This is a genomic window from Pseudomonas phytophila (genome assembly GCF_025643095.1).
Lineage (GTDB): Bacteria > Pseudomonadota > Gammaproteobacteria > Pseudomonadales > Pseudomonadaceae > Aquipseudomonas > Aquipseudomonas quasicaspiana.
Map to the genome: position 1 here is coordinate 5,497,551 of NZ_CP081201.1, position 230,686 is coordinate 5,728,236.

A 230,686-nucleotide genomic window follows, 5' to 3' on the forward strand; every position below is an offset into this window, starting at 1 on the left:
CCGTTCGTATTCTTCCTGATTGGAAACCAGCAGTTCCTGATAGACCTCAGGCGAGCGGCCGCGGCCCAGTGTTTGTTGGGTTTGCCCCATGAGATTGCTCAGCGGTGTGCGCATTTCATGGGCAAGGTCTTCGCTGAAGCGGGTGAGCTGGGCGAACCCGTCTTCCAGACGGGCGAGCATCTGGTTGAGGGCGTGACTCAGGGCGCTCAGTTCGTTGACGTCCTTGAACGCCTGCAACCGCAGGTGCAGGTGTTGCGCATCGATGCTGGCAGCGCGTGTCGCCAGCTGTCGAACCGGACGCAGCCCCCGCTGGCTGACCATCCAGCCCAGCAGGAACGCCAATACTGCGCCGACCAGCAAGGCCATCCAGATTTTCATGCGGTAGGCGCTGAGCATTTGCTCGCGCTCGTTGACCAGCTTTCCAGCGATCAACTTGAGGTGTCGATCGGTGCCTGGCACATCGAGCCACGCCAGCCGCAACGACTTGTCACCTGGGCTATCACCCAACTGTGGCGAAGGCGCTGCTGGCAACTCGGGCACTGGCAGGGCAAGCGGGTTGACGTCGATGAGCAGTTGCCCGGCGTCATCGACAATCCACAGCACATTATCGCGATTGCCCAGCATGTTTTCGTAAAGCTGCGGGCGTTTGCGCAAGGTGTCGATGCTGTCGCTGTCAGTGATCAGCGCCTGCATGCGCTGCACGCGACCGAGTAGCGCTTGATCATCGCGCCAGGTGATTTCGCGACTCAGGGATTGATAGAGGTAAAAGCCGACAGCGCCTAAAAGCAGCACGCTGACCAAAGCGAACATGAACGCCAGGCGCAGGCTCAGGGTTCGGGGCCACAGGGTCATTGCTGCAGCTCCAGCAGGTAACCAATGCCGCGCACGGTGTGGATAAGTTTCGCTTGGTAGGGGTCGTCGACTTTGGCACGCAGCCGCCGAATCGCGACGTCGACCACGTTGGTATCGCTGTCGAAATTCATTTGCCAGACGTGGGAGGCAATCAGCGCACGGGACAGGACTTCGCCTTCCCGACTGAGCAGAAGATGCAGCAGTGCGAATTCCTTGTTGGTCAGGTTCAGGCGTTCGCCATTACGGGTGACTTTGCGCTTGAGCAGGTCAAGGTGCAGATCGGCGATCTGAAACTGTTCCACTTCACGAGGCGGACCGCGACGCAACAAAGTGCGAACCCGGGCCAGCAGCTCCGCGTAGGAAAAGGGTTTCACCAGATAATCATCGGCACCCAGTTCGAGGCCTTTGACGCGATCTTCCACGGCGTCGCGTGCAGTGAGGAACAGCACCGGTGTCTGCCATTTACGGCGAATGATCTGCAGCAGTTGCCAGCCGTCGAGGCCGGGCAACATGACGTCGAGGATGATCAGGTCGAACTCGCTTTCCTGAACCAGATGCAGCCCGTCCAGACCGTTCAAGGCCACTTCCACCAGATAGCCGGATTCCCCCAGCCCTTTGCGCAGGTAATCCGCTGTTTTCGCTTCGTCTTCAACCACCAGGATACGCATTAAGTCCTCCGCCACTGATGCATAGCGTAAGCCGATACGCCGCCCCATCTCATTACAAATACGTAATCCGCAGGCAATCAGTTTGTGCGGAAGGCTTGGGCAGTATGGCTGGCAATTGCTCAGCCGAGCCTGAACCGGAGATTTGCATGCTGATCCGAAGCGTCACCCTTTCTTTATTGACACTGGCCATGGGGTCCGGCGTCGCGCTGGCCGATGTGCCGAACGTCGCCCAGCGTCCGGATGTCACCCTGAAGCTTGCCAATGACCTGCTGAGTGCAACCTTGGCGGCCTGTCACGCCGATGGCAAAACCGCTGTCGCTGCGGTGGTTGATCGCGGCGGCAATCTGGTTGCCGTGCAGCGCGACGACAATGTTGGCCCGCACAACACGCTCGCGGCGCAACGCAAAGCCTTTACTGCGCTGTCGACCAAAACCCCGACGCGACTGCTGTCCGAACGCGCTCGCAACAACCCCGAAGCCGAGAACCTCAACACCCTTGATGAGCTGCTGCTGTTAGGCGGCGGCGTGCCGTTAAAGGTGGGCGATCAGGTTATCGGCGCTATCGGCGTTGCGGGTGCAGGTGGTGCGGAAGTCGATGAAGGCTGCGCGCTGAAAGGCATCGCTCACGTTTTACCCAACCTCAAATAATCTGGAATATCACATATGAACATGTTCAAAACACTGATTGCAGGCGCTGTATTGAGCGGCCTTTCGTCCATCGCGCTGGCCGCGGGTAATCCGCTGAGCGTACACGTGCTGAACCTGCAGGACGGCCTGCCCTCCTCCGATGTCAGCGTGACGCTGGAAAAGCAGGAAGGTCAGGGCTGGAGCACGCTGAATAAAGGCGTCACCAATGAGCAAGGCCGAATTACCGGACTGTACCCGGAAGGCAAGACGCTGGAGAAAGGCACCTATCGCGTAACGTTCAAGACAGGTGAATGGTTCCAGAAGCACCAGACGGCGAGTTTCTTTCCGGAAGTACCGGTGATCTTCAATGTGGACGGCAGCTTGCCGCATTACCACATTCCGCTGCTAATCAGCCCTTATGGGTTCTCGACGTATCGCGGGAGCTAGTAGGCGCATTGTTGCGTGGATGGATCTGACATAAGCGCCATCGTTCATCGCGAGCAAGCTCGGCTCCCACAGGGGAATGCATTCCTGCAGAGATAACAGCGCAGCACCGACATGAGCAAGCGCCGAATATTTAAAGCGAACTCCGTATCTGTGGGAGCTGGGCTTGGTCTGGGCGGCATTCCGACGATTCAGACACTTCGGTGTATCAGGCATACCGCGTCATCGTTCACCGCGAGCAAGCTCGGCTCCAAATAATAAGCATCGCATTCCCTTGTAGGAGCTGCCGAAGGCTGCGAAGGCGTTTTGCCTGACGCACCACATCGCAGCCTTCGGCAGCTCCTACAAGGGTGTGTGGTAATTAATCACTAAGTAATGGCGTCAACAAAACGTCTAAAAATCACATTCGTTACACATCGTTTTTTCCAACCGCCGAACGGGCGACGGTTTCCCGACGCACGGTCACAACTTTTACGCGTCTTCGTGTCATATCAGAGTGCTAGCCGATTGGATTTTGGCAGCCGAGCAACCTAAGCCTGATAACGGAGATAACCCCATGATTTTTAACGTCCAAAATTTTGGCGCCAAAGGAGATGGCGTCACGGATGACACCGCTGCCATCCAAAAGGCTATTGATGCAGCAGCAGCGGCAGGCGGGGGTCAGGTTTATATTCCGCCAGGGACGTTCATTGTCAGTGGGGGTGAGGAACCGTCGGACGGCTGCCTCATGCTCAAAAGCAATGTGTACATGTACGGCGACGGGATGGGCGTTTCGAACATCAAGGTGGCTGACGGCTCGGATACGAAAATCACCGGCATCATTCGCTCGGCGTACGGCGAAGAAACCCACGACTTCGGCCTCAGCAACCTGACCCTCGATGGCAACCGGGATAACACCACCGGCAAGATCGACGGCTGGTTCAACGGTTACATTCCCGGCCAGGAAGGTTACGACTCCAACGTCACCCTGGACGGCGTCGAAATCAAGGACTGCTCCGGTTACGGCTTCGACCCGCACGAACAGACCGTCAACATGGTCATCAAGAACAGCGTGTCCCACGGCAATGGCCTGGACGGCTTCGTGGCTGACTTTCTCAGCAACAGCACGTTCGAGAACAACGTCGCCTACGACAACGACCGCCATGGCTTCAACGTGGTCACCAGCACTCACGACTTCACCCTGACCAATAACGTCGCCTACAACAATGGCGGCGGCGGGATCGTGGTACAGCGCGGCAGCGAGAACATTCCTTCGCCGAGCAACATCGTCATCACCGGTGGCGAGGTTTACGGCAACGGTGCCGAAGGCGTGCTCATCAAGTTGTCCAGCGATGTCACCCTCAGCGGCGTGGATATCCACGACAACGGCAGCGCCGGGGTGCGGATCTACGGCAGCAACAACGTTGACGTGACCGACAACACCCTTAGCAACAACGCCCTGAAAGGCGGTGTACCGGAAATCATCATCCAGTCCTACGACGATACCCTTGGCGTCTCCGGCAAGTATTTCAACGGCAGCGACAACACGATTCAGGGCAACACCATCACCGGCAGCAACCTGTCGACCTACGGCGTGGCCGAACGCAACGAAGATGGCACCGACCGCAACGCGATCATCGGCAACACCATTGGCCATACCACCAAGGGCGAGACCCTTGTTTATGGCGATGGCAGTTACGTCAGCGCCACCGTTCCAGTCGTCACTGTTCAGGGCACCGACGGCAACGACACGCTGATCGGCAGCAGCGCCAATGAAATCCTTTATGGCGCAGCCGGTAACGACGTGATCAATGCCGGGGCAGGAGCCGATATCCTGGTCGGCGGCGCGGGCGTCGACAAGCTCACCGGCGGTGCGGGCGCGGATACCTTTCGCTTCGCCAGCCAGTCCGACAGCTATCGCAACGCGACGAACAGCTTCGTCGACACCGTTACCGATTTCGATGTCACTCAAGACAAGATCGATATCGCCGACCTGGGCTTCACCGGGCTGGGTACCGGTCGCGGCGGCACCTTGCAGCTCACCTACAACGCCAGCAACGACCGCACCTACATCAAGGATTACGATGCGGATGCCAACGGCAATCGCTTCGAGCTGATTCTGAACGGCAATCTCACCAGCACGCTGACGGCCGACAACTTCATCTTCAACCGGACGGTAACCGGCACCAGCGGCAACGACTCGTTGCAGGGCACGGCGGCGGCAGACACCCTGCTTGGCCTGGCCGGTAACGACAGCCTGGCTGGCGGTGCGGGCGATGACACGCTCAATGGCGGCTCGGGCATGGACACGCTCAGCGGTGGTGCGGGCGCGGACACCTTTGTGTTCTCCGAACGCACGGACAGCTACCGCAACTACAACGCAGGCGGCGCTAACCTGGGTGACCTGATCACCGACTTTGATCGCACCGCCGACAAGATCGACGTCTCGGCATTGGGCTTCACCGGTCTGGGCGATGGCAAAAACAACACCCTGTATCTGGTGCTCAACGACGCCGGGACCAAGACTTACATCAAGTCACTGGAAGCCGATGCCAACGGCAACCGCTTCGAGATCGCGCTGGATGGCAATTACCTCGACAAGCTGACCAACGCCAACTTCGTCTTCGCCACCGCGCCCACCACCAATCAGGCGCCGATCGTTGCGACGCCGCTGCTGGATCAGAATGCGACGGAAAACACCGCGTTCAGCTATGTCGTACCTGCGACCAGTTTCACCGATCCTGACAATGACAGCCTCAGCTACACCGCATCCCTCGCCGACGGCAGCGCCCTGCCCGGCTGGCTGACGTTCGACGCTGCCAGCCGCACGCTCAGCGGTACGCCGGACAGCACCGCTTCGGGCAACTACTCAGTGAAAATTACTGCCACTGACGGCAGCAATGCCGCGGTCAGCGACAGTTTCACACTGGCGGTGCAGGACGTTCCGGGTGCGCCGATCATCATCAATGGCACGCCAAACAACGACACCCTGACGGGCACTGCGGCCAACGAGCAATTGCTGGGCGGTGCAGGCAACGACACGCTCAACGGCGGCGCGGGCAACGATATTCTTGTCGGCGGTGCCGGTGCGGACAAACTTACCGGTGGTGACGGCGCTGACGTTTTCCGCTTCACCTCGAAGATGGACAGTTATCGCACCAGCACGACCAGCGCCAGTGATCAGATCCTTGATTTCGACGTAGCCGCCGACAAGATCGACGTTTCGACGCTGGGTTATACCGGCCTGGGCAACGGCCTCAACGGCACGCTGCAAGTGACCTACAACGCGTCGAACAATCGCACTTATCTCAAGGACAACACGGTCGACGCCAACGGCAACCGCTTTGAGGTTTCAATGGCGGGCAATCTGGTCAACAGCCTGACGGCCAACCATTTCGTGTTCGCTGACCAGAACACGCCGAGCAATGTCGCGCCAGTCGTAGTGATTCCGCTGCTGGACCAGAACGCCACTGAAAACACCGCCTTCTCGTACACGGTGACCAGCGACAGCTTCGCCGATGGCAACAAAGATGTGTTGAGCTACAGCGCCACCCTCGCAGACGGTACAGCACTGCCTTCATGGTTGAGCTTTGACGCCGTCAACCTGACCTTCAGCGGCACACCCACCAGCGCAGCGGCAGGCAACTACGACGTACTGATCAAAGCCACCGACCCAGCGGGTGCGTCGGTCAGTGACAACTTCGCATTGGTGGTGGCGGATGCTCCGGCCAATACCATCGCAGGCACAGACAACGCTGAAACCCTGACAGGTACAGCAGGCGCGGACCTGATTCTGGGTCTGGGCGGCAACGATACAATCCGCGCGGGTGCCGGGGCGGATATTATTGACGGCGGCGCCGGACGTGACTCGCTTTACGGCGGTGAAGGTGCCGACACGTTCCGCTACAGCAACGTGCTCGACAGCTATCGCGACTATGACGCGGGCGGGGTTACCGCAACCGACACGATCTATGACTTCACCCAGGGTGTGGACAAGATCGATGTCTCGGCCTTGGGCTTCCTCGGCCTGGGCGACGGCAGCAACGGCACGCTGTACATGACCCTCAATGAGGCGGGCGACAAGACCTACGTCAAATCCAGTGTGCCCGATGCCGATGGCAATCGTTTCGAGATCGCCCTCAGCGGTAACTACCTCAACACGCTGACCGCCGACGACTTCGTTTTCGGCCAACGCGCCCAGCAGGACATTCTTTACCTGCCGACGCTCGGGCAGTCCAACGCGCGACTGCTGCGCATGACCGAGGACGATGATCAATCCGGCACCTCGATGCTGGTCAACGACCTGAGCAAGTACACCACTTACGACGTGCGCAGCCAGTTCAACGATGCTGACGGCAATGGCATCGACATCGCAGTGGGCGGCAGCACCGTCAACGGCATGTCCACACTGGGCGCCGAAGAGCTGAAATTGTGCTGGTGGCTGACCGACACCAACGAGCCGGGCCCGGCGCTGTTGCGTGCCGTTGCACTGCTGCAGAACCAGCTCACCGAGCTCAAGGCCATAGATAACGTCAAGATGGGCATCATCTGGGGTCAGGGCGAAGAAGCGGCGCAGGAAATTGGCCGGGCCACTGACAAACAGGCAGCGGCTGCGGACTACAAAGCGGCAACACTGGCGGTGTTCGACTACCTGCACGCGCAGGTCGGCAGCTTCGATGTGTACATGATGGAGACGGGTCACTACGACCAGGACGCCGCCCGTGCACGGGGTTATTCCGAAGAGAAGATCGCGCAGATTGTTGAGGGTGTGGACTACGTCCGCGCCACACAGGACGCGATTGCTGCCGAACGTACCGACGTGAAACTGGCCGTTGATTACACCGACTTGCCGTTGCGTCATGAAGTCGATCCGCTGGTATATCCCGATGACGTCTGGCACTTGCATGAAGAGTCCGCAGAAATCGTTGGCCAGCGTCTGGCTGACTACATTGCTGATGACTTGGGCTTCAAGGGCAACCCGAACGATAACAACAGCGTGCAGGACATCTTCGACAACGCTCATAACGAAGGAGGGATGATCTTCGGAACCGATCAGGCCGACACGCTGGTTGGTACCTCGGGCAACGACACGCTGGACGGCGACCTGGGCGCTGACACCATGACCGGCGGCGACGGCAACGACATTTATGTGGTCGACAACGCTTTCGACAGCGTGGTGGAAAGCAACACCTCCCCGGCGCAGATCGACACCGTGCAGGCCTCGGTTAGCTGGACACTGGGCGACAACCTGGAAAATCTGGTGTTGACCGGCGTCTCGGCAATCGACGGGACAGGCAACGCGGTCCGCAACTTCATCACCGGTAACTCGGCCAATAACGTCATTAACGGTGCGGCTGGTGCGGACAGCATGAGCGGTGGCAACGGCAGCGACACCTATTACGTGGACGACATCGGCGACAACGTGATCGAGACCAACAGTGACAAGGTGTCGGGCGGTACCGACAGCGTTCACAGCAGCCTGGCGACCTACACCCTCACGGCGAACGTTGAAAACCTGTACATCGACAGCAACGCGGCGGCCAATGGCATCGGTAACGCGCTGGACAACATCCTGTTCGCGGGTGCTGGCGATAACGTGCTGGAAGGCCGTGATGGCAACGATACGGTTTCGTTCGAGCGCGCTCTGGCGGGCATCACTGCGACGCTGTCCACCTCTGCGCAGCAAAACACCGTGGGCTCGGGACTGGATACCCTCAAGGGCATCGAAAACCTGACCGGCAGTGCTTATGCCGACACCCTCTCCGGCAACAGCAGCGCCAACGTGCTGAATGGCGGCGCCGGCAATGACACGCTGGTGGGTGGTGCAGGCAATGACCGACTGATCGGCGGCGAAGGCACGGACAGTCTGACCGGCGGAACAGGCGCTGACACTTACGTCTTCGGCTCGCTTTCGGACATGGGCACCGGTGCCTTGCGGGACGTCATCAGCGGCTTTAAAACCGCTGATGGTGATCAACTGGACTTCACCGGTCTGGATGCCAACCCGCTGACCAGCGGGATGGACGCCTTCAAGTTCATCGGCAGCAACGCCTTCGACACCGCAGACGCCACCGGCCAGATTCGTTTCGCCGACGGCATCCTCTACGGCAGCCTGAATGCGGACGCCACCGCGGAGTTCGAAATCCAGCTGGTCGGTGTCAAGGAGCTGCACGCCAGCGACTTTACGGCCTGATCAGTGTGAGGGGATCCGGTGTGGCTTCTGATATCAGGGGCTGCATCGGATCTCTACACATTGGTCTGTAGGAGCTGCCGAAGGCTGCGAAGGCGTTTTGCCTGAGACACCGCAGTTCGCAGCCTTCGGCAGCTCCTACAGATTCCCTTGTCACTGCTCAATGGCGAGTTACTTTCCCTGTGGGAGCCGGGCTTGCCCGCGATAAGGTTTCGGTGATCTGCCTGCCAGACCGCGGTGTCTGTATCGCGGGCAAGCCCGGCTCCCACATGGATCTGAGTCGGCTGGAAGATCGCAGCGGCATCAAAACAACCGCTGCACCTGTTCCAGCACACCGCGATTCATCAGGCCGGTGTGGGTATGCAGGCTCACATAGCTTTGCAGCATGTCGAGCTTGGCGTTGAGCAAATCACGGCGTGCCTGAAACACGCGTTGTTGTGCATCAAGGATATCCACCGTCGAACGAACACCACCCTGAAAACCTTTCTCGGTCGAGGTCAGCGCTTGCTGGCTGGACTCCACCGCACGCTGCATGGCCTTGCTTTTGGCAAACCCGGCAACTACCCCCACGTAATCCGTTTCGATGTCTTCCGCCAGTTGCTGACGCTGCACGTCGTAGTCTGATTGCGCGCCAGCCAGTTGCGCCTCGGCCTTGGCCACCGACGCTCGAACCGAGCCACCGCGATACAACGGGATATCCAGCTGGACACCCACGTAATACGTGTCCTGACGCGGATCGAGGTCCTGATACTGGCGGGTCTCTCGACGCGTCAATTGAGTGGTCAATGACAGCGTCGGATAATGCCCGGCACGTTGCGTATCAGCTTGCGCCTCGGCCACCCTCATGGCCGCCAGACGCGCTGCAAGCTCCGGGCTGGCGTCCTTGGCAATGGCCGTCCAGTAAGGCAAATCCTGTTCAGCAGGGATCGGGCTGGCGGCGGAAAGTTCTTCGCGCATCGGCTGAATATCATCAATCGGCACGCTCGCGCGGCCAGACAACGCTCGCAGCGCGGCCGTGCGCCGCGCCATGGCTTCTGTCTCCTGCGCTTCAACAAGATCCAGACGAGACTGCGACTCGTAAATGTCGGTAATAGCGCCCTGCCCAGACTTGAACAGTTTTTGGCTTTGCGTGACCAGGCCGCTGATCGCTGCTTTTTGCTGAGCGATCAGCTTGATCTCGTTTTCGGCACGGGCTACATCGAAATACCCCTTGGCAACCCGGTCATAAAGACTCTGATTGGCAAGATCGAACTGCTGCGTCCCCAACACCCCGCGCGCCTTGCCCTCTTGATAAGCCGCCCAGCGCCCTTTGTCATACAGCGGTTGCTGTGCGGCGAGCGTGACGTTGTTGGCCTGGTAATCGTTGCTGTTCACATAGCCGTTATCGCTGCCGCCATCGGTGCGGCCGCCATTGCCATAGCGCGAGGTCAAAGACACCTGAGGAAGGAGACCGCCACGACCGATCGCCTCCTCCTGCTGTGACGCGTCATAAGCATGACCGGCCGATTTCAGCGTCGGATCATTAAGACGTGAGGCATCGTAGGCCTGGGTAAGGCTCAACCCGGCCTCAGCAGCCCATGCCGGATTGAACACCACACAGCCAGTCCAGAGACCAGCACAGAGACCTGCCACTAAAAAGCAACGGGAACGGCGCGAACGCGGGATCATGCTCATTCCTCTTTGAACGCAGCGAGCATCCGTTCGCGCAGGGGCTTCATCAGGTAATTCATCAGCGTGCGCTCTCCGGTCACCACCGTGACATCGGCAAGCATGCCGGGACGCACCAGCAATCCAGCGTTCTGCAGTGCGACCACCGTCTCGGCAGGAATCTCGACCTTGGCAGAGAAGTACGGCCGGCGGGTCTGCTCATCAAGCAACTGATCCGCTGAAACGGTACTCACCACGCCTGTCACAGTGGGCGTATCAACCCGTTGCAGCGCTGTGAAATGCACGTTCACCGGTAAACCAGGTCGCAATTTGTTTGCCATCAACGGCTCGAAACGCGCCGTGATTGCCATGGGCGCATCCAGAGGGACCACCTGCATCAGGCTTTGGCCGGCCTGCGCGACACCGCCCACGGTGTGAATCGTTACGTCCATGATCTGCCCGGAAACCGGCGCGCGGATGGCACCGCTTTCGACTTCAAACTGCAACGCACTGATCTGATCGGCAAAGCCTGCTGCCTCGGCGGAAACCTCGCTGAGCTGGGTCTCGGCATCGCGACGAAACTCCTGTTGGGTCTGCAGCATCTTGAGTCGGCTTTCATTGATCGCCTGACGCGTTTTGCCAACATCCCCCTGCCCGGACGAAATTTGCCCCGCCAGCAACGCGCCGTTGCGCTCGGCTTCGTAGAGCTTGCTGCGCGGCACATACCCTTCACGCGCCAGTTCGCGCAGGCCTTCAAGTTCCTGCTGCTGGAACTGCATCTGCGCATCGAAATTGCGTTTCACGCCTTCGTAACCTCGTAGTTGCTGCTGCAACGACTCGATTTCGTGCTCGATGATTTTCAGGCGGCTGGCCAATTCGGCGCGACGGGTTTCGAACAATTGGGTCTGCAGCGCCATGGCCGCCTTGATTCGTGGCTCCTGAGCGCGCTCCAGCAATTCAGGCGGCCATTCGATGCTCGGGTTGCCCAGACGCTCCGCGATCAACCGCGCTTCCACCGCACGATCATTGAGTAACTTGCCTTGGGTGACGTCCAGCTGCGACTGCGCTCGCAAGGTATTGAGCTGCACCAGCAATTGGCCCTGACTGACGTGATCGCCGTCGCTGACCATCAGTTTCTCAACCACACCGCCAACCAGCGACTGCACCGCTTTGCGCTCACCGGCAACCACCACCGTGCCGCTGCCCACGACGCCTTGATCAAGCGGCGCAAGGCACGCCCACAGAAGAAAACTGCCCAGCGCGACACAGAGAAAAATGACCCCGTAACGCGCAGCGCCGCCCGCGTCGGTACTGGCCTTGGGCGCGGCACCGGGGTTACGCACGCTGACGGGATTGTCGATGCGCACGTTGGCGCCAGGATCAAGATCACGCATCTTTGTTGGCTACCCTGACAGGAGCGGTTTTATCGGCTGGCATCAATGCCTTGAGCACCTGATCCCTTGGACCAAAGGCCTGCTGGGCGCCGTCTCTGAGCAACAGAATGTGATCGACCACGGCCAGAATGCCGGGCCGATGGGTGATCAACACCACGGTACTGCCGGAAGCCTTGAGTGCCTTGACCGCCTGAATCAATGCCAGCTCGCCCGCTTCATCCAGGTTGGAATTGGGTTCATCGAGGACGATCAATGCCGGGTTGCCATACAGCGCACGGGCCAGGCCCAGACGCTGCTTCTGTCCGCCGGACAATCCGAGCCCGCCGGAGCCCAGTGGTGTGTCGTAGCCTTGGGGGAAACGCAGGATCATGTCGTGAATGCCCGCATGACGGCTGGCCGCGATGATCTTGTCGGCGTCCTGCTCACCAAACCGGGCAATGTTGTCGGCAACACTACCGGCAAACAGCTCGATGTCCTGAGGCAAGTAGCCCAAGTGAGGGCCTAGGGCGTCGTGAGTCCACTGACTGATTTCGGCGTTATCCAGACGCACCGAACCGCCCAGCACGGGCCAGACGCCGACCATTGCTCTGGCCAGCGTTGACTTGCCACTGGCACTGGCGCCGATCACCGCAAGCACGTCGCCTTTATTGAGGGCGAAATTGATCCCGCGCAGGATAGGTTGCGTCGCGCCCGGCGGTCCCGCATACAGTTGCTCCAAACGCACCGCGCCGGTGGGTGGCGGCAATGGCATGCGCAGTCGTTCACGGGGATGCTGAGTCAATAGCTGGCTCAAGCGCTGATAACTCTGGCGCCCTGAGCTGAACTGCTTCCAGGAACCGATAGCGATTTCAACCGGAGCCAGCGCGCGGCCGAGCAACAGCGACATGGCGATCATCATGCCCGCCGAAAGCTGGCCCTCAAGCACTAACAAGGCGCCCAGCCCCAACGCCAGCGACTGCCCGGAAATACGGACGAATTTGGTAGCAGAGGTGATCTGAGCGCTGCGGTCGCTGGCTTGCGACTGAGCGGCGATGATCCGCTGCTGCAACAGACTCCAGCGTTGGCGCAACGGGCCAAGCATGCCAAGCGCTCTGATCACTTCGGCGTTCTGCAACGTGCTGTTGACGTACCCCGCCGAACTCACGCTCACGCGGTTGGCTTCACCCAGACTGGCCCGCGTCGCCAGTTCGCCCCACAGCGCCAGACCAATCAATACGAGGGCGAGCACCAGCGTTAGCAGACCGAACCAAGGGTGAATAAGAAACGCCACCAAGAGAAAGATCGGCAGCCACGGAGCATCCAGCAAGGCAATCAAGCCCTGCCCGGTGATCAACTGACGAAGGCTGGTCAGATCGCTGAGGACCTGCGCCGGATTGGCGTTGTGCTCTTGCAGGCTGCGAGCAAATGCGGCGTCGAACACACGCTCGCCCAGCGCCTCATCCAGACCCGCGCTCATGCGAATCATCACGTGGCTGCGCACCCACTCGATCATCCCGCTGAACATGAACAACGCCAGCGCGATCAGGGTCAGCATGACCAGAGTGGTTTCGTTCCGGCTGGTAAGCACACGATCGTAAACCTGCATCATGTACAGCGAAGGCACCAGCACTAGCAGGTTGATCACCCCACTGAACAGCGCCAACGACCAGAACACCCGGCGGTAGCAGAGCAAAGCGGCATCAATGTCATGACGCGGATCAAGCAGGAAGCGCATAGGGTATCGACCGAAAAGAAGAGTCAGTGTATTGATCGCAATCCATGCGCTCGGGTTTTAGCTGAAAGTAAAACCGGCAGCTCCTATCAAAAAACATAACAATCTGATTGAAATGAGGTTTCTGTAGGAGCGCGCTTGCCCGCGATCGCGTCAGTACAGTCGATATATCCATCAACTGACAGACCGAATCGCGGGCAAGCGCGCTCCTACAGGTCCTGTGTTTGCTGCGCGTCAGCGCGGTGCCATTGACACCAGCGTCGCCCCTGCAGATTCAATGTTCGCGGCGCCGCGTCAATGTCCCGGCAATCCGCAAGTGATTGACAGCACTTGGCCAGCTTAGTGCCTGTTTGGTGGGCTTTTTTCTGCGGGGATTTGGGATAAGTCGTGCAACACACTGATCGCGAACAGCAGGCCGAGGCAGCTTCAGCCAGGGACCTGCCGTTCACTGTGCGACTTACAGAAAGGTAAACACCGATTCGGCAGCCAGACGCGACTTAGGCAGCTTGGCGTTGAAGTCGGTTTCGCTGCGATAACCCAGGCTGACGATCACCAGGCTGGTGAAACCCTGAGCGCGCAGACCGAGCTCTTCGTCGAGTTTCTTGAAGTCAAAACCTTCCATTGGCGTGGCATCCAGCCCCAGCGAAGCCGCGCCCAGCAGCAAGGTGCCCAGTGCCAGGTAGGTTTGCTTTTCCATCCAGTGCTGCACGTCTTTCTGGTCATAGCGGTGCATATCGACATAGCCGCGACGGGTTTTGTCCTGACCCGCCCTGGCCTCGGCACTCTGAAAGCGACCGTCCAGATCCTCCTAATCCAGCACCGCGTGCAGGTGATCCTCGGTCATCTCGGTGCGGGTGCACAGCACAATGACGTGAGACGCGTTGAGGATCTTCGCCTCGTTATAGGCAAAACCATCCTGCGCACCTTTGGCGATGCGTGCTTTGCCCTGTTCGTCGGCGGCGACCACAAAATGCCAAGGCTGCGAATTCACCGACGACGGGCTAAGGCGCAGTTGGTCCAGCAGCGTATCGATACTGGCCTGAGGGATTTTTCGGGTCGCGTCGTAGGCCTTGGTGGTGTATCGGGTTTTGGCGAGGCTGGCGAGTTCCATGGTGTTCTCCGGTCAAAAATGCTTAGCGAGTCGGCGCTGGCGCTGCGTTGATTTTTACCCGCAACAGGCTGTAAGGCTTCTGGCGCAGGTCTTTACCCCCTTGGAAACCGGCCTGGCGATGCAACTGGTTGGCGGTGAAATACAGATAGCCATCCGGACCTATAGACAAGGTATCCGGCCACAACACCCGAGGATCGTGAACGATGGTTTGCCAAGTGCCATCCGCGAGTCGCTTGCGGATGCCGTTGTGCTCGTAATCAGTGGCGTATACCGCTCCGCTCGCGTCCGCTTCCAAGCCATCGGAAGCACCTTTTTCACCGAGATCCTGAACAGCTGCGTCCAGTGCCTTCTCGCTGACGCTTGTATCTCGCAACAGGCTGGTCGGTACGGAATACAGATGACGGCTCGACAGCGGACTGAAATACAAAGTCTGGCCATCTGGCGACAGTGCGATGCCATCGGAAGCAACCGCTGGGGCTTTCTTCTTGCCATCAGCGCCCGTGGCCATGACGGCCTGCCCTTCGACGACCGGAATGAACGACGGATCAACCGATGTCGACTTCGCACCGCTCAAACGCCGCGTCGCCTTACCAGTAGCGATGTCCATAACAATGATTGCTCCTGGCCCGCTCACAGAGGAGTCGGTGACATAGACCGTGCCTTCCTTGCCATGGCGAAAATCAAAACGCATGTCGTTGACGTAAGTGCTCGGCAAAATGACGTTGGCCGGGAAGACCAGCGCTTTCACCACCTTGTTACTCGCCAGATCGACCGCCACCAGCTTCGCGCCACCTGGCTTGGGAGCAGCAAAACCGGGAGCAGCCGTGTCGAGCAACCAGACGCGACCCTGCCCGTCAGCCACTACGCTTTGCACACTGATCAGGCCCTTGGCCGGGTCCTGGGGATCTTCCTTGTTGATCTGTGTGTTCGGCCAAGCCTGTACTTTACCGTCCCGAATTTCCGCGACCGTAAAAGGCACGTCATCGCCCCAACGCGGGAAGTTGACGAAAATACGGCCGGTTTCGCTCACGGTCACGCCCGTGGGCATGGCGTCGTGGAACGCGAAGACTTGCTGCAATTGGCCTATGGACTTGTCGGCCGGTGCGCTTGCTGAAAAATCGGTTGCCGGTGCCGCCAATGCGGTGTGAGCAGTCATGGCCACACCAAGCGCCAAGGCAGAAACAGCAAAAAAGGACTTCTTGAACACGAACATTCTCCCGACTGCCTGCTGGACGCAGGCAGCCACTGACATATTGATAAAAATCAGAAGCCTTCGAGGACGATCTTGCCTTTGGCCTTGCCGCTTTCTACAACGGCGTGAGCACGGCGCAGGTTAGCGGCGTTGATCGTGCCGAAGTGCTCGCCGAGGGTGGTTTTGAGCACGCCTTGATCAATCAGGTCGGCAACGCGATTCAACAGCTCATGCTGCTTGATCATGTCCGGAGTTTCGTAAAGGGAACGGGTGAACATCAGTTCCCAGTGCAACGACAGCGCCTTGCGCTTCATCGGCACCACGTCGAGGGTTTTCGGGTCGTCGATCAGGGCCAGTTTGCCTTGCGGGCGCAGCGCTTCGATCAATTGCGTGAAGTGGCTGTCAGTGTGGGTCAGGCTGGCGACATGAGTCACTGCGCCAACACCAATCTGCTCCAGTTGAGCCACCAACGGCTGGCTGTGATCGATGACATGATGCGCGCCGAGCTGCTTGATCCACGCTTGAGTTTCAGGGCGCGAAGCGGTGCCGATTACGGTCATTTTGGTCAGTTGACGGGCCAACTGGACGAGGATCGAACCGACGCCACCCGCCGCACCGATGATCAACAGACTTTCGCCCTCGCCACCGCCCTCTTCCACACCCAGGCGATCAAAGAGCAATTCCCAGGCCGTGATGGACGTCAGCGGCAAAGCGGCCGCGTGGGCGTTATCAATGGATTTGGGTTTGTGGCCGACAATGCGCTCATCCACCAGATGGAATTCGCTATAGCTGCCCGGGCGCACGATTGAACCGGCATAGAACACTTCATCGCCGGGCTGAAACAGTGTCACGTCACTGCCCACTTCACGCACTGTACCGACAGCGTCCCAACCGACCACCTTTGGCTCGGTCGGGCCTGAACCGGCGCGGATCTTGGTGTCCACCGGGTTGACCGAAACAGCGTGGACTTCCACCAGCAGGTCACGAGGGCCGGGGGTGGGTTTGGGCAGGTCCATGTCGAGCAGTGCATCTGGATCTTCAATCGGCAGACCGTGTTGGGTAAAGGCGATAGCTTTCATGGGAAATCCTTTGAAAGTGGGTTCAAAAACGTGGAGCCATACTCACCTTCTCTGCGACAAAGAAAAACCCCTAAAATGCGCCAACACTTTCACAGCTGGAGTGAAGATGATCCGCATTGATGACCTTGCCTTGTTCGTCCGCACGGCAGCGCTGGGCAGCTTCTCCAATGCAGCGCGGGAGGTCGATCTGCTGCCGGGGCAAGTGGCGGCGGCAATCAAACGCCTGGAACGCGAGCTGGATGTGCGTCTGTTCGCGCGCTCTACCCGCAGCCTGCGCCTGACCGTTGAGGGCGAGCAATATTTGCCCAATGCGCAAACCGTGCTCGATACGCTGAAAGAGGGTCGCGAAAAACTCCGCCGAGAAAGCGCCGAATTGCGCGGTGTGCTGCAAGTGGCCGCGCCTTCGGACCTGGGGCGTAACATGCTGCTGCCTTGGCTGTCCGGGTTTCGGCGCGAGCATCCCGGGCTGTCGATGCGACTGTTTTTATCCGATCAGGTGGCAGACATGTTCCGCGACCCGGTGGACGTTGCGATTCGCTACGGCGTGCTTGAAGACGCCCATTACATTGCCCTGCCGCTGGCATCGTGGAATCGACGGGTGCTGGTGGCTTCGCCTGACTATCTGCAAAAGCATGGACGGCCACAGACGCCGGATGACCTGTTGCGTCATGACTGCCTGCTCTACACCCTGGGCGGACGGAGTTATGACAAATGGCGAGTGGGCGCTCGGGTGATATCGGTGTCGGGGCCGCTGTTCTGTGATGACGCCGACGTGGCGCGGCGCTGGGCGGTATCGGGGGAAGGGATTACTTATAAGTCGTGGCTGGACGTCAGTGAAGATATCAAGGCCGGACGGCTGGAAATTTTGCTGCCGGACTATCCTGGTGAGCCCGTACCTTTGAATCTGGTATGCCCGCACCGCAAACAGTTTTCCCCGGCGATTCAGCAATTGCATTCGTTATTGAAGGGGAAATTTGCGGAACTGGAGCAGGAATTGCCTGGATTGATTTGAGGTAATAGAAATCAAAGCCGGACGCAGGACCTGTAGGAGTGAGCTTGCTCGCGATTCAGTTTTTTGGCCGACGAATATATCGTCTGAACTGACGCCATCGCGAGCAAGCTCACTCCTACAGGAACCTCATTTCAAATCAGATTGTTATCTGTTGGCTCCTACCGGGAATGCGTTTCAAAGCCATAATCATTGATGAGCACAGCTGAAAACTGGACCCACCCATGCAAAGAACCACCGAACGACTAATACTTCGACCACCCCGCCCCTATGACCTCGCTGCAATGTTCGCCATCTACAGCGATCCAGCCACCAACGTGTTCAATCCCAACGGCCCGATGAAAGAGCTGGCGCAGGCGCAGATATTTTTGAATGCCTGGATGCGTCACTGGCAGGAACAGGGTTATGGCTGGTGGGCGGTGGCGACTCGGGAAGCGCCGGATGAAATCATCGGTTTCGGCGGTGTGGCGTTGATGAAGTATCTAGACGTCGAGCGGGTCAACCTGGGGTATCGCTTCGGTGTACCGGCATGGGGCAAGGGTTATGCGACGGAGCTGGCCAGCGCGACGCTAGACTATGCGTTCAACGACCAGAAACTACCCAAGGTATACGGGCTGGTCAGGCCGACGCATCAGGCCTCGATTCGCGTGTTGGAAAAGATCGGCATGAACCGTGTTGATGTGCTGGACGATGTGCCGGGGCAAGCGCCCAGTCTGGTGTTTCTGGCGAACCGGAGCTGATGTCGTCGGCAAGCCCTGGAAGCTTGCCGACGACAGTCAAAGCATCAGTGCATCTTGCTGTGATCATGCATCGCGCCATGATCCGGTGCATTCAACGCTCGGGCCGTGGCTTCAACAGCGATCGACTGTTTGACGCCTTTGCCATCTTCGACGATCAGGGTCAGCGGGACTTTATCGCCCTCTTTCACCTGAGCCGTAAGGTTGATCAGCATGATGTGATAACTGCTCGGGTCCAGTACCACTGGCTGGCCTGCAGGCAAGGCAACCGAAGTCACTTCATGCATGCTCATCACATCGTCTTTCATGCTCGATTGATGAATCTGCACGAGTTTCGCCACGGGTGACTGAGCCTCCAGCAACTTGCTGTCGGCACTGGCCTTCAACGTCAGAAATGCACCCGTGGACGCCTGCCCCGGCACCGTTGCACGGACCCATGCGTCTTCAACAACCGTTTGCGCTGAAGCCTGAGCGACGAGGCCAAGCAGCGAGAGCCCCAGCAATGCTTGCTTGAGAAATGTTTTCGGGCGTTCAAGGTTCATCAGCAGACCTCCATGACAGTCAGCAGATCTTCTGTGCACTGTTGGGCAGAAAGGGAATGAGACAGGCCGAGGCGCAGCACGCCGCGGGTGTCGAAGACGTAACTGGTGGCGGTGTGGGACATGGTGTACGTGTCACCGCTCGGGATTTTCTCGTAGAACACGCCAAACTCTTTGGCCGTGGCGGCGGTTTCTTCGAGGGTGCCGTACAACGCCACAAAGCTCGGATCGAACGCTTTGACGTAAGCATCAAGCATTTGCGGCTTGTCGCGCTCCGGGTCCACGGTGATGAAGATCACCTGGAGCGTATCGCCATCCGGGCCCATCAACTTCTTGATCTGCGCCGCACGCGCCAGCGCTGTCGGGCAAACCGCCGGGCATTGGGTGAAGCCGAAAAACACCATAGGCATAGTGCCGCGAAAGCTCGACAGGGTTTTCACGTTGCCCTGCGGGTCCTTCAGTTTGAAGGTCCGGCCGAGAATTTTGTCGCTCAAATCCTTGCCGTACTTGAACGACAACTTGTTTGAATCACCGCAACCGGCAAGCGCGCCCAGACTCAGCACGCTCAAGCCGCCGATAAGCTGGCGGCGGGTCAGTAATGTGTTCATGTGTGGCCTCTTGAAAAACAACGGAGCAAACCAACTGCCCCGTCGTCAAATTCTGTGTGCTGCTAAAGCCGCGTAGGTTACCTGTGACATTTCCTACAGTCGCTGTAGTAATGTCAGAAAATGCTTCATGGCCTTTCTGCATGGCCCTGACTGCGCACAAAGGCGACAGACGGCGCGCGGTACGTGACGATGAGGTCGCAGATCACCAGCGCCAGCAGGCTCCAGCCCAACACCGGCAAGCAAATGCCAAGTCCCACTGCCGCGAGCAGCCATGCGGCTTTGGCAACAAGGCCTGACTGACGCCACGCATCCACAACGGTCGGCTGCCGCCCGAGGGTCGGCCTGCGGCGCCACCACATGAGGTAACCGATGATCACCATCATCACCAGTCCGCTGGCAAAAAACACCAGAATCAACTGATTGGCTAGCCCGAACAGCACGCCCATGTGCGCGTCGATGCCCCAGCGGGTGAGCTTGGCAGGCAACGTGTATTGGGAAAACTCAACCTGATCGACCACCTTCAGGGTGTTCGGATTGATTGAGACTGCATCGACCTGGGTCGGCCAGCTGCGATCAATCTCGGCGACTACCCAGGCTTTATCCGGCTTGCTCGACGGGCGGATTTCTACCTTGGCCGCTTCGATATTAGCGCTCCGCGCAGTCGCCATAACGCTGTCGAACAGTGCAGGATTCAGCACGCTGTTCGAGGCAGCAGGTGCCATGTGCATGTGATGTTCGGCGTGCTCGTCCATCGGTACGTTCATGTTCATTGCGCTGTCGGCCGGTTTCGTCAGCGTCGTCGCAACGCTGGGCGTTGACCAGCCGTAGTAAGCGCGCAGCACACCAATGTTCCCGCCCGCGTACTGCGACCAGGTCAAACCGGTCGCCGAGAAAAACAACAAGCCCAGCATCAACCACAGCCCGGCGCTGGCATGCCAGCTACGCAAACTGCTGCGTAGCGTCCTAGCACGTTTGCGGCGCACTGCCCACAACACAATCCCCCCCGCTGCTGCGACCCACAGCCAGGAAGCGGCCAGTTCGCTGTAGATGCGACCGACGTCACCCAACAACAGGCTGCGGTGAAACTGATCGATCCAGGTCCGCAGCGGCAATATTCCGCTGGTGCCGTAGACCTTCATGTCGCCGCGAATCTCTCCGCTGACCGGATCGACAAACAGCGCACGGTGCTCCGATTCGCCTAACCCCGGAACGTTGAACATCACGCGGGTGGTATCGCCCTGATTGGGCGCTGGACGAACGGCGGCGACCGTCGGCCCGGAACCGGCGGCCTCCTGAGCCAGACGCACCTGGGCTTCGAGACTCAAGGCCGGGCCTTGGGTTTCGGTGTGCAGGGCATGGGCGTAGAGGTGTTTTTCGATCTGCGGCGTCAGGGCATAAATAACCCCGCTGAGTGCCGCGACCAGAATGAACGGCCCGATAAACAGGCCGATGTAAAAGTGCAGCCGTTTCGTCAGCGCGACAAACGCACTCGACGACGACTGTGCAGGTAAAGCAGACATAGGGCTCACCAACGGCTAAACGCGCCCGACCGGGACGAATCCCGGCGAGGCAAAAAATCGATATTGGTTTTTAACGGCGAGTGGGTGCCGTCAGGGAGCCTGCGGGTTAAGCCCGGGGAAACACTGGCGCGACGTAAGGCCCGGCCAGAGCGTAGGGAAGATGAAACGAGGACTGCGGGTACGGATCAACCAGCTCAGGGCGACGAAGAAAATCATCGCCAGGGTCAACGTCCCGGCAAAAGAACAGTCGCCGAACAGCGATTGCAGGCTGCCCGGCGTCGCCATGGTTTTGCTGGCGCTGTCTATCGGCATCGACATGCCCATCGACATCTCGTGATGCGCATCGCTCATGGAAGCGCTGCCGTGATGCTCATGCTGGGAAGGCGCCGCTGCGGGCTCCCCGGAAAACGCCCCCATCATCTGGCCATGACTCATGGCGCAGGCGAGCCCATTGAACAGGATGAAGGCGTACAGCATCCAGGCAATGGGCGAGCGATGGGTTCGGAAGAAATTCATGGCGGGTAATTTAGCATTTCAGCCGGGGGCAGGACAGGACGCAGGTCAATGGTTGATCGCAATCTCGTTGGAGCGAGGCTTGCCCGCGAATGGGACGACGCGGTGTTGCGGGAGGTCTGCGTTATCGTTCTTCGCGGGCAAGCCTCGCTCCAACCAGGGTTTGGTCGCCCCAATGACATCACCGAATAGAAAGTGATCTGCACGAGCACTCGCTGAACCAGCGTCAAATCGCCAAGGCGTGTGAGCAAATCTTTACTAGAAAGCTCATGACTGATAACGATTTGTATTTGCTGTCGTATTCACACCTTGTTAGGATCGCGTCATCTTGCGCTCCAAGTAAGTCCGGCACTGTCTTGAACTTTTGTTTCAAAACATCGTGTCAGGCGATAACGCGCGCTTATTAATCTCGACTTTCGTAAGGATTACAGAATGTCACGTCCCGCCTTATCTGCCTTGACCATCGCACTGGCGCTTGGTTTTTCCGCCAACGCTTTCGCGGCGCCGGTTCGTCTGGATATTCCGGCTCAACCCTTGGCAGCCTCCCTTGCCCAATTGGGTAAGGCCAGCGGCATGACCGTGACATTCGACCCACAGCAGGTCGCGGGCAAACAAGCGCCAACAGTGAGCGGCAACCTGGAACCCGCCCAGGCTCTGCAGCGTTTGCTGGTCGGCAGCGGCCTGACCGCTAGCGTCGAAGGCAATTCGGCACGCGTGATCCAGCCACAGCCAACACAAGGCGCGATTGCGCTGGACGGCGTGAACATCAATGCTGATTACGGCCTTGCGGGCGTGGCAACTACTGAAGGCACTAACTCGTACACCACGGGTTCAATGAGCACCGCGACCAAGTTGCCGTTGTCGATTCGTGAAACGCCGCAGTCGGTGAGTGTTATCACGCGTCAGCGGATTGAAGATCAGGGCATGAACGATGTGAACGACGTCGTTAAATATGCGCCTGGTGTGACGTTGCGCAAGTTCGGTCAGGACCGTCAGCAGTTTCTGGCTCGTGGTTTTACGATTGATAACCTGATGTATGACGGGTTGCCGACCATCCTCAGCACCTTCACTCAGGACACATTGGCTGAAGCGGATCTTGCCCTCTACGACCGCGTGGAAGTCGTGCGCGGTGCTACAGGCCTGATGACGGGTTCTGGCAGCCCGTCCGCAACCCTGAACCTTGTACGCAAACGCCCGACAGCAACACCACAAGTAAGCATCACTACTAGCGCTGGCAGCTGGGACCGCTACCGTACCGAAGTCGATGCATCCAACAAGCTCAACGATTCCGGCACAGTCCGAGGTCGCGTTGTAGCTGCATATCAAGACGAAAAGAGCTTTGTCGACGAACGCAACAAACAGCGCCAGACCTTCTACGGCATCCTTGAGGCCGACCTGAACGATGCGACCACCTGGACCATTGGTGCGTCGAAACAAAAAGATGACGCGACTTCAGATTGGGGCAGCCTGCCCTCAGGCCGTAATGGCGAGAATCTTGGGTTCTCGCGTTCGACGTTCCTGAGTGGCGACTGGGCCTACTGGAATCGGGACAACGTCAGTGTATTCACTGACCTTACACATCGCTTTGACAACGGTTGGAACGCCAAGCTGGCAGCGTCCAAAATCTGGGCAGAATCAGACACCTTTTCCAACTACCTGTCGTTCCCTTTCCCGGATCCTGGCGTAGGATATGAACAGGGCGCTGGTCAATATGACACCAAAGACACACAAACCAATTTGGACGGTTCTTTCTCAGGCCCATTCACCCTGTTCGGGCGTGAACATGATCTGAGCGTTGGCGTCAGCCATCGTCAGGAAAAATTCGATCAGCGTGGTGGCTTTTGGGCTGGTTACGCAGTCGACCCCTTTAACATCAACCCAGGCACTGTGCCTAAGCCAACGGCAGATACACGAACTGCCTATGCGAGCAAAAACGTCGCAACTGAAAATGCGGCTTATGCAGTAGCCCGCTTTAACCCGATCGACCCACTGCATGTGATCGTCGGTAGCCGGTTGAGCTGGTATGACTACGACAACCAAAGCGGCACAGGCGACTACAAGGTCACTCAGGAGGTTACACCGTACGCGGGCGTCATCTACGACCTGAACGATACTTACTCGGTCTATGCCAGCTACACCGAAATTTTCAAGCCGCAGAGCGAACAGAACATTGCTGGCTCAGCATTGAAACCGATGACAGGCGAAAGCTATGAAATCGGTCTGAAGGGCGAATATTTCGATGGAGCGCTGAACGCGTCGGTGGCGTTGTTCGACATGACGCAGGAAAACCGTGCATATGCGATCACCCCTCAACCAGCCAGTTGCACTCAACAAAGTCGTACTTGTAACCAAGCGGCAGGCGAAGTTCGCAGTCGCGGGATCGATACGGAAATTAGCGGCGCGATTACCCCGAACTGGCAAGTCTCTGCAGCCTACACTTACCTGCTGAGCCAGTACGTAAAGGATGCGGACAACGAAGGCAGACGGTTTGGTCCAGATCAGCCAAAGCAACTGTTCAAAGCCGCGACCAGCTACAACCTGGAAGGTGACCTCAACAAATGGCGTGTCGGTGCTGACGTTCTTGCCCAGAGCGACACCTTTAACAGGGTGGGTACCGCCAACGGCCACGCCACTCAGGACGCTTACTCGGTCGTGGGCCTGATGGCAGGCTACAAATTCGACGAGCACTGGGACGGTCGAGTCAACTTCAACAACGTGTTCGATACCAAATACTGGCAGGGCATTCCGACTGGCTCGGGCAGCGGCGTTTATGGCGACCCACGTAATCTGATGTTCTCGGTGAAGTGGACGCTCTAATTCAGACAGACAACACATTCCGGTAGGAGACAACTTGTTGGCGAGGCGGTGTGTCAGGCACAACGCTTCGCGAACAAGTTCGCTCCTACCGATAATGCCTCTGCCTGTTGGAGCGCTTGTATCAAAGCTGCACTTCAACTGCTGCCTTATCAATCACCGACCACACCTCAACGATCTTCCCCTCTTTAAACCGGTAAAACACGTTTTCGCTGAACTGCACTTTCCGGCCATTGACCGGCAAGCCCATGAAATCCCCAATCGGGGTGCAGTCGAAGTCAAGGCGGGCGGCGATGTGTTCGGGGTCGGCGATTAAAAATCGTATGTTGAAATGCAGGTCCGGAATCTGCCGGTAGTCTCGTTCGAGCATTTCGCGGTAGCCGGTCAGGCCAACTCGCTGGTCGTTGTAAGTCACGTTTTCATCAACAAACTGGCCCAGCGCAGGCCAGTCCTGCTGATTCAGGCAGGCGATGTAACCTTGGTAGACGTCACGCAGGTCGCTGCTCATCAAACACCTCCGGCAATAAAAAAGCCCCGACCTGATGACTCAGACCGGGGCTTTTGGGTTCAAGCGTTTACATCAGGCAAGGTCAAAGCGATCAAGGTTCATCACTTTGGTCCAGGCCGCGACGAAATCGCTGACGAACTTCTCTTGCGCATCACCCGCGGCATACACCTCGGCCAGCGCACGCAACTGGGCGTGGGAGCCGAACACCAGATCGACGCGAGTGCCGGTCCATTTCACAGCACCGGTCTTGCGGTCACGGCCTTCGAACTCGTCCTTGGCGTCAGACACAGCGCGCCACTCGGTGCTCATGTCCAGCAGGTTGACGAAGAAGTCGTTGGTCAGGGTTTCCGGACGCTGAGTAAACACGCCATGTCGGGTTTGGCCGACGTTGGTGTTCAGCACGCGCAGGCCGCCGACCAGCACGGTCATTTCCGGCGCAGTCAGGTTCAGCAGTTGGGCCTTGTCGACCAGCAGCGCTTCAGCCGACGAACCAAAACGGCCCTTCTGGAAGTTACGGAAGCCATCAGCGACAGGCTCCAGGAAACCGAACGACTCGACATCCGTCTGCTCTTGCGAAGCGTCGGCACGCCCCGGCGCGAACGGAACGGTGACGGCATGACCGGCGTTTTTCGCTGCCTGCTCAACACCCGCAGAACCGGCCAGTACGATCAGGTCAGCGAGGGAGATTTTCTTGCCGCCTGCCTGCGCACCGTTGAACTCGCTCTGGATGCTTTCCAGTTTTGCCAGCACATGCGCCAGTTGCTCCGGCTGGTTGGCTTGCCAGAATTTCTGCGGCGCGAGACGCAGACGCCCGCCGTTGGCACCGCCGCGCTTGTCGGAGCCGCGGAAGCTGGACGCCGCCGCCCACGCAGTGGAAACCAGCTGCGAAACAGACAAGCCCGAAGCCAGGACTTTGGCTTTCAGTGCAGCCACGTCGTTTTCGTCGACCAACGCGTGATCGACGTCTGGAATAGGGTCTTGCCACAGCAGTTCTTCGGCCGGCATTTCCGGGCCGAGATAACGAGACAGCGGCCCCATGTCACGGTGGGTCAGCTTGAACCAGGCGCGAGCAAAGGCGTCGGTCAATTGGTCCGGATTGGCGAGGAAGCGACGGGAAATCACTTCGTAAGCCGGGTCAAAACGCAGCGCCAGGTCAGAGGTCAACATGGTCGGTGTGTGGCGCTTGGACGGATCATGGGCATCGGGAATCAGACCGGCACCAGCGCCGTCTTTTGGACGCCATTGATGGGCACCCGCCGGGCTTTTGAACAGTTCCCACTCGAAACCGAAAAGGTTTTCGAGGTAGTTGTTGCTCCACTGGGTCGGCGTGGTGGTCCAGGTCACTTCCAGACCGCTGGTAATGGTGTCGCCACCCTTACCGCTACCGAACGTGCTCTTCCAGCCCAGACCTTGCTGCTCGATGTCTGCCGCTTCGGGCTCAGCGCCAACGTTGTCAGCCGGGCCAGCGCCGTGGGTTTTACCGAAGGCGTGACCGCCCGCGATCAGGGCCACGGTTTCTTCGTCGTTCATCGCCATGCGGCCGAAGGTTTCGCGGATATCTTTGGCCGAGGCCACCGGGTCCGGGTTGCCTTCAGGCCCCTCCGGGTTCACATAGATCAGACCCATTTGCACGGCGGCCAACGGGTTTTCCAGGTCACGGCCTGGCGCGTCGTTGCGGCTTTCTTCTGTACCGTGCTTGCCTGCATCGGCCACCAGCACGCCTTCGCCTTCAGGCTGTGCTTCCTTGCCGTAGCGCGTGTCGCCGCCCAGCCAGGTTTTCTCAGAGCCCCAGTAAACCGCTTCTTCCGGCTCCCAGACGTCAGCACGCCCACCGGAGAAACCGAACGGTTTGAAGCCCATGGTCTCCAGCGCGACGTTACCGGTGAGGATGATGAGGTCGGCCCAGGAAATCTTGCGGCCGTACTTTTGCTTGATCGGCCAGATCAGGCGGCGCGCTTTGTCGAGGCTGACGTTGTCCGGCCAGCTGTTGAGCGGCGCAAAGCGTTGTTGCCCCGCGCCCGCACCGCCACGACCGTCAGCGGTACGGTAGGTCCCGGCACTGTGCCAGGCCATACGGATGAACAGCGGGCCGTAGTGACCAAAGTCGGCTGGCCACCAGTCCTGCGAGTCAGTCATCAGCGCACGAAGGTCTTGCTTTACCGCTTCCAGATCAAGGCTTTTGAAGGCAGCGGCATAGTCGAAGTTTTCGCCCATCGGGTCGGACAGCGATGAGTGCTGATGCAGGATCTTCAGATTAAGCTGGTTCGGCCACCAGTCGCGGTTGGTCGTACCGCCACCTGCAGCAGCGTGATTAAAGGGGCATTTCGATTCAGTCGACATGTTTTATTTACCTTTGGTCGAGTTCATGCGCTGCCTGGCCCGTTCCGGACTTCAAGCGGCGATGTGGTTCATCACGGCACAACTTGCATGGCCAGCGCGGGATCAGCACCTCGCTGTCGCCACACGGAAACTTAAATAAAACGGCAACTGGCTCACCAGCGCCAGAACAAGCCTAGACGCCCTTTGAGAAGAGAGCTAATAAGCTAAGTCTTGGGTGTCGATAGACATACTCTGTCAATCGATAGATAAAACTTGAAGGTATGGGCTTTTTTGAGCGTTTCTCTGTGGGAGATTCTATTTTGGCCTGCTCGCTCTATGGCCGATGGCATTCTCTGCTGGAGCGTTGCTTGGCCCCGAATCAGTCGATGAGGTATTCAAGTGCACCGCGTCATCGTTCTTCGCGAGCAAGCTCGGCTCCTACAGTTGATCGCTAAGTCTGTGGGAGCATTTCAATTCGCTGGCTAACTTGCACCCTGCGGAAAGCGCAGCGGGTCAGAAAAACTGGCCAGCAGATGGTCGTAAATCAGGCGAACGCGCGGAGCGACGGGGCCGCGTTGAGGGCGATAGACGAACAGCTCCCATGGCGGGGGCGCGATCTGCGGCATGACTTCCACCAGCCTGCCCTCTCGCAAATGGGGCTCGGCCAGATAGCGGGGCATTTGCGCGTAAGTCAGCCCGGCCAGAACAATTTCCAGCTCAGCTTCGGGGTCGTCACAGGTGAAGGCGGCCGATTGCGGCAGAAACGTCTGGCCATCGGCGAACACCCACGGCCATGGTCGTCCGGTTTTACGGTCGATCAGCACGGATAACGGGCGCTGCTTGAGTTCATCCAACGAGGATGGCCGCCCGGTGGAAGCCACCAGTTGCGGCGTGGCCACTACATGAAACGGAACGGTACCGGCTGCTCTGGCGATATAGCGGCGGTCGCGGATGTAGCCAACCCGGATGCCGATATCAACCTGAGCTTCAACGGCATCGGTCACTTCATCGTCGAAGCGCACGTCGATGCGCAGCTCCGGATGTTTGCTCATCAGGGGTTTGAGGAATTCCAGCAGGAACAATCGGCCGATGGCGTATGGCGCGGTGATACCGACCCGACCGGCCAGACCATCGTTCTCAACGCCGGTGTAACGGGCAAAGAGTTGATCAAAGCCGCTCAGGGTTTCCCGTGCCTGCCGTGCCAGGTCTTCGCCGAACGCAGTGATATGGATCTGCCGGGTGCTGCGGTGAAAGAGCATTTCGCCGAGGGTGTTTTCCAGTTCCTTGATGGCTCGGGTCACGCTCTGCGGCGATGTGCCCAGACGGCTCGCGGCTTCGCGGAAGGTGCCCGATTCAGCTGCGGCACAGAAGATTCTCAGCATTTCGACGCGGTTGAGCATGGGAACTCCTGCATACGCATTGTCCTGTAGGACCGGCTTTAGCCGGGAGAGGGCCAATACAAACGATGAAATTGTGCGACCTGAAACACAGCCCTCCCGGCTAAAGCCGGTCCTACGGGTCGATCCTTGACAAGGACAGGGCATCAGAATAATTCCATTTTCTGGAATTCCTTAATCCTATCTCTTCCATTTATCGACAGGAAGAAGACGCCCACAATTGATTTCGAAAGCAGTTATCCCTCTCGAAACCAACTCAAGGGTATTCAGATCATGAGCAATAACATCGAAGGCAAAGTCGTCGTCATTACCGGTGCAAGCAGCGGTCTGGGTGAAGCCACCGCGCGTCATCTTGGCGGTTTAGGGGCGAAGGTTGTATTGGGCGCTCGTCGCAAGGCGAACCTGGACACGCTGGTCAGTGAAATCACCGCAGCAGGTGGCAACGCCGTTGCCTATCAGACAGACGTGACCCGCAAAGAAGAGGTGGATGCGTTGATCAAAGGCGCGATCGATACTTTTGGTCGTGTAGACGTGCTGATCAACAACGCAGGTGCCATGGCGATTGCACCGATGTCGGAAGGCAAGACCGATGAATGGGATCGCATGATCGACATCAACATCAAAGGCCTGCTCTACGGCATCGCCGCCACCCTGCCAGTATTTCAGCAACAGAACAGCGGCCACTTCATCAATATCGCTTCGGTGGCGGGCATCAAGGTCTTCAGCCCGGGCGGCACGGTGTACAGCGGCACCAAGTATGCCGTGCGAGCGATTTCCGAAGGGCTTCGTCATGAAGTCGGCGGCAGCATTCGCACCACCACCATCGAGCCAGGTGCAGTGGACTCGGAACTGAAACTGGGCAGCTCGCACCAGGCCAGCGCTGAAGCGGTGGGCGAGTTCTACAAACAGGCTATCCCCGCCAGCTCCGTGGCCCGCGCTATTGCCTTTGCGATTGAGCAACCAGCGGATGTGGACATCAACGAAATCGTGCTGCGCCCGACCTCGCAGGATTTTTGATTACTCGATTGTAGAGCCACGACAAAATCTGTAGGAGTGAGCTTGCTCGCGATAGCGTCCTGTCATTCGACCGGCAACTGACAGGCAGAACGCTATCGCGAGCAAGCTCACTCCTACAGGGAATTGCATTTCAATTCGGTTGAATGCGCCTCAAACAAGCTTATTCACCGTTTTACCCGCCACTTTCCTCAGCGAACTCTGCTCTTTCATCGCCGCGATTTCCCGCGCTGCCTGTGCCTGATCAAACGAACCATCCCATTTGGCAATCGCGATGGTGCCGATGCCATTACCGATCAGGTTGGTCACCGCCCGCGCTTCGTTGAGGAAGCGGTCGACACCCAGCAACAATACCAGGCCCACCAGCGGGATATCGCCAATGACCGACAGCGTTGCGGCCAGGGTGACAAAGCCTGCACCCGCAACGCCCGCCGAACCTTTCGATGTCAGCAACAACACGCCTAGCACCACCAGTTGATCCATTAAGGTCAGCGGCGTGTTGGTTGCCTGCGCCACAAAGATCGCCGCCATGGTCAGGTAGATACAGGTGCCATCGGAGTTGAAGGTGTAGCCCGTTGGCAAGACCATACCCACCACCGACTTTTTGCAGCCCAGTTTTTCCAGCTTGACCATCATGCGTGGCAACACGGCTTCGGTTGAGCAGGTCCCGAGGGTGACGAGGATTTCATCTTTGAAGTAGCGCAGGAACTGCAACAGCGGCAAGCCCGACCAGCGCGCCACACTGCCCAGTACTACAACGATGAAGAACAGCGTCGTGACATATAGGGCGATGATCAACTGCCCCAACGACATCAGTGTGCCGATGCCGTACTTGCCGATGGTGAATGCCATGCCTGCGCCCGCACCCAGAGGGGCGAGTTTCATGACCATCGCGACAATGCGAAACAGGGTTTGCAGCAAAAGGTCGATGACGTTGACCAGCGGCTTGCCGGTTTCCCCCAACTGCACCAGCGCTACGCCCATCAGGACCGAGACCAGAATCACCTGCAACATCGCGCCTTTGGCGAAGGCATCGAACAGCGTGGTAGGTATGATGCCCATGAAGAACTCGATCACCCCGCCCTGCGCCGCAGCTGCCTGGGTGTAGCCATTGACCGCGCTGGCATTGAGGCTGTTGACGTCGATGTTCATGCCGACGCCGGGCTTGAGCACATTGACCACGACAAGGCCGATAACCAGCGCCAACGTCGATAACACCTCAAAGTAGATCAGCGCCTTGCCGCCAATACGGCCGACCTCCTTGATGCTGCCCATCTTGGCGATGCCGACCACCACGGTGCCGAAAATGATCGGCGCCAGCAGCATCTTGATCAGTTTGATGAAGCCATCGGCGAGGGGTTGCAGCTTTGCGCCGATGTCAGGAAGGAAGAAACCAATCGCACCGCCAATAACGATACCGATCAGCACCTGGACATACAGCTGGCCGTACCAGCGTGTAGGTGTGTCGTTCATGAGAACCTCGATCTTGTTGTTGTATGAGGAATTTCATCAATCCGGGCCTCTGTCAGAGCTGCCGAAGGCTGCAAATCGCGGTGTGCCAGACACAACCTTTTCGCAGCCTTCGGCAGCTCCTACAGGGGTAAGGGTTAATTCACTATCAAGCCCCCTCACCCAGCTCGCGCATCACGGCGTACAGCGCAGACTTGGCTTCGAAACCGACACCCGGGATGTCCGGCAAGCCGACGTAGCTGTTCTCGACTTTGATGCCGTCGGCGAAACCACCAAATGGCTGAAATACGTCGGGATAGGACTCGTTGCCGCCCAGGTGCAGGCCTGCTGCAAGGTTCAGCGACATCTGGTGGCCGCCATGGGGGACGACGCGGCGCGATGACCAGCCCAGTTCGTTCATGACGTCGAGGGTGCGCAGGTATTCCACCAGCCCGTAAGACAGCGCGCAGTCGAACTGCACAAAGTCGCGATCAGGGCGCATGCCGCCATGGCGCAGCAGGTTGCGGGCGTCCTGATGGGAGAACAGGTTTTCCCCGGTCGCCATGGGCAGGTCATAGTGGTTGGCCAGTTCAGCCTGGAGCGCGTAATCCAGCGGATCGCCCGCCTCTTCGTACCAGAACAGGTTGTAGGGTTTGATGGCCTCGGCATAGGCAATCGAGGTTTTCAGGTCGAAGCGACCGTTGGCGTCCACGGCCAGACGACGGCCATCGCCCACCACTTCCAGCACGGCTTCGATTCGGCGAATGTCTTCGTCCAGCGGCACGGCACCGATTTTCATCTTCACCACGTCGTAGCCGCGGTCCAGATAACTCTGCATTTCGGCCTTGAGCTTGGTCTGGTCCTTGCCCGGATAGTAATAACCGCCCGCCGCATAGACCCAGACCTTGTCATCGGCAACTCCGTCGCGATACCGATCAGCCAACACGCGATACAGCGGCTTGCCTTCAATCTTCGCAACCGCGTCCCACACCGCCATGTCGATGGTGCCGACTGCCACCGAACGCTCGCCGTGGCCGCCTGGCTTTTCGTTGGTCATCAGGGTTTTCCAGATGGCGAACGGGTCGAGGTTGTTGCGCTCGTGGTCGATCAGGCTCTCGGGGTCCGCTTCGGCGACACGTGCCAGAAACCGGTCCCGCATCAGCGCGCCCTGGCCGTAACGCCCGTTGGAGTTGAAGCCATAACCGATGACCGGTTTGCCATCGCGAATTACGTCGGTGATGACGGCAACAACCGAGCAGGTCATTTTTGAAAAGTCGATGTAGGCGTTGGCAATAGGCGATGCGATAGAAACGGTTTTCTCGCGAATGTCCACGATGCGCATGGGATGAGTCCTCTCTGATTATTAGGTTGTTGCCGATGCCAGAGAACTCTAGGGCTAGCGGTCCAGGCGCAGCCAATGCTTATAATCGAGCACCTCATGCACAGGTGGCATCGCTCATGGAACTCGCTTGGCTGGAAGACTTTGTTGCACTGGCAGAACTGGAAAACTTCTCTCGTGCGGCTGACTCACGCCATGTCACCCAACCGGCGTTCAGCCGCCGGATCAAGTCGCTGGAAAACTGGATGGGCGTTGAGTTGTTCGAACGCACCACCCATGGTGCGACCCTGACCGACGTCGGCAGGCAGATGCTCGGTAACGCGCAGGACATGACCCGCCGCCTGCACCAAATGCGTCTGGATGCGCGCGAGTTGGCAGGCAAACAGCTGCGCACGCTGTATTTCGCGGCGACTCATTCACTGTCGTTCACGTTTTTTCCCGGCTGGATCCGGAGCATTGAGCGTGAAGCGCCCATCGAAGGCGTACGCCTGCATTCGGACAACATGCGCTCCTGCGAGCAAATGCTGCTGAATGGCGAGGTGCAGTTCCTGCTTTGCCACCATCACCCGGACGTTCCGCCACGATTTGCCAGTGAGCAGTTTCTGGGTAAAGCGGTAGGCCTTGATGTGCTCCTGCCCCTGCGCGCACCGGGTCAGCGCAGCGGGGAACCCAATCAACCGCTGGATTATCTGGGCTACACCGCAGATTCAGGGCTGGGCAGGATCATCAACTGGCGTCTCAATCGTTCGCAGCCCGAGCAGCCCCTGCAAACCCTGTTCAGTTCCCACCTGGCGGCGGTGCTGCTGTCGATGGTGCAGGAAGGCAAAGGCATGGCGTGGTTGCCGCGCACGTTGGCTGAGTCTGAAATGAGCCAGAACCGGTTGGTTCGGGCCCTGGAAGAAACCTGGGACATCCAAGTGGAAATCCGCCTGTTCCGCGCCCGCACTCCTCTGAGTGATTTCGCCGAGGCGTTCTGGAATGGGTTGGGGTAGCGCCGGATCCTACGATTTATCGGGGTAAATGGGGACCAACTGTGGGAGATTCTATGGTTGTGATCAAGCCATAACCCACCCTTTGGGTTGATATTCGCTCTGATTTTTCATCAGGGCGAACGCCACCCGAGCGAGTTTGCGAGCGAGCATCACAAGTACCTGTGTGGTTGCTTTTCCGCGGCTGCGATGATGGTCGTAAAACTCTTTCCAGGCACTCGATCGGCTGGCCGACATTGCTGCGTTGTGCAGCAATCGGCGAATCTCCGAGCAGCCTCGTTTGGTTAGGAACCTACGGCCATTTTTTTGGCCAGAATCGGTCACTCTCAGATCCATGCCCAAAAAAGCAATGTAGGAGTCGCCGCTCTTGAAGTCGCCTCGGTTGTAAGCCATGACCAGAGCTGTCGCGGTCAGGAAGCCGATACCTTCAACAGCTTGGCAACGGGCCACTTGCTCCAGCAGGCCGGCTTCGCGCAAGGCATCTTTGAGCTTTGCCTTGACCAGCAGGTCCAGCCGTTCGATTGACTTGAGGAAGGCTGCAAATGACGCCTTCAAGCTGGTGTCATTTGCCCAGCTCTGGGTCAGGCTGGTTTTGGCTTGAATCAGTGAAGCCCTGCGTCGCAGAAGGCTTTGCAGCTTTCCGTAGACTGCTGGGGGCGGCGTCCAGGGGCGAAGATTTTCGCCTTCGTTTTTCAGAAATCGGGCAAGAAGACGGGCATCAGATGCGTCTGTTTTACTACGGCCACCGACACCTTTACGGTAATTACTGAGTTGAAAACCATCGATGATGTAGACGTCGAAACCAGACTCGTAAGCCAGCTCGACCAGATCGACGTGATAAACATTTGTCGCTTCAACAGCAATGGCGGTGGTCCTCGGTAACGTTTAAGCCAGCGTTTTATGGCAGGCTTTTCGTTGGTTATCGAGGTGAGCAGATCCGGATCTGCCTGGTAGGTAACGAGCTCAACTTTGGCGACATCCACGCCTACGATTGACTTCGAAACACGCATTGCCATGAGCATTTCTCCACGCTAAGGTTTGACGACTTGTTGGGGGTTCACCCAGAGGCGCAGGCTTGTTTCTATCGTCGCTTGAACGAAGCATTCTTTATCGGCGCTTTTGGTGGAAGGGGTGGGGCGAGGTCTCCCACGGTCTGTACTGTTGCAGCAGTCAGATGCGAACTGTTCGTCCCACCACCCCTTCAAGTCTAACCATACAAGCGAATTCATTCGCGAAGAGGCCAGTACAGCCGATATATTTTTATTGCCTGGCCTATCGCATTCGCGAATGAATTCGCTCCCACCGGTTCGCTGTGGCCAAGAGCATGAATTCGCACCCAGAGATTTGGTTTGCCTGAATTCACGCTAAAAACCCTTCCGAAGATTGACGTTAAGATCAAGCTCATGATGGCCCCGTGGGAGCGAATTCATTCGCGAAGAGGCCAGTACAGCCGATATGTTTTTATTGCCTGGCCTATCGCATTCGCGAATGAATTCGCTCCCACCGGTTTGCTGTGGCCAAGAGCATGAATTCGCACCCAGAGATTTGGCTTACCTGACTTCACGCTAAAAACCCTTCCGAAGATTGACGTTAAGATCAAGCTCATGATGGCCCTGTGGGAGCGAATTCATTCGCGAAGAGGCCAGTACAGCCGATATATTTTTATTGCCTGCCTATCGCATTCGCGAATGAATTCGCTCCCACACGATTTGCGCACGACTCAAGTCAACCGCGATCCAGTGGGACTGGCTTTAGCCGGTCCCACCTCAGTTCCTGATCAACTGAGGTACTATCGACGGCTCTTTGTTGCCTGGGTGCATTTGCCGGATGTCTTCAACTGATTCCCTTCCCGCCGTTCTTGCCGGTCCGATTTTGCGTCGCCTTGAGCCTCGGCGTCTGGTGATGTGGCTGGTGGGTTCACGGCCGTTGACGTTGACGCTGCGCTTGCCAGACCGTGATTACCCGTTGAATGAACAGCAATGTCAGGTCGTTGCGGTAGGCCGCAGTGCGTTCATTCACTTGATCGACGTGCCACTGGATGACGCCCTGCCCTGCGATATCGCCATTACCTACGATGTATTGATCGACGGCCAGCAAGGCATCGCTGAATGGGCACCGCATTTGCTGTACCCCGACCGATCCCTGCCGGATTTCGTACTGCGCAGCACCATCGAACAACTGCTCCATGGCTCCTGCCGCAAACCCCATCACGCTTCAGACGAAGGCCTGCTGTGCGCCGACCGGCTGCTGGCGGCCAACCCGGATGCCGAACATCGACCTGCGCTGTTGATGATGAGCGGCGATCAGATCTACGCCGATGATGTGGCCGGGCCAATGCTGCGCGCCATCCATGCGTTGATCGAGCGTCTGGGCCTGTTCCACGAGCGTCTCGAAGGTGCGATCGTCGACGACAGCGCCGAGCTCTATAACCATCCGGCCAGCTACTACAACCGCGCCGACCTGTTACCGGCGCTGAAGAGTAACGACACCCTGCGCGAACGTTTTTTCGGTGGCGCGCGCAAACCGATTTTCACCAGCAGCACGGCCGACAACCATCTTGTGACGTTCTCCGAAGTGCTCGCCATGTACCTGCTGGTCTGGTCGCCAGTGCCGTGGACGTTGATCAACCCGACGCCTCCGGTTTTCGAAGCCGGTGAACAGCCTCGCTATGAGCAGGAACAACAACGTATCGACGCTTTTGTTGACGGTTTGGGGGGCGTTGCGCGGGTTTTCGCGCATTTATCCTGCCTGATGATCTTCGACGATCATGACGTAACGGACGACTGGAACCTCTCGGCAAAATGGGAAGAGACCGCCTACGGCCACCCGTTTTCCAAGCGCATCATCGGCAATGCGCTGCTGGCCTATTTGCTGTGCCAGGGCTGGGGCAATAATCCGGATGCCTTCCCTGATTTGCTGGAGCAGACACAGCACCTGGTCAAGCAAGCGCCTGATGCAAACGGTTATCTGCAGAGCGAAACCCTGGATACGTTGATCACCCGGCTGCTGAAGTTTCAGCAATGGCATTACGTGCTGCCTACCTCGCCCGCGCTGGTGGTGCTCGACACCCGGACCCGGCGCTGGCGCAGCGAATTCAACCTGCATCAGCCTTCTGGCCTGCTGGATTGGGAAGCGCTCAGTGAACTGCAACAGGATTTGCTCGATCACCCGTCGGCGATCATCGTTTCACCCGCGCCGGTGTTCGGCGTGAAGCTGATTGAAACCGTGCAAAAGGTGTTCAGTTGGTGCGGTCACCCTCTGTTGGTCGATGCCGAAAACTGGATGGCGCATCGAGGCGCAGCGCAGGTCATCCTGAATATCTTTCGTCACTCACGCACGCCAGGCAATTACGTGATCCTTTCGGGGGACGTGCATTACTCGTTCGTCTATAAAATCCTGATTCGCCACCGGACCGCCAACCCGCATATCTGGCAGGTCACCAGCAGCGGCCTGAAAAATGAATTCCCGCAAAGCCTGCTGGACTGGTTCGACCGCCTGAACCGCTGGCTGTATTCCCCCCGCTCGCCACTGAACTGGTTTACCAAGCGACGCCTGATGCGCGTAGTACCGCGCATCCCCGAACACAGCAAAGCCGGTGAGCGGCTGTGGAATTCGGCGGGTGTGGGCCAGGTGTTTTTCGATGCCGAAGGCCGGCCGACCGAGATTTATCAGCTCAACGCCAACGGGCGTGAACCGACACGATTCATCGAGCCTGACGCTAACGCTTAGTCGCTGAAGGTTTTGATCAACGCGTCACGACCTTTGCTCGTGACGTTCAAGGCCCGGGAGTCTAGCTGCCGGGTGACCCAGCCACGCTTGAGCATTAGCTCCAGGATAGCGGCACCCAGCGCGCCCCCGATGTGCGGCGAGCGTTCGCTCCAGTCCATGCACGGATAAGCCAGCCGTCTGCGCTGGCCGCGCATGGCATCAACATCGACGCCCAGTTTGAGCAGTCGCTCGACGCCCTTTTCGGTGAGGGTGTAATCCTTGCCCTGCGCCTCGATCCAGTTGGCTTTCAGTAAGACATCATGAAGCCTGACCGCGACCTCGCCTGCGCAGTGGTCGTAACAGGTTCGCGCGTGACGCAGTGCTGCAGGCGTGCTGGGCTGGAAAGGTGTCGCGGGTTGGCCTGTGATCGACAGCAAGGATTCCAGTGCTCGCGCCACTCTGCTGTTGGCCAATCGGTAATAGCGATGTCGCCCCTGTACCAGTTGCTCGACCAGCCCGTGCTCGCGCAGACGCGAAAAGTGATTGCTGGCCATGGAGGCTTTCACGTCGGCTACCGCAGCCAGTTCGGTGGCAGTACGCGCCCGACCGTCGAGCAGGCTGCACAACATGCGCGAGCGAGCCGGATCAGCAATGGCACCCGCGACTTCGGCGAGCGAAACCTCTGCGCATTCGACATCCATAGTTCAGCCATCCCTGAAGCATCGTTTTAGGCGCTCATCATACTGAGGTTCACAGCACATTTAGGGATTGAGTCATGAAGCAACCGGGTTTCTTTGGCAGCAAAGTCGTGGCTGCCACGTTTGTAATGGCTGTGTTTGGCTGGGGTATTGGATTCTACGGACCACCGATTTTTCTCTATGCCGTGTTGCAGCGCACGGACTGGTCGGTGTCACTGTGCTCGGCAGCAGTGACGTTGCACTTTCTGGCAGGCACGTTGGTGATCGTCAACCTGCCGCGTTTGTATAAACGTTTTGGTCTGGCTCGCGTCACGCTGGCGGGCTCCATCGTCCTGGCGTTTGGCGTGTACGGTTGGGCAGTGGCGGATCAGCCTTATCAGCTGTTTATTGCGGCGCTGCTCAGCGGTTTGGGGTGGGTGACCATGGGCGCGGCAGCGGTCAATGCGGCCATCGCACCCTGGTTTGTCAGCAAGCGCCCCGCCGCGTTGGCCATGGCTTACAACGGCGCGAGTATTGGCGGGGTGATTTTTTCATCGGCGTGGGTTTACCTGATCAGTCAGCTTGGCTTTGGTCAGGCAGCGCTGTGGGTGGGAGGCCTGTCGATCAGCGTTATTGCGCTGCTGGCGTTCAATGTCTTCGCCTTGCGCCCGGAACACCTGGGGCAATACGCCGACGGTGCTGACCAGCCGCCTGCCGAGGCAATCAACCCGGCTGTGTCACCCTCGGGTTCGCTGTGGCGCAATCGGCAATTTTTGACCCTGGCAGCGGGCATGTCGCTGGGCCTGTTTGCTCAGATCGGATTGATTACGCATTTGTTTCTAGTGCTTGTTCAACATCTGACTGAGCAGCAAGCGGGCTTGGCGATGGGTTTGGCAACGGCCAGTGCCATTGCTGGCCGGACGCTGGTCGGCTGGTTCATGCCCGCACAAGTAAACCGACGCAATGTGGCGTGCCTGAGTTATGGCGTTCAATTGCTGGGCTGCACCGTAATGCTCGGCGTTGACCAGGCTCCAGGGCTGGTCTGGCTGGGTGTGATCCTGTTTGGCGCAGGCATCGGCAACGCGACTTCGCTGCCGCCACTGATTGCTCAAGCGGAATTCCCACGCCAGCACACCCAACGCGTCGTGGCATTGATCGTCGCGACAGCGCAAGGCTGTTATGCCTTTGCTCCGGCGATTTTCGGGGTGGTGAAGTCGTTGAGTGGTGAGGCGAATAGCGGGGTATTGATATTTACCTTGGCGGCGGTGATTCAAGGGCTGGCAATAGTGGCTTTACTGGTGGGGAAGGTCGGGCCGATCAAGCAATCACACTAGCTTGAATTGGAATGCTATCCCTGTGGGAGTCGCCCCGGTGTCCCTGACACCACGCGGTCGCGCAGCAAACACGGACCCTGTAGGAGCGCGCTTGCCCGCGATTCGGTCTGTCAGTCGATGAATATATTGCCTGTGCTGACGCGATCGCGGGCAAGCGCGCTCCTACAGATGAAAAAGTACTCAAAATCAAATAGTTGTAGTTTGTTTGATAGGAGCGAGGCTTGGTCTGGGCGGCATTCCGACGATAAGGCTGGACGCGATCTAAAGTGAACCGCGTCCAGCCTTATCGCGGGCAAGCCTCGCTCCCACATAGGACGCATTTCCACCCAAGAATCTCATCATTCATTCAATCGATAGTCACCATCAAAATTCGCAAGTTCTGCTTTTTTCGGCAAAGGAGGAGGATAGCCACATGCCGAACCGCCTGTGAGGAATACGCGATGAGAGTTTCTACCCTGCTGACGCTTGTCGCCGTATTGACCGGCGGTGCTTTTGCTCCTGCCTTCGCCGCCGGGCAAGCGACTTGCCATTTACAACCGGTCGCAGACAGCAACACCGGCTTGCAGCATTCACAGTCGGTGGGTGTGCTATACAGCGAAAACACAATCAGCACCCTTCAATACCTTGAGCAATACCATTCAGTTGCTTTGAATGGCGCGAAGAACAACGACCTGGATTCAAGAATTCGCGAAGCCTTCGTCAATAGCTCCGATCCAAAACTGGCCATCGACTGGCTGAAAGGTTCGCTGCAGAAAGAATTCGCCTCGGTGACTGTCTACGACAACCTTGATGCGCTGATGCAGGCCAGACCTGACGTTGTAGTGATGCTCGACACTTACAACCGCCTGGTGACCCAGCGTAATACTCAGGTTGAAGCGCGGTTTGTCGCCAAATTCTATGACGCCAACCTGCAGTACATCGGCAAGGCCGAAGGTTATGGCGGCGAGGAAATGACTTCTGTGTGGGTGCATGACAAGGCTGCCGCTGAAATCGCCGCGCAGATTGATCAGCAACGTGTGCTGCAAGTGAATGCGTTGAAGCAGTTCGATGCTTCGCTGAAGGCGCTGGTGATTTCGGGGCAGGTTGCGGCTAATTGAGGAAATGGGCCCACACAGCTCGACAGACACACTCAAACCCTGTGGGAGCGAATTCATTCGCGAAGACGTCAGCAGCCTCAACATCTTCTTTGACTGACACTCTGCTTTCGCGAATGAATTCGCTCCCACAGGGTTTTGTGTACACCAGATTTATTGCAGGGACCCCGCCACCGCCCCGCGTATCGCATCCAGCAACATAGCAAACGCCGGATTGTCATTGTCCGAACGCCAGATCAGGTGCAGTTCGCTTTGCACGCCCTCCCCAAGATCGATGTCGCGAAACGTCACGCCCTTGAACACCACGCTTGCTGCACAGCGGGGCACCAGCGCCAGGCCCATGCCGGCGTTAACCAGTGCCAGAATCGTCAGCGACGACCCCAGCCATTGCACGTACTGCGGCGCCACCCGTGCCGAACGGAACATGCCGGTCAGCAATTCGTTGAACGGCGGATAAGCGGCGTGGGAATACATCAGAAACGGCTCGGCATCCAGATCCGACACTAACACCGTTTCAGCAGTAGCCAGCCGATGAGTACTGGGCACCGCCAACACAAACGGCTCACGCACCAGGCACTCGGTGGCAAACCCTGGCTGCAGCAAGGGTGAACGAACAATCCCCAGATCAATGCGCCGCGCCCGCATGGCTTCGTGCTGCTGATAGGTGTTCATTTCTTCAAGCGAGATTTTTACCTGCGGCTGTTTGAGCCGCGCTTCGGCAATCACCTTGGGCAGAAACTCATACACCGCGCTGCCGACGAAGCTGATGGTCACCGAACCGATATCCCCTTCAGCAAAGCGCTTGGCGGATGCGGCAGCTTGCTGGGCGCGTTCCAACAGGTTCTGCGCCTCCACGAAAAACGCCCGCCCTGCCGCCGTCAATGCCACGCTGCGAGTGCTGCGGGTAAACAGCGCCACTCCCAGATGATGCTCCAGCAACTGAATCTGCCGACTCAAGGGTGGCTGGGTCATATTCAGGCGTTCAGCGGCGCGGCGAAAGTTGAGTTCGGTGGCGACGGTGGTGAAACAACGCAGTTGGGCAAGCTCAAACATTGATTCATTCCAGGTATCAATCAAGTGCCAATCTAGATTAGACCGGAACAAAGACTGCGTCCATGATCGACTCGTCCCCAAAAAAATAATGATCGGGAGTCGCCTCAGTGAACACAGTCCAAAGTCCGACGGACGCCTCAGCGCTTGCCCGGGCAGCCGCCAAGGTCAAGCGCCACGTCCTGCCCCTCTTCGTCATCATGTTCATCGTCAATTACATTGACCGGGTGAACATCGGCTTCGTCCGTAGCCATCTGGAAACCGATCTGGGCATAGGCGCAGCCGCTTATGGTCTGGGTGCCGGGCTGTTCTTCGTTGGCTACGCGATTTTCGAAGTCCCTTCCAACATGCTGCTGCAACGTTACGGCGCTCGCGCATGGCTAACGCGGATCATGTTCACCTGGGGCGTGGCGGCAATGGCCATGGCTTTCGTGCAAGGTGAAACCAGTTTCTATGTGCTGCGTTTTATCCTAGGCGCGGCTGAAGCGGGCTTCTTCCCCGGCATCATTTATTACTTCACGCAGTGGTTGCCCGGCGCTGATCGCGGCAAGGCCATGGCGATCTTCCTCAGTGGCTCGGCCATCGCATCAGTCATTTCCGGGCCGGTATCGGGCGCGCTGCTCAATGTCAGCGGGCTGGGCATGCACGGCTGGCAGTGGATGTTCCTGATCGAAGGCTTCGCCTCGGTGGTGCTCTGCGCGTTTGTCTGGTTCTGGCTGCAGTCGCATCCCAGCGAAGCCAAATGGCTCAGCACTGAAGAAAAAGACGCGCTGATTGGCGCCATTGCTACGGAGCAGCGTGAACGCGAAGCCTCACAGACCATCAAGCCGTCGATGTTCAAACTGCTGGCCGACAAACAGATTGCGCTGTTCTGCTTCATCTACTTTTCCATCGCTCTGACCATCTACGGCGCCACGTTCTGGCTGCCGAGCATGATCAAGAAGATGGGCAACATGGGCGACTTCCAGGTCGGCCTGTTCAACTCGATCCCGTGGATCATTTCGATCATCGCCATGTACGGCTTCGCGGCCATGGCCAGCAAATGGAAATATCAGCAGGCGTGGGTCGCGGTGACATTGGTGATCGCCTCGTTCGGCATGTTCATGTCCACCACGGGCGGCCCGGTCTTCGCGTTCGTCGCCATCTGCTTCGCAGCAATTGGTTTCAAAGCGGCCTCGGCACTGTTCTGGCCAATCCCGCAAGGTTATCTGGATGCGCGAATCGCTGCGGCAGTCATCGCTCTGATCAACTCCATCGGCAACCTCGGCGGCTTCGTTGCGCCCACTGCGTTTGGCTTCCTTGAGCAAACCACCGGTTCCATCGAAGGCGGTTTGTATGGCCTGGCGATTACTTCACTGGTAGCTGCAGTGGTGATCTTCTTCGCCCGCACCAAGCCTCGCGGCGATGCGCCAAGTGTGTTGGGCGGCAAGCCGGAAGACGACGACACGAAAAAAAACATGAATAAGCCTCAAGCCCTGACATCGGGAGCAGCCTCTTGAAAATCAAACGCGTAACCGTCACCCCAATCGCCTTTCGCGACCCGCCCCTGCTCAACGCCAGCGGCATTCACGAGCCTTTTGCGCTGCGCTCGATCATTGAAGTTGAAAGCGATAACGGGCACATCGGTTTGGGCGAAAGCTACGGCGATGCTCCAGCGCTGGCGATCCAGCAGCAACTGCAGAGCCAGCTGATTGGCCTTGATCCGTTCAATCTCAACCAGCTACGCACTATTGTGCAGGCGACCGTGGCGGCCAATAAACCGGCGAGCATTGCCGGTGCCGAACTGGCCCCCGGCTCCCACGCCAGCAAAGCGGTAAGCAATGCCTATTCAGCTTTTGAAGTCGCGTTTCTGGATTTGCAGGCGCATTACCTGAACGTACCGCTGGTGGATCTGTTGGGTGGTGCCATTCGTGACGAGATCCCCTTCAGCGCCTACCTGTTCTTCAAGTATGCCCAGCATGTAGATTCACCCTACAAGCCGGACAACTGGGGCGAGGCGCTGAGCGAGGAGCAGATCGTTGCCCAGGCTCGGCGGATGATCGAGGAATACGGATTCAAGAGCATCAAGCTCAAAGCCGGCACCCTGCCACCTGAGCATGAAGTGTCCTGCATCAAGGCGCTGAAAAAGGCTTTCCCGGGCTATCCATTGCGCATCGACCCTAACGGCAACTGGTCGCTGGAAACGTCGATTCGCATGGCCGAATTGCTGGGCGACGATCTGCAGTATTACGAAGACCCAACGCCAGGTCTTGAGGGCATGTCCGAGCTGCACAAACGCACCGGTTTGCCGCTTGCTACCAACATGGTGGTGACGGATTTCGATGAGTTCCGCCGCAGCGTCGCGCTCAACAGTGTGCAGATTGTGCTTGCTGATCACCATTACTGGGGCGGCCTGCGTGACACGCAAGCGCTGGCAAAAATGTGCGACACCTTCGGGCTCGGGGTGTCGATGCACTCCAACTCGCATTTGGGCATCAGCTTGATGGCGATGGCGCATGTAGCGGCGTCAGTGCCGAATCTGGATTACGCCTGCGACACCCACTACCCGTGGCAGGAACCGGACGAGGAAGTGATCAAGGGCGGCAAGCTGCCGATTGTCGACGGCTGCGTGAAAATCACCCGCGCACCGGGACTGGGGCTGGAGCTGGACCGGGATCAACTGGGCAAGCTGCATGACCAATACCTGACTTGTGGCATCCGTCAGCGCGATGACGTGAAACAGATGCAACGTTACAAGCCGGACTGGAAGGCGGTTAAACCGCGGTTCTGATCAACCTGATTTACCAGACAAACCTTTAGCCCGGACACTCCCCCTGTGCCGGGCTTTTTTTGTTTTGATTCCGTAGGAGCGCGCTTGCCCGCGATTGCGGCTTGCCAGACAACGAACAGGTTGCTGAACTGACGCTATCGCGGGCAAGCGCGCTCCTACAGTTAAAGGTGAACATCACGCCAACGCAGGCGCAGCCGCTCTTACATCCCGACGCGCCAGCACCAGGTAGAACGCGCCGCCCAGGAAGCACCCGGTAAACCACGCGAAGTTGGCGATGGGTTTGAACCAGGGCACGAAGGTAAACAGCAGACCGATCAGGGTCGCGGCCAGCAAGGCTTTGATAGCGACCGGGTTGAAGCCATTGGTGTACCAGTAACGGCCAGTTGGGGTGTCGTCGAACAACGCATCCACATCAATCTGCTGCTTCTTGATGATGTAGAAGTCCACCAGCAGGATGCCGAACAACGGCCCGATGAAGGCTGCCAACACGTCCAGGGTGTAGTGGATCACTTCCGGGTTGTTGAACAGGTTCCACGGCGTGATAAAGATCGAGGCCACAGCCGCAATCATGCCGCCTGCACGCCAGCTGATTTTGCTTGGGGCGCAGTTGGCGAAGTCGAAGGCCGGGGACACGAAGTTGGCCACGATGTTGATGCCGATGGTTGCGGTCACGAAGGCAAAAGCGCCCAGCAATACGGCAACGGTGTTGTCGATACGCGCTACGGTGGCGATCGGGTCGTGGATCATTTCACCGAACACCGGCAAGGTGCCGGAGACGATCACCACCGTCACCAGCGAGAACGCCAGGAAATTCACCGGCAAGCCCCAGAAATTTCCGCGTTTGACGTCAGCCATGCTTCGGCAATAACGACTGAAATCACCGAAGTTCAGGGTAGGACCGGAGAAGTAAGACACCACCAGCGCGGTTGCCATGACCACCTGACCGAATGCTTCCCAACCGCTCAGGGATTTTTCCGACAGGGTAAAGCTGATGTTGCTCCAGCCTGCTTTCCAGACGATCCAGCCAGCAAGAATGAACATGACCGCGTAGACCACCGGCCCGGCCCAGTCGATGAAACGGCGAATCGAATCCATACCGCGCCAGAATACGATGGCCTGTAGCACCCACAGGGTCAAAAAGCCCATCCAGCCCAGATAAGACAAACCGGCGAATTGCACCTGAGCGAGACTTTCCATGGACGGGAAGAAGCGCAACACCACGATAACCAGCGCGCTGGACGCCAGGTAGGTTTGCACCCCATACCAGGCGACGGCGATCAAGCCGCGAATCACTGCTGGAATGTTGGCGCCGAAGACACCGAATGCTAATCGGCAAATGACTGGATAAGGCACGGCGGCTTGCTGACTCGGCTTGGCGAGCAGGTTGGCAATGACCTGAATGATGCAGATCCCGACCAGCAAAGCGATCAACACTTGCCAACTGGCCAGGCCCAGCGCAAACAGGCTGGCGGCGAAGACATAGCCACCCACGCTGTGCACGTCGCTCATCCAGAACGCGAAGATGTTGTACCAGGTCCACTTCTGTTTAACCGGGCCAAGATCTTCGTTGTACAAGCGAGGGCTGTAGCCCTTTGGAATTTCTGGATTCATCGCACGCACTCTCCTCTGATCGATGCCGCTCCGGAGACTGCATACGGAGGCTGGCTTTATTTGTATACGATCTGAAAGGCATGATGCATGCCAAACCATAGGAATTGGCTCGCAGGGCAGGCAGTAGAAGCCTTATGCGAAATTGATCGATATCAATGAAAGCCAGCAAATGCGCGATTAAAGTGCATAGATGCGCACTGGCAGTGCATACAATCAGTGTTGCGACACACCAAGTGAGTGATGGCAAACCGTACAGAGTTTGTATACGATCAGCCTCACATTCACCGGTTAAAGCGGCCCTATGAATCCTCTCTTCCTAGCCAGTCCTGCCATGAGCGATTCGACGTTGAGTCGCGACGAACAGATTTATCAGGACATTCTTGAAGCCATCGTCGAGCACCGACTGTTGCCGGGCACCCGCCTGCCGGAAGATGCCCTTGCTGAAGTGTTTGCCATCAGCCGCACCGGTATTCGCAAAGTCCTGCAAAGGCTTGCACTGGAGCGACTGGTGACCTTGCGCACCAATCGCGGCGCGGAGGTCGCTCAGCCGACCGCTAAAGAAGCTCAGGATGTATTCGCCGCCCGCCAGTTGATTGAGCCTGCGTTAATGTCTGCCGTTGCGGAGCAGATAGATGCCGCGCAATTGAAAACGCTGCGTACGTTGGTGGATCAAGAACACCAGGCCCAGCGCGAAGGTTTGCACAGCCGGGCCATTCAATTGTCTGCGCGCTTTCACGTGCAGTTGATCGCACTGGCCGACAATCAGGTGCTGACCGAACAGGTTGCCCAGTTGACCACTCGTTCGTCTCTGATCATCGCTGTTTACGGCTCACGGCACAGTGTTGGCTGCGACTGTGGCGATCACGAGGAATTGCTCGGGCTGCTCGAAGAAGGCAAAGGCGCTTCGGCTGCGCAATGGATGGGCAAACATCTGGCAAGCATCCGCGCCAGCTTGCAGGTCGATCAGGTGACGCCGGTCGAGCCGGACTTCAAAACCATTTTCAAGCGTTGATCCGCGAGTCGAGCCATAAATGAAAATCCAGGTCATCAATCCCAACACCAGCCAGAGCATGACCGCCAGTATCGGCCGCGCCGCTCGTGCAGTTGCGCGCCCCGGCACAGAGATCATCGCCTGCTGCCCCGAGTCTGGCCCGGAATCCATCGAAGGCCATTTTGACGAAGCCATCGCGGCCGTTGGTGTGCTCGAGGAAGTTCGCAAAGGGGTTGCTGCAGGATACGATGCGCACATCATCGCCTGCTTCGGTGATCCGGGTTTGTTGGCCGCACGAGAGCTGGCGCGAGGCCCGGTGATCGGCATTGCCGAAGCCGCCTTTCATGTTGCCAGCCTTATTTGCACACGTTTTGCCGTGGTCACAACGCTGACCCGCACTCGAATCATTGCCGAGCACCTGTTGCGCAATTACGGCATGACCGAGCATTGCACCTCGGTGCGCTGTGTCGATGTGCCGGTTCTGGAACTGGAAAGCATGGGTGAGCAAGCCTTGGCAGAACGCATTGCCGAACAGGCGATACAGGCCCGGGATAACGAAGGTGCGGGGGCAATTATTCTCGGTTGCGGTGGCATGGCGGACTTGCCGGGGCTAGTCAGCGAGATGACCGGCTTACCAGTGGTTGATGGCGTCGCCGCAGCCGTGAAACTCGCCGAGGCTTTGGGTGAACTTGGGCTCGCTACCAGCAAACATGGGGATCTGGCCTTTCCGCTGGCCAAACGCTTTACCGGACGCTTTGCGCATTTCGGTCGTTAATCAATCCTGCTCTCGTCAGACAAAATGCAAACTACCTGATTGAAATACATTTCCTGTAGGAGCTGCCGAAGGCTGCGAAGCATTTCTCCTGATACACCGCGATCGCAGCCTTCGGCAGCTCCTACAGTTCGAATGTTTGCTACAAGACAGCGCAATGTCAGGAACACGGGCACGGCTCCTGTCAAACCAAATGCAATTACCTGACCTGAAATACATTTCTGTAGGAGCTGCCGAAGGCTGCGAAGCATTTCTCCTGATACACCGCGATCGCAGCCTTCGGCAGCTCCTACAGTTCGAATGTTTGCTACAAGACAGCGCAATGTCAGGAACACGGGCACGGCTCCTGTCAAACCAAATGCAATTACCTGACCTGAAATACATTTCTGTAGGAGCTGCCGAAGGCTGCGAAGCATTTCTCCTGATACACCGCGATCGCAGCCTTCGGCAGCTCCTACGGGTCCAATCTTTGCTACTAGACAGCGCAGTGTCATAGACAAGGGGACGGTGCCTATCAAACACCAATAAAGATATATCGATAGACCGTATCGATATAAGAAATCCCTAAAAACGTCGTTATGCTGCCCGCCAGTTTTTTCTGACAGTCGCCCTTTTTTGTTGTGGGAAGTTGTAATGGATTTTGGTGGTTTGGGGTTGGTGGTCGCAGGTCTTGTAGTGGGCTTCATCGTTGGCATGACAGGCGTGGGCGGCGGTTCGCTGATGACGCCTATTCTGTTGTGGTTCGGGGTCAACCCCGCTACCGCCGTGGGTACCGATCTTTTGTATGCAGCCATCACCAAGTCTGGCGGTGTGTGGGTTCATAAAAGAAACGACAACATCGACTGGAAGATCACCGGCTGGCTGACCATGGGCAGCGTCCCGGCTGTGCTGCTGACGTTGTGGTTCCTCAGCTCTCTGCACGCCGCGCCCGATGCCATGAACGCTGTGATCAAGCAGGCCTTGGGCGTTGTTCTGTTGCTCACCGCCGCCGCGGTGTTCTTCAAGAAACGTCTACTGGCGTTCGCCCACAACCGCGCTGGTGGCAGCTATAACCCCAGCGGCAAGAGCCTGAATGCGCTGACGGTCTTCACTGGTCTGATTCTTGGCACCATGGTTGCCCTGACTTCAATTGGTGCTGGAGCGCTGGGCACCGTGGCGCTGTTCATTCTTTACCCCTTCCTCGCCACCCGCCGTCTGGTCGGCACCGAAATCGCCCATGCCGTGCCGCTGACGCTGGTTGCAGGTCTGGGTCATGCCGGGATGGGCAATATGGACTGGGGGATTCTGGGCTTCCTGCTGCTGGGTTCGCTGCCGGGGATTTATCTGGGCAGCCACCTTGCGGGCCGGGTGTCGGATGACATTCTGCGTCCGTGTCTGGCGATCATGCTGGCATTTATTGGGTACAAGTTGGTTTTCTGATTCACGACCTCTGTAGGAGCTGCCGCAGGCTGCGAATGGCGGTGTCAGGATAAATCCTTCGCAGCCTTCGGCAGCTCCTACAGAAAATGCATTTCAATCCATTCGCTTGCATGTTGTTTGATGAGATCTGCCGCAGGCTGCGAAAGCGATACACCTGACACACCACCATTCGCAGCTTCGGCAGCGCCTGGAACATCCGGCGTTTACGCGGACTCTGGCTACCAGCGATAACTCACCGATCCAATCACACTTCGCTCATCGCCGTACCGGCAGGTTGTGTTGCAGTACAGGTATTTGCGGTCCGCGAGGTTCTGAGCCTTGGCGGCCACCTCCCAGTGCCTGCCGATTTCATAGCTGACCAGTGCGTCAACCAAGGTGTAAGCGCCTATCTTGCCTTCATAGTCTGTCGGTGTAGTACGGGTCGTGCCGATGTAGCGAGCACCTGCAGCCACGCGCATTTGCGGGATACCGAATGCGCCCAGACGATAGCTCGCCCAGACGCTGGCGCTGTGATACGGAACGCCTTCGATACGCTTTCCGACGTTAGTCGCCGTCTGATCTTCGATGACATGCGAATCGGTATAGGCATAGCCCGCTGTCAGCGTCAGGTTGTCAGTGGCCTCTGTCTTGGCTTCCAGCTCAAGCCCCTTGGAGCGGGTTTTACCGTACTGCACGTAGGTCGCACTGGCAGCATCGTAGCTGAGGGCGTTGTCCTGGGTGAGCTGATACACCGCCGCACTGATCATTGTCTCGGTGCCTGGCGGCTGATAGCGCAGCCCCAACTCGTATTGCTCACCTTCAAGCGGCGCAAAGGCGTTGCCAAAAGCAGGGTTGCTGACACTGGCAGGCTGGAAGGACTGACTGTAGCTCACGTAAGGAGCCAGACCGTTTTCGGCGAGGTAGACCAGACCGATACGCCCGGTCGCCTTCTTGTCATTGCGTGACTGGCGGCTGTCATCAGCATGACTGGTTGTGCGGCTCTCGGCCCAGTCCTGTCGTCCACCCAGCAACAACACCCACTTTTCATCGAAGGTGATCTGGTCCTGCAGGTAAATACCTGACTGGGCACTGTGCAGATCCGAACCACTGTCTGCAGCGGTATTGGCGCCCACACCGGTGTAAACCGGGTTGGCCAGATTCAATGGTGGCGCGAACTGCGCCAGCGTGCCGCTGATGTGGCGATGCGAATCATAGGTCTTATGGTAGTAGTCGACGCCCGCGAGCAAGGTGTGCTTCCACGATCCGCTCTCGATGGTGTACTGCACATTATTGTCGGTCGTCCAGCCGGTCGAACGTTCGTCTCGCTCGCTGTAACGTCGAAGCAGATTAGAACCGACGATGGAGAACGGAATCATGTAATTCCAGTCTGTGTTCGCCTGAAAGTAACGCAGGCTGTGATTGACCTTCAGGTTCTCATTGAAATCGTGGCTGAACAGGTAACCCAGGGTATCCATACGGTTGTTGAAATGGTCGTAGCCCGGTTCACCGGTGAATTGATCACGGCCAATCTTGTACCCAGGCGTTGAACTGTAAGTCGTCATGCGATAGCTGGTGGGCGGGGCGAAGCCGGTATAGGTTTCCTGATGGCTGGCCAGCACTGTCAATGAAGTATCGTCGTTGGGACGCCAGGTGATGGCTGGTGCGATGTAACGCCGATCATCATCAACGTGGTCGACCTGAGTATCACTGTCGCGCCATAAGCCGGTCAGCCGGTAACTGAACTGGCCCTGATCGTCCAGCGGGCCACCCAGGTCGAAGGTGTACTGGCGTCGATCATGGTTGCCGAACTCCACGCCAACTTCGTGCAAAGGCGTATCCGTGGGGCGCTTGCTGACGGTATTGATCATGCCACCCGGCGAGAGTTGACCGTAAAGCACCGACGACGCACCTTTGAGCACTTCTACGCGCTCAAGGCCGTAAGCCTCGACGCTACCGTCATACGGGTTGGACTGCAGCTTCATGCCATCACGAAGAATGCCGCCGGTACCCGCGCCAACGTTGAAGCCGCGCAGCGTGTAATCATCGGCAGTGCGGCTGAAGCCGCTCGGCTGACTGGTAAAACCGGGGGTGTATTTGAGCGCGTCAGAGAGGTTATCGCTTTTGCGCTGATCCATTTCGGCGCGGGTCACCACCGACACTGATTGCGGCGTTTCCAGCAACGATGCATCGGTCTTGGTCCCCACACTGCTACGCTGGGCAACGTACCCCGCTGGCTCACCGTTGCTGCCATCTCCCGCAATAGCGGCGTTGATGCTGGTCGCTTCGAGCGTCATTCCCTGACTCGGCACCGGCTGCACGCTTAGCGCCCCACTGGCCGTGACCTGCAGACGCAGACCGCTCCCCTGCAATGCACGCTCCATTGCCGACGCAGCGCTCATTCTGCCGTTCACTGGTGCAGAAACCCGTTGGGCAACATCAGTGGGTATGAACAGAATCTGCCGCGAGCTTTGCTGACCGATTTGAATCAGGGTGTCAGTCAATGGCCCGGCAGACAAAGAGAAGTCATACAGTGTTTCAGCAGCCTGAACGCTTACCGAAGTGGCAATCGCCAGGCTCATGAACAACGGAGTAAAAAAAGATGGACGCATGAACAATGCTAAACCTCGCTGGCAAAACGGAGCGCACAATCTGGCGCCTTTACCTGTTCTGTGAAGTGAGGTGGCGATTTGTTAAGGGCTATCGGGATTTTATTTCCAGCGGGGCCGTTCAGACCCGATCAATCCGGGTCCATAGCCCCCAATAGTGATCAATGCGCAGCGGCAGGATATCTTTCAAGGCTGCCAGGGCCTGATCGCTGTTATCCAGATTGAAGACACCTGAGATACGCAAAGAAGCCGCAGCATCAGAAACCTGCAACACCCCACGCCGATAAGGACGCAGCGAGTCGATCACTTGTCCGAGGGATTGATCACTGACCTCCAGCAAACCACGCACCCAGGCACCGGGATCGGTTGGGCTGACCGGCAATGGATGTAAGCCCAGCGCATCCAGACGCGCGCCATGCCCGTTAGTCAGCGCTAGCGCCTGACGCTGCGACCGGAGCTGCGCAGTGCCGGTTTTCAACCAGAACTGCGCGTGATCCTGATACTGGCTCAGCAAACACCGACCGGAGGCCAACTGCGCGCTGCCGTCCTTGCAAACCAACTGGAACGGACGGTCTTGGGATTCGATGCTTGCCATCAGACTTCCGCGCAGCAAACGCACCGTGCGCATGCTCGCGGTGAAATTCACATCGATAGCACTTTCTGCGTTCAAGGTCAGGCTGGAGCCATCCGCCAGAACAAACGTCTGGCGCTGGGCGTTGGCAGTCGTAATATCTGCGGCCAGCCTGTCCAGCGGCATGCCCGGCCAGGTCACCAGCCGAGCGGCCAGCGCACAACCGCCAACGGCCAACGCACCGCGCAGCAAATGACGACGACTGGTCCCGGTAATCAAGACCTGACGGGCGCGGCTGCCGGACAAGTGCGAGAACGTCTGATCAAGCCGTGAACGCAGACCATTCCATGCCGCTACGTGGGATTGATCAGCCGCAAGCCAACGCTCAAACGCTTGACGTTCCCCTTCAGTGAACTGTCCTGAAGCCTGGCGAGCATGCCATTCGATGGCCTGTTCAAGGGCTACGGGCAGCTCGCTCATCGCTCAACCGCACAAATGGCTTTGAGGCCTTGCACAACGTATTGATGCACCCGCGGTGCGGAAACACCGAGTTCAGCGCCGATCCGGGCGTAGGTCCAACCGTCCAGCTGACTGTAAAGAAAAGCAGCTCTGGCCCTGGAAGAAAGGCCGTGAAGCAGCTGGTCCACCTCCAGCAAGGCTTCCATCACCAGATAACGCGCTTCGGGAGAGGGCTCGAACAGTTCGGGCTCGGCGGCCAGCGATTCGAGATAGGCACGCTCCAGATCACGCCGACGCCAACTAGCAAATATCAGCCTTTTGGCAATCGTCGTCAGTAAAGCTCTAGGCTCACGGATCACCTGCGTATCGGGCAACGCCACCACGTGGGCAAACGTTTCTGCGGCCATGTCCGCTGCGTCATGGCGACACCCCATTCGTGCACGTAGACGATCCAGCAGCCAGCCGTGATGCTCGCCAAACAGGCGAACAAGTAAGTCATTACGACGTTGCAGAACGTGAGACATCTCGATTGCCAATGAAAATCATTAACAAATGATGCAGGCTTGGATATCCATTGGCAATACGTTTGAATGGACAGTGGCCTGTATGACCCGCAGAACCCACACGCGTCACACCGTGATTACGACGACAAGCTTTCACCGTGGATCATTTCCACACTAAGCTTTTCCCGTATGAAGCGTTTTCTGGATGAGCTGATGCAGGAAGTCGGTGCACCGCAAACCTTTTGACGGGCGGATCATCGGAAATTTGACGCCAAATTCTGCGATGTCACAAAGACATCACATAACTGCCCTATAACCCAGTCTCCGATGCGTCTATCGACTGGGTTTGCCTGCCGTGAAAAAGTTAATACCTGCCATTTTCCGCCGACGTTCCGGGGCTACTTCCGGGGCTACTGCTGTCCTGCGCCGCTTCAGGATCACTCAGCGTCTGGTGATTTGTTTCGGGATCACTTCGCTGCTTACCGTAGGACTGGGCGCGTTCTGTCTGCTCCAGATGCAGGAGATTCGTAATCAGGGTGAGACCGTGGAAAGCGGCTCGCTGCCCAGCATCGCCATGGCGGATGCGCTGGCGATCACACTGATCAAAATGCGCAGCGAAAGCATCCGTCTGATCGCCAATGCTGACGACCCCGGCGCAGTGGTCACCAGCAAGATCAACGTCGAAACCCTGAAGAATGATGCCGAAAAAGGCTTCGCTGACTATCTGGCCCACGTCAAGGACAGCACTGAGCGAGATTCCCTTGTCGCGTTGCAGGATGCTTACAAAGCGTTCATCCCCGGCCTTTACGACGAGATCGCGCTGATTGAACAGCGCAAGATTGAAGACGCACGCATGCTTGCCAATACCATGCTGTCCTTGCAGGGCGACCTGATGGACATGCAGGTGCAACTGCTGCGCGAACTGAACAAGCAAAGCGCGGCAACTGCTGTCGAAAATGCCAGTGCCAGTTACGCCCAGACCCGGATCATCGCGCTCAGCGTTATCGCCGCCGTACTGACCCTGACCTTGCTGCTGGCCTGGCGCTTGAGCGTCAGCATCATTCGCCCGGTCCGTCAGGCGTTGAAGATTGCCAGCACCATCGCCAATGGTGACCTGAGCCCGCAGACGATCCCCGAAGGCAAGGACGAAACAGCTCAGTTGTTGACGATGCTCGGCCGGATGCGCGGCAATCTGCACACCACCATCGAGCAGATCTACGCGGCGGCCAACCAGCTTTCGCAGTCGGTGCAGGAAATGGGCAGCATCGCCGAATCCGGCGCGGAAAATCTGAAGCTGCAGAACAGCGAAATCGAGCAAGCAGCAGTCGCGGTCAACCAGATGAGTCAGGCGGCCATGGAAGTCGCCAGCAATGCCAGCAACACGGCAACCGAATCTCTGGCGTCGAACGAAGCGGCGGCCAACGGTAAAGCGCGCCTCGCCGACACCATTGGCTCGATCAAGGAACTGACCGGCAGTGTGCTAGATACTTCGCATCAGGCTGAAGGGCTTGCTGAGCGCACTTTGAGCATCAGCAAAATCCTTGATGTAATACGCGCGATTGCCAATCAGACCAACCTGCTGGCACTCAATGCCGCCATCGAAGCCGCTCGTGCGGGTGAGGCCGGACGCGGATTTGCCGTAGTAGCCGATGAAGTTCGCTCCCTGGCTCAACGCACCAGTGCGTCGACCACGGAAATCGAAGGGCTGATCAACAGCGTGCAGCAGAGCACTCAGGAAACAGCCCAGGCGCTGCGGCTCACGGCAACTCAAGCCAACGTAACCCTTGAACAGGCCGCCGCGACCGGCGAAGCGTTGACCGTGATCATCAGCTCAACCTCCACCATCAACGACCGCAACCTGCTGATCGCCAGCGCGGCTGAGCAACAGGCACAAGTAGCCGGTGAAGTGGACCGCAACCTCAGCAGTATTCGCGACTTGTCGGCTCAAAGCGCGTCCGGTGCGCATCAAACGACAGTCGCCAGTAATGCGCTTTCAGTGCTGGCGACCGATCTGAACGTCATGGTTCAGCGTTTCGTGCTCTGAACAAATCGGTAATGCATGCTCACGGTGGCAGGTAATAAATATTTACCGCGACCCATTTATTCGTAATGGCACATTGCTTCAATATTGAGGCGCCCCCAAACCTCGGGGCAGATTGCCAAAAAGGATATGAGCATGCTGAAAGCAGCTGTATGGACTGCAACACTCGCCACTCTGACGTTTGGTGCCATGGCTCAGGCCGATGTCAACGTCAAGCTGGGTAGCCGGGAGCGTGTCACCCAACTCTTCGCCTTCCCCAACAATTGCAACGTGATCTGTTATCGCAACTGGACGCTGGAACAGACGGTCGAGCACTACTTGACCCAGAGCGTGCAGCGCGACGGCTACACCGGCAAAGTCACCGTCACCAACGACAATGACGTGATCTACGCGCAGATCAGCGGTGTGCCGGACGGCTATGACAAGCCTCTTTCCCAACTGCTGGACGCAGGCGACCTGGCCTACAACGGCGCGCAAAAACTCCTGGCCTCCGGACCCGACAAATGGCAGTACAACTGGTATTTGTTCCTGCCGCTGGGCATGGCGCTGGAGAATCGCAAAAGCGTTGAACTGCTGCACTTCCCGCCAGATTATTCGCTGACCCAGGCTCAGGACTATCTGAAGTCCAACACCACCGACCGCTGGGCACAGTTGCTGACCTACAACGGCATCCCGACCGCGCAGACGCCGGGTTATCAGACCATCATCGATATCGCGCCGATTGCCGCGCCAGCCTCAGCGGGCAGTTCGCTGGAAGGTGTGTACAGCTATTTCCAGGATTACCAGACCACGATGGTCAAGCAGTTGAGCCAGAACGCTGCGGGTACGTCGCTGCCGATGGTTGCGTTTGGTGCGCCGGTGCGTAACTGGATCAAACAACAATACTCAGCCAGCGTGCCGGTGCTGGGTCTGGCGACGATCAGTCCGAATCCTGGGCAGAACGTGCCGGTGCTGGGCTCGAACCATCCAAGCTATATCTGGTACGCCGCTGACAAAGCCAACTATGGTGGCGATGAAGCCAAGGCAGATGCCGCCGGACTGGCGGTCATGGGGCAGGATTTGAGTGCAGCCTGCTGGCAGGCAGGAATGGGCCAGAAACCAGGCGCGGACCCGAAGGCGACATTGAGCAGTTGCACACAGAACTGGCAGGTGACCAACAAGGCCAAGACCTGTGTTCTGTTCTACACCGACGTGCGCAAGTTGACTCAGGCGCAAGCTGACGCCAAATGCACGAGCAGCACGGTATCCCGCTCGCTTAAACAGCTGCAGAAGCCGCTGACAGCGCCAGCGGTTCATCCGTATATGTAAATAATGCGCGGTGTCCCGGGTAACATTCTCTCGCGGATGAATCCGCTCCTACTGGCTGGTGCGGTCTCTGTGGGAGCGAATTCATTCGCGAAGGGCTCGGTAAACTCAATAGATATTCATTGACCTACTGCCGTCTTCGCGGATGAATCCGCTCCCACACAGACTGTGTGAAAACGTCGCGAGCGACGGCAAGACAAGGCAAAAACAGGCGAAAAAGCGGAGTCTAGGTGTTCTAAATGAGCATTTTTCGCCTGTTTTTAACGCAGTATTGCCGAGCGCAGTAGTTTTCACACAGTCTGCACAGGGTTTTGCATCCAACCGGACTACTTACTCCCCCAACGGACGCAAGCGGTACTGCGGCGGCAGTTGCTCAAAGCCGCTGATGGTCGCGTTCAGGCTTTTCCAGCGGCCGTCCTTGATGCCATAGATGCAACCATGGATCGAGAGGCTCTGCCCGCGATGCCAGGCGTTTTGCACAATGCTGGTATGGCCGACGTTCGCCACTTGCTGGATGACGTTCAGCTCGCACATGCGGTCAACGCGCTCTTCCTCGGTGGGCAACTTGGCAAGAGTATCGCGGTGCTCGTAATACAGATCGCGAATGGTGCGCAGCCAGCCATCGATCAGGCCCAACTGGCGATCCTGCATCGATGCACGGACACCGCCGCAACCATAGTGGCCGGTGACCAGGATGTGTTTGACCTTCAGCACGTCAACGGCGTACTGGATCACTGACAGGCAGTTGAGGTCGGTGTGTAGCACGACGTTTGCCACGTTGCGATGCACAAACAGATCACCCGGCAGCATGCCGACGATCTCGTTGGCAGGTACGCGGGCGTCCGAGCAACCTATCCACAGGAATTCCGGGGTCTGCTGGCGTGCCAGCTTGGCAAAAAACTCAGGATCTTCCTTGGTGATCGCATCTGCCCAACGTTCGTTGTTGTCGATCAGGTCTTGTAGCTCGTTCATGTGTCATGCCTCGAAGATGTGCCAGCTTATGACTGGGGCTCGACGATCCGGGTCACTAACTTCTGTTGTGCAGATTCGCGATCCGCTCGTGCAAGCAAAGTGAATCTTCAGAATAGGTGCCGGTCCACCTTTCAAGCCCCTTAATAACGAGGATTCGCCATGAATGATTCCCGCCGCCCTTACGGTGCAACTCAACCCGAACCGATTGACGATAACGAAGACCGCATGGGCTCCATGCGTGAGCTGAACTTCGACGACAAAGGCGACGATGCACGCATCGGCGACTTGATCCCGGAAGACGAACTCTCCCGTGAAATCCCTGAGCAGCGCGTGCGCGAAGCAGGCCTTACCGGCGCGTCGACTCCGGATCATCATCCGACTGACGACGATCTGGATCCAGAGATTCTGATCCGCGAAGACGGTGCCCGCTCCGCTGAAGAAGAAGGCGAAGACAACCCCGCCGATTTCGATCTGACAGTAGTCGATGAAGATGACATTGGTGGTGGTGATGGTCTGGATGAGGCTGAGCTGGGCCGACTGGATCCGCTGGATGGGAAGCCTGAGAAGCTTTTGTAAGTAGAATGCGTTCTGGACTTATGGGAAATCCCATATTGGCTTGCCAGCCGACATCCAGTGGGAGCGAATTTATTCGCGAAGAAGCGCGTACATCCGGACCTATGTATCGCCTGGAACACCGCCTTCCCGAATAAATTCGGTCCTACCGGGGAATGACTCTGGTCAGTAGTCTGGATTACTCAAACAACGTACAAGCCATGACCAGCGCATCTTCGCGGCCGCCAGCAACCGGGTAGTAATCCCGGCGGCGGCCGATTTCGTTGAAGCCGAAGCGCTCATAAAGGCGATAAGCCGCGCGGTTGCTGTCCCGCAGTTCGAGGAAGCATTCCCGTGCATTCAACTGGTAAGCACGTGACATCAAGTGCTCAAGCAGGCGCAAACCCAGACCGCGGCCCTGGCTTTCCGGTTTGACAGTGATATTGAGCAGATGAGCTTCGTCGATGATGACCTGCACGACGCCATGCCCGACCTGTTGGTTTCCTTCGAACATCAGCCAGATTTCGTAAGACTTGAGGCCATCCAGAAAAATGCCGCGAGTCCAGGGATGGCTGAAAGCTGCGTACTCAATCTTCAGTACAGCGTCCAGATCCGCCTCGGTCATCGGGCGGAAGGTTATTGCGTCACTCATCGATCGGTTTCCAGCGCGCCATCAGCCGACGCATGGCTTTCCAGACATCGGCCTTGCGTTGCGGCTCGTCCATCAATAATTCCAGACCCGGCAACGCCCAGGCAGAACCCAGGCCTTCAACCTCGAGTTCACTGTTATAAGCCTCGGCATTGGCTTCCCCGGCAAAGCGCACCGACGGCAGACCGACCAGCCAAAGGCATGTGCAAGGCGCTTCTTCCAGACGAGCCGAGACAAAACCCTGAACGAAATCACGTGCTGCTTCAGGCCCTTGATCAATCTGGCCACGACTCAGCAGCGGCCAGCGTACTGGCTCGCCAATGATCTGCGGGCTGTCCGGCAAACCGGCGGCGCGCAGCATGTCCTTGAGCAGCAGATAAGCCGGATCACGACTCTGGAACGCCTGGCCTGTGGGTAACTCCACCAGCACCATGCAGCGACCGGTACGCAGTAGCTGCAACGAAAAACGCGGCGGCGGCACAACAGCAGCCTTGACTGGCGCAGGAGTAGCCTCGTCTTCGGCGACCGCAGGCTTGCGGGTAGTGGCGGCCGCAGGTCTCGGCACTTCGATCTTTGGCCGTGCGACAGGTGCCGGACTTGCCGCAACGGCGCTCGCCACCTGATTGACCGCAGCTTCAGGCACCGCGATATCCGCCACCGGTTCAACCTGGGGCGCAAGCGGAGCCAGCAGCTCCGGACGTGACGGAGCCGCAAAAGGCAGTTCGGTGCGCGGCAGCCAATTGACCACCTGCATGGCGGTCAAATAAGCGCGGCGGCGGGACTCGTTGAGCAAAGGTCAGCCACCTGTGGATAAGTTAGGACGGCGATTCTACAACTCTTCGCCAATTCCCGCCGCAGTTGATCGCCCGGAGATGAAATTTGAGGCGTGCGATGCAGTACAATCGCCGCTTTTATTTACCAACAATCGGCCTACCAATGATCGAACCCAAGCGCGTCTTGCGCGCCCTTGCCGAACACTGGGCGCTTCTTGAGCCGCTGTGCGAACATTTCGACCAGGGCACTCTGAGCCTGAGCGAATTGCGCTTGCAACTGGCGGCACAGCAACTGGACAGCACCCCGCAGGACATCACCAACCTGCTGGATGTGTGGATTCGCCTGGATATCCTCGTTCCAGTGGCGAAAAGCCCTAACCGTTTTGAACTCAACGCGCAGATTCATGACTTCTTGTCGTACCTGCGTCGCGAGCACCGCTTGGGCCTGTGCCTGGAAATCGAAGCCTATCTGCGCCATCTGGAGCGTTTGGCGGGTTATATCCAGGACGCCTTTGATATCCGCGACGCCAATGACCTGGCCCGGCAACTGCGCCTGCTGGACATGCGCGTGCGCGACGTCCTGAAAAAGCTCGCCAATGACGAGCAGGCGCTGGTGGGTGTCGCCGATCGCGCCAAGACCAGTGATCGCCAGATCCCGCTGCGTCAGCGTTATGCAGAAGTGCTGGCCACCTGGGACGAATACGTCGAGCCGATGATTCAGTTGGTAAACGCTGACGGCGCTTTCGAACAAGGCGTGCGCAAGGTCGAGAACGTACTGCTGCGCTTGCTGACCGAACAGCAACGCCTGGGCCAGTTGGTCGACGACGACATGCTGCTGCGCACCCACGCGCGCATTCTTGAGATGCAGACCAGCGCTCAGTTGACGCTGCGTCATGCCCGCGAACTGCTGCTGCCGCTGCGTGAAGAAGCCCGCCGCCACAACGCAGTCACCCGTGGCGCAGCGTTGGCCCTTTCGGCGATTCGTCGTAAAGGCATCGATGCAGTGCCGCAAGCGGCGATGCCGATGTTCACCCGTCCGCAGAGCACCTTTCTGGGCAGCGCGAGCCAGGTCGAGGCCTACGTGTATGCGCTGGCCCGCTTTGAGCCGAAACCGGCGAAATTTCCCAAGGCCGGTGTTGGCAAACGCAAAGGTGATTCACCGCAGGCGCCCCGCACGGTCAAGGAAATGCTTGAGCGTTGCGAAGACGCCCTGCCGATGCCGGACCTGATGGTCTGGCTTTTGGAACAGGAGCCGAACGGCGCTACTGACGAATTGCTCTACTGGTTCTCGCGCCTGTCCCGCGAGAAACGCTTCACCCGCGAACGCCTTGAGCGTCGTGACTACTTTACCCAGGAGCATCAGGTCAGCCTGCGCTCCTTCGCCCTGCTCGCCAGCAGTGATGAGCAAACGGGGAACCCAGCCAATGCATCTTGATCTTTCCGAAATGTCGCAACTCGCGCCGATCTTCCGCGAGCTGTTCAAAGGTTTCCACATCAGCCGCCGCGACCCGGAGCTGTACGCGCAATTGTCCAACGCACAGGATCAATACCGGACGCTGTTCAAGGCGCTGGGGTTTGAACTGGTGTGCGACACCCGCGGCTTCTATTACTTCGTCCCGGATCAGGCCGCTGCGCAGGTCAACAAGACCGCGCAACGTCTGGCGCTGTTCACGTTCATTCTGGTTGAACACCTTGCCGACCAGGGTCGTGACCCGGTAGCCGTGCTGGACGGCGGCAGCCTTGGCCGTGATGAACTCCCGTCGATGCTGGAGAAGTATCGCGACCTGTTCTTGCAGGCCGAAGTGCAGACCCAGGACGAGCTGGAAGAGAAAATCATGCGCCGCATGACCCAGTTGGGTTTCGCTGCTGAAGAAACCGGCATCTACCGCTTCCTGCCGCCGATGCACCGCTTCCTCGACGTTTGTCTCTCGGTACAACAGGACCGCGATCTGGCCGCCAGCCTTCACAGCGTTCTGCCATTGCCAGTGCCGGTACTGATCGATGAAGACAGCGATGAAAAGCTACTGCAAACCGATGACCCACTGGACCTCGCCGAATTCGAAGACGTGGAAGAAACCGAAGAGCAGGCCCTGGCCCGCGCGATCGCTGACGAGCAACAGGAGATGGATGCATGAGCCAGGAACGCTACGGCATCCGCCGCTTTGCCCTGCTGAATACGGCCGGTTACAGCCTTGGGCTGTTCCCGCTGGAGCACCCGTTGTCGGTGTACGGGGCCAACAACCTCGGCAAGAGCGCCTCGATCAACGCACTGCAATTCCCTATTCTGGCGCGCATGTCGGACATGAGCTTCGGCAAGTACAGCCTGGAGCAGTCCCGCAAGTTCTACTTCGCGTCGGACACCAGTTACATCCTGGTTGAAGTTTCCCTGCCCCACGGCCCGCACGTCATTGGCGTGGTCGGGCGTGGCCCCGGTGGTGGCTTCGGTCACCAGTTCTTTGCCTATGCGGGCAAGCTGGATCTGGGCCATTACCAGAAGAACGACACCTGCCTGCGTCAGAAAGAGCTGTTCAGCAACCTGGAAAGCCAGGGCCTGAAAGCCTATGAACTCAAGCCCGACGAACTGCGTCGCTTGCTGGTGGGCGGTCACACGTCTATTCCGTTGGACCTGACGTTGATCCCGCTGCGCTCCACCAGTGAACAGAGCCTGAAGACATTCCGGGCGCTGTTCATCAACTTGCTGCACATGCGCGAAATCACCGCCGCCAAGCTCAAGCAGCTGTTCCTTGATGCTTTTGAACACAGCCTGCGTTCCGGCAGCGTGGATTACATCGCCGCGTGTGAAGAAGCCTTCCGCGACGTGCGACGCATGGAGCAGGACTACAACTCGCTGGTCAAAGCGGGTCCATTGGTCGAAGCGCTGGCGGCAGGTGTCGCTCAGCGTGATCTGTTGCGAGGCAAGCTGCATCGCCTGTCGCCGCTTCTGGATTCGTTGCTCGGCACCTGGATGGATTACTCCACCGCACGTAAGGAAGAGCTGGTTATCCAGGCCGAGCACTACCGCAGCCAACAGGATGAACTGCAGAACGATCAGCGCGGTGGCACTCAGGAGCTAATGCGTCTGGAGCGGGAAATCAGCAGTATCCAGCGCTGGATCGGCGAACTGGCGGTCCTCAAGAATCGCTTCGCGCTGGTTGACGACGCCAAAGTGCTGGAGCAACAGTTGCTGGCCGCCAAGGATGCTCACGATGAACTGGCCGGTGCCTTGGCACAATCACGTCAGTTCAGCGCCGAAGATCTGGACGAACGTCTGCGCGATCTGGAAAAACGCCTGAAGTCAGTGAAGCAACAACTTGATCACGCGGACAACAACAGCTATGCCCGTCTGCGTGAAGAGTTCTCGCAGCCGGATGTAGAGCGCTTGATGCGCCTGTTCAACAGCGCCCTGTTCAGCTTGCCACTGGGTGAGCAAGGCATTGCGCTGGATGATGGCGACGCTTGGGTCAAATCTCTCGAAGCCATCCTTGATAGCTTCAAAGGCGACCAGTTCCAGGTGCCGGGCCTGTCGATCAACCTGACCAACATCGAGCCGCCTGCCCTGCAAGCCCTGGCCGACCGTGCCGCATTGCGTGATCAGAAAGAACGTCTCGAAAAAGAACTGAAACAGCTCAAGACGCAGCAGGCCGTCGCTTCCGACCGCGCGGCCAGCAAAACCCAAACAGAAGCCTTGTATCAGCAGGTGCTGGACGCACAGAAAGCGCTGGAAGACTTCCGTCGCTGCCAGACCCTGAGCGCTGAAGAGTCCGAAAAGCACGAGCAACTGGCACAGATGGAAGCTGCGCAGGATGAACTGAAGCGCTCCAGCGACGCGTTCACCGAGCGCGTCCAGCAACTGTCCGCCAAGCTGCAACTGGTCGCGCGCCAGATTGGCGATCTGGAGTCCAAGCAACGCACGCTGGATGACGCATTGCGTCGTCGTCAATTGCTGCCTGCCGATCTGCCGTTTGGTACGCCTTACATGGATCCGGTGGATGACTCACTGGATAACCTCTTGCCACTGCTCAACGATTATCAGGACAGCTGGCAAGGTCTGCTGCGCAGCGATGGTCAGATCGAAGCGCTGTATGCCCAGGTGCGCCTGAAAGGTGTCGCGAAGTTCGACAGCGAAGAAGACGTCGAGCGTCGTCTGCAACTGCTGATCAATGCTTACGCACACCGCACCGACGAAGCGCTGACGCTGGGCAAGGCTCGCCGCGCAGCCGTGACCGACATTGCGCGCACGTTGCGTAATATCCGTAGCGACTACGACAGCCTTGAACACCAACTAGCCCTGTTCAACCGTGAGATCAACAAGCGTCAGGTTTCCAACCTGGCCAGCTTCCGTATCGTGCTCGCTCCCAACAAGGAAGCGCTCAAGCACATTGACCAGATTATCCATAGCGCTGGCCAGTACGAAGAAGGCGAAACGCTGTCGGTGTTCGACCTGAGCCAAAGCGCTGAGCAGGACAACAAGAACGAAGAGGCCAAGGAGTATCTGGCGCGTCTGGTGGCGGCAAACCATAACCAGCTGGGCTTGAAAGACCTGTTCGAACTGGCGTTCGAGATCACCAAGGTCAACGGCCAGCCGGTGATCCATACCGACATCGACGGCGCGGCTTCAAACGGCACCACGATGACCATCAAAGCGCTGACCAACATGTACCTGTTGCTGCACCTGATGGACCGCGATCAAGCCGGCCGTGTGCGCCTGCCTTACTATCTGGACGAAGCAGCAGACATCGACGAGAAGAACCAGGCAGCGCTGCTGGAGACGAGTCTGCAACTGGGCTTTGTACCGATTCTGGCGAGTGTGAAGCCGCAAGTATCGGCGCACGTGGCAATCGACCTGGAAGGCGGCAGCGGGCCTAACGGCATCTACATTGATGAGGCGGACTGGAAGTACATCCGTCGCCGTGATGAGGTGAAGGCGACTGTTTCTGAAGTCGCTGAGGAAGCGGCTGAATAAGCTGAGTCCGCATGAACAAAAAAGGCCGCATGAGAATGCGGCCTTTTTTGTGGGCGTTATTTTTGTGGGCTTGGTGCGGCGTTCGTTAAATCTTGAACTGACCCACCATCTGATTCAGCTCAACGGCCAACCGCGACAGCTCTTGACTGGCAGCATTGGTCTGATGAGCGCCGTCGGCAGACTGCAGCGACAGATCACGGATGTTGACCAGGTTACGATCCACTTCGCGGGACACTTGCGCCTGCTCTTCTGCAGCACTGGCGATAACCAGGTTACGGTCGGAGATTTCACCCACGCTGCGGGTGATTTCCTCAAGAGCATCACCGGCGCTGCGAGCCACCTCCAGAGTGCTTTGAGCGCGGCTACTGCTGTTCTGCATAGAAGCTACGGCCTTGCTGCTACCTTGCTGGATGCCGCTGACCATCACTTCAATTTCTTGCGTGGACTGCTGAGTGCGATGGGCAAGCGCCCGGACTTCGTCAGCCACAACAGCAAAACCGCGCCCGGCTTCCCCGGCACGCGCAGCCTCAATGGCGGCGTTAAGGGCCAGCAGGTTGGTCTGCTCAGCGATGGCGCGAATCACGTCGAGAACCTTACCGATATCTTGAGTCTGGTCAGCCAGACTGCGGATCTGCTCGGAAGTGACTTCGACGTCAGTAGTCATTTGCTGAATGGCAGTGACCGTTTCCTGCACGCGCTGACGACCTTGCATGGCCGAGGTGCTGGATTGCTGCGAAGCAGTCGACGTGTTCACTGCGTTGCTGGCCACTTCCTCGACGGCAGCCGTCATCTCGTTGACGGCAGTAGCGGCTTGTTCGATTTCGTTATTTTGCTGCTGCAAGGATCGCGAACCTTCCTCGGTCACCGCATTGAGCTCTTCAGCGGCTGAAGCAACCTGAGTGGCCGAGCCGGAAATACGCTGCAGGGTGTCTCGCAGATTCATCTGCATGGTTTGCAGCGCTTGCTGCAGGCGCGTGACTTCATCACGGCCATTTACTTGGGCGGTAGTGGTCAGATCACCGCGCGCCACGTCTTCCGCAGCCCTTACAGCCTCGCTGAGCGGACGAACGATGCTGCGGGTCAGAAGCACTGCCAACAGGACAGTCAGTACGGCAGTCAGAACCAGAACGGCAATGATGATGTTACGTGCGCTGATGTATTCACTCGCAGACTCTGCAACGGCAGCGTCTGCACCCTGACGATTAAGCTCCAGCAAACTTTCGACCAAAGGTGCCATTTGGTCTGAGTACTTCTTGAGCTCACCGCTGATCAAACCTGGAATCTCAGCATCACGTTTGGCCAGTGACGCTTGACGCAGTTTGTCCTGAGCGACCAGATAGTTAGCCAGTGCTTCTTTGAACTGCTGAAACTTGGTGCTCTCTTCCGGGCTACGAACCAAAGGCGCGTAAGCAGCGACGATGGTGTTGGCCTTCTTGGTCAACACCTCAAGGCGGGCTTCGGCTTTGTCGATGTCCGCCTGGGTGCGGTTGACCATGATCAGGTAAGACATGGTACGGAATCGCGAGGTGGTATCAGCTAACTCTCCCAGCAGCCGAGTGGACTTCAGCCAGCCTCCGCCGAGATCCGTCGTGTTTTTGTTGAGGCCGGACATTTTGTCGAGACTCATTACACCGAGGAACAGAACGAATAAAGCCATGAGGGAGAAACAGAGAGCGGCGCGAAGGGCAATTCCAAGATTACGCAGTGTCATGCGGGCTGAACTCACAGAATGAAGTTAGCAAGCTATCGGCTGCGATCCGGGAAGATGAAGGTGTATCTGTATGTTTCATTTAGCAGTGGCAGGAGCGAACTTGTTCGCGAGGGGGCGGTATATCCGCAGCTTATGTATCGCCTGACAGACAGCCTTCCCGAATGAATTCGGTCCTACCGAGGTTGGCGCATGGACGGTAGGAGCGAACTTGTTCGCGAAGGGGCGGTACATCCGCAGAATTTGTATCGCCTGACAGACAGCCTTCCCGAATGAATTCGGTCCTACCGAGCTTGGCGCATGGACGGTAGGAGCGAACTTGTTCGCGAAGGGGGCGGTACATCCGCAGCTTATGTATCGCCTGAAATATAGCCTTCCCGAATGAATTCGGTCCTACCGAGGTTGGCGCATGGACGGTAGGAGCGAACTTGTTCGCGAGGGGGCGGTACACCCGCAGCTTTTGTATCGCCTGACATATAGCCTTCCCGAATGAATTCGGTCCTACCCGGTAGCGAGTGGTGTGCCAGGTTCAACGCGTGGTTGTCCATCGCGGGCAAGCGCGCTCCTACGGCTAATCCTTTTTCTTCGCGCACAAACAAAACCCCTGAACGCGTAAGCGATCAGGGGTTTTGGAATTTAATCTTGACGATGACCTACTCTCACATGGGGAAACCCCACACTACCATCGGCGATACATCGTTTCACTACTGAGTTCGGGATGGGATCAGGTGGTTCCAATGCTCTATGGTCGTCAAGAAATTCGGTTGCCGGTGCGTTGGCCCTTGCGGGTTACGTGCCAGCGAATGGGTATGTGATAGTTCGGTAATGTGCGAACAAACTTTCGGTTCGTGTCGTCTTCACAGTCACCGCAATCTGGCTCTGCCTTCACTTATCAAGGCATGTCGCAGATTGCTTGGGTGTTATATGGTCAAGCCTCACGGGCAATTAGTATGGGTTAGCTCAACGCCTCACAGCGCTTACACACCCCACCTATCAACGTCGTAGTCTTCGACGGCCCTTCAGGGAACTCAAGGTTCCAGTGAGATCTCATCTTGAGGCAAGTTTCCCGCTTAGATGCTTTCAGCGGTTATCTTTTCCGAACATAGCTACCCGGCAATGCCACTGGCGTGACAACCGGAACACCAGAGGTTCGTCCACTCCGGTCCTCTCGTACTAGGAGCAGCCCCTCTCAAATCTCAAACGTCCACGGCAGATAGGGACCGAACTGTCTCACGACGTTCTAAACCCAGCTCGCGTACCACTTTAAATGGCGAACAGCCATACCCTTGGGACCGGCTTCAGCCCCAGGATGTGATGAGCCGACATCGAGGTGCCAAACACCGCCGTCGATATGAACTCTTGGGCGGTATCAGCCTGTTATCCCCGGAGTACCTTTTATCCGTTGAGCGATGGCCCTTCCATACAGAACCACCGGATCACTAAGACCTACTTTCGTACCTGCTCGACGTGTCTGTCTCGCAGTCAAGCGCGCTTTTGCCTTTATACTCTACGACCGATTTCCGACCGGTCTGAGCGCACCTTCGTACTCCTCCGTTACTCTTTAGGAGGAGACCGCCCCAGTCAAACTACCCACCATACACTGTCCTCGATCCGGATAACGGACCTGAGTTAGAACCTCAAAGTTGCCAGGGTGGTATTTCAAGGTTGGCTCCACGCAGACTGGCGTCCACGCTTCAAAGCCTCCCACCTATCCTACACAAGCAAATTCAAAGTCCAGTGCAAAGCTATAGTAAAGGTTCACGGGGTCTTTCCGTCTAGCCGCGGATACACTGCATCTTCACAGCGATTTCAATTTCACTGAGTCTCGGGTGGAGACAGCGCCGCCATCGTTACGCCATTCGTGCAGGTCGGAACTTACCCGACAAGGAATTTCGCTACCTTAGGACCGTTATAGTTACGGCCGCCGTTTACCGGGGCTTCGATCAAGAGCTTCGCGTTAGCTAACCCCATCAATTAACCTTCCGGCACCGGGCAGGCGTCACACCCTATACGTCCACTTTCGTGTTTGCAGAGTGCTGTGTTTTTAATAAACAGTCGCAGCGGCCTGGTATCTTCGACCGGCAGGGGCTTACGCAGTAAATGCTTCACCTCCACCGGCGCACCTTCTCCCGAAGTTACGGTGCCATTTTGCCTAGTTCCTTCACCCGAGTTCTCTCAAGCGCCTTGGTATTCTCTACCCAACCACCTGTGTCGGTTTGGGGTACGGTTCCTGGTTACCTGAAGCTTAGAAGCTTTTCTTGGAAGCATGGCATCAACCACTTCGTGTTCTAAAAGAACACTCGTCATCAGCTCTCGGCCTTAAGATCCCGGATTTACCTAAGATCTCAGCCTACCACCTTAAACTTGGACAACCAACGCCAAGCTGGCCTAGCCTTCTCCGTCCCTCCATCGCAATAACCAGAAGTACAGGAATATTAACCTGTTTTCCATCGACTACGCTTTTCAGCCTCGCCTTAGGGACCGACTAACCCTGCGTCGATTAACGTTGCGCAGGAAACCTTGGTCTTTCGGCGTGGGTGTTTTTCACACCCATTGTCGTTACTCATGTCAGCATTCGCACTTCTGATACCTCCAGCAAGCTTCTCAACTCACCTTCACAGGCTTACAGAACGCTCCTCTACCGCATCATCCTAAGATGATACCCGTAGCTTCGGTACCTGGTTTGAGCCCCGTTACATCTTCCGCGCAGGCCGACTCGACTAGTGAGCTATTACGCTTTCTTTAAAGGGTGGCTGCTTCTAAGCCAACCTCCTAGCTGTCTAAGCCTTCCCACATCGTTTCCCACTTAACCAGGATTTTGGGACCTTAGCTGACGGTCTGGGTTGTTTCCCTTTTCACGACGGACGTTAGCACCCGCCGTGTGTCTCCCATGCTCGGCACTTGTAGGTATTCGGAGTTTGCATCGGTTTGGTAAGTCGGGATGACCCCCTAGCCGAAACAGTGCTCTACCCCCTACAGTGATACATGAGGCGCTACCTAAATAGCTTTCGAGGAGAACCAGCTATCTCCGAGCTTGATTAGCCTTTCACTCCGATCCACAGGTCATCCGCTAACTTTTCAACGGTAGTCGGTTCGGTCCTCCAGTTAGTGTTACCCAACCTTCAACCTGCCCATGGATAGATCGCCCGGTTTCGGGTCTATTCCCAGCGACTAGACGCCCTATTAAGACTCGCTTTCGCTACGCCTCCCCTATTCGGTTAAGCTCGCCACTGAAAATAAGTCGCTGACCCATTATACAAAAGGTACGCAGTCACCCAACAAAGTGGGCTCCCACTGCTTGTACGCATACGGTTTCAGGATCTATTTCACTCCCCTCTCCGGGGTTCTTTTCGCCTTTCCCTCACGGTACTAGTTCACTATCGGTCAGTCAGTAGTATTTAGCCTTGGAGGATGGTCCCCCCATGTTCAGACAAGGTTTCTCGTGCCCCGTCCTACTCGATTTCATTGCAAAGAGATTTTCGCGTACAGGGCTATCACCCACTATGGCCGCACTTTCCAGAGCGTTCCGCTAATCTCTAAACAACTTAAGGGCTGGTCCCCGTTCGCTCGCCACTACTAAGGGAATCTCGGTTGATTTCTTTTCCTCAGGGTACTTAGATGTTTCAGTTCCCCTGGTTCGCTCCATACACCTATGTATTCAGTGTAAGGTAACTGTCTTATGACAGCTGGGTTCCCCCATTCAGACATCTCCGGATCACAGTCTGTTTGCCGACTCCCCGAAGCTTTTCGCAGGCTACCACGTCTTTCATCGCCTCTGACTGCCAAGGCATCCACCGTATGCGCTTCTTCACTTGACCATATAACCCCAAGCAATCTGGTTATACTGTGAAGACGACATTCGCCGAAAGTTTGTTCTCACAAACTTTACCTTAGCCTGGACACGCACCAGTGAAAGAGGTGCCCAGTCTATATTTCTATCACATACCCAAATTTTTAAAGAACGATCTAATCAAAGACTAGAAATCAACACTCACCATCGAACCGATGGAGTGCTCATTTCTAAGCTTTCAAACAGAAGCAGTAAGTGGTGGAGCCAAGCGGGATCGAACCGCTGACCTCCTGCGTGCAAGGCAGGCGCTCTCCCAGCTGAGCTATGGCCCCGTATTTCTACAGGCGTTTCCCACACAAAATTGGTGGGTCTGGGCAGATTCGAACTGCCGACCTCACCCTTATCAGGGGTGCGCTCTAACCAACTGAGCTACAGACCCAATTTCGAGCTTGTAGCCGCTAGCGTGAGCTATCAGCTTGGAGCTTAAAGCTGCTTCTAATCGTCTTCTTCAATGAATCAAGCAATTCGTGTGGGAACTTGTGCTGCAGCTGAGTCGTCGATTAAGGAGGTGATCCAGCCGCAGGTTCCCCTACGGCTACCTTGTTACGACTTCACCCCAGTCATGAATCACACCGTGGTAACCGTCCTCCCGAAGGTTAGACTAGCTACTTCTGGTGCAACCCACTCCCATGGTGTGACGGGCGGTGTGTACAAGGCCCGGGAACGTATTCACCGCGACATTCTGATTCGCGATTACTAGCGATTCCGACTTCACGCAGTCGAGTTGCAGACTGCGATCCGGACTACGATCGGTTTTATGGGATTAGCTCCACCTCGCGGCTTGGCAACCCTCTGTACCGACCATTGTAGCACGTGTGTAGCCCAGGCCGTAAGGGCCATGATGACTTGACGTCATCCCCACCTTCCTCCGGTTTGTCACCGGCAGTCTCCTTAGAGTGCCCACCATAACGTGCTGGTAACTAAGGACAAGGGTTGCGCTCGTTACGGGACTTAACCCAACATCTCACGACACGAGCTGACGACAGCCATGCAGCACCTGTCTCAATGTTCCCGAAGGCACCCATCCATCTCTGGAAAGTTCATTGGATGTCAAGGCCTGGTAAGGTTCTTCGCGTTGCTTCGAATTAAACCACATGCTCCACCGCTTGTGCGGGCCCCCGTCAATTCATTTGAGTTTTAACCTTGCGGCCGTACTCCCCAGGCGGTCAACTTAATGCGTTAGCTGCGCCACTAAGAGCTCAAGGCTCCCAACGGCTAGTTGACATCGTTTACGGCGTGGACTACCAGGGTATCTAATCCTGTTTGCTCCCCACGCTTTCGCACCTCAGTGTCAGTATCAGTCCAGGTGGTCGCCTTCGCCACTGGTGTTCCTTCCTATATCTACGCATTTCACCGCTACACAGGAAATTCCACCACCCTCTACCATACTCTAGCTTGCCAGTTTTGGATGCAGTTCCCAGGTTGAGCCCGGGGATTTCACATTCAACTTAACAAACCACCTACGCGCGCTTTACGCCCAGTAATTCCGATTAACGCTTGCACCCTCTGTATTACCGCGGCTGCTGGCACAGAGTTAGCCGGTGCTTATTCTGTCGGTAACGTCAAAACACTTACGTATTAGGTAAATGCCCTTCCTCCCAACTTAAAGTGCTTTACAATCCGAAGACCTTCTTCACACACGCGGCATGGCTGGATCAGGCTTTCGCCCATTGTCCAATATTCCCCACTGCTGCCTCCCGTAGGAGTCTGGACCGTGTCTCAGTTCCAGTGTGACTGATCATCCTCTCAGACCAGTTACGGATCGTCGCCTTGGTGAGCCATTACCTCACCAACTAGCTAATCCGACCTAGGCTCATCTGATAGCGCAAGGCCCGAAGGTCCCCTGCTTTCTCCCGTAGGACGTATGCGGTATTAGCGTCCGTTTCCGAGCGTTATCCCCCACTACCAGGCAGATTCCTAGGCATTACTCACCCGTCCGCCGCTCGCCACCAGGTACAAGTACCCGTGCTGCCGCTCGACTTGCATGTGTTAGGCCTGCCGCCAGCGTTCAATCTGAGCCATGATCAAACTCTTCAGTTCAAACATCTTTGGGTTTTGAGAAAACCCTAAACTTGGCTCAGCAATCGTTGGTTATTTCTTTGATTTCTCGCGGAGTAACTTACGATGCTGATAATCTGTTGACTTCAGTCTGACAGCGCAAGCACCCACACGAATTGCTTGATTCAATTGTTAAAGAGCGGTTGGTTAAGATCTTTCGTCTCAACCGAGGCGCGCATTCTACAGCAGCCTCTGTATCTGTCAAGCAGTTATTTTAAGAAGTTTTCAAAGTTTCCTTATCAACTTCAACCACTTGCGCCTCGATCAACATCACGTTGCTCGTTAGCGGGAGGCGAATTCTACAGCGTTACAACCTGCTGTCAACTGCCTTTTTTCACCGCTTTCGATCAACTTCATCGAAACCCCTTCCGAGCCAACCGAACTGTCCAACTCATTGATTATCAAGGAGTTTTTCGTTCTGTCTGCGCCAGAAGAGGTGCGAATTATAGAGAGATTAGAGAGGCCGTCAACCCCTAATTCACGCTTTTGTTGGAACTTTTGGCTTCGCCCCCATTACACGCGGGATTCGCCTCGCAATCATTGGGATCCGGAGACTCAGCAACAGCACACCGATCACCGCATACAAAGACCATTCCTTCAGATCTGCTCTGACAATCCAGAACATATGCAGCAGGCCCAACCCCAAAATGACATAGATAAGCCGGTGAAGTTTTTTCCAGCGACTCCCTAGCCGCCTCTGACTATAGCGATTGGAAGTCACGGCCAGGGCCAGCAGGCATACAAAGGCAAGGCTGCCGACAATAATGTACGGACGCTTCACCAGCTCGACGCCCAACTGCGACCAGTCCAGTCCCAATATGAAAACGGCGTACGCGCTCATGTGCATGAATACGTAAGCAAAGCACCAGAGCCCCAACTGACGCCTGACAGCAATCCAGCCTGCCCACCCCGTCAGTTTTTGCAGTGGCGTCATTGCCAGCGTAATCAGTAGCAGTATCAGAGTGCCCAGGCCGAGCCTGTCGACAAGCACCTTCCCGGGATCAGGCCCCAACGCAAAGATCCAGGCCTGATACAGCCAGAGCACCGGTGCAACACATGCAGCCAAAAAAACGCCGAAGCGCCAGAACGGGTAACGCATCAATAGTTCTTCCGCAAATCCAGGCCTGTATATAAGGAGGCAACCTCCTCCCCGTACCCATTGAACATTTCGGTCTGTCGCACATTCGGACTGAACAAGCCGCTCGGCAACCTGCGCTCATGTGCCTGCGTCCAACGAGGATGGTCGACGGTCGGGTTCACGTTGGCATAAAAGCCATATTCGTTAGCCGCGATACTTTGCCAGGTCGTCTTGGGCTGCTCACTGACCAGACTGATTCTCACAATGGACTTCACGCTTTTAAAACCGTACTTCCATGGCACGACCAAACGCAGCGGCGCACCGTTCTGGTTAGGCAGCTCACGCCCATACATGCCAACTGCAAGAATCGCCAGAGGATTCATTGCTTCGTCCAGTCTCAGCCCTTCAACATAAGGCCAGTCGATCAATGCAAAACCCGAACGTTGCCCCGGCATGGTCTTTGGGTCCTGCAGCGTTTCAAAACGGATGTACTTCGCCTTGGCAGTAGGTTCGACCTGTTTGAGCAAAGCAGAGATTGGAAAACCAATCCAGGGAATGACCATCGACCAGGCTTCTACGCAACGCAGCCGATAAATGCGCTCTTCCAACTGATAGGGCTTCATGAAGTCTTCGAGCGCGTAACGACCCGGCTTGGCGACTTCGCCATCGATGACGACAGTCCACGGCTCGGTTTTCAGCGACCCGGCATTCTGCGCAGGATCGCCCTTGTCGGTGCCAAACTCATAGAAGTTGTTGTAGTGCGTCGCGTCCTTGAAAGGGGTAATCGCTTCCCCCTTTACGTTGACCGCCTGCCACTTGGTGTCGGGAAGCTTCTCGGCAAACCAGCCAGGCGCCTTGCCAGGCTCAACATTCGGGTAAAGAGAAGGATCGGCAGCACTCGCCCAGCGCGGCATGGCACTGACAGCCAACCCGGTAAGCGAAGCCCCCAGGAGGGCACGACGAGAGAGATAAATAGATTCGGGGGTAACGTCCGACTCTTTGCAAGCGGACGCTTTTGGAATTTTGATTAGCATGATGACTCCACAATCCAGAGGAACTAATGCACCAATAGACTGTGGAGTATGGGGGAAATTACATCATTCGCCCGTTTTGTGACGACGCAGGCGTAACAAATATTGAATAGGGCCGGATGCCGCATAAGCGAGGAATATCAGCAGCAAAATGCGCGGCGGGTCGCTGAACACGACAGCGAAGACCAGCACAACTGCCAGAATCGCGACAAACGGCACACGCCCTTTCAGGTCCAGCTCTTTAAAGCTGTTGTACTTGATGTTGCTGACCATCAGCATGCCCGCCGCGGCGACCAGCAAGGCCACCAGAAATGACAGCTTGGAGCCCTGAATGCCGTAATCGCTGAACGCCCAGACCGTACCGGCAACAACGCCCGCCGCAGCAGGACTCGCCAGACCGATGAAATAGCGTTTATCAGCCTTGCCAACCATGGTATTGAAACGCGCCAGACGCAACGCTGCACCTGCCACATAGATGAAGGCGACCATCCAGCCGACCTTGCCCATGTCCCCCAATGCCCAGCCAAAAGCCAGGAGCGCCGGAGCGACACCAAATGCGACCATGTCGGACAGAGAGTCGTACTCCGCGCCGAACGCACTCTGGGTATTGGTCATGCGTGCCACGCGGCCATCTAGACCGTCGAGCACCATGGCGACGAAAATGGCGATTGCGGCAAAAGCAAAATACTTGCTCGCGCCGGCGCTGTCCCCTGCCGCCAAAGCGCTCTGTGCGCTCATGGAGCTGATAATGGAATAAAAGCCGGCGAACAAGTTCGCAGTGGTAAACAGATTGGGCAGCAGATAGATACCGCGATGCCGGACCTTACGGCCTTCGGCGTCATGCCCTTCTTCAATGTGCTCATCGATCGGTAGCAGGCTTTCGGCGTCAGAGGCCTTGTTTGGCTCTTCAGGACGTTCGCTCATAGACTTTACCTTGCAACGGTGTGGAAAGTTTCGACAGATGCTTGCGACGAGTGTTCGCCTGCAAACGATGCAGCTTTATACCAGAAGCGTCTGCGCATAACGAAAAAACGCGGCCAATTGGCCGCGTTTTTCTAGCGCAGAGCTATGTCGCGGGGACTTAGTTCTTGGCTTTGTCGACGATTTTGTTAGCACCGATCCACGGCATCATCGAGCGCAGTTGCTCGCCGATGATTTCGATACCGTGAGCGGCGTTGTTACGACGCTTGGCGGTCATCGATGGGTAGCCGGTAGCGCCTTCGCTGATGAACATCTTCGCGTATTCACCGTCCTGAATGCGCTTCAGAGCGTTGCGCATGGCCTGACGGGATTCAGCGTTGATCACTTCAGGACCAGTCACGTACTCGCCGTATTCGGCGTTGTTGGAGATCGAGTAGTTCATGTTGGCAATACCGCCTTCGTACATGAGGTCAACGATCAACTTCAGTTCGTGCAAGCACTCGAAGTACGCCATTTCTGGAGCGTAGCCAGCTTCAACCAGCGTCTCGAAACCAGCTTTAACCAGCTCAACAGTACCGCCACACAGAACAGCCTGCTCGCCGAACAGGTCGGTTTCAGTCTCGTCCTTGAATGTGGTTTCGATGATACCGGTACGGCCGCCGCCCACGCCCGAAGCGTAAGACAGTGCAACGTTTTTGGCGTTGCCCGAAGCGTCTTGGTAAACAGCGATCAGGTCAGGGATACCGCCGCCTTTGACGAATTCAGTGCGAACAGTGTGACCTGGCGCTTTTGGCGCGATCATGATCACGTCCAGATCGGCGCGTGGCACAACCTGATTGTAGTGAATCGCGAAGCCATGGGAGAAGGCCAGGGTAGCGCCCTTCTTGATGTTCGGCTCAACTTCGTTCTTGTACAGCGCGGACTGGAATTCGTCCGGGGTCAGGATCATGACCAGGTCAGCAGCAGCAACAGCCGAAGCAACGTCAGTCACTTTCAGGCCATGGGCTTCAGCCTTGGCGACAGTAGCCGAACCTTTACGCAGACCAACAGTGACATCAACGCCGGAGTCTTTCAGGTTGCACGCTTGTGCGTGGCCTTGGGAACCGTAACCGATGATGGCAACTTTCTTGCCCTGGATGATCGAAAGGTCGCAGTCTTTGTCGTAATAAACTTTCATGGAATTCCCCTGTTATCGTGGCCTTCAGGCCATTTTGCAAAATGAGATTAGATGCTCAGCACTTTGTCGCCACGGGCAATGCCCGTCACGCCGCTGCGTACTGTTTCCAGGATTGCGGCAGTGCCGATGGCCTGAATGAAGCTGTCCAGCTTGTCGCTCGTACCGGTCAGTTGCACGGTATAAACGCTGGCTGACACATCAACGATTTGCCCGCGGAAGATATCCGTGGTGCGCTTGATCTCGGCGCGCTGGGCGCCCGTAGCCTTGACCTTGATGAGCATCAGTTCACGCTCGATGTGAGCGCTCTCCGACAGATCAACCAGTTTGACTACTTCGACCAGCTTGTTGAGGTTTTTGGTGATCTGCTCGATCACCTCATCCTGGCCGACAGTGGTCAGCGTCAGACGCGACAGGGTCGGGTCTTCAGTCGGGGCCACGGTCAGGCTTTCGATGTTGTAGTTGCGCTGCGAAAACAGGCCGACGACGCGAGACAGTGCACCCGGTTCGTTTTCCAGCAAAAGGGAAATGATGTGCCGCATGATTAAGTCCGCTCCGTCTTGCTGAGCCACATATCGCGCATGGAGCCGTCTTTGATCTGCATCGGGTAAACGTGCTCGGTGACGTCAACCTGGATATCGATGAACACCAGACGGTCCGTCATGGCGAACGCTTCTTCCATCTTCGGCTTCAAATCTTTCAGATCAGTGATCTTCATACCGACATGGCCATAAGCTTCGACCAGTTTCACGAAGTCAGGCAGCGACTCCATATAGGAGTGCGAGTGACGACCGCTGTAGCTCATGTCCTGCCACTGACGGACCATGCCGAGCACGCCGTTGTTAAGCAGGATGATTTTCACAGGCAGACCGTACTGCAAGCAGGTCGACAGCTCCTGGATATTCATCTGGATACTGCCTTCACCCGTTACACACGCAACATGCGCTTCGGGGAAGCTCAGCTTGACACCCATCGCAGCCGGGAAGCCAAAGCCCATGGTGCCCAGACCGCCAGAGTTGATCCAGCGATTAGGCTTGTTGAAGCGGTAGTACTGCGCAGCAAACATCTGGTGCTGACCAACATCGGACGTCACGAAGGCATCGCCATTGGTGACTTCGCAAAGGGTCTCGATGACTTTCTGCGGCTTGATGACGCTGCCGTCGCCCGGGTTGTACGGGAACAGATCACGATCACCACGCCATTCGTCAATCTGCTTCCACCAGCTGGCAACCAGCGCTTTGTCTGGCAGCTCGCCGATTTCCTTGAGGGTCGCGACCATTTCAGTCAGAACGCTCTCAACCGGCCCCACGATAGGCACATCAGCCTTGATGGTTTTGGAGATGGAAGCCGGGTCGATATCGATGTGAATGATCTTGGCATTCGGGCAGAACTTCGCCGCGCCGTTGATCACACGGTCATCGAAACGCGCGCCAACAGCCAGGATCACGTCAGCGTGGTGCATCGCCAGGTTGGCGGTGTAGCTGCCGTGCATACCCAGCATGCCGACAAACTGACGATCCATGCCTGGATAACATCCAAGACCCATCAGGGTGTTGGTCACGGGAGCGTTGAGCTTTTGCGCCAACTCGGTCAGCGGCTCGGAGCCATTGCCCATGATCACGCCGCCACCGGCATAAATGATCGGACGCTTGGCCGCCAGCAGCATTTCGACTGCCTTGCGGATCTGGCCTGAGTGACCACGAACAGCCGGGCTGTAAGAGCGCAGCTTGGCTTTCTTGGGGAATACGTATTCGAACTTCTCGGCCGGGTTGGTCATATCCTTCGGAATATCGACAACCACGGGACCGGGACGACCGGACTGCGCCAGGTAGAAAGCCTTTTTCAGCACTTCAGGGATTTCCGACGGATGCTTGATCATGAAGCTGTGCTTCACGATCGGCCGGGAAATACCGATCATGTCGGTTTCCTGGAATGCATCGGTGCCGACCAGTGTGCTTGCGACCTGACCGGACAGCACGACCATTGGAATCGAGTCCATATAAGCCGTGGCGATACCGGTGATTGCATTGGTAGCACCTGGACCTGAAGTGACCAGTACCACACCGGCCTTGCCGGTAGCGCGCGCATAACCGTCAGCCATGTGCGTCGCCGCTTGTTCGTGACGAACAAGAATGTGGTTCACGGCAGGCTCTTTGAACAGGGCGTCGTAAATGTGCAGGAGGGCACCGCCTGGGTACCCGTAGATATGCTTAACGCCTTCGTCACGCAAAAAGCGGACGACCATTTCAGCGCCGGATAAGAGCTCCACGTTGTTCACCTCTAAAACGCCAGAATACCGTCCACAAACGAGGACGGGTCTTAATAGGTTTTACTGCCAAGCAGAGCATGAGCGACGGTGGTCGCCGACTACGTCAGCACTGACTGAGCAAGTATTGGGTAACCCCTGAGTGTTTCGGGGTGTTCCCACCCAGCGCGAGGTAACGCGTTGCGGGTGTTACAGGTCGGCGCGGGTGTGCGCCTCATGATCTACCGAGATGGTCTGCTTCTGGCAGTCCCTTCACAGCGAACTTTGGATTGTTGTGATTCGCCTGCCCCAAGTCAAGTCATCCGTGAGCTTTCTTCCAATTAACCGCACCAAAGTGCGCCGGATAAGGTCATGAAGGCGGCCTTGTGATAGTTTTCAGGACAAACGTACCTGGAAGGAAGCAGCATGCGTTGCATGATTATCGCCGCCATAGTTGCGCTGGCTCTCGGCACAACCGCCCAAGCGGCTCAGATTTATAAATGGGTCGACGACCAGGGCGTGACCCATTTCGATGCTCAGCCCCCCGCAGGGCGACAAACCCAGCAGATCGATACCCAGAAACCGCCCGCCGTGCCCACAACCGGCAACTCAAAGGCAGCCATTGACGAAGAGGCAGAGCAGCGGGCTGTCGATGACGTGGTCAAGAAGAAAATCACTCAGGAAGAGGGTCGACGCGCCGAGGATTGCAAGATTCTAAGGACCAATCTTTCCCAGCTACAGAACAATCCTCGCGTGCGGGAACAGGTTGAGGGGGGGCTGAAACGCCTTTCGGAAGATGAACGGCAAGTGCGTATTACCGAGACCCAGCAGGCGATTAAAGATTATTGCCTTTAAACCTGCCGGGCCTGAGACATGAATTACCGGGTCTGGCTGATCAACTGATCAAACTGCGCAAGCAACTGCTGCAACGGCCGGGTTTCGCGCTGGCGGGTGGCGTAGACCATCTCGGCCATTTCCAGGATGCCTGAGGCATTCGGCAGCGGCAGGTCATTCTCAAGAATGAGCTTCATTCTTGGCAGGAAAATCCATTGCAGCCATTGCTCGAACTCCAGCGTATCGACACAAAACGGTTCGCCACTGGAGAGCGCCTCTTCACTGGGCGGTAGATCACTCCACCAACCCAATGCCCGCAACTCGCGCTCGATCAGCAGCAAATGCTCGGCCACTTCAGGAAAGCGCTGATCCATCAAGCGCCGACCTTGGCTTTCTGACGAGCCAGGGCTGCACCGGACGCATCGCCCTGCTTCTCACGTGCCTGAGCGATGATCTCCCACAGGCTGGCCTGCAGACTTGGGCGACCATTGGCGTAAGTCAGACCACGACGCGCCAGTTGCTCGGCCTGAGCGGAATCGCCCTGAGCCAGTCGCACTTGTGCCAGTCGATAGATAACTTGCGGCTCCCGAGGAGCAACACGTTGCGCACGCTCAAGGCTCGAAGACGCGCCATTGAGGTCGCCGCCGTTCTGCTGCTGCTGAGCGGTGGTCAACAGCGCCAGGACCGGGCCATCAAGTTGTTCATCGGCAGACAAGCCGCTACCGGAAGACGGGATGCCACTTGGCGCACTGGACGCAGGCATGTTGTAAGTGTTGCTGGTAACCGGTGCGCTGACCGACGAAGTGTCGATCGGCGGACTGACGCTGATCGGAGCCTGCCCAGCCGGAGCAGCATACGTATCGATAGGTGCGGAACTACCGCCACCGCCACCCGGAATCATGACCACGACGCCAGAATCCTGCGGTACGGACTGAGCTTGCGCAGGCGCCTGAGCAACGCTTGCCCGAGAAGCGCCGTTGCGCGACACGCGCTCGCTATTGGAAACCTTCGAACCCGAATCCACCACGGGAATCGAGCCACGTTCTACGCTGGCACAACCATTGAGCAGAGCAACAGCTGTCAACGCTGGTATTAACCACTTGTTCACTTTAGATCCTCTTTGGGGCGCTCAATTAATCTAGTTCAGCCAACCCTTGACCCAATCCATCACTTCCTGGGCCGGAGCCGCAGGCCCACCACAAGCAGCGCCGGGGGCAGGTTCACTGCCGCGAATATACGGCATCTGCACGGCGTTCGGGCAACCGGCATCGGATCCCTCGCCTGTCGCGGCATTGACCCACACCTGCACGACGTTATCAGGCTGTGCCATGTCCAGCGGCAGCGGATCCGCTTTGCTCATGAAACTGGTCCAGACCTGCAACGCACCGGTTGCACCGGTAAACGGCGTTTTGCCGTTGTCATCGCGACCCAGCCACACCACCGCCAGCAGGTCCTGACTGAAACCGGCAAACCAGCTGTCCCGGGAGTCGTTGGTCGTACCGGACTTACCCGCAAGATTCAGCGAGCTTGGCAATACGTTGTAAACAGAGCGACCGGTACCTTCGCGCATCACCCGCTGCATCGCATTTTGCAGAAGATAGATCGAGCCCGGATCGAAGCGCTGCTGAATCTGGAACGGGTAACGCTTGAGCGGCTCACCTTCAGCAGTCAGCACGCTGCGGATACCGCGCATTGGCGTGTTGAAACCGCCGTTCGCGATGGTCTGGAACATCGTTGCAACCTGAATCGGACTCAATGCACCGGCACCCAGCAACATCGACGGATACGCAGGCCAATCAACGTCAACACCCAGCTTACCGATGGTTTTGAATACGTTCGGCACACCGACTTCCAGGCCGATTTTGGCGCTGGACAGGTTGTAGGAATGCGCCAGGCCCTGATACAGGAAAATATTACCGTGAGCCTTGTGATCGAAGTTTTGCGGCTTCCAGACCTGACCGTCGGCACCTTTGACCTGGAACGGTTCGTCGGCCACCCAACTGGTCAACGTGTACTTGCTTGGACGCTCAAGAGCGGTGAGATAAATGGACGGCTTCACCAATGAGCCAATCGGTCGCACTGCGTCGATGGCCCGGTTGAAACCGGCATAACCTGCCTTGCGGCTACCGATCAGCGCCTGGACCTCACCGGTTTCCGGGTTGGTCACGACCATGGCCGCTTCAACGTCATCGACACCCTTGCGGCCCGACAGACGCTTGAACGTCTCGCTCATGGCCGACTCGGACTTCATCTGCAGGATTGGATCAAAGCTGGTGAAGATGCGCAGACCTTCTTCAGTCAAGTCTTCGTCGCGATAGTCTTCGCGCAGTTGGCGTTTGACCAGATCGAGGAAGCCCGGGAAGGAGCTGTCGGCCAGGCTACCGGTCTTGGTCACGCCCAACGGCATCTTCTTGGCTGCGGCTACTACTTCAGCCGTGGCCACGCCCTGTTGTTCAAGCAAATCGAGCACCAGATTACGTCGCTCAAGGGCACGTTCCGGGTTACGACGCGGGTTGTAATAGGAAGGCCCTTTGACCAGACCGACCAACAACGCGACCTGATGCAACTTGAGCTCTGACAACGGCTGACTGAAGAAATACTGACTGGCAAGGCCAAAGCCGTGCACCGCGCGCTGACCGTCCTGACCGACGAACACCTCGTTGAGATAAGCCTCAAGGATTTCCTGCTTGCTGTAGTGGATCTCCAGCAACACAGCCATCATGGCTTCGGTCAGTTTGCGGGTCAGGCTGCGCTCATTGGTCAGGTAGAAGTTCTTGACCAACTGTTGCGTCAGCGTACTCCCGCCCTGACGCATCTGCCCGGCAGAGGCATTGATCCAGAATGCACGGGCAATCGACTTGGGCGACACGCCAAAGTGATGATAGAAATCCCGATCTTCAACAGTTACAAGTGTATCAAGCAGATACGGCGGGGCCTGATCGAGCTTGATCAGGATCCGGTCTTCGAGATTTTTCGGGTAAAGCCCACCGATCATCAGCGGTTCCAGACGGGCAACTGCCAGCTTGGCGCCATTGGCCGAAGAAAGGTCCGCAACATAGTCGCCGGAGAAACGGACACGGATCTGCTGGGCAGGATCGGTGCCTTCATAGAACTGAAAACCGCGGGTATTAAGGTCTACGGTATTGCCGCTGACAGCAGCTGCGCCCGGACCATTGGCAACGCTTTCGCGCCGATAACCCAGCGCATCAAGCTCAATGAGGAAGTCATCCTTGCTCAGCTTCTGCCCGACAAACAACTCCAGTGGCCGCGCATACACCTTGGCCGGAATCATCCAGCGCTTGCCGGAAAACTTCTCTTGAACGATGGCATCAAGGTAAATGGCGAAGCCAGCCAGCACGACGAGCCCGACAATGCCGAGCTTCAACCCCCAGCCTAACCAGGTACGAAGTCCGCCAGAGGCAGGTTTTTTTGCTTTGCGAGAGGATCGAGTACGAGTCATGGCGGCGGATTATACGCACTTTGCCGGGGTTCGAAAGACACCCTTACCGGAGGTTTGCAGCCTCGCGCCAAGCGGCCATAATGCCCACCTTGAAGCATTTAATGAAACATCACTATTGAAGGATCGTCCGTGAGCCAGTCACTGATTGCAGCCCTGCAGAACCCCGCGCTGTTTCCGCATCCGGTCGAGGGCTTTCAGCTCATCGAAACGCACATTTCGTGGGTACTGCTCACCGGTCCATTCGTTTACAAATTCAAGAAACCGGTCAACTTCGGTTTTCTGGACTTCACGACGCTTTCAGCGCGTGAACACTTCTGCAAGGAAGAGCTGCGTCTCAACCAGCGCCTGACCGACGACCTGTATCTGGAAGTCATCCCGGTGACCGGCAGTGCCGAGGCACCGCAACTGGGTGGCGAAGGCGAAGTCATCGAATATGCGCTGAAAATGCGCCAGTTCTCGCAAGACGGTTTGTTGAGTACGTTGCAGGCCAATGGCGAGTTGACGTCGACGCACATCGACAACATCGCCACGCAGATCGGCCAGTTCCATATTGATGCGCCAAAGGTGGGTGCTGAAAATGAGCTGGGGTCGCCTGACACGGTCATGGCTCCGGTCCTGCAAAACTTCGAGCAGATTCGCCCGTTAATCAGCGAAAAATCAGACCTGCAGCAACTCGATGCCCTGCAAGCATGGGCTGAATCGAGTTTCGAAAGGCTCAAGCCCCTGCTCGCCCAGCGTAAAGCCGATGGTTTTATCCGTGAGTGCCACGGCGACATTCATCTGGGCAATATGACCCTGATCGATAACAAGGTCGTGATCTTCGACTGCATCGAGTTCAACGAACCGTTCCGCATGACCGACGTCTATGCCGATATCGGCTTCCTGGCCATGGACCTGGAAGATCGCGGTCTGAAATCCCTGGCTCGTCGTCTCATCAGCCAGTATCTGGAACTGACCGGAGACTATCAGGGGCTTGAGCTGCTGAACTTCTATAAAGCCTACCGTGCACTGGTTCGCGCCAAGGTTGCGCTTTTCAGTATGCCAGCAGGGGCCGATGCGGTTCAGCGCGGCGCGACCCTGCGTCAATATCGCAATTACGCCAACCTGGCAGAAAGTTACAGCGCTATTCCTTCGCGCTTCCTGGTTATCACTCACGGCGTATCTGCTGTGGGCAAGAGCCATGTTGCCAAACGTCTTGTAGATTCCCTGGGCGCCGTACGCCTGCGTTCAGACGTAGAACGTAAACGCCTGTTTGCCGGGCAGGACGCCAACCTTTATGACGCTGACGCAAGCCAGGCGACTTATGCACGCCTGCATGAACTGGCCGCAGTCGTCCTGCGCGCCGGGTTCCCGGTGGTTATAGATGCAACGTACCTGCAACAGGCTCAGCGCGAGTCGGCGGCAAAAGTTGCCGAAACCACTGGCGTGCCGTTCCTGATCCTGGACTGTGATGCCCCCGAAGCAGTCATTGCAGGCTGGCTCGCCCAGCGTCAGGCAGAAAACACAGACCCTTCCGACGCAACGCTGGAAGTTATCCGGGCACAGCAGGCTAGCCGTGAACCGCTGACTGCGGAAGAAACCCTGCACAGCAAGCGCGTCGAAACCAACAAAAGCAGCGACCTCGACAACCTGATCGAAAACCTTCGTCAGCGCCTTCCCGCGCTCTAAAACAATGTTTTGAGCCGTTTAGCAGTTAGTGCTTCACGGCTTCAAAATAGTGGCGATATACTGGCGTCATAATTCTAACGGAACGGAAAAGCGAGGCGCTTATGAGTCAGCCCAAAGTACTGGATTCCCCGCTGTACGCGATGCTGCGCAATGATGATGTTGCGGGGTTCAACCAAGAGAAACCCAAGTCAGGCACCATTGATTTCCGGGGTGGCGACTTCCGCGGGCTGGACTTGCGCAATCTCGACACCGACGGCATCGACTTCACCAATGCCTATTTCCGATCCGCTGACTTGCGCGGCCTTGACCTGAGCAGCACCCCACTGGAAGGCGCAAGCATCGCCCACGCACAGATCTCGGGGACATTCTTCCCTCGCGAACTGAGCGCTGACGAAATTCTGATGTCGGTCAACTTCGGTACGCGTCTGCGTTACCGTACGCACTGATTTCAGCGCACGTCCCGCCTCGATCAAGCCCGCATGCGCAATGCATGCCGGGCTGGCTCTGCGCAGCCTCCCGCCCACTGATCACCTGACGCTATCTACCCGATCACCTGCCCTGCACCTTTTCCTCCGAACGCTACAATTCCTTAAGACTTGCCAGGTTTTCACCCACAGTCATAGCTCAGCATCGCACGGAGGCATGATGAACGATGAACTGCAACACCTGAAAAACGTCGGCAAGACTTCAGCCCAATGGTTGCACGCCGTGGGCATACACAGTGCTTCTGATTTACGTCGTATGGGCGCTGTAGATGCTTATCAGGCAGTTCGAAAGCGGGGATTTCGAGCAACCAAAGTGTTGTTGTATGCGATTGAGGCAGCTTTGATGGATATTCATTGGATTGACCTGCCCATAGATCGCAAGGACGCTTTGAACAGACAGGTCAACCACCGCAGAGGTCTTGGAAAGGGGCTGATTGAGCCCGCTCAGAAAATAGATGAAAAGAAGTCATTGACTTGCAAATGAGAATCGATATGATTATCACAACCGGTCGCGAGACTGGCCGATAACTGAAAGACCTTGGTTCGGACTTTCAGATTATCTCCTCATCAGGCTAATCACGGTTTTTGACCCGGCTTTTTGCCGGGTCTTTTTTTGCCCGCGATTTCTTCTCGACGGGCAAAAAAAGCAAACCATTTATTAGTAGCCGTCACCCCGCGAACCCGGTTCAGCAACCCCGAGCTTTGACAGGATGTCGTCCAGCAGGCTAGACCCCACCAGCCTGACGCGTTCATCACTGACCCACTGCGGACCGAAGCGCGCGCGAGCCATTTCGATAAATTGTCTGGCGTCATCGAGGGTCCGCAAGCCGCCACAGAACTTGAGCCCTACCTGCCCACCGACCTCTACCAGACTTTCAAGCATGACTCGCACAGCCTGTATAGTCGGAGGCGTCACCAGCTTGCCGGTGCTGGTCTTGATAAAGTTGGCACCCGCAATGATTGCCGCCAGACAGGCGTCACGAATGATCTGCGGATCGCGCAGATCGCCAACTTCCAGAGTCACTGTGAGCACCATGTCCGGCCCGCACGCTGCACGACATGAAGCAACCATATTTGCCCCGGTCTGCTGATCGCCTGACAGCAGCGTGCGGAACGGATACACCAGGTCGATCTCGTCGGCCCCGGACATGACTGCGGCGCGCGTTTCCGACATCACAGCTTCTTCATTCGCAGAAACGTAGGGGAAATTGACCACGGCGACTACGCGAATATCGCGGTGCTGAAGTCGATCCAGGGTCGTGCGAGCCAGCAACACGAATCGCGGATACACACAAATTGCCGCGATCGGCCCCAACGGTGTCATCGCCCGATGACACAAGCCAACGATGCGCGACTCGGTGTCGTCAACATCCAGCGCCATCAAATCAAACAGGCTGATCGCCTGGCGTGCCAATTGCTCATCTTCAGTGGAGATGTCCATGCTCATGTGCCGTCCTCGAACGCTTCAAAATGAAAGCGAGAACATATAGGAGCGAGGGGCATGCAGGTGCCCGACAAGGCAGAGAGAGAGGAGTACTACGTGATTACAGGAAATTTCCGAAGTAAAAGTCGGTGTCTGAGTTTGGAATGCGGCACCAAGAGTCTGGGTTGAAATGCAATAGCCTGTGAGAGCCGAGCTTGGTCTGGGCGGCACACAGGTCCACAATCCCGTAGGACCGGCTTTAGCCGGGAGGGCGTCGGGACATTCGCTAAATATCCTTGGCCAGAAATACTGCTCTCCCGGCTAGAGCCAGTCCTATAAGATCAAGATCATGCTTGCAGGCAAACATAGAATCTCCCACAGCGCCCGCCGCATCTAAAGATATCCCCCAACCCCGAAAAGAACTGCCACAATTTGCCGCTTGAGAAACAACATCACAGCCCAACGGAGGCCCTGGTGGAATTGCTCTGCACCGGTGATCAATTGCCGGAAGCCCAAAGCCGCGGGTTTGAAATCAATGGTCACAAGCTGTTCGCCACACGGCGCGACGGGAAGGTCTTCGTCTATGAAAACCGCTGCCCGCATCGTGGCGTGCCGCTGGAGTGGCAGCCAGACCAGTTTCTGGACCCAAGCGCCAGCCTGATTCACTGCGCCACTCATGGAGCCTTGTTCCTGATTGAAAGCGGCGAATGCGTCGCAGGCCCCTGTGAAGGAAGATCTCTGACCGGAATTACCAGCCACGAGGATCATCAAGGGATCTGGATCGACATACCCGGCGGCAACTGATCAGGCTCTTTGGCCCAGCGAAGCTGCAACGGCCGATCAATGAAGATTTCTTCAGGCGTCAACTGCACGCCATACGCCAAAACTTCAACGCCCGCCGCGACTGCCTCGCGCAATGCAGCGGCGTAGCCTGGGTCTACTTCCTCGGCAGGCCGCACGGCCTCGATGTCGGTCAGGTTCACGCAATACAACAACACGGCACGTACACCCTCGCGCGCCAGGTTCGCCAACTCCCGCAAGTGTCGTGCGCCACGCTGGGTGACCGCATCCGGAAACGCCGCTACCGCAGAGCCATCAAAACCCAGGGTGACACTTTTGACCTCGACGTAGGCTGGACCCTTCGGGTAATCCAAACGAAAATCCACCCGGCTTTTTTCCTGACCATAGGCTACTTCGCGCTTGAGAGCGGTAAAGCCGTTCAACTCGGTGATCACCCCGGCGCGCAACGCTTCTTCTACCAGGGTGTTGGCACGTCCGGTGTTGACACACGCCAGGCGTCCCTGTGGGGTTTCGCTGATTTCCCAGGTGCCCGGCAACTTGCGCTTTGGGTCATTGGAGCGGCTGAACCACACACGCCCGCCCGGCATCATGCAATTGAACATCGAGCCGGTATTGGGGCAATGGATGGTCAGCAACTCACCGCTGTCAGTTTGAATGTCCGCGAGAAAGCGCTTGTAGCGCAGCAACAGCACACCTTGTTCAAGCTTCGGAGAAAAATGCATCAGCCTTGCCAGCTCCTTAGCCCGCGAGCAATTCGCTCAACCGCCTCCTGCAAACGCGGCAGGCTCTGGGTGTAGGCGAAACGCACGTGGTGGCCGGCCTGGAAGCGCCCGAAGTCCAGCCCCGGTGTGATTGCAACGTGCTCGGTTTCAAGGAAGTGCTGGCAAAACGAGTAGCCGTCGCCACCGAACGCGGTGATGTCGGCATACAAATAGAACGCGCCTTCTGGCTCAACCGCGATACCGAAGCCCAACTCGCGCAAAGCCGGTAACAGGTAATCCCGGCGCAAGCCAAACTCGGTACGGCGCTGCTCAAGGATTTCCAGCGTCTGCGGCTCGAAGCAGGCAAGCGCAGCGTACTGCGCCATGCTTGGCGCACTGATGTAAAGATTCTGAGCCAGCTTTTCCAGATCAGCGACCGCATCGTGAGGCGCGACCAGCCACCCAAGACGCCATCCGGTCATGCCGAAATATTTCGAAAAACTATTCAGTACGAATGCGTCATCGTCGACTTCCAGCACGCTGGCTGCATCGGTGCCGTACGTCAGGCCGTGGTAAATCTCGTCCACTACCAGATGACCGTTCCGCGCCTTGAGCGCCGAGGAAAGCCCGGCCAATTCATCGCGACTCAACAATGTACCCGTCGGGTTTGCAGGCGATGCTACCAAAGCGCCGACACTGTCTTTATCCCAATGCCTTGCGACCAGATCCGGGGTAAGTTGATAACGCTCCTGAGGACCGACCGGCACCAATTGTGCCGCGCCTTCTACAAGGCGCAGAAAATGCCGGTTACACGGGTAACCAGGGTCCGCAAGCAGCCAGTGCTTACCGGGGTCGACCAGCAAACTGCTGGCAAGCAGCAGCGCGCCGGACCCGCCAGGCGTGACCAGAATCCGGCCAGGGTCGACGTTCACGCCATAACGCTGGGCATAAAACCCGGCAATGGCTTCGCGTAATTCAGGCAGGCCGCGGGCTGCGGTGTAACGGGTTTTACCGGCCGCCAACGCAGCCTGGCCAGCCGCAATAATGGGCTCGGCCGTCGTGAAGTCGGGCTCGCCAATCTCCAGATGAATCACGTCATGCCCGGCGGCCTGCAGCTCGTTGGCACGCGCCAGCAGCGCCATGACATGAAAGGGTTCGATGGCGCGACTGCGCGCACTGTAGGGCTGAGCCATTGACCTTCCTTTAAATCTGATCGAGGTCGGATGCCTGTCAGGCATGCGAAAAGTGATGAGCGATTCTACCCAAGCACCCGCCCCTACAGGAAAGTTAATAAACCCCGAAAAACAGTGGATGGTGAGCAATAAGCCATTGAAAAGAGTGTGATCCTCTCAAGGCGTTGAACGTTTTAATCAGCCTTGCGTCTGTAGCAACGGCCATTCACCGCCCAGCTCGAATGCACGCTCGACAACCGGGAGTAGCGCGCTCCGATTCGATCTGGTAAGTTCGCCCGCTTGCAGCCGCAGGGCCGGCAGGTGCCGGTGATGGATATTTTCCTGCGCAATGGATTAAAGAGTGAGAGGCGGTCCATTCATGCCCACCCAAGAAAAGCAGCAGACCAACCAGCTGGACGGTGACTTCAAGCCTTACGAAAGCAGTAAGGGTGAGGAGTACATGGGCAAGCCCATGCGCGAACACTTCACAAAAATCCTCACCAACTGGAAACAGCAGTTGATGAAGGAAGTTGATCGCACCATGACTCACATGAAGGACGAAGCTGCGAACTTTCCTGATCCGGCCGACCGTGCCAGTCAGGAAGAAGAGTTCAGCCTTGAACTGCGTGCTCGTGATCGCGAACGCAAACTGATCAAAAAGATCGACAAGACGCTGCAACTGATCGAAGACGAAGAATACGGCTGGTGCGAATCCTGCGGCGTAGAGATCGGCATCCGCCGCCTCGAAGCCCGTCCGACAGCCGACCAGTGCGTCGACTGCAAGACATTGGCAGAAATCAAGGAAAAGCAGGTCGGCAAGTAACACGACCCGTAACCTTGCAGACACAAAGGACGCTTCGGCGTCCTTTGTTGTTTTTGAGCTCAACCAATCCCCCCATTGGAATGCTCTCCCTGCAGGGTTGCGCTCTTCTGTTGAGCGAGGCTTGCCCGCGAATCAGGCGCTGCGGTGTATCAGCTTTACCGAGTAATCGTTCTTCGCGGGCAAGCCTCGCTCCAACAGGTGAACGGACGCAGGCATATATAAAGTCTCCTGAAGGTTTGGCGTCTTTTCAGTCTCGAAGCAAACCCCAATCTCCAGTAACATCCGCCCCATGAAATCCCCCTCCTACATCGGGCGCTTTGCGCCAACGCCCAGCGGTTATCTGCACTTCGGCTCACTGGTCGCGGCGCTGGCGTCTTATCTCGACGCGCGCGCAGTGGGTGGGCAGTGGTTGATGCGCATGGAAGACCTCGATCCGCCGCGAGAAGTAGCGGGCGCTCAACGGGCAATTCTTGAAACGCTCGAACGCTATGGCTTTGAATGGGATGGACAACTGGTCACCCAAAGTCATCGCCACGATGCCTATCAGGAAATCATCAACCGCTGGTTCAGCCACGGTCTTGCTTATGCGTGCACCTGCTCGCGCAAACAGCTCGAACCCTTTCAGGGTGTTTACCCGGGCACCTGCAGAAATGCCGGACACTCGCCCGATAACGCAGCCATCCGCATTCGTGTACCCGAACTGCTGTACCGGTTTGAGGATCGTGTGCAAGGCCCGTTTCAGCAACACCTTGGCCGTGAGGTGGGTGACTTTGTGATCCGTCGTCGCGACGGGTTTTACGCATATCAACTGGCGGTTGTCATCGACGACGCCCTGCAGGGTGTGACCGATATTGTCCGCGGTGCCGACCTGCTCGACTCCACGCCGCGCCAGTTGTACCTCCAGGAATTGCTCGGCGCACCACAGCCACGTTATCTGCATGTGCCGCTCATCACTCAGCCCGACGGCAACAAGCTGGGGAAAAGCTACCGCTCGCCGCCACTGGAGGCCGATCAGGCAATTCCACTGTTGTTGCGGGCCTTGCGCGCACTCGGCCAGGAACCAGAATCGGCGCTCGCTTACGGCTCGCCCCAGGAAGTTCTGAAATGGGCAATCGAGCGCTGGAACGTTTCCGCCATTCCACGCGTACGGAACCTTGAAGAAGCCCGGATAGACTGAGATAGAGCGCTCGCCGCAAACTGGCATGGATGGCAGCTTACGCGACACTTGCAGGTTGCCCGCCATCCGTTACCATGCCGCTCCTCAACTGCCGCAACGCGAATGAATCGTGAAGGAGGCCAAATGTATATTTACCGCTTGGTCCTGTTGCTGGTAGTCGGCATTTATCTGTTTTCGCCGGCCATCATGGATTGGTGGATCGACGCCACCGGCGCGTGGTATCGGCCTTACCTGCTATGGCTGATCCTGATCGTGGTGACCTTCATTCTGCAGAGTCAAAAAGATGCCGATGAGCTTTAGCCTGACCCAGATGATTCTGGTCAGCGCCGCTTATCTGCTCGTGCTGTTTGGCGTCGCGTGGATCAGCGAACGCGGCGTCATCCCGCGCTGGATCATCCGTCACCCGCTGACATACACCTTGTCTCTGGGTGTTTACGCCAGCGCTTGGGCCTTCTACGGCACGGTCGGCCTGGCGTACCAGTACGGTTACGGCTTCCTTTCCAGTTATCTCGGCGTATCCGGCGCCTTTCTGCTGGCGCCCGTTCTGCTCTATCCGATCCTGCGCATCACCCGCACCTATCAACTGTCGTCTCTGGCGGACCTGTTCGCGTTCCGCTTTCGCAGCACCTGGGCAGGCGCGCTGACCACGATCTTCATGTTGATTGGGGTGCTACCGCTCCTGGCGCTGCAAATCCAGGCGGTGGCCGACTCGATTGGCATCCTGACCCGCGAGCCGGTGCAGGATCGCGTTGCCATCGCGTTCTGCGCACTGATTACCCTGTTCACGATTTTCTTTGGCTCACGTCATATCGCCACCCGCGAAAAACATGAAGGTCTGGTATTCGCGATTGCCTTCGAGTCGGTGATCAAACTCGTGGCCATTGGCGGTATCGGACTTTATGCCTTGTATGGCGTGTTCGATGGCCCGCAGCAACTTGAGCTGTGGCTGCTGCAAAACCAGACCGCCCTCGCCGCCTTGCACACGCCTTTGCAGGAAGGCCCGTGGCGCACGTTGTTGCTGGTGTTCTTCGCCTCGGCCATCGTCATGCCGCACATGTACCACATGACCTTTACCGAGAACCTCAACCCGCGCGCACTGGTCAGCGCCAGCTGGGGCCTGCCGCTGTTTCTATTGTTGATGAGCCTGGCGGTGCCGCTGATTCTGTGGGCGGGGCTCAAACTGGGCGCTACCACCAGCCCCGAGTTCTTCACCCTGGGCATTGGCATCGCGGTCAACAGCAAGTCACTGGCGTTGCTGGCCTATGTCGGTGGTTTGTCTGCCGCCAGCGGTTTGATCATCGTGACGACACTGGCGCTGTCCGGCATGGCGCTGAACCACCTGGTGCTGCCGCTTTATCAACCGCCAGCCGAAGGCAATATCTATCGCTGGCTGAAGTGGACCCGCCGCGCGCTGATTGTGGCGATCATAATGGCCGGTTACGGCTTCTATCTGCTGCTGGGCGCGCAACAGGATCTGGCCAATCTGGGCATCGTTGCTTTCGTCGCGACTCTGCAATTCCTGCCGGGCGTGCTGTCCGTGCTGTATTGGCCCGCCGCCAATCGCAGAGGGTTCATTGCCGGATTGCTGGCGGGTATCAGCGTCTGGATCGTCAGCATGTTGTTGCCACTGATTGGTGACTTCCGGGGCTTCTACATTCCGCTGCTGAACATGATTTACGTACTGGACGACACCAGCTGGCACATGGCGGCCATTGCTTCGCTGGCCGCCAACGTCCTGGTGTTCACTCTGATCTCACTGTTCAGCAACCCGAGCCCCGAAGAAGCCAGTGCTGCCGAGGCCTGTGCGGTGGACAACGTTCGTCGCCCGCAGCGCCGCGAGCTGCACGCCGTATCCCCTCAGGAATTCGCCACGCAACTGGCCAAACCCTTGGGCGCGAAAGCCGCCCAGAAGGAAGTCGAGCAGGCCCTGCGCGATCTCTACCTGCCATTCGACGAACGTCGGCCTTACGCCTTGCGGCGTTTAAGGGACAGAATCGAGGCCAATCTTTCCGGCTTGATGGGCCCCAGCGTGGCGCAGGACATGGTTGAAACATTCCTGCCCTATAAGTCCAGCGGCGAAAACTATGTCACCGAAGACATTCACTTTATTGAAAGCCGGCTTGAGGATTACCACTCGCGCCTCACCGGTCTGGCAGCCGAACTTGATGCCCTGCGCCGCTATCACCGGCAAACGCTTCAGGAATTGCCGATGGGTGTGTGCTCGCTGGCCAAGGATCAGGAGATCCTGATGTGGAACAAGGCCATGGAAGAGCTCACCGGGATTGCTGCCAAGCGCGTCGTTGGCTCACGGCTCGAGACCATCGGTGAACCCTGGAAAGAATTATTGAGCGGCTTCATTAATTTGCCCGACGAACACTTGCACAAACAACGCCTGCCACTGGATGGCCAGATCCGCTGGCTGAACCTGCACAAAGCTGCGATCGACGAACCATTGGCACCGGGTAACAGCGGGCTGGTGTTGCTGGTTGAGGACCTGACTGAAACGCAGATGCTCGAAGACAAGCTGGTGCATTCCGAACGCCTTGCGAGCATCGGTCGCCTGGCCGCCGGTGTGGCTCACGAAATAGGCAACCCGATCACCGGCATTGCCTGCCTGGCGCAGAACCTGCGCGAAGAGCGCGAAGAAGATGGCGAGTTGAAGGAAATCAGCAGCCAGATTCTCGAACAGACCAAACGCGTTTCACGCATCGTGCAATCGCTGATGAGTTTCGCCCACGCAGGCAGCCATCAGCACTCGGACGAAGCTGTCTGTCTGGCTGAAGTGGCGCAGGACGCTATTGGTTTGCTTGCCCTGAACCGACGTAATTTCGAAGTCCAGTTCTATAATCTGTGCAACCCCGAGCACTGGGTCGATGGCGATCCGCAACGGCTTGCTCAGGTACTGATCAACCTGCTCTCCAACGCCCGTGACGCCTCGCCGGCAGGCAGCGCAGTCAGGGTCAGGAGCGAAGCATCCGAACACACTGTCGATCTGATCGTAGAAGACGAAGGCAGTGGAATTCCCAAGGCAATCATGGATCGATTGTTTGAACCGTTCTTCACTACCAAGGACCCGGGTGAAGGGACCGGACTGGGCCTCGCGCTGGTCTATTCCATCGTTGAAGAGCATTATGGACAGATCACCATCGACAGCCCGGTTGATACCGAGCACGAGCGCGGTACCCGTATTCGGGTAACACTTCCGCGCCATGTCGAAGCGACGTCCGCCGTGAACTGAGCCCGTCGAGAGAATTGAATAAATGCCCCATATTCTGATCGTCGAAGACGAAACCATCATCCGCTCCGCCCTGCGTCGCCTGCTGGAACGTAACCAGTATCAGGTCAGCGAAGCAGGTTCGGTGCAGGAAGCCCAGGAACGTTTCAGCATTCCCTCGTTCGATCTGATCGTCAGCGATTTGCGCTTGCCCGGGGCTCCCGGTACTGAGCTGATAAAGCTTGGCGAGGGCAAACCGGTGCTGATCATGACCAGCTATGCGAGCCTGCGCTCGGCTGTCGACTCCATGAAAATGGGCGCTGTCGATTACATCGCCAAGCCGTTCGATCACGACGAAATGCTCCAAGCGGTTGCGCGCATCCTGCGTGATCGCCAGACCGTGCAAAGCATTCAGGCTGATCGCAGCGCGGCCAAAGCAGCAAGCCCGGATAAAGCGGGCACGGATAACAGCAACGGCGAAATTGGCATAATCGGCTCTTGCGGCCCGATGCAGGATCTCTACAGCAAAATTCGTAAGGTCGCCCCTACCGATTCGAACGTGCTGATTCAGGGTGAATCAGGAACGGGTAAAGAGTTGGTGGCGCGCGCCCTTCACAACCTGTCGCGCCGCGCCAAGGCGCCGATGATTTCGGTCAACTGCGCGGCGATTCCGGAAACCCTGATCGAGTCGGAACTGTTCGGCCACGAAAAAGGCGCGTTCACTGGCGCAAGCGCCGGTCGTGCCGGACTTGTGGAAGCGGCAGATGGCGGCACACTGTTCCTCGACGAAATCGGCGAACTGCCGCTGGAAGCCCAAGCGCGTCTGTTGCGCGTGCTGCAGGAAGGCGAAATTCGCCGCGTGGGCTCCGTGCAATCACAGAAAGTGGATGTCCGCCTGATCGCGGCAACCCACCGGGACCTGAAAAGCCTGGCCAAAGTCGGCCAGTTCCGCGAAGACCTTTATTACCGCCTGCATGTCATTGCCTTGAAGCTCCCGGCATTGCGCGAGCGCGGTAACGACGTACTGGATATCGCCCGCGCCTTCCTGACCCGTCAAAGCCTGAAAGCCGGTCGTAACGACCTGCGATTCGCCCCCGACGCAGAGCTCGCCATTCGCCAGTACACCTGGCCCGGTAACGTGCGTGAGCTTGAAAACGCCGTGGAGCGAGCGGTCATTCTGTGTGAAAGCCCGGAAATCTCTGCCGAATTGCTGGGCATCGACATCGAGTTGAGCGATCTGGACGACGACTTCATCGGCCTCGCCCCGCAGCAAGGCTCGTCCAGCTCCACCAGCCATGAGCCCACAGAAGACCTGTCTCTGGAAGATTACTTCCAGCACTTCGTTCTTGAGCATCAGGACCACATGACCGAGACCGAGCTGGCGCGCAAACTGGGCGTGAGTCGTAAATGCCTGTGGGAACGCCGTCAGCGCTTGGGCATTCCTCGCCGCAAGGGCGTTGCCAGCGAAACCTGACCACAAGGCTCTGGCCTGCGCCTTCCGGTCAGGCCAGAAACTGTTACCTTCACACGATGCACGTAACAAAAGCCGGGGTTTACGGTAACGAAAACCCCGGCTTTTTTGTGTCGGCAAAACAGCCAAACCGCTACAGCCCCCGGTTTTAAAGGGTTTTCAAAAGTTGGCACAGCTCCTGCTATATATATCCAGTACAAGAACAACAAAAACACGCAGTGCTAAACACCATAATAAAAACAATACGAATCGACTCACGCATAACAAGAACAACACGGCGGAGGCGCAGCTAACTGATTCTTTTGGAGAGGCGTTGTATTTGGGGCTTGCCCCGCAACCAGGCTGAGAACAACAAAAACTACCCTTAGGTAGCGCCTGAACTGGTTGGATCGAATGATCATTGCAACACAGCGACCAAAGCAATCCGTTTGCTCTTGACTCCCGATTGGGAGGTTTCACAGACGAAAGTCTCGTGAATGGGCACTCAACAAAAACAAGAAGCCCACAGACAAAATAAAAATAAGAGCACACACTTTGGGGGAGCTTCGGCTCCCCCAGTAGCTTCTGCGATTTATCCCTGCTCGCCCCCCCCTCTGAAATCAATGTATCTCCCGTAGGACCGGCTTTAGCCGGGAGAGCGTTATTTCAGACGACGAATTTGTGGCGACTGGGCCCTCTCCCGGCTAAAGCCGGTCCTACGGGTTCTGTTTGCTGATCGCGCAGCTTCCTACACCATCCCCTGACTAAATGCTAGAATCCCCGCCCATCATGCGGTCATTCCTCATTTATGGCCGAATATTCCTTCAAACAGTGCATCCCATGCTGAAGAAGCTGTTCCAGTCATTTCGTACTCCACTGCGTAAACCGCAGCAACATATCCGCAGCACGCCTGAAGTGCTCAACAGCAGCCAACACTCGCTGCAACGCGGCCAATTCAGCCGTTATGCGGTGAATATCGTTGAGCGTCTGCAAAATGCGGGCTATCAGGCTTATCTCGTCGGCGGCTGCGTTCGCGACCTGATGCTGAACATCACGCCAAAGGATTTCGACGTCGCCACCAGCGCCACGCCGGAGCAGGTCCGTGCTGAGTTCCGTAACGCCCGTATCATCGGCCGTCGTTTCAAGCTGGTTCACATCCACTTCGGTCGTGAAATCATCGAGGTGGCGACGTTCCGCGCCAATCATCCTCAAGATGATGAAGAAGAGGACAGCAACCAGTCTTCGCGTAACGAAAGCGGCCGGATTCTGCGTGACAACGTTTACGGCACCCTTGAAGACGATGCCCAGCGCCGCGATTTCACGATCAACGCCCTGTATTACGACCCGGTCAGCGAGCGCATCCTCGATTACGCCAACGGCGTGCACGACATTCGCAATCGCCTGATCCGCCTGATTGGCGATCCGGAGCAGCGTTACAAGGAAGACCCGGTCCGCATGCTGCGCGCCGTGCGTTTCGCCGCCAAGCTGGACTTCGGCATCGAGAAGCACAGCGCCACGCCGATTCGTCCGCTGGCACCGATGCTGCGTGATATTCCGTCGGCACGTCTGTTCGAAGAAGTGCTCAAACTGTTCCTGTCCGGCTACGCCGAACCCACCTTCGAAATGCTGGTGGACCTGGAACTGTTCGACCCATTGTTCCCGGCCAGCGCCCAGTCTCTGGAATACCGTCCGACTTATACCCACACGCTGATCAGCCAGGCGTTGCGCAACACTGACCTGCGTATCAAGCAGAACAAGCCGGTAACGCCGGCATTCTTGTTCGCAGCCTTGCTGTGGCCTGCGCTGCCAGCCAAAGTGCTGCGCCTGCAGGAACGCGGCATGCCGCCGATCCCTGCCATGCAGGAAGCGGCCAACGAGCTGATCATCGAGCAGTGCCAGCGTATTGCGATTCCGAAGCGCTTCACCATGCCGATTCGGGAAATCTGGGACATGCAGGAACGTCTGCCGCGCCGCTCCGGCAAGCGCGCCGACCTGTTGCTCGACAATCCACGCTTCCGGGCCGGTTACGACTTCCTGCTCCTGCGTGAAAGCGCAGGCGAAGAAACCGATGGCCTGGGCGAATGGTGGACTGATTACCAGGACGCCAACGACAGCGAACGTCGCACGATGATCAGCGAGCTCGGCAGCAAGCCCGAAGCGGGTGCCCCGCGCAAACGTCGCCGCAGCAGTGGCGCCAAACGCAAACGTGCCGGTGGCGAACCGGCCGCATCGGGCGAGTAACACGTGGAACGCGTCTATATAGGCATGGGCAGTAATCTGGCTGCCCCCGCCGAGCAACTGCGTCATGCCATCAGGGCATTGGCCAGGTTGCCGCAGAGCCAGTGGGTCGGTGTCTCTTCCTTCTATGTAAGTGACTCGCTGCTGCCCAATCAGCCGCGTTACACCAACGCCGTTGCAGCGCTGGACACCACCCTCGAACCGCTTGCCCTGCTCGACGCGCTACAGGCTATCGAGCTGGATCAAGGCCGTGAACGCACCGAGCGTTGGGGCCCACGCACACTGGACCTGGACATTCTGGTATTCGGTGAGCGATTGATCGACGAACCCCGTCTCAAAGTGCCGCATTACCACATGCAGGCCCGGGCTTTCGTGCTCTACCCATTGGCCGAACTTGCGCCGGATCTGCAACTGGCCGACGGTCGCTCCCTGAGCAAATTGCTGACCCGCTGTCCGTTTGAAGGCATCGAGCGTTTAGTGCCACAGGCGTAATAGCCCAGTGCCCGGTAACACAGTGCTCAACCGGTAACTCACCGGTAACACAGGCAATTGACTTAATCCCCCCTCATCACGAAGATAGGCGTCCCGCCAGCCTGTACGCTGGCTTATGGGCGCAAGCCGGCTGCTTTTAAACACCGCACACGACGGTGTGCCTGCCTGAAACGGATGAATTCACGAGCTGCTCGCCGTAGTGTTCACCGCGCCTGACAGAGGACTTTTCCATGCCAGATATCACCGTAACGTCGTTGCAGGCTCTCAAGCAGAAAGGTGAAAAGATCACCATGCTGACGTGCTATGACGCGACCTTTGCCCATGCCGCCAGCGAAGCAGGCGTCGAAGTGCTGCTGGTCGGCGACTCATTGGGCATGGTCCTGCAAGGGCATGACAGCACACTGCCCGTGACCACCGCCGACATGGCCTATCACGTCGCCAGCGTGAAACGCGGTAATCAGGGCGCGCTGATCATGGCCGATCTGCCCTTCATGTCCTACGCCACCCTTGAGCAAACCTACGCCAACAGCGCTGCGCTGATGCAGGCGGGTGCGCACATGGTCAAGATTGAAGGCGCGGCCTGGCTGGCCGAGTCGATTCGACTGTTGGCAGATCGTGGTATCCCGGTCTGCGCGCACATGGGCCTGACTCCACAATCGGTCAATGTGCTGGGCGGTTACAAGGTTCAGGGTCGCCTGGAATCCCAGGCACGGCAAATGCGTGCAGACGCCATCACTCTGGAACAGTCCGGTGCGGCAATGCTCTTGCTGGAATGCGTGCCGAGCGAACTGGCTCAGGAAATCAGCCATGCCGTGAAAATCCCGGTCATCGGCATTGGTGCGGGCAGTGCCACTGACGGCCAGGTGCTTGTCATGCACGACATGCTTGGCCTTTCCATTACCGGACGCGTGCCCAAATTCGTGAAGAACTTCATGGTCGGCCAGCCAGACATTCAGGCGGCCTTGCGCGCTTATGTCAGCGCCGTCAAAGACGTCAGCTTCCCCGGCACTGAACACGGATTCTCGGCATGAACACAGTAAAAACCGTACGCGAATTACGCGCTGCCATCGCTCGCGCCCGCAGTGAAGGCAAGCGGATCGGCCTGGTGCCGACCATGGGCAACCTGCACAGCGGCCATGCGGCCCTGGTCACCAAAGCAGCGCAGCGCGCGGACTTCGTGGTAGCGACTATTTTCGTCAACCCGATGCAGTTCGGCCCCAACGAAGACCTGGCGACCTACCCTCGCACCCTGGCTGCCGATCAGGAAAGGCTGCTTGAGGCTGGCTGTCATTTGCTGTTTACGCCCAACGTCGAAGAGATGTATCCCCATGGCATGACGGATCAGACCGTGGTCAGCGTGCCGGTTATCTCTGAAGGCCTGTGCGGCGCCAGTCGTCCCGGCCATTTCGATGGCGTGTCGACGGTTGTGAGTAAGCTGTTCAACATGGTCCAGCCTGATCTGGCCGTGTTCGGCGAAAAAGACTTTCAGCAACTGGCGGTCATTCGTGCGCTGGTTCGCGACCTGAACATGCCGATCCAGATCATTGGCGAGCCAACCGTGCGCGCCGACGACGGCCTGGCGCTGTCCTCGCGTAACGGTTATTTGAATGAAGAACAACGCGCGATCGCGCCTGTGCTGTACAAGGTCATCCAGCAGATCGGTGCAGCCGTTGATAGTGGCGACAAAAACTTCGTCACTTTGCTGGACGCCGGTAAGCGCCAGCTCGAAGCAGCAGGGTTGCGCCCGGACTATCTGGAAATCCGCGAAGCCACCAGCCTGCGCCCTGCAACGGCTCAGGACGACGATCTGGTTATTCTGGCAGCGGCTTTTCTGGGCAAGACCCGTTTGATCGACAACCTGCATTTGAATCGCGAGCAGCATTAAACCATCAATTTGGAGGCTCTCTTGTAGGAGCTGCCGAAGGCTGCGATGGCGGTGTGTCAGGTTGAATGCAATCGCAGCCTTCGGCAGCGCCTACAATTGTGGTGCCTGCAATCAGGCAATGAACTTAGCCCCACCCGCAATGCCCTATTCGTAACGGTTTCATCGCGTCTGTTCATCCAACAGACAGCAACATGTGAAATAGTACCGGGCACCGAGCAGTTCAGGCGCAGACACAGCCCCACATAATGTTTAGTCTTGGTGTCACGATTAAAAAGTCTGCTTATCTTCGCTTTCAGTGTTTAGCCAGTTCCAAGTACAAGGAAACCCGCAGCGATGGCGTACTACCGCACCCCTTCTGACGTGACCGCTCTGCCTGCATGGCAAGCGCTCAACCAACACCGCCAAGCCATGCAGGATTTCAGCATGCGCGAAGCCTTCAATGCTGATCCGCAGCGTTTCGACCAATTCACCCTCAGCAGCTGCGGACTGTTTCTCGATTACTCGAAGAACCTGATCAACGCCGAAACACGTGACTTGCTGGTCAAGCTGGCCAACGAAGTAGGCCTCAAAGACGCCATCAAGGCGCAATATGACGGCGAACTGGTCAACTCTTCCGAAGGTCGCCCGGCGCTGCACACCGCGCTGCGCCGCCCGGTGGGCGACAAGCTGAACGTCAATGGCGTCAACGTGATGCCGGATGTGCACAAAGTGCTGAACCAGATGACCGATCTGGTCGGCCGCATTCACGATGGCCTGTGGCGCGGTTACAGCGAAAAGCCGATCACCGACGTGGTGAACATCGGCATCGGTGGCTCGTTCCTCGGCCCTGAGCTGGTGTCTGAAGCGCTGCTTTCCTACGCGCAGAAAGGCGTGCGCTGTCATTATCTGGCGAACATCGACGGCAGTGAATTCCATGAACTGACCATGAAGCTTCGAGCTGAAACGACGCTGTTCATCGTTTCGTCGAAGACCTTCACTACCCTGGAAACGCTCAAGAACGCCACCGCGGCGCGTGCCTGGTATCTGGCACAAGGCGGTTCCGAGGCCGAGCTGTATCGCCACTTCATCGCTGTTTCCAGCAACAACGCTGCAGCCGTGGCGTTTGGCATCCGCGAAGAGAACATCTTCCCGATGTGGGACTGGGTCGGCGGTCGTTACTCGCTGTGGTCGGCCATTGGTCTGCCTATTGCGCTGGCCATCGGCATGTCCAACTTCAAGGAGCTGTTGTCCGGCGCGTATTCCATGGATCAGCACTTCCTGACCGCACCGTTCGAACAGAACATGCCGGTGCTGCTGGGCTTGCTGGGCGTCTGGTACGGTAATTTCTGGGGTGCGCAGAGCCACGCGATCCTGCCGTACGATCACTACCTGCGTAACATCACCAAGCACTTGCAACAGTTGGACATGGAGTCCAACGGCAAAAGCGTTCGTCAGGACGGCACGCCTGCGCTGACCGACACTGGCCCGGTAATCTGGGGCGGCGTAGGCTGCAATGGTCAGCACGCTTATCACCAGTTGCTGCATCAAGGCACCCAACTGATCCCGGCTGATTTCATCGTACCGATTGTCAGCTTCAACCCGGTGTCCGATCACCATCAGTGGCTGTACGCCAACTGCCTGTCCCAGAGCCAGGCCCTGATGATTGGCAAGACCCGCGCCGAAGCCGAAACCGAATTGCGCGACAAAGGCCTGAGCGAAGAAGACGTGCAAAAGCTTGCACCGCACAAGGTCATTCCGGGTAACCGTCCGAGCAACACCTTGGTGGTCGAGCGCATCAGCCCTCGTCGCCTGGGTGCGCTGGTGGCGATGTATGAACACAAGGTGTTCGTGCAAAGCGTGGTCTGGGGCATCAATGCCTTTGACCAGTGGGGCGTGGAGCTGGGCAAGGAGATGGGTAAAGCCGTTTACCAACGCCTGACCGGCGGCACCGAAACGCCAGCCGATGATGCTTCGACTCAAGGTCTGATCAACTACTTCCGCGGCCGTCACCGCGGCTGATCGATCTCAAGCGCCACCTAAACCCGCTGTTCTCGCAAGAGACGGCGGGTTTTGTGTTTTAGGGTGTAAATGCAGATTAACAAGGGCGAAACGCAAGGCTTAACGATTCTGCTTTCATCCCGTAGGACCGGCTTCAGCCGGGAGGACTTCGGGGCATTCACCGAATCTCTTTCGGCGGAAATACCGCCCTCCCGGCTAAAGCCGGTCCTACGAAATCAAAAGCGGAGGATTGCACTCCTGCGCCCGGCTCAGTGCGCCTCCACCCGCGCCAGCGAGCGATCCAGTTCGGTTCTGGCCATGCCAATCAAGTGCACCACTGAAAATGCCAGGTCACGTGTCGGGCCATTGAGGCTGTCACCAGACTCGTAAGCCGTGGCAGCAGCGCAACGCAGGAGTTCGCTGACGTGCAGCAGGGATTCTTCCAGAGAGATGTTGGGTGGATCCGGTGTTACTTTTTTCATGCAGGTTGCTCCCGTTAGGGCCACCGGATGTTCGCTGCTAAACAGACAAGAGGTGGCAGCTTTGTCGCGGGTTAGCAGACCGGCGCAACCTACAAAACCGGCGCACTCGAAAGTGCCCCACGCAAAGCCGCCATAAGCGGTAAAGCGCGTCGTAGAAATTGCGAAACAGGCTGCTAAACCCGATCACTGATGAGCAGTGACCGGCGCAGCCTAGAGAGCAAAATTCACCCACGCAAGGGGTCAGGATTTTCTAGGAAACTTCACTCACAGGAAAGAGAGAAGTCTGTCGGAACAGGCCTATATTTGAAGGATTTAGTGAGCGCAGGTAACAGATATCTACGGCATTGCCGACAAAACTTGAATCGGTGACAGAAGCGAGGCATGGTCGCTAAGTCGTGTATAGCCTCAATCCGTAGGACCGGCTTCAGTCGGGAGGGCGCCATTCCAGATCGAAGGAATTCAGCAGTTCTACCGGCCCTCTCCCGGCTAAAGCCGGTCCTGCGTTAATACGCTTTTACTTGCCGAGACCCCATGGAATTCATCCGCAGTCGTATCGAAACCCAGGTCATGAGCCTGACGGGCTTGTCTCTCGGCCAACTCGATCTGGAAAATCCCAAGGGCGATCCGGGTCTGTTCGGGCCAGACGCCGTCTGCTGGCGAGTACACGGGGACTTTCCCTCCATGTTGATTGGCGGCATCAGCGCTCTGATGCTGCAGGCCTTGCACCCACTGGCGCTGGCGGGCGTGTGGGATCACTCCAACTTTCGTCAGGACATGCTCGGCCGGCTGCGGCGCACCGGGCAGTTCATTTCGGGCACGACGTTCGGCTCAACCCACGACGCCAACTGGTTGATCGATAAAGTCAGGACCATCCATTTGCAAGTCACCGGCACCGCGCCAGATGGCCGACCTTATGCCGCAAGCGACCCGGATTTGCTGACATGGGTGCACGTAGCCGAAGTCAGCAACTTCCTCGCGGCGCACCTTCGCTACCTGAATCCTGAACTTTCATTGGCAGATCAGGATAAGTACTACGACGAAACCGCCGTGATCGCAGAGCGTCTCGGCGCCCGGAACGTGCCCCGCTCTGCCCGGGCCGTTGCCGAGTACCTGAAACAGATACGCCCTCAATTACTGTGCGACGAGCGCAGCCGGGAAGTGCTGCGCATCCTGCTCAACGCACCCGCACCAAGTCTGCTGGCCAAACCCATGGGCGCACTGATGATGCAGGCGGGTATTGACCTGCTACCGGACTGGGCAAGCGAGATGTTGGACGTGCAGCAGACCGCACTCCAGCGCCGCATGATCCGCGCAAGCGTAAAGCGCAGCGCGCCGGTGTTGCGCTGGGCTGTTCGCAACGGGTCGATTCATCGGGCGCAGCGGCGGATGGGCCTCTGATCGCCAAAACCAAGACTGCCCAGTTCTCGGTTGGAAGCTCTCCCGCCTTCTGTGCCAACATGTCTTCTGATCAAAACGAATCAGGCCGTCTGCTCTGTGCCTGACGTAAACCCAATAAGAATGAGGATCCGCGCCATGCAAGACGTCGTTATCGTTGCCGCCACTCGTACCGCTGTCGGAAGTTTCCAGGGTTCACTGGCGAATGTCTCCGCAGTCGATCTGGGCGCAGCGGTTATTCGCCAACTCCTGGCGCAGACCGGACTTGAGGGTGCGCAGGTCGATGAAGTCATCATGGGGCAGGTGCTCACGGCCGGTGCCGGTCAGAACCCGGCGCGTCAGGCAGCGATCAAGGCAGGCCTGCCGTTTGCAGTTCCGGCAATGACCCTCAATAAAGTCTGCGGCTCGGGCCTCAAGGCTCTGCACCTGGCCACTCAAGCCATTCGCTGTGGCGACGCCGAAGTGATCATTGCAGGCGGCCAGGAAAACATGAGCCTGTCCAACTACGTTATGCCGGGCGCACGAACCGGTCTGCGCATGGGCCACAGCACGCTGGTGGATACCATGATCAGCGATGGTTTGTGGGATGCATTCAACGACTATCACATGGGCATCACGGCGGAAAATCTTGCTGACAAGTACGAAATCAACCGCGAAGCTCAGGATGCGTTCGCTGCATCCTCCCAGCAGAAAGCCGTTGCCGCGATTGAAAGCGGACGCTTCGTGGATGAGATCACGCCGATTCTGATCCCGCAGCGCAAAGGCGACCCTGTAGCTTTCGCTACAGACGAGCAACCGCGTGCTGGTACCACCGCTGAAACCTTGGGCAAACTCAAACCGGCGTTCAAGAAGGATGGTTCGGTAACGGCCGGTAACGCCTCTTCGCTCAACGATGGCGCAGCGGCGGTCATTCTGATGAGTGCGTCCAAGGCGGCTGAGTTGGGCTTGCCTGTGCTGGCGCGTATTGCCGGGTATGCCAATGCCGGTGTTGACCCTGCAATCATGGGCATCGGCCCGGTCAGCGCGACGCGTCGCTGCCTGGATAAAGCAGGTTGGTCGATTGAGCAACTGGAGCTGATCGAAGCCAACGAAGCCTTCGCAGCGCAGGCCTTGTCTGTCGGTAAAGAGCTGGGTTGGGACATGGCGAAGGTCAACGTCAACGGCGGAGCCATTGCTTTGGGCCACCCGATTGGCGCATCAGGCTGCCGGGTGCTGGTTACTCTGCTGCACGAGATGATCAAGCGCGATGCCAAAAAAGGTCTGGCGACGCTGTGTATTGGCGGTGGTCAGGGCGTGGCGCTGGCTTTGGCGCGGTAATCAAAACCTCTGACCTGGAATACGAATTTTTGGAGCAGAGCTTGGTCTGGGCGGCATTTCCGACGATAAACGAAAACCCGGCCTGCCTTCGAACTGCGACACATGCATCGCGGGCAAGCCCTGCTCCCACAAGGATTGCATTCACAACCTGAAATCAGGCCTTACCTGAAACTGTCGCGCCTACATCCTGGGCCTTGCGACGCTGTGTATCGGCGGTGGTCAGGGCGTGTCGCTGGCGTTGGCGCGGTAATCAAAACCTCTGACCTGGAATACGAATTTTGGGAGCAGAGCTTGGTCTGGGCGGCATTTCGGACGATAAACGAAAACTCGGTCTGCCTGCGAACTGCGACACATGCATCGCGGGCAAGCCCTGCTCCCACAAGGATTGCATTCACAACCTGAAATCAGGCCTTACCTGATAAACTGCCGCGCCTACATCCTGCCTAGGCGCTTTGCATGTCTTCCTTGATTCAGGCGCTCAGCGTCGCCCTCGATAACCGTCAACCGCTGCTTGCTGAGCTGCATCAGCAAGGTACGGACTGTTACCGGCTGTTCCACGGCAGCCAGGAAGGCGCGAGCGGTCTGACCCTCGACCGTTACGGCCCGCAACTGCTGGTGCAAAGCTTCCATACACGTCTGGAGCGCGATGCCTTGCTTGAGCTGCATGCCGCCGTAAACGCCCGGCTTGGCCTGGATTTACTGCTGGTTTACAACGACCGCTCCCAAGGCAACTCGCGGATTGATCGCGAAGATGCCGTCTACAAGGCCGAACCCGCAGCACTGGAAGACCTGATTGGCCACGAATGGGGTCTCAATTACCGTGTGCGCGGGCGGCATGCCGGGCAGGATCCGCTGTTGTTTCTCGACCTGCGAAACACCCGGGGCTGGGTCAAGCAGCACAGTAAAGGCAAAAGCGTACTCAACCTGTTCGCTTACACCTGTGGTGTTGGCCTGAGCGCTGCGGCGGGCGGTGCCAGTGAGGTGTGTAATCTGGATTTCGCCGAAGGCAACCTGGCAGTGGGTCGTGAAAACGGTGCACTTAATCCGCAACTGCCTGGCATGTCGTTCATTCAATCCGATTACTTTCCGGCGATCCGTCAATTGGCAGGCTTGCCCATCACTCAGCGACGCGGTCACAAACTGCCGGATTACGTGAAGCTTGAACAGCGTCAGTACGATCTGGTGCTGCTCGACCCACCTGCATGGGCGAAAAGCGCTTTCGGCACAGTGGACTTGCTGCGCGATTATCAAAGCCTGCTCAAGCCTGCGCTGCTGACCACCGCCGACAATGGCGTATTGATCTGCTGCAACAATCTGGCAAAAGTCAGCATGGATGATTGGCGCGAGCAAGTATTGCGCTGCGCAACCAAGATCGGGCGCCCGGTCCGCGATTGGCAGGTCATGCCGCCCGCTGCAGACTTCCCTTCAATGGACAATCAGCCACCGCTGAAGACCCTGATCTTGCATCTCTGATTGCCGTACAGAGTTTAGGGAAATATCCCACAACATGGAGAGGCGGTGCCTTCGGAACCAGATTGGCATGCCATACTCCAAGGAGCTCCCATAAAGTCCGATAAAGAGAGACGACGCCTCACATGTCCAAAGGATTGATACGCGCGATTGGTACCCTTCTGGTCGTTTTCGGACTCTATAGCATTCTGGGCTTTCTGATTTTGCCCGGTGTTGGTTTGCGCATTGCCAACCAGCAACTGGAGAACTATTCCACCGTTCCGGCACGCCTGGAGCGCATTGAATTCAACCCCTACAGCCTGGAACTGACCCTGTGGGGCCTGAATATCGGCGCACCGGGCAAAGAACAGGTTGGTTTTGAAAAGCTTTACGCCGATCTGCAGATCGATAGCCTGTGGACCCGCGCCCTGCACTTGCAGGCTATTGAGTTGATCAAGCCCAAGACAGAGCTGTTATTCGATAAAAACGGCGCGCTGAACCTGACTCAGCTATTCAAGCTGCCGCCGAGCGACCCTGCTGCTGCCGAGGAACCCGCCAGCAAGCCCTTCCCGCTGCGCATCGACCAGATCAAACTGGCCGACGGTTACGTGCGTTTTCAAGACATGCGCCCCAGCGAACCGATTGAGTTCCTTTACGACAAACTGAATTTTGAGCTGAAAAACCTCAGCACATTGCCTGAAGACAATGCGGATATGACACTGGTCGCCGCAGGCCCGGATGGCGGCCAGATTGATTGGGTCGGACGTATAAGCCTGATTCCAATTACTTCCGAAGGCACTTTGAAAGTCACTGACAGCAAGATGAAGCTCTGGTGGCCTTATGTACGTGACGCCCTGCCACTGGTATTGAAAGACGGCATACTCAATTTCAGCACGGCCTATTCGCTCAATCTTTCGAAAGAAACCGAACTCAAGCTGACTGATACTGCGCTCAGCATTGCGCCGCTCAGCATTGATGCTCCGGATGGACGCCCACTGGCGCGCTTGCAGCGCCTTGACGTAACCGAGAGTTCCGTCGACCTGGCTAAACAATTGGTCACTGTCGGAAAGATCCGCAGTACCCGACTGGAAACCTGGGCAGCGCTGGAGGCTGATGGTCAACTGGATTGGCAAAAGCTGTTCGCCAGCCAGCCAGCCAAACCTGCTGCCAAATCAACAGCCTCGTCTGCACAGAAAGTTGCGGTGGACGACAAGGCTGCACCGGCACCTGCTACAGCCGACGCTCAACCACCGACTGCCAAACCCGCTGCGCCTTCCAAGCCGTGGCAAGTACTGCTCAAAGACGTGCAACTGCGTGACTATCAGGTTCACCTTGCAGACCGTAGCCAGAAAGAGCCGGTCGCTCTGGACGTGGGTCCGCTGAATCTGGACATGCAGAACTTCGACAGCCTGAACAAATCACCGTTTACCCTGAAGCTTGATACCGGCGTCGGCAAGCAGGGCAAGCTTACCGCTGCGGGCGACGTTAATCTGAACCCGGTCAGCGCAAAGCTGCAGGTCACCGCTAACGATATCGATCTACGTATTGCTCAGGCTTATATAAGCCCGTTCATTCAGCTGGAACTGCGCAGCGGTATGCTGGGTAGCGATCTGGCAGTCAATCTTAAAAGCACCGAGCCACTGGCGTTCAACATCAATGGCAAGGCGCAAGTCGAACAGTTGCACACGCTGGATACACAGAAAAAACGTGACTTCCTCAAGTGGCAAAAGCTCACGCTGGAAGGCCTCAAATACGAGCACGGCGACAGTCTGAACATTGCCAAGGTCAATCTGGAGCAGCCTTACGCTCGCTTCATGATCAACAACGACCGGACGACCAACATCGATGACCTGCTGATCCCGCAACCGGCAGACAAAAAGCCAGTCGCCAAAACCAGCGCCTCAGCCCGTAAGGAGAAACCGCTGGGCATTCGTATCGGAGAGGTGAATATCAATGACGGCTCGGCCAACTTTGCTGACTTCAGCCTGACACCGAACTTCGCCACCGCCGTTCAGCAACTCAATGGGCGCATCGGCACGCTGGATAATCGCCAGTCCAACCCTGCGACGGTAAACGTCAACGGCAAGGTGGACCGTTATGCTCCAGTCACCATCAAAGGCAGCCTGAACCCGTTTGACCCGATGTCTGCGCTGGACATCGCCACCAGCTTCAAACGCGTGGAGCTGACCACACTGACACCTTACTCGGGCAAGTTCGCCGGGTATCGCATCCGCAAAGGCCGACTCAATCTGGATCTGCATTACAAGATCACCAAAGGCCAGCTGAAGGCTGAAAACAAGGTGGTGGTCGAGCAATTGGAGTTGGGCGAGAAGGTTGACAGCCCGGATGCCGTGGACCTTCCCCTGCGTCTGGCCGTTGCGCTGCTCAAAGACGTCAATGGACGGATATCCATTGAGCTGCCGGTATCAGGCGATTTGAACAACCCGCAGTTCAGCGTCATGCCGATTGTCTGGCAGACCCTGCGTAACCTGGTGGTACGCGCGGCAGCAGCACCGTTCAACTTCATTGGCGGGTTGGTCAGTGGCGGAGGCTCGGAGGACCTGAGCAGCATCAGGTTCGCGCCAGGGGCCACCGACCTCAGCCCTGATACCCAGAAAGCACTGGATAAGCTAGCAGCAGCGCTCAAGGAGCGCCCTACCCTGCGTCTTGAGATTGAAGGTACCAGCGCAGCAAGCAGCGATGGCCCGTTCCTCGCCCAGCAGCGTCTTGAACGCGAATACCAGTACACGTACTACAAGATCCTGCAGCGCCGCGGCGACAAGGTTCCGGCCAGAGCCGCAATGGTTAATGTGCCAGACAATGAAAAATCGCCGATGCTGGAAGGCATTTACCGCGCCCGTCTGAAGAAGCAGCCGCCAGCGCAATGGGCGGATCTGGGCAAGGAAGAGCGCTCCAACAAGATGCGCGCGGAGATTATTCAGTTCTGGAGCGGCAACGAGGTACTGTTGCGAGAGCTCGGGCAGAATCGTGCCAGCAGTATCAAGGATTACCTTGTGGACAAAGGAAAGCTTGAAGACGAGCGCGTCTATTTCGTCGATGCCAGGCTTGGTCAGGCAGAGAAAGATGGCAGCGTGATCAGTCCATTGCATCTGGACAGTGAGTAACCCAACGCTATGCGCATTTATTTAATTTCATGTTTCGCAGTGCTGGCGGCACTGTCGGCTTCAGCTCAGGCTTCTACTTTGCGCTGCGGCAGCCAACTCATCAGCGCGGGGGACCGTGCGTTCGAGGTGCAGCAGAAATGCGGTATCCCCGTCAGCCAGGAAGTCATCGGCACCAAGGAGACATTCAGCGGCAATTACCGCCAGTCCGAAGAGGTGAAGATTGAAGAATGGATCTACGGACCAGACCACGGCATGTATCAGTACCTGCGCTTCGAAGGTGGGAGGCTGGTAAGAATAGACAGCAAGCGCGGGAATTGAAGGGAACACCCTCTAATCTTGTAGGAGCTGCCGAAGGCTGCGATGACGTTGCATCAGGATGAATGCATCGCAGCCTTCGGCAGCTCTCACCAACCATAAAATAACTGCTCGAATTTAAATCTTTTTTCTGCAGGCCTGCGGTGCGTCAGCGAAAAATGCGCTCCCTGACCAGATCCCATCGCGGGCAAGCGCGCTCCTACAGGTCCCCATTTGCTGCGCGACAGCGCTGTGTCAGGAACACTGAGCGACCTCCTACAGGTAATGGATTTAAATTGCAGAGCTGTATTTTAGAACCATAGAAAAAGCCCCGACGTTTCCGCCGGGGCTTTTAATGACCACATCCCTGTAGTCCTTCGCATGAACCTTTCCAGAATCAGCGGTTACCCATCCAGGCCACCCGCCAATCCCTTTACTCGTTCAGCGATGAATGTCTGATTACTCAGCTTTCAGGCCTGCGGCCGATACGTCTTTAACACCTTTGATTTTCTTGGTGATAGCGACGGCAGTGTTTTTCTGAGCTTCGGTCACTTTGACCATGGAGGACAGGGAAACCACACCTTTGTTGGTCTCAACCTTGATGTCCGAACCTGGGATGCCTTTTTCAGTCAGCAGGTCAGCTTTGACTTTAGTGGTGATCCAAGTGTCAGAAGTATCTTCTTTCACTTCTTGAGTAGTGGTGTTAGCAGCTACAACCATTGGGGTAGCGGCGGTCTGAGCGAAGGCAGCGTTGGCCATAGTCAGAGTCAGTGCAGTAGCGGTGGCAGCAGCAATAGCGAACTTCTTCATACGAGTAACTCCTGTTTTTCTCAGAAACTGCGCCAGCAAGTGGCAGCAGGGTTACTGATATATATCGCAAGCGCTGTGCCAAGAATGAAACAGCCTTAAAAGCCAATAAAATCAGACACTTATAAAAACACCTGAATTTCGGAATCGTGCAGATTGCCCGCTCGTCACTACTTTCGCGTGCAAGATGCATGCTTTGCCCGCCTCACAAGAAAGTTCCGTAACTACTTAATTACACACATAAAAAAAGGATCCCGAAGGATCCCTTTTCTGTTACTTGCTGATCGACAGATCAGACGCCCGATGCTTTCGCAGCAGCAACGTCTTTGATCGACAGCTTGATGCGGCCACGGTTGTCGACGTCCAGTACCAGCACTTCGACTTCCTCGCCTTCTTTCAGGATGTCAGTCACTTTCTCAACGCGAGCATCGCTCAGCATGGATATGTGAACCAGACCGTCCTTGCCAGGCAGGATGTTGACGAATGCGCCGAAGTCGACGATGCGCTCAACCTTGCCCACATAGATCTTGCCGATCTCGGCCTCAGCAGTGATACCCAGAACGCGCTGACGTGCCGCTTCAGCTGCTTCCTTGGTTTCGCCGAAGATCTTGATCGAGCCGTCGTCTTCGATATCGATCGAGGCTTTGGTCTCTTCACAGATTGCACGGATGGTCGCGCCGCCTTTACCGATAACATCACGGATTTTGTCGGTGTCGATTTTCATCGCGATCATGGTCGGAGCGTTTTCCGACAGCTCAGTACGCGACTGACCAATGATCTGGTTCATCTGGCCAAGGATATTCAGGCGCGCTTCCAGGGCTTGGCCCAGAGCGATTTCCATGATTTCTTCGGTGATGCCCTTGATCTTGATGTCCATCTGCAGCGCGGTAACACCTTTAGCGGTACCGGCTACTTTGAAGTCCATGTCGCCCAGGTGGTCTTCGTCACCCAGGATGTCGGTCAGGATGGCGAACTTCTCGCCTTCTTTAACCAGACCCATGGCGATACCGGCAACAGGTGCCTTCATCGGTACACCAGCGTCCATCAGCGCCAGGGAAGCACCGCAAACGGAAGCCATGGAGCTGGAACCGTTGGACTCGGTGATTTCCGAGACGATACGGATGGTGTACGGGAACACGTCAGCGGCAGGCAGCATGGCCTGAACCGAACGGCGAGCCAGACGGCCGTGACCGATTTCACGACGCCCAGCACCGCCCATACGACCACACTCGCCCACCGAGAACGGAGGGAAGTTGTAGTGCAGCATGAACGGGTCTTTTTTCTCGCCTTCCAGGGTATCGAGCAACTGCGCGTCACGTGCGGTACCCAGAGTGGCAACAACCAGTGCCTGAGTTTCGCCACGGGTGAACAGAGCCGAACCGTGAGTCTTCGGCAGAACACCGACTTCGATGTTCAGCGGACGCACAGTGCGAGTGTCGCGACCGTCGATACGTGGCTTGCCGTTAACGATGTTCTCACGAACGGTGCGGTATTCGATTTCACCGAAAGCTGCTTTGACTTCGCTGGCAGACGGGCTGCCTTCTTCTACAGCGAGTTTGGCAACGATCTGATCTTTCAGCTCGCCCAGACGCGCGTAACGGTCAGCTTTTACAGTGATGGTGTAAGCCTGGGAAATCGCGTCGCCGAACTCAGCGCGGATAGCGCTCAGCAGCGAAGTGGCTTCAGGCTTCGGCGTCCAGGCCCAGGTAGGCTTGGCAGCTTCGGCGGCCAGTTCTTTAACAGCCTTGATCACCGACTGGAATTCGTCGTGGGCGAACAGTACTGCGCCCAGCATCTGGTCTTCAGTCAGCTCTTTGGCTTCCGATTCAACCATCAGAACGGCTTCTTCTGTACCGGCTACAACCATGTCCAGGCTCGAAGCCTTGAGTTGCTCGTAGGTCGGGTTCAGCAGGTAGCCGGTGCTTTCGTGGAAAGCAACGCGAGCTGCGCCGATCGGGCCATCGAAAGGAATGCCGGAGATTGCCAGAGCAGCCGAAGTACCGATCATCGCAGCGACGTCCGGATCGGTTTTCTTGCTGGTGGAAACGACGGTGCAGACAACCTGCACTTCGTTCATGAAGCCTTCCGGGAAGAGCGGACGGATCGGACGGTCGATCAGACGGGAAGTCAGGGTTTCTTTTTCGGAAGGACGGCCTTCACGCTTGAAGAAGCCACCAGGGATTTTACCTGCAGCGTAGGTTTTTTCCTGGTAGTGCACGGAAAGTGGGAAGAAGCCTTTGCTTGGGTCTGCTGTCTTGGCGCCGACCACAGTCACAAGTACGGTGACGTCGTCGTCAACGGTGACCAATACAGCACCTGAAGCTTGACGGGCAATACGGCCAGTCTCGAGGGTTACGGTCGATTGACCGAATTGAAATTTCTTGATTACCGGGTTCACGGTTTCCTACCTTCTTTGTGGCTCTTGGGGAACTGGTTTCTTGCGAATTCTTGGGCGGTGCGGGGAATCGGCCCCACGACTGTCCAGATACAACTAGAGGCTGGGAGCCTGCCAGCCTTACCGAAAAACGGTAAGACAACGACAGACAACCAACCTCTATCCGAGTCGTTATTAGCGACGCAGACCCAGACGACCGATCAGGGCGCTGTAACGGCTAACGTCCTTACCTTTCAGGTAATCCAGCAGCTTACGACGCTGGTTTACCATACGGATCAGACCACGACGCGAGTGGTGATCTTTACCGTTGGCCTTGAAGTGGCCTTGCAGTTTGTTGATGTTGGCGGTCAGCAGTGCAACTTGCACTTCTGGCGAACCAGTGTCACCAACAGCTTGCTGGTAGTCGGTTACGATCTGAGCTTTTTCTTCAACGCTGAGTGCCATGTGGGCAATCCTTTTATCAGGAAACCATTCCGAAGAGCGGTTTCAACAGGCCAAGGGCAAACCCTTGTATTAAAAGATGAGGAATGACCGTGCCTGTTAACAGCCATCCTCTCCCGGATCATTCACATGCCCCGGGGTTCGGTCATTCTGACCGAATCAAACGACGTGGCGCGATCCGCCCGTCTTCGCTCACTTCACCGATACCGATGAAGCGACCATTGTGATCCTGCACCCGAACCATGCCGAATTGCGGCGCGTCCGGTGCTCTTACTGGCTGACCATGCAACCAGTAAAACGAACTGTGTTCCGAAAACTGCAATAACGGCCAGTCCTGCAAACCGCTGTCCGATGGCATCAGGAAGCGATCAACCGCTTCGTTACCGCCGTCGGCGTGCACTTGCTCCAACTCTTCCAGGGTGACCGTCTGGGTCAAGCTGAAAGGTCCGGCCTGTGTACGACGCAGTTGCGCGACATAAGCACCGCAACCCAGTTTCTCACCAATGTCTTCTACCAGGGTACGTATATATGTACCTTTGCTGCAATCGACCGAGAAGCGTGCAGTGTCTACGTCACTTTCGAGCAATTCCAGGCGCGCAATAGTAACAGAACGCGGTTCGCGCTCCACTACTTCCCCGGCACGAGCGAGCTTGTAGAGCGGCTGCCCGTCACGCTTGAGCGCAGAGTACATGGGTGGTATCTGACTGATTTCACCGCGAAATTCCGGCAAAACCGCCTCGATATCGGCACGACCAACGGTCACCGGACGCGTCTGTAAAACATCACCTTCGGCATCGCCGGTAGTCGTGGTTTTACCTAACTGCGCCAGGGTTTCGTAGGACTTGTCTGAATCGAGCAGGTATTGCGAGAACTTGGTGGCTTCACCAAAGCACAATGGCAGGACGCCACTGGCCAAAGGGTCGAGGCTGCCGGTGTGGCCGGCTTTCTCGGCATTGAGCAACCAACGCACCTTTTGCAAAGCCGCGTTGGAAGTGAAGCCCAGCGGTTTGTCGAGCAGGATGATCCCGCTGACGTTACGACGAATGCGCTTGACCTGAGCCACGCCTTATTCCTCGTTGCTTGCTGGCTTGGTGCTTTGCGGCGCGTCACCGGCATGCTGGCCGTCTTCGGCAACTGCACGTTCGATCAGGGCCGACAGGTGCGCACCACGCACGACGCTTTCGTCGTAGTGGAAGTGCAACTGAGGCACGCTGCGCAGTTTCATTTCACGGGCCAGTTGCATCCGCAGGAAGCCTGCAGCGGAGTTCAGCACCTTGATGGTCTGCGAAATTTCTTCTGCGCTGTCCTGACCCATGACGGTCATGAAAATCTTGGCGTGACCCACGTCGCGGCTTACATCAACCGCAGTGATGGTGACCAGACCGACACGCGGGTCCTTGATTTCGCGACGGATCAGTTGAGCCAGCTCACGCTGCATCTGATCGCCAATGCGTTGGGTACGGCTGTATTCTTTTGCCATGTTTTGCTACCTGATACTGACCGGGGGCGAAACCCTCGCGGTCTGAAAGCGGCAAACGCCCGGCCTGACAGATGTCGGACCGGGCGTTGCGTGTTGAGCCCATGACAGGGTCTGCGGCATTTGCATGCGAAGACCTGCCATGGCTCCTATAGCTCGCGACTTAGAGGCTGCGAGCCACTTGGACCTTCTCGAAGACTTCGATCTTGTCACCGACTTTGACGTCGTTGTAGCTCTTGACGCCGATACCGCACTCCATGCCGGCACGAACTTCGGAAGCGTCATCCTTGAAGCGACGCAGGGATTCCAGCTCGCCTTCGAAGATAACGATGTCTTCACGCAGTACGCGAATCGGACGGTTACGGAAGACAACGCCTTCGATGACCATGCAACCAGCGATCGCGCCAAACTTCGGCGAACGGAACACGTCACGCACTTCGGCAATACCCAGGATATTTTCCCGAACATCGCTGCCAAGCATACCGGTAAGGGCTTTCTTGACGTCTTCGATGATGTCGTAGATCACGTTGTAGTAACGCATATCCAGACCTTCCTGCTCGACGATCTTGCGAGCGCCAGCATCGGCACGCACGTTGAAACCGAACAGTACAGCGTTGGAAGCCAGCGCCAGGTTAGCGTCGCTCTCGGTGATACCACCGACACCGCCGCCGACTACGCGCACTTGCACTTCGTCGTTACCCAGGCCGTTCAATGCGCCCTGCAGAGCTTCCAGGGAACCACGGACGTCAGATTTGAGGACGATGTTGAGCGTCTTCTTCTCTTCCTGGCCCATGTTCTCGAAGATGTTCTCCAGCTTGCCAGCGTGAGCACGGGCCAGTTTGACTTCGCGGAACTTGCCTTGACGGAACAGAGCCACTTCACGGGCTTTCTTCTCGTCAGCCACTACGCTCATCTCGTCGCCAGCGTCCGGTGTACCGTCCAGGCCGAGAATCTCGACCGGAATGGATGGACCCGCTTCCTTGATTGGCTTGCCGTTCTCGTCGAGCATGGCGCGGACGCGGCCATAGTTCGAACCGACCAGGACCATGTCGCCCTGACGCAGCGTACCGTCCTGAACCAGAACAGTAGCGACTGGACCACGGCCCTTGTCGAGACGCGATTCGACAACAACACCACGGCCAGGAGCCGACGGAGTTGCAGTCAGTTCCAGAACTTCAGCCTGCAGCAGTACCGCTTCGAGCAGCTCGTCAACACCGGTACCCATCTTCGCGGAGACCGAAACGAACGGTGTTTCACCGCCCCACTCTTCGGACGTCACGCCGTGAACCGACAGTTCACTGCGGATGCGGTCCAGGTCAGCGCCCGGCTTGTCGATCTTGTTCACTGCAACTACCAGCGGAACACCGGCAGCCTTGGCGTGTTGCACGGCTTCGATGGTCTGTGGCATCACGCCGTCGTCAGCAGCAACGACCAGAATCACGATGTCAGTCGCCTTGGCACCACGAGCACGCATTGCGGTAAACGCAGCGTGACCCGGGGTGTCGAGGAACGTGACCATGCCGCGTTCGGTTTCAACGTGGTAAGCACCGATGTGCTGGGTAATACCACCGGCTTCGCCAGCAGCAACCTTGGCACGACGGATATAGTCGAGCAGGGAAGTCTTACCGTGGTCAACGTGGCCCATTACGGTCACAACCGGAGCACGGGAGAACGTCTCACCTTCGAACTTCAGCGATTCTGCCAGGGAATCTTCCAGGGCGGTGTCGCTGACCAGGGTCACTTTGTGGCCCAGTTCTTCAGCAACCAGTTGGGCAGTTTCCTGATCCAGAACCTGGTTGATGGTGGCTGGGGTGCCCAGCTTGAACATGAACTTGATGATCTCAGCTGCCTTGACCGACATTTGTTGTGCCAGGTCGCCGACAGAGATGGTCTCACCGATTTTCACGTCACGAACCAGAGGACCGGTTGGGCTCTGGAAGCCGTGAGCGTTACGCTTCTTCAGCTTGGCCTTGCCACGACCACCACGACGGAAGCCATCGCTTTCTTCGTCAGTGGTACGCGGTGCAACGCGTGGCGCTGGCGCTTTCTCTTTAACAGAGGCGCGATGCGGGGCGTTCTTGCGATCGCCATCACCACCACGAGCGTTGCGATCATCGCTGCGCGGTTTGTCCGGGCGACGCTGTTCATCACGCTTGCGCACTTCGGCAACCGGTGCCGGAGCAGGTGCAGCAGGTGCTTCCTGAACAGGCTGGGCAACCGGACCTGGCGCAGCTACGGCTTCAGAGGCAGCAGGTGCTGGCGCTGAAGGCTGATTACGCGCTTCTTCTTCGGCGCGGCGCTTGGCTTCTTCTTCAGCCTTCTGACGAGCAGCATTTTCTACGGCGCGACGTTCATCAAGCTCGCGCTTGCGCTCGGCCTCGATTTCTTCCGGGCTGCGCTGCACGAATACTTTTTTCTTGCGTACTTCAACGCTGATGCTTTTGCTGCCAGCAACACGCAGGGTGCTGGTGGTTTTACGCTGCAGCGTGATCTTGCGTGGTTCTTCCACTTTCGCCTTGTGACTGCTTTTCAAGTGAGTCAGCAAAGATTGCTTCTCACTGTCAGTCACCTTTTCTTCGGCGGCGGTGTGCGGCAGACCTGCCTCACGCATCTGCTGCAACAGGCGCTCTACCGGTGTTTTGACCTCATCGGCCAGTTGTTTCACCGTGACTTGCGTCATGCACTTCTCTCCTCAGGCCGCGCCTAATTACTCGAACCAGTGGGCTCGGGCGGCCATGATCAACTTGCCGGCACGAATATCATCAATGCCGTCGATGTCGAGCAGATCGTCAATAGACTGCTCGGCCAGGTCTTCGCGGGTAATTACGCCGCGCACCGCCAGTTCCATCGCCAAATCCTTGTCCATACCCTCAAGCGAGAGCAGGTCTTCGGCCGGATGGGCGTCTGCCAGCTTTTCCTCTGTAGCGATGGCTTTGGTCAACAAACGATCCTTGGCCCGAGCACGAAGCTCGTTGACGGTTTCCTCGTCAAAGCCGTCGATGTTGAGCATCTCCTCCACCGGTACATAGGCAATCTCTTCCAGGCTGGTGAAGCCTTCATCTACCAGCACTTGCGCCAGGTCTTCGTCGACTTCCAGCTCGTCGATGAAGTTGCGCAGGATGTCGCCGGTTTCTGCTTGCTGCTTGGCCTGGATGTCCGATTCGGTCATTACGTTCAGGGTCCAACCGGTCAGTTGACTGGCCAGACGCACGTTCTGACCGCCACGACCAATGGCCTGAGCCAGGTTGTCGGCACCGACCGCGATGTCCATTGCATGGGCGTCTTCATCTACGATGATTGCCGCCACTTCAGCCGGGGACATCGCGTTGATGACGAATTGAGCCGGATTGTCATCCCACAGGACGATATCCACTCGTTCGCCACCCAGTTCGCCCGAAACAGCCTGAACTCGCGAACCACGCATGCCAATACAGGCACCTTGCGGGTCGATTCGTTTGTCCTTGGAGCGAACAGCGATTTTTGCACGTGAGCCCGGGTCACGAGAGGCAGCCATCACCTCAATCAGACCTTCAGCGATTTCCGGCACTTCAATGCGGAAAAGCTCAATCAGCATCTCTGGCGCTGTACGCGACAGAATCAGCTGCGGACCACGGTTTTCAGTGCGAATTTCCTTCAGCAGAGCCCTTAGACGGACACCTACACGGAAGGTTTCGCGGGAAATAATGTCTTCACGAGCCAGCAGCGCTTCGGCATTGTTGCCCAGGTCAACGATAACGTTGTCGCGGGTAACTTTCTTGACAGTGCCGGAGATGATTTCGCCCAGTCGTTCACGATAGGCGTCAACCACTTGCGCACGCTCGGCTTCGCGAACTTTCTGCACAATAACTTGCTTGGCAGTCTGCGCGGCTATACGGCCGAACTCGATGGATTCGATTTTTTCTTCGATCAGGTCACCGGCTACAGCACCTGGCCTTTTCTCTTGAGCCTGATCGACAGCCAGCTCGTACGCTGGATCGTCAAGATCTTCATCTTCGACTACTGTCCAGCGACGGAAAGTCTCGTAGTTACCCGTCTGACGGTTGATCTCTACACGCAGCTCAACTTCATCTTCAAAACGTTTTTTTGTCGCGGTGGCCAGGGCCAACTCAAGCGCTTCAAAAATCACATCTGCCGGAACGCCCTTTTCATTGGACACCGACTCAACAACCAGCAGTACTTCTTTGCTCATCGTACGCCTCGCCTTTCGCAAGCCATTGGATCCGCGGGATCCGCAGTATTTGGCACGTATCAGTCAAACGTGGGAATAATGTTGGCCTTGTCGATCATATCGATCGGCAACAGGAACTCGTGGTCTTCTACCTGCACCACAACGTCCTGCTCTTCTACACCACGCAGAAGGCCCTGAAAGTTGCGTCGTCCTTCGAAAGGCGAACGCAGCTTGATCTTCACTTGTTCACCGGCAAATTTTGCGAACTGCTCAATAGTGAACAGTGGGCGTTCCATGCCAGGCGAGGAAACTTCAAGGGTGTATTCAACGGAGATCGGATCTTCAACATCAAGAACACCGCTGATCTGACGGCTCACGATGGCGCAATCGTCCACCAGCACACCGCCCTCTTTATCGATATAAACGCGCAACATTGAGTGGCGACCTTGAGCCGAAAACTCAATACCCCAGCATTCATAGCCCAGGGCCACGACCACCGGGGCCAGCAAGGCCTGCAACTCTTCTAGCTTGCTCGACACCTGAACCCCCTCGTGCATGTATGTGCATGCTATGCAAAATAAAAAAATGGGCGAAACGCCCATCCTTGAAACGCCGTCGAACAGCGGCGTTGAAAGTGTCCAGCTAACAAAAAGCCCCTTAAAAGGGGCTCCTTAAACTGGTTGCGGGGGCCGGATTTGAACCGACGACCTTCGGGTTATGAGCCCGACGAGCTACCAGACTGCTCCACCCCGCGACAAAGCTGGGGCGGAAGTATACGACCGATCCCTTGCAGGGTCAATGTAACCTTCCACCTACAAGAAAGCCCGCAACAGCGGGCTCTCCTGATAATTGGTACCGAGAAGGGGACTCGAACCCCTACACCCTATGGGCACAACCACCTCAAGGTTGCGTGTCTACCAATTCCACCACCTCGGCAATACATCTTTGGCAGCCTCGAACATCACTGCCTGTTGAAACCTTACTTCTGCTCGGGAGCTTGAGGTACGTCAGCTGGAACAACCGCTGGCTTTTGCCCTTCGAGCACCGGAACATCATCTGCTGCCGGTTTTTGCTTCACTTCCATTACCGCTGGATCTGGCAAACCTTCCTGAGTCAGCTCATGAGCTTTCTCTTTAGCAAAGTAACCTAACCCCAAGCTGGTTATGAAAAAAGCTGCGGCGAGTATACCAGTAAACTTACTAAGAAAGGTAGAGGAACCTTGGCTTCCGAAGACAGTATTTGATGCCCCTGCTCCGAAAGACGCGCCAGCGTCCGCACCCTTACCCTGCTGCAGCAGAACCAGGACAACAACGCCCAGAGCGGCCAACAGATGAAAAACGACTACGACTGTTTCCAGCATTTTTTCAGTTTCCCGCGGCGCGAATAATCGCACCGAACTCAGCTGCATTCAGGGAGGCACCACCAATGAGCCCCCCATCGATATCCGGCATGCCGAACAGTTCGACCGCATTGGCCGCCTTCACGCTGCCGCCATAAAGAAGTCGCACGCCTTGTGCGACCTCAGCATTCTCTTTCGCCAACTGCGCACGAATGGCTGCGTGCACGTCCTGCGCCTGTTGAGGCGAAGCGGTCAGCCCAGTGCCGATGGCCCAGACTGGCTCGTAAGCGATTACTGCATTCACAAGAGCATTGACGCCCAGCGCTACGATGATGCTGTCGAGCTGCTGCCCGACCACTTCAAGCGTTTTGCCAGCTTCACGCTCTTCGAGGGTTTCGCCGATACACAGCACCGGCGTAAGGCCGCTTGCCTGAGCTGCAGCGAACTTGCGAATCAGCACATCATCGCTCTCGCCCATAATCTGGCGACGCTCCGAGTGACCGACAAGTACCAGCTTGCAACCTGCATCAGCCAATTGACTCGACGAAACTTCGCCGGTCAAGGCACCCTGCCCTGCTTCATGCGCACAGTTCTGCGCACCCACAGAAATTGATTTGCCCTGCAAACCTTCAACCACCAGGCTTACGTGCAGGCTCGACGGAAACACCGCCACATCAACACCGCTTGGGAGGACCTGCTCTGCAAGGCCCTCGATCAGCTCAGCGACGCTGGCGCGGGTACCGTGCATCTTCCAGTTACCAGCTACCATAGGGCGACGCATGCTGTACCTCGTCGGTCAAAGTGGGCGCAGATGTTACCCAACACTTTCAACACTGGCAAGCCGAAATCAGGCGCAAACTTCAGCAACCAGTTTTGCGAGCTCATCGGCGTAACCGCGAACCTGTACTTCGTCCTCGCCTTCAACCATCACGCGCACCAGTGGCTCGGTCCCGGACTTGCGCAGCAACACGCGACCGCGACCCTCCATGGCTGCCGTTACTCGGTCGCAAGCCTCTTTGACAGCGGGGTGCGTGACCGGATCAACACCGCCCGAAAACCGGACGTTGACCAATACTTGCGGGCACTTGCGAAGCGCCTGACGCGACTGCGCAAGACTTTCTCCGTTGCGACGCAGCGCAAGCAGAACCTGCAGCGCTGCAATAATTGCGTCCCCGGTAGTGGTGTGCTGGAAGCAGACGACGTGACCGGAGTTCTCACCACCGATCTGCCAATTGCGCTCCAGAAGCTCGGCAATCACATAACGATCACCCACGTTCGCGCGAACAAACGGGATATCCAGATCAGCCAGAGCCAGCTCAAGCCCCAGATTGCTCATCAGCGTACCCACGACGCCACCTTGCAGGCGGCCACGCGCATGGAGATCACGGGCAATGATGAACAACAACTCGTCACCATCAACAACAGCGCCCGTGTGATCAACCATCAAGACGCGGTCGCCATCTCCATCGAAACCAATGCCGAGGTCTGCATGCTCGGCGAGCACGGCAGCCTGCAGCGCCCCCATGTGCGTGGAGCCACAATCTTCATTGATGTTCAGGCCATTGGGCTGAGCAGACAAAACGGTCACTTGAGCGCCCAGCTCACGGAAGACGTTTGGCGCCACCTTGTAGGTCGCGCCATGGGCGCAGTCGACCACCAGCTTGAGGCCGGCAAAATCGGTGCTGGTCGGCACGCTGCTTTTACAGAATTCGATATAACGGCCCGCAGCGTCATTGATACGCGAAACCTTGCCCAGCTTTTCCGACTCAACGACGGTCATCGGCGCATCGAGCAACTCCTCGATCATCAACTCGATCTCGTCGGGCAATTTGGTGCCCTGACCCGAGAAGAACTTGATGCCGTTATCGTAGTGCGGGTTATGCGAAGCGCTGATCACGATGCCGGCTTCCGCATGAAAAGTGCGCGTCAGGTAAGCGATGGCAGGCGTAGGCATCGGCCCCAACAGCATCACATCGGCGCCAGCGGCAGACAGACCCGCCTCAAGCGCCGACTCGAACATATACCCGGAGATTCGCGTGTCCTTGCCTACCAGAATGCGGCAGGCGCCAAGACGTCGAAACGCCATGCCTGCTGCCCAACCGAGTTTCAGCATGAATTCGGGAGTAATAGGGAATTGCCCCACTCGACCACGAATGCCGTCGGTTCCGAAATATTTCTTGGTAATCATGGATGCTCCGTATTCTTATTGCGCCGCTTCAACCGCGGCAATCATCCGCACGACATCGACCGTTTCGGCCACATCATGCACACGTAGAATTCTTGCGCCCTTGGTCATCGCCAACGCGGCGAGAGCAAGACCACCAAACAGACGTTCGCCGACCGGACGCCCCAACGCACCGCCAATCATGCTCTTGCGCGAGACACCAACCAATAGCGGGCGGCCCAGCAGATGCAATTCCTGCATATGCTTGAACAGGCTCAGATTGTGATCGAGGCTTTTGGCAAAACCAAAACCCGGATCCAGAATGATGCGCTCTTCAGGAATACCCGCAACACCACACCGATCCATCCGTTCGCGCAAAAACGCACCGACTTCAGCGACCAGATCGTCATAACGAGGATCATCCTGCATATCGCCAGGCTCGCCACGCATGTGCATCAGGCACACAGGGAGCCCGGTCGCAGCCGCCGCATCCAGCGCACCATCACGACGCAATGAGCGAACGTCATTGATCAACCCTGCCCCCAGCCGAGCGGTTTCACGAATGACAGCAGGCGTGGAGGTGTCCACCGAGATGATAACGTCCAGCTCGCGATTCAGCGCCTCCACGACAGGAGCCACGCGCTCAAGCTCTTCAGTGGGCGATACGGCACGCGCGCCCGGACGAGTTGATTCGCCGCCGACATCAATCAGCGTGGCACCCGCAGCAACCATCGCTTCGGCATGCCGCAGGGCGGCATCGAGATGGGTGTAGCGACCGCCATCGGAGAAGGAATCAGGAGTTGCATTGAGAATGCCCATAACATGCGTACGGGACAAATCAAGAACCCGGTTGCCGCAAGGCAACCGGGTCGGGTACAGCACAGGATTCATGTCAGGCCTTAGTGTTCAGCAGCAGGACCACCGATCGGGGCTTCCGGACGAACATCCGGAGGTGTTACCGGAGTACCAGGAGTACCCGAACCACCTTCCCAATCGCGCGGTTCGCGCGGAGTACGGCCAGCCATAATATCGTCGATCTGCTCAGCATCAATCGTTTCGTACTTCATCAACGCATCTGCCATCGCGTCGAGCTTCTCACGGTTGTCGGTGAGGATCTGTTTGGCGGTGCCGTAGCACTGATCGATAATGCTGCGAACTTCGGAGTCGATCAAGCGCGAGGTATCAGCCGACAAACCACTGCTTGAGCCACCGCCGCCACGACCCAGGTAGCCCTGGTCTTCGTCTTCACCGTACAGCAGAGGACCCAGCTTCTCGGACAGACCCCACTTGGTCACCATGTTCCGGGCAATCTGACTGGCCCGCATGATGTCGTTGGAAGCGCCAGTGGTAACACCGTCAAACCCAAGGGTCATCTCTTCAGCGATCCGACCGCCATACAACGAGCAGATCTGACTGATCAAAGCACGCTTGGACAGGCTGTAACGATCTTCCTCAGGGAGGAACATGGTGACACCCAGCGCACGACCACGAGGGATGATCGACACCTTGTAAACCGGATCATGCTCTGGCACCACCCGACCCACGATTGCGTGACCCGCTTCGTGATAAGCCGTGTTGCGCTTCTCTTTCTCGGACATGACCATGGATTTGCGCTCAGCGCCCATCATGATCTTGTCTTTAGCGAGCTCAAACTCTTTCATCTCAACGATGCGCTTACCGGTACGGGCAGCAAACAGCGATGCTTCGTTGACCAGGTTGGCAAGGTCGGCACCGGAGAAGCCAGGCGTACCACGGGCGATAACACCCGCGTTGACGTCGTCGCCCATCGGCACTTTGCGCATGTGAACCTTGAGGATCTGCTCACGGCCACGGATATCAGGCAAACCAACCACAACCTGGCGGTCGAAACGACCTGGACGCAGCAAAGCCGGGTCCAGTACGTCAGGACGGTTGGTTGCGGCGATGACGATGATGCCGTCATTCATTTCGAAACCATCCATCTCGACCAGCAACTGGTTGAGAGTCTGCTCACGCTCATCGTGACCACCGCCCATGCCAGCACCACGATGACGACCTACAGCGTCGATTTCGTCGATGAAGATGATGCAAGGAGCGTGTTTCTTGGCCTGTTCGAACATGTCGCGAACGCGGCTTGCGCCGACCCCCACGAACATTTCAACGAAGTCAGAACCGGAAATAGTGAAGAACGGTACCTTCGCCTCGCCCGCAATAGCCTTGGCCAGCAAGGTTTTACCGGTACCCGGTGGGCCTACCATCAGTACGCCGCGAGGAATCCGGCCACCCAGACGCTGGAACTTGCCCGGATCACGGAGGAACTCAACCAGCTCGCCCACTTCCTCCTTGGCTTCATCGCAACCCGCGACGTCAGCCAATGTCGTCTTGACCTGATCTTCAGAGAGCAGGCGCGCCTTGCTCTTGCCGAAGCTCATCGGACCGCCCTTGCCTCCCGCACCACCTTGCATCTGGCGCATGAAGAACATGAAGACAGCGATGATCACGAGAATCGGGAAGCTGGCTACCAGCAACTGAGTCCAGATGCTTTGCTGCTCAGGCTGCTTGCCCTCAACAACCACGTTGTTGTTGACCAGGTCGCCGATCAGGCCATTGTCCTGAATAGCCGGACGAATGGTCTTGAAGGAGTCGCCATCAGTACGTTTGCCCGTAATGACGTAGCCATCCACTGCAACTTTCTCGACCTTGCCATCCTTCACCTGCTGGATGAACTCGGAATAGTTGAGGGTCTGCGGCTCGTTAGGGCTGGAGAAGTTGTTCATCACCGTCACAAGGACAGCCGCGATGATCAACCACAGGATCAAATTCTTTGCCATATCGTTCAATTAGCTACCCTCTGAAGCAAGCTCCACGCAGAGCGTGCCTCGCATGATATTCACCGGCCTAACTTACTACAGAACCCGCAGATGTGGCAGGCACCGTCTGTAACCCTTTGTGAAACTTTGACTACACGATGCTCGGTGATGCTGCATCGACAAGGCCATTTAAAAAAATCTATCGCTGCACCTCAAAGGCGCTCAACGCTTGCCGACCCTTCAATTCCGCGGAAACCACGCCCCAGCAAATACTGCTCGCGGGAACGATCACGCGATGAAGAAGGCTTGCGCATCTGAACCTTGTCGAACAGCTTGCGGATGTCCTTGTGGTACATGTCAAAGCCTTCCCCTTGGAAAACCTTGATCAGAAAGTCACCACCAGGCCGCAAAACACGCCCTGCAAGATCGAGTGCCAACTCGCAAAGAAACATTGCTCGAGGCATATCGACAGCGCTCAATCCACTCATATTGGGGGCCATATCGGAAATCACAAGGTCTACCTGTGTATTACCGACCGCTTCCAGAATTTGCGCCAGCACTGCATCTTCAGTGAAATCCCCTTGAATAAAGGTGACATCAGGGATGCTGTCCATCTCCAGAATATCTGACGCAATCAACCGACCTTGACCGCCAATCAGACGACTGGTCACCTGCGACCAGCCTCCAGGGGCCGCGCCCAGGTCAATTACGGTCATGCCTGGACGGATGATTTTGTCCTTTTCCTGAATCTCGAGCAGCTTGTAGCTGGCGCGCGAACGATATCCGTCCTTTTGCGCCATTTTGACGTATTTGTCGTCGAAGTGTTCTTTGAGCCAGTTATGGCTTGTCTTGGAACGGGCCACGGGGCACCTCAAAAATAATCGAGTCGTGATTAAGTGGGCGGTCCCGGACTCGCTCGGGTAAACTGGCCGCCGCTTTTTACAAGATCAGACGCAGAGGTCAGATTATGCCGCTCACTCAAGAGCAGAAGAAACAGTACAAATCCATTGGCCACCACCTGAAACCGGTTTTGATCGTGGCTGACAATGGTTTGACCGAAGGTGTGCTTGCCGAACTGGAGCGCGCACTGAGCGATCACGAGCTGATCAAGATCAAACTCAACATCCTGGACCGCGAAAGCCGCCTTCAAGCCATTGCCGAACTGTGCAAGGCCGGATCTGCGGATCTTGTACAGGTCATCGGCAAGATGGCGCTGATCTACCGCAAGAACCCAAAGGTAAACAAGCAGCTCTCAAACGTCCACCGCGCAGTTTGATGCAAACAGCCAGGGCCGCGTCAGCGCGCCCTGGTGCTGCTTCCCGGTGCAGGTTGCAAAACCAGCAGCAAGCCGGACACTCCCAACACCAGATAACTCACCAACTGCCAGCTCACCGCACCCGGCAACCAGAGCCGGAAGCTGTAATAGCTGACTGCCGACAGTATGGCGACGAACAATAACTGTCCGCGCACATCCCGCCAGATACCTGCAAACCGCTCAACACCCAGCAACACTGCCATCTGCAGGGCTGCACATGACGCTGCAACCCCCACCAGCAACGCACCGGAGTGACCGGCAAGCTCCTTGATCAACAACGGCGCCAGACCGGTTTGGTCCAGCACCGTCAGCATAGCCAGATGCAGCAAGATCATGCCGCCCACCCAAAACGTCTGGGCAAGCTGCCAGATCAATGCGCCCGCCGAGAACGGGCGACTTGCCTCAAACGTGGCGGACTTCAACAATCTCGTACTCAATAATGCCACCCGGTGTCTTCACGGCCACCACGTCACCCTCTTCCTTGGCAATCAAGGCGCGGGCCAATGGTGAACCTACCGAAATCTTGCCGAGTTTGAAGTCAGCCTCATCCTCACCCACGATGTGGTAAGTAACGCGCTCATCGGTCTCGACGTTGGCGATTTCCACGGTGGTGCCGAAAATCACTTTGCCGGTGTGCGGGATGGTTGTGACATCGATGATGACCTGATTCTGAATCCGGCCTTCAATGTCACGAATCCGCGCTTCAACCATACCCTGCTGCTCACGAGCAGCGTGGTACTCAGCGTTTTCCTTCAGGTCACCCAGCTCACGCGCAGTACCAATGTCCTGGCTGAGCTTCGGGCGAACCACCTTGGTCAGGTGAGCGTGTTCTTCTTCCAGGGCTTTCGCGCCCTGGACAGTCATTGGATATTTGATCATGCCTTCAATCCTGCATGTAGATCCTGCAAGCGACGCACGGTCTTTTCCGGACCGAATTTCAGCGCTTCGCAGATGGCTTCGCCCGCAGCAATCGTGGTGGTGCAGTAGATTTTGTGCTGCAGGGCATTACGACGGATGGAGTAGGAATCAGCGATCGACTGACGACCCTCGGTCGTGTTGATGATCAGCGTCACTTCATCATTCTTGATCATGTCGACAACGTGCGGACGGCCTTCGGTCACCTTGTTGACGCGACGAACCTTGAGGCCCGCCGCTTCAATCAGCTTGGCGGTACCGGCAGTGGCGACGATTTCGAAACCAAGGCTGATCAGATCACGCGCAACGCCAGCCACCAACGGCTTATCGTCGTCACGCACGCTGATAAAAGCAGTGCCGCCAGTCGGCAATACTTCGCTGGCACCCATCTGGGCTTTGGCGAATGCTTCACCAAACGTATCACCTACGCCCATCACTTCACCGGTCGACTTCATCTCTGGGCCGAGGATCGGGTCAACGCCAGGGAATTTGGCGAATGGGAATACCGCCTCTTTCACGCTGTAGAAGTTCGGGATGATTTCTTTGGTGAAGTTCAGCTCTTTCAGGGTTTTGCCAGCCATGACGCGAGCCGCGATCATTGCCAGGGAAACACCGATGCACTTGGAAACGAACGGCACGGTACGCGAGGCACGCGGGTTCACTTCGATCACGTAGATGTCTTCGCCCTGCAACGCCAGCTGCACGTTCATCAGGCCAACTACGCCCAGCTCCAGCGCCATCTTCTTCACCTGCTCGCGCATCTCGTCCTGGATATGAGCCGGGAGCGAGTACGGAGGCAGGGAGCAAGCCGAGTCACCAGAGTGAACACCCGCCTGCTCAATGTGCTGCATGATCGCGCCGATCACCACGTCAGTACCGTCGCAGACTGCATCGACGTCCATTTCAATGGCGCAATTCAGGAAGTGATCCAGCAGCACCGGGCTGTCGTTGGACACTTGCACCGCTTCACGCAGGTAACGCTTGAGTTCGTCTTCCTGATAAACGATTTCCATGGCACGGCCGCCCAGTACGTAGGACGGACGAACAACCAGCGGATAACCGATTTTTGCAGCTGCGCGAATCGCTTCGTCTTCGCTACGCACGGTGGCGTTAGGCGGCTGACGCAGGTTCAGGCGCTCAACCATTTGCTGGAAGCGCTCACGGTCTTCAGCACGGTCGATAGCGTCAGGGCTGGTGCCGATGATTGGCACACCGGCCGCTTCCAGAGCGCGAGCCAGTTTCAGAGGCGTCTGACCGCCGTACTGCACGATCACGCCTTTAGGCTTCTCGACACGGACGATTTCCAGCACGTCTTCCAGGGTTACCGGTTCGAAGTACAGGCGATCAGAAGTGTCGTAGTCAGTGGATACGGTTTCCGGGTTGCAGTTGACCATGATGGTCTCGTACCCGTCTTCGCGCAGGGCGAGGGCCGCATGCACACAGCAGTAGTCGAACTCGATACCCTGGCCGATACGGTTAGGACCGCCACCCAGGATCATGATCTTGTCGCGACCGGTCGGCGCTGCTTCGCACTCTTCTTCGTACGTCGAGTACAGGTAGGCGGTGTCAGTGGCGAACTCGGCTGCGCAGGTGTCAACGCGCTTGTAGACCGGGAATATTTCCAGCTTGTGACGATGAGTACGCAGGTTCTTCTCGGTCACACCCAGCAGCTTGGCCAGACGCGCATCGGAGAAGCCTTTACGCTTGAGGCGGAACATCAGGTTGCGGTCGATAGCCGACAGACCCAGGGTCTTGACCTTCTCTTCTTCCTTGATCAGATCTTCGATCTGCACCAGGAACCACGGATCGATCATGTTCATGGCGAAGATTTCTTCGACCGTCATGCCCGCACGGAAGGCATCAGCCACGTACCAGATACGCTCGGCGCCCGGCACGGTCAGCTCACGCTTGAGGGTGCTCATGCTTTCCGGGTTGGTCAGGTCCAGCTTCGGATCAAGACCGCAGACACCCACTTCCAGACCGCGCAATGCTTTCTGCAGGGATTCCTGGAAGGTCCGGCCGATTGCCATGACTTCACCGACCGACTTCATTTGCGTGGTCAGGCGAGCGTCAGCCTTGGAGAACTTCTCGAAGGCAAAGCGTGGCAGCTTGGTCACAACGTAGTCGATCGAAGGCTCGAAAGACGCCGGAGTCTTGCCGCCGGTGATTTCGTTTTGCAGCTCGTCGAGGGTGTAACCGATAGCCAGTTTGGCGGCGACGCGAGCGATCGGGAAACCGGTCGCTTTCGAAGCCAGTGCCGAGGAACGCGATACACGCGGGTTCATCTCGATCACAACCATGCGGCCAGTGTCCGGGCAGATACCGAACTGAACGTTGGAACCACCGGTTTCAACGCCGATTTCACGCAGTACCGCCAAGGAGGCGTTACGCATGATCTGGTATTCCTTGTCAGTCAGCGTCTGCGCTGGCGCAACAGTGATCGAGTCGCCGGTGTGAACGCCCATCGGGTCAAAGTTTTCGATGGAGCAGACGATGATGCAGTTGTCCTTTTTGTCGCGGACAACTTCCATTTCATATTCTTTCCAGCCGATCAGCGATTCGTCGATCAGCAGTTCCTTGGTTGGCGACAGGTCCAGACCACGGGTGCAGATTTCTTCGAACTCTTCACGGTTGTACGCGATACCGCCACCGGTGCCGCCCATGGTGAACGAAGGACGGATGATGCACGGGAAGCCGAGCTTTTCCAGTACCGCGTAGGACTCTTCCATGGTGTGGGCAATACCCGAACGCGGGCAGTCCAGACCGATGGACTTCATGGCCTTGTCGAAACGCGAACGGTCTTCAGCCTTGTCGATGGTGTCGGCGTTTGCACCGATCATCTCGACGCCGAACTTCGCCAGAACGCCTTCGCGCTCCAGGTCCAGTGCGCAGTTCAGAGCGGTTTGACCACCCATGGTTGGCAGCACGGCGTCTGGACGTTCTTTTTCGATGATCTTGGCAACGGTCTGCCATTTGATCGGTTCGATGTAGGTCGCGTCGGCCATCGACGGGTCGGTCATGATGGTCGCTGGGTTGGAGTTCACCAGGATGACGCGGTAACCCTCTTCGCGCAGGGCTTTACAGGCCTGGGCGCCGGAGTAATCGAATTCACAGGCCTGACCGATCACGATAGGACCGGCGCCGAGAATCAGGATGCTTTTAATGTCTGTACGTTTTGGCATGGGTTTGTCACTCAAATCCGTAGGTCAGTCGGCAAGCCGTCTTGAACTTCTTTGCAGCCACCGGGCGGTCTTCGCCGGACGTTTCATCCAGGTCCAGCCCGGCGCTGCGCGTTACATTCTCAAGGCAACCGTTTAGCGTCGCTTGGCCATGGTTTCGATGAAGCGATCAAACAGCGGAGCAACGTCCGCCGGGCCCGGGCTTGCTTCAGGGTGCCCCTGGAAGCTGAACGCGTCTTTGTCGGTACGCTCGATGCCCTGCAGGCTGCCGTCGAACAGCGACTTGTGGATCGCACGAACATTGGCTGGCAGTGTTGCTTCATCCACCGCAAAACCGTGGTTCTGGCTGGTGATCATCACAACGCCGGTGTCCAGGTCCTGTACCGGGTGGTTGGCACCGTGGTGGCCGTGACCCATCTTCACCGTCTTGGCACCGGACGCCAGCGCCAGCAGTTGGTGACCCAGGCAGATACCGAATACCGGAATGTCGGTTTCCAGCACTTCCTTGATCGCCTGGATGGCGTAGTCGCAAGGCTCCGGATCGCCAGGGCCGTTGGACAGGAAGACACCATCAGGCTTGTAGGCAAGCACTTCACTGGCAGGCGTTTGAGCCGGAACGACGGTTACGCGGCAGCCGCGCTCGACCAGCATACGCAGGATGTTGACCTTGACGCCGTAGTCATAGGCCACGACGTGGTATGGCAATTCAGATGCGGCAATTTCAGGGCAGCTGTCGGTCTTCAAGGACCAGACGCTGGAGCGCCACTCGTAAGATTCCTTGACGCTGACGACTTTCGCCAAGTCCATGCCTTTCAGGCCCGGGAAGCCGCGCGCTGCAGCGATGGCCGCTTCTTCGGAAATGTTGTCACCGGCCATGATGCAGCCGTTCTGTGCACCTTTCTCACGCAGAATGCGGGTCAGGCGACGGGTGTCGATCCCTGCGATTGCCACAACGTTGTTGGCTTTCAGGTAATCATCCAGTGACATCTTGTTGCGCCAGTTGCTGGCAACCAGCGGCAGATCACGAATCACCAGGCCAGCAGACCAGACGCGATCCGACTCGGCGTCTTCAGGGGTGGTGCCGGTGTTACCGATATGCGGGTAAGTCAGAGTAACGATTTGCTGGGCATAGGAAGGATCGGTAAGGATTTCCTGATAGCCTGTCATGGCAGTGTTAAACACTACCTCGCCAACGGTTTGACCGTCGGCTCCAATGGCTTCGCCGCGAAAAATGCTGCCATCAGCAAGGGCGAGTATGGCTGGCTTAGTCAAGAAGACCTCCCGTAAGTAAAGCCTGAAAGGGCGTTCGCAGGTTGCAAAAAAGCGGAATGACGTAGTTACGTCACCCCGCTTTCTTATAGAATCATCTGCGCGCTTTTAGTGGACACACTAAAGCTGTAGCTTACAGAAAAAGGCTTTTTTGGTCTACCGCCAATGAGGCGAAAAGACGGGGGAATGCGACAGAAGTTCCCGAGGAAGGATAAAACAGAGGCGCAAACCCTGAATTTCAGGGCTGCGCCTCTGTTATAGCGATCAATCAGTAACGATCAATCAATGCAGATCGAGCACGTCCTGCATGTCGTATAGACCCGCCTCACGACCCTCAAGCCACATGGCAGCCCTGACTGCGCCCTTGGCAAACGTCATGCGACTGGAAGCCTTGTGCGTGATCTCGACCCGCTCGCCTTCAGAGGCAAACAGGACGGTGTGATCACCGACGACGTCACCCGCACGAATCGTCGCGAAACCAATGGTCTGGCGATCACGGGTACCGGTCTGGCCTTCACGGCCGTAGACAGCGACCTTTTCCAGATCACGCCCCAGCGCATTGGCAACCACTTCACCCAGGCGCAACGCAGTGCCAGACGGCGCGTCGACCTTGTGGCGGTGATGCGCCTCGATGATTTCGATGTCGACATCATCACCCAGCACGCGGGCAGCGGTATCGAGCAACTTCAGGCACAGATTCAGGCCAACGCTGAAATTGGCGGCGAAGACGATCGGAATCTCTTTCCCCGCCTCAGCGATGCGCTGCTTTTCTTCAGCCGTGAAACCCGTGGTACCGATGATCATGGCCTTGCCGGCCTTGCGGCAGAACGCCAGATTCTTCAGGGTCACCGAAGGGTGCGTGAAGTCGATCAGCACATCGAACTCATCAGCCACTTTGGCCAGATCACCCGACAGCGGAACGCCGATACGACCCAGCGCAGCCAGCTCGCCAGCATCAGCACCGACCAGCGTGCTGTCGGGCCGATCGATCGCCGCCGTCAGGCCAGCGCCCGGCGCTTGCTGAACAGCTTCGATCAGAATTTTACCCATGCGCCCGGCGGCGCCCATCACAGCAATACGTCGCATGTCCTGCTCCCGTTACAAGTCGCCGAAGAAACGCTTCACACCGTCAAACCAGCCAGTGGCTTTCGGGGAGTGAGAGCTATCGCCTTCAAGCGTTGAGCGGAACTCTTCGAGCAGTTCACGCTGACGACGGCCCAGATTGACCGGAGTCTCGACAGCTACACGGCACATCAAGTCACCCGCACCGCCACCACGTACCGGAGCCACACCTTTACCACGCAAGCGGAACTGCTTGCCGGTCTGGGTACCCTCAGGAATCTTCAGCTTGACGCGGCCATCCAGCGTTGGCACCTCCAGCTCACCGCCCAGTGCGGCATCAGTGAAGCTGATTGGCACTTCGCAGAACAGATGCTTGCCGTCACGCTGGAAGATCGCGTGCTCGCGCACGTTGATCACCACGTACAGGTCGCCCGTAGGCCCACCTTGCGTACCTGCTTCACCTTCGCCGGAAAGACGAATGCGATCACCGGTATCAACCCCAGGCGGTACTTTCACAGCGAGGGTCTTGTACTCTTCGACACGGCCTTCGCCATGGCAGGAGTCGCAAGGATCGGAAATGATCTTGCCGTTGCCGTGGCAACGCGGGCAGGTCTGCTGCACCGAGAAGAAACCTTGCTGCATGCGAACCTGGCCAATACCGCCACAGGTTGGGCAGGTAACAGGCGAGGAACCTTTCTTGGCACCCGAACCGTCACACGGCTTGCAGTTGACCAGCGTCGGAACCCGGATGTTCACCGAGGTACCGCGCACGGCTTCTTCAAGGTTCAGCTCGAGGGTGTAACGCAGATCGCTACCGCGCTGAGCGCCGCCACGACCACCGCCACCGCCGCGGCCACCACCGAAGAAGTCGCTGAATACATCGCCGAAAATGTCGGAGAAGTTCGCACCGCCAGCCCCGCCACCGCCGAAACCGCCGCCGCCCATGCTTGGGTCGACGCCAGCATGACCGTACTGGTCGTAAGCCGCGCGCTTGCTGGCGTCCGACAGAACTTCGTAGGCCTCGTTGGCCTCTTTGAAGAGTTCTTCCGACGCTTTATCGTCAGGATTGCGATCAGGGTGATGCTTCATCGCCAGACGACGATAAGCTTTCTTCAGATCTGCCTCGCTGGAGCCTCGCTCCACCCCCAATACTTCGTAATAGTCACGCTTAGCCATAAATTCTTCCGCACTCTTGAGGACGTCCGGCAAAACCCTCCTGAGTTTTGCCAAACTCGTTGAGCCCCATACAGGCCCGGACCCAACTCACGTCAATTCAACGATCCTGGTCTTCATTTCACCGATCAGGCTGACCGGGAAAGCGGCAGAACAAGCCGCATGCAGGAGCATGACGACCTTGCCACACCGGCTTGCGGTAAATACCGCAGGCCGAAAAAATTTCGTCTGTTCCAGACACGCCAACGCGGGAGCAAGCTCCCGCGCGGCGACATCCTACCAGCGACCGCCCGAAAACGGTCAACTGGCTTGCAAGTGAGCCTGCGCTTACTTGTTTTCTTTAACTTCTTCAAACTCTGCATCGACAACGTCGTCAGCAGGCTTGGCGTCTTCCTTCGCAGCCTGAGCACCGGCTTCCGGTTGCTCTGCCTGCTCGGCGTACATTTTCTGAGCCACTGGCGCAGAAACCTTCGACAGCTCTTCGACTTTGGCGTCGATGGCAGCTTTGTCATCGCCTTTGATAGCGGTTTCCAGAGCAACCAGCGCAGCTTCGATCGCCGTTTTTTCTTCAGCGGTCACTTTGTCGCCAGCGTCGGAGATCATTTTGCGAGTCGAGTGAACCAGTGCATCGCCCTGGTTACGCGCGGTCGCCAGCTCTTCGAACTTGCGGTCTTCTTCAGTGTTGGCTTCAGCGTCACGGATCATTTGCTGAATTTCTTCGTCCGACAGACCGGAGTTAGCCTTGATCACGATCGACTGCTGCTTGCCGGTCGCCTTGTCTTTGGCGCCTACGTGCAGGATGCCGTTGGCATCGATGTCGAAGGTCACTTCGATCTGTGGAACGCCACGTGGTGCTGGTGGAATCTCAGCCAGGTCGAACTTGCCCAGAGACTTGTTCTGACCAGCCTGCTTACGCTCACCTTGCAGCACGTGAATGGTCACGGCGTTCTGGTTGTCGTCGGCAGTGGAGAACACTTGCGATTTCTTGGTAGGAATCGTGGTGTTCTTGTCGATCAGCGCAGTCATCACGCCGCCCATGGTTTCGATACCCAGGGTCAGCGGGCTAACGTCCAGCAGCAGAACGTCTTTAACATCACCGGCCAATACTGCGCCCTGAATAGCGGCACCCATGGCAACTGCTTCGTCCGGGTTAACATCTTTACGAGCTTCTTTGCCGAAGAACTCGGTAACTTTCTGCTGCACCAACGGCATACGAGTCTGGCCACCGACCAGAATCACGTCGTTGATTGCGCTGATGTCGATACCGGAGTCTTTCAACGCGATACGGCAAGGCTCGATGGTGCGCTGAACCAGGTCTTCAACCAGCGATTCCAGCTTGGCGCGCGAGATTTTCACGTTCAAGTGCTTTGGACCGGTCGCGTCTGCAGTGATGTACGGCAGGTTAACGTCGGTCGAATTGCTCGAAGACAGCTCGATCTTGGCTTTCTCAGCGGCTTCTTTCAGGCGCTGCATGGCCAGCGGGTCACCCTTAAGGTTCATGCCGCTTTCTTTCTTGAATTCGTCAACGAGGTAGTCGATCAGACGAATGTCGAAGTCTTCACCACCCAGGAACGTGTCGCCGTTGGTTGCCAGAACTTCGAACTGGTGCTCGCCATCAACTTCAGCAATTTCGATGACCGAAACGTCGAAAGTACCGCCACCCAGGTCATAAACGATGACAGTGTGGTCGCCCTTCGCTTTGTCCATACCGTAAGCCAGAGCGGCCGCGGTCGGTTCGTTGATGATACGTTTTACGTCCAGACCGGCAATACGACCGGCGTCTTTGGTCGCCTGACGCTGACTGTCGTTGAAGTAAGCCGGAACGGTGATCACCGCCTCGGTCACTGCTTCGCCCAGATAGTCTTCAGCGGTTTTCTTCATCTTCTTCAGGATTTCAGCAGAAATCTGAGGAGGCGACATTTTCTTGCCGTTGACTTCAACCCACGCATCGCCATTGTCAGCTTTGGCGATTTTGTAAGGGACCATCTGAATGTCTTTCTGAACGACTTCTTCTTCGAACTTACGACCGATCAGACGCTTTACCGCGTACAGCGTGTTGTGCGGATTGGTCACAGCCTGACGCTTGGCCGACTGACCGACGAGGATTTCGCCATCGTTGGCATAAGCAATGATCGAAGGCGTGGTACGAGCGCCTTCGGCGTTCTCCAGAACCTTGACGCTGCCGTTTTCCAGAATGGAGACGCAAGAGTTGGTGGTCCCCAGGTCAATACCGATAATTCTGCCCATCTGTGAATCTCCCGAAATTTTGAATTTAGTTGCCGCAACTGCGTTTACAAATTGCGGTAGCTCTTAAACGCTTGGCCTATAAATGGGGGCCAGACAGCTGATTTCAAGCCTGCTCATCAATTGATGGCTGAACAGGCGATGGTGCCTTGCTGACCACGACCATAGCCGGGCGCAGCAGACGACCATTGAGCTGGTAGCCCTTCTGGAACACTTTCAAAACACTGTTTGGTTCAACATCGGCGCTTTCCTGCATGGCCATTGCCTGATGATGCTCGGCATTGAATGGCTGGCCATGGGGATCGATCGCTTCGAGGTGGTAACGCTTGAGCGTGTCGCTAAACATTTTCAGCGTCAGCTCGATACCTTCGCGCATTGGACGAATGCTTTCATCGTCCGGATTGGACAAGTCCAGACCACGCTCAAGGCTGTCCACGATCGGCAACAAGTCACTCGCAAACTTCTCAAGCGCAAACTTGTGAGCTTTTTCTACATCCTGTTCTGCACGGCGGCGGACATTCTGCAAATCCGCAGCCACACGCAGGGACTGGTCCTGTGCCGCGGCCAGTTGCTCTTCGAGCACTTGCACGCGGGTTACCAATTCTTCACCGGAGACTGCTTCGGCAGCCTGGTCCTGGGTCTGCGCATCCAGATTCTGTTCGTCAGCCATAGATTTCTCCTTTCAAGTACGTCCGCGAGCTCAAATCGCGCTTCTGCCCACCTATATGGGAGCGGATTTTTCAGCTTCAAGAGCAGATTTCAGCGAATCGACAAAAGTCCTCACAAACCTTCCGGCCAAAGCCAAGTCCTTATCGCACTTGAACAAATCGCCAAATGGACTAAAAAAAGCGTATCGCCGAACGAATCGAGCTAAATCCGGGCATTGTCATCGACAAATAAAACACTGTATAAATAACCAGACTTATCGCCTGGGAGCCACTCCATGCTGGTGCACCTTTCCGTACATAACTACGCCATCGTTGAACACCTCGATCTCGAGCTGGACCGTGGCATGAGCGTAATCACCGGTGAGACCGGGGCAGGCAAATCGATCATGCTCGATGCCCTTGGCCTGACTCTGGGCGACAGAGCCGACAGCGGCGTGGTTCGCCCCGGCGCAGATAAGGCAGACATTCTCGCGACGTTCGACCTGATCGACATTCCTGAAGCACAGGCCTGGCTCAAGGAGCGCGACCTGGACAATGACGGTCCGTGCATCCTGCGCCGGGTTATTACGGCCGAGGGACGCTCGCGCTCCTACATCAATGGCACGCCCTGCCCCCAGGGTGACTTGAAGGCACTAGGCGAACTGCTGATCGACATTCACAGCCAGCACGAGCATCAGTCACTGCTCAAGACCGACACCCATCGACGTTTGCTGGATGAATACGCGGGCGCGACGGATCTGGCTCGCCAGGTACAACTGGCTGCCCAACGCTGGCGCCAGACCCGGCAGGAACTGGACCGGCTCTCCAACTCCGGCGACGAGCAACGCGCACGCCATCAGCTTCTGAGCTATCAGCTTGAAGAGCTGGAAAGCCTGAGCCTGGGCGAAAACGAACTGGAGCAACTCGAGCAAGAACAGAAAACCCTGACCAATGCCGAAAGTCTGCTGAGCATTTGCCGTCAGGTTGTCGAGCAATGCAGCGAAAACGATTCTGGCAATGTGTTGAATGCCTTGACTGCCAGCCTGCATCGCCTGGGCAGCGTCAATGATTCGCCGACCGCCTTGAGCGAAGCGACCAATCTGCTGTCCAGTGCACAGATTCAGGTAGAAGAAGCCGTTGGTGAGCTCAATCGCTTCCTGGATCATTTCGACGCCGATCCTGCGCGCCTGCAGCATCTCGAAGAACGTCTCGACGCGATCTACACCCTGGCGCGCAAGCATCGCATCCAGCCGACTGAAGTCGCGACGCTGCAACAGAAGCTACTGGACGAAATCGAAACGCTGAATGCAAACGACGAAGCGATCGAGCGACTGGAAAATGAATTGTCGTCGTTCGCCCGTCACTATAAGGATAAGGCCCGGGAACTGAGCGACCTGCGCCATCGCGCAGCGCCGGAACTGGCAGCTGCCGTGGAGCATGAAATCCAGCGCTTGGGCATGCCGGGCGGGCGATTCAGCATCGAGCTGAAGGCCAACCCCGAGAAAGAATTGCTGCCCAACGGCCTTGAGCAAGTTGAGCTGCTGGTCAGCGCCAACCCTGGGCAGCCGTTGAAAGCATTGGCAAAAGTGGCTTCGGGCGGCGAGCTATCCCGGATCAGTCTGGCCATTCAGGTGATCACCGCGCAGACATCTCGAGTCCCGACGCTGGTATTCGACGAAGTGGATGTGGGGATCGGCGGCCCAACGGCCGAGATCGTTGGCCAGCTATTGCGTCGCCTGGGTGATCGCGGTCAGGTCATGACCGTGACGCACTTGCCACAAGTCGCCGCGCAGGGGCATCAGCATCTGTTTGTTCACAAGGTCCGCGACAGCGAAGCCACGCGCACTGCTGTTTCAAAACTGAGCAAGAACGAACGTATAGAAGAAGTCGCGAGGATGCTGGGCGGTATCGATCTGACCAAAGAGTCCCTGGCCCATGCGAAGAAAATGGTGGTGACAGCCAAGAGCTGATGGCTGTCGCTTCAGTACAGGACCAAACTCCCGAATAATTCGGTCTCAAAGGTCACTGCGAGCTGCGGGAAATGGTTATCCCGTGGGAGCGAATTCATTCGCGAATGGGCCGGCACATCCGCCACATTTGCGTCGGAAGGAATGCCGTCTTCGCGAATGAATTCGCACAGATTTAGGCCCCTAACACCTTCTCACATCCAAAAACGCACAAAGGCGACCCTAGGGTCGCCTTTGCTGTTGCGTCAAAAAAGATTTAAGCCTTTTTATTGCGCACGTACAGCACCAAATTGTGATCCACCAAATCGAAACCGTGCCGCTCGACAATCGCCTTCTGAAGCTTTTCGATTTCTTCGTCGAAGAATTCGATCACTTCTCCGGATTCCACGTTGACCATATGGTCGTGGTGGCCGCCGTCAGCCAGTTCGAACACCGCATGTCCACCGTCGAAATTGTGGCGAACCACTAATCCGGCAGCTTCGAATTGGGTCAGGACACGGTAAACCGTGGCCAGTCCGACGTCCTCGCTAGCTTCCATCAGTGCCTTGTAAACATCCTCAGCACTCATGTGGCGCTGCTCGGCGGAATCGAGCATCTGTAGTATTTTGACCCGTGGCAGGGTCACTTTAAGTCCGGCTTTTCGTAGTTCGCTATTTTCAACCATGGTCAGCTTTCTCGCAGACGCTGCTTCGCAGCTTCTCTTAATGCAGGTATGATCGGGGTTTACGTTGTCCCAGCCAAGATAGTGGAAGTCGCCCACCGATGCAAAACACCAAGCTCCTGCTAACCAGTTTCACCCTTGTGGGACTGCTCGCACTCGCCGGTTGTTCATTCCCCGGGGTTTACAAAATCGACATCCAGCAAGGCAATGTCGTCACGCAGGACATGATAGACCAGTTAAGGCCGGGAATGACCCGACGGCAAGTACGGTTTATCATGGGCAACCCTCTGCTGACCGACACTTTCCATGCCGATCGCTGGGATTACCTGTACAGCTTGCAGCCTGGTGGCGGTGAACGTCAGCAAGAGCGTGTGTCGCTGATCTTCAACGGCAACGACCAATTGGTCAGTCTGTCGGGTGACTTCATGCCTGGCGTGAGCCGTGACGAAGCCATTCTCGGCAATGACGGTAATTCCACAGCCACGCCAGAGCAGCCGAAAGAAGAACCGGCCAAGCCAGGTTCGCTGCTTGATCAGATCCAGAAGGACGTCGACAAAGTCGAGACAGTCCCTGTTCCGACTCAGGAACCACTGGACACCTCGCCGCAGTAAGCAATTACCGCAGGCACAAAAAAGCCCGGCATGCCGGGCTTTTTGCTGTCTGTGATTCGCTGAAACAATGGGCCTAACGCTCACTCTCCTGCCGAGCCTTGGCTGCTTTGGCAGCTCGCAAGCGCCGAACTTCCTTCGGATCAGCCAGCAGCGGACGATAGATCTCAATTCGGTCGCCCTGCTCAAGAGCACGCTCGCGGCTTACAACCTTACCGAAGATCCCCACCGGGCAATTCGCCAGATCCAGTTCGGGAAATTCGTTAAAAACGCCTGAGAGCAGCAATGCCTGTTGAACAGTTGAACCTGCCGGGACCTCGACAGCCTGCAAAAGCTGTCGATCTACACCGGCGTGCATCACCTCAATCGTTATGATTGCCTCAGACATGCAACTCTTTCGCTCGCTGGCAGAACGCGTCCACCAACGTATTAGCCGCCTGATTGAACAAAGGCCCAAGGGTGGCACGCACGATCGGGCCAGCGTAATCGAAGGAAAGATCGAGGCTGATCTTGCAGGCTTTCTCGCCCAGCGCCTTGAACGTCCAGACGCCATGCAACTGCTCGAAGGGCCCTTCGACTAGATCCATCACGATGGACTGCCCCGGCACCAGCGTGTTTTTCGTAACAAAATGCTGGCTCAGGCCGCCTTTAGCGATCTCCAGGCTGGCACGCATGTGCTCCTCGCTCGCCTCAAGCACCTTGGAGGCAGAGCACCAGGGCAAGAATTCCGAATAGCGCGCCACGTCATTGACCAGGTCATAGAGATCCTTGGCCGGATAGGGCAAAAGAGCGGAACGTTGAATATGCGTAGTCATGTCAGCGTCAATTCCAAAGCTGCGCGGCAGATACTACAAGAATGCCGAACGGCGCCACATAGCGCATCAAAAAAACGTCAAAGCAAGGAGCGCCAAGGCTCGTCACCCAACCTGCGGATACTGCAAACACACGTCACCGTGGTGAACAGCGTGATGAACAAATCGACCTGGCGAGCCAGCATCGGTTCGAATGAAATATTAGTCACCTTTGCTTCAGGGCCAGAAATACTGGGTAGAAGCAGGCGCATTGTCCGGGATTAAATCATCGTGCTCAAGCGTGCAGCTTCCCATAGCCGACTTTGAAGCGAGTCCCTATAATGCGTCGCCTATGGCTAAGCTCAAGAAACACCCTACAGGGACCATCGCGCAAAATAAAAAGGCGCGTCACGATTACTTCATCGAACACAAGTTCGAGGCCGGTCTGGTCCTGGCTGGTTGGGAAGTAAAAAGTCTGCGTGCCAACAAGGTACAGCTGGTCGACAGTTACGTGCTGCTCAAAGACGGTGAGGCCTGGCTGATGGGTAGCCACATTTCGCCGTTGACGACTGCCAGCACGCACGTCATCGCTGACCCGACACGCACCCGTAAACTGCTGCTGAACCAGCGCGAGCTTGAAAAGCTGACGTCGTCTGTACAGCAGAAAGGCTATGCCTGCGTGGCTCTTTCCCTTTACTGGAAGCAGCACTTGATCAAGTGCGAAATCGCTCTGGGCAAAGGTAAAAAGGAATACGACAAGCGCCATACCGAGCGTGAACGTGATTCCGATCGCGAGCTGCAACGTGCCGTGCGGACCAAGGGTAAGGATGATTAGGCTTAAAGCCTGATCAGTCCTGCCCTGCCGGCTTGAACGGTAGGAGCGAATTCATTCGCGAAGAGGCCAGTAAAGTCGATAAACCTTCATCGGCTGGACGTACGCTTTCGCGAATGAATTCGCTCCCACAGGTTTAGCACCGTACTGGTCTAGCCGAAATCACATTCCATTACGCCGCTCAGCCCGAGCCGTGCGCTGCGCCCGCTGTCGCACTTCCTGTAGATACAGCAAATGGATTGGCGTGCCGTGCGGACCAAGGGCAAGGATGATTAATTAAGCGTAAATCCCCGTGGGAGCGAATTCATTCGCGAAGAGGCCAGTACAGTCTATAAACCTTCATCGGCTGTACACACGCTTTCGCGAATGAATTCGCTCCCACGGGTTTAGCGCCAAATCACATCCCGTTACGCCGCTCAGCCCGAGCTGTGCGCTGCGCCCGCTGTCGCACTTCCTGCACATACAGCAAATGGATTGGCGTGCCGTGCGGACCAAGGGCAAGGATGATTAATTAAGCGTAAATCCCCGTGGGAGCGAATTCATTCGCGAAGAGGCCAGTACAGTCGATATACCTTCATCGGCTGTACCCACGCTTTCGCGAATGAATTCGCTCCCACCGGTTTAGCTTCAACTCACATCCCGTTACGCCGCTCAGCCCGAGCCGTGCGCTGCGCCCGCTGTCGCACTTCTTCCAACACTTCCTGCACATACAGCAAATGGCGACTGGAAATATCGCGGGCGTCGTCCGCGCGTCCTTCGATAATCGCTGTGTATAACTCCCGGTGCTGACTGATCAGCATGTCGCGGGTTTCGCTGCGCTGTTTGTACATCCCGCCAATATTAGTCACCACGTTGCGCTTGAGCAGATCGAATAGCCCGCGAATGGTGTGCAGCAAAATGGCGTTATGACTGGCTTCAGCAATGGCCATGTGAAAGCTGGCATCCGCTGCGCCCTCCTCCGCTCGACTGACCTCCCCCTCGCGCCCATAACAATCCTGCAACGTATCGAACGCTAACCGCAAACGCTCGCGATCCACATCCGTCGCACGCATGGCCGCGTAATAAGCGCAGGACGCCTCAAGCGTGTGACGAAACTCCAGCAAGTCGCGCTGCGCATCCGGGCTGCTTTCCAGCAGGTGCAGCAGCGGATCACTAAAGGTCGAACCAATGTTTTCCACCACATAATTGCCGCCGCCCTGACGGCTCATCAACAAGCCCTTGGCGGTCAGTTTCTGGATCGCTTCGCGCAGGGAGGGTCGGGAAACACCAAATTGCTCGGCAAGCAAACGCTCGGCAGGCAGACGGCCGCCGGATTTCAACGTGCCCTCAAGAATCATTCGTTCAAGCTGCTCGACAATATCGTCGGACAAACGGCGCTGACGCACCTGATCAAAGCCCATCACTTTCACTCCACTCCCCGATCGTATTGTCGGGCCCGCGTATTCTGGCTCATTGCCGCGCTTCAAGCACCCGCCAGATACCGGCTGAAAAGCCGGATCAGCAGCGCATTTCACAGGGTCTCCTACGAAAGTCGCACCACCGCAAATTGACACATCAATAGCAACGCTTCTACGCTAGCGACCAGACATTGTAAATTGGTATTACCAATTATCCAATGCCAGCGCCAGCAGCTACTCTCTACTGCGCTGCAAGAACCTTTCGGGATGACGAAAGGCTTGAACTGGTGAGCTGTGCGATTCGTTCGTCAGCATCGGCAAGACGTCCGCCACTCAGGGCGTAAGACCGAAGCCTCGCACGTAAGACACGGAATACCGGGCCTATCCAAAAACAATTAGGGGCCTCCCATATGCAAACCTGGCAACAGCTCTACACACCCTTGGGCAGTCTTGGCCTATCGGCCGCCGCTGCACTCATACCCATCGTGTTTTTCTTTCTGGCATTGGCCGTCTTCAGGCTCAAAGGGCACATCGCTGGCAGCATTACGCTGGCGTTATCGGTGCTGGTCGCGATCTTTGCGTTCCAGATGCCGGCTGGCATGGCGCTCGCGGCCGCTGGATATGGGTTTGCGTACGGGCTGTGGCCCATCGCATGGATCATCGTGGCTGCGGTATTCCTCTACAAACTGACCGTCAAAAGCGGACAGTTCGAGATCATCCGCAGCTCGGTCATGTCCATTACCGATGACCAGCGCCTGCAAGTGCTGTTGATCGCGTTCTGTTTTGGGGCCTTTCTGGAAGGTGCGGCAGGCTTCGGCGCACCGGTAGCAATCACCGCCGCCTTGCTTGTCGGCCTCGGTCTGAACCCGCTGTACGCGGCAGGCTTGTGTCTGATCGCCAACACCGCGCCGGTCGCGTTCGGAGCCTTGGGGATTCCGGTAATCGTGGCGGGTCAGGTTTCAGGCCTCGACCCGTTCAAGATTGGCGCCATGGCGGGTCGGCAATTACCGTTCCTGTCGGTGTTCGTGCCGTTCTGGCTGATGTTCATGATGGACGGCGTCAAAGGCGTCAAAGAAACCTGGCCCGCCGCACTGGTCGCAGGCCTGAGCTTCGGGATTACCCAATACCTGACCTCCAACTACATTGGCCCGGAACTGCCGGACATTACCTCGGCACTGGTGAGCATGGTCGCACTGACCTTTTTCCTTAAGGTCTGGCAGCCCAAAAAATCGGGGGAAACCGTCGTCAGCAGTTCGGGCGGCGCAGCGGTCATGGGCAACCCTGGCAGTATCAATCAACCGCGCTCCTCGGTTAAATCGCCCTACACCATGGGCCAAATCTTCAAGGCATGGTCGCCGTTTCTGATCCTCACCGTAATGGTCACCATCTGGACGCTGAAGCCTTTCAAGGCGATGTTTCTGGCCGGTGGCGCCATGCAGGCGTGGACGATGAACATCCCTATTCCGTACCTCGACCAACTGGTGATGAAAACCGCACCCATCGTTGCAACCGCGACAGCCATGCCTGCCGTGTACAAGTTCGACCTGATCGCAGCGTCGGGTACGGCGATTCTGTTCTCCGCCATCCTCGCAATGATCGTGCTGCGGATTACGCCGAGCACCGGTCTGACTACCTTCAAAGAGACCCTGAAAGAACTGCGCTGGGCCATCGTGTCCATCGGCATGGTGCTGGCCTTCGCCTTTGTCATGAACTACTCGGGCATGTCCTCGACCCTGGCGTTGGTACTGGCGGGCACCGGCGCAGCCTTCCCGTTCTTCTCGCCGTTCCTGGGTTGGCTGGGCGTGTTTCTGACCGGTTCGGACACCTCGTCCAACGCGCTGTTCGGCTCACTGCAAGCGACCACCGCGCATCAAGTGGGCGTCAGTGATGTGCTGATGGTCGCGGCCAACTCCACGGGCGGCGTGACGGGCAAGATGATTTCCCCGCAATCCATCGCCGTTGCCTGCGCAGCTACCGGGCTGGTGGGCAAGGAATCCGACCTGTTCCGTTTCACCCTCAAGCACAGCATTTTCTTCGCCACCATCATCGGCTGCATGACCTACGCCCAGGCGTACTGGTTCACCGGCATGCTGGTGCACTGATGAAACAAGCGCCGGGCGCACTCAGCGCGCCCGGCTGCCCACTTACTCAAGTTGTGAGAGCCCATGATTATTTCCGCCTCCACTGACTATCGCGCAGCAGCGCAACGCAAGCTGCCGCCGTTCCTGTTTCACTACGCTGACGGCGGCGCTTACGCCGAGCACACGTTGCGCCACAACGTTTCGGACCTTGCCAGCATTGCCCTGCGCCAGCGCGTCCTGAAAAACATGTCCGAGCTGAACCTGGAAACCTCGCTGTTCGGCGAAACCATGAGCATGCCCATGGCCTTGGCGCCCATCGGGTTGTGCGGCATGTACGCTCGCCGGGGCGAAGTTCAGGCAGCGCGCGCGGCCGCCAGCAAAGGTATCCCGTTCACCTTGTCCACCGTGTCGGTATGCCCGATCGAAGAAGTCGCACCGGCCATCGACCGCCCCATCTGGTTTCAGCTCTACGTGCTCAAGGACCGCGGCTTCATGCGCAACGCCCTGGAGCGCGCCAAAGCCGCCGGGGTCAAGACGCTGGTGTTCACCGTGGACATGCCGGTGCCGGGCGCGCGCTACCGTGACGCCCATCACGGCATGAGCGGCGCAAACGGCCCGATGCGCCGCGTGCTGCAAGCCATGACCCATCCTCAATGGGCATGGGACGTCGGCGTGAACGGCCGCCCCCACGACCTGGGCAACATCTCGACCTACCGAGGTAACCCGACCGGCCTTGCCGACTATATTGGCTGGCTGGGCAACAACTTCGATCCGTCCATTTCCTGGAAGGATCTGGAGTGGATCCGCGACACCTGGGACGGCCCCATGCTGATCAAGGGCATTCTTGACCCGGAAGACGCCCGCGACGCCGTGAAATTCGGCGCTGACGGCATCATTGTGTCCAACCACGGCGGCCGCCAGCTCGACGGCGTTCTGTCCAGCGCTCGCGCCCTGCCCGCCATCGCCGACGCCGTAAAAGGCGATCTCAAGATCCTCGCTGATTCCGGTATCCGCAGCGGGCTGGACGTAGTGCGCATGATCGCCCTCGGTGCCGACGCCGTGCTCATCGGCCGCGCGTTCATTTACGCCCTGGCCACCCACGGCGAGGCTGGCGTGAAGAACTTGCTCGACCTGTTCGAAAAAGAGATGCGCGTGGCCATGGTGCTGACCGGGGCCAAATCCATCAGCGAGATTTCCCGGGATTCCCTTGTCCGTGAATTGGGCGTCTGAGCTCATGCATCAACACGTACGCGGCACGCCAGATGCCGCGACGTCGCTAATCCTGGAAACCTGAGCCCCTGACTGCCTGAGGAAGACCGCATGAGCCTCCCTGCCTCCTTCCTGACCGAAGCCAACCGCTTGATCCCCGCCAATCGCCGCTTCGACGATCCGCTTTCAACATTGGCCTTCGGCACCGACGCGAGTTTTTACCGGCTGATTCCCAAGCTTGTGATCCGCGTTGAATCCGAGGACGAAGTCATCGCCTTACTCAAACTGGCCCAGCGCGAAAAAGTCCCGGTGACCTTTCGCGCCGCAGGCACCAGCCTCTCCGGCCAGGCCATCAGCGACTCGGTGCTATTGGTATTGGGCGACAACTGGAACGGCCGCGAAGTGCGTGAGCACGGCACGCAAATCCGCCTGCAACCGGGCGTTATCGGTGCGCAAGCCAACGCCTGGCTCGCACCCTATGGCCGCAAGATCGGCCCGGACCCGGCCTCAATCAACGCCTGCAAAATCGGCGGCATCGTCGCCAACAACGCCAGCGGCATGTGCTGCGGCACGGCGCAAAATACTTACCACACCCTCGCAGGGATCCGCGTGGTATTGGCCGACGGCACACTGATCGACACAGAAGACCCGAACAGCGTTGCGGCCTTTCGTGTCAGCCATGCCGACTTGCTGGAAGAGCTTGCCAGATTGGGCCGTAAAACCCGCGCCAACACCGAACTAGCCACAAAGATTCGCCACAAATACCGCCTGAAAAATACTACTGGCCTGTCACTCAACGCTCTGGTGGATTTCGATGAGCCGCTGGATATCCTCAGCCACCTATTGGTGGGGTCCGAGGGGACGCTGGGCTTTATCAGTGCGGTAACCTACGACACCGTCATCGACCATCCCAACAAAGCCTCGGCACTGATCGTCTTCCCGGATGTGGAAACCTGCTGCAACGCCGTTACCGTCCTGAAAAGCCAACCCGTGGCCGCCGTGGAATTGCTCGACAGGCGCAGCATGCGCTCGGTGCAGGACAAACCCGGCATGCCCGCTTTCGTACGTGAACTGTCGGCAAATGCCTGCGCGCTGTTGATCGAAGCCCGCGCCGCCTCGCGCCCTTTACTGCATGAACAACTGGCGCAGATCATGGCCTCGCTGACGTCTTTTCCGGTGGAGAAACAAGTCGACTTCACCGAAGACCCGCTGGAAAACGCTCGTCTGTGGGCCATTCGCAAAGACACCTTCCCTGCTGTCGGCGCAGTCCGTCAGACCGGCACTACAGTGATCATCGAAGACGTCACCTTCCCCGTCGAACAACTGGCCATCGGCGTGCGGCGCCTCATCGCGCTGTTCGACAAACACCACTACGACGAAGCCATCCTGTTCGGCCACGCGCTGGAAGGTAATCTGCACTTCGTCTTCACCCAGGGCTTCAACAACCCTGAAGAAGTCGCCCGCTATCAGGCGTTCATGGAAGACGTCGCGCACTTGGTGGCCGTGGAATTCGGCGGCTCGCTCAAAGCCGAGCACGGCACCGGGCGCAACATGGCGCCCTTCGTCGAACTGGAATGGGGCCACGACGCCTATCAACTGATGTGGCAACTCAAACGGCTGCTCGACCCCAACGGCACTCTCAACCCTGACGTGGTGTTGAGTACCGATCCGCAGATCCACCTCAAGCACCTGAAACCACTGCCCGCCGCCGATGAAATCATCGATAAATGCATCGAGTGTGGTTTCTGCGAACCGGTCTGCCCTTCCAAAGGCCTGACCCTCAGCCCACGGCAACGCATCGTCATCTGGCGCGACATCCAGGCGCGCAAACGTGCAGGCATCAACACCGATGAGCTGGAAAAGGCCTACCACTATCAAGGCATCGAAACCTGCGCCGCCACCGGCCTGTGCGCGCAACGTTGCCCTGTCGGCATCAATACCGGCGAGCTGATCAAAAAGCTGCGCAGCCAGGAAGCCAGTCACACACAAGCCGCAGGCTGGATGGCCAACCACTTCAAAACCATGCTGCAAGGTGCGCGCTTCACCCTGCACGCCGCCAATGGCGCACGCATGCTGCTGGGCGCGCCACGCCTGGCAAAAATATCCGCCGCGCTGAGCAAAGCCTCCGCCGGGCGCGTGCCCCAGTGGTCCCCCGCCATGCCGCAGCCCGAACAAGCGATTCGCTTCAGCCCGCCCGTCGAGGACAAACGCCCACGCGTGGTCTATCTCGCCGCCTGCGTGTCGCGGGTCATGGGCCCAGCTGCCGGGGACAAAGAGCAAATGTCACTGATGGATAAAACCTGTGGCCTGCTGGAAAAAGCTGGCTACCAGGTGGTGTTCCCCGACGATCAGGACAACCTGTGCTGCGGTCAGCCTTTTGCGTCAAAAGGTTACAAAGAACAGGCCGACGACAAGCGTCAACAGCTGCTCGCTGCACTGAGCAAAGCCAGTCGCGGCGGACTCGATCCAATCTACTGCGACACCAGCCCGTGCACCTTGCGCCTGATGGAAAACCTCAAAGACACACGCCTGGACCTCTACGATCCCGTGCGTTTCATCCGCACCCACCTGATCGACAAACTGACCTTCACACCCCAGCAAGAACCCATCGCCGTACACGTCACCTGCAGCACCCAGCATCTGGGCGAAAGCCAGGCACTGATTGAGCTGGCGCGCCTGTGCAGCATGAACGTGGTCATCCCGGAAGGCATTCATTGCTGCGGCTTTGCGGGGGATAAAGGCTTCACCACCCCAGAGCTGAACGCCCACTCACTGCGCATGCTTAAAGACGCCGTCCAGCACTGCAACGAAGGCATCTCCACCAGCCGCACCTGCGAGATTGGCCTGTCGCAACATGGCGGGATCGACTACCACGGGCTGGTCTATCTGGTAGATCGCGTCACACAGGCGAAAATCGGCTGATCACGACACAGCAACGGCAATCGCCCCATTTTGGTGCCTATATCGCGAAATATGGCTTTTTCACATGAGACTGTAAATTAAATAGAACCCCTGCGTTTGCGCACAGTCAGTCTAGTAAGCCCGCCAATCTGAGCCGGGCTTACTCACAGACCTCGGCGACGGGCCTCATCGACCGGCCATACCGAGTCCACAGGCGATAAAAGGAGATACACAATGAAGCGCACAGCACTCACTGGATTGTTCCTCACCGCTGCCCTGTTGGGTTCCCCGGCGTTCGCCGCCGACGACCTTTGTGGTGCCAACCTGCAGGCTCTGAAGGATGCCCACACTTCAGCCAATGCCAATATGTCGGCCGACACCAAAGCTGAAATCGAGAAAACCCAAGCGGACGCGCTAAAGGCTCAAAAAGCTGGCGACGAAGAAAAGTGTGTTGAACTGACCACCAATACCATCACCAAGCTGAAAAACACTGGCTCGGCCAGCGAAGGCGCCAAGTAATCCGCATTTCGGCCAGCCCCGTGGCTGGCCGAAAACGGATGCGTCAGAAGGTCGACGCGAGGAGCTCATTGGAGTACACTCCGCGGCCTGACTGCGAAAGCAGTCACCTGGGGCCGATTAGGATTCGACGCCGGTGATGAAACTTTAGGTGCATGCCGACTTGGTAACAGAAGTCGTAAATCCACTGTTGCAACTTTCTATAGTTGCCAATGACGATAACTACGGTGCTCAACTAGCTGCGTAAGCAGCCTAGCCCGCACTTCTGGTAGCTTCGGCTCCAGCAATCATTAGGGGATGTCTGTAAACCCGAAGTGATTGTCATATAGAACAGAATCGCCGTGCAGTACGCTGTGGACGAATCGGCTAAAACTTACACAGCTCGCCCAAAGCACCCTGCCCGTCGGGTCGCTGAGGGTTAACTTAATAGACACGGCTAAGCATGTAGGACCGACAGCGGAGTACTGGCGGACGGGGGTTCAAATCCCCCCGGCTCCACCAAATTTACATCTAAAGACGTCCACGGACGTCTTTTTTTGTGTCTGAAATCCGGTGAAATCAAGGGTTTTGGAGCCACTGGGCTCCTTAAAGGTTTTTTGAGTTCCACGCGTTTTGGTATTCCCAATAGTAGTCCCGGCTACCCAAGGCTAATCTTGGAGGCTGCGCCTAAACGGCCAGGCATCCGACACGGCTCAGAGGTCGAATTCGACAACGAGCAACTTCACGCCCTGGTGCTGGGGCTCTGGCAACGAGTCGCCACGGGAGGCTCAATCACATTGCTTTAAGCACCTGCCTTTTGGCCTATCTGTTCGTCGCCGCGAAAAGTCTGCTCTGGCAAAATCAGCGGCATGAACTCCTCGTCCGACCTCGACTAGATGACCGGGAACAGCTTCGCGTCCTTCAGTTCCCTCCCACGGGCAGGCTGTCCCTACCTTGTTGCCAGCCGATAGCGAAGTCGCCATGGCGACAGCCTTCCTTCGCCTGATAGGATCGCGATCAGAGTGCCATAACACTGGCACTGCGGTGCTTCATGCTTCCAAAAGCAAGACTGGCAAGGCGTTCTCCACTAGCTCGAAATATAAGGATCATACGATGGGAAGTTTTGTAACCTGTCAGTTTTGCCTCAATACTTTAGAAACCCCATCAAGCTATGGCATCGAGCACACTCAACCAAAAAACCTAGCCACATTTCCATTTGAAAACAATTTGCTTGTAATCTGCGACGATTGCAACCTCCTAAGTCGACCAGCTCCAACAGAGTTCGAATTCATTCATTTCCTCTCTGACTTAATGCGAGAAAGCGATGAATACACGGATATTGTACAAGAAGCTATATTCGGGAAAGCAAGCCGCCATAGAGCAGATATCTTGGCGAGCCATGAGAAACACTCCCGACGCACAAAACTACTTATCGAGTGCAGATCTTCATCTCTTTCAACACTTAGAAAAATTCATGACGAGATAGCAAACTTAAAGAATTACGTAGAGATTTATGGCGAGTGCCAACCCGTTCTCGCGATTCCCATCACCCTGAGGGAAGAAGACAGCCAGGCTCTGAGGGCTGCGGGAATTCTGCTCTGGGATCTGGACTTTTTGGCTCACAATTTTTCAGAACAGTTACCAAATGTAGAGCGCAGTTACTTCAAGAGCCTCCTATCCAGAAGGGTGAAGCGCGGACCGAAACTAACCCGAGAAGACCAACTTTCCGCTAAATTAAAAGGGTGCGAACCAGGAAAACGTGACTGGAGCCTTTACCAAGATCTAGTCGGCAGCATCTTGGAGCACTTATTCTGCCCTACCCTCAAAAAACCCCTCCCTGAGCATGCCGACAAGACAAAGACCAACAGACGCGACTTCATACTTCCCAATTACACGGAGAATGGATTCTGGCACTTCCTGCGAAACAAATACATGGCTGACTTCGTGGTAGTTGATGCCAAAAACCACACTCGGAAAATTGGAAAAAACGAAATCCTACAGGTTGCAAACTATTTGAAGCCTCAAGGGGCAGGACTTTTCGGCATGATTTTCTCGCGACGTGGGTGCGATGCGGCGGGCGGCACCCATACCGTTAGGGAGCAGTGGATGATCCATAGGAAGCTAATCCTTGTATTTAACGACGAAGATGTCCATTCGATGCTGAGCGCCAAAAGAGACGGAAGGAATCCAGAGGAAGTCGTTGAGCAGAAAATCGAGCAGTTCCGCCTCTCAATTTAACCTGCTCACGTTTAAAAGAAGATGTGGCGCTAATCAAATTTGAAATAGGAAGGTGGAACGAGGTGGCTTCGAGAATAAGCGAGTGAACCCTCCGATCGGCGCGATCAAAGATCGCTGGATCGGATGGTTTGGCGGGAAAAGCAAATCTCAAATGTCAAATACAGCCTCCATCATCAAAGCTGATTGATTGGGAAGTGGGGGCTTCACGCCGCATGATCAGCGTCTGCTGCAACCGCAGCAAAAAACCCGCTTCGAACGCATCTTGAGGATCACCTGGGCGATGACGTTTTCGGCTCTGCGCCAGCGCCCACCATAGCGGTAGCGATGCGCCATCAAGCGATGGTATCAGCACAACGGACGCCGTCCTCAATCATCGGGCCGAATTCATTGCCCCATGGGGTTCGGATTCCGGGATGGCCTTCACCAGACGGGACAGAGAAGTACTCACCGATCTGTTGAAGAACCCGTTAAGCAGGGATACACAGATATCGAAACTCCTTGTCGAACAACACTGCGGCATCATCCAGCAGCTCTACCGCCAGCTCAACGTCCTGCGGGAAATGAAGCAGAATACTCTGCGCTCCATTAAGCCGAAGAGTGGCAGCCTGCCGGAGTTTAGCCGCGGCATCTTCAGAGGTAAGCGATGCAGTATCAATGGTGTTGGGTTTGGGGAGACCAATTAGAAGCGAGAGCTCAAACATCACGGAATCCTCCGAGATAGTTTGCGGTAAGAAAAAAACAGCCAGGGCGGCGCACGAGCTCAAAAGGGGGGACAGGTCATTTTCCTTATCTCCTCGGACAGTTAAGGAGCCGTCCACCCAGCCGCCCTGACACGAAATGGGTTGCGGACCGTACGGGGGTCAGAAACCGGCGTCCGAGAGAACCGGCCAGGCCGAAGCCTGCCCCGCACGGACCGCCATAGAAAAGCAGCAGCTAAGCCTCTGTAAGCACTTAATCGCTGGCTATGGCGCCATGCCATGCGCCTCGAACAATTCAGGTTCTGACTCCCGGCCACGGGACTGACCGCGACGGACAAAGCGTAAATGTGAAGCAGTGACAAAACACGCATGCAGTATCAACAAGCTATGCATCGTAATGAAGGCTGCCTGTCAGACGCTGACGCTCGCCGGTATTTGGTGGCTGCATACCGCTTCAAATCTGACCCGACGACTCCTAACTACAGGTTCTGGCCACGCTGATAGAATCGGTCAGGCTATAGCCGCCGGTAATCGCTCGCAGCCAAAACGCCAATAAAAGGATTTGAGATGTATAACTTCATCATGCGATACAGCCCTTGGACAGAAGGCCTTAACTCAATGAGATCCGAGCGGCTTTTTGAGTACACCGACGAGGTCATTCGAAACGCATTCACTACCGCTGCAGGACCAGACTTTTCAGCACTTCAAAATCAACCGGCATTGTTCGTTCAAGAAGATCAAGGACATGAGCCGCAATTTGCACATGTAGGCAGAGTTCTAAACCCCAGAATAGTTGGCACAGATGTTGAGTTCGAGGTCGTCTTTGAGCGAGGCACGCCGCCAATCCCACAAGCTGAAATTCATCGTCTGTCTCGCAACCTACATATCTCAACATCCGGGCGCGGACTGACAGAGTTCAATCGGGGTCATTGGGCGTTAAAGGATGTAGACCTCTACCGGGTCATCCACACGGGACTGAGACAAGCAACCAGAGCTCCGACGGTCTTCAGGCTTCCAGCTCATCCCCAAGTAGATCCGCACCTGGTTTCGGTAATGATGCCTTTTGCTTCGGCATACACAACAGTATTCCATGCAATCCAAGGCGCCTGCCTGGGAGTCGGACTGGCATGCATCCGCGCCGATAACATTTGGGAAAATCCAGCGGTTATTGATGACGTGGCGAATCTCATTGATAGGTCATGTGTTGTAATTTTCGACTGTTCTGAAAAAAATGCTAACGTTTTCTATGAGCTTGGATTAGCACACGCTTGGGGCAAAGAAGTGATAATTCTGACCAACGATTCTGCGGATATCCCCTTCGATTTACGTCACATCCGATTCATCCGATATAGCAATGATCAACTCACGTTGCTGAGTACTGCACTTTCTGTTCGTCTGCGAGAGCTCACGCAGTAGCTACAGAAGGTTATAGATATTCACTCTCAGAGTAGGGCAGATTGACAGTCTGCCCGGCCATTTCTTGCACCGGAGTCATGCCAACACCTTTAACGACGCCTAGCACAACGCTAGTCGATCCGCCGAACCATGGGCACAGTCGGGCCGGGGCCGCCCAGATCGCCTCGCTGGTAGTCTCCAGATTTAATGCCCCGCTCCACAGCAATAGCTGATGAAGTTGATAGCAGACCTAGACCATATTTATAAGTTTGTAGTGATAGGTCGGACTATCCCGTCGCTTTGTTCCGAACCCACTCGAAAGCGCAAGCCTTCAACCCTCAATCAGCGGGCAGATGTTGAGTTAAGACCGGATTGATGGCATTTTGTCCTCGCGCCGATAATATCGACGTCCAAGTGCCGACAGTAAGTGTATATGGGGAAATTCAGCGCCCAGACGAATTGGCAAGTGGATGGCGCGACTGCTGAAGTCCTTTCAGCACGCAGGATAGGGGCAAAGGAATGCAAATTGCTGGTGGTCTTTACCGTGAGCTCTGCGACATGCCATTTTGGGATGCAACATTCGGCTCCGGAGCCCGCGCGGCTGCTGCCGCCGCAGCCCATTGTTCAGATGTCGAACTGCACACGTATGCCTCACCGTCTGACCAACTGACTCTCTCTGCTCTACGTAACCAAGGCATACGTTTGAGCATCACATCACGACCGTCGCCGATCGCCTTTGCCTATTTTCATCCGCTCTCTGTCCCTTACATACAACCCGCCCGCCCCCACATTGAGCGTCAACCTTCAATAAACGTTTCAGGTGAAGCCGTGCTGCGTTTCGGCTTCCTTGAGGGGGACGCTGTCGTGAAAGCCAACCGTGCTGTCTACGACCCTCAGACATGGCGTAATCCCCAGACTTTTGCAGCCAATGGATCGACGGCCAACGAACTTGCAGTCGTGTTGAATGAGCTGGAGTTGCAGCACGCCACCGGAGTTGCCGAACAGGATAAAGCAGCCGCTGAGCTCATGAAGAAGCAAGGCGCTGCGATCGTGGTAGTTAAATGTGGCACTCGTGGGGCAATAGTTTATGAACGCTCGGGGCAATCCTCCCACATCCCGGCATATCGCTCTTCTAGGGTATTTAAGATAGGAACGGGTGACGTATTCAGCGCTATGTTCGCACTCCATTGGGCCCAAGAAGGCATTGAGGCTGCAAAAGCAGCTGACCTAGCCTCTCGCTCAGTCTCTCTATATTGCGAAACCCGAAACTTTGGGTTCGACCGAGCCTTGATGTCGCGACTGCTGCCAGTTTCCGGGTCGGCGGGTGGTTCAGTGTCCCTTGAGGGAGCGACTGAAACGCTGGGGCAACGTTTTGTAATGGAGGAAGCCCGATTCGCATTACGCGAGCTGGGGATGGACGTGCGTTGCCCCCAGCTTGAGTTCGGATCGAACAATACGAGCGCTAGCGCAATACTGGTTATTGATGATGGCTTGTCACTCGAATCTCTGGCTCGCATACAGGTTGCCAAAGCCACCGCCGTACCTCTCGTGACACTGCATGAACGTGCCGACACACCGACCTCCATAGCCGATAGCGACTGGATTACTGACGACTTCACTACGGCAATGTACTTGACTGCTTGGGCAGCTAAATCAAAAAAAATAGAAAAGCAGTAACGAACTTGAGGCATCACCCTCTGGGTCATGCAATGGAATGTAATTAGCCGAGACCTGATCGCCCCATGTCCGATGTATACATTATTTATGCACGAGAAAATCGTGAAACAGCCCAGAAGGTGTACGACCTTCTCGCCCGTCGCTGGAAGGTGTGGTGGGACGACCACATCGTCGGTGACTACAATCGCGCCATAAAAATAAACCTCGCGAAAACGAAGTGCATCGTCGCGCTTTATTCGGTTTATGCCGACAAGCCAGCTGTGACAGAGGAGCTGAGATTAGGGGAAAAGTACAATAAAATCATTATCCCCTTGGAACTGGACGACAGTGACGCCCCCTACCCATACGGCCACTATAGCAGCATCGATTTTCGTCAGTGGAACGGTGAGGCTGAACATCCTGGCATGAAGCTTCTGCATACGAAAATCGGAACCGTCGTCGAAGGACGCGAGCAGGAGCGAATCCAGGTCTTAGCGGGTGGAAAGCTGCCAATTCCCAACATATTTATGTCTGTGTCCTCGCACGAAACCCAGTTTGATCCGGTCGATGCGCTGAAAGTGCTTAAAGCACATAGCACCTCCTCAATTCTCGTTTCAGCCTATGATCTCGTGAACTCGGCCAACCGCGTCCAGATGATCAGCCACATCAAATCCTACCGTGACAATGGAGGACTTGTGCTAATCGATTCGGGAAATTATGAGGCTCAGCGCTTGGAGGACGAGCAGTGGAAGCCAAAAGACTTCCACAAGGCGTTGAAGGACACTCCGCATGACTGGGCATTCAGTTTTGATGAAATGAACCCTAGCAGCGATCCACGAGAGGCGATTGAGCAAATCATCTCTGCTGTAAAACGGGATTCAAAGCTCACTACTTCTCCTGTATTTCCCATCATCCATGTAGATCAGGGCGAGGAAGGCTTGGCGAGGCTTCCCGAAATTGTCAGAGAAGTTTCCAAACAACTTCGCCCCCTGGTCATCGCACTTCCAGAGAGAGAGCTGGGCGCGGGTCTGGCAATGCGAGCTAAAACGATGAAAATGCTCCGAAAGGAGCTAGATTGCCTACCCTATTACCAACCGATCCATTTGTTGGGAACAGGAAACCCGTGGAGCATCGCAGTACTGGTGGCCGCCGGCGCCGATACATTCGACGGCCTGGAGTGGTGCCGATTTGCGGTGGATCCCGTCCAAGGCCGTCTGCACCACTTTCAGCATTTCGATTTCTTTCAAGGTAAAGCTACCCGCACTCAATTCCTCGATCTGGTGGACGCTACACCTGAGATTGAATATGCGGGACGGGTCGCCCTTTATAATCTGGAGTACTATAAAGAGTTTGGCCGCGACATGCGTGACTTCATCTCGACAAACGACGCACGACTGTTTGCACTGGGCGTTATGAACGCCTTCACCTCAGAAGACCTGAAAAAGCTGTTCCCGGAGATTTTTACATGACCACCTATTCCCCAGAAGCGCTGTCGAGAGCCGTCTCTGCGGTCTGCCCAGACATTCGCTCGCGTATTGAGGTGGGCGTAGTCTCCGATGAACGCCACCTTTGGTGGGAGCTCTCATGCTGCATCCTGAGCAGTCAAGTCCCCTATTCCCTAGCGATGGCTGCCGCAGATGCAATCGATCAGCAAGGGCTGCTTCGTGACGGTGATCAGGACGTTGATCGCTTAAGCCTTTGTCTTTACGAACTCCTTCGTGAGCCGCTGGACGTCGATGGTAAGAAGCGCAACTACCGATTTCCCAAGGCAAGAGCCGAACAGCTAGCAGCCACCCGAGCAGCTGTTAGCAACGCAGGAGGTTCGCTCAAGTCATTGATCAGTGGTGATGCCAATGATGCTCGTACCTGGCTGGTTGCTCATGCCAACGGTGTCGGGCCGAAACAGGCCAGTATGTTCCTGCGCAACTGCGGGGTGACCTACGACTTGGCGATATTGGATCGTCACGTGCTCAATTACATGTCAGCCCAAGGGATTTACTCGGGCGCACAGACATCAATATCTGGCTTGAATCAATACGGTAAGCACGAAAAAAAGCTTCGGGATCATGCGCGACAGCTGGATTGCTCCGTGGGCCTACTAGACTGGGCAATCTGGATCGTCATGCGAGTCGCAAATAGAAAGCAGGAGGCTGTTTTAGTATGAGCATCGTCACTCTCGTTTCCGGCGGGCTGGACTCCACACTGGTTGCAAAACTTGCGCAGGAGGAAGGGCTCCAAATTTTCCCTCTATTTGTCGATTATGGTCAGCGTGCACGCGATCGAGAACTGGCAGCTTGCCGGGTCGCGATGAAGACGCTGGGCCTTCCAGAGCCTGAAATTGCGAGTTTGGGCGGTTTTGGCAAATTGATACGTTCAGGCCTGACCGATACCTCGTTACACATCATTGATGATGCATTCACGCCAGGGCGCAACATGCTTTTTCTGCTGACCGCTGCCGCTTATGCACTTCAGAAAAACGCTGACGCTATTTCGATTGGGCTGTTGCACGAAAGCACCAGCTTGTTCCCTGATCAGACCTCTGGCTTTCTTGCCGAAGCGGAACGCATGATATCGCTATGCATGGGTAGAACAATAAAAGTGCTTGCACCGCTATCTGTTTTTACCAAACCAGATGTGGTGGCTTTGGCTGCAGAAAAGGGAATTTCAGGTACCTATTCTTGCCACATAGGTGACGAGGTACCTTGCGGAAATTGCATTTCTTGCAACGAGTTTAAATTCGAGGTGACCAGCGATGGGCGGTAGCAGCTCTGGAGGATGGAGTCGGCTGGGTGATGTGAGATCACTGGAGCAGAAGGCTAAAGAGGCGCTTCAAGAAGGTAAACGGAACGTGTTCATCAGCTTCGCTACAGAAGACATGAATGAGGTCAATTTGCTCAGGGCTCAAGCAAAAAATGAAAATAATGACCTTGAGTTCAATGACCACTCCGTTCGTGAGGCCTACAACAGTGAACAGGCGGAGTACATCAAACGCAAGATTGCGGAGCGAATCAACCGAGCGTCAGTGACGGTCGTGTTCATCTCGGACTCTACTGCCCAAAGCCAATGGGTGAAATGGGAAGTCGAAAAAAGCCTTGAATTAGGGAAGAAGGTTGTTGCTGTGCATTCAGGACAGCATTTAGGATCTCCCCCACCGAAATGGGTATCGGATTACGGTATTAAAACAGTACCCTGGTCTAACCTAGCAGCAGAGCTAAAGTAGCATCAGGCCAGCAAAACAAGGCATCGTCTTATACAGACGAGCCTTGACCCGCTCACCAGATGAAGACCGTTGCCTTAAGCGGTAACCACCTTCCGCCCGGTCCCGGTAACTCGCTTCAGTTATCTTTACGCGCTACCCACTGCGTATGCTCGCGCGAAAACGCATTTTCTGCATCTCCAACGAATGACGATAAGGCACCATCAGACACTAAGTCATCAGCTTGCTCGCGAACGATGCCAATCTCATTGGCGGTAAGCGCGTAGGATGCGGAAAGCTCCGAGAAGCGCTTCGCCTGCATCCAAGTTAACAAGCTAGCCGCGATGGCGATCAATATGTCCGTTGGGAAATACTGATATTGTACGTTGGCAATCTTAATCAATGCACACAGCAGAGCGATTGCATTTATCATCACTAATATTGCGAAAAATCTTGAAGATGCTCGCTTATTGAAAGTCGCTTTTTTCTCATACCAAGCCAACTGATCATTGATCCGATGCTGGATATAGATATTTCGCCGTTCATCGAAGGAGCCAGACCTCAACTGCACCATCATGTCAGAAATTTGCTTTTCCTTGAGATGAGTGATGAGCTTATCTGATATAGCCTTATTTTGTTTCACGACCTGTTTGAGCTTTTCGAGCAGCAGCTTCTTAGAGACGTCATCCGCCTCGTGAAAAGGCTCCGCCCGGGAGACATAGCGCCAGACTAGTGTCTTGATGGACTCGGCTACAGCGCGACCGGAGTACCACAGACGCTCCGGTCTGACCAAAGCAAGGTACACGGAGCTTGCCATAGCCCCTGCTAGAAGTACCGCCTGAACAACGGCTGAGATCCAATGTGGGTAATTGACCACTGATACCGCCGCGGCCAACACCAAGAACAGCAAATTGAAAACCAAAGCAGTGAAAAAGTGGGCCTGGGCATTGCCGGAAAGGGTGTCAGCTGCCTGATAAATACCTGGAAAATCTGATTCTTTCATCACTGGGCCTCATAACCAAGTTTGGTATACAGCGGGTCTCCATATGACCAATCATCCTGATCCTGCTTCGTAAAGTTTTCCAGCGCGTGGGCGAGGATTCTGGCCCTGCAAGGTACGAAGACAGCCCCAATGTTTCGCATCACCGTAGGGCAAGAGTTGGGATTCATCTTGCGGCTACCGTCGAGATTAACGCCGATAATTCGGCATTCCTTCTCTAGGGCAACTTCGATTTCCCACTGAACATATTTAAATTTGTAACGAGTATCATCACCTATTAAAAGCGCAAATGTACCCGACATATCTATACGCTCTCGGCATTTGCGCTTGATATAAGCTTCATCTTCAGATCTAACTGCAACTTCAAGCTGACAGTCCGCAAAATTAAAATCAATGTGCTTATTTTTCTTCCATGCACACATAATATTGTACATATGAAGATCCGTACTGCTAAAGCTGACAAACGTCCTTGGTAATCCCATATTCCCCTTTCCCTTCTAAAAACGATTCAAAATTTCAGGCAATACCTGCAAGCAAAAGGCTATTTCTATACGCGAGTCAGTGTAGATAGCCTTTCAGGCTGGATCGCCATCAGCTCCTCTTTACCCATGTAATAGGTGTCCAACTCCCATTGAGCAGTGGCCGCCCCTATAAACTTCTGCTCGTAAATCATCCCAATTGAAGGCTCTTCGCAAGCAAAGTAGCAGTTTGCTAATGTTGCATATACCCAGCGCTTATCCGGCCTGTCAAAAAAATCAGGGGATGTTTCCACAGCTGACAGTGACTTTGTGATCGATCGACGAATCTTTTGAGCACTCATAAAGTCGTAGACTTTTTCTGTATGGTCTGCATGCTCTTGTGCTCGATACTCGAAGCACAGGGCAAAGTTCTCACCATTGTAATAGTCACGCCTGACCTCAAAACCCCTGCCGTACAGTCGTATGGCGAGATCCAGCGCGGCCCTATCATTTTGAGATAACCAGAGTCGCTTATAGATGGCGCCGGCTATACCCAAGGTTTCCGGATCATTCGAGAGCTCAGGTTTAAGAGGCTCTAGCACAGCCAATCCAGTATGCAGCGCCGAAATCTCGTCTGGTAATTTTGATTTGTAGGTGCTTAGTGCAAGCTTTTGCAGGATGTCGGGCTCCTCAGGTTTCATTTCCCGCGCAGCCCTAAACTCTACGGCAGCGGCAACGTGATCACTTTGCCGCATGAATTTTTCACCGGCATGCATATGATGCGATAACTTCTTCTGCGCCGCTTCCGCCTCATCAATCATCTCCTCGTATTGATCATCCGACATCCGCGGAGAAACGAGTTTAGGAAGGAAGGTGTAGACAGGACTATCGACAGCCCCCTTCATGGCGGCCTCAATAAGGTCTTCCAAGGCCTTCTTCGCCCTGATTACCTCGCGCCCCATAATGTCTTCACCAAAATGAGCGTATCGAAGAGTGCTGACATGGTTGAGATCAAAATGTAGCTTACCCTGGTCTTCATTCATGATGATCGTTGAGTTAGGGCGCAGGGCATGCCGAACACCAAGCTCATAAACTGCATTCACGTTTCCGGTAGAAATATCAGCAATAACGAGGTCTGCTCGCAGGAGCATCTCGTACATTTGGACGTCGATGATTCCCGACTGCGTGATTTCATCTGCTCTCACGCAACGCAGCCCTTTACTGATAACGGCAGGCTGAATGATAGTCTCGTAGGTGGCATTCAGATCCAGTGTGCGCCCACTTTCGTAATCCGTTTTCTTGCCAAATCCCATCACGACGAAGCAAACCTGCATTTGTGCAATTCCTTTTAACAACACAACGGTCAAGGCGTGATGGATACAGAGTTGAGGGGACCTAGTTGGATTCCCACTCCTGGATCTATCCAGCGACATTCGAGGCAGGCTATATGATATCACGACCACAAGTGATCCCAAGAATCTTCATAAACTCCTAGCAAGGCTTTTCCAACGGTATGTTACTTGAGCGTCTCACAGCAGGCTTACTGGACAAGCACTGGTTATTTATACGCCCTAGGGGCAGCGGTAGGTCGACTCTCACGAGCTTTGGGCAATGTACGCTTCTGAATGTTTATTCCAATTAGTATTCCAAAAAAGAATACCAAACAATAAATAATCAATAAAATCAATTGGATAAAACACCATTTCAGATTACCCCGGCCCACCAAAATCCCCATTACAAAAAAGCACCTCGCGGCCAACGATGATCCCCACAACCGCAACTGGTGCTTCTAAAGGTCGACGGTCAGGCGCTCATGCCCAGTAATACATCCAGACTTCAACCTCAAGACGAAATATATATAAATACCCCCTTCGCCTCCTGCTGGAACCCTAACCTGCGCACCGTCGTTGCCAAATCAACGACCGGATTTGACGATCCGACTTCGATCTATGCGCAGTTCTGTACCTCCCGCAGGCTTGGTTTGCCTACGGGAGGGCCATGGTGGCTGTGCGTGGGAGACCTTCGGGTCTGCCGGCTGAGATCGACCGGTTCGTCAACCCGCGTACAGCTGCCACCCTTTCAGTGTTGTGGCGGCTCCACTTTGGACAGGACTTCCCGCATATGAGCCACAGCCCACCACTCCCCCGCTACATCCCTCTCACCCAACCAGGCCTGGATAACCCCGTTTTCCTGCTGGACTCAGAAGCGCCACTGAAAGACCTGCAAGCCTGCGCGGAGGCGCGTGTCAGCCTTGTCACGCGGTTCCTCGATACGCTGATCAACATGAAGCCGACCGACGCGAACGAGAACGATCTGGTGAATATCGCCAGTACCGCTCACCTGCTGATGCTGGAAGCCTGCGATGTGCATAGGGTGATCGAGAAGCGTCTTTGGAGCTCTGGCGAGACGGCGTTCAGCGGTTGTGAGCCTGAACGGCAGTCAGCGTGACCATGCATTTTCCGCTGTGCATTTGATTGAGATGGCGCGATGCAAGGTGGAGGACGCAGTGAAGTTCAGCTACAGCGCGCGCCCCAAAAAATCCAAATTAATTCTATAAATCAATAAGTTGCCGAGCCAATTCAGCTTACCCGGGCCACCCAATTAGCTCTATAAACAAGGCACTTAGCGGATATCGCAAGTGCCTTATTCGTGCCTGAGTGGGTAGTTGCTCGGGGCTTTGAGGAGCAATGGAAATCAAGGCTGTTACCGCCCCGCACGCAGCTATGCCACTATCAAGGCGCCGCATCCTTCGGTAATCCCGTCTTCGGATCCAACCCCTTGGCTTTGGCCATGCTGGCCATCAACGTCTCCGACGGAGCCTCCTGCGGTGCGAGTTGCTCTTTCTTCCACTGAAAAGTCCCGTCCCATTCGGGCAACGCTGCAGGCGGCAACGGCACAATTTGATTCAGTTCGGGCACGCGCGGGTCGAAGTTTTGCTCATCGATCAAGAAAATACGGATCTTCTCGTATCGTTCATAACGCGCGGCGTCACTCTTCATTCCTAGTGTTTCAGGCCCGCTCGCTTTCTCGTTAAAAGCATCCACAAGTCTGGCTGCAGCAGCAGTTTCACCCATCATTATTGCTTGCTGGAATCCCGCCATCGCTTCGGCGTAGTGCCGGTCTCTGGCTTGTTTGATGGCAAGCTCGTACATCGCACCACCGTGTCCTTGCTGGGCGGCACAGCGGTAGAGCGGCAACGCGAATGCGATGTCCTTGGCCTTCGCACCGAATGCCTTGGACATTGCGATCGAGTTGACGTCGAGATACTCGGCCAGTCGGTGCTGCGCCTGGGCATTGCCCAGGTCCGCTGCCTTGCGATACAGGGTTAATGCCTCGGTAAGATTCCATTCCTGGGCATACATAGCGGCCTGGAGCAGGTAGCCTCGCGACGGATACTGCTGTGTGAGCAACGTCGCCAGGCGCTCGGTCTCTTTCTGGCGATTGCGGCGAAGCTCAGTGACAACACCATCGTAGCTGTCATCGATCAACTTCCACTGTAGGGACCTCAATGCCTCGGTCGCATCGGCGTTTCCATACGCGGACGCGATACGGTAATAGCGACTGATGCGGTTGAACTCATCGAGACTCCCACTGTTGTAATCCCCCTCGCGCATGTATTCAAGATGGCGTGCATAGAGGAATAAACGTTGTGCATCTGAATCCTGAGGCACGATCGAGGGGCCCGTATCCTGCGTGCACACGAAGTCTGTGCGTATACCGCTGGCCTCGATCGGCGATTCCTTTCCAACGGTCACGTTAGACCAAATCGCTAGCAACGATGCAAACAGCCCAGCTTGTATCACCTTCATAGGAGCATTCCTTTCCATCCTTTGGTTTTTTTGGTCGATCTGAATGGGGCCGCTATTCCAGCCTTCCACCGTGTTCCCTAGCGTGCTTGATGTCTCTCGACGGCGGGGCTCCGAAACGTCGGGTGTATTCGCGGCTGAATTGGGCGACGCTTTCATATCCGACCCGCAACGCGGCGGTGTTCACGTCTACCCTGTCGGTCAACATCAGGCTGCGCGCGGCTTGCAGCCGTAACGACTTTTGATATTGAACAGGGCTGGTGCCGGTCAGTTTGCGGAAGTTGTGATGCAGAGTGGAGCTGGCCATTCCTGATCGTTCGGCGAGCTCGGCCACGTGAAGCGGCTTTTCGTAGTGGAGTTTCAACCACTCAATGGCTCTGACGATGCCTTTGTCTCGATGACCGTCGCGGGTGACACTGCGCAACCACTGGCCCGCACTGCTCAGCAGCAGTCGGACGCATATCTCCCGCTTGATCAGGTCCGACATCAAGCCAGCCTCAAGTGGCTGCTCGATCAGTGTGGCGAGCCGAGTGAATGCGTCGAGCATCTCGCTTGATGCCATTCCAGATGCGAAGCCCCGCGCTTGAGAGGGCACGTCCTGTCTGGAAGGTGCCTGCATCTGGATGACTTCGTTAAGCAAGGCCAGGTCGAGCTTCAGCACGATGGATAAATAAGGCGTCTGCTCGCTTGCCGCTGTCACGCGAGCCAGTGTCGGGATGTCGACCGATGTGACAAAGAACATTCCCTGCCCAAAATCACAGGCCTCTTCACCGAACGTGATTTCCTTCGACCCCTGCAGAATGATTGCCACGCAGGGCTCATAAATGCAGTAAGTGGGCGTGCCCAATTCAGCCATTCGGTAGAAGGTCAGGTCTGGAATCGACGTCTTGCAGATCTCGTTGAGACCGATCTGCCGGGACACTTTTTCGACAAGCCGTCCGAGTGCCTGGAGACGCTCATTGGGCTCGACGGATTCGCGCGGGCTAAGGGAATGCGCATGGCCGAAACCGAATTGCGAGATTGAACCGCTCGTCATCACATGCGCCCCAGTTAACGGAAGGTTCGAGTCTGCTGAGAGTGCGTGCCCAGCACAAGCGTATCGGCAGGATTATGCATAAACCATGGCGATTTAGGGTCACTCGCCTATCCCTCGTTGTTCTAATTTCTATCGGGAATATCGGCTTCGATGAGCCCGTAGAACTTCAGCCGCGAACGGAGAGCTGTATGGACAGACGAGATTTTCTTACCTATTCGGCAGCGGGCGCAGTAGCAGCCGCTTTGTTACCGGCATCGAGTATCGCCAGTTCGCTGGCTGCAGCGCCTGCGCCCTCCCCGCTGACGGAGCGCGGAAGCGTTATGCGTACAGAAGGGCGGATTGTGCGCGCAGACCTGCCCCTCAATTCGCCCTCGCACAAAATGCGTTACATGACCCCGCAACGCTTCGGTATGGGCGGGACGCAGATCGGCAATATCTTTGCGCCCATCAGTGACGAGCAGGCGGATTCGGTTTTGCAGGCGGCCTGGAATGCCGGCGTAAGGCTGTATGACACCTCGCCGTTCTACGGGTTTGGCCTGAGTGAATATCGTCTGGGCCGTTTTCTGCGCGGCAAAAATCCAGCCGATTATGTGATCTCCACCAAAGTCGGCCGAGTGCTGACGGCGGCGGGTGGCGTGCGCGCGGATAATGCCATCTGGAAGTCCCCCGCGCCCTTTAACTATCGGTATGACTACACCGCAGCGGGTACGCGTCGCTCTGTGGAAGACAGCCTGCAGCGATTGGGTCTGCCGCGTATCGATATCGTCTTTATCCATGACCTCTCGCCAGACAACACTGAACTGGAAGGCGGATGGGAGGCGGCTTATCAAGTGGCGCGCACAGGGGCCATGGTTGAGCTTGAAAAGATGCGGGCCGAGGGCTTAATCAAGGCATGGGGCTTTGGTGTCAATACGCCGAATGCTGTGGTTCAGGCGCTGACCCGCGATGACCCGACACCGGATATCGTGCTGCTCGCCTGCCAATACTCTCTGCTCGATCACCGCGATGCGTTGCGTAATACCTTTCCGGCCTTGAAGAGGAAGGGCACCAGTGTCGTGGTAGGAACGCCCCTGAATGATGGGTTCCTGGGAGGGCGCAGCCGATACAACTTCAGCCCAGATATACCCGCTGGTGCAGTAGAAAAACGCGCGCGAATAATGGCGGTGGCCAGTCAACATGGTATCGACATTCACACGGCCGCCTTGCAGTTCGCCGCAGCGCATCCGCAAGTGTCTGCAATCATTCCAGGGGCGCGCTCGCCGGGGCAGATCATTGCCAATGTGCAAGCGATGAAGGTCGGCATTCCGGCAGCCTTCTGGGAAGACCTGAAGAGCCAGAGCCTGATTGATGCTGAGGCGCCGGTTCCGTCCTGAGTCAGGTAAACCCACTCTCCACTAAGATCCGCTCCAGCATTGCACCACTCCGCCCCCGGCGGCCGTCGAAATAGCCAGCAGCCCTACGCGGCCTCTTCAACTCAGGATGTTTCTGCGCTCGGTAAATAGTACACGTGTACTATTTTTCAAGCTGCGGACGGGGCGTATAAAGCTTCATCAAATGACTGATCTAACAGCCTGAATCTACTGACGCGTTTTAACATCGCAAGATGAAAGTGGAATTCTTCATTCAGGTTCACCACGTGAAAAATCATGAATAACCCGGCGCTAACAACAAGCCTGTCGCGGGTTAAATATTGATTAACGGAGTCAGGGTATGAAGTTATTAGGTGTCGCGTTGTTGGGGGTCATGCTCACCGGGTGTACAAACTCTCCGCTGGGGAATCTGTTGTATAACCAGCGTTTTCAGACGACTGAGGATGTACAGGCCTCATGGGTGGGATCCTCGGCAGATGATCTGGTCATGTCGTGGGGGACGCCGAAAAACAGCTATAAGATGGCGGATGGTTCCAGCATGCTGTCTTATGAATATCTCTGGCTTGCAGGTGCCGGCGGGTATAACCCAAGGTATGTCTGGTGCGTTCAAAGGTTTCTTGTCGAGGGGGGTGTCATCACACGATGGGGCTTGTCCGACGGCTGTCCGGTAAGACCTGAAAATGCCAAGTCGATTCCTGATACTCCTGTTCCCAAGCCGACGTTGTAGTCGCATTAGCCACGCTGACTCTTAAAAGAAAGCCGTCACCGAACCTGAGTAAATGCCCTGTCTGTTCTCGACGCGGGCAGTGCTTCGCATCAGGACCTTCTCGCAGTTCCAATCGCCTGCCGTATCTCCCGCACATCACGCGCAGGCGACGCACCGAACTGCCTTGAATACTCCCGACTAAACTGCGATGCGCTTTCATAACCAACAGCAAATGCCACGTCAGACGCGCGATGCTCACCCGCCAGCAGAAGCTGGCGGGCTTCCTGCAATCTGAGTTGTTTCTGATATCGCAGGGGGCTGAGGCCTGTCATGGACAGGAAGTGGCGATGCAGGCTTGCGCGGCTCATGCCGCTGGCACCGCACAAGGCGTCGATGCGAAGTTGGACGTTGTAGTTATCGCGTATCCACGCAACGGCTCGGCGGATACCACCCAGTGCGCCATCGGGTTGGGCGATCTGGCGCAGCAGTCGTCCTTGGGGACCCTGCAGGAGACGATAAAGCAACTCCCGTTCGACCATGGGGCCGAGCACCGGGATGTCGGTGGGCGTGTCGAGCAATGACAATAAGCGCAGCAAGGTGTCTCGCAGTGGGGCGCTCATCGGGTTTATGGCGATGCCAATGCCTTTTTGTTCAGTCTCGCGAACCGCAGGCATGGTCGCTGCCAATTCCGCCAATATCGCCGGGTCGAGCACGAGCGATACCGCAACGTAAGGCTGCCCATCCTCAGCATCCAGAATCTGCCCGATCAAGGGCAGGTCCAGAGCGCTGATGAGGTATTGCTCGCTGTCATAGCTCAGCAGTTCGTCGTTAATCGCAACGCTTTTCGAGCCTTGCAGGATGAAGCAGATCATTGAGCGATACAGGCATGGTGCCTTTTCTGTAGAGCCTTGCCCCACGCAGATATCCACACGCGGAACCGGTGTGATAGTCAGGCCCGGAGGCGCGTGGCGCAGGGCGATATCGAGGTGCGGCGCAAGCTCTCTGTTCATCGGGCGATTATGCCTGCGCCCGGTCATCGCGCAATACGATTGAGACAATCAGGCAATGAATTGAGCTTATTGGGCGTGGGTGGCGCTGCTTTACTTGCCTATCTTGAGCGGGTCAAAACCGCGCCGAAAAGACGCGCCTGAAACTCAGCAGAGAACACTCATGACTCACAAGATCGCACTCATTACCGGCGCCAGTCGTGGCCTTGGTCGCAACATGGCGCTGCACCTTGCCAAACGTGGCGTTCACATCATCGGCACCTATCGCAGCGGCGTCGCAGAAGCCGAATCGCTGAAGCAGGAAATCCAGGCAATAGGCGGCAAAGTAGCGATGCTGCCGCTCGACATCACCAACACCGCCAGCTACCCGGCTTTTGCAAGCGCTGTAACGGAGACGTTGAAGACCGGGTTCGGCCGCGAGCGCTTCGACTTCCTGGTCAACAATGCGGGCAATGGTCTCTTCGCGAACTTCACTGACGCAACCGAAGACCAGTTTGCCTCACTGGTCGCTACCCACCTTCGCGGTCCTGTTTTTCTGACGCAGAAGCTGCTGCCACTGGTTGAAGATGGTGGTCGCATCCTGAACGTTTCGTCCGGCTTCGTGCGCTTTACGTTGCCGGGTTACAGCCTCTATGCGGCGGTAAAGGCCGCTGTCGAGGCGCTGACCCGTTACATGGCAGTAGAACTGGGTTCGCGCCAGATTCGGGTGAATGCGATTGCTCCGGGCGCCATTGCCACTGATTTTGGCGGCGGTGTAGTGCGCGACAATAAAGACGTGAACGCCTATGTAGCACAGGGCATCGCGCTGGGCCGTGTCGGTCTGCCGGATGATATCGGCGGTGCAGTCGCAGCGATCCTGTCTGACGACATGGCGTGGGCTAACGGGACGACGTTTGATATTTCGGGTGGGCAGTTGCTTTAGTCGCAGCGGCATTACCCCCTGCCCTCTCGCCGCCTTTTACTTGAAGCGAGCCTCCATCTCCTCGAGGCTCAGGGCATTCTTCTCGTCAAAGGCGGCCCGGCGCTCAATGGCTACACGCTCGATGCGATGGTCTTCAAGTTCGTCGCTGGGAAATGCTGAAACCGCCATAGCCTCATCCTGAACACTCCGACTCCCCAACCGCTCATAAAACCGCAACAAATACCCATCCGGATCAGCTACCACAAACTGCCGATTCCCGTTCTCCTCTGCGCCCACCCGATACCAGCGATCCTCCACCGGCAGGAACAATTTGATGTGGTGTTCGGCGAGCGAGCGAAGCAATGGCTCAACAGATGGCACTCGAATCTGGACATTAAGGCCCCTGCCGAATGGATAATGATCCGGCTGATAGCCTTGCTCGAATGTTCTGCCTTCGCCGATCTGGTCGATCATCAATTCTGCGTCGCCTAATGCCAGGTAGCAGAAGCCCTCCTCGGGGCGCTCGTATTGGCAGGTGAAGCCGAGGATTTCGCAGTAGAAGCGCTTTGAAGCGCGCCAGTCAGAAACTGAAAACTCCGGAACGAGGGCATTGCCCATGGTGAACCTCTCTCACTAATCGCTTCAATCAAGCATCTTAGAGCCCCCCCTAAAAAAATAAAACAATATGACTTTAATAGACCAACAAAATAACAATATTTAATAATAAACCATACCAACAAACCCGCTCACTCTCTTTTTTCGACCGACAAACCGTGCCAGGCAGGGCGTGGCAGTGGGGCTATCGTAATCGGCGGTCGGTAATTCTTAACCCCGCCCCGTCATCCATGCTTTAAGAACCTCTGTTAGGCTTTGCCCGACCTTTCAAGGAATCGCCAATGAAATCCCGCTTTAAAACTTTGGCTATTTTGCTGTCACTCGTGCTCTCAGGATGCGATGAGTCAACCGAGATGTCTTGCCCCGATAACGGTGAGCAGTTCTGGCTGCAATCACTGGATGCTTATTTCTTACGGCACCCTGAACACGTGAAAACAACACCCTACGAACTAAAGCCGGGGGCATCGTATGACTCCAGAACGAACTGGTGGACAGTGCCGTTCGACATCGGACAGAAGAAGCTTAAGGCGTTGATGAACTGTGATGGCCACATTGAGATCAGCGGGCGCAAATCCTGAAGGCAAAAAAAACAGCATCAGGCAAAGCCCTCGCAGTATCGAGCTACGCCGTCAGCTCAGATGCGGGTTAGGTTCTTCCCCACAAGAATCCTGATAACCGCAACGGAGTGAACGACATGCGCACATGGCTAAAAACGGTTTTTCGACTTCAAGCGGCTGCCCTGCTGTCTGTGTTTTTAACGGGCACGGCGTGGGCGACTGACAATGCAGCGCAGCCTTCAAATGCGGAGTTGGTCCGCCAGTCGTTTGTGAATTGGCAGCAAGGCAAAGGCACCACCTTCGACCTGTTGGCGCCTGACGCTGAGTGGACCGTCGCTGGGTCCAGCCCTGTTTCTGGCCTTTACAAAGGCAAACAGGACTTCCTGAAGCGAGCTGTAAAACCGATCAGCGCGCGGCTGGCCAGCCCGGTCAAACCTGTTGTTCTGAGCATTGTTGCTGAAGGCGATGTGGTGGTTGTGCTGTGGAACGGTGAAGCGACGGCACTGGATCAGCAGCCGTACAGAAACAGTTACCTGTGGCACCTGACGTTCAAGGATGGGCAGATCACGCAGGCGAAGGCATTTCTGGATACGTATGTGTTGAATGATTTGATAGAGCGGGTGAAGCCGGAGGCTTGAAAGCTTCACCATTTGCCAGACAGGCTCCCGACCAGAAGGCAGATAGGTAACTCTAGATACATCTTTTTCTTTGCCGGGAAAAAGACTCCAGAGCGATCATCCCCTGAAGAGCCAGTGGGAGACGAAAATGCAGTATCCAATGTGGATGAAATGGGGCGAGAGCTGTTGGTCAACGAGACCGGCTTACCCAGCTAGAACAAACGATTCCGCGGATACGGTGTGGAGCGTTCTGGTGATTGGGATGGTATGGGCAAAAGATGGAGTGATCATGAATATCCGTCCGATTCGAACAGATGAAGAATACCGGGAAGCTCTCAAAGAAATCTCCCCTCTGTTCGAGCGCGAGCCTGAGCCTGGAACCGCCGAAGGTGATGCATTCGAGGTCATGATTACCTTGATCGAAGCCTATGAATCGAAGACGTTCCCGATTGATTTACCGGACGCAATTGAGGCGATCAAATTTCGTATGGAACAATCCGGGCTTACAGCAGCAGATCTGGTGCCTGCCATCGGCAGAACCAATCGTGTTTATGAAGTGCTGAACCGGAAGCGATCACTGACTCTGCCAATGATCTGGAAGCTCCACGACATGTTTGGCATTCCGGCAGAGAGCCTGATACGCCCTACAAGCGCAGCTTGACCGTCGCTGTCGTTTAGCTGCTGGAATGGAATGCCGGACTGCTGGCACTCCAAACATTACGTCGCTTTTTCTATCCCCTTCCCGCCCGTTTTGGCCCACTATTGTCGGCTTACTAACCGCCCTCGACCCGGTCGATGGTTTTGGAGCGCGTAATGACACAAGAAAGGCTGGACCTGTTACGGCTGCCAAAGCCTATTCGTGGGCCTATTGATAAGCTGCTTCGCTCTCTGGATGCCGCCAGCACTCGCGAAGATGTCGAGAGCGAGGGTGAGCTGCAGATTGCTTTTATCCTCGGGCTGGAAACCGCCAAGCGTTTGCGGCCGAGTGATGTTGAAGCGCTGTATATGATTTTTGATGATGCGGTGCAGGCAAGACTTGAAGCGTTTGGGCCGCAGAAGTAGGCGATTGCCGCAACACGGTCGCCTCTTCGCCCCAATGCCGCGCGCCATCAACACCACCTATCTCTGAATTGAAATGCTTTTTTCCCTGCAGGAGATTGCTCCGTGCCCCGACACAGGGCTGTCGCGAAGCAAACATTGGACCTGTAGGAGCTGCCGAAGGCTGCGATTGCGGTGTGTCAGAACAAATGTCTCGCAGCCTTCGGCAGCTCCTACAGAAAATGCATTTCAAGCCATTAGTTTGCATTTTGTCTGACGAGCGCGCTTGCCCGCGATTCGGTATGTCAGTCGATAAACATATCGCCTGTGCCGTCGCAATCGCGGGCAAGCGCGCTCCTACAGGTCCCCCCGCTGCGCGAAAGCTGGGCTGTTACTTAACCAATTCAATCTTCTTCACAAACACCAACATCTCGTCCTCGGCGGGCCCGGCGATGCGGTCTTTGTTGGGTTCACTCGCCACGGTGACTTTGACGTTCCTGCCTGCGATGTTGGGCAGCAAAGTAGCCTCCCCTTCGTCTTCAGCGATAAACCACGAGCCGCATTTGCCATCGCAATAAGCCGTGAAGCGACGGCCGTCGTTGAGCAGTACGGTGACGGTGTGATCATCGATACCGCTGCCGGAAATCAGCGCACCCTGAAAGGTTTCAGGTTTTGTGAGGGCGAACGTGCAGAAGTCAGGCGCGGTCCCGTCATCGGCCAACATCCCGCAGCCGCGCTCGACTTCGCTGTTGATCATTTCGCAGCTATTGGCCGCGTTGCACGGTGGTCGGGTTGCGGGCGATACGCTGATGCATTGCTTCACGAGTAACGCCGAGCGCTTATCACCGATGGCTTCAGCGCAGGATTTATCAGCCGCGTTTGCCTGAAAGGCGCCGAGCACGCTGAACAGAAACAAGAACATCAGGCTTTTTGTTTTCATGGTTTTTCCTGGCGACAGGTCGGGTATCGATGCTCGGAGTATTGCAGAGGGCGGCCGCTTTCACACAGCTGACTAAGAGCCCTCAGCCTTTCTTCTTGTTCAGGCTTTTCAAACGCTGACTGGCGCGCTGCACGGCGGCCATTTTCTCGGGGCGATTCATGCGACGCCATTTGCGGATATCTTCCTTGTTTCGGCCGCAACTCACGCAAAGATCACCGCTGAGCTGGCAAACCGAGGTGCAGGGATTTTCAATGTCCTTTGCCACGCTTCAACCCCGCGCCAGACGTTGCTGCCAGTTGCCGCCATTGGCACGCTGACATTGTTCTTCGCTGTCGAACTGCACCCGCTTGCTGACATCGGCAATGACGATATCAGCGTCTTCCAGTGCTATGGCAGTCAGCTCAACCATGCGTTCGCCCTGGTCACTGGCGAGTGCCTGGTCTTTCTGGATGTCTGTATCGAAGATCCACACCACGCGCAGGCTGGCAGGAAACGCTGCGTAATCCACTTCGTGGGTCAGCCACGACAAGCCGACGATCTCTGCTTTTGCGGTTTCGCACGCCTCGGTCAGGGTAGACGCCAGGCGACGTTCGATGCGTGCCTGATCGCGTTTGCTTAACGGCGGCATGGCGGGGTCCTTGGGTGAATTCGATAAGATGGCAATCATACGTTACCTGGCAGCGTCATCCATAAGCACTGAGCGTTGTAGGATCGGTCTCGATTTCCGCCAACGCCGCCCGCTGGGTTGTTTACGGGAAATCGCTTCTCTAATCTCCCGCCCGTCGCTGCACATCAGCGACCGGGTTTAGTCGCCTGATACGTATAAATCTTACGCGTCCCGCTACAGGCATGTACTGACCTGCTTAATGGCGGCTGTATGCGGGGCACTTTCGAGTGCGCCGATTTTTATGCGGTCGGTCGACTAACCCTCATACAGCTGCCACCCCTTCACGAGTCCTGAAGGTTGCAGCTACCCGGTTACGCATAAGGAGATCAACACGGTGAAGAACAACCCAACCGAACTTTGCACCCTTAACCGCTTCTTTTCCGTACGCACGGACATCAGCCAGGAAGACGTCCTCTCACACACCGCCGACCTGTTGCGCTGCGCAACCAGCACCGCTTATGAAGCTGCCGACAACCTGCACGGCGCGCAACGGGATCACGCCATGTCAGTGATGCATCTGGTGGAAATGGCTCAGGCGATGGTGGATGGGTTGCTGGATCGTAAGCAGGCTGAATGTGTGAGTTGAAGGTTCGTAAGGTGCGAACAGAATGACTGATACGTGGACTCGGTAGCCTACTGACCTCTCACATTCAACGGCTATTTTCCTACGCCAGCCCCCGAACTTTTCCCACTCGAAACCCTCGAACCTGACGCTTTGTTTTCACATTTTTTTCACAAGGAGTTGAAAAGTGTCTATTCGTTTTGCATCCCGCCTGTTGAAACTCTCCGCCCTCACCACTCTGCTGGCCGCGCCTTATGCGATGGCAGCGACGGCTACCGACCCGATCTTCACCGCTGGTTTGCTGGGCAGCTACGGTGATTTCAAGCTGGAAGGCGGCAGCGAGTCGGATAAAGAACACATGCCGCAGGGCGGTCTGTTTTTCAACTTCGGCAACAAGCTGACAGCCGAGTCGGGCTTTATTTATCAAGCAGGTGTTGAGGCCAGGTACGGAAAGAAGAGCGACAACAAGCTCAAGGAAGGCCAGGGTGATGTAGACCTGGGCTGGCGTGCGGCGCTGGATGCGCGCAATTTCGTTGATGTGATCGTCGGTGGTGGCTATGGCTGGACGCGTTACGAGCCGGACTCTGATGAGTTCGACATCGAAATGACCGCCCGCTCGCCGTTTGCCAAGGCCGCGCTGGGTTACAACCACAAGTTCGACCAAGGCACGATGCGTGTCGAGCTGGGCGCGCGTCGCACGATCAACTCCGACACCTACATCAAGGTCAATGATCTGGGCAGCGACACGGTCGACCTCAAGGACCGTACCAACCCTTATGCCGAAGTCAGCTTCCTGATGAACCAGAACGGTTCGCTGCCGCTGACGGCGGGTGTTTATTACACCCGCACCGAGTACAAGCTCGATCAGGACTCGGATGTGGCCGACAACACCAAACTCAAGCGCGATGAATATGGCGTGAAGGTTGGTTTGGCGTTCTGATGTAAAGGCTTCATGCTTTCCTGCGGGTTCAACTGAACCCGCAGGACCGGGTTTAGCCGGTCCTACAACGCCGACAAATGCGCGGTGTCATCTCCACAAGGTCTGGCGATCAATGGAACCAAGACAAAAGAACTGCGAGCACTGTGGTGCTGTAAACCAGTGGGTAAATCCAGGCCTGTCGCGCGAGTGTGTGAGTTGTCATAAGGGCATGGACTGGACACTGGATATAACGTGTCGAAACTGCAGCAAGCACAACAAGGTGCGGCCCAACGGGGTAAAGGAAGCGAAGTGTCTGCGTTGCCATAAGCCGCTGATCTGGACGTTGCACCCCGAGCTATACACCAAGAAACGACTACCATTGGCCGCGCGCGTGCTGCTGGGGGCGCTTTCCTTGTTTCTTATAACGATCATGATAAAAGCGCTGATTTATCAGGAAATAGAGATCTTTTATCCGGGCAGGCACGGCAATTCCTCGTGGTTTTACTTTGCAGGTCGGGACATGATCTGGCCGGTGGCTTCACTTCTCTCCTGGGCCGTTAGCGCGTCAGCCCCAATCGTCAATCATTACGACAAGAGGTTTAACGAGCGGAGCTATCGGAACCTGATCATCTTCAGCCTCGTCACAGGGTTTGTCCTGCATCTACTGTCTATCCCGTTCGGAATGAAGTTGGCGTAGAGTGTTTTTGCTGAGGTGAAGCGCGGGCTGTCATGTCAACCAGGGGATCACGGCTTGCTGGATCGGGGGGCAGCCACCCTAGGTCGAAGAGTGCTCCCCTTCACAACTACCTTTCCTTATGATTAAAACCGGTTTGCACTTCCTGAACCCAAGCTGAACAACTACTTTATTAATCACCCCGGCAAACCGGCGCCTTGCTTAATACTTTGGTAATAGCATCTTTATCAACAATAAACATTCGCATTACAGGTCGGCGAAAACACTAACAAAATCAACCGTGAAAAGAACTTAAAACTGACGTCAAAAAAATATTTATATTCACTCAAACACTTGACTATCTTCGTGATTGAATTTACCAATCACCACTCCTCTGAAATTTCTTGCATACAGTGACCTTTTTTAAGATCTTAGGCTTAAGAGTGATGGCACATGGACATTAAGTCATTCAGCCGTTTCTGACCTTACTTACAGGTGAACTCATGTTCATGAGAAATTTCAAACTAACACCCAGAGCGTTGCTCAGTTTTGGCGCTATCTGCCTGCTGATGCTAGGCCTGAGTACCCTCTCGCTGTACAAGATCAGCGAGGTTCACAAATCCACCGTAGAGCTGGAAACCGATTGGCTGCCCAGCATACGCCAGGCGGGCAAGATAGACGCCACGCTACTGCGCCTGCGGCTTGAAGCGTTGCATTACACCGCTGACGGGGACGACAAAAAAGCTGCGTCGATCATCAAGATGGGTCAGTTGAAAAAAGAGCTGGATGAACAGGTAAGCGGTTACGCCGGGCTTGTATCCGATCCAGAAGAACAGCGTCTCTACAACGATGTCATGCAAGGCCTCAAGCGTTATGAAGAAACACTGGATGTATTAATTGCTCAAAGCGAAACCCGTTCAACCCAAGAATCCACTGTTTATATCAACACCGTCACTGTACCGCTGGCGACTGCTTTGCAAACCTCAATCGATAATCTGATCAGTGTGAATGATGCCGGCGCCACTCAATCAGGCCTTGTCGCGCAAACGCAATACGACCAGGGTTTTACGTTCACTATTGCGATCATGATTGGCACAATTATTCTGTCGATGTTTATTGCCTTTCTCTTTACCCGCAGCATCAGCGCACCGGTGAAAAAACTGGTGCAGTCCATCAAGCAGATATCAGAAGGTGACCTGAGATCTACCGTCGAAGTGTCTGGCAAAGATGAACTAACCGAGTTGCAACTCTCGACCGATGCCATGCTTCAGAGCCTCAAGAGCACGATTCAGCATATCTCGGACTCTTCCGGTCAGTTGGCAGCGGCGGCGGAAGAAATGAGCTCCATCACCGAAGAATCGCTGTCGGGTATTCAGAAACAGAACATGCAAACCGAACAGGCCGCGACGGCCGTGAACCAGATGACAGCGGCCGTTGAAGAAGTCGCACGTAACGCAGTGGCCGCTTCGCAATACACACAGGATTCGGAGAAATCCGCCGCAATCGGTAAAGATAAAGTCGCGGAAACCATCAAATCGATCAAACAACTCAGCCAGACAGTGCAGCAAACCACCGTTGAAATCGAAGGCCTGGCGACGCAAACCCAGGACATCGCCAAGGTGCTCGACGTTATTCGCTCGATTGCCGAACAGACCAACTTGTTGGCCTTGAACGCCGCCATTGAAGCCGCGCGCGCAGGTGAACAGGGCCGAGGCTTTGCCGTGGTCGCTGACGAAGTTCGTGCACTCGCACATCGCACCCAGACCTCGACCCTTGAGATCGAGCAAATGGTCAAAGGCATTCAGACAGGTTCAGGCAAAGCGGTGCAGGCCATGGTGCAGAGCAACAGTGAGGCCGTCTTGACGCTAACCATCGCGCAGGAAGCCAATATCGCCATCGGCGACATCGCGTCGGCAGTATCTGACATCAACGAACGCAACCTGCTGATTGCCACGGCATCCGAAGAGCAAGCGCATGTGTCCCGGTCGGTGGATCAGAATCTGGTCAGTATTCGCGATCTGTCCATCCAGAGCTCGTCGGCCGCCAGCCAGACCTCCATTGCCAGCACCGAGCTGTCGAAGCTGGCCGTCGGTTTGAACAGGCTCGTCTCTCGATTTGCCCTGTGAGCTGAGCGCCCTGCCATTCGTTGCGATTGCCGTATATGGTAGGGCGACTCAGGGCGCAGGTTAAAATTTCCATGGCCACCGAAACCAAACGCGACTGGCTGGTGCGTGCGCCGCAGTCGCGCAAGATGGAACGAATCGAAGCTTACTTCAGCGGGCACGGCTACACACCGCATCGTCACGACACTTACGCTATCGGGCGCACACTGGCCGGGGTGCAGAGTTTTCATTACCGCAACGATTACCGTCACAGCCTTGCAGGCGGCACCATGGTTTTGCACCCGGACGAAGTCCATGACGGGCAAGCAGGGACCGATGCGGGCTTTCATTACCGGATGTTCTACATCGAGCCTTCGCTTATACAGCAGGTGCTGGGCGGTAAGTCGTTGCCTTTTGTGGCGGGTGGCCTCTCCAGTGATCCGCGCCTATTTGCCGCGACCAGTGCGTTGCTGCAAAGCATGGAAAACGCCCTCGACCCACTTGAAGAAGAGGACGCCATTTACGATCTGGCCCAGGCGCTGGACGCTGCCGCCGGGAATAAACGCGGGCGGCGAGCGCTGGATTACACCGCAGCCGAACGGGCGCGAATGTACATTCATGACGCGCTGAATCAGGTGATCACGCTGGACGATCTGGTAGAGGCCAGCGGTCGCGACCGCTGGAGTTTGTCCCGGGATTTTCGCGCGCTGTATGGCACCAGTCCCTATCGCTACATTACTCAGCGTCGTCTGGCAGAAGTGCGTCGTTTGCTGCTCGCGGGCCAGCCGCTCAGCGAGGCCGCGCTGGCGTGTGGTTTCTTCGATCAAAGCCACATGACGCGCCAGTACAGTCAGGCATTTGGCATCTCCCCCGCACGCTGGCTGAAGATGCTCGGCCGACACTGACAAGGCCATCCAAAGCTGCACGATCATGCAATACGGTTTATTTGTAGCTCGCTAAGGTTGGTGCATCTGAATCAACCGAGAGCACTGACCATGACCAGCACCTGTTCTGCCCCGCCCTACTCCGCAGTTAACTTCGCCGCCAAATATGCGCTGTTCACTGAACAATGGACGCCGAAAGTTGTGGCGGAAATGAACGACTATCAGTTCAAAGTGGTGAAGATCCAGGGCGACTTCATCTGGCACTCTCACGCGGATACCGACGAGACTTTCATCATTCTGGAAGGCGAATTGCGCATTGATTTTCGCGATGGTTTTGTCACGGTTGCTGCCGGCGAAATGTATGTCGTCGGCAAGGGCATCGAGCATAAACCCTACGCCGAGCGGGAAGTGAAACTGCTGCTGATCGAGCCGCGCGGAGTGCTGAATACCGGACATGAGGAGAGCGGCCGGACGGCGGTTAATGATGTGTGGATTTGATTTAAGTCGCTGACGAAACGTCTTAATGCAGAAATGCAAAACCTGTAGGAGCGCGCTTGCCCGCGATTGCGTCAGAACGGACGAGATATTCATCGACTGACAGACCGAATCGCGGGCAAGCGCGCTCCTACACAGATCCCCGCTTGCATCACGACGGCGTGGTGTCAGGGACACCGGGGCAGCGCGTACAAAAATGCGCTGCATGCCGGTGCTTTCAACGTCCCGAATTATTGGAATGACGCCGCGAGTTTATTTCGCTTGTGGGTGATTGGCCTTACTCGCTTATATAGGGGCAATCTCTCTCGGCAGAAAACTGGTCATGAGTCGCAAAAACATCAGTCAATCCATTTCTCATGTTCATCCGCTGACGCTGTCCCACGGCAGAAACGCCGAAGTGTGGGATACCGACAACAAGCGCTATATCGACTTTGTTGGCGGCATTGGCGTGCTTAATCTGGGGCACACAAATCCGCACGTTGTAGCGGCCATTCAGGATCAGGCCACGAAACTCACGCATTACTGCTTCAACGCGGTGCCTCACGAACCCTATGTCAGGTTCATGGACAAACTGGAGCAGTTCGTCCCGGTGTCTTATCCACTCAGCGGCATGCTCACCAATAGCGGCGCAGAAGCGGCAGAAAATGCGCTGAAAATTGTGCGCGGGGCCACGGGCAAAACCGCGGTCATTGCGTTTGACGGCGGTTTCCATGGCCGCACCCTGGCGACGTTGAACCTCAATGGCAAGGTCGCGCCGTACAAGCAAAAAGTCGGCGTGTTGCCGGGCCCGGTGTTTCACATTCCGTACCCGAGCAAAGACAACGGCGTGACCACCGAGCAAGCGCTAAAAGCCATGGACCGCTTGTTCAGCGTCGAGATCGATGTGAACGACGTCGCCTGTTTTATCTTTGAAGCGGTTCAGGGTGAAGGCGGTTTTCTGGCAATGGAGCCTGACTTCGCCCAGGCACTGCGCAGGTTCTGCGATGAGAAAGGCATTCTGCTGATTGCCGATGAAATCCAGTCAGGCTTCGGGCGTACCGGGCAGCGTTTTGCCTTCACCCGGTTGGGTATCGAGCCCGATCTGATTTTGCTAGGCAAGAGCATCGCAGGCGGCATCCCGATGGGCGCCGTGGTGGGTCGCAGAGAATTAATGGGCTCGCTGCCCAAAGGCGGCCTTGGCGGCACGTACTCCGGCAACCCGATTGCGTGTGCGGCGGGCATCGCCAGCCTCGACCAGTTGAACGACGCGAACCTTTCCGCCTGGGGCGAGATGCAGGAAAGCATGATCGTCAGCCGTTACGAATCCTGGCAGGCCAACAAGCTGTCGCCTTATCTGGGACGTTTGACAGGCGTGGGGGCCATGCGGGGGATCGAGCTGATCACTGCCGGCGGGGCACCCGGTACTCAGCAACTGGCGCAACTGCTGGAAACGGCTCGTAAAGAAGGTTTGTTGCTGATGCCGAGCGGCAAGTCGAGACACATCATCCGCTTGCTGGCGCCATTGACGATCGAGCCAGAGGTGTTGCGCGAGGGGCTGGATATTTTTGAGCGGTGTCTGGTTGGGTTGAAGTAACCATCAATTTCTACAGACTGCATGAGTACCTGTGGGAGCGAGGCTTGCCCGCGATTCAGGCAACCCGGTGCATCAGGTAAACCGAGGTGCCTGAATCGCGAGCAAGCTCAGCTCCCACATAGGATGACGTTGATAAACGCGAGCGACGCCCTAGTGCGAATAACAGGAGATTCCCCGCAATGACAGCTTCAAGCTTCGCAAACCGTGACGAGATCCGTGCCGGTTTTTCTCGAGCCATGTCGGACATGTACAAGACCGAGGTGCCACTCTACGGCACGCTGATGGAACTGGTCGCGGACACCAACGACGGTGTGCTGGCGAGCAATTCGCAGGTTGCGCAAAGCTTGAAGCTGACCGGTGAAATCCAGCGGCTGGACATGGAGCGCCATGGGGCAATCCGTGTCGGCACCGCCACTGAGCTGGCGACCCTGAGCCGCCTGTTCGCGGTCATGGGCATGGAGCCGGTGGGCTATTACGACCTGACACCCGCTGGCGTGCCGGTGCACTCAACCGCCTTTCGTGCCGTACATGAACACGCTCTGCAAGTCAGTCCGTTTCGGGTGTTCACATCGTTGCTGCGTCTGGAGCTGATCGCCAATCCCGAGCTGCGCGACTTCGCCAGCCAGGTGCTAAGCAAACGCCAGATCTTCACCCCGCGTGTGCTGGAGTTGATTGAAAAGTCTGAACTGGACGGCGGCCTGACTGAAGCCGATGCACAAGACTTCGTCGAGCAAGCACTGGAAACTTTTCGCTGGCACAGCACCGCCACGGTGAGCCTGGATCAGTACAAACAACTGAACGCCCAACACCGTCTGATCGCGGACGTGGTGGCGTTTCATGGCCCGCACATCAATCACCTGACCCCGCGTACGCTGGACATCGACACGGTGCAGGACGGCATGCCCAAAAAAGGCATCACGCCTAAAGCCGTGGTCGAAGGACCGCCGCGCCGCAACTGCGCGATCCTGTTGCGCCAGACCAGTTTCAAAGCGCTGGAAGAGCCCATCACGTTTATCGGCCAGTCCGCGAATGAAGCAGGCAGCCACTCGGCGCGCTTCGGTGAAATCGAACAACGTGGCGCAGCCCTGACGCCCAAAGGCCGCGAGCTTTACGACCAGTTGCTGAATGAAGCCCGAGACGCGCTGGGTGAATTCCCCAACGAGGGCAATGCCGTGCGTTACGCCGAACTGCTGGGAACCGCGTTCAAGGCGTTCCCGGACAGCCACGAAGAAATGCGTGATCAGGACCTGGCGTACTTCCGCTACTTCGCCACTGAACAAGGCATCGCAGCGGGTGCAAGTATTCAGCAAGGATCAAGCCTTGAGCAGTTGATCAGCGCGGGCTACGTGCACTTCGAACCACTGGTTTACGAAGACTTTTTGCCGGTCAGTGCGGCGGGGATTTTCCAGTCCAACCTGGGCGATGATGCGCAGTCACATTACGGCACCAGCTCCAATCAGCAGGATTTCGAGCGGGCACTGGGCCGTAGCACCATCAACGAGCTTAAGCTCTATGCCGATACACAGCGCCGATCGCTACAGGAGTGCTCGCAAGCGCTGGGCATCGCACCGTTGGCCTGACGTGGGAGTCGCACAGCAGATTGATCCTGTAGGAGCTCACCGAGGTTACGAGGCCAGCGATGGCGGAGTGTCACACATACCGCCATCGCAGCCTCGCGGTGCTCGTCAGCTCCTACGGAAATCTTATATAGCCTGGACTGATCAACCCCGCCGACGCTGCCACTCATCAGCGACATCGCCCATGGTCTTGGGAATGTCGTTGCGTATCCAGGCCATGAAATCCCGGTCGAATCTGAATTTTTCACCGCATTGTTCAAGCATGAAACGCCGAACGTTCTGGGTGTTTTTGTAAGTCTTGTCCACGAGCGTGGCGCGGGTGATGGTGTTGCTGTGCCAGTCGGTGGGCATGGGAAAAATCCTTGAATTGGAACGTCGACTTGTAGGAGCTGCCGAAGGCTGCGAATTGCGGGGTATCAGACACACTGCCTTCGCAGCCTTCGGCAGCTCCTACAAAATGTGGCAGCTTAGACCACTCTAGAGCCTTAAAGAATCACCCGCAAACACTGCCCCGCGTGATACAGGTTGAAGCCCGCCTCATAAGCCAATGCCCGCACACCTGCGCTTTTCAGCTCTGGAGCTGAGGCAAACGGGATCGGCAACACATCCGGATCGTCCTTGATCAAAAAGTCCGCGAATGCCTTGCCCATGACGGTGCCCGTGGTGTTGCCTCGTCCGTTGTAACCATTGGCGGCCACCAGCCCCGGTGCAGGTTCGAACAGTTTGACCATGTGATCCGGGGTGAAATCAATGCAGCCCGTCCAGTGCATTTCCCATCGGACTTTGCCCAGTTGCGGGAAGTAATGGCTCTGAATGCGATCAGCCCAACTGCTGATGAACCAGTCGGGCTTGTTGTTCATCTTGCCCATGCTGCCGAGGATCAAGCGACCTTCGTTGTCGCGACGAATACTGCTCAACACCAGGCGCGTATCCCACGAGCCCTGCCCGTGCTTGAGCACTTCATCCGCAGCGCTTGAGGTCAGTGGTTCGGAGGCGACGTTGTAGTAGTAACCCTTGAAGAAATTCTGCTTGATGCCCGCCCACTCGCCTTCGGTGTAAGCGCCGGTTGAGACCACGACTTTGTCAGCCGAAACCGTACCGCCCGCCGTATCGACCAGCCAGCCAGAACCTTCGCGAGTGACAGCCTCCACGGGCGAGTTCTGGAAAATCTGCCCGCCGAGCTTGAGCACGGCTTCTGCCAGGCCGACGGTGTAGCCCATCGGGTTGATGGTGCCTGCACGTCGGTCCAACAAGGCGGTGGGGATTTTGTCAGTGCCGCAGTATTCACGGCACTTGGCACCGGTCAGCAGTTCGACGTCAGCACCGCGACGCTTCCACTGATCGTGACGGGCCTGGATGTCTTTGGCGCCATTGGCGTTGTGGGCCATGTGCAAGGTGCCGTCGTGACGGGCCTGACAGTCGATGGCGTATTTTTCGATCAGGTCGAAGACCAGTGCAGGCGCGAGGCCCATGACCGTGTTGAATTTCTCCCCCACGCCGGGGCCGAGCACCGCAGCAGCATCATCGGGCGCAATCCAGCTACCGGCATTGACCAGCCCGACATTACGCCCCGAGCCGCCCGTGCCGATGCGCGTGGCCTCCAGCAGCGCAACGGATTTGCCGCTTTCCAGTAAATGCAGTGCGGCAGACAAACCCGTGATACCGCCACCAATCACGCAGACATCGACCTTGAGTGCACCGCTCAGGGGTACCGATTGAATCTGACGAGTCGTGACTTGTTCCCACAAACACTTTTCACGCAACTGATCCATCTCGAACTGATCCCCGCCAGAACTGCACACGAAAATAATCTGCTTCATTCTTGATCCGATGCAAGGGCAATACCAAACGACCTTTACTCCGGATATCAGTCGGTTTCGGCATGAACCGGACGCTGATGGTTTAGACCTGTGTGCGGTCCTACGGGCTGACGTGAGTCAGTGGGAGCAGAGCTTGCTCGCGATAAGGCTGGAAGCGACCTGAAGTGAATCGAGTTCCGTCTTATCGCGAGCAAGCTCTGCTCCCACAATTCAACTGTCTCGAAATATCCAGGTGACATTAAAACGCTACTACTGGAACCGCAAAACGGCGTTTTTCTCGTATTGAAAACAGGTCGTTTCGGCCAATGAATACGGGAATATTACGTTCATCGGATAGGTAATTTTTATGTAGCTCATTTGCCATTTTCGGTGCAGGATTTTTCCGACGTTTTCAGCCGCCGTTGACTCGGCGTTTCGTTCACCCCACTGATGGAGATGCTTACCGATGCTAATCCAAATAGAAGAAGGGACTCACGGCGCCAATTGGGTCGTGAAGCTGGACAACTACCCCGTCAAATGTCGCAGCAGGGATGAAGCCCGCGAATTTGCTGAAAAAATGAAATCACGAATCAATGCCCCGCACTCGTTGCCCGGCAGGTTCAGCTCTACATCGGTCAACCAGACGGCGGCGCATGTCGGTTGAGATCAGGTTTGAAGAACAGGAATAAAAAAGCCCGGCTTACTCGCCGGGCTTTCCATTTCTACGACATCCTTTTCACATGATTTTCACGGCGGCGCTTTTAACCTAGCGTCACTCCTGTTGAATCTCCTGGCCCGCCTCGTAGCGGGTCTTTTTTTGTCTCGCGTTTGAGCATTGGACCTGTAGGAGCTGCCGAAGGCTGCGATAGCGGCGTGTCAGGATAAGCGCTTCGCAGCCTCCGGCAGCTCCTACAGAAAACCCATTTCATCCGGCTCTGAAAACCTACTGCGCAGTGCTCACCGTCTCATTGCTGGCGACGGTTTTGCTGTTGACCAACGCCGCCTCGCCCAGCACTGCAAGCCGGTCCGATCGACTGCCATCCATGACTTCGCTGCTCCAATGCCCCGTCATCGCTGCCATCCAGGCGAACAAGAACAGCGCCACACCCTGCAGGGCCCATCTCGCGATCATCGGCATAGCACTTCTCCCTTTCCAGAATTCAATGCGCTGATGTAAACAGCTAAGCATTGCAAAAGGGTTTCACTGCTGACGAAGATGAAAGTATTTGTAAGAAGAAATTTCAAGAATCGGCTGTGGTCAGTAGTTCACAGATTCTACGAAAGGCCACACCGCATGAAGTTTTCCCAATTTGCCCAAGGGCTGTCCAAGTGGGCAGGCAGCGCACGAACGTTCATGGCTGCGATTGCCCTGATTTGCCTGTGGGCAATCACCGGCCCCTGGTTTCACTACAACGATACCTGGCAGCTGATCATCAATACGTCCACGACCATCATCACCTTTCTGATGGTGTTCCTGATTCAGAACACTCAGAACCGCGACAACGATGTACTGCATATCAAGATCGACGAACTGCTGCGCGTGACCAAGGACGCGCAAAACGCCTTGCTGAGCCTGGACAAGCTGGATCACAAAGAGCTTCGTGCACTGCGCAAGGAATACAAAGCGATTGGTGATATCGAGGCTCTCGGCTCCCCGGCCAAAAGCGAGCCTTGATACAACCGCCCGGCGGTCAGCGCCGGGGAACTCTGCGACCGCCCCTCCGTTCATAAAACAGGTAGTCGACGTATAAAAAACCTAGTAGCGAGCCATTGGCCTACACAGGGAGTCGTCCATGAGCGGATCCGGATCTAGCACTGAAAAAGCTGCCGTAGTTCTTCTGCCTACCCACAAAAAACTGGCCACACACGAAGTCGTAGTGCATCAGAAACTGGCCGAGAAAATCGCGACTTTGTTGGGTTGTGAATTTCTCGGGCTTTACGACAACGCCATCCACAAGGGCATGAATCTGTACTTCATCCCGTCTGACACCTTGATTGGCAAACAACAGAACAGCGACCTGAACATTCAGTCTTCCGACGACCTGTTCGGTGGTTTGATCGCCGAGCCGTTTATGGCCACCAAGGCCATTTCCCATCCCCTGCTGGATGAAGCCACGGCGCAGCCTCCCGGCTGGTCACGGCAAATCCACGAGGATGCTGCTGATTCAGTGCTCGCAGGTTTTACCGTTTTTAATGAAGCCGACGCATTGCGTGCCGGTGAGCGAGTATTGGCCAACGGACCGGCGCGGATCAAACCCGTGCTGGCGACGGCTGGACGGGGGCAGATCGTGGTCACTGATCAGGGCCAACTCCAGGCCGCGATTGCCGAGCAAGCCATGGAAGAGGTCGCAACATGGGGTCTGGTGATCGAAGAAGACCTCACTGACGTTATCACCCTGAGTGTTGGCCTGGTGCAGGTTGCCGGGATCACCGCCAGTTATCACGGCACCCAATGCCTCACTGAGGACAACAAGGGCGAAACGGTTTATGGCGGCTCTACGCTGTGGATTGTGCGCGGCGGTTATGAAGCGCTGCTTGCGCTTGAGCTGGATGAGCCCGTTCGCCGCGCCGTGACTCAGGCCATGCACTACGAGAACGCGGCGCTCAAACATTTCCCCGACTTCATCGCCTCAAGGCGCAACTACGACATTGCTCAAGGCACAAACGCCAAAGGCGAACGCTGCTCCGGTGTACTGGAACAATCCTGGCGAATCGGTGGTGCGAGCCCTGCTGAGGTCGAAGCTTTACTGGCTTTTGCGGCCGATCCAGCCCTGCAGCGTATCTGTGCCTCGACTCACGAAATATACGGCGAAACCACAATCCCGGCCGACGCCAGCGTTCTTTACGAAGGCGACGATCCCGAGGTTGGTTTCATCAGCAAATTCACAAAGGTCAGACCTTATGAGTGTAAGCAGTGAAAGCATTGAGATTGCAGTAGATGGCCAATCCATTTCCGGAACGATCCTGACCCCTGGCGCGAAGATCCCCGGCATTTTGTTCGTCCATGGTTGGGGTGGTAGTCAGCAACGGGACCTGGCGCGAGCCAAAAACATCACAGGTCTGGGTTGCGTGTGCCTGACGTTTGACCTGCGCGGGCACGAGGGCACTCACGAAATGCGTAGCAAGGTATCCCGGGAACAAAGCCTGGCGGATTTGCTCGCTGCCTACGACCGACTGGCCAGCCACCCTGCGGTCGACAGCGATGCCATCGCCGTCATTGGCAGCAGCTATGGCGGTTACCTGGCAACCATCCTCAGCTCCATGCGCCCGGTCAAATGGCTGGCGTTGCGTGTACCCGCGCTGTATTGGGATGCCGACTGGGAAATGCCCAAGCAGGAACTGGATCGCGACAAGCTGGCCCATTACCGCCGCTCTGCGGTGACTGCCGCTGACAACCGTGCGCTTGCAGCCTGCAAAGAATTTCACGGGGACGTGCTGCTGATTGAGTCCGAACAGGACGACTATGTGCCCCACGCGACATTGATGAGCTATCGCAGTGCGTTCGAACAGGCCCACTCGCTAACCTATCGCCTGGTGGACGGCGCCGACCACGCGTTGAGCAGCGATCTGAGCCAGAGTATGTACAGCTCGATGTTGACCAACTGGATCAGTGAGATGGTCATCGGCGCTCGTCTTGTGGATTACCCGCACTATTCGGCGAAGTATTCCTGACAGCCATAAACCTATGTAGGAGCTGCCGCAGGCTGCGATAGCGATTATTCAGCTACACCACCCGCTATCGCAGCCTGCGGCAGCTCCTACATTTGGCTTTTAGACCGCTGTAGCGCTACTCATCCCCGGCACCAGAATCACCTTGCGGCAATCCTCCTGCTTCTTGTCGAAGATCTTGTAACCCTCGGCGGCATCTTCCAGCGACATGCGATGGGTAATGATCGCCTCTGGCGCAAGCGCCCCGCTTTCGATGTGTTCGAGCAATTCAGGCAAATAACGCTGTACATGGGTCTGGCCCATTTTGAACGTCAGGCCTTTGTCGAAAGCATCGCCAAACAGGAAGCCATGGATGAATCCGGCGTAGACACCCGGTACGCTCACCACACCACCGCGTCGCACAGCGGCGATGCATTGGCGCAAGGCCTTGCCACTGCTGCCCTCAAGTTTCAGGGTCGCAAGAATGGTTTCAGTCGTGCTGCCCTTGGCTTCAAACCCGACCGCATCGATCACGCCATCCACGCCGCGCATGCCACGGGTCTGCTTGATGATGGTGTCAGCGGGATCATCGTCTTCATCGAAGTTGATCGGGATCACGCCGTAAGTGCTTTGTGCGTAGGCCAAGCGATACGCGTGGTGATCGACCATGAAGATTTTCTCGACGCCCAGCATTCTTGCGCAGGCCGCGCTAAGCAATCCCACCGGCCCGGCACCATAGATCGCCAGACTCGAACCCTGGCCTACGCCGCTGTTGAGCACCGCTTGCCACGCAGTCGGGAGGATATCGGAAAGGAACAACACCTTGTCGTCGGACAGCGTGCCCGGCACTTTGAAAGGGCCGGTGTTGCCTTTAGGCACGCGCACGTACTCAGCTTGCCCACCTGGAATACCGCCATACAAATGGCTGAAACCAAATAACGCAGCCCCAGGCGGAATGGACTTCTTGTTCAGAATCGCACCGCGTCCGGTGTTGGTGGTTTCGCATGCTGCGAACTGGTCCAGCTGGCAGAAAAAGCAACTGCCGCAGGCGATGACAAAGGGGATAACAACCCGGTCGCCAGGCTTGACCGTGGTGACTTGCGAACCTACCTCTTCAACGATCCCCATGAACTCGTGGCCAAAAATATCGCCCGATTCAGTGGCTGGAATCTTGCCGCGATACAGATGCAGGTCAGAGCCGCAAATCGCCGTGGCGGTGACCTTCAACAGAATGTCATCGACTTCTTGAATAACCGGATCAGGAACGGTATCGACCCGAACATCGTTAGACCCGTGATAAGTCAGTGCGCGCATTTTTCTCTCCTTGCAGGCGATAAGGCCAGTCGGGCAAAAGCACCCGGAACTAACAAGGGAGAACCGAAAGAATATGTAAGTTCAGAGGGCCTTAAAGCAAAGATGACCAGTGGTTAATCTCGTCGCCGTCGGGCTGGGAGTTTGAACTTGGCGGGGAAGATTTATCTAAGCTCGCTTTCGCGAGGCAGGCACAGTTCCTTGTGGGAGTCAGGCTTGCCCGCGATAAGGGCGACGCGATTCATGCGAGACCGAGTCACCCTTATCGCGGGCAAGCCCGGCTCCCACAGGAAAAACAGCGCTGATATCAGGTAATAGGCGCAGGGTTGAACAGGGTGATGTCGTTGTGCAGACGGTAATGCTCGGTCCAGGTCTTTTTCTTGCCGCTGGCCACGTCCAGATAGAAATGGAACAACTCCCAGCCAAGGTCTTCAATCGTTGCACGCCCGGTCGCAATACGGCCGGCATCAATGTCGATCAGATCAGGCCAACGCGTCGCCAGCTCTGTACGGGTCGATACCTTGACCACCGGAGACATCGCCAGACCATACGGCGTACCGCGCCCGGTGGTGAACACGTGCAGGTTCATCCCGGCCGCCAGTTGCAGGGTGCCGCAGACAAAGTCACTGGCCGGTGTGGCACAGAAAATCAGGCCTTTGCGCTTGAAGCGTTCGCCAGGGCCCAGCACGCCGTTGATGGCGCTGTTGCCCGACTTGACGATCGATCCCAGGGATTTCTCGACAATGTTCGACAACCCGCCCTTCTTGTTACCCGGTGTGGTGTTGGCGCTACGGTCCGCCTCGCCTTTAGCCAGATAACGATCGTACCAGTCCATTTCCCGAACCAGCTCTTCGGCCACTTCCTGAGTCTCGGCGCGGGACGTCAGCAAGTAGATGGCATCGCGTACTTCGGTCACTTCCGAAAACATCACGGTAGCGCCTGCGCGCAGCAGCAAGTCCGAGGCGTAACCCAATGCCGGGTTGGCGGTGATGCCAGAAAACGCATCGCTACCGCCGCATTGCATGCCCAGAATCAACTCTGAGGCGGGCACGGTTTCACGACGTCGCAGATCAAGCTTCTTCAAGCGCACTTCAGCCAACTCCATGATCTGCTCGATCATTTCGTTGAAGCCATGGCTGGAGTCCTGCAGGCGATACATCCATTGATCGCTGAGATCCACAGACAGATCGTCTTCGTGCATGACCTGCCCGGCTTGCAATTTCTCGCAGCCCAGCCCAATCACCAACGCCTCGCCACCCAGGTTCGGGTTGCGCGCAAGGTTACGCACTGTGCGGATCGGGATGTAAGCGTCGGTCGCGGTGATAGCCACACCACAACCGTAAGTATGAGTAAGCGCCACCACGTCATCGACGTGGGGGTACTTGGGCAACAGCTCTTCGCGGATGCGCTTGACCGCATGATCAAGCACCCCGGTCACGCACTGCACAGTGGTGGTAATGCCCAGAATGTTACGCGTGCCGACAGTACCGTCGGCGTTGCGATAGCCTTCAAAGGTAAAACCTTCCAGCGGTGCGCCTCTTTCCGGCACCGCGTCTGACATCGGCAGGCTGTCCAGCGCCGGTGCCGATGGCATACGCAGCTGATCTTCCCTGACCCAACTGCCCCGAGGAATCGGCTGCAGGGCATAACCGATGGTGTGTCCGTAACGGATGATCGGCTCGCCTTCAGCGATATCGACGGTGTTGACCTTGTGGCTCTGCGGAACGTTATCGACGGTCACCAGACCATTATCAAATTCGGTACCGGCAGGCACACCCTGGTCGTTGACTACTACCACCACGTTATCCAGCTCATGGAGCCGGATGTAGCGCGGGGAGTCGGCATGTTGAATCAGGTTCATCACGGTTTCCTCAGGATTTAGCTTGAGAAAGGTCGCTGGCTTCGCCAGTCAATGGCCCCTCGGTTGGAGGCTCTTTCAGTTCAACGCGTTTGATCTCGCCAACAATGAAGATGTAGCTGAACACCGCAACCACTGCGTTGGCACCCACAAACACCAGGGCCCATTTGAACGAGCCAGTGGAGCTGATGATGTAGCCAATCACGATAGGCGTGGTGATCGAAGCAATGTTACCGAAGGTATTGAACAGGCCACCGCTCAAACCGGCGATCTGCTTCGGCGAAGCGTCGGACATCACCGCCCAGCCCAGTGCGCCCACACCTTTACCGAAGAACGCCAAGGCCATGAAGCCGACGACCATCCACTCGATATCAACGTAGTTACAGGCAACGATGGTGGTCGACAGCAGCAGGCCGCCGATGATCGGTGCTTTGCGAGCGAAGGTCAGCGAGTGGCCTTTGCGCAGCAGGTAGTCGGAAATCACGCCGCCCAATACACCACCGATGAAACCGCAGATGGCTGGCAACGAGGCGATCATGCCCGCCTTGAGGATGGTCATGCCACGTTCCTGAACCAGGTAAACCGGGAACCAGGTCAGGAAGAAATAGGTGATGCCGTTGATGCAGTACTGGCTCAGGTAGATGCCGAGCATCATGCGGTTGGTCAGCAGTTGACGGATGTAGTCCCATTTCGGGCCGCCGCTTTTGCCTTTACCTTTGTCCTGATCCATATCGACCATGCCGCCGTTGTCGGCGATGTGATCGAACTCTTCCTTGTTGATGCGTGGATGTTCGCGCGGGCTGTAGATAACTTTCATCCAGACCGCCGAGAACACGATACCGATGGCACCCATCACGACGAACACATGCTGCCAGCCGAATTTGTAAACGATCCAGCCCATGAGCGGAGCGAACAGCACGGTGGCGAAGTATTGTGCGGAGTTGAAGATCGCAGAGGCAGTACCGCGCTCGGCAGTCGGGAACCAGGCCGCAACAATGCGCGCGTTACCAGGGAAGGAAGGCGCTTCGGCCAGACCCACCATGAAACGCAGCATGAACAGCACGATGACCGCGGAGCCAATGCTGAACTCGCCAACATAGCCTTGCAGCAAGGTGAACAGCGACCAGGTAAAAATGCTTAATGCGTAGATTTTCTTGGAACCGAAACGGTCGAGCAGCCAGCCACCCGGAATCTGACCAGCCACATAGGCCCAGCCGAAAGCAGAGAAGATGTACCCGAGAGTGATGGCGTCGATACCAAGGTCTTTTTGCAGGCTGGAGCCCGCGATAGCGATGGTGGCGCGGTCGGCGTAGTTGATCGTGGTCACCAGAAAAAGCATGAGCAGGATCAAATAGCGGACGTGAGTCGGCTTGGACTGTTGCATGTGTGTGTGAACTCCCACTAATTATTTTTTTTACGCGGGTATATCTGTTTTTTTGTGTCGCTCGCGCCTGTCGGCCCCTTGGAAAAAGTCGTGATTAACGACACTTCCCACCTACAGTTGATGCGCGTCCCTACGAACCGATGCAGACCCCATCAGCCCTTGTGCCGCTGACAAACCGTCCATGGCACAAAGCCGCTGAATCGCTCAGCGGCTTTGGTTCGGGGGTGTGTTACTGCTTGCCTTGCTTGTCCATCAGCGCGGCGAGCATTTCGTACTCTTCGGCAGTCAGGTCGGTCAGTGGTGTGCGCACTGGACCGGCGTCGTAACCGGCGATTTTTGCGCCAGCCTTGACGATGCTGACGGCGTAACCGGATTTGCGGTTACGAATGTCCAGGTATGGCAGGAAGAAGTCGTCGATGTATTTGCCAACGGCAACGTGATCGTCTTTGGCGATAGCGTGGTAGAAGTCCATCGCCAGCTTGGGTACGAAGTTGAAAACGGCCGACGAGTAGACAGGAACGCCCAGCGCTTTGTAGGCAGCTGCGTAAACTTCAGCGGTCGGCAAACCACCCAGGTACGAGAAGCGATCGCCCAGACGACGGCGGATCGAGACCATCAGTTCAATGTCACCCAGACCGTCTTTGTAGCCGATCAGGTTAGGGCAGCGTTCGGCCAGTTGTTCCAGCAGCGGAGCAGTCAGTCGGCAGACGTTACGGTTGTAAACGACAACGCCGATTTTCACTGACTTGCAGACCGCTTCAACGTGAGCGGCTACGCCGTCCTGGCTGGCTTCAGTCAGGTAATGCGGCAGCAGCAACAGGCCTTTGGCGCCCAGACGTTCTGCTTCTTGAGCGTATTCGATGGCTTGACGGGTCGAGCCGCCAACACCTGCCAGAATCGGCACGCTGGTCGCGCAGGTATCAACCGCGGTTTTGATCACTTCGGAGTATTCGCTGGCTGCCAGGGAGAAGAACTCACCTGTACCGCCGGCAGCGAACAGAGCGCTTGCGCCGTACGGGGCCAGCCACTCGAGACGTTTAACGTAGCCAGCGCGATGGAAGTCGCCCTGCGCATTGAAGTCGGTAACAGGGAAAGACAGCAGACCGTGGGAAAGGATGGACTTCAGTTCTTGTGGATTCATTATTCGAACACCCTGGGAGCATTTATTGTGAATGGATCACCGGTCGTCTGCCGATGTCGTAAGTCATCGTACAACTGATAATAAAATCACTCAACAGGGATTTTCGGTTTTTTCCGTAAGCTGTAGCAGATAGTAGCGCAGGCCCCGAAGGAATGGGCCCTGGCGGGAATTTGGATAGACTAAGGTCGTATGATCACTGGGAGGAATTAGCCCGGATAGAGGGGGCGCGCGGTATTTATGTGGGAGCTGGGCTTGCCCGCGATAAGGCTGGATGCGATCTGAAATGAACCGCATCCAGCCTTATCGCGAGCAAGCTCTGCTCCCACAGGTATTGAGGCACTCAATCAGGCCCGCTGCGATTCAGCCTCTTCATGGGCATGACGCAACCGTTCGCGGCTGTTGGTCAGGTGCAGGCGCATGGCAGCGCGGGCGGCGTCGGAGTCCTGGCGGGCGATGGCGTCGTAGATTTCTTCGTGCTCACGGCTCAGGCGGGTCATGTAGTGCTGCTGGTCATCATGAGCCAGGCGCGCCGAGTTCAGACGGGTACGCGGAATGATGCTGGTGCCCAGGTGAGTCATGATATCGGTGAAATAACGGTTGCCCGTCGACAGCGCAATCTGCAGGTGGAACTGGAAGTCCGACCCTACCGCATCAGCAGCATGAGCAGCACTTTCATTCAGTGCATCCAGCGCCTGACGCATCGCCAGCAATTGCTCATCGGTGCGACGTTGCGCCGCCAACCCGGCCGATTCGACCTCAAGGCTGATACGCAATTCGAGGATCGCCAGCACATCACGCAAGGTGACGATGGTGGCCGGGTCAATACGGAAGCCACTCGGGCTTGGCGTATCCAGCACGAAGGTGCCGATACCGTGACGGGTTTCTACCAGACCGGACGCCTGCAGACGCGAGATAGCCTCGCGCACCACTGTGCGGCTGACGCCTTGTTCTTCCATGATGGCCGATTCGGTGGGCAGTTTGTCGCCACGCTTGAGCAGCCCGCTGCGAATACGCTCGGACAGTTCAGTGACCAGCTCTTGCGCAAGGCTGCGGTGCTTGCGGCGTGCGCGAGGCAGTGCGCTTTGATTTTCCATATCCAACGTCGATCTCGAGCAATGAAAGAAGTGATGATAGCTCACCGGGTTATACGATCACATTCATAAAAAACGAATGAATAGTACGCCCCGATCATACAACATGCAGAGAATGCGGCTGTTCGCGCAAATCCCCATCCTCGATACGCAGCAGCCGTCTGTGAAAACGCTTCAGGCTGCTGCGATGGCCAATGCTGACCAGAGTTACATCCGGTAACTCATCAATCAGCGCCTGATACAGCAACGCCTCGTCTTCCTCGTCCATGGCAGAGGTGGCTTCATCCAGATAGAGCCAGCGTGGCTGGAACAGCAACGCCCGGGCAAACGCGACGCGTTGCTGCTCACCGGGTGACAACATGCGTTGCCAGTGATCACTCTCGTCCAGACGCGGTATCAGGTGCCCCAGTCGACAGGCTTCCAGCACTTGGGCGAAGCGTTCCGCCGGATACGTTTCCACAGTCTGTGGATAACTCATGGCCTCACGCAATGTGCCAATCGGCAGATAAGGCCTCTGCGGCAGGAACAGATAGGGCTCGGCAGGCAGTTGAATGTGGCCTTTACCGTTTTGCCACAACCCGCCCAGCGCACGCAGCAAAGTACTCTTGCCGCTGCCGGATCGACCACCCACCATGACCCGCTCACCTGCTGCGATGTTCAGGTTCGTGTCCTTCAGCAACTGTCGGCTCGCGCCCAATTGCAGCGCCAGCCCGGCCAGGCTCAGCGACTCGCCTGTATGGCTGATTTCGATGGCTGAAACATGGGCCTCGTTCTGATCCAGAGCCTGCCGGAAACTCAGCAGACGGTCACAGGTGGCCCGCCACGACGCCAGCGTGGCATAGGCGTCGATAAACCAGCTGAAGTTTTCCTGCACATTGCCAAAAGCAGAGTTGATCTGCATGAGCTCGCCCAGCTCAATCTTGCCCGCAAAGTAGCGCGGCGCGGCCACCACGAAGGCGAAGATGATCGCGATCTGTGAATAACCGGCCGTGAAGAACGTCAGGCGTTTCTGCACCCGCATCATCGACCAGAAGTTGCTCCAGACCATGCCGAAGCGTGAACTCAAACGCTCGTTCTCGTTGGGCTCGCCGTCCGAAAGCGCAATACTTTCGGCGTTCTCACGCACGCGAACCAGCGAGAAACGCAAGTCAGCTTCGTAACGCTCTTGCTGGTTACTCAGGGGAATCAGACGCCGACCGATCAAATGCGTCAGCCAACTGCCCACAACTGCATAAAGGAATGCGGCCCAGAACATATAGCCGGGTATCTCGATCCCAAACAACTCGATGCTGCCGGACACGCCCCACAGGATGATCGAAAAGGACACCAGACTGACGATGGTTTTGATCAGCCCAAGGCCCAGCGACAGGGTATCGCTGGTGAATTTGTTGAGGTCTTCGGACAAGCGCTGGTCAGGGTTATCGGTGTAACCGCCCTGCTCCAGCTGGTAGTAGCTTTTGTGACTGAGCCATTTGGCAAAATGCTGCTCGGTGAGCCAGCGCCGCCAGCGAATGGTCAACATCTGCGTCAGGTAGGACCGGTAAACCGCGCCCAGAATAGCCACGGTAGCGATGCCGCAGAAATACAGAATCGACTGGGTAAAGGCTTCAAGATCCTTCTTTTCCAGCGAGTTATAGAAGTCTCGGTACCAGCTGTTGAGCACCACCGAAATGGCCACACTGAACAGCGAAAGCGCAATCACGGCGATCAAGAGGAGCCAGGCGAGGCCCTTCTCTTCGCTGCGCCAGTAAGGAGTAATCAGCTTCCAGACGCGGGAGAAGAATTTCTCCCGCACACTGTCATTTACAGTCGTGTATTCGGCATTGCGATTCATGGTGATGACTCGACTTCACAGTGAAGTTCAGCGTCCGGGCGTGAGCGGCGGACGCACTACGCGATCATCCATGACAAACAGCAGCCGTTAGCGGCGTACGGGGCGTTTCTGCAATTTGCGCTGCAAGGTACGGCGGTGCATGCCCAACGCCCTGGCGGTAGCGGAAATATTGCCCTCGTGCTCGGTCAGCACGCGCTGAATATGCTCCCATTGCAGGCGGTCCACCGACATCGGGTTATCCGGCACCAGGGTGTCCAGATCCGAATGTTGAGACAGCAGCGCAGCCAGCACATCGTCAGCGTCGGCCGGTTTGCACAGGTAGTTGCAGGCGCCGCGCTTGATGGCTTCAACGGCCGTGGCAATGCTGGAGTAACCGGTGAGGATTACCACGCGCATGTCCGGGTCCAGCTCCAGCAGCTTGGGCAGCAACACCAGGCCGGAATCGCCGTCCATTTTCAGGTCCAGCGCCGCGAACTCCGGGATGTCCGATTGAGCCAGGATCAATCCTTCTTCGGCGGAGCCGGCCGTGCTGACACGGAAACCGCGTCGGGACATCGCCCGCGCCATCACACGGGTGAACGTGGCGTCATCGTCAACCAGCAACAAATGCGGCAGCTCTTCGCCATCAACCTGGGTTTCGTCACTCATGCATCATCTCCTCGGGCGTCACGGGGCAGGCGCAGCTCGGTGAGCGTGCCGCCATCCTCATGACTGTAGAGTTTCACCGAGCCGCCCGCGCGGGTCACGCTGGCCTTGCTCAAGAAAAGGCCCAGGCCGAAGCCTTTGCCCTTGGTCGTAAAGAAAGGTTTACCGATTTGTTCGGCAATTGCCAGTGGCACGCCGGGGCCGTGGTCGCGAATGCTGATACAGATTTCCGTACTGTCCCAATTCAGACTCACTTCCAGTCCCTCCGGGCATGCATCGGCTGCGTTATTAAGCAGGTTGAGCAGCGCTTGAGTCAGGTCAGGCGGCGGCGCAAGAATGGGCGCTGTGTCCTTGCCGAGCAACTGAAAGCGGTAGCTGGCTTCAGGACGCATCAAATGCCAGCGATCCAGTGATTCGTTGAGCCAGTGGCTGACAGTCTGCATTTCCACGGCCAGACGGCGATTGGCCTCTGCGGCACGCACCAACTGCTGCAGTGTCTGCTTGCACTGTTTGACCTGCTCCTGAAGGACTTCCAGATCATCCTGCAACGCCGGATCCTTGTGGTCCTGACGCATTTCCTTGAGCAGCACACTCATGGTCGCCAGCGGCGTGCCCAGTTCATGAGCCGCACCGGCAGCCTGCGTTGCAACCGCCAGCAGTTGCTGATCGCGTAGCCCCTCCTCACGACGCTCGGCACGCAATTGTTCCTGACGCCGCAACTCCTCCGCCATCTTCGCCGCAAAGAAGGTAATGACGGCGGCGGCCAGGGCGAAGCTCAGCCACATTCCGTAGACCTGCAGGTTTTCCCGCGAGATCGGATAAGTGTCCAGAGAATAAGAATGCCCCATCAGCCAGCTATACAGCGCCAGCGCGATGCCCGACAGGATCAGCGAATAACGCCATGGCAACGTGACCGCGGCAATGGTCAGCGGCACCAGATAATAAGAAACGAACGGGTTGGTCGAACCGCCCGAGTAATAAAGCAGCGCACTGTGGATAAACAGGTCGAACGCCAGTTGCACGGAGTACTCTTGCTCAGTCACTGGCAACGACGTGCGCAACCGAACTGCCGTCACCGCGCACCAGATCGTCGAGAACCCGAGAGTGATCGCCAGTTGCATCCAGGGCAGCGGCAATAAATGAAACAGGTACGCAATACCCACCGAACCAGCCTGAGCAGCCAGTACCAGCGTGCGGATAAAGGTCAGACGCCAGAGATTCTGGCGCGTAGCGGACAACAATTGGACGGGGGCGAGCATGAGCTCTCCTGATGAGTGCTCCAGGCGAATCGATGCGAGTATAACCAAGCAACAACAAAAACTGCGCAAACTGCGGCAAACCACCACAGGTTTCATGAATAATTTACCTTTCGTTTCGGCGATCGATAGCCCGGCAACCCTGAAGCTGCCGGAACCACACCCCTCCACTCACAGTCTTATGGTTTTGCGCCCTGTCGACGTCTGTCGCAGGCCTGTCTGCTATACGCATGCTTCATAACAAGGAGTTTCCAATGTTCAGCCTTCGCCCTACTGCCGCCCTGCTCGCCCTCGGCGCTGCTGCGCTGACCAGCGTTCCAGCGCTGGCAGACACCGTTAACTACAACCAGGTCTCCGTACGTGCCGAGGTCAACCAGGAAGTCTCCCGCGACCTGATGAACGTCACGTTGTACAGCGAAGCGCAGAACACTGACCCTGCCAAACTGGCTGCTGAAGTCACCGAGACCTTGAATAAAGCCCTTGGTCAGGCGCGTCAGGTCAAAGGTGTCACGATTCGCCAGGGCAACCGCAACAGCTACCCGATCTACGATGATAAAGGCCAGAAGATCACCGGCTGGCGCGAACGTGCAGAACTTCGCCTGGAAAGCGCCGACTTCGCGGCCCTGTCCAAATTGACTGGCGAACTACTGGGCGACATGAAAATGGGCGGAATGGACTTCTCGATTTCCAAACCGACACGCAAGGCCAGTGAAGACACGTTGCTGAAAGAAGCCGTGACTGCGTTCCGCGCCCGCGCCCAACTGGTCACCGAAGCTCTGGGTGGTACCGGCTACAAAGTGGTCAATCTGAACTTCAACACGTCTGGTTACCCGCAGCCGTACCTGCGCGCGCCAGCCATGATGATGAAATCCTCCATGGCGGACAGCGCACCGACACCGGATGTTGAAGCCGGCACCAGCGACGTGACCGTTACCGCAGATGGCGTGATTGAGGTCGCTATCCCTTGATGGCCGTTTCTTGATAAGCAGGCGGCAACCCCAGGTTGCCGCAACCTCGCAGGATCATCGTTCTACTCTTACTCCGCTTGAATCCCCCGCCTACAGCAATTGAAAGCCTATCCTGCTTTTTCGGTCAGGACTCGTCCGTAAACTCCATTCGGCCTCACCCAAAACATTTCTATGCGACGCGGGCCTCTGCGTTTGCACACTTTCAAGGACTCACGGATGAATCCTCAAGCTGCCTCACCGAAAAAAAATACCCGCTATATCAACCATCTGATGCATCGCGCTAAAACTGCTAACAGAAACACAGACGCGTTTTTATCCAGTAAACACCGACCACGACTGGACAGTACCGTTGCCCTGAGTCTGCTGAACCGTTTGGCCCGCACGCACGCTGCGCCTCACTTCATAATGGAAATGGCGACGATTTTCGGCGTGGACATCCACCCCAGAGTTTATCTGGAACTGCAAAAGGCCCTGATCGCAGAAACCATCCCCCTGCCTCGCTACGAGGTCGTCTCGTCTGGAACCTATCCGGCCGATTACAACAACCGCGACCGGACTATCAGGATTCATGTGGCGGCAATGCAGCACATCGTCAAGCACCCCGACGCCACCTGGGAGCTACTGGCCGTGTTGCTTCATGAATTCGGCCACCACATTGATGAAGTAATCCGCCGGGACCTTGCCCCCCGTCACGCGGCAGACACACCGCCCCTGCACCCGGATTCCGCCGGAGAGGAAGGCGCCCGCTTTGCGTTGCACATGGCAGGGTCTGGCCTGCAGGACGAAGACGATCTGATCCTTGGCCTCTACGTGGATGAGGATAAAACCGAACACGTCATCAAAATCAATTACACCTTGGGCATGCGAGCGGTACGGGAAAGGCAGAGCGACATCGTTCGACTGGACGGCGAAACGATGGACCCCGACCGAGAAGCATTTGAAGCAGATGGCAGCGGCAACGGCCTTTTCAGCCACGAACGAATCGAAGCAGGCCTGGAGGCGATCGGCTTTGCCAAAGAAGACCTGCAAGCCATGTATTTCGGTAACTGGCTTCGGGATCACGCGCAATTACTGGATCCCAAGGTTGTCCGGGGTAAAAATCAAAAGAAGGACTTTCCCGCTGTCATGTCGCGCGAAGCACTGACAGCGGTGGTCGATGTGATGGCCGCCAGAAAATTTCACGAGTTAAGGGCCAAAGACAGTTCCAGCTACAAAGTGACCGAGCAAAAGCTGGGGGTCTACCGTCCGAGCCATCACATTGACAACCCGAGAGTCGAAAATCCCACCCCGGCGGATCTCGCTGAACGCGATCCGGAGTTCGAAGCCTGGGTGCTGGAAGATGATCCACTGCTGGAAGTGGCTAAAGACTCGTCGATGAAGTCCTACATACATCGCTCGGCCGCGAAGATGCGCATAGAGCTATTCGCCGCCATGAAAGAGGGTTACACCCCGGAAGGTTTACGCAAGCTGGGCGGAGCACTGCATATACTTGAAGACTTTTTTGCTCACTCCAATTTTGTTGAATTGAACCTCATTGCCCTGAATCACAAAGACGTCTTGCCCTGGACAGGCCCGGCCGACTGCAAGCACAAACTCCCCGTAGTAACCGGCACATTTGGAGGCACTGACATAATCGCCAGCCTGGCAGGCCCCATCGCCAAACTGCTGGCTCCGGACTCAATATGGGATTTCAACCCGACCAGGCCCGGCGCTCGCTCCGACTCGGAACGGATGCTGTTGATCCTGCTCAGCGAACATGAGGAGGCGTGGCTGCTGGAGACGTTTCAAGACTTCCTTGCCACCCGTGACAAGGCCAGCGCCATTCCCGGCTTCAAGCTGTTTGAGCTCTATAACTGGGTCATTTCCAGCCCCTTACGTTTAGCGGGCAACGCCTACAACACGATCTTTCAGGGAATGCTGCAAATCATCGGCAACAGTATTGACGATATACAGACCCATACCGGGGCCGATCCCCATCAAACTGGATCTACAGATCCCACGCACTCCCAGTTATCCAAAGATCATGCCGATCATCCGCTGCACAAACTGGCGGCGAGCTGCGCGTCGAGCGCTATCAGGGAAGTGGCGGGCGCCATGCTCAACTACTGGAGATTTGGCTCGGGTATCAGGCCGACAGATATCGCATTCAGCTATTTTGTACACCCGGAAGACACCTACCTGCTGGACGATATCTTCCTTGATTGGGCGAGCAAAAACCCCGAGCAGATCAAACGCGCCAGCTCTTTAACCGAGCTCTCACGACTGCACCAGGAACTGCTGGAAGTCACTCACAAACGATTCCAGGCGTTTGCGAAAGAAAGCCTCGACGTGTGGGACTATCTGAAGAAACTCGGTGGTGCCATCGGGCTCAAAGATGTAGCTGACATAAAGCAGCGTCAAAACCTCAAGACGACGGGCAGCAAAGAGGTTTAGACAAAGCGCATCGATCGAGCGGATTCAGGAACGGCGACATACCCCTTGTGAGCGACCCGACAGTGCGACATCCTGCGCTGTCCAACTGCCTGATGAGCGTCAGGCAGCCACTGCCGCAGTCGCGAGGGTTCCATGGGAAAAAACGTATTCAAACCACTGCTCCTGACCACCGCCCTTCTGGCCTGCATGCCCATGGCTCAGGCAGCCAGCACGCTGGTGTACTGCTCCGAAGCCAGCCCGGCAGGTTTTGATCCAAGCCAGTACACCAGCGGCACAGATTTCGATGCCTCGGCTGAAACGGTATTCAACCGCCTGACGCAGTTCAAGCGCGGCGGTACCGAAGTAGAGCCTGGGCTGGCCACAAAATGGGATGTTTCAAGCGACGGCCTGACGTACACCTTCCACCTGCGCCCAGGCGTGAAGTTTCATACCACTGATTACTTCACGCCGACCCGGGACTTCAATGCAGACGATGTGCTGTTCACGTTCCAGCGACTGCTGGACGCCAACCATCCGTTTCGCAAGGCATACCCTTCGGAGTCTCCGTACTTCACTGACATGGGCATGAACACCACGATCAAGAGTGTCGAAAAAGTCGACGACCAGACCGTGAAATTCAACCTGAACAATGTCGACGCGGCGTTCGTGCAGAACCTGGCCATGAGCTTTGCCTCTATCCAGTCGGACGAATACGCCAATCAGTTGCTCAAGCAGGGCAAAGCCGAAGAGCTCAATCAGAAGCCGATCGGCACCGGACCGTTCGTGTTCAAGCGCTACCAGAAAGACGCGCAGATTCGTTACGACGCGAACACGGCGTACTGGAAACCCGAGGATGTGAAGCTCGATCACCTGATCTTTTCCATCAACAGCGATGCGGCTGTGAGAATGCAGAAGCTCAAGGCGGGTGAGTGTCAGGTCAGCGGCTATCCGCGGCCGCAAGACATCGAACTGATGCAGAAAGACCCGAATATCAAAGTAATCAGCCAGCCCGGATTCAACCTCGGCTTCCTGGCCTATAACGTAACGCATCCACCACTGGATCAGCTCAAGGTACGCCAGGCGCTGGACATGGCCATCGATAAACCGGCGATCATCAAAGCGGTTTACCAAAGCGCCGGGCAACTGGCGCAGAACGCTATTCCTCCAGGCCAGTGGAGCTACGACCCGAGCATCAAGGACGCACCGCACGACCCGGTAAAGGCCAAACAGTTGCTCAAGGAAGCAGGTGTTGCACCGGGTACCCAGATCAACCTGTGGGCCATGACCGTGCAACGCGCTTCCAATCCGAACGCCCGCATGTCAGCGCAGATGATTCAGGCCGACTGGGCCAAGGTTGGCATCAAGGCCAACATCGTCAGTTACGAATGGGGCGAGTACATCAAGCGCGCCAAGGCCGGTGAGCACGACGCGATGATCTATGGCTGGACCGGCGACAATGGCGATCCCGACAACTGGCTTGGCGTGCTGTACAGCTGCGCAGCGGTGAAAGGCAGCAACTACGCAAAATGGTGTGATCCTGCCTACGACAAGCTTGTCCAGAAAGCCAAGCTGACCACGGATCGCGACGAGCGCATCAAGCTTTACCAGCAAGCACAGCAGATCCTCAAAGCGCAGGTGCCGATCACTCCGATTGCTAACTCCAAGGTCTTCCAGCCGGTGCGCAAGGAAGTCCAGGACTTCAAGCTAAGCCCCTTCGGCCTCACGCCTTTTTACGGTGTAAGCCTGACCAAATAAACGAACCATTAGAAAAATTGGTAACACTGCCGCGCCAATCGAGTGCATTCAACACAAATGACTGCTCGCGATTGGTGCGCAAAACCTTTCCAGATACGACGCGCAAACGATCAAATGCGTCAAAAATTACACTGATGCGACATTCCTGTACGCTCGTGCCACTCTTTGATACTTCTCTGACACCAACGTCTTGCTTTGGGTATGGCCCCTGCATAAGTATCGGCAAGATCGGCTCACAAGGTCAGATCCTCAAAATTAAAAATGACAACAACTGAGGCCATCATGCTCAAACACGCGGTCATTCCGTTTCTACTCAGTGCAGGCTTGATCACTGCAGCTCCTTTCGCTCAAGCGGCATCGAACCTCGTGTTCTGCTCCGAAGGCAGCCCGGCCGGTTTCGACCCAGGCCAATACACCACCGGCACCGATTTCGATGCATCGGCAGAGACCGTATTCAACCGTCTGAGCCAGTTCGAACGTGGCGGCACCGCTGTAGTACCAGGGCTGGCGACCAGCTGGGACGTTTCCCCGGATGGCCTGACTTACACTTTCCACCTGCGTGAAGGCGTCAAGTTCCACACCACTCCGTACTTCAAGCCGACCCGTGAATTCAATGCCGATGACGTGCTATTCACGCTCAATCGCATGATCAACAAGGACGACCCGTTCCGTAAGGCGTACCCGACCGAGTTCCCGTACTTCACCGACATGGCGATGGACACCAACATCAAGAAAGTCGAAAAAGTCGACGAGCACACTGTCAAGCTCACCCTCGGTACTGTTGATGCTGCGTTCATTCAGAACCTGGCGATGAGCTTCGCGTCCATTCAGTCTGCTGAATACGCAGCCAAGTTGCTCAAGGAAGGCAAGCCTGAGCTGATCAACCAGCAACCGATCGGCACTGGCCCGTTTGTATTCAAGAGCTACCAGAAAGACTCCAACATCCGCTTCACCGGGAACAAGGATTACTGGAAGCCTGAAGACGTCAAACTCGACAACCTGATCTTCGCCATTACCACTGATGCTTCGGTTCGTGCGCAGAAGCTGAAAAAGGGCGAATGCCAGATCACCGCCTACCCACGCCCTGCCGACCTTGCTCCACTCAAGGCTGACAAGGACCTGAAGATGCCGGATCAGGCAGGCTTCAACCTGGGTTACATCGCCTACAACACGATGGACAAGATCAAGGGTAGCGATCAGCCAAACCCTCTGGCCATCAAGGAAGTTCGTCAGGCGCTGGACATGGCTGTGAACAAGCAAGGCATCATTGATGCGGTGTATCAGGGCGCAGGCCAACTGGCCGTTAACGCCATGCCGCCAACCCAGTGGTCCTACGACACCACCATCAAAGACGCACCGTTCGATGTTGAAAAAGCCAAGGCCCTGCTCAAGCAGGCCGGCATCAAGGAAGGCACCGAAATCACCCTGTGGGCGATGCCGGTTCAGCGTCCTTACAACCCGAACGCCAAGTTGATGGCCGAGATGCTTCAGTCTGACTGGAAGAAAATCGGCATCAACGTCAAGATCGTCAGCTACGAATGGGGCGAGTACATCAAGCGCGCCAAAGCGGGCGAAAACGGCGCGATGCTGATTGGCTGGAGCGGTGACAACGGTGACCCGGACAACTGGCTCGGCACCCTGTTTGGCTGTGATGCCCTCGAAGGTAACAACTTTGCCAAATGGTGCGACAAGCCGTTCGATACCTTGATCCACCAGGCCAAGGAAACAACGGATCAGGCCAAGCGCACTGAGCTGTATAAGCAGGCACAACACCTCCTCAAAGATGCTGTTCCAATGACGCCTATCGCGCACTCAACGGTTTACCAACCGATGCGCACTAGCGTTCAGGACTTCAAGATCAGCCCATTTGGTCTGAACTCGTTCTACGGAGTTAGCGTTACCGGCAAGTAAGGGTCAAATAACTGCGCTGTAATACAGCGCAGTTATTTCCTTTTGTCGGATATATAAGGTTTCGTATTTCCCTGTAGGAGCTGCCGAAGGCTGCGAATTGCGGTGCGTCAGATATAACGCCCTCGCAGCCTTCGGCAGCTCCTACAGAGGAATTAGCTAACTACATACAGAAGTTTCCTACGCACTTTTAGGCATCCGGTACTACATACAGTCTTGCCCGACGGACATACCTTCGTGTGCGTGGAGCAAGCTATTTCATTTTGTTACCGATCGGTCACTAAGGCTTCCTGCTTGCAGGCAGTGCTTTGCCTGGCACTTGTTGGGCACTTACTACTCATTTCAAGGATAAGGATCATCATGCGTAAAACCATTGCCATGTCGTCGTTGTTCAGCCTTGGCTTGCTGGCACTGACGCCTGCTGCACAGGCCGCCAGCAATCTGGTGTTTTGCTCGGAAGGAAGCCCGGCCGGTTTCGATATTGCCCAATACACAGCAGGCACCGACAACGATGCCGCTGAACCGATCTACAACCGCCTTACCGAATTCGAACAAGGCAGCACCGCCGTTATTCCGGCACTTGCAACCAAGTGGGATGTTTCCGAAGACGGCCTGATCTACACGTTCCATCTGCGCGAAGGCGTTAAATTCCACACCACGCCTTACTTCAAGCCAACGCGTGAATTCAACGCCGATGACGTGCTGTTCACGTTCAACCGCATGCTCAAGCAGGACCACCCGTTTCGTGTCGCTTACCCGACCGAATTTCCGTACTTCAACGGCATGGGCCTGAATAAGAACATCAAGTCAGTGGAGAAAACCGGTCCGTTGACCGTGGTATTTACCCTGAACAAAGTCGATGCCGCATTCATTCAAAACGTTGCGATGAACTTCGCTTCGATTCTGTCCGCTGAGTACGCAGACCAGTTGATGAAATCCGGCAACCTGCACGACATCAACCAGAAGCCAATCGGCACTGGCGCCTTTGTTTTCCAGCGTTATCAGAAAGACTCGCAGATTCGCTACAAGGGCAACAAAGACTTCTGGGACCCGAGCCGCGTCAAAATCGATAACCTGATTTTCGCCATCAATACCGATGCTTCGGTACGGATGCAGAAACTCAAGGCCAACGAGTGTCAGGTCTCGCTCAACCCACGCCCTGCCGACCTTCAGAAACTCAAGGAAGACAAAGACCTCAAGGTGATTGAACAGGCTGGCTTCAACCTGGGCTACATCTCCTACAACGTACGCCATGAGCCGTTGGGCAAACTGGAAGTCCGTCAGGCGCTGGACATGGCAGTCAACAAGCAAGCCATCATCAACGCTGTGTATCAGGGCGCCGGTCAACTGGCCGTCAACGCCATGCCGCCGACCCAGTGGTCTTACGACGACACCATCAAGGACACGCCGTACAACCCGGAAAAAGCCAAAGAGATGCTGCGCGCAGCGGGCATCAAAGAAGGCACCGAACTGACCCTGTGGGCGATGCCGGTTCAACGTCCTTACAACCCCAACGCCAAGCTTATGGCTGAAATGCTGCAGTCCGACTGGGCCAAGGTAGGCATCAAGGTCAAGATCGTCAGCTATGAATGGGGTGAATACCTCAAGCGCACCAAGAACGGCGAGCACGATATCTCGCTGATCGGCTGGACAGGCGACAATGGTGACCCGGACAACTGGTTGGGCACGCTTTATAGCTGTGCGGCTATTGGCGGTAACAACTACTCGATGTGGTGTGACGAGAAATACGACGCACTGGTCAAGGCCGCAGTTGCCACTTCCGACCGCGCCCAGCGTACTGACCTCTACAAACAGGCCCAGCAGTACCTGAAACAGCAAGTACCTATCACTCCAATCGCACACTCCACGGTTAACCAGCCGCTGCGTAAAGAAGTGCAGGGTTTCAAAGTCAGCCCGTTCGGGCGTAATACTTTCACCAACGTAAGCGTCGCCGACTAAGCCAGATAAAACAGGTAACTCGCTGCCCTTGGACCAAGGGCGGTGAGTATCACCGTTCCAGAAATTCGTTTTGTTAGCAGATGTATCAAAAAAGAACGGGGCAAAAAAAGCCTCACACCACCAGAGCCAGACCAAAAAAACTGGCAACTATAAAGTAGTAAAGGGAGCTTCAATCGTGAGAAAAGTCAGTACCGCAGCAGTCGCTTTTTCCATTGCTTCTCTGAGCGCAATGGCACAGGCAGAACCGGTCAGCCAGGCATTCGTGCCAACCCAGCTGAGTTCCAAAAGCGCGCAAGGCGAAGCCGGGGGCTTCATCGAAGATTCACACCTGACCGGTACGACTCGTAACTGGTATGCCAACGAACTGCTGCGCCGCGGTGGTACTTTCGGCTACAACGATCACGGCGTTGATAAAACGACCTCGCGTCGCATCAACTGGCAACAAGGCACCATCATCAACTACACCTCTGGTTTCACTCAGGGCGTTGTTGGCTTCTCCACCGAACTGGCGCTGTACAACGCCATTGCGCTAGACCGCGACACTGACGACTTCGCTGGTAAATCCAACCGGACTCTGGCTGACAGCGATGGCGATGCAGTCGGTCAGTGGAGCAAGATGGGTCTAGGCAACGTCAAGGCTCGCATCTCCAACACCACACTGACCATGGGTCGCCAGTCGGTGAACACCCCGGTTATTGCCTTCATCGGCAACCGTGCACTGCCCTCCAGCTTCCAGGGTGTTGCCGTGCAAAGCGACGAGCTCAACAACCTGTCTTTCCAGGCCGGTAGCTTCGACCGTGTGTCGCCACGTATGGAACAAAGCCTGGACAAGTTCCGCTCTGAGTACGGTGATCGCAGCCAGACCGCTGATCGTCTCGATATGTTCGGTGCCGACTACAAGCCGTTCGAAAGCCTGACTACCAGCTTCTACGCCTCCAACCTCGAAGACTTCTGGCACCAGTACTATGTCGGCTTCACCCATGAAATGGGCGACACCGACGTAGTGGGCCTGAGCACCAACCTGAACTACTACAAAACCAAAGATTCGGGCCAGCGCAAACAGGGCCCGATCGACAACGATACCTACAGCCTTTCCTTCACCGGTACGCACAAGGCTCACAGCCTGAGCGTCGCCTATCAGGAAGTCGCCGGTAACGAATACTTCGATTACGCCCACGACACCAACGCGATCTTCCTGGCCAACTCCCTGCTCTCGGACTTCAACGGCCCGAACGAGAAGTCACTGCAGGTTGCTTATGTACTGAACATGGCCGAATACGGCGTGCCCGGCCTGAAATTCAACATCTACCAGGCCCGCGGCTGGGGCATCGACGGTACTCACTACAAAGGCAATACATACGGTGGTATCGACGCAAACGGCGCTGCGACCGGCGTTCGGGCAATGGACGGCGAAACCCACTACGAGTACGGCATCGGCACTTCATACGCTGTACAGTCCGGCCCACTCAAGGCCACAGCGATCCGCGCGACCTACACCACGCACCGCGCCAGCGAAAATCAGTCTGATGGCAGCATCAACGAATTCCGTCTGGTAACCACCATTCCATTCAACATCCTGTAACTCGCACCATGACTGATCCGGCGCGGGGGCCAACACCGCGCCGGATCAGTCGCACAGGCGTTACATCAACGGAGGGTTCACATTGAAACTGTTATCGCTACGCAACTCGATCGCCCTGGCTCTGTTCAGCGCGGCGCTGAGCGTCTCCGCCAAGCCCCTGGTGGTTTGCACCGAAGCCAGCCCGGAAGGCTTCGATATCGTTCAATACACCACCGCGGTCACGGCTGATGCCACGGCCGAAACCTTCCTCGACAAACTGGTCGGATTCAAACCGGGCACTACCGAAACTGAACCCAACCTGGCCAAAAGCTGGGACGTCAGCGAAGACGGTCTGACGTACACGTTCCACCTGCGTAAAGGCGTCAAGTTCCAGACCACCGATTACTTCAAACCAAGCCGCGAGATGAACGCCGACGACGTTCTTTGGAGCTTTCAGCGTCAGCTGGACCCGAAGCACCCGTGGCACGACAAATCTCTGACCGGCTATCCGTATTTCGAAAGCATGGGCTTCAATGACCTGCTTAAAAGCATCGAAAAAGTCGACGACCATACCGTCAAGTTCACCTTGACGCGTCCCGAGTCGCCGTTCCTGCGTGACCTGGCCATGCCGTTCACGTCGATCTACTCCGCCGAGTATGCCGATCAACTGCTCAAGGCCGGTAAAACCGCTGAACTGAACAGCAAACCCATCGGCACAGGCCCGTTCATCCTGACTCGCTATGCCAAGGACGCCCAAGTTCGCTATAAAGCGAACCCGGATTACTGGAAGGGTGCAGTGCCCAGCGAAACATTGATTTTTGCGATCACGCTGGACAGCAATGTGCGCCTGCAAAAGCTCAAGGCCAACGAGTGTCAGGTCGCGCTTTATCCAAAACCGGACGACATCGCAACCATCAAGGCAGACCCCAAGCTCAAGATTGAAGAGATGGAAGCCATGATGACCAGCTACATCGCCATCAACACTTCGCACAAGTACTTGAGCGATGTGCGTGTGCGGGAAGCGATCAACCTGGCGTTCGACAAGAAGGCTTACATAAAGGCGCTGTTCGGCGAAGGCAAAGCGACTGAAGGGGTAAACCCGTATCCGCCAACGCTGCTCGGCTACGCTCAAGACATCAAGAACCCCGCACACGATCAGGAAAAAGCCCGGGCACTGCTTAAAGAAGCAGGCGTTCCGGAAGGTCAGGAGTTCAGCCTGTTCCTGCGTAATGGCGGTGCAGTAACTAACCCGAACCCGGCGCTGGGTGCGCAAATGCTGCAAGCGGACCTGGCCAAAATCGGTTTGAAGTTGAACCTGCGCGTCATGGAATGGGGCGAGATGCTTAAACGGGCCAAGGCCGGTGAGCACGACATGGTGTTTGCAGGCTGGGCTGGCGACAATGGCGACCCGGATAACTTCCTTACACCTAACCTGAGTTGCGAAGCAGCGAAGAATGGTGAAAATTACGCCCGCTGGTGTAACAAGGCGTTTGAAGAAGCAATCTCCAAGGCCCGTGAAAAGACCGATCCGGCTGAACGGGCTGCGCTCTATGAACAAGCTCAGCAAATATTTGCCAAAGACGTACCTTGGCTGAGCCTTGCTTATCCAAAACTGTTTACTGCAATGCGTAGCAACGTCGAAGGCTATCAAATTAGCCCGCTGACCAATAACAACTTCGCCACTACCAGGGTGAAGTAGAAAAATAATCCGGCGGGCTCTAACCAGGGCCCCGTCGGAGTACGCCTAACCGGCCGATGAGGAACACACCACGATGTTTAGTTTTATCGCCCGCCGAGTGGGGTTGTTAATACCCACGTTTTTCGGCATCACTTTACTGACCTTTGCCCTGATCCGCCTGATTCCGGGCGATCCGGTTGAAGTCATGATGGGTGAACGCCGGGTCGATCCGGAAATGCACGCTCAGGCCATGGAACGTCTGGGTCTGAACAAACCTTTGTATGCGCAATACCTGGATTACGTCGGCAAGCTCGCCCAGGGCGACCTTGGCGAATCGTTGCGCACGCGAACCAGTGTGTGGACCGAATTCACCGCACTGTTCCCTGCAACTCTGGAGCTGTCGATTGCGGCGCTGATCTTTGCGGGCATTCTCGGACTGCTGGCCGGTGTCATCGCGGCGCTCAAACGGGGCTCGTTATTCGATCACGGGGTGATGGGCATTTCCCTGGCGGGCTATTCGATGCCGATCTTCTGGTGGGGCCTGATCCTCATCATGTTCTTCTCGGTCACGCTGGGCTGGACGCCGGTCTCCGGCCGTATCGACCTGCTGTATGACATCCCGCCAAAAACCGGCTTCATGCTGATCGACACCTTGCTCAGCGATGAAGAAGGCGCTTTCCTCGACGCCCTGCATCACCTGATTCTGCCTGCCATCGTGCTCGGCACTATTCCGCTTGCAGTGATCGCGCGGATGACCCGTTCGTCGATGCTGGAAGTGCTGCGTGAAGACTACGTGCGGACCGCTCGCGCCAAAGGCCTGTCGCCTGCCCGCGTGGTGTTCGTTCATGGCCTGCGTAACGCGCTGATCCCGGTATTGACCGTGTTCGGCCTGCAAGTCGGCGCCCTGCTCGCCGGAGCGGTACTGACCGAAACGATCTTCTCCTGGCCGGGCATCGGCAAGTGGCTGATCGAGGCCATCGGTGCGCGTGACTACCCTGTGGTGCAAAACGGCATTCTGCTGATCGCCTGCCTGGTGATCCTGGTCAACTTCGTGGTGGACATCCTCTACGGTTTTGCCAACCCACGCATCCGTCACCAGCGCTGAGATCATTACCTATGAGCACACCTACTCCTTCGGTAGCAGTCGATCAAAGCCTGCTTTACCCCTCGCCGTACAAAGAATTCTGGCAAGCCTTTGCGAAAAACAAAGGTGCAGTTGCCGGTCTGATGTTCATGACCCTGATCGTGTTCTGCGCGCTGTTCGCCCCATGGGTTGCGCCGCACGACCCGACCCACCAATACCGCGATTTTCTGCTGACCCCACCGTCCTGGCTCGAAGGCGGCCAATGGCGATTTCTGCTGGGCACCGACGAACTGGGCCGTGACCTGCTCTCGCGCCTGATCGAAGGTTCACAACTGTCGCTGCTGATCGGTTTATCGTCTGTCGTCATGTCGTTGATTCCGGGCATCCTCCTGGGCCTGATCGCCGGGTTCTTCCCACGCATTCTCGGCCCGTTGATCATGCGCCTGATGGACATCATGCTTGCGCTGCCTTCGCTGCTGCTGGCAGTGGCCATTGTCGCAATCCTCGGCCCTGGCCTGATGAACACCGTGATTGCTATCGCCGTCGTTTCGCTGCCTGCGTATGTGCGTCTGACCCGCGCGGCGGTCATGGGCGAACTGAACCGTGATTACGTGACGGCTGCTCGCCTGGCGGGCGCTACCCTGCCGCGCCTGATGTTCATCACCGTGCTGCCTAACTGCATGGCGCCGCTGATCGTTCAGGCCACCCTGAGTTTCTCCTCGGCAATCCTCGACGCCGCGGCGCTGGGCTTCCTCGGTCTGGGCGTACAACCGCCAACGCCTGAATGGGGCACCATGCTCGCTTCTGCGCGGGACTACATCGAACGCGCCTGGTGGGTAGTGAGCCTGCCTGGCTTGACCATTTTGCTCAGCGTGCTGGCAATCAACCTGATGGGCGACGGGCTGCGCGATGCGCTGGACCCGAAACTCAAAAATGCCGCCTGAGGAGATTCGCATGTCACTTTTGGAAATCAAGAATCTCAGCGTCCGCTTCGGCGACACCAGCGCCGTGCCGGTTGTCGATGGCCTGTCGTTGAGCGTCGAGAAAGGCGAAGTCATGGCCATCGTCGGCGAGTCGGGTTCGGGTAAATCCGTGACCATGATGGCGTTGATGGGCCTGATCGATCACCCAGGCGTGATCACCGCCGACTCGCTGAACTTTGACGGTCACGAGTTGCTCAAGCTCAGCTCGCGTCAACGTCGCAAAATCATCGGTAAAGACATGGCGATGGTCTTCCAGGACCCAATGACCGCGCTGAACCCGAGTTACACCGTTGGCTTCCAGATCGAAGAAGTTCTGCGTCAGCACTTGAACCTGTCCGGCAAAGCGGCGCGTCAACGTGCCCTAGAATTGCTCCAGAAAGTTGAAATCCCGGGTGCGGCCTCGCGTCTGAATGCCTATCCGCATCAATTGTCGGGTGGCATGAGCCAGCGCGTGGCGATTGCCATGGCGATTGCTGGCGAACCGAAGCTGCTGATCGCGGACGAACCGACCACTGCACTGGACGTGACGATTCAGGCGCAGATCATGGACCTGCTGCTAAGCCTGCAAAAAGAGCAGGACATGGCACTGGTACTGATTACTCACGACCTGGCGGTTGTGGCTGAAACTGCCCAGCGCGTCTGTGTGATGTACGCAGGCCAGGCCGTTGAAGTGGGTCAGGTACCCGGCTTGTTCGACGTGCCAGCACACCCGTACAGCGAAGCACTGCTGGCGGCGATTCCGGAGCACAGCATGGGCGCCGAACGTCTGGCGACCCTGCCAGGCATGGTTCCGGGCCGTTATGACCGCCCTCAGGGCTGCCTGCTTTCACCGCGCTGCCCTTACGTGCAGGAAAACTGCCGCACCCAGCGCCCGGGCCTTGACCCGAAAGCCCACAGCCTGGCGCGTTGCTTCTATCCCTTGAATCAGGAGGTGGCGTAATGAGCGTCGTTCTTACCGCCCGCGACCTTACCCGTCACTACGAAGTCTCCCGTGGCCTGTTCAAGGGCCACGCGTTGGTGCGCGCCCTGAACGGCGTGTCGTTCGAACTTGAAGCCGGTAAAACCCTGGCTGTGGTTGGCGAGTCCGGCTGTGGCAAGTCGACCCTGGCCCGCGCCTTGACCCTGATTGAAGAGCCCTCTTCCGGTTCGCTGAAAATCGCCGGTCAGGAAGTCACTGGTGCCAGCAAGGAACAACGCAAACAACTGCGCAAAGACGTGCAGATGGTTTTCCAGAGCCCGTATGCGTCGCTCAATCCCCGGCAGAAAATTGGTGATCAGCTCGGCGAACCGTTGCTGATCAATACCAGTCTGTCCGCCAAGGAGCGTCGCGAGAAAGTGCAGGCGATGATGGCTCAGGTCGGTTTGCGCCCTGAGCACTATCAGCGTTATCCGCACATGTTCTCCGGTGGTCAGCGTCAGCGTATCGCTCTGGCTCGCGCCATGATGCTGCAACCAAAAGTGCTGGTGGCAGACGAACCGACTTCCGCGCTGGACGTATCGATTCAGGCACAGGTGCTGAACCTGTTCATGGACCTGCAGCAGGAATTCAACACGGCTTACGTGTTCATCTCCCACAACCTGTCGGTGGTGCGTCATGTCGCTGACACGGTGTTGGTGATGTATCTGGGTCGTCCGGCGGAAATGGGTCCCAAGGAGGAGATCTACAACCGTCCGCTGCACCCGTACACCCAGGCTTTGCTGTCGGCGACTCCGACGATTCATCCGGACCCGCTGAAGCCGAAGATCAAGATCGTCGGCGAGCTGCCTAACCCGCTCGACCCGCCAAGCGGCTGCGCCTTCCACAAGCGTTGCCCGTACGCGACCGAGCGCTGCTCCACTGAAGAACCGGCCCTGCGTCTGGTCGACAACCGCCAGGTTGCCTGCCATTACGCTGAGCAGTTTGTGGCGGCGTAAATTCAAAGGTTGATGATAGACCTGTAGGAGCCGAGCTTGCTCGCGATGAACGATGACGCGGTGTGGCTACTGCCTGCGTCTCATGCATCGCGGGCAAGCCCGGCTCCCACAGGTCCTCACTCCGGCCATAAATCTCTAATAAACATCCCTTCGATACCGTCCTTCCTCGATCAACTCTCCCACCGCCTGCTCACCCAGGATTTTGATCAACGCCGCGTCCACTCCCGCCGCCATGCCTTCCAGGCTGCCGCAGATGTAAATAGAGGCACCGTCGGCGAGCCACGCTTTTAACTCGCCAGCGGCCTGAAGCATGCGATCCTGCACATAAATCTTCTCAGCCTGATCACGAGAAAACGCCAGATCCAGCCGCGCCAGTTGCCCTGCTTCCAGCCACGACTGTAATTCGTCCCCACAATGGAAGTCATAGGCCTGATTCCGCTCGCCAAACAACAACCAATTGCGCAACTGCCCCTGCGCGATGCGCGCCTTGAGCAAGCTGCGCAATCCGGCCAGCCCGGTGCCATTACCTAACAGGATCAAAGGACGTGAATCATCCGGCAGGTGGAAGCTACTGTTACGTCTAACCCTCAAACTGACCACATCATTAAGCTCAACATGCTCCGTCAGCCAACCGGAGCCCAACCCGAGACTGCCATCGGGATGCAGTTCCTGACGCACGATCAATTCCAGCACACCATCCTCGGCGATAGACGCGATGGAGTACTCACGCGGGGCCAACTGCACCAGCGCATCAATCAATGCCTGAGCATGCAGCCCGACAAGATGTGCCCGATGATGAGGCAGTTGGCGACTGGCCAATGCCACTTCGATGGGTTCTTCCAGCCCGCCGATATTCACGTGTGTGCTCACCGCAATACCCAGCCCGGCGAGGAAATCTTCCACGGCTCGCGGGCTGTTGCGTGGCATCACCTCAACCAGATCGCCGGCCTCCCACGTGATCGACGGCGGCGGTGTCAGGCCGAGCAGAAACACTTTCGAACCGCTGCTACCCGGGTTGAGCCATTCGCGCCGTGACAGCGTCCAGTTGTCATAAGTCGGAGCCTGCCAGAGCGCAGCCGGTGTATTGCCAGTGAGCTGCGCCAACTGGTGCTGCCAATGCTGCAAGGCCAGTGGGTCTGCGCTGTCCACTTCCACGGACGCGAACAACGAGTGGCCGCCGCGCTCTCTCAGCCAGTCCTGCAAGCGATGGGCAAACGCACAGAAATGTTGATACTGCCGATCGCCGAGCCCCAGCACGGCGTAACTGAGGTTATCCAGTGATAGCTCTGCGCCGAGTAGCTTGCGCTCGAAAGCCCGGGCGCTGTCCGGCGCTTCACCGTCGCCGAACGTGCTGACCACAAACAGCGCGTTACGGCTTTGGCACAAATCCTGTTCGGTGACATCAGCCAGGCGCTGAACATTCACCGGCATCCCGGCCGCCTGTAATTGCCCGGCAGTCTGCCAGGCCAACTGTTCGGCAAACCCGCTCTGGCTGGCAAAACCGATCAGCCATGCAGGCCCTTCAATATTACTGGCGACTCCTGCACGGGCATTGCGCACATCACGCTTCTTGCGCCGACGGTCGAGATACAGCAGCCAGCCCGTGATAAAGAACAGCGGCATCATCAGCGATGCAACGGTCATGATGATGCGCCCGGGCATGCCGAAATAACTGCCCACATGCAGGCTGTAATTGCTGACAAGCAACTGCGCACCGAAGCTTTTTTCGCTGTAACGGGACACCGCACTGACGTTGCCTGTCGCAGGATCGAGGGTGATCTGGTTGAGCGCCCGCGGATGTGGCGAATCCTTGAGCAGGTAGAAAATCGTTGCGGGCTGACCGGCCGCGTTAGGCAGGCGGATATTGTACGCAGCCAATCCTGGCCCAGCTGCCGACTGAATGCTGCTCCAGATAGCGACATAATCCGCCTTGGGGGCTGGCTCGTTTTTACCTGCCGGACGCATGCCACCGCCCCGCCGCTGCTCGCCGATGGGCGCATCGCCGAGCAAGGCGTGCATGCCATTACTGAACCAGTCGTAAGACCAGTTCAAACCGGTGATGGCGAACAGCATATAAAACAGCAGGCACCAGGTGCCAAATACCGAATGCAGGTCCCAGTTGAAGCTGCGTCCCTTTTTGGCCCAGTCCATGGTCAGCCAGATACGCCAGTTCAGAGCCTTGCGCGGCCAGCGCAGATAGAGCCCGGACAGACAGAAAAAAATCAGAATCAGCGTGCAGGCAGCCGTGACCTGCTTGCCGTATTCCCCCATGGCCAGAAAGCGATGCAGCTTCAACACGAAATCAAAAAAACCGGCACCAGCGGCGTCGCCAGTGACTTCGCCGGTGTATGGATTGAAGTTGCGCATCGGCCCACGCCGCTCGCCGGGGGCCGGGGTGAAATAAACCTGTGCAGCTTTGTCGCCGACGGTCTGTACGCGCAGGATGGCCACCGTCAGCCCCGTTTCGGCTTCCAGTTTGCGAACCAGCTCCACCGGTGGCAATGGGGTACCACGCGCCTCAATAATCAGAGCATCCGGGTTGATCCATTCAAGAATCTCATCCTCGAACGAATAAAGAGCGCCGGTTATGCCCATCAACGCCAGCACCAACCCGGCCGTGATGCCGAAGAACCAGTGGACTTGAAACAGAATCTTCTTCAGCACCCTTACGACCTCATGGACCCGCAATGCGGCGCATTATGCGCCTAAAAGGGATGAATTCTCATCTGTATCTGGTTCCTGAAGACGCAAGGGCGATTGTATTCACCCGCTGCCGCGCTGCAGAAGACACATCGTGTAGGAGACAACGTGTAGACAAGGTGACCGTTGAGACAAATGGGGTAAGACGCTTCGCCAAAAACTAAGCGCCTGGATAATACAAAAGGGCGTTGACTCAGGAACTGCAACGGCGAGGTCAATACGAGCGCCAAGAAACTGCCAAAGGTTGAAATATGAAAATTTCAACTCACTACAAATCCAGACTTACTTCCTGTTTTGACCAACCTTCAACCCGCACCTAGCCTAGCGAGTGTGCAGGAGGAAACTGCACACCTGAAAGCACCTACACACTGTCAGTACTCTATTCATTAAAGGATTAATGAAATGACTTATCAAGATGATACGGCTGCGGATGATGACACCCTCGCCGAAGCCGCCAGTAAAGCCCCAGAAGTCTTAATGGACGGGTCCCTCGGCCTACTTCCAGATTCAACTCGTCCCCCTGGATTAACGCTGACAAAAGAACAGATCAAGAGTATCAAGCGCTATGAAATGGCAGGCCTTGCGCTTCCAATAACCCTGGGTGATGTGATTGGCTACCTTGGCTACAACGAAGGTGAAGGTGCGGGCGAATACCTGGAACCAAGGGAGTTTCTGAAAAGCTTCGAGAAAATCAACGCACATGCCCGCACCTGGAACCCATTACGTACCAGGTTGATCGGAATGACCAGCAAGCTGGAGATATTTGCCGATGAAATAGCGAACAATGGTGTCACCATGTCATTGATTTTCAATGACGTGGACGCCCTGAAGAAACTCCCTGCGTACAACATCAAGACACTGGCAGATATTCGCAAGCTTAAAGATGAACTCGGCGATCGCCTCAAGGAATTCAATCTTGACGCAGAGGATAAATCGACCGTCAGCCAATTCAGCATTTTCTTGAACAACATTCTGGACGCGGTGCGGCGTCAACAATCCGAAGCGCACGATATCAAGAAAGACCTTGGTAAATTCAGCGAAGAGTTGGCCCAAAAAGTGCTCCCCGAGATTAAGTTCAAGGTAAGGACGATCAATAACAGCAATCTGGAAACGCTCATAAAAGACCTCAGTACCGACATTGAACAACGGGCTGACCTTATCGAAAAACTCAACGATGCCTACAAAAAAACGGTGAAAGATGCTTTGAGCGCGGCGTCTACAATGAACATTGCTGGCCTCGGCATAGCCATTTACAACGGCATTAACGCAGAGAAAATTCGAAGTGATCTCAAGAAAGAACGCGACATACAGAAAAATAAAATCGAAGAAATGCGCACGAAAAACAAAGTTCTCGCCTCATTGCATCGAGTAAGAGCCGACTTATTGGACCTGGACATTATCGTCGTTGATGCAGATATTGCCACCAAAAACCTGGAAAGCGTGTGGCTCAATATTACAAACTACCTCGATGCGTCCGTCGAGGGCGTAGACAGGATTAATGATGCACTCGGTTTGTATGCGTTCTTCCACGAATTTAATTCCGTGATCAACCCTTGGAAAAGAATTGGCCGTGACGCAGTGTTACTGTACGAGGTCTTCGACCAGGCTGATAAAGAATTTCGTGATGAGTACAATTCTAATTTTAATATGCGCGCCCGGAGCCCGATGCCCATGAACACCCCTGTGTATTTTGATGCGCCTGATACGACCATCATTCGAAACTCGAAAGACGCCTGTAATTCGACAATGATAGATGCCAAAGTGTACCACACTGCGACAGACTATTTACCGAATGTCTTTGCCAAGTTCACAGGCCTGAACGAAGGACTGAATGCTGCTCACACTGACTTGTCTGCTTCACTGCAGCGCATCTATGTTTTTCTGGAGATCCCTCTCGAGGAAATCGATAAGTTTCATAAAGATATCAAGGAGCAAGACCTTGATGACGAAGCACTGGAATATATTTCCCAACGCATATCGAAAGCTCGGGATAATGCAATAAGCAAAACGGGCGAATTGACAAAAATACTGGCCGGTCATCTGCGCTCTTTACGCGATACGTTCAACCGTCAGTCAACCCTGAGGTCCCTTGCAGAACTCCAGACCCAGGCGACTGGCCTGCCTTTGGAAATAGACGGGTTTGTAGAACGTAAAGCCGTGTTAAGTGGCGAACTACTTGCCTTGGATAATGGGATCAAGGCGCTCGAAAACAAAGGCCTGGCTGAGATTGGTGAAGAAACCATCTTGAATGCCGAAGCACTCGCAGCGCTTCAACTGGGCGGTCCACCCGCCGCCGCGCTCAAGGTCGCCCTCGATCTATTGCAGAAGTCGCTCGTGGTCCTTGAGGCTTCATTGAACTATCAAGGGCTGCTAAGCCTGCGCACAAGCCTATATACGCGAATAGATGCCGAACAGCAGAAAATCAGAGCTAAAAATGATGACCTCTGGCGGGTCGGACAGCACACCAAGCTCATTGAATCCTTCCACCACTTTGACGATGAGCGGGTGCTTTACGCTCAGGAATACTCGAAAATCGTCAATTCTTTAGAGTCGTTCGTGAATAAGCACACGTCAACTCCAAGCGACGACGATGAATCTGTCCAGCAATGGATTCAGGACGCCAGGGCAGCGATGAATTATTTGCCAACCCTCCGCTAAAGCGACTCAGAAGATAGTCTGAGGGGAGGGCTTTGCTCTCCCTGTTAGTGACTGGTCGTGTCCAGAATCACAAGAATGAGCGAGCAAAACAATGACTTCAATTAATGAAAATGATGTCGCTGGGCTTAATAACTTCAAACTCTATCTTGAACGTTTTCCAGCGTCCATCGACAGCTTCTTGACCAATCTTGCCCTGCCGCTACTGGGTAGCGGCCAACACCCAGCAATGAATGATACCGCTGCACGCGCCAAACGCGATATCCAGTTATGGCCTGATAACGCAAAAGCGCTACGTCTGGTACATCAGGGCGTTACCCCGCTGATCTGCGACACCAATGAGTTGCTTACGCAGGTCACGCTCTACGAAAAACCAGAGGGTACCGACCCTATTCGTGAAAATCTTAATACGTTAGTGCTGCATACGGAGCCATTCAACATGAACGGTAAGCTCGGCATCAGCCCTTCCAGTAAAACCTACGATGTCACGTATTTCCTGTCGCAAAAGCTCATTCACTTTGAAGACTCGCTTTATGATGCGATTCAAGACATGGAACAGATTCAGAAAACTGCCAGTGACGTTATCCCGCGCACTGTTGACTTCATGAAGGTCAAGATTGCAGAGCATGAAGCCCGGCATCGCAAGCCTGATTCCACGTTTGCAGGGCCTGTGCAAAAACAACTGGATCTGGCCAATCGCAGCCTTGACGCCTCACGAGCTGAATATACCTGGGCCTTGGAAGCCGCCGGGAATGTGCTTGGTTACTGCACTCGCTTGCGCGGCATGCTGTACGACTCCAGAACACAGATGATGCTCATCAGTGACAAGAGCAATGTGAGGACCTTCATTCTCCAGATGAATCTGATGGGCTCTCGCCTGACCCAGGCCCAACGCATGATTAATAAAGCTCAAGCGGTGTTGTAAACAGTCAGAATGCTGAGCCTGTGCACGTGGGTGCAAAACAAACCTGCGCTCATAAAAAAACCCGCGATCGCTCGCGGGTTTTTGTTATCCAGCTTTAACAGCCGTGACGCTTAAACGTAGAACGATTTCAGCGGCGGGAAGCCATTGAACTCTACTGCGCTGTAGCTGGTGGTGTACGCACCGGTGGACAGCCAGTACAGGCGGTCACCGATGGCCAGGTTCAGCGGCAGGCCATACTTGTAGTTCTCGTACATGATGTCGGCGCTGTCGCAGGTGGGACCGGCGATGACCACTTCTTCCATCTCGCCTTTCTTCTCGGTCCAGATCGGGAACTTGATGGCTTCGTCCATGGTTTCGATCAGGCCGGAGAACTTGCCCACATCCGTGTACACCCAACGCTCTACTGCGGTGCGGGATTTACGCGAGACCAGCACTACTTCGCTGACCAGAATACCGGCGTTGGCGATCAGCGAACGACCCGGCTCCAGAATGATTTCAGGCAGGTCATCACCGAAGTCTTCTTTCAGGTAGCGAATGATTTCTTCAGCGTAGGTTTCCAGGCTGTTGGTACGGGTGATGTAGTTGGCCGGGAAGCCGCCGCCCATGTTGATCAGCTTGAGGACAATACCGTCTTCTTCTTTCAGACGCTCGAAGATCACTTTGACCTTGGCGATCGCTGCGTCCCAGACGCTGATGTCGCGCTGTTGCGAACCGACGTGGAACGAAAGGCCGTAAGGCACCAGACCCAGGTCACGAGCCAGAATCAGCAGATCCATGGCCATGTCGGTCTGGCAGCCAAATTTACGCGACAAAGGCCAGTCAGCCGTGGTCGAGCCTTCGGTCAGGATACGCACATAGACTTTCGAACCCGGTGCAGCCTTGGCGATGTTGCGCAGGTCGGCTTCGGAGTCAGTGGAGAACAGACGCACGCCCTTCTCGTAGAAGTAGCGGATGTCCTTGGATTTCTTGATGGTGTTGCCGTAGCTGATGCGGTCTGGAGTGACACCGCGGTCCATGACCTTGTCCAGCTCATAGATCGACGCGATGTCGAAGCTCGAGCCTTTGTCCTTGAGCAGGTCGATGATTTCGACCGCCGGGTTGGCTTTGACGGCGTAGTACACCTTGGCGAATTCGAAACCTGCGCGCAGGTCATCGTAAGCCTGGCTGATCATCGCGGTATCGATAACCACGAACGGGGTTTCTTGCTTGTCGGCAAACGCCTTCATTTTGTTGAAGGTGTCGCGCTGGAAATAGTCTTCGACCTGGATCGGCATGCTACGGACTCCACTGGGCAAACAAATGAATAAATGGGTGCATATGAACGTCCTCCGTGTGTATCCCCACTTTGGTTCGCCTACTTCCCAAGGCATGTCCGCCGAAAGCAAAAAAGGCCATCTGGAGGTCGCCTCCCGTGGCCTTGCTGTCTCGTCGTCAGTACTTGAGCCGGATGGATCGTTTCCAGCTTGGACGTTCGGCGCGAACTGTAGGACCTGAGGGGTTAGAGATCAACAAAAAATGTCGCATTTGCAGACGTTTCTGCCGGATCGGCTCGTATGCCCCATTGTAGTAACGGACCTGTGTGACAGCTTGATGTTCATTTTTGAGGTGAATGGGCAATGAGCTGGCTCATTCTCGGTAGCTCTATCACCGCAGAACCTGTGGGAGCCGGGCTTGCCCGCGATAAGGCTGAATGCGATAGACCTGATATCTGCGGCGACCTTATCGCGGGCAAGCCCTGCTCCCACATAAGCGTCCCCCGCAAGACCCGTGTTTCCTACAAAAAATGTGACGATTGCGAATGACCCGTCCCTATCTCCCGTGTGAAGTTTCCTAGAAACTCAAACCCGCTTGCGCCCGCCAATTCCCGGAACTAGCCTGCGCTCCGCCACTGTAAATCAGTGGTCGGGTGTGAGAGCCCGGTTGCAAAAAAGGGTGCATCAGTCCATCAGATATGGCGGCTGTGTGCAGGCAGACTTCGGTCTGGCCGGTTTCCCTTTGACTGGTCTCTCACCCTGCACATAGCTGCCACCCACTTCCGTGTGAGAGCGACAAGTGATGGCTCCAATCTAAAGGGATACATCATGACGAAAACCACCCTGGAACAAGACCTCCAACGCGCCAGCGACCTACTCCGCTGCGCCGCCGCCACCGCCTACGAATCCAGCGACCAACTCACCGGCCAGAAACGCGACCTTGCGTTTTCCACGGTGCATTTGGTCGAGATTGCGCAGGGCTTGGTTGAGCGATCTTTAATAACAGTCGAGCCGCGATAAAGCGCACACCCACTCTCACAGAGACGGCGCAATCCCGTAGGACTGGCTTTAGCCGGGAGAACGTTGTTCCTGACGAAGGATATCTAGCGAATGTACCGACACTCTCGCGGCTACGCCGCTCCTACGAATGTCCTTACAGGATTGGGCAGCCCCACGCCTTTGCAGCGCGGGGCTTCTACATTAAGCCTGCGCTTCATCCGCCACTCCAAGCGGCAAAAAGACTCGTCTTGCGCCACGAGACAGCAGAAGAGCAAGGATAAGAGATATGGCGATGACGTTTATCAGCGTACAACAAACCGTAACATAAACAGTTACGCCAAAGTCCTTTTTTTCAGAAAATGGGAAATGGTGCTTAGCGCAATAAACTTAACGTTTAAAACCCATAAAATTTATTGCAAGACTTATTACTTATCGAAAGTAAAACCCCAGAACCCTTTCTCGAATTAAACACCAACCCCACAGCACTTAAACAAAAAAGATAGATATTTCAAAATGTAAATTAATCTTGATTTAGGGCTTACGACCGCCTAGCGTTATGGAAGTCCGATATGGACTAACGAAAGCACCGGAGGTATACATATGAATGAAAATACTGAAAGCAAGCTCGAAGACATGGACCTCATTGAGGAAAACGCAAGTCCATTACCCGCTTATAACTCGGTAATACTTACCGACTATGAAGCTGTTGCGGGAAAAACAGCACCGGAGTTTTAAATACCATGGAGGCCCGACGTGGTCGGGCCCGCTCATATCGCGGTAGTCTCTTATGAATTATCAAAAAGTCAGACCTGGAACCTGGGTATTAGATGATCTGGGATTACTATTTTTTCATAATGGAAATGGATGTTTAAAACTTAACAAATCGTGGTATCTGTCTTCATTTTCAGAGCAAGAAATTGCAATTGATATCCTGAAAAAATTTCCTGAATTCTTTGAGCCAGCGACCAATGCGGAAGGGCTTGAAAGCTATGAAAAAAGTAAAATCAGCTTCATCGCGGCACCACGATCCTAGTCAAGGTACCGAATCAGTAAGGATCAAATTAGCGCTGGTTGCTCTTCCCTATGGTGAAGGGCCCCAGAAAGTCATGCCATTAGGACTTCAAAACATCTCTGCATACCTGAACAAAAAAAACTCTGATGTTGACGTCAGAATATTTGACTATTCCGAGTTGCACCTACTAGATACAGATAGATTATCTGGATTAATAAGTTGGGACCCGACAATGGTTGGTTTCTCAGTCTATAGCAGCAATGTCATGGCCGCAAAGCAGTGGGCGGAACAGGTTAAACTATATCTACCGAGCTCTTTTATATTTTGTGGCGGGCCTCATATCAGCTTAGCCGCGGAAGCTTTCTTAAGGTATACAGGCGAAACATTTCATGTCGCATTGGTGGGGGAAGGAGAATACTCCACGCTATTATTGATCGAAGAGTTCTTAATAAAACAAAAGCAAGATTTACCAAAGAAAACAAAGCAAGGTCAGGCCTATGAATTAAACTTTGAAGCAGTTCCAAATGCTGTTTGGTTAGATAATTATGGCGTATCCCATACGAGTCAAAAATGTAAAAATCAACTTCCCGCAAACGAATGGGAAAATCCGCTTCTTGATTACGCAACCAGTGATATTCAGGGTCTTTATTACACTGACAGACGGGATGGTGTACGCAGGAAAGCCATAGCATTTACGAGTAGCAGAGGCTGTCCGTTGGCCTGTTCGTTCTGCGCTATCGTTGCAGCCGACAAAGACGGGCCCAAATGGCGTGCCGCTGAAGCTAGCACGCTACTGGCATGGCTTGAGGAAGCAGCCCAAACCTACAACTTCGAACATGTCTACATGATGGATGCGAATTTTTTTGTTCGAAAAGACCGAGTATTAGAGTTCTCCGATGGGTTATATCGCCTATTTAAAGGACGTGTCACATGGAGCAGCTCTTCGACTGTCGGCTATCTCTTAAAAGTGCAGGACGCACTTCCTACCTTAGTCACTCAAGGGTTAAGGCTCGTAGAATTGGGCATCGAGTCGGGATCTCAGAGCCAACTAGACTACATGAACAAAAAGGTAACTGTCGAAAAAAACATATCTGCGGTTCGGGCGCTTCAAGAAAACGGTGTTGCGCTGGGACTAGACTTTATAATGTTTTATCACGACCAAACCCCTAGGGAAATACTGGAGAATCTGTTATTCATTCTTCGCGCTGGCCTCACGGAGCACGAATCTTTAGATCACTATTTTAATATCATGATGCTTTACCCCGGTACTCCTGTAAGAGAAACGCTGGAGTTAAGGCTAGGATACACGCTACCTCTGTATGAGCTGCCAGACTCCCGACTTTTCATACAAAACCATGAAGTCTCGCTAATCTACAACTCTTTCATCGATGGTTTTGCCAAAAAATACCTGACTCGATTGGAAGCTGCGATATCAAAAAACCTTCTTAAGATCAGAAGCGGCACCGACGAATACACTCGGGCGTATTACTCGCTTCTCAATGTGTACTTACTTCACCTACCTTTCAAGATTCTGTGGTCACTGTCGCGGAATCCAAGAGTCGCCGATCGCGATTTAGTTTCCTCAGATTACAGATATCTAATTGCTATGAGCTTGGATGAGGAAATGGAGCATACCACGATTGACACGACGGATAACCGTGTGACCACGGGTTCCGGTGGGCGAAGAGGTGAATTAATTGCAAGTACTCGCTGAGGTAGGCGCGATGAACAACGATATCCGAATAGGTACAAGCGGGGGTCAGGACGATCTGAAACTGCTTGTTGATAAACTGGAAAACAACCATTTGGGATGGGAGACTTCGGTCAAACACTTCAGTGTAGGACTTCGTTTTTTTGAGTCCTTCGAGGTTGAATTGGGGGAACGAGCTCTGGCGACTGGATTGTCTCTGGCCGTTCATCCTGTTGACATAAATCTTTCGGCCGACTTGGACAACGGAGAGCTCTCCACATTGAAGGAAAACTTGAGAAACTTTCCATTTATTTATTTGGAAGAAGACCTTGGATTATGGCGTTATAAAAATATATTTCTAGGCGCACACCAGACAGACCCGGGCTTTTCCGAAACATCACTGCACCAAGCAGCGAGCAATGCAGCCTTTGTCCAAGATGAATTGGGAATTCCAGTTATCATAGAAAATCCTCCTGTATACAGTGGTGATATCGGCATGGGCTTTTGGGCATACTATGAACAGGTGTGTGACTCATCAGGCTGTCAAATGGCGTTTGATGTTGGCCACTACCTAGGATACTGCAGGGTTAACAGCATTCCTTGTCGAGTGCCAGATAAAAGCTGCGATATCTGGAAAAGCATTAAAACAGTCCACTTATCAGGGATGAAATATTGGAAATGGAATGGTGCAGCGGTTTGGCTAGACCAACATGCTGATAAATATAATGATGAGATGATCCGCATAGCCCAATCCTGCATAAACAATGTGAAAGATCTACACAATATACTTCTAGAGATGGAAGGAGCCAACAACATCGTTCGCCAACAGAACTTTCTTCTAGTGAAATCATTACTCCAGGAGCCTCACTGATGCGAGAAATGTACGAGCGATTTGAAAGCTTTTATTCATTCAACAATCTCTTGCGCGGCAATCCGGGGAGCGACCGACCCGATAAAAATTTAAGTTTCGACTCAACACGCCGTTTTATAGATATTGTTAGATTTGTAAACCGGCGCTGGCCGTTCTCGATTCCTTTTATTTCTAGCTGTCACGGTCTATCGCTCTGGCGTCCACTATTTGAAAATTTCCCTGCTGATGCTGCCAACTGCACGACCCTTTATGAAGCGTCGGTAACAAGGGCCGCGGCGGTCATCAAACTAATAGATGGTGATTTTTTATCGGAGCTTATTAGTTACGAAGATTTTAGAAACGGGTCCGGTATATTCTCCTATTCGACAGATGCAGTGAGTGGGAAAACGTCAGTCCAGATCCCATATGATCTTGAGTCTTTTTATTTATCGCTTATGTTTTATGGTCGCGCATCGGCGCCTCCGTTTCTATATCGGCAACTTGATATTGAACCTGGGTGCACCTATAGAGTGGCCAGAAAATGAACGTAGATCTTCGTGTAAAACGCGCGGACGCGCTTTACTTTGCGATCGCTATCACTGTAACCATAATCGAGCTTGCGATAATCGCTACCAGCCCACACTTGGGCGCCTTCGCTCTCGAGTACGCGCTTATCACTCAACTCGCCCTATCAATTCTGGTAGAGTTTGGGACAGCCTACATCTTGGTTACGAGGTTTGGGGTGATTCGCGCGACTCATGCAGGCTTCATCTTCAAGGCGATGAGCTGCTGTATTTTCTTTGCTGGAGTGGCCGTATCAAGTGACTCATTCATTTATGGCTGGTCACTCATTATTATGTCTTTTCTATTCGACTCTATGGGGACAGGCCTTCTAAAGGCAGCATTTAGACCAGCTTATAGTGCGCTGCATTATTCAATGATGGGTAGACCCGCTGATTTTGTGGACAGTCTGATAGGCTTTGGCGCGATTAGATTGGGGCTTCCTTGCCTGCTCTTGTTTCTGGTCGGCGCTGCCCATTTATATGCGACACCCCAAGAAGTATTTTATGTAATGTTCATTCTCGTGTTCGGATGTCGCTGTTTCCAGGTCTTGCTCGCACGAGGTGACCTTCGAACGTTGATACTTGCCCCGACTCAAATTTCAGATTCAGTAAAATCTGGTGCAGTCTCTTTATTAAAAGCATTCAAAAAAGTCCCGGGACTATGGGTATGTTACACCGTGGGCACCGTGTTTGAGTCGGTGATACTCATGTATGGGATCGGCCTGATCTACAAGTACAAAGCAATTGCGCTCTTGCCCGACACGGTCACTTGGATGGGGGCTTCGGCAGCCTCACTGTGGATTTATTTAATTTCATACGCGGGCGCAGGTTACGTTATTCGATACTGGTGTCTTCTAAAAAACAGCAATGTTTTTTTAGTGGCCTGTGCATGCATGACCGGTACAGTGGTCTATCTGCTTATGCTTACCCCAGGTGAGGCGGGATACTTTGCGGGGTTGCTCGGTTTCTGTTTTTTGGCGTCATTATCAGCGCTGCTTTTGGTCAGGCATGCTTCAACGCAGATTTTGCTTATTTTTAATGAGCGGGACAGTGCGAAGATCTTCGTCTGGACGGAGTTGGCCGCAAATTTAGCCCTGATTGTCGTGGTGGGTACGGCGACGACACTGGTAGGTCCTGAAAGCATACTGCGAATTTTCGGCATTTTTTTTGGGCTGTCCACTGCGGTTGCTATCGTCCTTTGTATTAAAGGTCATGTTCAGGTGGCGAAGGCAAGGTCCACCAAACCTGTCGTTTCCTACAAAAAATGTGACGATTACGAATGACCCGTCCCTATCTCTCGTGTGAAGTTTCCTAGAAACTCAAACCCGCTTGCGCCTGCCATTTCCCGGAACTAGCCTGCGCTCCGCCACTGTAAATCAGTGGTCGGGTGTGAGAGCCCGGTTGCAAAAAAGGGTGCATCAGTCCATCAGTTATGGCGGCTGTGTGCAGGCAGACTTCGGTCTGGCCGGTTTCCCTTTGACTGGTCTCTCACCCTGTACACAGCTGCCACCCACTTCCGTGTGAGAGCGACAAGTGATGGCTCCAATCTAAAGGGATACATCATGACGAAAACCACCCTGGAACAAGACCTCCAACGCGTCAGCGACCTCCTCCGCTGCGCAGTCGCCACAGCCTACGAATCCAGCGACCATCTCACCGGCCAGAAACGCGACCTGGCGTTTTCGGTGGTGCACCTCGTCGAGATTGCGCAGGGGCTGGTTGAAAGATCGTTGGTTGGCGTGGAAACAATTTAATTGCGAAGCTGCAATCCATGTGGGAGCTGGGCTTGCCCGCGATAAACGATAACGCGGTGAGCCTGCTGAATCTGGCATCTGAATCGCGGGCAAGCCTCGCTCCCACATGGGAATTGCGTTCATCCTGTTGAACCCGCTTTAGCCGGGAGGACGTCCGGACATTCGCTACATGTTCTTCGTCAGGAATAAGCACTCCCGGCTGAAGCCGGTCCTAAGAGGAGGCGCAACGGTCGGTCCACGGGATGGGCTTCGCCACAAGCCCCGCGCCATTGCAGCGCGGGGCTTTTACATCAGGCCTGCGCGTCAGCCGCAATCTCAGCCGGCGAAACAATGCTGGTCTTGCCACCACGGGAACGCCCGGAGCTCAGGTATTCCGCAATCGATTCCTGTGTCACTTCGCCCAGGAACACGTTCTCGGCATCCAGCACCGGCAGCCAAGAGCGGTTGAATTCGTACATGCGCGACAGCAGGATGCGCAAGTGTTCGTCGTAGGCCGCGGTGGCGTTGAACTGACGCAGGAACGGCAGGCAGGTGCCGGTCTGGCGATGCAGGTCACGACGGCGCACATAACCCATGGCCTTGTTCTCGGCATCTGTCACGACAATGTGGCGACGGTCGTTTTCGTCCATCACTTCCAGCGCATCGGCCACAGGTGTTTCCGGGCTGACCGATGGTGCGTTGTCCGCAGCATCTTCGGCTTTGACCAACAG

Annotated in this window: 191 protein-coding genes, 4 tRNA genes, 3 rRNA genes, 1 other RNA gene and 2 pseudogenes (2 of these 201 only partly in view); 101 read left to right on the plus strand and 100 right to left on the minus strand. The window is 56.3% G+C overall.

Annotated features, from left to right (window positions below; all coding sequences use genetic code 11):
• Both K3169_RS24925 and K3169_RS24930 read right to left on the minus strand, forming a co-directional pair.
• On the minus strand, positions 1–852 hold the 5' portion of the coding sequence (locus K3169_RS24925; RefSeq protein WP_263268514.1) for an ATP-binding protein. 693 nt of this gene lie to the left of the window's left edge; the window shows 852 of its 1,545 coding nt (coding positions 1–852); it begins with the start codon at positions 850–852; the stop codon falls past the left edge of the window.
• Complete coding sequence (locus tag K3169_RS24930) at positions 849–1,520, minus strand: heavy metal response regulator transcription factor (RefSeq protein WP_087274254.1); 672 nt, start codon at positions 1,518–1,520, stop codon at positions 849–851. The genes K3169_RS24925 and K3169_RS24930 overlap by 4 nt, the downstream gene beginning before the upstream one ends.
• Before the next feature lie 146 nt (positions 1,521–1,666).
• Between K3169_RS24930 and K3169_RS24935 the strand changes: the two genes are divergently transcribed.
• The 3 genes from K3169_RS24935 to K3169_RS24945 all read left to right on the plus strand — a co-directional run bounded on the left by K3169_RS24935 (position 1,667) and on the right by K3169_RS24945 (position 8,762).
• The gene (locus K3169_RS24935) at positions 1,667–2,167 is read left to right on the plus strand and encodes a GlcG/HbpS family heme-binding protein (RefSeq protein WP_122708475.1); all 501 of its coding nucleotides are present in this window, start codon (positions 1,667–1,669) and stop codon (positions 2,165–2,167) included.
• Between the two features lie 15 nt (positions 2,168–2,182).
• Positions 2,183–2,593, plus strand: a complete 411-nt coding sequence (uraH, locus tag K3169_RS24940) for a hydroxyisourate hydrolase (protein ID WP_027900118.1) — start codon at positions 2,183–2,185, stop codon at positions 2,591–2,593.
• A 553-nt stretch (positions 2,594–3,146) separates the two neighbouring features.
• Positions 3,147–8,762 carry a putative Ig domain-containing protein gene (locus tag K3169_RS24945; protein WP_263268519.1) on the plus strand — a complete coding sequence of 1,872 codons (5,616 nt, stop codon included), beginning with the start codon at positions 3,147–3,149 and terminating at the stop codon, positions 8,760–8,762.
• A 300-nt stretch (positions 8,763–9,062) separates the two neighbouring features.
• Here the strand turns inward: K3169_RS24945 and K3169_RS24950 are convergent, their stop codons facing one another.
• The 6 genes and pseudogenes from K3169_RS24950 to K3169_RS24975 form a co-directional block, all read right to left on the minus strand.
• Positions 9,063–10,433, minus strand: a complete 1,371-nt coding sequence (locus tag K3169_RS24950; protein ID WP_411567014.1) for a TolC family outer membrane protein — start codon at positions 10,431–10,433, stop codon at positions 9,063–9,065.
• Positions 10,430–11,800: an HlyD family type I secretion periplasmic adaptor subunit gene (locus K3169_RS24955; RefSeq protein WP_122395002.1), complete on the minus strand. Its 1,371-nt coding sequence runs from the start codon at positions 11,798–11,800 to the stop codon at positions 10,430–10,432. Before K3169_RS24955 ends, K3169_RS24950 begins: the two co-directional genes overlap by 4 nt.
• Positions 11,793–13,514 carry a type I secretion system permease/ATPase gene (locus K3169_RS24960; protein ID WP_263268523.1) on the minus strand — a complete coding sequence of 574 codons (1,722 nt, stop codon included), beginning with the start codon at positions 13,512–13,514 and terminating at the stop codon, positions 11,793–11,795. The genes K3169_RS24955 and K3169_RS24960 overlap by 8 nt, the downstream gene beginning before the upstream one ends.
• A gap of 454 nt (positions 13,515–13,968) precedes the next feature.
• A pseudogene (nfsB, locus tag K3169_RS24965) lies at positions 13,969–14,622 on the minus strand (oxygen-insensitive NAD(P)H nitroreductase).
• A gap of 22 nt (positions 14,623–14,644) precedes the next feature.
• Positions 14,645–15,778 carry a major royal jelly family protein gene (locus tag K3169_RS24970; protein WP_231675324.1) on the minus strand — a complete coding sequence of 378 codons (1,134 nt, stop codon included), beginning with the start codon at positions 15,776–15,778 and terminating at the stop codon, positions 14,645–14,647.
• A 107-nt stretch (positions 15,779–15,885) separates the two neighbouring features.
• Positions 15,886–16,893, minus strand: a complete 1,008-nt coding sequence (locus tag K3169_RS24975; RefSeq protein ID WP_263268524.1) for a zinc-binding alcohol dehydrogenase family protein — start codon at positions 16,891–16,893, stop codon at positions 15,886–15,888.
• 106 nt (positions 16,894–16,999) lie between these two features.
• On the opposite strand from K3169_RS24975, the gene K3169_RS24980 reads away from it, so the two are divergent.
• Entirely contained in the window at positions 17,000–17,905 is a 906-nt protein-coding gene (locus K3169_RS24980; RefSeq protein WP_122395000.1) for a LysR family transcriptional regulator, read from the plus strand.
• A 221-nt stretch (positions 17,906–18,126) separates the two neighbouring features.
• A complete protein-coding gene (locus K3169_RS24985) occupies positions 18,127–18,642 on the plus strand; it encodes a GNAT family N-acetyltransferase (protein ID WP_263268525.1) in 516 nt (171 codons plus the stop codon).
• 44 nt (positions 18,643–18,686) lie between these two features.
• Here the strand turns inward: K3169_RS24985 and K3169_RS24990 are convergent, their stop codons facing one another.
• From K3169_RS24990 to K3169_RS25005, 4 genes are all read right to left on the minus strand, one after another.
• Positions 18,687–19,181, minus strand: coding sequence for a copper chaperone PCu(A)C (locus K3169_RS24990; protein WP_263268526.1), 495 nt, complete (start codon positions 19,179–19,181; stop codon positions 18,687–18,689).
• A complete protein-coding gene (locus tag K3169_RS24995) occupies positions 19,181–19,786 on the minus strand; it encodes an SCO family protein (RefSeq protein WP_027902096.1) in 606 nt (201 codons plus the stop codon). Before K3169_RS24995 ends, K3169_RS24990 begins: the two co-directional genes overlap by 1 nt.
• 125 nt (positions 19,787–19,911) lie before the next feature.
• Positions 19,912–21,306, minus strand: coding sequence for a PepSY-associated TM helix domain-containing protein (locus K3169_RS25000; protein ID WP_263268527.1), 1,395 nt, complete (start codon positions 21,304–21,306; stop codon positions 19,912–19,914).
• A 90-nt stretch (positions 21,307–21,396) separates the two neighbouring features.
• The gene (locus tag K3169_RS25005; protein ID WP_263268528.1) at positions 21,397–21,822 is read right to left on the minus strand and encodes a DUF2946 domain-containing protein; all 426 of its coding nucleotides are present in this window, start codon (positions 21,820–21,822) and stop codon (positions 21,397–21,399) included.
• A gap of 429 nt (positions 21,823–22,251) precedes the next feature.
• Between K3169_RS25005 and K3169_RS25010 the strand changes: the two genes are divergently transcribed.
• Positions 22,252–24,636, plus strand: a complete 2,385-nt coding sequence (locus K3169_RS25010) for a TonB-dependent siderophore receptor (protein ID WP_263268530.1) — start codon at positions 22,252–22,254, stop codon at positions 24,634–24,636.
• A gap of 121 nt (positions 24,637–24,757) precedes the next feature.
• Here the strand turns inward: K3169_RS25010 and K3169_RS25015 are convergent, their stop codons facing one another.
• The 3 genes from K3169_RS25015 to K3169_RS25025 all read right to left on the minus strand — a co-directional run bounded on the left by K3169_RS25015 (position 24,758) and on the right by K3169_RS25025 (position 28,860).
• A complete protein-coding gene (locus tag K3169_RS25015; protein ID WP_411567015.1) occupies positions 24,758–25,141 on the minus strand; it encodes an ester cyclase in 384 nt (127 codons plus the stop codon).
• A 72-nt stretch (positions 25,142–25,213) separates the two neighbouring features.
• Positions 25,214–27,481, minus strand: a complete 2,268-nt coding sequence (katG, locus tag K3169_RS25020) for a catalase/peroxidase HPI (protein WP_263268532.1) — start codon at positions 27,479–27,481, stop codon at positions 25,214–25,216.
• Positions 27,482–27,942: 461 nt separating this feature from the next.
• Positions 27,943–28,860 carry a LysR family transcriptional regulator gene (locus K3169_RS25025; protein ID WP_263268533.1) on the minus strand — a complete coding sequence of 306 codons (918 nt, stop codon included), beginning with the start codon at positions 28,858–28,860 and terminating at the stop codon, positions 27,943–27,945.
• 270 nt (positions 28,861–29,130) lie between these two features.
• Between K3169_RS25025 and K3169_RS25030 the strand changes: the two genes are divergently transcribed.
• A complete protein-coding gene (locus tag K3169_RS25030) occupies positions 29,131–29,874 on the plus strand; it encodes an SDR family oxidoreductase (RefSeq protein WP_263268535.1) in 744 nt (247 codons plus the stop codon).
• 150 nt (positions 29,875–30,024) lie between these two features.
• Here the strand turns inward: K3169_RS25030 and dctA are convergent, their stop codons facing one another.
• A complete protein-coding gene (dctA, locus tag K3169_RS25035) occupies positions 30,025–31,344 on the minus strand; it encodes a C4-dicarboxylate transporter DctA (protein WP_122708488.1) in 1,320 nt (439 codons plus the stop codon).
• 145 nt (positions 31,345–31,489) lie between these two features.
• Positions 31,490–32,662 carry a mandelate racemase/muconate lactonizing enzyme family protein gene (locus K3169_RS25040; protein ID WP_231666453.1) on the minus strand — a complete coding sequence of 391 codons (1,173 nt, stop codon included), beginning with the start codon at positions 32,660–32,662 and terminating at the stop codon, positions 31,490–31,492.
• Positions 32,663–32,778: 116 nt separating this feature from the next.
• Here K3169_RS25040 and K3169_RS25045 point away from each other — a divergent pair, with 116 nt between their 5' ends.
• Positions 32,779–33,651 carry a LysR family transcriptional regulator gene (locus K3169_RS25045; protein WP_263268538.1) on the plus strand — a complete coding sequence of 291 codons (873 nt, stop codon included), beginning with the start codon at positions 32,779–32,781 and terminating at the stop codon, positions 33,649–33,651.
• 63 nt (positions 33,652–33,714) lie between these two features.
• Here K3169_RS25045 and K3169_RS25050 read toward each other — a convergent pair.
• Positions 33,715–34,664, minus strand: a pseudogene (locus K3169_RS25050) (IS110 family transposase).
• 811 nt (positions 34,665–35,475) lie between these two features.
• Between K3169_RS25050 and K3169_RS25055 the strand changes: the two are divergent.
• Positions 35,476–37,377: an alkaline phosphatase family protein gene (locus tag K3169_RS25055; protein WP_263268540.1), complete on the plus strand. Its 1,902-nt coding sequence runs from the start codon at positions 35,476–35,478 to the stop codon at positions 37,375–37,377.
• Here K3169_RS25055 and K3169_RS25060 read toward each other — a convergent pair.
• A complete protein-coding gene (locus tag K3169_RS25060) occupies positions 37,374–38,057 on the minus strand; it encodes an ArsR/SmtB family transcription factor (protein ID WP_263268542.1) in 684 nt (227 codons plus the stop codon). The genes K3169_RS25055 and K3169_RS25060 overlap by 4 nt on opposite strands.
• 74 nt (positions 38,058–38,131) lie before the next feature.
• Here K3169_RS25060 and K3169_RS25065 point away from each other — a divergent pair, with 74 nt between their 5' ends.
• Both K3169_RS25065 and K3169_RS25070 read left to right on the plus strand, forming a co-directional pair.
• The gene (locus tag K3169_RS25065; protein ID WP_263268543.1) at positions 38,132–39,367 is read left to right on the plus strand and encodes an MFS transporter; all 1,236 of its coding nucleotides are present in this window, start codon (positions 38,132–38,134) and stop codon (positions 39,365–39,367) included.
• Between the two features lie 440 nt (positions 39,368–39,807).
• Positions 39,808–40,464 (plus strand): ATPase, encoded by a 657-nt coding sequence (locus K3169_RS25070; RefSeq protein ID WP_231677774.1) that lies wholly within the window; start codon positions 39,808–39,810, stop codon positions 40,462–40,464.
• Between the two features lie 150 nt (positions 40,465–40,614).
• On the opposite strand, the gene K3169_RS25075 is transcribed toward K3169_RS25070, so the two are convergent.
• The gene (locus tag K3169_RS25075) at positions 40,615–41,514 is read right to left on the minus strand and encodes a LysR substrate-binding domain-containing protein (RefSeq protein WP_231677775.1); all 900 of its coding nucleotides are present in this window, start codon (positions 41,512–41,514) and stop codon (positions 40,615–40,617) included.
• 107 nt (positions 41,515–41,621) lie between these two features.
• Here K3169_RS25075 and K3169_RS25080 point away from each other — a divergent pair, with 107 nt between their 5' ends.
• Positions 41,622–43,010 carry an MFS transporter gene (locus K3169_RS25080; RefSeq protein WP_027902083.1) on the plus strand — a complete coding sequence of 463 codons (1,389 nt, stop codon included), beginning with the start codon at positions 41,622–41,624 and terminating at the stop codon, positions 43,008–43,010.
• Positions 43,007–44,281 (plus strand): glucarate dehydratase family protein, encoded by a 1,275-nt coding sequence (locus tag K3169_RS25085; protein ID WP_231677776.1) that lies wholly within the window; start codon positions 43,007–43,009, stop codon positions 44,279–44,281. The genes K3169_RS25080 and K3169_RS25085 overlap by 4 nt, the downstream gene beginning before the upstream one ends.
• A 174-nt stretch (positions 44,282–44,455) precedes the next feature.
• Here the strand turns inward: K3169_RS25085 and K3169_RS25090 are convergent, their stop codons facing one another.
• Positions 44,456–45,892 carry an NCS1 family nucleobase:cation symporter-1 gene (locus K3169_RS25090; protein ID WP_027902081.1) on the minus strand — a complete coding sequence of 479 codons (1,437 nt, stop codon included), beginning with the start codon at positions 45,890–45,892 and terminating at the stop codon, positions 44,456–44,458.
• A gap of 301 nt (positions 45,893–46,193) precedes the next feature.
• Between K3169_RS25090 and K3169_RS25095 the strand changes: the two genes are divergently transcribed.
• Both K3169_RS25095 and K3169_RS25100 read left to right on the plus strand, forming a co-directional pair.
• Positions 46,194–46,904, plus strand: a complete 711-nt coding sequence (locus K3169_RS25095; RefSeq protein WP_231677777.1) for a GntR family transcriptional regulator — start codon at positions 46,194–46,196, stop codon at positions 46,902–46,904.
• Between the two features lie 19 nt (positions 46,905–46,923).
• The gene (locus K3169_RS25100; RefSeq protein WP_231677778.1) at positions 46,924–47,658 is read left to right on the plus strand and encodes an aspartate/glutamate racemase family protein; all 735 of its coding nucleotides are present in this window, start codon (positions 46,924–46,926) and stop codon (positions 47,656–47,658) included.
• On the opposite strand, the gene K3169_RS25105 is transcribed toward K3169_RS25100, so the two are convergent.
• Complete coding sequence (locus K3169_RS25105; protein WP_263268548.1) at positions 47,655–47,990, minus strand: hypothetical protein; 336 nt, start codon at positions 47,988–47,990, stop codon at positions 47,655–47,657. The two genes, K3169_RS25100 and K3169_RS25105, sit on opposite strands and share 4 nt — an antisense overlap.
• 298 nt (positions 47,991–48,288) lie before the next feature.
• Between K3169_RS25105 and K3169_RS25110 the strand changes: the two genes are divergently transcribed.
• Positions 48,289–49,074 carry a sulfite exporter TauE/SafE family protein gene (locus tag K3169_RS25110; RefSeq protein ID WP_122396320.1) on the plus strand — a complete coding sequence of 262 codons (786 nt, stop codon included), beginning with the start codon at positions 48,289–48,291 and terminating at the stop codon, positions 49,072–49,074.
• Positions 49,075–49,292: 218 nt separating this feature from the next.
• Here K3169_RS25110 and K3169_RS25115 read toward each other — a convergent pair whose 3' ends face one another.
• The 3 genes from K3169_RS25115 to K3169_RS25125 form a co-directional block, all read right to left on the minus strand.
• The gene (locus tag K3169_RS25115) at positions 49,293–51,662 is read right to left on the minus strand and encodes a TonB-dependent siderophore receptor (RefSeq protein ID WP_263268549.1); all 2,370 of its coding nucleotides are present in this window, start codon (positions 51,660–51,662) and stop codon (positions 49,293–49,295) included.
• 118 nt (positions 51,663–51,780) lie between these two features.
• Complete coding sequence (locus K3169_RS25120) at positions 51,781–52,710, minus strand: FecR domain-containing protein (protein WP_231677781.1); 930 nt, start codon at positions 52,708–52,710, stop codon at positions 51,781–51,783.
• Entirely contained in the window at positions 52,707–53,213 is a 507-nt protein-coding gene (locus tag K3169_RS25125) for a sigma-70 family RNA polymerase sigma factor (protein ID WP_049826918.1), read from the minus strand. Before K3169_RS25125 ends, K3169_RS25120 begins: the two co-directional genes overlap by 4 nt.
• Before the next feature lie 66 nt (positions 53,214–53,279).
• Between K3169_RS25125 and K3169_RS25130 the strand changes: the two genes are divergently transcribed.
• The 3 genes from K3169_RS25130 (at position 53,280) to K3169_RS25140 (ending at position 56,541) form a co-directional block, all read left to right on the plus strand.
• Positions 53,280–53,438, plus strand: a complete 159-nt coding sequence (locus tag K3169_RS25130; RefSeq protein ID WP_235664623.1) for a hypothetical protein — start codon at positions 53,280–53,282, stop codon at positions 53,436–53,438.
• A gap of 175 nt (positions 53,439–53,613) precedes the next feature.
• Positions 53,614–55,236, plus strand: coding sequence for a methyl-accepting chemotaxis protein (locus K3169_RS25135; protein ID WP_235664624.1), 1,623 nt, complete (start codon positions 53,614–53,616; stop codon positions 55,234–55,236).
• Between the two features lie 132 nt (positions 55,237–55,368).
• Positions 55,369–56,541, plus strand: a complete 1,173-nt coding sequence (locus K3169_RS25140) for a hypothetical protein (RefSeq protein ID WP_122708500.1) — start codon at positions 55,369–55,371, stop codon at positions 56,539–56,541.
• Positions 56,542–56,868: 327 nt separating this feature from the next.
• Here the strand turns inward: K3169_RS25140 and can are convergent, their stop codons facing one another.
• Positions 56,869–57,510 (minus strand): carbonate dehydratase, encoded by a 642-nt coding sequence (can, locus tag K3169_RS25145; RefSeq protein ID WP_027900176.1) that lies wholly within the window; start codon positions 57,508–57,510, stop codon positions 56,869–56,871.
• A 159-nt stretch (positions 57,511–57,669) separates the two neighbouring features.
• On the opposite strand from can, the gene K3169_RS25150 reads away from it, so the two are divergent.
• Entirely contained in the window at positions 57,670–58,086 is a 417-nt protein-coding gene (locus K3169_RS25150; protein ID WP_122396325.1) for a serine kinase/phosphatase, read from the plus strand.
• A 175-nt stretch (positions 58,087–58,261) separates the two neighbouring features.
• Here K3169_RS25150 and rimI read toward each other — a convergent pair whose 3' ends face one another.
• The gene (gene rimI, locus K3169_RS25155) at positions 58,262–58,714 is read right to left on the minus strand and encodes a ribosomal protein S18-alanine N-acetyltransferase (RefSeq protein WP_027900174.1); all 453 of its coding nucleotides are present in this window, start codon (positions 58,712–58,714) and stop codon (positions 58,262–58,264) included.
• Complete coding sequence (locus tag K3169_RS25160) at positions 58,707–59,504, minus strand: energy transducer TonB (RefSeq protein ID WP_263268552.1); 798 nt, start codon at positions 59,502–59,504, stop codon at positions 58,707–58,709. Before K3169_RS25160 ends, rimI begins: the two co-directional genes overlap by 8 nt.
• 143 nt (positions 59,505–59,647) lie before the next feature.
• Between K3169_RS25160 and mksB the strand changes: the two genes are divergently transcribed.
• The 3 genes from mksB to mksF are packed head-to-tail and all read left to right on the plus strand — an operon-like array spanning position 59,648 to position 64,447.
• Entirely contained in the window at positions 59,648–60,919 is a 1,272-nt protein-coding gene (gene mksB / locus K3169_RS25165) for an Mks condensin complex protein MksB (RefSeq protein WP_027900172.1), read from the plus strand.
• Entirely contained in the window at positions 60,909–61,619 is a 711-nt protein-coding gene (mksE, locus tag K3169_RS25170; RefSeq protein WP_027900171.1) for an Mks condensin complex protein MksE, read from the plus strand. Before mksB ends, mksE begins: the two co-directional genes overlap by 11 nt.
• A complete protein-coding gene (gene mksF / locus K3169_RS25175; RefSeq protein WP_122708503.1) occupies positions 61,616–64,447 on the plus strand; it encodes an Mks condensin complex protein MksF in 2,832 nt (943 codons plus the stop codon). The genes mksE and mksF overlap by 4 nt, the downstream gene beginning before the upstream one ends.
• Positions 64,448–64,532: 85 nt before the next feature.
• Here mksF and K3169_RS25180 read toward each other — a convergent pair whose 3' ends face one another.
• The 12 genes from K3169_RS25180 to K3169_RS25235 form a co-directional block, all read right to left on the minus strand.
• Positions 64,533–66,158 (minus strand): methyl-accepting chemotaxis protein, encoded by a 1,626-nt coding sequence (locus K3169_RS25180; RefSeq protein WP_122396327.1) that lies wholly within the window; start codon positions 66,156–66,158, stop codon positions 64,533–64,535.
• A 637-nt stretch (positions 66,159–66,795) separates the two neighbouring features.
• A 5S ribosomal RNA gene (gene rrf / locus K3169_RS25185) occupies positions 66,796–66,911 on the minus strand.
• Between the two features lie 168 nt (positions 66,912–67,079).
• A 23S ribosomal RNA gene (locus tag K3169_RS25190) occupies positions 67,080–69,973 on the minus strand.
• A 228-nt stretch (positions 69,974–70,201) separates the two neighbouring features.
• Positions 70,202–70,277 (minus strand) — tRNA-Ala (locus tag K3169_RS25195).
• Positions 70,278–70,307: 30 nt separating this feature from the next.
• A tRNA-Ile gene (locus K3169_RS25200) sits at positions 70,308–70,384 on the minus strand.
• Positions 70,385–70,506: 122 nt separating this feature from the next.
• Positions 70,507–72,045: ribosomal RNA gene (locus K3169_RS25205) — 16S ribosomal RNA — on the minus strand.
• The 16S, 23S and 5S rRNA genes sit together here with 2 tRNA genes alongside, the layout of an rRNA operon.
• A 496-nt stretch (positions 72,046–72,541) precedes the next feature.
• Positions 72,542–73,162 carry a protein-methionine-sulfoxide reductase heme-binding subunit MsrQ gene (gene msrQ, locus K3169_RS25210; RefSeq protein ID WP_122705435.1) on the minus strand — a complete coding sequence of 207 codons (621 nt, stop codon included), beginning with the start codon at positions 73,160–73,162 and terminating at the stop codon, positions 72,542–72,544.
• Entirely contained in the window at positions 73,162–74,175 is a 1,014-nt protein-coding gene (gene msrP / locus K3169_RS25215) for a protein-methionine-sulfoxide reductase catalytic subunit MsrP (protein ID WP_263268556.1), read from the minus strand. Before msrP ends, msrQ begins: the two co-directional genes overlap by 1 nt.
• 63 nt (positions 74,176–74,238) lie before the next feature.
• A complete protein-coding gene (gene pssA, locus K3169_RS25220) occupies positions 74,239–75,096 on the minus strand; it encodes a CDP-diacylglycerol--serine O-phosphatidyltransferase (protein ID WP_027897876.1) in 858 nt (285 codons plus the stop codon).
• Between the two features lie 157 nt (positions 75,097–75,253).
• Positions 75,254–76,270 carry a ketol-acid reductoisomerase gene (gene ilvC / locus K3169_RS25225; RefSeq protein ID WP_027900358.1) on the minus strand — a complete coding sequence of 339 codons (1,017 nt, stop codon included), beginning with the start codon at positions 76,268–76,270 and terminating at the stop codon, positions 75,254–75,256.
• 47 nt (positions 76,271–76,317) lie between these two features.
• Complete coding sequence (gene ilvN, locus K3169_RS25230; protein WP_020293234.1) at positions 76,318–76,809, minus strand: acetolactate synthase small subunit; 492 nt, start codon at positions 76,807–76,809, stop codon at positions 76,318–76,320.
• A 2-nt stretch (positions 76,810–76,811) separates the two neighbouring features.
• Entirely contained in the window at positions 76,812–78,536 is a 1,725-nt protein-coding gene (locus K3169_RS25235; RefSeq protein ID WP_095098655.1) for an acetolactate synthase 3 large subunit, read from the minus strand.
• 402 nt (positions 78,537–78,938) lie between these two features.
• Here K3169_RS25235 and K3169_RS25240 point away from each other — a divergent pair, with 402 nt between their 5' ends.
• A complete protein-coding gene (locus K3169_RS25240; protein ID WP_099268092.1) occupies positions 78,939–79,367 on the plus strand; it encodes a DUF4124 domain-containing protein in 429 nt (142 codons plus the stop codon).
• Positions 79,368–79,390: 23 nt separating this feature from the next.
• Here K3169_RS25240 and K3169_RS25245 read toward each other — a convergent pair whose 3' ends face one another.
• Genes K3169_RS25245 through mrcB form a run of 3 tightly spaced genes read right to left on the minus strand, consistent with a single transcriptional unit; the run spans position 79,391 to position 82,806 of the window.
• The gene (locus tag K3169_RS25245; RefSeq protein WP_122705441.1) at positions 79,391–79,720 is read right to left on the minus strand and encodes a YqcC family protein; all 330 of its coding nucleotides are present in this window, start codon (positions 79,718–79,720) and stop codon (positions 79,391–79,393) included.
• Positions 79,720–80,454, minus strand: a complete 735-nt coding sequence (locus K3169_RS25250) for a tetratricopeptide repeat protein (protein WP_099268094.1) — start codon at positions 80,452–80,454, stop codon at positions 79,720–79,722. Before K3169_RS25250 ends, K3169_RS25245 begins: the two co-directional genes overlap by 1 nt.
• A gap of 30 nt (positions 80,455–80,484) precedes the next feature.
• Positions 80,485–82,806, minus strand: a complete 2,322-nt coding sequence (gene mrcB, locus K3169_RS25255; RefSeq protein ID WP_263268564.1) for a penicillin-binding protein 1B — start codon at positions 82,804–82,806, stop codon at positions 80,485–80,487.
• Between the two features lie 129 nt (positions 82,807–82,935).
• Between mrcB and K3169_RS25260 the strand changes: the two genes are divergently transcribed.
• From K3169_RS25260 to K3169_RS25270, 3 genes are all read left to right on the plus strand, one after another.
• Positions 82,936–84,474: an AAA family ATPase gene (locus K3169_RS25260; RefSeq protein ID WP_263268566.1), complete on the plus strand. Its 1,539-nt coding sequence runs from the start codon at positions 82,936–82,938 to the stop codon at positions 84,472–84,474.
• Positions 84,475–84,575: 101 nt separating this feature from the next.
• The gene (locus tag K3169_RS25265; protein WP_099268096.1) at positions 84,576–84,920 is read left to right on the plus strand and encodes a pentapeptide repeat-containing protein; all 345 of its coding nucleotides are present in this window, start codon (positions 84,576–84,578) and stop codon (positions 84,918–84,920) included.
• Positions 84,921–85,119: 199 nt separating this feature from the next.
• Complete coding sequence (locus K3169_RS25270) at positions 85,120–85,443, plus strand: TfoX/Sxy family protein (protein WP_099268097.1); 324 nt, start codon at positions 85,120–85,122, stop codon at positions 85,441–85,443.
• A gap of 174 nt (positions 85,444–85,617) precedes the next feature.
• Here the strand turns inward: K3169_RS25270 and deoC are convergent, their stop codons facing one another.
• Positions 85,618–86,406: a deoxyribose-phosphate aldolase gene (deoC, locus tag K3169_RS25275; RefSeq protein ID WP_263268569.1), complete on the minus strand. Its 789-nt coding sequence runs from the start codon at positions 86,404–86,406 to the stop codon at positions 85,618–85,620.
• Between the two features lie 450 nt (positions 86,407–86,856).
• Between deoC and K3169_RS25280 the strand changes: the two genes are divergently transcribed.
• Entirely contained in the window at positions 86,857–87,186 is a 330-nt protein-coding gene (locus K3169_RS25280) for a Rieske (2Fe-2S) protein (protein WP_231667977.1), read from the plus strand.
• On the opposite strand, the gene sfsA is transcribed toward K3169_RS25280, so the two are convergent.
• Positions 87,150–87,905 (minus strand): DNA/RNA nuclease SfsA, encoded by a 756-nt coding sequence (gene sfsA, locus K3169_RS25285; RefSeq protein ID WP_231667978.1) that lies wholly within the window; start codon positions 87,903–87,905, stop codon positions 87,150–87,152. The genes K3169_RS25280 and sfsA overlap by 37 nt on opposite strands.
• The gene (locus K3169_RS25290) at positions 87,905–89,077 is read right to left on the minus strand and encodes a pyridoxal phosphate-dependent aminotransferase (protein ID WP_263268573.1); all 1,173 of its coding nucleotides are present in this window, start codon (positions 89,075–89,077) and stop codon (positions 87,905–87,907) included. Before K3169_RS25290 ends, sfsA begins: the two co-directional genes overlap by 1 nt.
• Positions 89,078–89,435: 358 nt before the next feature.
• Here K3169_RS25290 and dksA point away from each other — a divergent pair, with 358 nt between their 5' ends.
• From dksA to pgi, 10 genes are all read left to right on the plus strand, one after another.
• Complete coding sequence (gene dksA / locus K3169_RS25295; RefSeq protein ID WP_027900346.1) at positions 89,436–89,879, plus strand: RNA polymerase-binding protein DksA; 444 nt, start codon at positions 89,436–89,438, stop codon at positions 89,877–89,879.
• A gap of 289 nt (positions 89,880–90,168) precedes the next feature.
• Positions 90,169–91,056, plus strand: coding sequence for a tRNA glutamyl-Q(34) synthetase GluQRS (gluQRS, locus tag K3169_RS25300; RefSeq protein WP_263268574.1), 888 nt, complete (start codon positions 90,169–90,171; stop codon positions 91,054–91,056).
• Positions 91,057–91,179: 123 nt separating this feature from the next.
• Positions 91,180–91,356 (plus strand): hypothetical protein, encoded by a 177-nt coding sequence (locus K3169_RS25305; RefSeq protein ID WP_003176118.1) that lies wholly within the window; start codon positions 91,180–91,182, stop codon positions 91,354–91,356.
• On the plus strand, positions 91,340–94,294 hold the full coding sequence (locus K3169_RS25310) for a sensor histidine kinase (RefSeq protein ID WP_263268576.1): 2,955 nt from the start codon (positions 91,340–91,342) through the stop codon (positions 94,292–94,294). Before K3169_RS25305 ends, K3169_RS25310 begins: the two co-directional genes overlap by 17 nt.
• Before the next feature lie 22 nt (positions 94,295–94,316).
• The gene (locus K3169_RS25315; protein ID WP_263268578.1) at positions 94,317–95,744 is read left to right on the plus strand and encodes a sigma-54-dependent transcriptional regulator; all 1,428 of its coding nucleotides are present in this window, start codon (positions 94,317–94,319) and stop codon (positions 95,742–95,744) included.
• Positions 95,745–96,560: 816 nt separating this feature from the next.
• A complete protein-coding gene (locus K3169_RS25320; RefSeq protein ID WP_027900342.1) occupies positions 96,561–97,961 on the plus strand; it encodes a polynucleotide adenylyltransferase PcnB in 1,401 nt (466 codons plus the stop codon).
• 24 nt (positions 97,962–97,985) lie between these two features.
• Entirely contained in the window at positions 97,986–98,450 is a 465-nt protein-coding gene (gene folK, locus K3169_RS25325) for a 2-amino-4-hydroxy-6-hydroxymethyldihydropteridine diphosphokinase (RefSeq protein WP_080238132.1), read from the plus strand.
• Between the two features lie 230 nt (positions 98,451–98,680).
• Positions 98,681–99,481 carry a 3-methyl-2-oxobutanoate hydroxymethyltransferase gene (gene panB / locus K3169_RS25330; RefSeq protein WP_263268580.1) on the plus strand — a complete coding sequence of 267 codons (801 nt, stop codon included), beginning with the start codon at positions 98,681–98,683 and terminating at the stop codon, positions 99,479–99,481.
• Positions 99,478–100,335 carry a pantoate--beta-alanine ligase gene (gene panC, locus K3169_RS25335; RefSeq protein WP_027900339.1) on the plus strand — a complete coding sequence of 286 codons (858 nt, stop codon included), beginning with the start codon at positions 99,478–99,480 and terminating at the stop codon, positions 100,333–100,335. Before panB ends, panC begins: the two co-directional genes overlap by 4 nt.
• Positions 100,336–100,668: 333 nt before the next feature.
• Complete coding sequence (pgi, locus tag K3169_RS25340) at positions 100,669–102,333, plus strand: glucose-6-phosphate isomerase (protein ID WP_027900338.1); 1,665 nt, start codon at positions 100,669–100,671, stop codon at positions 102,331–102,333.
• Between the two features lie 248 nt (positions 102,334–102,581).
• Here the strand turns inward: pgi and K3169_RS25345 are convergent, their stop codons facing one another.
• Positions 102,582–102,794, minus strand: a complete 213-nt coding sequence (locus K3169_RS25345; RefSeq protein ID WP_099268106.1) for a DUF6124 family protein — start codon at positions 102,792–102,794, stop codon at positions 102,582–102,584.
• A 531-nt stretch (positions 102,795–103,325) separates the two neighbouring features.
• Between K3169_RS25345 and K3169_RS25350 the strand changes: the two genes are divergently transcribed.
• The 5 genes from K3169_RS25350 to K3169_RS25370 all read left to right on the plus strand — a co-directional run bounded on the left by K3169_RS25350 (position 103,326) and on the right by K3169_RS25370 (position 110,398).
• On the plus strand, positions 103,326–104,192 hold the full coding sequence (locus tag K3169_RS25350; protein ID WP_122705467.1) for an oxygenase MpaB family protein: 867 nt from the start codon (positions 103,326–103,328) through the stop codon (positions 104,190–104,192).
• A gap of 135 nt (positions 104,193–104,327) precedes the next feature.
• Positions 104,328–105,506: an acetyl-CoA C-acetyltransferase gene (locus K3169_RS25355; protein WP_231675977.1), complete on the plus strand. Its 1,179-nt coding sequence runs from the start codon at positions 104,328–104,330 to the stop codon at positions 105,504–105,506.
• Positions 105,507–105,962: 456 nt separating this feature from the next.
• Entirely contained in the window at positions 105,963–106,979 is a 1,017-nt protein-coding gene (locus tag K3169_RS25360; protein WP_099268109.1) for a class I SAM-dependent rRNA methyltransferase, read from the plus strand.
• Positions 106,980–107,101: 122 nt separating this feature from the next.
• Positions 107,102–110,080 (plus strand): DUF748 domain-containing protein, encoded by a 2,979-nt coding sequence (locus K3169_RS25365; protein WP_263268586.1) that lies wholly within the window; start codon positions 107,102–107,104, stop codon positions 110,078–110,080.
• Between the two features lie 9 nt (positions 110,081–110,089).
• Positions 110,090–110,398: a DUF2845 domain-containing protein gene (locus K3169_RS25370; protein WP_027900332.1), complete on the plus strand. Its 309-nt coding sequence runs from the start codon at positions 110,090–110,092 to the stop codon at positions 110,396–110,398.
• A gap of 435 nt (positions 110,399–110,833) precedes the next feature.
• Here K3169_RS25370 and K3169_RS25375 read toward each other — a convergent pair whose 3' ends face one another.
• From K3169_RS25375 to rlmE, 16 genes are all read right to left on the minus strand, one after another.
• Positions 110,834–111,184, minus strand: coding sequence for a BON domain-containing protein (locus tag K3169_RS25375; protein ID WP_099268112.1), 351 nt, complete (start codon positions 111,182–111,184; stop codon positions 110,834–110,836).
• 289 nt (positions 111,185–111,473) lie between these two features.
• A complete protein-coding gene (pnp, locus tag K3169_RS25380; RefSeq protein WP_027900330.1) occupies positions 111,474–113,579 on the minus strand; it encodes a polyribonucleotide nucleotidyltransferase in 2,106 nt (701 codons plus the stop codon).
• Positions 113,580–113,750: 171 nt separating this feature from the next.
• Complete coding sequence (gene rpsO / locus K3169_RS25385) at positions 113,751–114,020, minus strand: 30S ribosomal protein S15 (RefSeq protein ID WP_002555121.1); 270 nt, start codon at positions 114,018–114,020, stop codon at positions 113,751–113,753.
• A gap of 142 nt (positions 114,021–114,162) precedes the next feature.
• The gene (gene truB / locus K3169_RS25390; RefSeq protein ID WP_255881559.1) at positions 114,163–115,080 is read right to left on the minus strand and encodes a tRNA pseudouridine(55) synthase TruB; all 918 of its coding nucleotides are present in this window, start codon (positions 115,078–115,080) and stop codon (positions 114,163–114,165) included.
• Positions 115,081–115,083: 3 nt separating this feature from the next.
• Complete coding sequence (rbfA, locus tag K3169_RS25395; protein ID WP_027900327.1) at positions 115,084–115,497, minus strand: 30S ribosome-binding factor RbfA; 414 nt, start codon at positions 115,495–115,497, stop codon at positions 115,084–115,086.
• A gap of 160 nt (positions 115,498–115,657) precedes the next feature.
• Positions 115,658–118,174, minus strand: coding sequence for a translation initiation factor IF-2 (infB, locus tag K3169_RS25400; protein ID WP_263268622.1), 2,517 nt, complete (start codon positions 118,172–118,174; stop codon positions 115,658–115,660).
• A gap of 27 nt (positions 118,175–118,201) precedes the next feature.
• On the minus strand, positions 118,202–119,683 hold the full coding sequence (gene nusA / locus K3169_RS25405; RefSeq protein WP_027900325.1) for a transcription termination factor NusA: 1,482 nt from the start codon (positions 119,681–119,683) through the stop codon (positions 118,202–118,204).
• A gap of 59 nt (positions 119,684–119,742) precedes the next feature.
• On the minus strand, positions 119,743–120,201 hold the full coding sequence (gene rimP, locus K3169_RS25410) for a ribosome maturation factor RimP (protein ID WP_027900324.1): 459 nt from the start codon (positions 120,199–120,201) through the stop codon (positions 119,743–119,745).
• Positions 120,202–120,339: 138 nt separating this feature from the next.
• Positions 120,340–120,416: transfer RNA gene (locus K3169_RS25415), tRNA-Met, on the minus strand.
• 96 nt (positions 120,417–120,512) lie between these two features.
• Positions 120,513–120,598: transfer RNA gene (locus K3169_RS25420), tRNA-Leu, on the minus strand.
• Between the two features lie 43 nt (positions 120,599–120,641).
• Positions 120,642–121,022, minus strand: coding sequence for a preprotein translocase subunit SecG (secG, locus tag K3169_RS25425; RefSeq protein ID WP_027900323.1), 381 nt, complete (start codon positions 121,020–121,022; stop codon positions 120,642–120,644).
• 4 nt (positions 121,023–121,026) lie between these two features.
• Complete coding sequence (gene tpiA / locus K3169_RS25430) at positions 121,027–121,782, minus strand: triose-phosphate isomerase (RefSeq protein ID WP_122396376.1); 756 nt, start codon at positions 121,780–121,782, stop codon at positions 121,027–121,029.
• A 66-nt stretch (positions 121,783–121,848) separates the two neighbouring features.
• Entirely contained in the window at positions 121,849–123,186 is a 1,338-nt protein-coding gene (glmM, locus tag K3169_RS25435) for a phosphoglucosamine mutase (protein ID WP_049826944.1), read from the minus strand.
• An 18-nt stretch (positions 123,187–123,204) separates the two neighbouring features.
• Positions 123,205–124,056 carry a dihydropteroate synthase gene (gene folP / locus K3169_RS25440; RefSeq protein ID WP_231675973.1) on the minus strand — a complete coding sequence of 284 codons (852 nt, stop codon included), beginning with the start codon at positions 124,054–124,056 and terminating at the stop codon, positions 123,205–123,207.
• Between the two features lie 8 nt (positions 124,057–124,064).
• Positions 124,065–125,975 (minus strand): ATP-dependent zinc metalloprotease FtsH, encoded by a 1,911-nt coding sequence (ftsH, locus tag K3169_RS25445; protein ID WP_027900319.1) that lies wholly within the window; start codon positions 125,973–125,975, stop codon positions 124,065–124,067.
• A 191-nt stretch (positions 125,976–126,166) separates the two neighbouring features.
• Positions 126,167–126,817: a 23S rRNA (uridine(2552)-2'-O)-methyltransferase RlmE gene (gene rlmE / locus K3169_RS25450; RefSeq protein WP_027900318.1), complete on the minus strand. Its 651-nt coding sequence runs from the start codon at positions 126,815–126,817 to the stop codon at positions 126,167–126,169.
• Between the two features lie 104 nt (positions 126,818–126,921).
• Between rlmE and K3169_RS25455 the strand changes: the two genes are divergently transcribed.
• Entirely contained in the window at positions 126,922–127,230 is a 309-nt protein-coding gene (locus K3169_RS25455) for a YhbY family RNA-binding protein (protein ID WP_027900317.1), read from the plus strand.
• A 20-nt stretch (positions 127,231–127,250) separates the two neighbouring features.
• On the opposite strand, the gene K3169_RS25460 is transcribed toward K3169_RS25455, so the two are convergent.
• The 3 genes from K3169_RS25460 to carB are packed head-to-tail and all read right to left on the minus strand — an operon-like array spanning position 127,251 to position 131,366.
• The gene (locus tag K3169_RS25460) at positions 127,251–127,694 is read right to left on the minus strand and encodes an MFS transporter (protein WP_263268629.1); all 444 of its coding nucleotides are present in this window, start codon (positions 127,692–127,694) and stop codon (positions 127,251–127,253) included.
• A complete protein-coding gene (greA, locus tag K3169_RS25465; protein ID WP_099268117.1) occupies positions 127,672–128,148 on the minus strand; it encodes a transcription elongation factor GreA in 477 nt (158 codons plus the stop codon). The genes K3169_RS25460 and greA overlap by 23 nt, the downstream gene beginning before the upstream one ends.
• A complete protein-coding gene (carB, locus tag K3169_RS25470) occupies positions 128,145–131,366 on the minus strand; it encodes a carbamoyl-phosphate synthase large subunit (protein WP_263268632.1) in 3,222 nt (1,073 codons plus the stop codon). The genes greA and carB overlap by 4 nt, the downstream gene beginning before the upstream one ends.
• Between carB and K3169_RS25475 the strand changes: the two genes are divergently transcribed.
• Positions 131,347–131,502, plus strand: a complete 156-nt coding sequence (locus K3169_RS25475) for a hypothetical protein (RefSeq protein WP_161628587.1) — start codon at positions 131,347–131,349, stop codon at positions 131,500–131,502. The genes carB and K3169_RS25475 overlap by 20 nt on opposite strands.
• Here K3169_RS25475 and carA read toward each other — a convergent pair.
• From carA to grpE, 5 genes are all read right to left on the minus strand, one after another.
• Positions 131,499–132,635: a glutamine-hydrolyzing carbamoyl-phosphate synthase small subunit gene (gene carA / locus K3169_RS25480; protein ID WP_099268119.1), complete on the minus strand. Its 1,137-nt coding sequence runs from the start codon at positions 132,633–132,635 to the stop codon at positions 131,499–131,501. The two genes, K3169_RS25475 and carA, sit on opposite strands and share 4 nt — an antisense overlap.
• Before the next feature lie 279 nt (positions 132,636–132,914).
• Positions 132,915–133,718, minus strand: a complete 804-nt coding sequence (gene dapB, locus K3169_RS25485) for a 4-hydroxy-tetrahydrodipicolinate reductase (RefSeq protein ID WP_231675971.1) — start codon at positions 133,716–133,718, stop codon at positions 132,915–132,917.
• Between the two features lie 12 nt (positions 133,719–133,730).
• Positions 133,731–134,870 (minus strand): molecular chaperone DnaJ, encoded by a 1,140-nt coding sequence (dnaJ, locus tag K3169_RS25490; RefSeq protein WP_027900311.1) that lies wholly within the window; start codon positions 134,868–134,870, stop codon positions 133,731–133,733.
• A 324-nt stretch (positions 134,871–135,194) separates the two neighbouring features.
• The gene (gene dnaK, locus K3169_RS25495; protein WP_027900310.1) at positions 135,195–137,114 is read right to left on the minus strand and encodes a molecular chaperone DnaK; all 1,920 of its coding nucleotides are present in this window, start codon (positions 137,112–137,114) and stop codon (positions 135,195–135,197) included.
• A 103-nt stretch (positions 137,115–137,217) separates the two neighbouring features.
• The gene (grpE, locus tag K3169_RS25500; RefSeq protein WP_027900309.1) at positions 137,218–137,781 is read right to left on the minus strand and encodes a nucleotide exchange factor GrpE; all 564 of its coding nucleotides are present in this window, start codon (positions 137,779–137,781) and stop codon (positions 137,218–137,220) included.
• A gap of 273 nt (positions 137,782–138,054) precedes the next feature.
• Here grpE and recN point away from each other — a divergent pair, with 273 nt between their 5' ends.
• Positions 138,055–139,728 carry a DNA repair protein RecN gene (gene recN / locus K3169_RS25505; protein ID WP_122705481.1) on the plus strand — a complete coding sequence of 558 codons (1,674 nt, stop codon included), beginning with the start codon at positions 138,055–138,057 and terminating at the stop codon, positions 139,726–139,728.
• A gap of 253 nt (positions 139,729–139,981) precedes the next feature.
• Here the strand turns inward: recN and fur are convergent, their stop codons facing one another.
• On the minus strand, positions 139,982–140,389 hold the full coding sequence (gene fur / locus K3169_RS25510) for a ferric iron uptake transcriptional regulator (protein WP_002555142.1): 408 nt from the start codon (positions 140,387–140,389) through the stop codon (positions 139,982–139,984).
• A 98-nt stretch (positions 140,390–140,487) separates the two neighbouring features.
• On the opposite strand from fur, the gene K3169_RS25515 reads away from it, so the two are divergent.
• A complete protein-coding gene (locus K3169_RS25515) occupies positions 140,488–140,997 on the plus strand; it encodes an outer membrane protein assembly factor BamE (RefSeq protein WP_027902306.1) in 510 nt (169 codons plus the stop codon).
• A gap of 73 nt (positions 140,998–141,070) precedes the next feature.
• Here K3169_RS25515 and K3169_RS25520 read toward each other — a convergent pair whose 3' ends face one another.
• Positions 141,071–141,382 carry an RnfH family protein gene (locus tag K3169_RS25520; RefSeq protein WP_263268645.1) on the minus strand — a complete coding sequence of 104 codons (312 nt, stop codon included), beginning with the start codon at positions 141,380–141,382 and terminating at the stop codon, positions 141,071–141,073.
• On the minus strand, positions 141,375–141,809 hold the full coding sequence (locus K3169_RS25525) for a type II toxin-antitoxin system RatA family toxin (protein ID WP_263268647.1): 435 nt from the start codon (positions 141,807–141,809) through the stop codon (positions 141,375–141,377). The genes K3169_RS25520 and K3169_RS25525 overlap by 8 nt, the downstream gene beginning before the upstream one ends.
• Positions 141,810–142,137: 328 nt before the next feature.
• Here K3169_RS25525 and smpB point away from each other — a divergent pair, with 328 nt between their 5' ends.
• Positions 142,138–142,620 (plus strand): SsrA-binding protein SmpB, encoded by a 483-nt coding sequence (gene smpB / locus K3169_RS25530; RefSeq protein ID WP_027901440.1) that lies wholly within the window; start codon positions 142,138–142,140, stop codon positions 142,618–142,620.
• Positions 142,621–143,249: 629 nt separating this feature from the next.
• On the opposite strand, the gene K3169_RS25535 is transcribed toward smpB, so the two are convergent.
• A complete protein-coding gene (locus K3169_RS25535; protein WP_263268649.1) occupies positions 143,250–144,017 on the minus strand; it encodes a GntR family transcriptional regulator in 768 nt (255 codons plus the stop codon).
• A 407-nt stretch (positions 144,018–144,424) separates the two neighbouring features.
• Between K3169_RS25535 and K3169_RS25540 the strand changes: the two genes are divergently transcribed.
• The 6 genes from K3169_RS25540 (at position 144,425) to K3169_RS25565 (ending at position 152,938) form a co-directional block, all read left to right on the plus strand.
• Positions 144,425–146,116, plus strand: coding sequence for a lactate permease LctP family transporter (locus tag K3169_RS25540; RefSeq protein WP_263268651.1), 1,692 nt, complete (start codon positions 144,425–144,427; stop codon positions 146,114–146,116).
• Between the two features lie 63 nt (positions 146,117–146,179).
• Positions 146,180–147,325: an FMN-dependent L-lactate dehydrogenase LldD gene (gene lldD, locus K3169_RS25545; protein WP_027901437.1), complete on the plus strand. Its 1,146-nt coding sequence runs from the start codon at positions 146,180–146,182 to the stop codon at positions 147,323–147,325.
• A gap of 90 nt (positions 147,326–147,415) precedes the next feature.
• Positions 147,416–150,226: an FAD-binding and (Fe-S)-binding domain-containing protein gene (locus K3169_RS25550; protein WP_263268653.1), complete on the plus strand. Its 2,811-nt coding sequence runs from the start codon at positions 147,416–147,418 to the stop codon at positions 150,224–150,226.
• 213 nt (positions 150,227–150,439) lie between these two features.
• Positions 150,440–150,724 carry a hypothetical protein gene (locus tag K3169_RS25555; protein WP_263268655.1) on the plus strand — a complete coding sequence of 95 codons (285 nt, stop codon included), beginning with the start codon at positions 150,440–150,442 and terminating at the stop codon, positions 150,722–150,724.
• 109 nt (positions 150,725–150,833) lie between these two features.
• Positions 150,834–151,222: a transfer-messenger RNA gene (ssrA, locus tag K3169_RS25560) on the plus strand.
• A 591-nt stretch (positions 151,223–151,813) separates the two neighbouring features.
• A complete protein-coding gene (locus K3169_RS25565; RefSeq protein ID WP_263268656.1) occupies positions 151,814–152,938 on the plus strand; it encodes a hypothetical protein in 1,125 nt (374 codons plus the stop codon).
• Between the two features lie 467 nt (positions 152,939–153,405).
• Here the strand turns inward: K3169_RS25565 and K3169_RS25570 are convergent, their stop codons facing one another.
• A complete protein-coding gene (locus K3169_RS25570; protein WP_263268657.1) occupies positions 153,406–153,639 on the minus strand; it encodes a hypothetical protein in 234 nt (77 codons plus the stop codon).
• Positions 153,640–154,203: 564 nt separating this feature from the next.
• Here K3169_RS25570 and K3169_RS25575 point away from each other — a divergent pair.
• The 6 genes from K3169_RS25575 (at position 154,204) to K3169_RS25600 (ending at position 159,907) form a co-directional block, all read left to right on the plus strand.
• A complete protein-coding gene (locus K3169_RS25575; protein ID WP_263268658.1) occupies positions 154,204–155,052 on the plus strand; it encodes a hypothetical protein in 849 nt (282 codons plus the stop codon).
• Positions 155,053–155,550: 498 nt separating this feature from the next.
• A complete protein-coding gene (locus K3169_RS25580) occupies positions 155,551–156,708 on the plus strand; it encodes a carbohydrate kinase family protein (RefSeq protein ID WP_263268660.1) in 1,158 nt (385 codons plus the stop codon).
• A gap of 65 nt (positions 156,709–156,773) precedes the next feature.
• A complete protein-coding gene (locus K3169_RS25585) occupies positions 156,774–158,156 on the plus strand; it encodes a TIR domain-containing protein (protein ID WP_263268662.1) in 1,383 nt (460 codons plus the stop codon).
• A complete protein-coding gene (locus K3169_RS25590; protein WP_263268664.1) occupies positions 158,153–158,851 on the plus strand; it encodes a DNA lyase in 699 nt (232 codons plus the stop codon). The genes K3169_RS25585 and K3169_RS25590 overlap by 4 nt, the downstream gene beginning before the upstream one ends.
• Positions 158,848–159,450 (plus strand): 7-cyano-7-deazaguanine synthase, encoded by a 603-nt coding sequence (locus tag K3169_RS25595; RefSeq protein ID WP_263268666.1) that lies wholly within the window; start codon positions 158,848–158,850, stop codon positions 159,448–159,450. Before K3169_RS25590 ends, K3169_RS25595 begins: the two co-directional genes overlap by 4 nt.
• A complete protein-coding gene (locus K3169_RS25600; RefSeq protein ID WP_263268668.1) occupies positions 159,440–159,907 on the plus strand; it encodes a TIR domain-containing protein in 468 nt (155 codons plus the stop codon). The genes K3169_RS25595 and K3169_RS25600 overlap by 11 nt, the downstream gene beginning before the upstream one ends.
• Before the next feature lie 115 nt (positions 159,908–160,022).
• Here the strand turns inward: K3169_RS25600 and K3169_RS25605 are convergent, their stop codons facing one another.
• From K3169_RS25605 to K3169_RS25615, 3 genes are all read right to left on the minus strand, one after another.
• On the minus strand, positions 160,023–160,886 hold the full coding sequence (locus K3169_RS25605; RefSeq protein WP_263268670.1) for a DUF4231 domain-containing protein: 864 nt from the start codon (positions 160,884–160,886) through the stop codon (positions 160,023–160,025).
• Positions 160,886–161,365, minus strand: a complete 480-nt coding sequence (locus tag K3169_RS25610) for a TIR domain-containing protein (protein ID WP_263268671.1) — start codon at positions 161,363–161,365, stop codon at positions 160,886–160,888. The genes K3169_RS25605 and K3169_RS25610 overlap by 1 nt, the downstream gene beginning before the upstream one ends.
• 65 nt (positions 161,366–161,430) lie before the next feature.
• Positions 161,431–162,675 carry a DUF4071 domain-containing protein gene (locus tag K3169_RS25615; protein WP_263268673.1) on the minus strand — a complete coding sequence of 415 codons (1,245 nt, stop codon included), beginning with the start codon at positions 162,673–162,675 and terminating at the stop codon, positions 161,431–161,433.
• A gap of 787 nt (positions 162,676–163,462) precedes the next feature.
• Between K3169_RS25615 and K3169_RS25620 the strand changes: the two genes are divergently transcribed.
• Positions 163,463–163,789, plus strand: coding sequence for a hypothetical protein (locus K3169_RS25620; RefSeq protein WP_263268675.1), 327 nt, complete (start codon positions 163,463–163,465; stop codon positions 163,787–163,789).
• A 284-nt stretch (positions 163,790–164,073) separates the two neighbouring features.
• Here the strand turns inward: K3169_RS25620 and K3169_RS25625 are convergent, their stop codons facing one another.
• Together K3169_RS25625 and K3169_RS25630 are read right to left on the minus strand one after the other, a co-directional pair.
• On the minus strand, positions 164,074–165,150 hold the full coding sequence (locus K3169_RS25625) for a DUF6396 domain-containing protein (RefSeq protein WP_263268677.1): 1,077 nt from the start codon (positions 165,148–165,150) through the stop codon (positions 164,074–164,076).
• 52 nt (positions 165,151–165,202) lie between these two features.
• Positions 165,203–166,183, minus strand: coding sequence for an AraC family transcriptional regulator (locus tag K3169_RS25630; protein ID WP_263268678.1), 981 nt, complete (start codon positions 166,181–166,183; stop codon positions 165,203–165,205).
• Between the two features lie 188 nt (positions 166,184–166,371).
• On the opposite strand from K3169_RS25630, the gene K3169_RS25635 reads away from it, so the two are divergent.
• Positions 166,372–167,556, plus strand: coding sequence for an aldo/keto reductase (locus K3169_RS25635; protein ID WP_263268679.1), 1,185 nt, complete (start codon positions 166,372–166,374; stop codon positions 167,554–167,556).
• A gap of 337 nt (positions 167,557–167,893) precedes the next feature.
• Positions 167,894–168,280 (plus strand): hypothetical protein, encoded by a 387-nt coding sequence (locus K3169_RS25640; RefSeq protein ID WP_027901423.1) that lies wholly within the window; start codon positions 167,894–167,896, stop codon positions 168,278–168,280.
• 89 nt (positions 168,281–168,369) lie between these two features.
• Here K3169_RS25640 and K3169_RS25645 read toward each other — a convergent pair whose 3' ends face one another.
• Complete coding sequence (locus K3169_RS25645; RefSeq protein ID WP_231675905.1) at positions 168,370–169,269, minus strand: AraC family transcriptional regulator; 900 nt, start codon at positions 169,267–169,269, stop codon at positions 168,370–168,372.
• 160 nt (positions 169,270–169,429) lie between these two features.
• Here K3169_RS25645 and K3169_RS25650 point away from each other — a divergent pair, with 160 nt between their 5' ends.
• Positions 169,430–170,188: an SDR family NAD(P)-dependent oxidoreductase gene (locus K3169_RS25650; RefSeq protein ID WP_231675898.1), complete on the plus strand. Its 759-nt coding sequence runs from the start codon at positions 169,430–169,432 to the stop codon at positions 170,186–170,188.
• 36 nt (positions 170,189–170,224) lie between these two features.
• On the opposite strand, the gene K3169_RS25655 is transcribed toward K3169_RS25650, so the two are convergent.
• The gene (locus K3169_RS25655) at positions 170,225–170,785 is read right to left on the minus strand and encodes a bleomycin resistance protein (RefSeq protein WP_263268680.1); all 561 of its coding nucleotides are present in this window, start codon (positions 170,783–170,785) and stop codon (positions 170,225–170,227) included.
• 278 nt (positions 170,786–171,063) lie between these two features.
• Between K3169_RS25655 and K3169_RS25660 the strand changes: the two genes are divergently transcribed.
• From K3169_RS25660 to K3169_RS25675, 4 genes are all read left to right on the plus strand, one after another.
• Positions 171,064–171,360, plus strand: a complete 297-nt coding sequence (locus K3169_RS25660; protein WP_263268682.1) for a hypothetical protein — start codon at positions 171,064–171,066, stop codon at positions 171,358–171,360.
• 116 nt (positions 171,361–171,476) lie between these two features.
• On the plus strand, positions 171,477–171,977 hold the full coding sequence (locus tag K3169_RS25665; RefSeq protein WP_263268683.1) for a nuclear transport factor 2 family protein: 501 nt from the start codon (positions 171,477–171,479) through the stop codon (positions 171,975–171,977).
• A 268-nt stretch (positions 171,978–172,245) separates the two neighbouring features.
• Positions 172,246–172,617: a type II toxin-antitoxin system HigA family antitoxin gene (locus K3169_RS25670; protein WP_027901419.1), complete on the plus strand. Its 372-nt coding sequence runs from the start codon at positions 172,246–172,248 to the stop codon at positions 172,615–172,617.
• Between the two features lie 152 nt (positions 172,618–172,769).
• A complete protein-coding gene (locus K3169_RS25675; protein ID WP_027901418.1) occupies positions 172,770–173,018 on the plus strand; it encodes a hypothetical protein in 249 nt (82 codons plus the stop codon).
• 367 nt (positions 173,019–173,385) lie between these two features.
• On the opposite strand, the gene K3169_RS25680 is transcribed toward K3169_RS25675, so the two are convergent.
• The 3 genes from K3169_RS25680 to K3169_RS25690 form a co-directional block, all read right to left on the minus strand.
• Positions 173,386–173,934 (minus strand): hypothetical protein, encoded by a 549-nt coding sequence (locus tag K3169_RS25680; RefSeq protein ID WP_255878386.1) that lies wholly within the window; start codon positions 173,932–173,934, stop codon positions 173,386–173,388.
• 82 nt (positions 173,935–174,016) lie between these two features.
• The gene (locus tag K3169_RS25685; protein WP_027901417.1) at positions 174,017–174,199 is read right to left on the minus strand and encodes a DUF1289 domain-containing protein; all 183 of its coding nucleotides are present in this window, start codon (positions 174,197–174,199) and stop codon (positions 174,017–174,019) included.
• A gap of 3 nt (positions 174,200–174,202) precedes the next feature.
• Entirely contained in the window at positions 174,203–174,562 is a 360-nt protein-coding gene (locus K3169_RS25690; protein ID WP_263268686.1) for a hypothetical protein, read from the minus strand.
• A 373-nt stretch (positions 174,563–174,935) separates the two neighbouring features.
• Here K3169_RS25690 and K3169_RS25695 point away from each other — a divergent pair, with 373 nt between their 5' ends.
• From K3169_RS25695 to K3169_RS25730, 8 genes are all read left to right on the plus strand, one after another.
• On the plus strand, positions 174,936–175,187 hold the full coding sequence (locus tag K3169_RS25695; protein ID WP_241154059.1) for a DUF6124 family protein: 252 nt from the start codon (positions 174,936–174,938) through the stop codon (positions 175,185–175,187).
• A 163-nt stretch (positions 175,188–175,350) separates the two neighbouring features.
• Positions 175,351–176,103 (plus strand): outer membrane beta-barrel protein, encoded by a 753-nt coding sequence (locus K3169_RS25700; protein ID WP_027901415.1) that lies wholly within the window; start codon positions 175,351–175,353, stop codon positions 176,101–176,103.
• Positions 176,104–176,215: 112 nt separating this feature from the next.
• Complete coding sequence (locus K3169_RS25705; protein WP_231675873.1) at positions 176,216–176,779, plus strand: hypothetical protein; 564 nt, start codon at positions 176,216–176,218, stop codon at positions 176,777–176,779.
• A gap of 479 nt (positions 176,780–177,258) precedes the next feature.
• Positions 177,259–178,881, plus strand: a complete 1,623-nt coding sequence (locus tag K3169_RS25710) for a methyl-accepting chemotaxis protein (protein ID WP_122705516.1) — start codon at positions 177,259–177,261, stop codon at positions 178,879–178,881.
• Positions 178,882–178,952: 71 nt separating this feature from the next.
• Positions 178,953–179,762, plus strand: coding sequence for an AraC family transcriptional regulator (locus tag K3169_RS25715; RefSeq protein ID WP_231675861.1), 810 nt, complete (start codon positions 178,953–178,955; stop codon positions 179,760–179,762).
• Positions 179,763–179,852: 90 nt separating this feature from the next.
• Positions 179,853–180,239, plus strand: a complete 387-nt coding sequence (locus K3169_RS25720; protein WP_027901412.1) for a cupin domain-containing protein — start codon at positions 179,853–179,855, stop codon at positions 180,237–180,239.
• Positions 180,240–180,558: 319 nt separating this feature from the next.
• The gene (locus K3169_RS25725) at positions 180,559–181,809 is read left to right on the plus strand and encodes an aspartate aminotransferase family protein (RefSeq protein ID WP_263268692.1); all 1,251 of its coding nucleotides are present in this window, start codon (positions 180,559–180,561) and stop codon (positions 181,807–181,809) included.
• A 179-nt stretch (positions 181,810–181,988) separates the two neighbouring features.
• Positions 181,989–183,389, plus strand: coding sequence for a VOC family protein (locus K3169_RS25730; protein ID WP_263268694.1), 1,401 nt, complete (start codon positions 181,989–181,991; stop codon positions 183,387–183,389).
• A gap of 141 nt (positions 183,390–183,530) precedes the next feature.
• On the opposite strand, the gene K3169_RS25735 is transcribed toward K3169_RS25730, so the two are convergent.
• Positions 183,531–183,737 (minus strand): DUF6434 domain-containing protein, encoded by a 207-nt coding sequence (locus K3169_RS25735; RefSeq protein ID WP_122705527.1) that lies wholly within the window; start codon positions 183,735–183,737, stop codon positions 183,531–183,533.
• Positions 183,738–183,871: 134 nt separating this feature from the next.
• Positions 183,872–185,158: an NAD(P)/FAD-dependent oxidoreductase gene (locus K3169_RS25740; protein ID WP_263272358.1), complete on the minus strand. Its 1,287-nt coding sequence runs from the start codon at positions 185,156–185,158 to the stop codon at positions 183,872–183,874.
• 493 nt (positions 185,159–185,651) lie between these two features.
• Here K3169_RS25740 and K3169_RS29645 point away from each other — a divergent pair, with 493 nt between their 5' ends.
• Positions 185,652–185,849, plus strand: coding sequence for a hypothetical protein (locus tag K3169_RS29645; protein ID WP_027898088.1), 198 nt, complete (start codon positions 185,652–185,654; stop codon positions 185,847–185,849).
• Positions 185,850–186,128: 279 nt separating this feature from the next.
• Here K3169_RS29645 and K3169_RS25745 read toward each other — a convergent pair whose 3' ends face one another.
• On the minus strand, positions 186,129–186,323 hold the full coding sequence (locus tag K3169_RS25745) for a hypothetical protein (protein ID WP_027901120.1): 195 nt from the start codon (positions 186,321–186,323) through the stop codon (positions 186,129–186,131).
• Between the two features lie 156 nt (positions 186,324–186,479).
• On the opposite strand from K3169_RS25745, the gene K3169_RS25750 reads away from it, so the two are divergent.
• From K3169_RS25750 to K3169_RS25760, 3 genes are all read left to right on the plus strand, one after another.
• Complete coding sequence (locus K3169_RS25750; protein WP_027901121.1) at positions 186,480–186,860, plus strand: low affinity iron permease family protein; 381 nt, start codon at positions 186,480–186,482, stop codon at positions 186,858–186,860.
• A gap of 118 nt (positions 186,861–186,978) precedes the next feature.
• Positions 186,979–188,103, plus strand: coding sequence for a DUF3182 family protein (locus K3169_RS25755; RefSeq protein WP_263268697.1), 1,125 nt, complete (start codon positions 186,979–186,981; stop codon positions 188,101–188,103).
• Positions 188,087–188,857 (plus strand): alpha/beta hydrolase family protein, encoded by a 771-nt coding sequence (locus K3169_RS25760; protein WP_263268699.1) that lies wholly within the window; start codon positions 188,087–188,089, stop codon positions 188,855–188,857. The genes K3169_RS25755 and K3169_RS25760 overlap by 17 nt, the downstream gene beginning before the upstream one ends.
• A 99-nt stretch (positions 188,858–188,956) precedes the next feature.
• Here K3169_RS25760 and K3169_RS25765 read toward each other — a convergent pair whose 3' ends face one another.
• The 8 genes from K3169_RS25765 to K3169_RS25800 all read right to left on the minus strand — a co-directional run bounded on the left by K3169_RS25765 (position 188,957) and on the right by K3169_RS25800 (position 199,356).
• Positions 188,957–190,147: a zinc-dependent alcohol dehydrogenase gene (locus tag K3169_RS25765; protein ID WP_099268157.1), complete on the minus strand. Its 1,191-nt coding sequence runs from the start codon at positions 190,145–190,147 to the stop codon at positions 188,957–188,959.
• 304 nt (positions 190,148–190,451) lie between these two features.
• Complete coding sequence (garD, locus tag K3169_RS25770) at positions 190,452–192,005, minus strand: galactarate dehydratase (RefSeq protein ID WP_122705533.1); 1,554 nt, start codon at positions 192,003–192,005, stop codon at positions 190,452–190,454.
• Between the two features lie 10 nt (positions 192,006–192,015).
• Positions 192,016–193,386 carry an MFS transporter gene (locus tag K3169_RS25775; protein ID WP_263268702.1) on the minus strand — a complete coding sequence of 457 codons (1,371 nt, stop codon included), beginning with the start codon at positions 193,384–193,386 and terminating at the stop codon, positions 192,016–192,018.
• Positions 193,387–193,615: 229 nt separating this feature from the next.
• Positions 193,616–194,527, minus strand: coding sequence for a 5-dehydro-4-deoxyglucarate dehydratase (gene kdgD, locus K3169_RS25780; protein WP_027901126.1), 912 nt, complete (start codon positions 194,525–194,527; stop codon positions 193,616–193,618).
• Positions 194,528–194,871: 344 nt separating this feature from the next.
• Positions 194,872–195,621, minus strand: a complete 750-nt coding sequence (locus K3169_RS25785) for a FadR/GntR family transcriptional regulator (protein WP_027901127.1) — start codon at positions 195,619–195,621, stop codon at positions 194,872–194,874.
• Positions 195,622–195,715: 94 nt separating this feature from the next.
• Complete coding sequence (locus tag K3169_RS25790) at positions 195,716–197,452, minus strand: ABC transporter ATP-binding protein/permease (RefSeq protein WP_263268704.1); 1,737 nt, start codon at positions 197,450–197,452, stop codon at positions 195,716–195,718.
• An 87-nt stretch (positions 197,453–197,539) separates the two neighbouring features.
• Positions 197,540–198,100: a response regulator transcription factor gene (locus K3169_RS25795; protein ID WP_027901129.1), complete on the minus strand. Its 561-nt coding sequence runs from the start codon at positions 198,098–198,100 to the stop codon at positions 197,540–197,542.
• Positions 198,097–199,356 (minus strand): ATP-binding protein, encoded by a 1,260-nt coding sequence (locus tag K3169_RS25800; protein ID WP_263268707.1) that lies wholly within the window; start codon positions 199,354–199,356, stop codon positions 198,097–198,099. The genes K3169_RS25795 and K3169_RS25800 overlap by 4 nt, the downstream gene beginning before the upstream one ends.
• A 251-nt stretch (positions 199,357–199,607) precedes the next feature.
• Between K3169_RS25800 and K3169_RS25805 the strand changes: the two genes are divergently transcribed.
• From K3169_RS25805 to K3169_RS25855, 11 genes are all read left to right on the plus strand, one after another.
• Positions 199,608–200,321, plus strand: a complete 714-nt coding sequence (locus K3169_RS25805; protein ID WP_027901131.1) for an SIMPL domain-containing protein — start codon at positions 199,608–199,610, stop codon at positions 200,319–200,321.
• Positions 200,322–200,537: 216 nt separating this feature from the next.
• A complete protein-coding gene (locus tag K3169_RS25810; protein ID WP_263268709.1) occupies positions 200,538–202,754 on the plus strand; it encodes a Het-C domain-containing protein in 2,217 nt (738 codons plus the stop codon).
• Between the two features lie 132 nt (positions 202,755–202,886).
• Positions 202,887–204,488: an ABC transporter substrate-binding protein gene (locus K3169_RS25815; RefSeq protein ID WP_263268711.1), complete on the plus strand. Its 1,602-nt coding sequence runs from the start codon at positions 202,887–202,889 to the stop codon at positions 204,486–204,488.
• A 282-nt stretch (positions 204,489–204,770) separates the two neighbouring features.
• Positions 204,771–206,399: an ABC transporter substrate-binding protein gene (locus tag K3169_RS25820; protein WP_099268164.1), complete on the plus strand. Its 1,629-nt coding sequence runs from the start codon at positions 204,771–204,773 to the stop codon at positions 206,397–206,399.
• Positions 206,400–206,756: 357 nt separating this feature from the next.
• The gene (locus K3169_RS25825) at positions 206,757–208,355 is read left to right on the plus strand and encodes an ABC transporter substrate-binding protein (RefSeq protein ID WP_231676918.1); all 1,599 of its coding nucleotides are present in this window, start codon (positions 206,757–206,759) and stop codon (positions 208,353–208,355) included.
• Positions 208,356–208,530: 175 nt separating this feature from the next.
• A complete protein-coding gene (locus K3169_RS25830; RefSeq protein ID WP_263268714.1) occupies positions 208,531–209,937 on the plus strand; it encodes an OprD family porin in 1,407 nt (468 codons plus the stop codon).
• Between the two features lie 82 nt (positions 209,938–210,019).
• Complete coding sequence (locus K3169_RS25835) at positions 210,020–211,615, plus strand: ABC transporter substrate-binding protein (protein WP_263268716.1); 1,596 nt, start codon at positions 210,020–210,022, stop codon at positions 211,613–211,615.
• A 73-nt stretch (positions 211,616–211,688) separates the two neighbouring features.
• Positions 211,689–212,699, plus strand: a complete 1,011-nt coding sequence (locus K3169_RS25840; RefSeq protein ID WP_027901137.1) for an ABC transporter permease subunit — start codon at positions 211,689–211,691, stop codon at positions 212,697–212,699.
• A gap of 11 nt (positions 212,700–212,710) precedes the next feature.
• On the plus strand, positions 212,711–213,622 hold the full coding sequence (locus K3169_RS25845; RefSeq protein ID WP_122805349.1) for an ABC transporter permease subunit: 912 nt from the start codon (positions 212,711–212,713) through the stop codon (positions 213,620–213,622).
• A gap of 10 nt (positions 213,623–213,632) precedes the next feature.
• Complete coding sequence (locus K3169_RS25850) at positions 213,633–214,601, plus strand: ABC transporter ATP-binding protein (RefSeq protein WP_122805348.1); 969 nt, start codon at positions 213,633–213,635, stop codon at positions 214,599–214,601.
• On the plus strand, positions 214,601–215,575 hold the full coding sequence (locus tag K3169_RS25855; RefSeq protein WP_027901140.1) for a peptide ABC transporter ATP-binding protein: 975 nt from the start codon (positions 214,601–214,603) through the stop codon (positions 215,573–215,575). The genes K3169_RS25850 and K3169_RS25855 overlap by 1 nt, the downstream gene beginning before the upstream one ends.
• 135 nt (positions 215,576–215,710) lie before the next feature.
• Here K3169_RS25855 and K3169_RS25860 read toward each other — a convergent pair whose 3' ends face one another.
• A complete protein-coding gene (locus K3169_RS25860; RefSeq protein ID WP_263272359.1) occupies positions 215,711–218,236 on the minus strand; it encodes a sulfite reductase flavoprotein subunit alpha in 2,526 nt (841 codons plus the stop codon).
• A gap of 441 nt (positions 218,237–218,677) precedes the next feature.
• Between K3169_RS25860 and K3169_RS25865 the strand changes: the two genes are divergently transcribed.
• Positions 218,678–220,933, plus strand: coding sequence for an alpha-xenorhabdolysin family binary toxin subunit A (locus K3169_RS25865; RefSeq protein WP_263268720.1), 2,256 nt, complete (start codon positions 218,678–218,680; stop codon positions 220,931–220,933).
• 91 nt (positions 220,934–221,024) lie between these two features.
• Positions 221,025–221,855: a hypothetical protein gene (locus tag K3169_RS25870; RefSeq protein ID WP_263268722.1), complete on the plus strand. Its 831-nt coding sequence runs from the start codon at positions 221,025–221,027 to the stop codon at positions 221,853–221,855.
• A gap of 110 nt (positions 221,856–221,965) precedes the next feature.
• Here K3169_RS25870 and K3169_RS25875 read toward each other — a convergent pair whose 3' ends face one another.
• On the minus strand, positions 221,966–223,129 hold the full coding sequence (locus K3169_RS25875) for a type III PLP-dependent enzyme (protein WP_027901326.1): 1,164 nt from the start codon (positions 223,127–223,129) through the stop codon (positions 221,966–221,968).
• Between the two features lie 807 nt (positions 223,130–223,936).
• Here K3169_RS25875 and K3169_RS25880 point away from each other — a divergent pair.
• The 8 genes from K3169_RS25880 to K3169_RS25915 all read left to right on the plus strand — a co-directional run bounded on the left by K3169_RS25880 (position 223,937) and on the right by K3169_RS25915 (position 229,976).
• On the plus strand, positions 223,937–224,128 hold the full coding sequence (locus tag K3169_RS25880; RefSeq protein ID WP_231676912.1) for a DUF6124 family protein: 192 nt from the start codon (positions 223,937–223,939) through the stop codon (positions 224,126–224,128).
• A gap of 579 nt (positions 224,129–224,707) precedes the next feature.
• On the plus strand, positions 224,708–224,842 hold the full coding sequence (locus K3169_RS25885; protein ID WP_263268726.1) for a hypothetical protein: 135 nt from the start codon (positions 224,708–224,710) through the stop codon (positions 224,840–224,842).
• A gap of 52 nt (positions 224,843–224,894) precedes the next feature.
• Positions 224,895–225,140 (plus strand): hypothetical protein, encoded by a 246-nt coding sequence (locus K3169_RS25890; protein WP_231676911.1) that lies wholly within the window; start codon positions 224,895–224,897, stop codon positions 225,138–225,140.
• Positions 225,097–226,833 carry a B12-binding domain-containing radical SAM protein gene (locus K3169_RS25895; RefSeq protein ID WP_263268727.1) on the plus strand — a complete coding sequence of 579 codons (1,737 nt, stop codon included), beginning with the start codon at positions 225,097–225,099 and terminating at the stop codon, positions 226,831–226,833. Before K3169_RS25890 ends, K3169_RS25895 begins: the two co-directional genes overlap by 44 nt.
• A gap of 10 nt (positions 226,834–226,843) precedes the next feature.
• Positions 226,844–227,680, plus strand: coding sequence for a DUF692 family multinuclear iron-containing protein (locus tag K3169_RS25900; protein WP_231676909.1), 837 nt, complete (start codon positions 226,844–226,846; stop codon positions 227,678–227,680).
• Positions 227,680–228,204 carry a hypothetical protein gene (locus K3169_RS25905; RefSeq protein ID WP_231676908.1) on the plus strand — a complete coding sequence of 175 codons (525 nt, stop codon included), beginning with the start codon at positions 227,680–227,682 and terminating at the stop codon, positions 228,202–228,204. The genes K3169_RS25900 and K3169_RS25905 overlap by 1 nt, the downstream gene beginning before the upstream one ends.
• On the plus strand, positions 228,201–229,505 hold the full coding sequence (locus tag K3169_RS25910) for a hypothetical protein (RefSeq protein WP_263268730.1): 1,305 nt from the start codon (positions 228,201–228,203) through the stop codon (positions 229,503–229,505). The genes K3169_RS25905 and K3169_RS25910 overlap by 4 nt, the downstream gene beginning before the upstream one ends.
• Before the next feature lie 279 nt (positions 229,506–229,784).
• Entirely contained in the window at positions 229,785–229,976 is a 192-nt protein-coding gene (locus tag K3169_RS25915; RefSeq protein ID WP_099269052.1) for a DUF6124 family protein, read from the plus strand.
• A 290-nt stretch (positions 229,977–230,266) separates the two neighbouring features.
• Here K3169_RS25915 and K3169_RS25920 read toward each other — a convergent pair whose 3' ends face one another.
• Positions 230,267–230,686: the end of a betaine/proline/choline family ABC transporter ATP-binding protein gene (locus K3169_RS25920; protein ID WP_263268733.1), read on the minus strand. Its footprint extends 747 nt past the window's final position; only the last 420 of its 1,167 coding nucleotides appear in the window; its start codon lies off the right edge, out of view — the gene reads right to left on this strand; its stop codon occupies positions 230,267–230,269.

What these genes read in the sequence shown, in the direction of transcription:
- K3169_RS25710 (WP_122705516.1), top strand. Translation starts at nt 177,259, where the DNA reads ATGTTCATGAGAAATTTCAAACTAACACCCAGAGCGTTGCTCAGTTTT.
- K3169_RS25735 (WP_122705527.1), bottom strand. Translation starts at nt 183,737, where the DNA reads ATGCCCACCGACTGGCACAGCAACACCATCACCCGCGCCACGCTCGTG.
- K3169_RS25585 (WP_263268662.1), top strand. Translation starts at nt 156,774, where the DNA reads ATGTCCGATGTATACATTATTTATGCACGAGAAAATCGTGAAACAGCC.
- K3169_RS24995 (WP_027902096.1), bottom strand. Translation starts at nt 19,786, where the DNA reads ATGAACACATTACTGACCCGCCGCCAGCTTATCGGCGGCTTGAGCGTG.
- K3169_RS24930 (WP_087274254.1), bottom strand. Translation starts at nt 1,520, where the DNA reads ATGCGTATCCTGGTGGTTGAAGACGAAGCGAAAACAGCGGATTACCTG.
- K3169_RS25850 (WP_122805348.1), top strand. Translation starts at nt 213,633, where the DNA reads ATGTCACTTTTGGAAATCAAGAATCTCAGCGTCCGCTTCGGCGACACC.
- K3169_RS25620 (WP_263268675.1), top strand. Translation starts at nt 163,463, where the DNA reads ATGAGCCACAGCCCACCACTCCCCCGCTACATCCCTCTCACCCAACCA.
- K3169_RS25375 (WP_099268112.1), bottom strand. Translation starts at nt 111,184, where the DNA reads ATGAAGAAGTTCGCTATTGCTGCTGCCACCGCTACTGCACTGACTCTG.
- K3169_RS24945 (WP_263268519.1), top strand. Translation starts at nt 3,147, where the DNA reads ATGATTTTTAACGTCCAAAATTTTGGCGCCAAAGGAGATGGCGTCACG.
- mrcB (WP_263268564.1), bottom strand. Translation starts at nt 82,806, where the DNA reads ATGACTCGTACTCGATCCTCTCGCAAAGCAAAAAAACCTGCCTCTGGC.
- kdgD (WP_027901126.1), bottom strand. Translation starts at nt 194,527, where the DNA reads ATGAATCCACAAGAACTGAAGTCCATCCTTTCCCACGGTCTGCTGTCT.
- K3169_RS25865 (WP_263268720.1), top strand. Translation starts at nt 218,678, where the DNA reads ATGACTTATCAAGATGATACGGCTGCGGATGATGACACCCTCGCCGAA.
- K3169_RS25045 (WP_263268538.1), top strand. Translation starts at nt 32,779, where the DNA reads ATGGAACTCGCTTGGCTGGAAGACTTTGTTGCACTGGCAGAACTGGAA.
- K3169_RS25665 (WP_263268683.1), top strand. Translation starts at nt 171,477, where the DNA reads ATGCGCACATGGCTAAAAACGGTTTTTCGACTTCAAGCGGCTGCCCTG.
- K3169_RS25290 (WP_263268573.1), bottom strand. Translation starts at nt 89,077, where the DNA reads ATGGCTCAGCCCTACAGTGCGCGCAGTCGCGCCATCGAACCCTTTCAT.
- K3169_RS25550 (WP_263268653.1), top strand. Translation starts at nt 147,416, where the DNA reads ATGAGCCTCCCTGCCTCCTTCCTGACCGAAGCCAACCGCTTGATCCCC.
- K3169_RS25870 (WP_263268722.1), top strand. Translation starts at nt 221,025, where the DNA reads ATGACTTCAATTAATGAAAATGATGTCGCTGGGCTTAATAACTTCAAA.
- ilvC (WP_027900358.1), bottom strand. Translation starts at nt 76,270, where the DNA reads ATGAAAGTTTATTACGACAAAGACTGCGACCTTTCGATCATCCAGGGC.
- rbfA (WP_027900327.1), bottom strand. Translation starts at nt 115,497, where the DNA reads ATGGCAAAAGAATACAGCCGTACCCAACGCATTGGCGATCAGATGCAG.
- K3169_RS25090 (WP_027902081.1), bottom strand. Translation starts at nt 45,892, where the DNA reads ATGAATCCAGAAATTCCAAAGGGCTACAGCCCTCGCTTGTACAACGAA.
- K3169_RS25640 (WP_027901423.1), top strand. Translation starts at nt 167,894, where the DNA reads ATGAAGTTATTAGGTGTCGCGTTGTTGGGGGTCATGCTCACCGGGTGT.
- K3169_RS25600 (WP_263268668.1), top strand. Translation starts at nt 159,440, where the DNA reads ATGGGCGGTAGCAGCTCTGGAGGATGGAGTCGGCTGGGTGATGTGAGA.
- rpsO (WP_002555121.1), bottom strand. Translation starts at nt 114,020, where the DNA reads ATGGCACTCAGCGTTGAAGAAAAAGCTCAGATCGTAACCGACTACCAG.
- K3169_RS25055 (WP_263268540.1), top strand. Translation starts at nt 35,476, where the DNA reads ATGTCTTCAACTGATTCCCTTCCCGCCGTTCTTGCCGGTCCGATTTTG.
- K3169_RS25575 (WP_263268658.1), top strand. Translation starts at nt 154,204, where the DNA reads ATGTATAACTTCATCATGCGATACAGCCCTTGGACAGAAGGCCTTAAC.
- mksE (WP_027900171.1), top strand. Translation starts at nt 60,909, where the DNA reads ATGCATCTTGATCTTTCCGAAATGTCGCAACTCGCGCCGATCTTCCGC.
- K3169_RS25140 (WP_122708500.1), top strand. Translation starts at nt 55,369, where the DNA reads ATGCTGAAAGCAGCTGTATGGACTGCAACACTCGCCACTCTGACGTTT.
- K3169_RS25350 (WP_122705467.1), top strand. Translation starts at nt 103,326, where the DNA reads ATGGAATTCATCCGCAGTCGTATCGAAACCCAGGTCATGAGCCTGACG.
- K3169_RS25795 (WP_027901129.1), bottom strand. Translation starts at nt 198,100, where the DNA reads ATGAGTGACGAAACCCAGGTTGATGGCGAAGAGCTGCCGCATTTGTTG.
- K3169_RS25895 (WP_263268727.1), top strand. Translation starts at nt 225,097, where the DNA reads ATGAAAAAAGTAAAATCAGCTTCATCGCGGCACCACGATCCTAGTCAA.
- K3169_RS25630 (WP_263268678.1), bottom strand. Translation starts at nt 166,183, where the DNA reads ATGACGAGCGGTTCAATCTCGCAATTCGGTTTCGGCCATGCGCATTCC.
- K3169_RS25775 (WP_263268702.1), bottom strand. Translation starts at nt 193,386, where the DNA reads ATGCAACAGTCCAAGCCGACTCACGTCCGCTATTTGATCCTGCTCATG.
- K3169_RS25005 (WP_263268528.1), bottom strand. Translation starts at nt 21,822, where the DNA reads ATGAATTTCTTCCGAACCCATCGCTCGCCCATTGCCTGGATGCTGTAC.
- K3169_RS25125 (WP_049826918.1), bottom strand. Translation starts at nt 53,213, where the DNA reads ATGTCTCACGTTCTGCAACGTCGTAATGACTTACTTGTTCGCCTGTTT.
- K3169_RS25095 (WP_231677777.1), top strand. Translation starts at nt 46,194, where the DNA reads ATGAATCCTCTCTTCCTAGCCAGTCCTGCCATGAGCGATTCGACGTTG.
- K3169_RS25130 (WP_235664623.1), top strand. Translation starts at nt 53,280, where the DNA reads ATGGACAGTGGCCTGTATGACCCGCAGAACCCACACGCGTCACACCGT.
- K3169_RS24970 (WP_231675324.1), bottom strand. Translation starts at nt 15,778, where the DNA reads ATGACTGCTCACACCGCATTGGCGGCACCGGCAACCGATTTTTCAGCA.
- K3169_RS25580 (WP_263268660.1), top strand. Translation starts at nt 155,551, where the DNA reads ATGCAAATTGCTGGTGGTCTTTACCGTGAGCTCTGCGACATGCCATTT.
- K3169_RS25015 (WP_411567015.1), bottom strand. Translation starts at nt 25,141, where the DNA reads ATGAGCAGCGACCTGCGTGACGTCTACCAAGGTTACATCGCCTGCCTG.
- K3169_RS25670 (WP_027901419.1), top strand. Translation starts at nt 172,246, where the DNA reads ATGAATATCCGTCCGATTCGAACAGATGAAGAATACCGGGAAGCTCTC.
- K3169_RS25635 (WP_263268679.1), top strand. Translation starts at nt 166,372, where the DNA reads ATGGACAGACGAGATTTTCTTACCTATTCGGCAGCGGGCGCAGTAGCA.
- K3169_RS25590 (WP_263268664.1), top strand. Translation starts at nt 158,153, where the DNA reads ATGACCACCTATTCCCCAGAAGCGCTGTCGAGAGCCGTCTCTGCGGTC.
- mksB (WP_027900172.1), top strand. Translation starts at nt 59,648, where the DNA reads ATGATCGAACCCAAGCGCGTCTTGCGCGCCCTTGCCGAACACTGGGCG.
- K3169_RS25610 (WP_263268671.1), bottom strand. Translation starts at nt 161,365, where the DNA reads ATGGGATTACCAAGGACGTTTGTCAGCTTTAGCAGTACGGATCTTCAT.
- K3169_RS25555 (WP_263268655.1), top strand. Translation starts at nt 150,440, where the DNA reads ATGAAGCGCACAGCACTCACTGGATTGTTCCTCACCGCTGCCCTGTTG.
- K3169_RS25815 (WP_263268711.1), top strand. Translation starts at nt 202,887, where the DNA reads ATGGGAAAAAACGTATTCAAACCACTGCTCCTGACCACCGCCCTTCTG.
- K3169_RS25565 (WP_263268656.1), top strand. Translation starts at nt 151,814, where the DNA reads ATGGGAAGTTTTGTAACCTGTCAGTTTTGCCTCAATACTTTAGAAACC.
- K3169_RS24985 (WP_263268525.1), top strand. Translation starts at nt 18,127, where the DNA reads ATGCAAAGAACCACCGAACGACTAATACTTCGACCACCCCGCCCCTAT.
- K3169_RS25065 (WP_263268543.1), top strand. Translation starts at nt 38,132, where the DNA reads ATGAAGCAACCGGGTTTCTTTGGCAGCAAAGTCGTGGCTGCCACGTTT.
- K3169_RS25890 (WP_231676911.1), top strand. Translation starts at nt 224,895, where the DNA reads ATGAATTATCAAAAAGTCAGACCTGGAACCTGGGTATTAGATGATCTG.
- K3169_RS25880 (WP_231676912.1), top strand. Translation starts at nt 223,937, where the DNA reads ATGACGAAAACCACCCTGGAACAAGACCTCCAACGCGCCAGCGACCTA.
- K3169_RS25060 (WP_263268542.1), bottom strand. Translation starts at nt 38,057, where the DNA reads ATGGATGTCGAATGCGCAGAGGTTTCGCTCGCCGAAGTCGCGGGTGCC.
- K3169_RS25040 (WP_231666453.1), bottom strand. Translation starts at nt 32,662, where the DNA reads ATGCGCATCGTGGACATTCGCGAGAAAACCGTTTCTATCGCATCGCCT.
- K3169_RS25915 (WP_099269052.1), top strand. Translation starts at nt 229,785, where the DNA reads ATGACGAAAACCACCCTGGAACAAGACCTCCAACGCGTCAGCGACCTC.
- gluQRS (WP_263268574.1), top strand. Translation starts at nt 90,169, where the DNA reads ATGAAATCCCCCTCCTACATCGGGCGCTTTGCGCCAACGCCCAGCGGT.
- K3169_RS25310 (WP_263268576.1), top strand. Translation starts at nt 91,340, where the DNA reads ATGCCGATGAGCTTTAGCCTGACCCAGATGATTCTGGTCAGCGCCGCT.
- K3169_RS25525 (WP_263268647.1), bottom strand. Translation starts at nt 141,809, where the DNA reads ATGACTACGCATATTCAACGTTCCGCTCTTTTGCCCTATCCGGCCAAG.
- K3169_RS25760 (WP_263268699.1), top strand. Translation starts at nt 188,087, where the DNA reads ATGAGTGTAAGCAGTGAAAGCATTGAGATTGCAGTAGATGGCCAATCC.
- can (WP_027900176.1), bottom strand. Translation starts at nt 57,510, where the DNA reads ATGAACGAGCTACAAGACCTGATCGACAACAACGAACGTTGGGCAGAT.
- sfsA (WP_231667978.1), bottom strand. Translation starts at nt 87,905, where the DNA reads ATGCATTTTTCTCCGAAGCTTGAACAAGGTGTGCTGTTGCTGCGCTAC.
- K3169_RS25305 (WP_003176118.1), top strand. Translation starts at nt 91,180, where the DNA reads ATGTATATTTACCGCTTGGTCCTGTTGCTGGTAGTCGGCATTTATCTG.
- K3169_RS25745 (WP_027901120.1), bottom strand. Translation starts at nt 186,323, where the DNA reads ATGCCGATGATCGCGAGATGGGCCCTGCAGGGTGTGGCGCTGTTCTTG.
- K3169_RS25025 (WP_263268533.1), bottom strand. Translation starts at nt 28,860, where the DNA reads ATGCTCAACCGCGTCGAAATGCTGAGAATCTTCTGTGCCGCAGCTGAA.
- K3169_RS24990 (WP_263268526.1), bottom strand. Translation starts at nt 19,181, where the DNA reads ATGAACCTTGAACGCCCGAAAACATTTCTCAAGCAAGCATTGCTGGGG.
- K3169_RS25150 (WP_122396325.1), top strand. Translation starts at nt 57,670, where the DNA reads ATGAATGATTCCCGCCGCCCTTACGGTGCAACTCAACCCGAACCGATT.
- K3169_RS25370 (WP_027900332.1), top strand. Translation starts at nt 110,090, where the DNA reads ATGCGCATTTATTTAATTTCATGTTTCGCAGTGCTGGCGGCACTGTCG.
- K3169_RS25605 (WP_263268670.1), bottom strand. Translation starts at nt 160,886, where the DNA reads ATGAAAGAATCAGATTTTCCAGGTATTTATCAGGCAGCTGACACCCTT.
- panB (WP_263268580.1), top strand. Translation starts at nt 98,681, where the DNA reads ATGCCAGATATCACCGTAACGTCGTTGCAGGCTCTCAAGCAGAAAGGT.
- K3169_RS25730 (WP_263268694.1), top strand. Translation starts at nt 181,989, where the DNA reads ATGACAGCTTCAAGCTTCGCAAACCGTGACGAGATCCGTGCCGGTTTT.
- K3169_RS25785 (WP_027901127.1), bottom strand. Translation starts at nt 195,621, where the DNA reads ATGGAAAATCAAAGCGCACTGCCTCGCGCACGCCGCAAGCACCGCAGC.
- K3169_RS25820 (WP_099268164.1), top strand. Translation starts at nt 204,771, where the DNA reads ATGCTCAAACACGCGGTCATTCCGTTTCTACTCAGTGCAGGCTTGATC.
- K3169_RS25715 (WP_231675861.1), top strand. Translation starts at nt 178,953, where the DNA reads ATGGCCACCGAAACCAAACGCGACTGGCTGGTGCGTGCGCCGCAGTCG.
- K3169_RS25270 (WP_099268097.1), top strand. Translation starts at nt 85,120, where the DNA reads ATGAACGATGAACTGCAACACCTGAAAAACGTCGGCAAGACTTCAGCC.
- fur (WP_002555142.1), bottom strand. Translation starts at nt 140,389, where the DNA reads ATGGTTGAAAATAGCGAACTACGAAAAGCCGGACTTAAAGTGACCCTG.
- K3169_RS25365 (WP_263268586.1), top strand. Translation starts at nt 107,102, where the DNA reads ATGTCCAAAGGATTGATACGCGCGATTGGTACCCTTCTGGTCGTTTTC.
- K3169_RS25740 (WP_263272358.1), bottom strand. Translation starts at nt 185,158, where the DNA reads ATGGATCAGTTGCGTGAAAAGTGTTTGTGGGAACAAGTCACGACTCGT.
- nusA (WP_027900325.1), bottom strand. Translation starts at nt 119,683, where the DNA reads ATGAGCAAAGAAGTACTGCTGGTTGTTGAGTCGGTGTCCAATGAAAAG.
- K3169_RS25455 (WP_027900317.1), top strand. Translation starts at nt 126,922, where the DNA reads ATGCCGCTCACTCAAGAGCAGAAGAAACAGTACAAATCCATTGGCCAC.
- pssA (WP_027897876.1), bottom strand. Translation starts at nt 75,096, where the DNA reads ATGAGCGAACGTCCTGAAGAGCCAAACAAGGCCTCTGACGCCGAAAGC.
- K3169_RS25900 (WP_231676909.1), top strand. Translation starts at nt 226,844, where the DNA reads ATGAACAACGATATCCGAATAGGTACAAGCGGGGGTCAGGACGATCTG.
- K3169_RS25905 (WP_231676908.1), top strand. Translation starts at nt 227,680, where the DNA reads ATGCGAGAAATGTACGAGCGATTTGAAAGCTTTTATTCATTCAACAAT.
- K3169_RS25725 (WP_263268692.1), top strand. Translation starts at nt 180,559, where the DNA reads ATGAGTCGCAAAAACATCAGTCAATCCATTTCTCATGTTCATCCGCTG.
- K3169_RS25810 (WP_263268709.1), top strand. Translation starts at nt 200,538, where the DNA reads ATGAATCCTCAAGCTGCCTCACCGAAAAAAAATACCCGCTATATCAAC.
- garD (WP_122705533.1), bottom strand. Translation starts at nt 192,005, where the DNA reads ATGAACCTGATTCAACATGCCGACTCCCCGCGCTACATCCGGCTCCAT.
- K3169_RS25245 (WP_122705441.1), bottom strand. Translation starts at nt 79,720, where the DNA reads ATGGATCAGCGCTTTCCTGAAGTGGCCGAGCATTTGCTGCTGATCGAG.
- K3169_RS25115 (WP_263268549.1), bottom strand. Translation starts at nt 51,662, where the DNA reads ATGCGTCCATCTTTTTTTACTCCGTTGTTCATGAGCCTGGCGATTGCC.
- K3169_RS25660 (WP_263268682.1), top strand. Translation starts at nt 171,064, where the DNA reads ATGAAATCCCGCTTTAAAACTTTGGCTATTTTGCTGTCACTCGTGCTC.
- dnaJ (WP_027900311.1), bottom strand. Translation starts at nt 134,870, where the DNA reads ATGGCTAAGCGTGACTATTACGAAGTATTGGGGGTGGAGCGAGGCTCC.
- K3169_RS25790 (WP_263268704.1), bottom strand. Translation starts at nt 197,452, where the DNA reads ATGAATCGCAATGCCGAATACACGACTGTAAATGACAGTGTGCGGGAG.
- K3169_RS25690 (WP_263268686.1), bottom strand. Translation starts at nt 174,562, where the DNA reads ATGCCGCCGTTAAGCAAACGCGATCAGGCACGCATCGAACGTCGCCTG.
- grpE (WP_027900309.1), bottom strand. Translation starts at nt 137,781, where the DNA reads ATGGCTGACGAACAGAATCTGGATGCGCAGACCCAGGACCAGGCTGCC.
- K3169_RS25075 (WP_231677775.1), bottom strand. Translation starts at nt 41,514, where the DNA reads ATGTTTGAGCTTGCCCAACTGCGTTGTTTCACCACCGTCGCCACCGAA.
- ilvN (WP_020293234.1), bottom strand. Translation starts at nt 76,809, where the DNA reads ATGCGGCACATCATTTCCCTTTTGCTGGAAAACGAACCGGGTGCACTG.
- mksF (WP_122708503.1), top strand. Translation starts at nt 61,616, where the DNA reads ATGAGCCAGGAACGCTACGGCATCCGCCGCTTTGCCCTGCTGAATACG.
- recN (WP_122705481.1), top strand. Translation starts at nt 138,055, where the DNA reads ATGCTGGTGCACCTTTCCGTACATAACTACGCCATCGTTGAACACCTC.
- panC (WP_027900339.1), top strand. Translation starts at nt 99,478, where the DNA reads ATGAACACAGTAAAAACCGTACGCGAATTACGCGCTGCCATCGCTCGC.
- K3169_RS25650 (WP_231675898.1), top strand. Translation starts at nt 169,430, where the DNA reads ATGACTCACAAGATCGCACTCATTACCGGCGCCAGTCGTGGCCTTGGT.
- katG (WP_263268532.1), bottom strand. Translation starts at nt 27,481, where the DNA reads ATGTCGACTGAATCGAAATGCCCCTTTAATCACGCTGCTGCAGGTGGC.
- K3169_RS25535 (WP_263268649.1), bottom strand. Translation starts at nt 144,017, where the DNA reads ATGGGCTTTGATCAGGTGCGTCAGCGCCGTTTGTCCGACGATATTGTC.
- K3169_RS25120 (WP_231677781.1), bottom strand. Translation starts at nt 52,710, where the DNA reads ATGAGCGAGCTGCCCGTAGCCCTTGAACAGGCCATCGAATGGCATGCT.
- K3169_RS25840 (WP_027901137.1), top strand. Translation starts at nt 211,689, where the DNA reads ATGTTTAGTTTTATCGCCCGCCGAGTGGGGTTGTTAATACCCACGTTT.
- folP (WP_231675973.1), bottom strand. Translation starts at nt 124,056, where the DNA reads ATGAATCCTGTGCTGTACCCGACCCGGTTGCCTTGCGGCAACCGGGTT.
- K3169_RS25360 (WP_099268109.1), top strand. Translation starts at nt 105,963, where the DNA reads ATGTCTTCCTTGATTCAGGCGCTCAGCGTCGCCCTCGATAACCGTCAA.
- K3169_RS25845 (WP_122805349.1), top strand. Translation starts at nt 212,711, where the DNA reads ATGAGCACACCTACTCCTTCGGTAGCAGTCGATCAAAGCCTGCTTTAC.
- K3169_RS25645 (WP_231675905.1), bottom strand. Translation starts at nt 169,269, where the DNA reads ATGAACAGAGAGCTTGCGCCGCACCTCGATATCGCCCTGCGCCACGCG.
- K3169_RS25595 (WP_263268666.1), top strand. Translation starts at nt 158,848, where the DNA reads ATGAGCATCGTCACTCTCGTTTCCGGCGGGCTGGACTCCACACTGGTT.
- K3169_RS29645 (WP_027898088.1), top strand. Translation starts at nt 185,652, where the DNA reads ATGCTAATCCAAATAGAAGAAGGGACTCACGGCGCCAATTGGGTCGTG.
- dctA (WP_122708488.1), bottom strand. Translation starts at nt 31,344, where the DNA reads ATGAACGACACACCTACACGCTGGTACGGCCAGCTGTATGTCCAGGTG.
- K3169_RS25315 (WP_263268578.1), top strand. Translation starts at nt 94,317, where the DNA reads ATGCCCCATATTCTGATCGTCGAAGACGAAACCATCATCCGCTCCGCC.
- K3169_RS25320 (WP_027900342.1), top strand. Translation starts at nt 96,561, where the DNA reads ATGCTGAAGAAGCTGTTCCAGTCATTTCGTACTCCACTGCGTAAACCG.
- secG (WP_027900323.1), bottom strand. Translation starts at nt 121,022, where the DNA reads ATGCTGGAAACAGTCGTAGTCGTTTTTCATCTGTTGGCCGCTCTGGGC.
- dnaK (WP_027900310.1), bottom strand. Translation starts at nt 137,114, where the DNA reads ATGGGCAGAATTATCGGTATTGACCTGGGGACCACCAACTCTTGCGTC.
- K3169_RS25615 (WP_263268673.1), bottom strand. Translation starts at nt 162,675, where the DNA reads ATGCAGGTTTGCTTCGTCGTGATGGGATTTGGCAAGAAAACGGATTAC.
- dapB (WP_231675971.1), bottom strand. Translation starts at nt 133,718, where the DNA reads ATGCGACGTATTGCTGTGATGGGCGCCGCCGGGCGCATGGGTAAAATT.
- K3169_RS25515 (WP_027902306.1), top strand. Translation starts at nt 140,488, where the DNA reads ATGCAAAACACCAAGCTCCTGCTAACCAGTTTCACCCTTGTGGGACTG.
- K3169_RS25355 (WP_231675977.1), top strand. Translation starts at nt 104,328, where the DNA reads ATGCAAGACGTCGTTATCGTTGCCGCCACTCGTACCGCTGTCGGAAGT.
- lldD (WP_027901437.1), top strand. Translation starts at nt 146,180, where the DNA reads ATGATTATTTCCGCCTCCACTGACTATCGCGCAGCAGCGCAACGCAAG.
- dksA (WP_027900346.1), top strand. Translation starts at nt 89,436, where the DNA reads ATGCCCACCCAAGAAAAGCAGCAGACCAACCAGCTGGACGGTGACTTC.
- K3169_RS25755 (WP_263268697.1), top strand. Translation starts at nt 186,979, where the DNA reads ATGAGCGGATCCGGATCTAGCACTGAAAAAGCTGCCGTAGTTCTTCTG.
- K3169_RS25000 (WP_263268527.1), bottom strand. Translation starts at nt 21,306, where the DNA reads ATGTCTGCTTTACCTGCACAGTCGTCGTCGAGTGCGTTTGTCGCGCTG.
- K3169_RS25800 (WP_263268707.1), bottom strand. Translation starts at nt 199,356, where the DNA reads ATGCTCGCCCCCGTCCAATTGTTGTCCGCTACGCGCCAGAATCTCTGG.
- K3169_RS25855 (WP_027901140.1), top strand. Translation starts at nt 214,601, where the DNA reads ATGAGCGTCGTTCTTACCGCCCGCGACCTTACCCGTCACTACGAAGTC.
- K3169_RS25540 (WP_263268651.1), top strand. Translation starts at nt 144,425, where the DNA reads ATGCAAACCTGGCAACAGCTCTACACACCCTTGGGCAGTCTTGGCCTA.
- K3169_RS25475 (WP_161628587.1), top strand. Translation starts at nt 131,347, where the DNA reads ATGTCTGTACGTTTTGGCATGGGTTTGTCACTCAAATCCGTAGGTCAG.
- K3169_RS25705 (WP_231675873.1), top strand. Translation starts at nt 176,216, where the DNA reads ATGGAACCAAGACAAAAGAACTGCGAGCACTGTGGTGCTGTAAACCAG.
- K3169_RS25655 (WP_263268680.1), bottom strand. Translation starts at nt 170,785, where the DNA reads ATGGGCAATGCCCTCGTTCCGGAGTTTTCAGTTTCTGACTGGCGCGCT.
- K3169_RS24960 (WP_263268523.1), bottom strand. Translation starts at nt 13,514, where the DNA reads ATGCGCTTCCTGCTTGATCCGCGTCATGACATTGATGCCGCTTTGCTC.
- K3169_RS25765 (WP_099268157.1), bottom strand. Translation starts at nt 190,147, where the DNA reads ATGCGCGCACTGACTTATCACGGGTCTAACGATGTTCGGGTCGATACC.
- uraH (WP_027900118.1), top strand. Translation starts at nt 2,183, where the DNA reads ATGAACATGTTCAAAACACTGATTGCAGGCGCTGTATTGAGCGGCCTT.
- K3169_RS25240 (WP_099268092.1), top strand. Translation starts at nt 78,939, where the DNA reads ATGCGTTGCATGATTATCGCCGCCATAGTTGCGCTGGCTCTCGGCACA.
- K3169_RS24975 (WP_263268524.1), bottom strand. Translation starts at nt 16,893, where the DNA reads ATGAAAGCTATCGCCTTTACCCAACACGGTCTGCCGATTGAAGATCCA.
- K3169_RS25010 (WP_263268530.1), top strand. Translation starts at nt 22,252, where the DNA reads ATGTCACGTCCCGCCTTATCTGCCTTGACCATCGCACTGGCGCTTGGT.
- msrQ (WP_122705435.1), bottom strand. Translation starts at nt 73,162, where the DNA reads ATGCGTTACCCGTTCTGGCGCTTCGGCGTTTTTTTGGCTGCATGTGTT.
- infB (WP_263268622.1), bottom strand. Translation starts at nt 118,174, where the DNA reads ATGACGCAAGTCACGGTGAAACAACTGGCCGATGAGGTCAAAACACCG.
- K3169_RS24950 (WP_411567014.1), bottom strand. Translation starts at nt 10,433, where the DNA reads ATGAGCATGATCCCGCGTTCGCGCCGTTCCCGTTGCTTTTTAGTGGCA.
- K3169_RS25885 (WP_263268726.1), top strand. Translation starts at nt 224,708, where the DNA reads ATGAATGAAAATACTGAAAGCAAGCTCGAAGACATGGACCTCATTGAG.
- K3169_RS25100 (WP_231677778.1), top strand. Translation starts at nt 46,924, where the DNA reads ATGAAAATCCAGGTCATCAATCCCAACACCAGCCAGAGCATGACCGCC.
- rimI (WP_027900174.1), bottom strand. Translation starts at nt 58,714, where the DNA reads ATGAGTGACGCAATAACCTTCCGCCCGATGACCGAGGCGGATCTGGAC.
- msrP (WP_263268556.1), bottom strand. Translation starts at nt 74,175, where the DNA reads ATGCTAATCAAAATTCCAAAAGCGTCCGCTTGCAAAGAGTCGGACGTT.
- K3169_RS25805 (WP_027901131.1), top strand. Translation starts at nt 199,608, where the DNA reads ATGTTCAGCCTTCGCCCTACTGCCGCCCTGCTCGCCCTCGGCGCTGCT.
- K3169_RS25110 (WP_122396320.1), top strand. Translation starts at nt 48,289, where the DNA reads ATGGATTTTGGTGGTTTGGGGTTGGTGGTCGCAGGTCTTGTAGTGGGC.
- tpiA (WP_122396376.1), bottom strand. Translation starts at nt 121,782, where the DNA reads ATGCGTCGCCCTATGGTAGCTGGTAACTGGAAGATGCACGGTACCCGC.
- K3169_RS25265 (WP_099268096.1), top strand. Translation starts at nt 84,576, where the DNA reads ATGAGTCAGCCCAAAGTACTGGATTCCCCGCTGTACGCGATGCTGCGC.
- K3169_RS25750 (WP_027901121.1), top strand. Translation starts at nt 186,480, where the DNA reads ATGAAGTTTTCCCAATTTGCCCAAGGGCTGTCCAAGTGGGCAGGCAGC.
- K3169_RS25070 (WP_231677774.1), top strand. Translation starts at nt 39,808, where the DNA reads ATGAGAGTTTCTACCCTGCTGACGCTTGTCGCCGTATTGACCGGCGGT.
- K3169_RS25570 (WP_263268657.1), bottom strand. Translation starts at nt 153,639, where the DNA reads ATGTTTGAGCTCTCGCTTCTAATTGGTCTCCCCAAACCCAACACCATT.
- K3169_RS25675 (WP_027901418.1), top strand. Translation starts at nt 172,770, where the DNA reads ATGACACAAGAAAGGCTGGACCTGTTACGGCTGCCAAAGCCTATTCGT.
- folK (WP_080238132.1), top strand. Translation starts at nt 97,986, where the DNA reads ATGGGCAGTAATCTGGCTGCCCCCGCCGAGCAACTGCGTCATGCCATC.
- K3169_RS25030 (WP_263268535.1), top strand. Translation starts at nt 29,131, where the DNA reads ATGAGCAATAACATCGAAGGCAAAGTCGTCGTCATTACCGGTGCAAGC.
- K3169_RS25625 (WP_263268677.1), bottom strand. Translation starts at nt 165,150, where the DNA reads ATGAAGGTGATACAAGCTGGGCTGTTTGCATCGTTGCTAGCGATTTGG.
- greA (WP_099268117.1), bottom strand. Translation starts at nt 128,148, where the DNA reads ATGATCAAATATCCAATGACTGTCCAGGGCGCGAAAGCCCTGGAAGAA.
- K3169_RS25180 (WP_122396327.1), bottom strand. Translation starts at nt 66,158, where the DNA reads ATGACACTGCGTAATCTTGGAATTGCCCTTCGCGCCGCTCTCTGTTTC.
- K3169_RS25910 (WP_263268730.1), top strand. Translation starts at nt 228,201, where the DNA reads ATGAACGTAGATCTTCGTGTAAAACGCGCGGACGCGCTTTACTTTGCG.
- K3169_RS24980 (WP_122395000.1), top strand. Translation starts at nt 17,000, where the DNA reads ATGATCCGCATTGATGACCTTGCCTTGTTCGTCCGCACGGCAGCGCTG.
- carB (WP_263268632.1), bottom strand. Translation starts at nt 131,366, where the DNA reads ATGCCAAAACGTACAGACATTAAAAGCATCCTGATTCTCGGCGCCGGT.
- K3169_RS25345 (WP_099268106.1), bottom strand. Translation starts at nt 102,794, where the DNA reads ATGAAAAAAGTAACACCGGATCCACCCAACATCTCTCTGGAAGAATCC.
- K3169_RS25520 (WP_263268645.1), bottom strand. Translation starts at nt 141,382, where the DNA reads ATGTCTGAGGCAATCATAACGATTGAGGTGATGCACGCCGGTGTAGAT.
- K3169_RS25825 (WP_231676918.1), top strand. Translation starts at nt 206,757, where the DNA reads ATGCGTAAAACCATTGCCATGTCGTCGTTGTTCAGCCTTGGCTTGCTG.
- K3169_RS25680 (WP_255878386.1), bottom strand. Translation starts at nt 173,934, where the DNA reads ATGAAAACAAAAAGCCTGATGTTCTTGTTTCTGTTCAGCGTGCTCGGC.
- K3169_RS25875 (WP_027901326.1), bottom strand. Translation starts at nt 223,129, where the DNA reads ATGCCGATCCAGGTCGAAGACTATTTCCAGCGCGACACCTTCAACAAA.
- pgi (WP_027900338.1), top strand. Translation starts at nt 100,669, where the DNA reads ATGGCGTACTACCGCACCCCTTCTGACGTGACCGCTCTGCCTGCATGG.
- smpB (WP_027901440.1), top strand. Translation starts at nt 142,138, where the DNA reads ATGGCTAAGCTCAAGAAACACCCTACAGGGACCATCGCGCAAAATAAA.
- K3169_RS24955 (WP_122395002.1), bottom strand. Translation starts at nt 11,800, where the DNA reads ATGCGTGATCTTGATCCTGGCGCCAACGTGCGCATCGACAATCCCGTC.
- ftsH (WP_027900319.1), bottom strand. Translation starts at nt 125,975, where the DNA reads ATGGCAAAGAATTTGATCCTGTGGTTGATCATCGCGGCTGTCCTTGTG.
- deoC (WP_263268569.1), bottom strand. Translation starts at nt 86,406, where the DNA reads ATGAGCATGGACATCTCCACTGAAGATGAGCAATTGGCACGCCAGGCG.
- K3169_RS24935 (WP_122708475.1), top strand. Translation starts at nt 1,667, where the DNA reads ATGCTGATCCGAAGCGTCACCCTTTCTTTATTGACACTGGCCATGGGG.
- K3169_RS25720 (WP_027901412.1), top strand. Translation starts at nt 179,853, where the DNA reads ATGACCAGCACCTGTTCTGCCCCGCCCTACTCCGCAGTTAACTTCGCC.